General features: G+C 43.9%; 242 protein-coding genes, 6 tRNA genes and 1 pseudogene (1 of these 249 only partly in view). 81 read left to right on the plus strand and 168 right to left on the minus strand.

The window, feature by feature from the left end; translation table 11 throughout:
• Positions 1–946 carry the 5' portion of an acyl-CoA dehydrogenase gene (locus AOC33_RS06325; protein ID WP_089515903.1) on the minus strand. 245 nt of this gene lie to the left of the window's left edge, so the window shows 946 of its 1,191 coding nt (coding positions 1–946); it begins with the start codon at positions 944–946; its stop codon lies off the left edge, out of view.
• 31 nt (positions 947–977) lie between these two features.
• Positions 978–1,673 (minus strand): nitroreductase, encoded by a 696-nt coding sequence (locus AOC33_RS06330; protein WP_089515904.1) that lies wholly within the window; start codon positions 1,671–1,673, stop codon positions 978–980.
• Between the two features lie 375 nt (positions 1,674–2,048).
• Between AOC33_RS06330 and AOC33_RS06335 the strand changes: the two genes are divergently transcribed.
• Positions 2,049–2,252, plus strand: coding sequence for a cold-shock protein (locus AOC33_RS06335; RefSeq protein ID WP_089515906.1), 204 nt, complete (start codon positions 2,049–2,051; stop codon positions 2,250–2,252).
• 81 nt (positions 2,253–2,333) lie between these two features.
• Here the strand turns inward: AOC33_RS06335 and AOC33_RS06340 are convergent, their stop codons facing one another.
• From AOC33_RS06340 to AOC33_RS06365, 6 genes are all read right to left on the minus strand, one after another.
• Positions 2,334–2,918 carry a chromate transporter gene (locus tag AOC33_RS06340; RefSeq protein WP_089515908.1) on the minus strand — a complete coding sequence of 195 codons (585 nt, stop codon included), beginning with the start codon at positions 2,916–2,918 and terminating at the stop codon, positions 2,334–2,336.
• On the minus strand, positions 2,915–3,469 hold the full coding sequence (locus AOC33_RS06345; RefSeq protein WP_089515910.1) for a chromate transporter: 555 nt from the start codon (positions 3,467–3,469) through the stop codon (positions 2,915–2,917). Before AOC33_RS06345 ends, AOC33_RS06340 begins: the two co-directional genes overlap by 4 nt.
• 87 nt (positions 3,470–3,556) lie before the next feature.
• Positions 3,557–4,642, minus strand: coding sequence for a helix-turn-helix domain-containing protein (locus tag AOC33_RS06350; protein WP_089515911.1), 1,086 nt, complete (start codon positions 4,640–4,642; stop codon positions 3,557–3,559).
• An 80-nt stretch (positions 4,643–4,722) separates the two neighbouring features.
• Entirely contained in the window at positions 4,723–5,337 is a 615-nt protein-coding gene (locus AOC33_RS06355) for a response regulator transcription factor (RefSeq protein WP_089515913.1), read from the minus strand.
• A 136-nt stretch (positions 5,338–5,473) separates the two neighbouring features.
• The gene (locus tag AOC33_RS06360; protein WP_089515914.1) at positions 5,474–6,013 is read right to left on the minus strand and encodes a carboxymuconolactone decarboxylase family protein; all 540 of its coding nucleotides are present in this window, start codon (positions 6,011–6,013) and stop codon (positions 5,474–5,476) included.
• A 3-nt stretch (positions 6,014–6,016) separates the two neighbouring features.
• Positions 6,017–6,985 (minus strand): Bug family tripartite tricarboxylate transporter substrate binding protein, encoded by a 969-nt coding sequence (locus AOC33_RS06365; protein ID WP_089515916.1) that lies wholly within the window; start codon positions 6,983–6,985, stop codon positions 6,017–6,019.
• A 68-nt stretch (positions 6,986–7,053) separates the two neighbouring features.
• Between AOC33_RS06365 and AOC33_RS06370 the strand changes: the two genes are divergently transcribed.
• From AOC33_RS06370 to AOC33_RS09265, 3 genes are read left to right on the plus strand one after another with little or no spacing between them, the layout of a single operon-like run.
• Complete coding sequence (locus AOC33_RS06370; protein WP_089515918.1) at positions 7,054–8,049, plus strand: D-2-hydroxyacid dehydrogenase family protein; 996 nt, start codon at positions 7,054–7,056, stop codon at positions 8,047–8,049.
• On the plus strand, positions 8,018–8,482 hold the full coding sequence (locus AOC33_RS06375) for a Smr/MutS family protein (RefSeq protein WP_089515920.1): 465 nt from the start codon (positions 8,018–8,020) through the stop codon (positions 8,480–8,482). The genes AOC33_RS06370 and AOC33_RS06375 overlap by 32 nt, the downstream gene beginning before the upstream one ends.
• Entirely contained in the window at positions 8,479–8,673 is a 195-nt protein-coding gene (locus AOC33_RS09265) for a cysteine-rich CWC family protein (RefSeq protein WP_089515922.1), read from the plus strand. The genes AOC33_RS06375 and AOC33_RS09265 overlap by 4 nt, the downstream gene beginning before the upstream one ends.
• A 31-nt stretch (positions 8,674–8,704) precedes the next feature.
• On the opposite strand, the gene AOC33_RS09230 is transcribed toward AOC33_RS09265, so the two are convergent.
• Entirely contained in the window at positions 8,705–8,827 is a 123-nt protein-coding gene (locus AOC33_RS09230; protein ID WP_255535262.1) for a hypothetical protein, read from the minus strand.
• A gap of 193 nt (positions 8,828–9,020) precedes the next feature.
• On the opposite strand from AOC33_RS09230, the gene AOC33_RS09235 reads away from it, so the two are divergent.
• From AOC33_RS09235 to AOC33_RS06390, 3 genes are read left to right on the plus strand one after another with little or no spacing between them, the layout of a single operon-like run.
• On the plus strand, positions 9,021–9,143 hold the full coding sequence (locus tag AOC33_RS09235) for a hypothetical protein (RefSeq protein WP_281252761.1): 123 nt from the start codon (positions 9,021–9,023) through the stop codon (positions 9,141–9,143).
• 12 nt (positions 9,144–9,155) lie between these two features.
• Positions 9,156–9,593, plus strand: coding sequence for a hypothetical protein (locus tag AOC33_RS06385; protein ID WP_089515924.1), 438 nt, complete (start codon positions 9,156–9,158; stop codon positions 9,591–9,593).
• A gap of 15 nt (positions 9,594–9,608) precedes the next feature.
• A complete protein-coding gene (locus AOC33_RS06390) occupies positions 9,609–10,634 on the plus strand; it encodes an acyltransferase family protein (RefSeq protein ID WP_089515926.1) in 1,026 nt (341 codons plus the stop codon).
• A gap of 10 nt (positions 10,635–10,644) precedes the next feature.
• Here the strand turns inward: AOC33_RS06390 and AOC33_RS06395 are convergent, their stop codons facing one another.
• The gene (locus AOC33_RS06395; protein ID WP_089515927.1) at positions 10,645–10,872 is read right to left on the minus strand and encodes a TIGR02450 family Trp-rich protein; all 228 of its coding nucleotides are present in this window, start codon (positions 10,870–10,872) and stop codon (positions 10,645–10,647) included.
• Positions 10,873–10,921: 49 nt separating this feature from the next.
• Here AOC33_RS06395 and AOC33_RS06400 point away from each other — a divergent pair, with 49 nt between their 5' ends.
• Genes AOC33_RS06400 through AOC33_RS06415 form a run of 4 tightly spaced genes read left to right on the plus strand, consistent with a single transcriptional unit; the run spans position 10,922 to position 13,694 of the window.
• The gene (locus AOC33_RS06400; protein ID WP_089515928.1) at positions 10,922–11,314 is read left to right on the plus strand and encodes a CoA-binding protein; all 393 of its coding nucleotides are present in this window, start codon (positions 10,922–10,924) and stop codon (positions 11,312–11,314) included.
• Between the two features lie 59 nt (positions 11,315–11,373).
• Positions 11,374–12,333: a protein-methionine-sulfoxide reductase catalytic subunit MsrP gene (msrP, locus tag AOC33_RS06405; RefSeq protein ID WP_089515930.1), complete on the plus strand. Its 960-nt coding sequence runs from the start codon at positions 11,374–11,376 to the stop codon at positions 12,331–12,333.
• Positions 12,334–12,336: 3 nt separating this feature from the next.
• Positions 12,337–12,903 (plus strand): protein-methionine-sulfoxide reductase heme-binding subunit MsrQ, encoded by a 567-nt coding sequence (locus tag AOC33_RS06410; RefSeq protein ID WP_089515932.1) that lies wholly within the window; start codon positions 12,337–12,339, stop codon positions 12,901–12,903.
• Positions 12,900–13,694 carry a formylglycine-generating enzyme family protein gene (locus AOC33_RS06415; RefSeq protein WP_089515934.1) on the plus strand — a complete coding sequence of 265 codons (795 nt, stop codon included), beginning with the start codon at positions 12,900–12,902 and terminating at the stop codon, positions 13,692–13,694. The genes AOC33_RS06410 and AOC33_RS06415 overlap by 4 nt, the downstream gene beginning before the upstream one ends.
• Here the strand turns inward: AOC33_RS06415 and AOC33_RS06420 are convergent.
• A complete protein-coding gene (locus tag AOC33_RS06420; RefSeq protein WP_180738114.1) occupies positions 13,649–14,263 on the minus strand; it encodes a YqiA/YcfP family alpha/beta fold hydrolase in 615 nt (204 codons plus the stop codon). The two genes, AOC33_RS06415 and AOC33_RS06420, sit on opposite strands and share 46 nt — an antisense overlap.
• Before the next feature lie 79 nt (positions 14,264–14,342).
• On the opposite strand from AOC33_RS06420, the gene AOC33_RS06425 reads away from it, so the two are divergent.
• The 4 genes from AOC33_RS06425 to AOC33_RS06440 are packed head-to-tail and all read left to right on the plus strand — an operon-like array spanning position 14,343 to position 16,354.
• Positions 14,343–14,753, plus strand: a complete 411-nt coding sequence (locus AOC33_RS06425; protein WP_089515936.1) for an HIT family protein — start codon at positions 14,343–14,345, stop codon at positions 14,751–14,753.
• A gap of 10 nt (positions 14,754–14,763) precedes the next feature.
• Positions 14,764–15,144 (plus strand): YchJ family protein, encoded by a 381-nt coding sequence (locus AOC33_RS06430; RefSeq protein ID WP_089515938.1) that lies wholly within the window; start codon positions 14,764–14,766, stop codon positions 15,142–15,144.
• Positions 15,145–15,148: 4 nt separating this feature from the next.
• Positions 15,149–15,505, plus strand: coding sequence for a hypothetical protein (locus AOC33_RS06435; protein ID WP_089515939.1), 357 nt, complete (start codon positions 15,149–15,151; stop codon positions 15,503–15,505).
• Between the two features lie 9 nt (positions 15,506–15,514).
• Positions 15,515–16,354 carry an ion transporter gene (locus AOC33_RS06440; protein WP_219349912.1) on the plus strand — a complete coding sequence of 280 codons (840 nt, stop codon included), beginning with the start codon at positions 15,515–15,517 and terminating at the stop codon, positions 16,352–16,354.
• 36 nt (positions 16,355–16,390) lie between these two features.
• Here AOC33_RS06440 and AOC33_RS06445 read toward each other — a convergent pair whose 3' ends face one another.
• On the minus strand, positions 16,391–16,837 hold the full coding sequence (locus AOC33_RS06445) for a potassium channel family protein (RefSeq protein ID WP_089515941.1): 447 nt from the start codon (positions 16,835–16,837) through the stop codon (positions 16,391–16,393).
• Between the two features lie 152 nt (positions 16,838–16,989).
• Here AOC33_RS06445 and AOC33_RS06450 point away from each other — a divergent pair, with 152 nt between their 5' ends.
• Positions 16,990–17,685, plus strand: coding sequence for an SDR family NAD(P)-dependent oxidoreductase (locus tag AOC33_RS06450; protein WP_089515943.1), 696 nt, complete (start codon positions 16,990–16,992; stop codon positions 17,683–17,685).
• Between the two features lie 18 nt (positions 17,686–17,703).
• Here AOC33_RS06450 and AOC33_RS06455 read toward each other — a convergent pair whose 3' ends face one another.
• From AOC33_RS06455 to AOC33_RS06470, 4 genes are read right to left on the minus strand one after another with little or no spacing between them, the layout of a single operon-like run.
• Positions 17,704–18,021 carry a 4a-hydroxytetrahydrobiopterin dehydratase gene (locus tag AOC33_RS06455; protein ID WP_089515945.1) on the minus strand — a complete coding sequence of 106 codons (318 nt, stop codon included), beginning with the start codon at positions 18,019–18,021 and terminating at the stop codon, positions 17,704–17,706.
• Positions 18,002–18,526 carry a DUF2878 domain-containing protein gene (locus AOC33_RS06460; protein WP_089515946.1) on the minus strand — a complete coding sequence of 175 codons (525 nt, stop codon included), beginning with the start codon at positions 18,524–18,526 and terminating at the stop codon, positions 18,002–18,004. Before AOC33_RS06460 ends, AOC33_RS06455 begins: the two co-directional genes overlap by 20 nt.
• Positions 18,527–18,547: 21 nt before the next feature.
• Positions 18,548–19,093, minus strand: a complete 546-nt coding sequence (locus tag AOC33_RS06465; RefSeq protein WP_089515948.1) for a DUF3833 domain-containing protein — start codon at positions 19,091–19,093, stop codon at positions 18,548–18,550.
• Positions 19,086–19,676, minus strand: a complete 591-nt coding sequence (locus tag AOC33_RS06470) for a chalcone isomerase family protein (protein WP_089515950.1) — start codon at positions 19,674–19,676, stop codon at positions 19,086–19,088. Before AOC33_RS06470 ends, AOC33_RS06465 begins: the two co-directional genes overlap by 8 nt.
• Before the next feature lie 192 nt (positions 19,677–19,868).
• Between AOC33_RS06470 and fur the strand changes: the two genes are divergently transcribed.
• Positions 19,869–20,306: a ferric iron uptake transcriptional regulator gene (gene fur / locus AOC33_RS06475; protein ID WP_089515952.1), complete on the plus strand. Its 438-nt coding sequence runs from the start codon at positions 19,869–19,871 to the stop codon at positions 20,304–20,306.
• 49 nt (positions 20,307–20,355) lie between these two features.
• Here the strand turns inward: fur and AOC33_RS06480 are convergent, their stop codons facing one another.
• From AOC33_RS06480 to AOC33_RS06535, 12 genes are all read right to left on the minus strand, one after another.
• Complete coding sequence (locus tag AOC33_RS06480) at positions 20,356–20,955, minus strand: energy transducer TonB (RefSeq protein WP_089515954.1); 600 nt, start codon at positions 20,953–20,955, stop codon at positions 20,356–20,358.
• Between the two features lie 8 nt (positions 20,956–20,963).
• The gene (locus tag AOC33_RS06485; protein WP_089515956.1) at positions 20,964–21,788 is read right to left on the minus strand and encodes an ABC transporter ATP-binding protein; all 825 of its coding nucleotides are present in this window, start codon (positions 21,786–21,788) and stop codon (positions 20,964–20,966) included.
• On the minus strand, positions 21,788–22,798 hold the full coding sequence (locus tag AOC33_RS06490) for a FecCD family ABC transporter permease (RefSeq protein WP_089515958.1): 1,011 nt from the start codon (positions 22,796–22,798) through the stop codon (positions 21,788–21,790). The genes AOC33_RS06485 and AOC33_RS06490 overlap by 1 nt, the downstream gene beginning before the upstream one ends.
• 38 nt (positions 22,799–22,836) lie before the next feature.
• The gene (locus AOC33_RS06495; protein WP_089515960.1) at positions 22,837–23,775 is read right to left on the minus strand and encodes a heme/hemin ABC transporter substrate-binding protein; all 939 of its coding nucleotides are present in this window, start codon (positions 23,773–23,775) and stop codon (positions 22,837–22,839) included.
• On the minus strand, positions 23,763–24,842 hold the full coding sequence (locus tag AOC33_RS06500) for a hemin-degrading factor (RefSeq protein WP_089515962.1): 1,080 nt from the start codon (positions 24,840–24,842) through the stop codon (positions 23,763–23,765). Before AOC33_RS06500 ends, AOC33_RS06495 begins: the two co-directional genes overlap by 13 nt.
• Before the next feature lie 106 nt (positions 24,843–24,948).
• Entirely contained in the window at positions 24,949–27,228 is a 2,280-nt protein-coding gene (locus tag AOC33_RS06505; protein ID WP_089515964.1) for a TonB-dependent hemoglobin/transferrin/lactoferrin family receptor, read from the minus strand.
• A gap of 173 nt (positions 27,229–27,401) precedes the next feature.
• A complete protein-coding gene (locus tag AOC33_RS06510; RefSeq protein ID WP_089515966.1) occupies positions 27,402–27,881 on the minus strand; it encodes a hypothetical protein in 480 nt (159 codons plus the stop codon).
• A gap of 97 nt (positions 27,882–27,978) precedes the next feature.
• Positions 27,979–28,998 (minus strand): TerC family protein, encoded by a 1,020-nt coding sequence (locus tag AOC33_RS06515; RefSeq protein ID WP_089515967.1) that lies wholly within the window; start codon positions 28,996–28,998, stop codon positions 27,979–27,981.
• A gap of 285 nt (positions 28,999–29,283) precedes the next feature.
• The gene (locus AOC33_RS06520; protein ID WP_089515969.1) at positions 29,284–29,550 is read right to left on the minus strand and encodes a TFIIB-type zinc ribbon-containing protein; all 267 of its coding nucleotides are present in this window, start codon (positions 29,548–29,550) and stop codon (positions 29,284–29,286) included.
• Positions 29,551–29,724: 174 nt separating this feature from the next.
• Positions 29,725–30,246: a superoxide dismutase family protein gene (locus AOC33_RS06525; RefSeq protein ID WP_089516446.1), complete on the minus strand. Its 522-nt coding sequence runs from the start codon at positions 30,244–30,246 to the stop codon at positions 29,725–29,727.
• Positions 30,247–30,452: 206 nt separating this feature from the next.
• Positions 30,453–30,545: transfer RNA gene (locus tag AOC33_RS06530), tRNA-Ser, on the minus strand.
• Between the two features lie 44 nt (positions 30,546–30,589).
• Positions 30,590–31,840: an aspartate kinase gene (locus tag AOC33_RS06535; RefSeq protein WP_089515970.1), complete on the minus strand. Its 1,251-nt coding sequence runs from the start codon at positions 31,838–31,840 to the stop codon at positions 30,590–30,592.
• 304 nt (positions 31,841–32,144) lie between these two features.
• Here AOC33_RS06535 and AOC33_RS06540 point away from each other — a divergent pair, with 304 nt between their 5' ends.
• Positions 32,145–32,498: a toxin gene (locus AOC33_RS06540; protein ID WP_089515972.1), complete on the plus strand. Its 354-nt coding sequence runs from the start codon at positions 32,145–32,147 to the stop codon at positions 32,496–32,498.
• Complete coding sequence (locus AOC33_RS06545) at positions 32,485–32,799, plus strand: helix-turn-helix domain-containing protein (protein ID WP_089515974.1); 315 nt, start codon at positions 32,485–32,487, stop codon at positions 32,797–32,799. Before AOC33_RS06540 ends, AOC33_RS06545 begins: the two co-directional genes overlap by 14 nt.
• On the opposite strand, the gene tilS is transcribed toward AOC33_RS06545, so the two are convergent.
• The 4 genes from tilS to cysS form a co-directional block, all read right to left on the minus strand.
• Positions 32,796–34,127: a tRNA lysidine(34) synthetase TilS gene (tilS, locus tag AOC33_RS06550; RefSeq protein WP_089515976.1), complete on the minus strand. Its 1,332-nt coding sequence runs from the start codon at positions 34,125–34,127 to the stop codon at positions 32,796–32,798. The two genes, AOC33_RS06545 and tilS, sit on opposite strands and share 4 nt — an antisense overlap.
• Complete coding sequence (locus tag AOC33_RS06555; protein WP_089515978.1) at positions 34,093–35,064, minus strand: acetyl-CoA carboxylase carboxyltransferase subunit alpha; 972 nt, start codon at positions 35,062–35,064, stop codon at positions 34,093–34,095. Before AOC33_RS06555 ends, tilS begins: the two co-directional genes overlap by 35 nt.
• Positions 35,065–35,142: 78 nt before the next feature.
• A complete protein-coding gene (locus AOC33_RS06560) occupies positions 35,143–35,823 on the minus strand; it encodes a DNA-3-methyladenine glycosylase family protein (protein ID WP_089515979.1) in 681 nt (226 codons plus the stop codon).
• Positions 35,823–37,241 carry a cysteine--tRNA ligase gene (gene cysS / locus AOC33_RS06565; RefSeq protein ID WP_089515981.1) on the minus strand — a complete coding sequence of 473 codons (1,419 nt, stop codon included), beginning with the start codon at positions 37,239–37,241 and terminating at the stop codon, positions 35,823–35,825. The genes AOC33_RS06560 and cysS overlap by 1 nt, the downstream gene beginning before the upstream one ends.
• A 226-nt stretch (positions 37,242–37,467) precedes the next feature.
• Between cysS and AOC33_RS06570 the strand changes: the two genes are divergently transcribed.
• The 3 genes from AOC33_RS06570 to AOC33_RS06580 all read left to right on the plus strand — a co-directional run bounded on the left by AOC33_RS06570 (position 37,468) and on the right by AOC33_RS06580 (position 39,545).
• Positions 37,468–38,172: a tetratricopeptide repeat protein gene (locus AOC33_RS06570; protein ID WP_089515983.1), complete on the plus strand. Its 705-nt coding sequence runs from the start codon at positions 37,468–37,470 to the stop codon at positions 38,170–38,172.
• An 84-nt stretch (positions 38,173–38,256) separates the two neighbouring features.
• Positions 38,257–38,760 (plus strand): peptidylprolyl isomerase, encoded by a 504-nt coding sequence (locus AOC33_RS06575; protein WP_089515985.1) that lies wholly within the window; start codon positions 38,257–38,259, stop codon positions 38,758–38,760.
• A 2-nt stretch (positions 38,761–38,762) separates the two neighbouring features.
• Positions 38,763–39,545: a UDP-2,3-diacylglucosamine diphosphatase gene (locus tag AOC33_RS06580; RefSeq protein WP_089515986.1), complete on the plus strand. Its 783-nt coding sequence runs from the start codon at positions 38,763–38,765 to the stop codon at positions 39,543–39,545.
• Between the two features lie 26 nt (positions 39,546–39,571).
• On the opposite strand, the gene AOC33_RS06585 is transcribed toward AOC33_RS06580, so the two are convergent.
• Complete coding sequence (locus AOC33_RS06585) at positions 39,572–40,381, minus strand: inositol monophosphatase family protein (protein ID WP_089515988.1); 810 nt, start codon at positions 40,379–40,381, stop codon at positions 39,572–39,574.
• Positions 40,382–40,416: 35 nt separating this feature from the next.
• On the opposite strand from AOC33_RS06585, the gene AOC33_RS06590 reads away from it, so the two are divergent.
• From AOC33_RS06590 to mutS, 3 genes and pseudogenes are all read left to right on the plus strand, one after another.
• Positions 40,417–41,247 (plus strand): RNA methyltransferase, encoded by an 831-nt coding sequence (locus AOC33_RS06590; protein ID WP_089515990.1) that lies wholly within the window; start codon positions 40,417–40,419, stop codon positions 41,245–41,247.
• Positions 41,247–41,798: pseudogene (gene cysE, locus AOC33_RS06595) on the plus strand (serine O-acetyltransferase); the annotation flags it as partial. The gene AOC33_RS06590 and the pseudogene cysE, both read left to right, overlap by 1 nt.
• Positions 41,799–41,812: 14 nt before the next feature.
• Positions 41,813–44,473, plus strand: a complete 2,661-nt coding sequence (gene mutS / locus AOC33_RS06600; RefSeq protein ID WP_089515994.1) for a DNA mismatch repair protein MutS — start codon at positions 41,813–41,815, stop codon at positions 44,471–44,473.
• Positions 44,474–44,498: 25 nt separating this feature from the next.
• Here the strand turns inward: mutS and AOC33_RS06605 are convergent, their stop codons facing one another.
• Positions 44,499–45,077: an FKBP-type peptidyl-prolyl cis-trans isomerase gene (locus AOC33_RS06605; RefSeq protein ID WP_089515996.1), complete on the minus strand. Its 579-nt coding sequence runs from the start codon at positions 45,075–45,077 to the stop codon at positions 44,499–44,501.
• Between the two features lie 46 nt (positions 45,078–45,123).
• Here AOC33_RS06605 and AOC33_RS06610 point away from each other — a divergent pair, with 46 nt between their 5' ends.
• Positions 45,124–46,392: a cupin domain-containing protein gene (locus AOC33_RS06610; protein ID WP_089515998.1), complete on the plus strand. Its 1,269-nt coding sequence runs from the start codon at positions 45,124–45,126 to the stop codon at positions 46,390–46,392.
• 122 nt (positions 46,393–46,514) lie between these two features.
• The gene (locus AOC33_RS09125) at positions 46,515–46,688 is read left to right on the plus strand and encodes a hypothetical protein (protein WP_180738115.1); all 174 of its coding nucleotides are present in this window, start codon (positions 46,515–46,517) and stop codon (positions 46,686–46,688) included.
• 98 nt (positions 46,689–46,786) lie between these two features.
• Here AOC33_RS09125 and bamC read toward each other — a convergent pair whose 3' ends face one another.
• The 10 genes from bamC to AOC33_RS06665 all read right to left on the minus strand — a co-directional run bounded on the left by bamC (position 46,787) and on the right by AOC33_RS06665 (position 59,125).
• On the minus strand, positions 46,787–47,917 hold the full coding sequence (gene bamC / locus AOC33_RS06615) for an outer membrane protein assembly factor BamC (protein ID WP_245835627.1): 1,131 nt from the start codon (positions 47,915–47,917) through the stop codon (positions 46,787–46,789).
• Positions 47,918–47,941: 24 nt separating this feature from the next.
• Positions 47,942–48,853, minus strand: coding sequence for a 4-hydroxy-tetrahydrodipicolinate synthase (gene dapA / locus AOC33_RS06620; RefSeq protein ID WP_089516000.1), 912 nt, complete (start codon positions 48,851–48,853; stop codon positions 47,942–47,944).
• On the minus strand, positions 48,850–49,407 hold the full coding sequence (locus tag AOC33_RS06625; protein WP_245835628.1) for a class I SAM-dependent methyltransferase: 558 nt from the start codon (positions 49,405–49,407) through the stop codon (positions 48,850–48,852). The genes dapA and AOC33_RS06625 overlap by 4 nt, the downstream gene beginning before the upstream one ends.
• Positions 49,394–50,596: a tryptophan--tRNA ligase gene (locus AOC33_RS06630; RefSeq protein ID WP_089516004.1), complete on the minus strand. Its 1,203-nt coding sequence runs from the start codon at positions 50,594–50,596 to the stop codon at positions 49,394–49,396. The genes AOC33_RS06625 and AOC33_RS06630 overlap by 14 nt, the downstream gene beginning before the upstream one ends.
• A 7-nt stretch (positions 50,597–50,603) precedes the next feature.
• Complete coding sequence (locus AOC33_RS06635; protein ID WP_089516006.1) at positions 50,604–51,443, minus strand: 3',5'-nucleoside bisphosphate phosphatase; 840 nt, start codon at positions 51,441–51,443, stop codon at positions 50,604–50,606.
• A gap of 259 nt (positions 51,444–51,702) precedes the next feature.
• Positions 51,703–51,924, minus strand: coding sequence for a hypothetical protein (locus AOC33_RS06640; RefSeq protein ID WP_089516007.1), 222 nt, complete (start codon positions 51,922–51,924; stop codon positions 51,703–51,705).
• Positions 51,925–52,278: 354 nt separating this feature from the next.
• A complete protein-coding gene (gene zapE, locus AOC33_RS06650; RefSeq protein WP_089516448.1) occupies positions 52,279–53,379 on the minus strand; it encodes a cell division protein ZapE in 1,101 nt (366 codons plus the stop codon).
• 142 nt (positions 53,380–53,521) lie between these two features.
• Complete coding sequence (gene lpdA / locus AOC33_RS06655) at positions 53,522–54,961, minus strand: dihydrolipoyl dehydrogenase (protein ID WP_089516011.1); 1,440 nt, start codon at positions 54,959–54,961, stop codon at positions 53,522–53,524.
• A gap of 37 nt (positions 54,962–54,998) precedes the next feature.
• Complete coding sequence (odhB, locus tag AOC33_RS06660; RefSeq protein ID WP_089516013.1) at positions 54,999–56,219, minus strand: 2-oxoglutarate dehydrogenase complex dihydrolipoyllysine-residue succinyltransferase; 1,221 nt, start codon at positions 56,217–56,219, stop codon at positions 54,999–55,001.
• 50 nt (positions 56,220–56,269) lie between these two features.
• Complete coding sequence (locus AOC33_RS06665; RefSeq protein ID WP_089516014.1) at positions 56,270–59,125, minus strand: 2-oxoglutarate dehydrogenase E1 component; 2,856 nt, start codon at positions 59,123–59,125, stop codon at positions 56,270–56,272.
• 346 nt (positions 59,126–59,471) lie between these two features.
• Between AOC33_RS06665 and AOC33_RS06670 the strand changes: the two genes are divergently transcribed.
• Positions 59,472–60,161 carry a helix-turn-helix domain-containing protein gene (locus tag AOC33_RS06670; RefSeq protein WP_089516016.1) on the plus strand — a complete coding sequence of 230 codons (690 nt, stop codon included), beginning with the start codon at positions 59,472–59,474 and terminating at the stop codon, positions 60,159–60,161.
• Positions 60,162–60,292: 131 nt separating this feature from the next.
• Here AOC33_RS06670 and AOC33_RS06675 read toward each other — a convergent pair whose 3' ends face one another.
• The 18 genes from AOC33_RS06675 to AOC33_RS06760 form a co-directional block, all read right to left on the minus strand.
• Positions 60,293–60,577, minus strand: coding sequence for an H-NS histone family protein (locus AOC33_RS06675; RefSeq protein ID WP_089516018.1), 285 nt, complete (start codon positions 60,575–60,577; stop codon positions 60,293–60,295).
• A gap of 257 nt (positions 60,578–60,834) precedes the next feature.
• Positions 60,835–61,725 (minus strand): hypothetical protein, encoded by an 891-nt coding sequence (locus AOC33_RS06680; protein WP_089516020.1) that lies wholly within the window; start codon positions 61,723–61,725, stop codon positions 60,835–60,837.
• Between the two features lie 36 nt (positions 61,726–61,761).
• Positions 61,762–61,838, minus strand: a tRNA-Pro gene (locus tag AOC33_RS06685).
• A 21-nt stretch (positions 61,839–61,859) separates the two neighbouring features.
• The gene (locus AOC33_RS06690; RefSeq protein WP_245835629.1) at positions 61,860–62,246 is read right to left on the minus strand and encodes a MerR family transcriptional regulator; all 387 of its coding nucleotides are present in this window, start codon (positions 62,244–62,246) and stop codon (positions 61,860–61,862) included.
• Between the two features lie 12 nt (positions 62,247–62,258).
• On the minus strand, positions 62,259–62,558 hold the full coding sequence (locus AOC33_RS06695) for an integration host factor subunit alpha (RefSeq protein ID WP_089516022.1): 300 nt from the start codon (positions 62,556–62,558) through the stop codon (positions 62,259–62,261).
• Between the two features lie 98 nt (positions 62,559–62,656).
• A complete protein-coding gene (gene pheT / locus AOC33_RS06700; protein WP_089516024.1) occupies positions 62,657–65,098 on the minus strand; it encodes a phenylalanine--tRNA ligase subunit beta in 2,442 nt (813 codons plus the stop codon).
• A 19-nt stretch (positions 65,099–65,117) separates the two neighbouring features.
• Positions 65,118–66,164: a phenylalanine--tRNA ligase subunit alpha gene (pheS, locus tag AOC33_RS06705; protein ID WP_089516026.1), complete on the minus strand. Its 1,047-nt coding sequence runs from the start codon at positions 66,162–66,164 to the stop codon at positions 65,118–65,120.
• A 13-nt stretch (positions 66,165–66,177) separates the two neighbouring features.
• Positions 66,178–66,537 carry a 50S ribosomal protein L20 gene (gene rplT / locus AOC33_RS06710; protein WP_089516027.1) on the minus strand — a complete coding sequence of 120 codons (360 nt, stop codon included), beginning with the start codon at positions 66,535–66,537 and terminating at the stop codon, positions 66,178–66,180.
• A 23-nt stretch (positions 66,538–66,560) separates the two neighbouring features.
• Positions 66,561–66,758, minus strand: a complete 198-nt coding sequence (gene rpmI / locus AOC33_RS06715; protein WP_089516030.1) for a 50S ribosomal protein L35 — start codon at positions 66,756–66,758, stop codon at positions 66,561–66,563.
• Positions 66,759–66,948: 190 nt separating this feature from the next.
• A complete protein-coding gene (gene infC / locus AOC33_RS06720) occupies positions 66,949–67,470 on the minus strand; it encodes a translation initiation factor IF-3 (protein ID WP_089516031.1) in 522 nt (173 codons plus the stop codon).
• Between the two features lie 42 nt (positions 67,471–67,512).
• Positions 67,513–69,435 (minus strand): threonine--tRNA ligase, encoded by a 1,923-nt coding sequence (thrS, locus tag AOC33_RS06725; protein WP_089516033.1) that lies wholly within the window; start codon positions 69,433–69,435, stop codon positions 67,513–67,515.
• A 105-nt stretch (positions 69,436–69,540) separates the two neighbouring features.
• Positions 69,541–69,617 (minus strand) — tRNA-Val (locus tag AOC33_RS06730).
• A gap of 28 nt (positions 69,618–69,645) precedes the next feature.
• Positions 69,646–71,574 carry a RelA/SpoT family protein gene (locus AOC33_RS06735; protein WP_281252762.1) on the minus strand — a complete coding sequence of 643 codons (1,929 nt, stop codon included), beginning with the start codon at positions 71,572–71,574 and terminating at the stop codon, positions 69,646–69,648.
• Positions 71,558–72,604, minus strand: coding sequence for an alpha/beta fold hydrolase (locus tag AOC33_RS06740; protein WP_089516035.1), 1,047 nt, complete (start codon positions 72,602–72,604; stop codon positions 71,558–71,560). The genes AOC33_RS06735 and AOC33_RS06740 overlap by 17 nt, the downstream gene beginning before the upstream one ends.
• Entirely contained in the window at positions 72,604–73,374 is a 771-nt protein-coding gene (locus AOC33_RS06745) for a 3-hydroxybutyrate dehydrogenase (RefSeq protein WP_180738126.1), read from the minus strand. The genes AOC33_RS06740 and AOC33_RS06745 overlap by 1 nt, the downstream gene beginning before the upstream one ends.
• Before the next feature lie 83 nt (positions 73,375–73,457).
• Positions 73,458–74,390 (minus strand): cation diffusion facilitator family transporter, encoded by a 933-nt coding sequence (locus AOC33_RS06750; RefSeq protein WP_089516038.1) that lies wholly within the window; start codon positions 74,388–74,390, stop codon positions 73,458–73,460.
• Between the two features lie 2 nt (positions 74,391–74,392).
• On the minus strand, positions 74,393–75,043 hold the full coding sequence (locus tag AOC33_RS06755; RefSeq protein ID WP_089516041.1) for a CoA transferase subunit B: 651 nt from the start codon (positions 75,041–75,043) through the stop codon (positions 74,393–74,395).
• Between the two features lie 11 nt (positions 75,044–75,054).
• Positions 75,055–75,753, minus strand: a complete 699-nt coding sequence (locus tag AOC33_RS06760) for a CoA transferase subunit A (protein WP_089516044.1) — start codon at positions 75,751–75,753, stop codon at positions 75,055–75,057.
• A 301-nt stretch (positions 75,754–76,054) separates the two neighbouring features.
• Here AOC33_RS06760 and AOC33_RS06765 point away from each other — a divergent pair, with 301 nt between their 5' ends.
• Entirely contained in the window at positions 76,055–77,728 is a 1,674-nt protein-coding gene (locus tag AOC33_RS06765; protein ID WP_089516047.1) for an electron transfer flavoprotein-ubiquinone oxidoreductase, read from the plus strand.
• 50 nt (positions 77,729–77,778) lie between these two features.
• Positions 77,779–78,720: a metallophosphoesterase gene (locus tag AOC33_RS06770; RefSeq protein WP_089516050.1), complete on the plus strand. Its 942-nt coding sequence runs from the start codon at positions 77,779–77,781 to the stop codon at positions 78,718–78,720.
• Here the strand turns inward: AOC33_RS06770 and AOC33_RS06775 are convergent.
• The 4 genes from AOC33_RS06775 to AOC33_RS06790 form a co-directional block, all read right to left on the minus strand.
• Complete coding sequence (locus AOC33_RS06775; RefSeq protein WP_089516053.1) at positions 78,717–79,865, minus strand: MFS transporter; 1,149 nt, start codon at positions 79,863–79,865, stop codon at positions 78,717–78,719. The two genes, AOC33_RS06770 and AOC33_RS06775, sit on opposite strands and share 4 nt — an antisense overlap.
• Before the next feature lie 13 nt (positions 79,866–79,878).
• Positions 79,879–80,979, minus strand: coding sequence for a chorismate synthase (gene aroC / locus AOC33_RS06780; RefSeq protein WP_089516055.1), 1,101 nt, complete (start codon positions 80,977–80,979; stop codon positions 79,879–79,881).
• Between the two features lie 121 nt (positions 80,980–81,100).
• Positions 81,101–81,562 (minus strand): CBS domain-containing protein, encoded by a 462-nt coding sequence (locus AOC33_RS06785; protein WP_089516058.1) that lies wholly within the window; start codon positions 81,560–81,562, stop codon positions 81,101–81,103.
• 103 nt (positions 81,563–81,665) lie between these two features.
• Positions 81,666–82,517, minus strand: a complete 852-nt coding sequence (locus AOC33_RS06790; RefSeq protein ID WP_180738116.1) for a YihY family inner membrane protein — start codon at positions 82,515–82,517, stop codon at positions 81,666–81,668.
• A gap of 26 nt (positions 82,518–82,543) precedes the next feature.
• Between AOC33_RS06790 and wrbA the strand changes: the two genes are divergently transcribed.
• The 3 genes from wrbA (at position 82,544) to AOC33_RS06805 (ending at position 85,093) form a co-directional block, all read left to right on the plus strand.
• Complete coding sequence (gene wrbA, locus AOC33_RS06795) at positions 82,544–83,161, plus strand: NAD(P)H:quinone oxidoreductase (RefSeq protein ID WP_245835630.1); 618 nt, start codon at positions 82,544–82,546, stop codon at positions 83,159–83,161.
• Positions 83,158–83,601: a DUF2069 domain-containing protein gene (locus tag AOC33_RS06800; protein WP_245835631.1), complete on the plus strand. Its 444-nt coding sequence runs from the start codon at positions 83,158–83,160 to the stop codon at positions 83,599–83,601. Before wrbA ends, AOC33_RS06800 begins: the two co-directional genes overlap by 4 nt.
• A 64-nt stretch (positions 83,602–83,665) precedes the next feature.
• Positions 83,666–85,093 carry an FAD-binding oxidoreductase gene (locus AOC33_RS06805; protein ID WP_089516064.1) on the plus strand — a complete coding sequence of 476 codons (1,428 nt, stop codon included), beginning with the start codon at positions 83,666–83,668 and terminating at the stop codon, positions 85,091–85,093.
• A gap of 75 nt (positions 85,094–85,168) precedes the next feature.
• Here the strand turns inward: AOC33_RS06805 and AOC33_RS06810 are convergent, their stop codons facing one another.
• Positions 85,169–85,519, minus strand: a complete 351-nt coding sequence (locus tag AOC33_RS06810; RefSeq protein ID WP_089516066.1) for a hypothetical protein — start codon at positions 85,517–85,519, stop codon at positions 85,169–85,171.
• A 247-nt stretch (positions 85,520–85,766) separates the two neighbouring features.
• Between AOC33_RS06810 and AOC33_RS06815 the strand changes: the two genes are divergently transcribed.
• Together AOC33_RS06815 and AOC33_RS06820 are read left to right on the plus strand one after the other, a co-directional pair.
• The gene (locus tag AOC33_RS06815) at positions 85,767–86,858 is read left to right on the plus strand and encodes an alkene reductase (RefSeq protein WP_089516069.1); all 1,092 of its coding nucleotides are present in this window, start codon (positions 85,767–85,769) and stop codon (positions 86,856–86,858) included.
• Positions 86,859–87,084: 226 nt separating this feature from the next.
• Positions 87,085–89,316, plus strand: a complete 2,232-nt coding sequence (locus AOC33_RS06820) for an NADP-dependent isocitrate dehydrogenase (RefSeq protein WP_089516071.1) — start codon at positions 87,085–87,087, stop codon at positions 89,314–89,316.
• A 103-nt stretch (positions 89,317–89,419) separates the two neighbouring features.
• On the opposite strand, the gene AOC33_RS06825 is transcribed toward AOC33_RS06820, so the two are convergent.
• The gene (locus AOC33_RS06825; RefSeq protein WP_089516074.1) at positions 89,420–89,842 is read right to left on the minus strand and encodes a DsrE family protein; all 423 of its coding nucleotides are present in this window, start codon (positions 89,840–89,842) and stop codon (positions 89,420–89,422) included.
• 165 nt (positions 89,843–90,007) lie between these two features.
• Between AOC33_RS06825 and AOC33_RS06830 the strand changes: the two genes are divergently transcribed.
• The 4 genes from AOC33_RS06830 (at position 90,008) to AOC33_RS06845 (ending at position 94,057) form a co-directional block, all read left to right on the plus strand.
• Positions 90,008–90,838, plus strand: coding sequence for an energy transducer TonB family protein (locus AOC33_RS06830; RefSeq protein ID WP_219349914.1), 831 nt, complete (start codon positions 90,008–90,010; stop codon positions 90,836–90,838).
• Between the two features lie 127 nt (positions 90,839–90,965).
• Entirely contained in the window at positions 90,966–92,267 is a 1,302-nt protein-coding gene (locus AOC33_RS06835) for a glycosyltransferase family 2 protein (RefSeq protein WP_089516079.1), read from the plus strand.
• Positions 92,264–93,211 (plus strand): hypothetical protein, encoded by a 948-nt coding sequence (locus AOC33_RS06840; RefSeq protein WP_089516082.1) that lies wholly within the window; start codon positions 92,264–92,266, stop codon positions 93,209–93,211. The genes AOC33_RS06835 and AOC33_RS06840 overlap by 4 nt, the downstream gene beginning before the upstream one ends.
• 144 nt (positions 93,212–93,355) lie before the next feature.
• Positions 93,356–94,057: a GGDEF domain-containing protein gene (locus AOC33_RS06845; protein WP_180738117.1), complete on the plus strand. Its 702-nt coding sequence runs from the start codon at positions 93,356–93,358 to the stop codon at positions 94,055–94,057.
• A gap of 22 nt (positions 94,058–94,079) precedes the next feature.
• On the opposite strand, the gene AOC33_RS06850 is transcribed toward AOC33_RS06845, so the two are convergent.
• The 5 genes from AOC33_RS06850 to AOC33_RS09130 all read right to left on the minus strand — a co-directional run bounded on the left by AOC33_RS06850 (position 94,080) and on the right by AOC33_RS09130 (position 98,674).
• Positions 94,080–95,078 (minus strand): HD-GYP domain-containing protein, encoded by a 999-nt coding sequence (locus AOC33_RS06850; RefSeq protein WP_089516087.1) that lies wholly within the window; start codon positions 95,076–95,078, stop codon positions 94,080–94,082.
• An 89-nt stretch (positions 95,079–95,167) separates the two neighbouring features.
• Complete coding sequence (locus tag AOC33_RS06855; protein WP_089516090.1) at positions 95,168–96,463, minus strand: DASH family cryptochrome; 1,296 nt, start codon at positions 96,461–96,463, stop codon at positions 95,168–95,170.
• A 67-nt stretch (positions 96,464–96,530) separates the two neighbouring features.
• A complete protein-coding gene (locus AOC33_RS06860) occupies positions 96,531–96,998 on the minus strand; it encodes a DUF2452 domain-containing protein (RefSeq protein ID WP_089516452.1) in 468 nt (155 codons plus the stop codon).
• A gap of 96 nt (positions 96,999–97,094) precedes the next feature.
• Positions 97,095–98,510 carry a 3'-5' exonuclease family protein gene (locus AOC33_RS06865; RefSeq protein ID WP_089516092.1) on the minus strand — a complete coding sequence of 472 codons (1,416 nt, stop codon included), beginning with the start codon at positions 98,508–98,510 and terminating at the stop codon, positions 97,095–97,097.
• 23 nt (positions 98,511–98,533) lie between these two features.
• Complete coding sequence (locus AOC33_RS09130) at positions 98,534–98,674, minus strand: hypothetical protein (protein ID WP_180738118.1); 141 nt, start codon at positions 98,672–98,674, stop codon at positions 98,534–98,536.
• Positions 98,675–98,874: 200 nt separating this feature from the next.
• Here AOC33_RS09130 and AOC33_RS06870 point away from each other — a divergent pair, with 200 nt between their 5' ends.
• The 7 genes from AOC33_RS06870 to AOC33_RS06900 all read left to right on the plus strand — a co-directional run bounded on the left by AOC33_RS06870 (position 98,875) and on the right by AOC33_RS06900 (position 103,006).
• On the plus strand, positions 98,875–99,252 hold the full coding sequence (locus tag AOC33_RS06870; protein WP_089516095.1) for a DUF4149 domain-containing protein: 378 nt from the start codon (positions 98,875–98,877) through the stop codon (positions 99,250–99,252).
• Positions 99,249–99,614, plus strand: coding sequence for a hypothetical protein (locus tag AOC33_RS06875; RefSeq protein ID WP_089516098.1), 366 nt, complete (start codon positions 99,249–99,251; stop codon positions 99,612–99,614). The genes AOC33_RS06870 and AOC33_RS06875 overlap by 4 nt, the downstream gene beginning before the upstream one ends.
• 214 nt (positions 99,615–99,828) lie before the next feature.
• The gene (locus tag AOC33_RS06880) at positions 99,829–100,449 is read left to right on the plus strand and encodes an alpha-ketoglutarate-dependent dioxygenase AlkB family protein (RefSeq protein ID WP_089516101.1); all 621 of its coding nucleotides are present in this window, start codon (positions 99,829–99,831) and stop codon (positions 100,447–100,449) included.
• Positions 100,439–101,449, plus strand: a complete 1,011-nt coding sequence (locus AOC33_RS06885) for an NAD(P)/FAD-dependent oxidoreductase (RefSeq protein ID WP_089516102.1) — start codon at positions 100,439–100,441, stop codon at positions 101,447–101,449. Before AOC33_RS06880 ends, AOC33_RS06885 begins: the two co-directional genes overlap by 11 nt.
• A 111-nt stretch (positions 101,450–101,560) precedes the next feature.
• Entirely contained in the window at positions 101,561–101,860 is a 300-nt protein-coding gene (locus AOC33_RS06890) for a SemiSWEET transporter (protein ID WP_089516105.1), read from the plus strand.
• Positions 101,853–102,551: a GTP cyclohydrolase I gene (gene folE / locus AOC33_RS06895; protein ID WP_089516108.1), complete on the plus strand. Its 699-nt coding sequence runs from the start codon at positions 101,853–101,855 to the stop codon at positions 102,549–102,551. The genes AOC33_RS06890 and folE overlap by 8 nt, the downstream gene beginning before the upstream one ends.
• 251 nt (positions 102,552–102,802) lie before the next feature.
• A complete protein-coding gene (locus AOC33_RS06900; RefSeq protein ID WP_089516111.1) occupies positions 102,803–103,006 on the plus strand; it encodes a hypothetical protein in 204 nt (67 codons plus the stop codon).
• Between the two features lie 69 nt (positions 103,007–103,075).
• Here AOC33_RS06900 and AOC33_RS06905 read toward each other — a convergent pair whose 3' ends face one another.
• Both AOC33_RS06905 and AOC33_RS06910 read right to left on the minus strand, forming a co-directional pair.
• Positions 103,076–103,768, minus strand: a complete 693-nt coding sequence (locus AOC33_RS06905) for a 2-hydroxychromene-2-carboxylate isomerase (RefSeq protein WP_245835632.1) — start codon at positions 103,766–103,768, stop codon at positions 103,076–103,078.
• Positions 103,769–103,820: 52 nt separating this feature from the next.
• A complete protein-coding gene (locus AOC33_RS06910) occupies positions 103,821–104,483 on the minus strand; it encodes a TetR/AcrR family transcriptional regulator (protein WP_089516112.1) in 663 nt (220 codons plus the stop codon).
• A gap of 99 nt (positions 104,484–104,582) precedes the next feature.
• Here AOC33_RS06910 and AOC33_RS06915 point away from each other — a divergent pair, with 99 nt between their 5' ends.
• The gene (locus AOC33_RS06915) at positions 104,583–106,145 is read left to right on the plus strand and encodes a 4-hydroxyphenylacetate 3-hydroxylase family protein (protein ID WP_089516114.1); all 1,563 of its coding nucleotides are present in this window, start codon (positions 104,583–104,585) and stop codon (positions 106,143–106,145) included.
• A 257-nt stretch (positions 106,146–106,402) separates the two neighbouring features.
• Positions 106,403–106,690, plus strand: a complete 288-nt coding sequence (locus AOC33_RS06920; protein ID WP_089516117.1) for a putative quinol monooxygenase — start codon at positions 106,403–106,405, stop codon at positions 106,688–106,690.
• Between the two features lie 114 nt (positions 106,691–106,804).
• On the opposite strand, the gene AOC33_RS06925 is transcribed toward AOC33_RS06920, so the two are convergent.
• The 12 genes from AOC33_RS06925 to AOC33_RS06980 all read right to left on the minus strand — a co-directional run bounded on the left by AOC33_RS06925 (position 106,805) and on the right by AOC33_RS06980 (position 118,531).
• On the minus strand, positions 106,805–107,434 hold the full coding sequence (locus tag AOC33_RS06925; RefSeq protein WP_089516120.1) for a LysE family translocator: 630 nt from the start codon (positions 107,432–107,434) through the stop codon (positions 106,805–106,807).
• A 394-nt stretch (positions 107,435–107,828) separates the two neighbouring features.
• Positions 107,829–108,677, minus strand: a complete 849-nt coding sequence (locus AOC33_RS06930) for an EamA family transporter (protein ID WP_089516122.1) — start codon at positions 108,675–108,677, stop codon at positions 107,829–107,831.
• A gap of 2 nt (positions 108,678–108,679) precedes the next feature.
• Complete coding sequence (gene phnX / locus AOC33_RS06935; RefSeq protein ID WP_089516125.1) at positions 108,680–109,489, minus strand: phosphonoacetaldehyde hydrolase; 810 nt, start codon at positions 109,487–109,489, stop codon at positions 108,680–108,682.
• A 2-nt stretch (positions 109,490–109,491) separates the two neighbouring features.
• Positions 109,492–110,631, minus strand: a complete 1,140-nt coding sequence (locus AOC33_RS06940) for a TIGR03364 family FAD-dependent oxidoreductase (protein ID WP_089516126.1) — start codon at positions 110,629–110,631, stop codon at positions 109,492–109,494.
• 1 nt (position 110,632) lies between these two features.
• Positions 110,633–111,703 (minus strand): iron-containing alcohol dehydrogenase, encoded by a 1,071-nt coding sequence (locus AOC33_RS06945; protein WP_089516129.1) that lies wholly within the window; start codon positions 111,701–111,703, stop codon positions 110,633–110,635.
• 1 nt (position 111,704) lies between these two features.
• Complete coding sequence (gene phnE, locus AOC33_RS06950) at positions 111,705–112,517, minus strand: phosphonate ABC transporter, permease protein PhnE (protein ID WP_089516131.1); 813 nt, start codon at positions 112,515–112,517, stop codon at positions 111,705–111,707.
• Entirely contained in the window at positions 112,518–113,465 is a 948-nt protein-coding gene (phnD, locus tag AOC33_RS06955) for a phosphonate ABC transporter substrate-binding protein (protein WP_089516132.1), read from the minus strand.
• A 15-nt stretch (positions 113,466–113,480) separates the two neighbouring features.
• On the minus strand, positions 113,481–114,326 hold the full coding sequence (gene phnC, locus AOC33_RS06960) for a phosphonate ABC transporter ATP-binding protein (RefSeq protein WP_089516135.1): 846 nt from the start codon (positions 114,324–114,326) through the stop codon (positions 113,481–113,483).
• The gene (locus AOC33_RS06965; protein WP_089516137.1) at positions 114,323–114,877 is read right to left on the minus strand and encodes an HD domain-containing protein; all 555 of its coding nucleotides are present in this window, start codon (positions 114,875–114,877) and stop codon (positions 114,323–114,325) included. Before AOC33_RS06965 ends, phnC begins: the two co-directional genes overlap by 4 nt.
• 57 nt (positions 114,878–114,934) lie before the next feature.
• Complete coding sequence (locus AOC33_RS06970; RefSeq protein WP_089516140.1) at positions 114,935–115,933, minus strand: CorA family divalent cation transporter; 999 nt, start codon at positions 115,931–115,933, stop codon at positions 114,935–114,937.
• Positions 115,934–115,963: 30 nt separating this feature from the next.
• Complete coding sequence (locus tag AOC33_RS06975) at positions 115,964–116,524, minus strand: hypothetical protein (RefSeq protein WP_089516143.1); 561 nt, start codon at positions 116,522–116,524, stop codon at positions 115,964–115,966.
• A 114-nt stretch (positions 116,525–116,638) separates the two neighbouring features.
• Complete coding sequence (locus tag AOC33_RS06980; protein ID WP_089516145.1) at positions 116,639–118,531, minus strand: PhoX family protein; 1,893 nt, start codon at positions 118,529–118,531, stop codon at positions 116,639–116,641.
• Positions 118,532–118,752: 221 nt separating this feature from the next.
• On the opposite strand from AOC33_RS06980, the gene AOC33_RS06985 reads away from it, so the two are divergent.
• Positions 118,753–119,295 carry a GNAT family N-acetyltransferase gene (locus tag AOC33_RS06985; RefSeq protein ID WP_089516147.1) on the plus strand — a complete coding sequence of 181 codons (543 nt, stop codon included), beginning with the start codon at positions 118,753–118,755 and terminating at the stop codon, positions 119,293–119,295.
• Here the strand turns inward: AOC33_RS06985 and AOC33_RS06990 are convergent.
• The 3 genes from AOC33_RS06990 to AOC33_RS07000 are packed head-to-tail and all read right to left on the minus strand — an operon-like array spanning position 119,282 to position 122,966.
• The gene (locus AOC33_RS06990) at positions 119,282–120,463 is read right to left on the minus strand and encodes an MFS transporter (protein ID WP_089516150.1); all 1,182 of its coding nucleotides are present in this window, start codon (positions 120,461–120,463) and stop codon (positions 119,282–119,284) included. The genes AOC33_RS06985 and AOC33_RS06990 overlap by 14 nt on opposite strands.
• Before the next feature lie 33 nt (positions 120,464–120,496).
• On the minus strand, positions 120,497–121,984 hold the full coding sequence (locus tag AOC33_RS06995) for a CYTH and CHAD domain-containing protein (RefSeq protein ID WP_089516152.1): 1,488 nt from the start codon (positions 121,982–121,984) through the stop codon (positions 120,497–120,499).
• Positions 121,985–122,039: 55 nt separating this feature from the next.
• The gene (locus AOC33_RS07000; RefSeq protein ID WP_089516155.1) at positions 122,040–122,966 is read right to left on the minus strand and encodes a histone deacetylase family protein; all 927 of its coding nucleotides are present in this window, start codon (positions 122,964–122,966) and stop codon (positions 122,040–122,042) included.
• A 418-nt stretch (positions 122,967–123,384) separates the two neighbouring features.
• Between AOC33_RS07000 and AOC33_RS07005 the strand changes: the two genes are divergently transcribed.
• Positions 123,385–123,906: a GNAT family N-acetyltransferase gene (locus tag AOC33_RS07005; RefSeq protein WP_089516158.1), complete on the plus strand. Its 522-nt coding sequence runs from the start codon at positions 123,385–123,387 to the stop codon at positions 123,904–123,906.
• 34 nt (positions 123,907–123,940) lie between these two features.
• On the opposite strand, the gene AOC33_RS07015 is transcribed toward AOC33_RS07005, so the two are convergent.
• The 3 genes from AOC33_RS07015 to AOC33_RS07025 form a co-directional block, all read right to left on the minus strand.
• Positions 123,941–124,138 (minus strand): hypothetical protein, encoded by a 198-nt coding sequence (locus AOC33_RS07015; protein WP_089516454.1) that lies wholly within the window; start codon positions 124,136–124,138, stop codon positions 123,941–123,943.
• Positions 124,139–124,140: 2 nt separating this feature from the next.
• Complete coding sequence (locus tag AOC33_RS07020) at positions 124,141–124,656, minus strand: ATPase (protein WP_089516160.1); 516 nt, start codon at positions 124,654–124,656, stop codon at positions 124,141–124,143.
• A gap of 64 nt (positions 124,657–124,720) precedes the next feature.
• Positions 124,721–124,797 (minus strand) — tRNA-Arg (locus AOC33_RS07025).
• Positions 124,798–124,889: 92 nt separating this feature from the next.
• On the opposite strand from AOC33_RS07025, the gene arsC reads away from it, so the two are divergent.
• Positions 124,890–125,237 (plus strand): arsenate reductase (glutaredoxin), encoded by a 348-nt coding sequence (gene arsC, locus AOC33_RS07030; protein ID WP_089516163.1) that lies wholly within the window; start codon positions 124,890–124,892, stop codon positions 125,235–125,237.
• A gap of 46 nt (positions 125,238–125,283) precedes the next feature.
• Here the strand turns inward: arsC and AOC33_RS07035 are convergent, their stop codons facing one another.
• The 4 genes from AOC33_RS07035 to AOC33_RS07050 all read right to left on the minus strand — a co-directional run bounded on the left by AOC33_RS07035 (position 125,284) and on the right by AOC33_RS07050 (position 127,559).
• A complete protein-coding gene (locus tag AOC33_RS07035; protein WP_089516166.1) occupies positions 125,284–125,757 on the minus strand; it encodes a BLUF domain-containing protein in 474 nt (157 codons plus the stop codon).
• A gap of 222 nt (positions 125,758–125,979) precedes the next feature.
• Positions 125,980–126,056: transfer RNA gene (locus AOC33_RS07040), tRNA-Pro, on the minus strand.
• A gap of 84 nt (positions 126,057–126,140) precedes the next feature.
• The gene (locus AOC33_RS07045) at positions 126,141–126,704 is read right to left on the minus strand and encodes an SRPBCC family protein (protein ID WP_143744027.1); all 564 of its coding nucleotides are present in this window, start codon (positions 126,702–126,704) and stop codon (positions 126,141–126,143) included.
• A gap of 147 nt (positions 126,705–126,851) precedes the next feature.
• On the minus strand, positions 126,852–127,559 hold the full coding sequence (locus AOC33_RS07050; RefSeq protein ID WP_089516171.1) for a lysophospholipid acyltransferase family protein: 708 nt from the start codon (positions 127,557–127,559) through the stop codon (positions 126,852–126,854).
• Positions 127,560–127,646: 87 nt separating this feature from the next.
• On the opposite strand from AOC33_RS07050, the gene AOC33_RS07055 reads away from it, so the two are divergent.
• The 3 genes from AOC33_RS07055 to AOC33_RS07065 are packed head-to-tail and all read left to right on the plus strand — an operon-like array spanning position 127,647 to position 130,476.
• On the plus strand, positions 127,647–128,483 hold the full coding sequence (locus tag AOC33_RS07055; protein ID WP_089516173.1) for a UDP-2,3-diacylglucosamine diphosphatase: 837 nt from the start codon (positions 127,647–127,649) through the stop codon (positions 128,481–128,483).
• Positions 128,480–129,511, plus strand: a complete 1,032-nt coding sequence (locus AOC33_RS07060; RefSeq protein ID WP_089516176.1) for a glycosyltransferase family 4 protein — start codon at positions 128,480–128,482, stop codon at positions 129,509–129,511. The genes AOC33_RS07055 and AOC33_RS07060 overlap by 4 nt, the downstream gene beginning before the upstream one ends.
• Positions 129,512–129,561: 50 nt before the next feature.
• Positions 129,562–130,476 carry a GNAT family N-acetyltransferase gene (locus tag AOC33_RS07065; RefSeq protein ID WP_089516179.1) on the plus strand — a complete coding sequence of 305 codons (915 nt, stop codon included), beginning with the start codon at positions 129,562–129,564 and terminating at the stop codon, positions 130,474–130,476.
• A 54-nt stretch (positions 130,477–130,530) separates the two neighbouring features.
• Here the strand turns inward: AOC33_RS07065 and AOC33_RS07070 are convergent, their stop codons facing one another.
• Positions 130,531–132,003 (minus strand): Ppx/GppA phosphatase family protein, encoded by a 1,473-nt coding sequence (locus AOC33_RS07070; RefSeq protein ID WP_089516182.1) that lies wholly within the window; start codon positions 132,001–132,003, stop codon positions 130,531–130,533.
• A 208-nt stretch (positions 132,004–132,211) separates the two neighbouring features.
• Between AOC33_RS07070 and ppk1 the strand changes: the two genes are divergently transcribed.
• Positions 132,212–134,308, plus strand: a complete 2,097-nt coding sequence (gene ppk1 / locus AOC33_RS07075; RefSeq protein WP_089516455.1) for a polyphosphate kinase 1 — start codon at positions 132,212–132,214, stop codon at positions 134,306–134,308.
• A 22-nt stretch (positions 134,309–134,330) separates the two neighbouring features.
• Here ppk1 and phoR read toward each other — a convergent pair whose 3' ends face one another.
• On the minus strand, positions 134,331–135,635 hold the full coding sequence (phoR, locus tag AOC33_RS07080) for a phosphate regulon sensor histidine kinase PhoR (protein ID WP_089516184.1): 1,305 nt from the start codon (positions 135,633–135,635) through the stop codon (positions 134,331–134,333).
• A 199-nt stretch (positions 135,636–135,834) separates the two neighbouring features.
• Between phoR and AOC33_RS07085 the strand changes: the two genes are divergently transcribed.
• Complete coding sequence (locus AOC33_RS07085; RefSeq protein ID WP_143744028.1) at positions 135,835–136,014, plus strand: hypothetical protein; 180 nt, start codon at positions 135,835–135,837, stop codon at positions 136,012–136,014.
• Between the two features lie 7 nt (positions 136,015–136,021).
• On the opposite strand, the gene AOC33_RS07090 is transcribed toward AOC33_RS07085, so the two are convergent.
• Positions 136,022–137,494: a UDP-glucose dehydrogenase family protein gene (locus AOC33_RS07090; protein WP_089516190.1), complete on the minus strand. Its 1,473-nt coding sequence runs from the start codon at positions 137,492–137,494 to the stop codon at positions 136,022–136,024.
• Positions 137,495–137,646: 152 nt separating this feature from the next.
• Between AOC33_RS07090 and AOC33_RS07095 the strand changes: the two genes are divergently transcribed.
• Positions 137,647–138,042, plus strand: a complete 396-nt coding sequence (locus tag AOC33_RS07095) for a diacylglycerol kinase (protein ID WP_089516193.1) — start codon at positions 137,647–137,649, stop codon at positions 138,040–138,042.
• Between the two features lie 37 nt (positions 138,043–138,079).
• Here the strand turns inward: AOC33_RS07095 and phoB are convergent, their stop codons facing one another.
• The 10 genes from phoB to AOC33_RS07145 all read right to left on the minus strand — a co-directional run bounded on the left by phoB (position 138,080) and on the right by AOC33_RS07145 (position 146,012).
• Complete coding sequence (gene phoB / locus AOC33_RS07100) at positions 138,080–138,790, minus strand: phosphate regulon transcriptional regulator PhoB (RefSeq protein ID WP_089516196.1); 711 nt, start codon at positions 138,788–138,790, stop codon at positions 138,080–138,082.
• Positions 138,791–138,793: 3 nt separating this feature from the next.
• Positions 138,794–139,498, minus strand: a complete 705-nt coding sequence (gene phoU / locus AOC33_RS07105) for a phosphate signaling complex protein PhoU (RefSeq protein ID WP_089516199.1) — start codon at positions 139,496–139,498, stop codon at positions 138,794–138,796.
• A 23-nt stretch (positions 139,499–139,521) separates the two neighbouring features.
• Positions 139,522–140,310 carry a phosphate ABC transporter ATP-binding protein PstB gene (pstB, locus tag AOC33_RS07110; RefSeq protein ID WP_089516456.1) on the minus strand — a complete coding sequence of 263 codons (789 nt, stop codon included), beginning with the start codon at positions 140,308–140,310 and terminating at the stop codon, positions 139,522–139,524.
• A 47-nt stretch (positions 140,311–140,357) separates the two neighbouring features.
• Positions 140,358–141,218 carry a phosphate ABC transporter permease PstA gene (gene pstA / locus AOC33_RS07115; RefSeq protein WP_089516202.1) on the minus strand — a complete coding sequence of 287 codons (861 nt, stop codon included), beginning with the start codon at positions 141,216–141,218 and terminating at the stop codon, positions 140,358–140,360.
• Positions 141,215–142,201, minus strand: coding sequence for a phosphate ABC transporter permease subunit PstC (pstC, locus tag AOC33_RS07120; RefSeq protein ID WP_089516204.1), 987 nt, complete (start codon positions 142,199–142,201; stop codon positions 141,215–141,217). Before pstC ends, pstA begins: the two co-directional genes overlap by 4 nt.
• Positions 142,202–142,289: 88 nt before the next feature.
• On the minus strand, positions 142,290–143,318 hold the full coding sequence (pstS, locus tag AOC33_RS07125) for a phosphate ABC transporter substrate-binding protein PstS (protein WP_089516207.1): 1,029 nt from the start codon (positions 143,316–143,318) through the stop codon (positions 142,290–142,292).
• 240 nt (positions 143,319–143,558) lie between these two features.
• Complete coding sequence (gene arsB / locus AOC33_RS07130; protein WP_089516210.1) at positions 143,559–144,581, minus strand: ACR3 family arsenite efflux transporter; 1,023 nt, start codon at positions 144,579–144,581, stop codon at positions 143,559–143,561.
• Between the two features lie 59 nt (positions 144,582–144,640).
• Complete coding sequence (locus AOC33_RS07135) at positions 144,641–145,132, minus strand: arsenate reductase ArsC (protein WP_089516213.1); 492 nt, start codon at positions 145,130–145,132, stop codon at positions 144,641–144,643.
• Positions 145,133–145,194: 62 nt separating this feature from the next.
• Positions 145,195–145,680: an ArsI/CadI family heavy metal resistance metalloenzyme gene (locus AOC33_RS07140; protein ID WP_089516216.1), complete on the minus strand. Its 486-nt coding sequence runs from the start codon at positions 145,678–145,680 to the stop codon at positions 145,195–145,197.
• On the minus strand, positions 145,677–146,012 hold the full coding sequence (locus tag AOC33_RS07145; protein WP_089516218.1) for an ArsR/SmtB family transcription factor: 336 nt from the start codon (positions 146,010–146,012) through the stop codon (positions 145,677–145,679). Before AOC33_RS07145 ends, AOC33_RS07140 begins: the two co-directional genes overlap by 4 nt.
• Positions 146,013–146,170: 158 nt before the next feature.
• On the opposite strand from AOC33_RS07145, the gene AOC33_RS07150 reads away from it, so the two are divergent.
• Complete coding sequence (locus tag AOC33_RS07150; RefSeq protein WP_089516220.1) at positions 146,171–146,368, plus strand: hypothetical protein; 198 nt, start codon at positions 146,171–146,173, stop codon at positions 146,366–146,368.
• 190 nt (positions 146,369–146,558) lie between these two features.
• Here AOC33_RS07150 and AOC33_RS07155 read toward each other — a convergent pair whose 3' ends face one another.
• The 9 genes from AOC33_RS07155 to styC all read right to left on the minus strand — a co-directional run bounded on the left by AOC33_RS07155 (position 146,559) and on the right by styC (position 153,489).
• Positions 146,559–146,972, minus strand: coding sequence for a GFA family protein (locus AOC33_RS07155; RefSeq protein WP_089516223.1), 414 nt, complete (start codon positions 146,970–146,972; stop codon positions 146,559–146,561).
• Positions 146,973–147,145: 173 nt separating this feature from the next.
• Positions 147,146–148,444, minus strand: coding sequence for a DUF1329 domain-containing protein (locus AOC33_RS07160; RefSeq protein WP_089516226.1), 1,299 nt, complete (start codon positions 148,442–148,444; stop codon positions 147,146–147,148).
• A 33-nt stretch (positions 148,445–148,477) separates the two neighbouring features.
• Positions 148,478–149,497: a 2Fe-2S iron-sulfur cluster-binding protein gene (locus AOC33_RS07165; protein ID WP_089516229.1), complete on the minus strand. Its 1,020-nt coding sequence runs from the start codon at positions 149,495–149,497 to the stop codon at positions 148,478–148,480.
• A 14-nt stretch (positions 149,498–149,511) separates the two neighbouring features.
• A complete protein-coding gene (locus AOC33_RS07170; RefSeq protein ID WP_089516231.1) occupies positions 149,512–150,498 on the minus strand; it encodes an aromatic/alkene monooxygenase hydroxylase subunit beta in 987 nt (328 codons plus the stop codon).
• A 19-nt stretch (positions 150,499–150,517) separates the two neighbouring features.
• Positions 150,518–150,808 (minus strand): MmoB/DmpM family protein, encoded by a 291-nt coding sequence (locus AOC33_RS07175; RefSeq protein WP_089516234.1) that lies wholly within the window; start codon positions 150,806–150,808, stop codon positions 150,518–150,520.
• A 14-nt stretch (positions 150,809–150,822) separates the two neighbouring features.
• On the minus strand, positions 150,823–151,158 hold the full coding sequence (locus AOC33_RS07180; RefSeq protein ID WP_089516237.1) for a monooxygenase system ferredoxin subunit: 336 nt from the start codon (positions 151,156–151,158) through the stop codon (positions 150,823–150,825).
• 4 nt (positions 151,159–151,162) lie between these two features.
• Positions 151,163–151,414: a toluene-4-monooxygenase system B family protein gene (locus tag AOC33_RS07185; protein ID WP_089516240.1), complete on the minus strand. Its 252-nt coding sequence runs from the start codon at positions 151,412–151,414 to the stop codon at positions 151,163–151,165.
• A gap of 12 nt (positions 151,415–151,426) precedes the next feature.
• Positions 151,427–152,929, minus strand: a complete 1,503-nt coding sequence (locus AOC33_RS07190; RefSeq protein ID WP_089516242.1) for a YHS domain-containing protein — start codon at positions 152,927–152,929, stop codon at positions 151,427–151,429.
• Positions 152,930–152,964: 35 nt separating this feature from the next.
• Entirely contained in the window at positions 152,965–153,489 is a 525-nt protein-coding gene (gene styC, locus AOC33_RS07195) for a styrene-oxide isomerase StyC (protein ID WP_219349916.1), read from the minus strand.
• A 217-nt stretch (positions 153,490–153,706) separates the two neighbouring features.
• Between styC and AOC33_RS07200 the strand changes: the two genes are divergently transcribed.
• A complete protein-coding gene (locus AOC33_RS07200) occupies positions 153,707–154,702 on the plus strand; it encodes an AraC family transcriptional regulator (protein ID WP_089516245.1) in 996 nt (331 codons plus the stop codon).
• 41 nt (positions 154,703–154,743) lie between these two features.
• Here AOC33_RS07200 and AOC33_RS07205 read toward each other — a convergent pair whose 3' ends face one another.
• Both AOC33_RS07205 and ovoA read right to left on the minus strand, forming a co-directional pair.
• Positions 154,744–155,847, minus strand: coding sequence for an ADP-ribosylglycohydrolase family protein (locus AOC33_RS07205; RefSeq protein WP_245835633.1), 1,104 nt, complete (start codon positions 155,845–155,847; stop codon positions 154,744–154,746).
• A complete protein-coding gene (ovoA, locus tag AOC33_RS07210; protein ID WP_089516251.1) occupies positions 155,832–157,949 on the minus strand; it encodes a 5-histidylcysteine sulfoxide synthase in 2,118 nt (705 codons plus the stop codon). The genes AOC33_RS07205 and ovoA overlap by 16 nt, the downstream gene beginning before the upstream one ends.
• Before the next feature lie 92 nt (positions 157,950–158,041).
• On the opposite strand from ovoA, the gene AOC33_RS07215 reads away from it, so the two are divergent.
• The gene (locus tag AOC33_RS07215) at positions 158,042–158,392 is read left to right on the plus strand and encodes a winged helix-turn-helix transcriptional regulator (RefSeq protein WP_089516253.1); all 351 of its coding nucleotides are present in this window, start codon (positions 158,042–158,044) and stop codon (positions 158,390–158,392) included.
• A gap of 9 nt (positions 158,393–158,401) precedes the next feature.
• Entirely contained in the window at positions 158,402–159,550 is a 1,149-nt protein-coding gene (locus AOC33_RS07220; RefSeq protein WP_089516255.1) for a MalY/PatB family protein, read from the plus strand.
• 62 nt (positions 159,551–159,612) lie between these two features.
• On the opposite strand, the gene glmM is transcribed toward AOC33_RS07220, so the two are convergent.
• The 4 genes from glmM to AOC33_RS07240 all read right to left on the minus strand — a co-directional run bounded on the left by glmM (position 159,613) and on the right by AOC33_RS07240 (position 164,536).
• Positions 159,613–160,953 (minus strand): phosphoglucosamine mutase, encoded by a 1,341-nt coding sequence (glmM, locus tag AOC33_RS07225; RefSeq protein WP_089516257.1) that lies wholly within the window; start codon positions 160,951–160,953, stop codon positions 159,613–159,615.
• 9 nt (positions 160,954–160,962) lie between these two features.
• Complete coding sequence (gene folP, locus AOC33_RS07230) at positions 160,963–161,823, minus strand: dihydropteroate synthase (RefSeq protein WP_089516260.1); 861 nt, start codon at positions 161,821–161,823, stop codon at positions 160,963–160,965.
• Positions 161,823–163,706: an ATP-dependent zinc metalloprotease FtsH gene (gene ftsH / locus AOC33_RS07235; RefSeq protein WP_089516263.1), complete on the minus strand. Its 1,884-nt coding sequence runs from the start codon at positions 163,704–163,706 to the stop codon at positions 161,823–161,825. Before ftsH ends, folP begins: the two co-directional genes overlap by 1 nt.
• A gap of 158 nt (positions 163,707–163,864) precedes the next feature.
• Positions 163,865–164,536, minus strand: coding sequence for an RlmE family RNA methyltransferase (locus AOC33_RS07240; RefSeq protein ID WP_089516266.1), 672 nt, complete (start codon positions 164,534–164,536; stop codon positions 163,865–163,867).
• A 136-nt stretch (positions 164,537–164,672) separates the two neighbouring features.
• Between AOC33_RS07240 and AOC33_RS07245 the strand changes: the two genes are divergently transcribed.
• Complete coding sequence (locus AOC33_RS07245) at positions 164,673–165,152, plus strand: YhbY family RNA-binding protein (RefSeq protein ID WP_089516269.1); 480 nt, start codon at positions 164,673–164,675, stop codon at positions 165,150–165,152.
• A gap of 22 nt (positions 165,153–165,174) precedes the next feature.
• Here the strand turns inward: AOC33_RS07245 and AOC33_RS07250 are convergent, their stop codons facing one another.
• From AOC33_RS07250 to gloB, 7 genes are all read right to left on the minus strand, one after another.
• Positions 165,175–165,645 (minus strand): DUF4149 domain-containing protein, encoded by a 471-nt coding sequence (locus tag AOC33_RS07250; protein ID WP_219349917.1) that lies wholly within the window; start codon positions 165,643–165,645, stop codon positions 165,175–165,177.
• Between the two features lie 16 nt (positions 165,646–165,661).
• Positions 165,662–166,138: a transcription elongation factor GreA gene (gene greA, locus AOC33_RS07255; RefSeq protein ID WP_089516272.1), complete on the minus strand. Its 477-nt coding sequence runs from the start codon at positions 166,136–166,138 to the stop codon at positions 165,662–165,664.
• A 123-nt stretch (positions 166,139–166,261) separates the two neighbouring features.
• Positions 166,262–169,507, minus strand: a complete 3,246-nt coding sequence (gene carB / locus AOC33_RS07260) for a carbamoyl-phosphate synthase large subunit (RefSeq protein WP_089516275.1) — start codon at positions 169,505–169,507, stop codon at positions 166,262–166,264.
• 9 nt (positions 169,508–169,516) lie between these two features.
• Positions 169,517–170,707 (minus strand): glutamine-hydrolyzing carbamoyl-phosphate synthase small subunit, encoded by a 1,191-nt coding sequence (carA, locus tag AOC33_RS07265; RefSeq protein ID WP_089516278.1) that lies wholly within the window; start codon positions 170,705–170,707, stop codon positions 169,517–169,519.
• Positions 170,708–170,939: 232 nt separating this feature from the next.
• Positions 170,940–172,820: a propionate--CoA ligase gene (locus tag AOC33_RS07270; RefSeq protein WP_089516281.1), complete on the minus strand. Its 1,881-nt coding sequence runs from the start codon at positions 172,818–172,820 to the stop codon at positions 170,940–170,942.
• 134 nt (positions 172,821–172,954) lie between these two features.
• Positions 172,955–174,394 (minus strand): transglycosylase SLT domain-containing protein, encoded by a 1,440-nt coding sequence (locus tag AOC33_RS07275; protein ID WP_245835634.1) that lies wholly within the window; start codon positions 174,392–174,394, stop codon positions 172,955–172,957.
• A complete protein-coding gene (gene gloB / locus AOC33_RS07280; protein WP_089516284.1) occupies positions 174,391–175,206 on the minus strand; it encodes a hydroxyacylglutathione hydrolase in 816 nt (271 codons plus the stop codon). Before gloB ends, AOC33_RS07275 begins: the two co-directional genes overlap by 4 nt.
• A 14-nt stretch (positions 175,207–175,220) precedes the next feature.
• Here gloB and AOC33_RS07285 point away from each other — a divergent pair, with 14 nt between their 5' ends.
• The 7 genes from AOC33_RS07285 to dnaQ all read left to right on the plus strand — a co-directional run bounded on the left by AOC33_RS07285 (position 175,221) and on the right by dnaQ (position 182,373).
• Positions 175,221–176,033, plus strand: a complete 813-nt coding sequence (locus AOC33_RS07285) for a class I SAM-dependent methyltransferase (RefSeq protein WP_089516287.1) — start codon at positions 175,221–175,223, stop codon at positions 176,031–176,033.
• Positions 176,030–176,494 (plus strand): ribonuclease HI, encoded by a 465-nt coding sequence (rnhA, locus tag AOC33_RS07290; protein WP_089516290.1) that lies wholly within the window; start codon positions 176,030–176,032, stop codon positions 176,492–176,494. The genes AOC33_RS07285 and rnhA overlap by 4 nt, the downstream gene beginning before the upstream one ends.
• Positions 176,495–176,629: 135 nt before the next feature.
• A complete protein-coding gene (locus tag AOC33_RS07295) occupies positions 176,630–176,872 on the plus strand; it encodes a type II toxin-antitoxin system Phd/YefM family antitoxin (protein ID WP_089516460.1) in 243 nt (80 codons plus the stop codon).
• Positions 176,866–177,132 carry a Txe/YoeB family addiction module toxin gene (locus tag AOC33_RS07300; protein ID WP_180738119.1) on the plus strand — a complete coding sequence of 89 codons (267 nt, stop codon included), beginning with the start codon at positions 176,866–176,868 and terminating at the stop codon, positions 177,130–177,132. The genes AOC33_RS07295 and AOC33_RS07300 overlap by 7 nt, the downstream gene beginning before the upstream one ends.
• A gap of 159 nt (positions 177,133–177,291) precedes the next feature.
• Positions 177,292–178,512 carry an efflux RND transporter periplasmic adaptor subunit gene (locus AOC33_RS07305; protein WP_089516293.1) on the plus strand — a complete coding sequence of 407 codons (1,221 nt, stop codon included), beginning with the start codon at positions 177,292–177,294 and terminating at the stop codon, positions 178,510–178,512.
• 6 nt (positions 178,513–178,518) lie between these two features.
• Positions 178,519–181,617 carry an efflux RND transporter permease subunit gene (locus AOC33_RS07310; protein WP_089516296.1) on the plus strand — a complete coding sequence of 1,033 codons (3,099 nt, stop codon included), beginning with the start codon at positions 178,519–178,521 and terminating at the stop codon, positions 181,615–181,617.
• 66 nt (positions 181,618–181,683) lie between these two features.
• Positions 181,684–182,373: a DNA polymerase III subunit epsilon gene (gene dnaQ / locus AOC33_RS07315; RefSeq protein WP_089516299.1), complete on the plus strand. Its 690-nt coding sequence runs from the start codon at positions 181,684–181,686 to the stop codon at positions 182,371–182,373.
• A 153-nt stretch (positions 182,374–182,526) separates the two neighbouring features.
• Here dnaQ and AOC33_RS07320 read toward each other — a convergent pair whose 3' ends face one another.
• Together AOC33_RS07320 and AOC33_RS07325 are read right to left on the minus strand one after the other, a co-directional pair.
• Complete coding sequence (locus AOC33_RS07320) at positions 182,527–182,955, minus strand: DUF4395 family protein (protein WP_089516301.1); 429 nt, start codon at positions 182,953–182,955, stop codon at positions 182,527–182,529.
• Positions 182,956–183,105: 150 nt separating this feature from the next.
• Positions 183,106–183,582: a hypothetical protein gene (locus AOC33_RS07325; protein WP_089516303.1), complete on the minus strand. Its 477-nt coding sequence runs from the start codon at positions 183,580–183,582 to the stop codon at positions 183,106–183,108.
• Between the two features lie 137 nt (positions 183,583–183,719).
• On the opposite strand from AOC33_RS07325, the gene AOC33_RS07330 reads away from it, so the two are divergent.
• The 7 genes from AOC33_RS07330 to AOC33_RS07360 all read left to right on the plus strand — a co-directional run bounded on the left by AOC33_RS07330 (position 183,720) and on the right by AOC33_RS07360 (position 190,097).
• Positions 183,720–184,349: a thermostable hemolysin gene (locus tag AOC33_RS07330; RefSeq protein ID WP_089516307.1), complete on the plus strand. Its 630-nt coding sequence runs from the start codon at positions 183,720–183,722 to the stop codon at positions 184,347–184,349.
• Entirely contained in the window at positions 184,315–185,841 is a 1,527-nt protein-coding gene (locus tag AOC33_RS07335) for an AMP-binding protein (RefSeq protein WP_143744029.1), read from the plus strand. Before AOC33_RS07330 ends, AOC33_RS07335 begins: the two co-directional genes overlap by 35 nt.
• 13 nt (positions 185,842–185,854) lie before the next feature.
• Positions 185,855–186,520 carry an iron-containing redox enzyme family protein gene (locus AOC33_RS07340; protein ID WP_089516313.1) on the plus strand — a complete coding sequence of 222 codons (666 nt, stop codon included), beginning with the start codon at positions 185,855–185,857 and terminating at the stop codon, positions 186,518–186,520.
• A gap of 5 nt (positions 186,521–186,525) precedes the next feature.
• Positions 186,526–187,317 carry an SDR family oxidoreductase gene (locus tag AOC33_RS07345; protein ID WP_089516316.1) on the plus strand — a complete coding sequence of 264 codons (792 nt, stop codon included), beginning with the start codon at positions 186,526–186,528 and terminating at the stop codon, positions 187,315–187,317.
• A 13-nt stretch (positions 187,318–187,330) separates the two neighbouring features.
• Positions 187,331–187,981: a tetratricopeptide repeat protein gene (locus AOC33_RS07350; RefSeq protein WP_143744030.1), complete on the plus strand. Its 651-nt coding sequence runs from the start codon at positions 187,331–187,333 to the stop codon at positions 187,979–187,981.
• 65 nt (positions 187,982–188,046) lie between these two features.
• On the plus strand, positions 188,047–188,715 hold the full coding sequence (locus AOC33_RS07355) for a response regulator transcription factor (RefSeq protein WP_089516319.1): 669 nt from the start codon (positions 188,047–188,049) through the stop codon (positions 188,713–188,715).
• A complete protein-coding gene (locus AOC33_RS07360) occupies positions 188,712–190,097 on the plus strand; it encodes an ATP-binding protein (protein WP_089516321.1) in 1,386 nt (461 codons plus the stop codon). The genes AOC33_RS07355 and AOC33_RS07360 overlap by 4 nt, the downstream gene beginning before the upstream one ends.
• Here the strand turns inward: AOC33_RS07360 and hemN are convergent, their stop codons facing one another.
• Positions 190,098–191,519: an oxygen-independent coproporphyrinogen III oxidase gene (gene hemN, locus AOC33_RS07365; protein WP_089516463.1), complete on the minus strand. Its 1,422-nt coding sequence runs from the start codon at positions 191,517–191,519 to the stop codon at positions 190,098–190,100. It abuts the gene before it with no gap.
• 93 nt (positions 191,520–191,612) lie between these two features.
• A complete protein-coding gene (locus AOC33_RS07370; protein WP_089516324.1) occupies positions 191,613–193,106 on the minus strand; it encodes a CoA-acylating methylmalonate-semialdehyde dehydrogenase in 1,494 nt (497 codons plus the stop codon).
• Positions 193,107–193,206: 100 nt separating this feature from the next.
• On the opposite strand from AOC33_RS07370, the gene AOC33_RS07375 reads away from it, so the two are divergent.
• Positions 193,207–193,449: a hypothetical protein gene (locus tag AOC33_RS07375; protein WP_143744031.1), complete on the plus strand. Its 243-nt coding sequence runs from the start codon at positions 193,207–193,209 to the stop codon at positions 193,447–193,449.
• 62 nt (positions 193,450–193,511) lie between these two features.
• Here AOC33_RS07375 and AOC33_RS07380 read toward each other — a convergent pair whose 3' ends face one another.
• The 29 genes from AOC33_RS07380 to AOC33_RS07520 form a co-directional block, all read right to left on the minus strand.
• Entirely contained in the window at positions 193,512–194,024 is a 513-nt protein-coding gene (locus AOC33_RS07380; RefSeq protein WP_089516328.1) for a DUF1178 family protein, read from the minus strand.
• A gap of 79 nt (positions 194,025–194,103) precedes the next feature.
• Positions 194,104–194,718, minus strand: coding sequence for an NUDIX domain-containing protein (locus tag AOC33_RS07385; protein ID WP_089516330.1), 615 nt, complete (start codon positions 194,716–194,718; stop codon positions 194,104–194,106).
• A gap of 24 nt (positions 194,719–194,742) precedes the next feature.
• The gene (locus AOC33_RS07390; RefSeq protein WP_089516332.1) at positions 194,743–195,063 is read right to left on the minus strand and encodes a DUF2818 family protein; all 321 of its coding nucleotides are present in this window, start codon (positions 195,061–195,063) and stop codon (positions 194,743–194,745) included.
• Between the two features lie 2 nt (positions 195,064–195,065).
• Entirely contained in the window at positions 195,066–196,547 is a 1,482-nt protein-coding gene (gene nuoN / locus AOC33_RS07395) for an NADH-quinone oxidoreductase subunit NuoN (RefSeq protein ID WP_089516334.1), read from the minus strand.
• Between the two features lie 24 nt (positions 196,548–196,571).
• Positions 196,572–198,038 carry an NADH-quinone oxidoreductase subunit M gene (locus tag AOC33_RS07400; RefSeq protein WP_089516336.1) on the minus strand — a complete coding sequence of 489 codons (1,467 nt, stop codon included), beginning with the start codon at positions 198,036–198,038 and terminating at the stop codon, positions 196,572–196,574.
• A 23-nt stretch (positions 198,039–198,061) separates the two neighbouring features.
• Positions 198,062–200,128, minus strand: a complete 2,067-nt coding sequence (gene nuoL / locus AOC33_RS07405) for an NADH-quinone oxidoreductase subunit L (RefSeq protein WP_089516338.1) — start codon at positions 200,126–200,128, stop codon at positions 198,062–198,064.
• A 10-nt stretch (positions 200,129–200,138) separates the two neighbouring features.
• The gene (gene nuoK / locus AOC33_RS07410; protein WP_089516340.1) at positions 200,139–200,447 is read right to left on the minus strand and encodes an NADH-quinone oxidoreductase subunit NuoK; all 309 of its coding nucleotides are present in this window, start codon (positions 200,445–200,447) and stop codon (positions 200,139–200,141) included.
• Positions 200,448–200,486: 39 nt separating this feature from the next.
• Entirely contained in the window at positions 200,487–201,113 is a 627-nt protein-coding gene (locus tag AOC33_RS07415) for an NADH-quinone oxidoreductase subunit J (protein ID WP_245835635.1), read from the minus strand.
• Positions 201,110–201,601, minus strand: a complete 492-nt coding sequence (gene nuoI, locus AOC33_RS07420) for an NADH-quinone oxidoreductase subunit NuoI (protein WP_089516342.1) — start codon at positions 201,599–201,601, stop codon at positions 201,110–201,112. The genes AOC33_RS07415 and nuoI overlap by 4 nt, the downstream gene beginning before the upstream one ends.
• A gap of 15 nt (positions 201,602–201,616) precedes the next feature.
• A complete protein-coding gene (gene nuoH / locus AOC33_RS07425) occupies positions 201,617–202,693 on the minus strand; it encodes an NADH-quinone oxidoreductase subunit NuoH (protein WP_089516344.1) in 1,077 nt (358 codons plus the stop codon).
• A complete protein-coding gene (nuoG, locus tag AOC33_RS07430; RefSeq protein ID WP_089516346.1) occupies positions 202,690–204,996 on the minus strand; it encodes an NADH-quinone oxidoreductase subunit NuoG in 2,307 nt (768 codons plus the stop codon). The genes nuoH and nuoG overlap by 4 nt, the downstream gene beginning before the upstream one ends.
• Before the next feature lie 29 nt (positions 204,997–205,025).
• Positions 205,026–206,321 carry an NADH-quinone oxidoreductase subunit NuoF gene (nuoF, locus tag AOC33_RS07435; RefSeq protein ID WP_089516348.1) on the minus strand — a complete coding sequence of 432 codons (1,296 nt, stop codon included), beginning with the start codon at positions 206,319–206,321 and terminating at the stop codon, positions 205,026–205,028.
• A complete protein-coding gene (gene nuoE / locus AOC33_RS07440) occupies positions 206,318–206,821 on the minus strand; it encodes an NADH-quinone oxidoreductase subunit NuoE (protein WP_089516350.1) in 504 nt (167 codons plus the stop codon). The genes nuoF and nuoE overlap by 4 nt, the downstream gene beginning before the upstream one ends.
• A gap of 16 nt (positions 206,822–206,837) precedes the next feature.
• The gene (locus AOC33_RS07445) at positions 206,838–208,091 is read right to left on the minus strand and encodes an NADH-quinone oxidoreductase subunit D (protein ID WP_089516352.1); all 1,254 of its coding nucleotides are present in this window, start codon (positions 208,089–208,091) and stop codon (positions 206,838–206,840) included.
• 2 nt (positions 208,092–208,093) lie between these two features.
• Positions 208,094–208,687 carry an NADH-quinone oxidoreductase subunit C gene (locus tag AOC33_RS07450; RefSeq protein WP_089516354.1) on the minus strand — a complete coding sequence of 198 codons (594 nt, stop codon included), beginning with the start codon at positions 208,685–208,687 and terminating at the stop codon, positions 208,094–208,096.
• A 1-nt stretch (position 208,688) separates the two neighbouring features.
• Positions 208,689–209,171 (minus strand): NuoB/complex I 20 kDa subunit family protein, encoded by a 483-nt coding sequence (locus AOC33_RS07455; protein ID WP_089516355.1) that lies wholly within the window; start codon positions 209,169–209,171, stop codon positions 208,689–208,691.
• A gap of 9 nt (positions 209,172–209,180) precedes the next feature.
• The gene (locus AOC33_RS07460) at positions 209,181–209,540 is read right to left on the minus strand and encodes an NADH-quinone oxidoreductase subunit A (RefSeq protein ID WP_089516357.1); all 360 of its coding nucleotides are present in this window, start codon (positions 209,538–209,540) and stop codon (positions 209,181–209,183) included.
• Between the two features lie 89 nt (positions 209,541–209,629).
• Positions 209,630–209,714: transfer RNA gene (locus AOC33_RS07465), tRNA-Leu, on the minus strand.
• 69 nt (positions 209,715–209,783) lie between these two features.
• Positions 209,784–210,161 carry a preprotein translocase subunit SecG gene (gene secG, locus AOC33_RS07470; RefSeq protein WP_089516359.1) on the minus strand — a complete coding sequence of 126 codons (378 nt, stop codon included), beginning with the start codon at positions 210,159–210,161 and terminating at the stop codon, positions 209,784–209,786.
• A 20-nt stretch (positions 210,162–210,181) separates the two neighbouring features.
• Entirely contained in the window at positions 210,182–210,940 is a 759-nt protein-coding gene (gene tpiA / locus AOC33_RS07475) for a triose-phosphate isomerase (RefSeq protein ID WP_089516362.1), read from the minus strand.
• An 11-nt stretch (positions 210,941–210,951) separates the two neighbouring features.
• Positions 210,952–211,965: an NAD(P)H-quinone oxidoreductase gene (locus tag AOC33_RS07480; protein ID WP_089516364.1), complete on the minus strand. Its 1,014-nt coding sequence runs from the start codon at positions 211,963–211,965 to the stop codon at positions 210,952–210,954.
• A 16-nt stretch (positions 211,966–211,981) separates the two neighbouring features.
• Entirely contained in the window at positions 211,982–214,156 is a 2,175-nt protein-coding gene (gene pnp, locus AOC33_RS07485) for a polyribonucleotide nucleotidyltransferase (protein ID WP_089516366.1), read from the minus strand.
• A gap of 221 nt (positions 214,157–214,377) precedes the next feature.
• Positions 214,378–214,647, minus strand: coding sequence for a 30S ribosomal protein S15 (gene rpsO, locus AOC33_RS07490; protein WP_089516368.1), 270 nt, complete (start codon positions 214,645–214,647; stop codon positions 214,378–214,380).
• Positions 214,648–214,838: 191 nt separating this feature from the next.
• On the minus strand, positions 214,839–216,383 hold the full coding sequence (locus tag AOC33_RS07495; RefSeq protein WP_089516369.1) for a 2-isopropylmalate synthase: 1,545 nt from the start codon (positions 216,381–216,383) through the stop codon (positions 214,839–214,841).
• A gap of 180 nt (positions 216,384–216,563) precedes the next feature.
• Positions 216,564–217,418, minus strand: a complete 855-nt coding sequence (gene pssA / locus AOC33_RS07500) for a CDP-diacylglycerol--serine O-phosphatidyltransferase (RefSeq protein ID WP_089516370.1) — start codon at positions 217,416–217,418, stop codon at positions 216,564–216,566.
• A 10-nt stretch (positions 217,419–217,428) separates the two neighbouring features.
• Positions 217,429–218,082, minus strand: a complete 654-nt coding sequence (locus AOC33_RS07505; protein ID WP_089516371.1) for a phosphatidylserine decarboxylase — start codon at positions 218,080–218,082, stop codon at positions 217,429–217,431.
• A gap of 44 nt (positions 218,083–218,126) precedes the next feature.
• Positions 218,127–219,143 (minus strand): ketol-acid reductoisomerase, encoded by a 1,017-nt coding sequence (gene ilvC, locus AOC33_RS07510; protein ID WP_089516372.1) that lies wholly within the window; start codon positions 219,141–219,143, stop codon positions 218,127–218,129.
• Positions 219,144–219,184: 41 nt separating this feature from the next.
• Positions 219,185–219,676, minus strand: coding sequence for an acetolactate synthase small subunit (gene ilvN, locus AOC33_RS07515; RefSeq protein WP_089516373.1), 492 nt, complete (start codon positions 219,674–219,676; stop codon positions 219,185–219,187).
• Positions 219,676–221,451, minus strand: a complete 1,776-nt coding sequence (locus AOC33_RS07520) for an acetolactate synthase 3 catalytic subunit (protein WP_089516374.1) — start codon at positions 221,449–221,451, stop codon at positions 219,676–219,678. The genes ilvN and AOC33_RS07520 overlap by 1 nt, the downstream gene beginning before the upstream one ends.
• A 198-nt stretch (positions 221,452–221,649) precedes the next feature.
• Between AOC33_RS07520 and AOC33_RS07525 the strand changes: the two genes are divergently transcribed.
• The 4 genes from AOC33_RS07525 to AOC33_RS07540 all read left to right on the plus strand — a co-directional run bounded on the left by AOC33_RS07525 (position 221,650) and on the right by AOC33_RS07540 (position 223,824).
• Positions 221,650–222,231, plus strand: coding sequence for an RNA polymerase sigma factor (locus AOC33_RS07525; RefSeq protein ID WP_089516375.1), 582 nt, complete (start codon positions 221,650–221,652; stop codon positions 222,229–222,231).
• Positions 222,228–222,728 carry a DUF3619 family protein gene (locus AOC33_RS07530; protein WP_180738120.1) on the plus strand — a complete coding sequence of 167 codons (501 nt, stop codon included), beginning with the start codon at positions 222,228–222,230 and terminating at the stop codon, positions 222,726–222,728. Before AOC33_RS07525 ends, AOC33_RS07530 begins: the two co-directional genes overlap by 4 nt.
• Before the next feature lie 77 nt (positions 222,729–222,805).
• The gene (locus tag AOC33_RS07535) at positions 222,806–223,231 is read left to right on the plus strand and encodes a DUF3106 domain-containing protein (RefSeq protein ID WP_180738121.1); all 426 of its coding nucleotides are present in this window, start codon (positions 222,806–222,808) and stop codon (positions 223,229–223,231) included.
• A 5-nt stretch (positions 223,232–223,236) separates the two neighbouring features.
• On the plus strand, positions 223,237–223,824 hold the full coding sequence (locus AOC33_RS07540) for an RDD family protein (protein ID WP_245835636.1): 588 nt from the start codon (positions 223,237–223,239) through the stop codon (positions 223,822–223,824).
• Here AOC33_RS07540 and AOC33_RS07545 read toward each other — a convergent pair.
• The 3 genes from AOC33_RS07545 to AOC33_RS07555 form a co-directional block, all read right to left on the minus strand.
• The gene (locus AOC33_RS07545) at positions 223,780–224,169 is read right to left on the minus strand and encodes a group II truncated hemoglobin (protein WP_089516378.1); all 390 of its coding nucleotides are present in this window, start codon (positions 224,167–224,169) and stop codon (positions 223,780–223,782) included. The two genes, AOC33_RS07540 and AOC33_RS07545, sit on opposite strands and share 45 nt — an antisense overlap.
• Before the next feature lie 53 nt (positions 224,170–224,222).
• Positions 224,223–226,718, minus strand: coding sequence for an ABC transporter permease (locus AOC33_RS07550; protein WP_089516379.1), 2,496 nt, complete (start codon positions 226,716–226,718; stop codon positions 224,223–224,225).
• A 140-nt stretch (positions 226,719–226,858) separates the two neighbouring features.
• The gene (locus tag AOC33_RS07555; RefSeq protein WP_089516466.1) at positions 226,859–227,782 is read right to left on the minus strand and encodes a tripartite tricarboxylate transporter substrate binding protein BugE; all 924 of its coding nucleotides are present in this window, start codon (positions 227,780–227,782) and stop codon (positions 226,859–226,861) included.
• Positions 227,783–227,967: the final 185 nt, after the last annotated feature.

The raw sequence follows: 227,967 nt of genomic DNA on the forward strand, positions 1-227,967 counted from the left end.
GACCCAAACGCAAGCAGGCCTGTAAACCTAAACTGATTTCTGTTTGCATATCGGCCAATTTCACTTGAATCAATTGATTGGCAGCCAGTGGACGACCAAACTGTTGGCGATTCATCACATAGTCACGGGCCCTGAACCAGCAATCTTCAGCGGCGCCCAAGGCACCCCATGCAATACCATAACGAGCACTGTTCAAGCATGTGAAAGGCCCTTTCAGACCTTTGATATTTGGAAAGATATTGTCCTTAGGTACAAAAACTTCATCCATGACAATTTCACCGGTCAATGAGGTTCTCAAACCAACTTTGCCATGAATCGCAGGAGCCGTTAAACCCTTCCAACCTTTTTCCAAGATGAAACCGCGGATCTCATCTTTACCAGTGGCCTCATCGATTAACTTTCCCCACACCACAAATACGTCAGCGATGGGACTGTTGGTGATCCACATTTTCGAACCAGACAATGAGTAACCACCATCCACTGGTTTTGCGCGAGTCACCATGCTGGCAGGATCAGAACCATGATCAGGCTCAGTCAAACCAAAGCAACCAATCCATTCACCAGTAGCCAGTTTTGGCAGGTATTTCTTTTTTTGTTCTTCTGTTCCGAAATCATTGATAGGCACCATCACCAAAGAAGACTGCACACTCAACATAGATCTGTAACCAGAATCGATTCGCTCAACTTCACGAGCGACCAAACCATATGCCACGTAATTCAAACCAGCACCGCCATATTGTTCAGGGATGGTCATACCCAACAAGCCCAAGCCGCCCATTTCTCTAAAAATAGCGATGTCTGTTTTTTCATGACGAAACGCTTCAGTCACCCTGGGTAATAACTGACCCTGACAGTAGTCATGAGCAGCATCTTTGATCATGCGCTCCTCGTCAGTTAACTGATCATCCAAACGCAGTGGATCATTCCATTGAAAAGTCTGACTCATAGAGAATTACCTATAAAAAAACTGATTAAACCTAGTTATAAAAATGTGTGAAGCTTTCCGCTTTTTCGCGGTCGGTGGTCAAAGTATTTTCGACTTTGCTTTGATCAGCGTATCCCAAGGACATGCCACAGATTAACTGTTGCTCAGGATTGAGGTTCAAATGCTTTGCAATCACTCGATGAAATTGAGTGAAGGCCGCTTGCGGACAAGTATCAAGACCACGGGCTTTCGCAGCCAACATCACGTTTTGCACAAACATGCCATAGTCAAACCAACTACCTTGCTGCATGACTCGGTCAATGGTGAAGAAAACTCCAACTGGCGCATCAAAGAATTGGTAGTTGCGAGCGCCTTGGGCTTTCATGCGATCTTTGTCTTCCTTACCGATACCCAAAAGACCATACAAATCAAAACCAACCTTACGACGGCGCGCTAAATAAGGATCAATCCACTTTGATGGGTAGTAGTTATATTCTTCAGTGTGTTCTTTGAGTGTTTCAGGATCATTAAAAATGCTGAGGATTTCATCGGTGATCGCCTGCTTGGCAGCCCCTTGAACAATGTGTACTTGCCAAGGTTGGGTGTTGGTACCTGATGGAGCACGACCAGCAACATTCATGATGTCCAGAATGTCTTGTTTTTTTACTTCAGTTGGCAAAAAAGCACGAATAGAGCGTCTTGCCTTGATGTTGTCATCAACAATTTTGGTGATTTCTACGTGATTCATTTGTTTTATCTCTTCTTTTTATTGGGTAGGCTAGAGGATAAAACAGACTTTAAATCTTCGCTGAGGATTAAAACGCTCATATTTCAGTGAATTGAGTCGAAAAAGCCTGCTTTTTGGGCCCGCAAAACCCAATAAATCCTTTTTTTGCCAAAAATACCTGTTTTTGGGTGTTTTAGCCCCAGAAAACCTAGTAAAAGCCCTGATTAGATAATCATATCCCTTTATTCAAATTGTGCGATACTTAGTGCGTAGGTCTTCAAGTAGCTTCCGTCGTTTCCATTTTTCAAAATGGATGATTCGGTTAGTTGAATCTTCCAGCCCTGCAAAGAAAAGGTGAGAAATCACCACGTTTAATTTTTTTAAGGAATTTCAGTAATGGCAACAGGTATTGTTAAGTGGTTCAACGACGCAAAAGGTTTTGGTTTTATTACTCCTGATGGTGGTGGTGAAGATTTATTCGCTCACTTCTCAGCGATTCAAGGTAACGGATTCAAAAGCTTGAAAGAAAACCAAAAGGTTAGCTTTGAAGTAACAACTGGCCCTAAGGGCAAGCAAGCTTCTAACATCAACCCAATGTAATTTGGTGTTATGTTTATAAGAACCCGACTTCGGTCGGGTTTTTTATTGCCTATTTTTTATGGCTGGCTTTGATTCGATGACTTAAATCAGCCCCACTCCGCCCAGCACTGCCCCAATCAATAACAACAACAAAATATGTATCTTTGTTTTCCAAATCAGGAAGACAGTGACAATGGTGCACAACCACAATGGCCAGTCATTTTCCAAACTGGTATTAGCCGCACTGATCAACCAACTGGTTGCCAGAATGGCGCCGATCACCAATGTGGCCAACCCTTGTTTGAATGCCAAAATAAAATTACTGTCTTTGTTGGCTTGAACCCACTTCGCAGTTGAGTACGTCAGAATTGAACTGGGTAGCATCACACCAATCATGGCCAATAACATACCAAAGGTTCCCCAAAGATACTGCGCATGAATTGTTGTGACAGAGTTAATGCCTATGTGCCAACCCATCATGGCAATCACCAAGATGTTTGGGCCCGGGGCTGATTGAGCAATTGCAATTGATGCTGCGAATTGGTCTTCAGACATCCAAGCATTTTGATAGACCAAATGGCGATGCATCTCAGGGATGACAGTCACTGCTCCGCCAACTGCCATCAACGAAACAGCCGTGAAATGCAAAAAAACATCCAGCCAGTTTGCGAAAGAAAATGGAATCATGGCTTGACCCGACGATATGTCAGATAGATAGACAAAATGCCAAGGCTTAAGAGCACATGCACCAAAGGAATTCTGATCAACGCCACCAAAATAAAACAGAGTAAGGCAATACCAATGGCAGGCAAATAACCCAACGGATGCTTTTTAAGTGCGCTGGCCAATTTAAGAGATGTCCCAGCAATCAAGCCTGCTGCAACAGCGCCCATCCCTTTGATCGCACCTGCAACCGCTGGATTAGCACCCCAATGAAGATATGTGATCGCTATAACAATCAGCGCCAACATCGGAAATACCAACATGCCAGCAATGGCTGCTAATGCGCCGAGCAACCCAAAATGGCGTGAGCCAAAAATGATGGCCAAGTTAACAACATTGGGGCCCGGTAATACTTGGGCAACTGCCCACTCTTCAAGAAACTCTTCTCTGGTGTACCAACGTTTTTTATCAACCAACTCGCGCTCAGCAACTGGTAAAACACCACCAAATCCTTGAAGAGCCAGCCAAGTGAATACCCAGAAAATTTCAGATTTAGATTGGGGCAATTGGCTCATGGTTTTATTTTATCGTGCCTGATTGCTCTAAACATAGGTAAATAAAAAGGAGCCGAAGCTCCTTTGAATATCTTTTCTTTGGCAATCTTAATTAGTAGATACTTCTTTAACGCGCATCGTTCTTGCTTGCTCATTGATTGGTCGAATACGCTTACCTTGGAAAAAGACAGCTGTTTGAGATAAACCATTGGTCAAAATAGTGAACGGTGCTTTACCGCTAAAGGTATGGCCAGCACCAAAACTAGTACCAGCCTCAATTGATTGCATCATTGATTTGCCAGTAGCATCCACCACACAAACAATTTGTCTTGACTCTACATAGACATGCACAAAGTTACCTGGCTTGCTAGGTTCAGTCACAGATTGCTCTGTCAAGCTCGCATCAGGTTTTGGGCAACCAACATCTGATGGCAATGGTGCAACAGCTGCAACACTGGCTACTGCCGGTGTCGCTGAACTTGGTGCAGATGGGTTTGCCGGGTTTGCAGGATTGGCAGGTGTTGCTGGATCAGTGCTATCTTCTTTAGGTTCAGCCCCTTCAACCACCACAGCTTGAGGCTCTGCTGCTGGCGGATTGAATACAGCAATGATGTCATTTCTACTTGAATAAAGGCCGCCCGCCACCAAGATCAATAACAAGACTGACACTAAGGCACGACGAGAACCTTTTTGTTGTGGTCTTGAAGAATCCATTTGACCGCCAGATTGAAGATTCTCCAAACTGACTTTCATTGGTTGACTTGCTGCTGCCGCTGCTGGTTTAGCAGTTTGTTGATTTGATTCTTGAGCAACTGGCTTCTTCTCAGGAGTGCTTACTTTTTCTTCTTTGGCGGCTTTTGTTTCTTGAACTTTCACAGACTGCTGCGTATCTTCAATGGCTGCATCAAAAGGTAAAGATTCTTGTTGAGCCAAATCACCATCGGGATGAACCAAAACAAGTGATTCGTCTAACTGCAATATTTTGGCAACTTTTTTTGCCACAGTGATCTTATGAGACTCAGAGTAAAAGCTAGTGACACCACCCTGCTCAAGCTCAGTGATGTGTTTTTTAGACAGGCAAGCCTTAGTTGCTAGATCTTGAATTTCAAGTCTGAGCTTTTCACGGGCGGCTTTAAGCACCTTTCCCTGAATTTCAGGCAGGATTTCAAATTTATTTTTTGATCCTAATGACATGCTGTCTCCATGAGCTCTTTGGCCTCATCTTGTAACTTTAACATCGATAAATAACTCAAAACTATAAATTCATCAAAGCCTTACAACTTATTCTTCACCGAACCATACAAACGAACCAATTCTTGCAAAGAAGTGGCTCTCATTTTCTCCATGACCCTTGATTTATGGACTTTGATGGTGGCATCTGTGGTTCCCAAACGAACCGCCACGTCTTTGTTCATCAAACCCTCTACCAATAGAGCGCAAACCTCTTTTTCCCTGGGGGTCAAAGAGTCATAGCGTTGATTAATGGTCAATGACTGAGTCATTGATTGGAAAATTTCTTTATCTTTTTCAATCGCGGTGCCGATGCAACGCAATAGATCATCCAAATTGAATGGTTTGAACAAGAAATCTACTGCGCCTTGTTTCATGCTCACCACGATCTCGTGAGGCATTGATTCACCTGAAATGAAAATGATTGGAGTCTCACGACCCATCTCTTTCAATTTCTTTTGTAAGTCAACGCCTGACATAATTGGCATCCGCATATCCAACAGGATGGTTGCTGGAGACACTGGAATTGATTTTTCTAAAAATGATTCTGGAGATTCATGTGACTCGATGGAGTAACCGCAACTCTTCAACATGCGAGTCAAGGAACTGCGCATTGAAGCGTCATCATCGATGATGTATATATGGCCTATTTCACTCAAAATGTTATATCTTTCAGATATTTAACTTTGATCATATTAGTTAGATTAATAACTTTCGGCTATTAGCTTTAAAGCTAATAAAAAAAAGGCCGCACAAATGTGGTGCAGCCTTGATGGGTTTAATTCATGCTCTAGATCAGTGTTCGGGAGTGACCTGCAAAGCAACTAAAAATCTTGAAACCATGTTGTAGGTGGCAATGACACCCACCAACTCCACCAAATGCGAATTACCCAAAGCGCTTTGTAAACGTTTCATCAAAGCAGAATCGACTTCAATCGAGCGCGTCATTTGAATGGTTAATTCAATGGCATCCTCTTCCAATTGACTGAACAAGCCTGCTGACATTGGGCTAGAGCCAATCTGGCGCATGGCTTTGACTTGCTCTTCGGTGCCGCCAGCACTTAAAAAGACTGGGGCATGGTGAATGAATTCGTATTCAGCACGGTTCAAGATGGCCACACCACACATACCCAATTCACGTAGTTTTGGATCTAAGCCAAGATTGTTACGGACCTCACCTAAAAAAGCATTCCAACCCGTTGCAAATGGAGCGCTGTGCAACAACATGCGATCAAGATTGATGAATTGGCCGCCTCGCCTTTGACGAATAGCAGCCACCAAATCCGCTGGCTCTTGCAAGTCCAGCGGTTGATAAGGTACAAGACGTTCAGTCATTGATTAATCAGCTGCCTTGATGTTGTTGGCCTTGATGAAAGCACCCCAAACATCAATCTGCTTATTAACAAAATCTTGAGCAGGCTTAGGACCCAAGGCTGCAATTTCAATGCCTTGTGATTTCAAGCGTTGCGCAATCTCAGGATTCTTCAAAGCTTTTGCAACTTCTTCGTGCATGCGATTAACGATTGCTGCTGGAGTTTTTGCTGGAGCAATGATGGCCCACCAAGCTGGAGCTTCAAAGTTAGGGTAACCACTTTCAGCAATCGTTGGCACGTTTGGCAATTCTGGCGAACGTTTGCTGGTCGTCACAGCCAAAGGAATCACACCACCCGAATCAACGTGAGGCTTGACCAAGAACAATGAACCAATGGCCAAAGGCACGTGGCCTGCCAAAGCGTCTTGCATCAGAGGGCCACCGCCACGATAAGGGACGTGTGTCCAATCAAATTTGGCGTCTTTAGCCAATGATGCCAAAGCCAAATGACCTAAGCTACCTGTACCAATTGAACCGTAGTTATTCGCTTTTTTAGCTTTTGCATCAGCAAGCAATTGTTTAAAGCTGGTGATGCCTGATGCTTTAGTGGCAGTTAACACCATTGGCGCTGTACCAATCATGGTCACAGTCGTCAAATCGGTTTTGGTCTTGTACGGCAATTTTTCAATCATGTTCTCGTTCACGCCGTGAGTGTCAAACACCACGCCAAACGTGTAACCATCCGGTTGAGCTCTTGAAACTGCAGCAGCACCGATTGAGCCTGATGCTCCACCAATGTTTTCAACAATCACGTTTTGCTTCATTTGATTTTGCAAGGCTGGAGCCAAAATTCTGGCCACTTGGTCAACAGATCCCCCTGGTGGGAAAACTGCGATCATCTTGATTGTTTTTTGAGTTGGCCAGTCATTGCTTTGTGCCTGAGCGACACCACTGATACATAAAACCGACATCAAGCCGGCTAAAAGCTTATTCATTACGTCTCCTTTAGGTTTTGTCCGGCTTTTATAGCTCTGTGACTTCATAAATATCCCACACTCCTATAATGAATGCAATTAAAAAAACGGGACCCATCATGCGCAAGAAAATTGTGGTTTTAGATGATTATGAAAATTCATATGAAAAACTGTCCAATTGGAGCGCTATCAAAGGTTTGGCCGATGTACAGATCTTCAATCAGCCCCTGCTTGGCATTGCGCTACTGGAAAAAATTCAAGATGCTCATGCCTTAGTTTTAATGCGTGATCGCACCCCACTCAAAGCAGACCTGATTGCCCAGTTAAAGCATTTGGAATATGTGGTTTTTACAGGCACCCGCAATTTAGCTTTAGATACTGAAGCATTAAAACAAAGAGGCATTCCAATCAGTTACACAGAATGGGGTCCATCCAAAGACAGCACAGCTGAATTAACTTGGGCATTGATTCTGGGCTTACACAAAAGATTGATCGAACAAAACAAACTGATCATCGAAAATCAGTGGCGCAATCAACATTCTTTATTGCCAGTTTTAAAAGGTCAAACTTTGGGTTTAGTCGGCCTGGGTGAAATTGGCTCACGCGTGGCCAAAGTGGCGCTCGCCTTTGGCATGAAAGTGGTGACCTGGAGTCCCAATATGACCTCTGAAAGAGCTGCAGCCGTGGGTGCTGAATCAGTCAGCTTGAATATTCTCATGCAAACATCAGACATTGTTTCTTTGCACATCGTTGCTAGCCCAACGACCAAGGGGATGATCAATCAAGAAAAATTAGCTCTCATGAAAAAAGATGCTTTACTGATCAATACGTCACGCTCAACTTTGGTTGATACGGGTGCCTTGGTTCAAGCACTTCAAAAACAAAGTATCGGTGGTGCCGCTTTGGATGTTTTTGACATCGAGCCTTTACCCGCAGATCATCCTTTGCGTAGCACACCCAATACATTACTTACCCCACACCTTGGTTTCGTGGCAGAGCCCGTGTTCAAGTCATTCACAACGGGTGTGGTGGAATCTTTGGAAGCTTGGTTAAATGGTCAAGCCATCATCCGTCCTCTGCCCTGATTGCGGCAACCCACGTGGTGCCCTGCAATCAGAGTGTCCTTACTGTGGATCGCAAGAGACGCCACCACTGCCTAAAAAGTTGGCAGGCATTTTTACGCTCAATTTAGAGGAGAACTTGCCCAGGGTCGACGAAGCATTGATTCTTTTTGATCGAGCATTAAATGAACTCGCCAAAACAGCGATCAGGGTTGTGAAAGTGATACATGGGTATGGCTCAGGCGGACAAGGTGGCCGAATCAAAGAAGCTATTCGCCAAGAACTGATGTATCAAAGGCGCTCTCACTTGATCAGCAGTTATTTTGCTGGTGAAGATTTGGGTCCTGGTAAAGAGTCCTACCAAGAACTGTGCAGACAATACCCTGCCGTCAAAGATATTCTGACAAAGGATATTCATGGCAACCCCGGTATTACTTTGATTATTCTGAAAAGATGAATAAACCGTTAACCGATTCTCAATGCCCTCAATGTGGCAAAATTTTTGAATGTCTCGCTGCCACAAATGTGGAAGATTGCTGGTGCATGTCACTGCCACCTGTGAGCTTCAAAGATGGCGAAAAAAGCAGTTCTTGCTGGTGCCCTGATTGCCTTCAACAGCAATTGGAAAAGCAATCAAAACAAGATTAAAGGGTTGCTAAGCTCTGAGAGTGAACAAAGCTCACTCCGAGCGAGAACAAACCCACTCACGTCTTTGCCATTCACCTGGTTTTTCAGCAAAAACCATCCAAATGACCAAACCGCTCATCAAAGACCAAATTGGGTTAGAAATCAAAGTTTTCATTTAAATACTCCTTTTAAAGCCAGTAGATACAAGGCAAAGTGCCTATACTGTATAAATATACAGTATTTTTAAAAGATGTCAAGAAAATGCTTAAAATTCTTAAAAAGCGCTTGTTTGGGCAGATAATTGATAATTCAAATGAGCCCAGCAATCCTGGGTTCTGCTGACCAATGAATAGATAACTGGGTAAACAATGACGCTGGCTGAAATGATTTTTGATGGACTGGTTTGGTTGATCGGTGGTCTGGTGGTTTTGTATATGGTCCGCCGCTATTGGGTGATGTTTCGAGCCAGTAAAAAAGACTCTTCGCAATAAGGAGACATTGCCATGTTGTTAACCGCTATTCTCACCCCACTCTCACGTGTTTTATTGAGTACCTGTTTGGTATTGTTTTCAGGCTTATCGTTGGCACAGGTCGATATTCCAGACGCCAAAGTTTCTCAAGGTATTGAATACATCAGTGGTGGTATTGGTAGTGAAGAGTCTGATGCAATGTTAGTTTTGGGTAAAAAATGGCCCTTGGTTTTGGAATTTTCCCAAGATCATCCGCAAAGACCACTTTGGGTGGCTGATGTTACGGTGAAGATTCTTGATCAAAAAAAGAAGATCGTTTTTGAAGCCTTGAGTGATGGCCCCATCATGTTGCTGAAAATGAATCCGGGTAAATACGATGCTGAATATTCATTTGAAGGGAAAGTTTTGAAACGTTCCTTGGTGGTTGAAGAAGGTAAGTTTCAAAAACAATCAGTTGTTTGGCCACAATAAGACCTCGAAGATTCTATGCGTTCAGCATTTCTTGACAACATCAAAGGCATTGCTTGCCTGTTGATTCTTTTTCATCACTTGGCTTTTTATGGGCCCATGTCGGATGTAGCTAATGCAGTGATCCCCAACAGCATTGATTTCTTTTTTGATGACGCACGCTTGGCGGTTGCGGTATTTCTTTGTATTGGTGGTTTTTTAACTGGCTTAAAACTCAGCGAACCCAATTTTTTCGCCAAGCATTCTGTGCAACAAGTGATTTGGCATAAGTATCTTCGCCTGGTGATTCCCTACCTTGGCGCAATCGCTTTAGCCATTGCAGCTTCATTTACGGCGAGTCGCCTGATGGAGCACCATTCAATCTCTGCGATGCCAGATGTTCCTCAATTATTGAGCCATCTGTTCTTTTTACAAAACATCCTTGGTTATGAATCTTTATCTGCAGGCCTTTGGTATGTTGCGATTGATTTTCAGTTATTTGCCGTTTGCGCTCTGCTGGTTTTCTTGGTAGAGAAATTATCACCAGCCAGCTGGAGTTACCGCAGCACTCGCCTGATCACATTGATCATCTTTAGCGCCCTCACAATTGCATCGGTGATATTTTTTAATCGTCATAATATCTATGACGTTTTTTTCATTTTCTTCTTTGCCACCTATGGCTTGGGCTTGCTGACTGCATACTTGGTAAGAAGCCAATCACATCATGTCTTGATTCTGTCTGTGGCAGCCATCACCATTTTTTCTCTTTACTATCAAGATTTCAGGGAGCGATTATTAATTGCATTGCTGATGGCATTTTTGTTATTCGGTAGTTATGAGAGCAATTGGTCCAAATCCAAACTGTGGAATAACCCATTGGGAAAAATTGGAGAGATGTCTTATTCTATTTTCTTGGTGCACTTCCCAGTTTCCCTGGTGGTCAGTGGCATTTGGGTGAAGCTATACCCAAGTGATCCTTGGATGAATGTCTTTGGAATGAGCGTATCAGCAGTACTTAGTTTATTGCTGGCCATTCCTTTCTATAAATACATAGAAAAGAATTAAACCTAAGAAATTAAACCCAACCCTGCTTCCATTCCAATCCATTGGTGAGTGATCGCCATTGAATTGTTTTTTGACGCTTGCTCATCACCGCTTCAATCACCACCTGCTCCACTGCACCACCTTCTATTTCTGGATCAATCACTTTGATCACCATGAAGTGTTTTTCTTTGTTCAAAGGTGTGACAGCTGTCCATTTACTCAAGAGCAGTTTTTTGGGGTGAATCGGATTTTTGGTCATGGATGAAATTTCAATGGCTCTTTAATTTTTATTCATTTCAATAGATACTATGAAGATGAAACAATTATTGCAAGAAACCAAAACAATTGCTGTGGTCGGGCTATCCAATAAACCTGATCGACCATCTTATGGCGTGACGAAGTACATGCAAGCGCATGGCTACAAGATCATTCCAGTGAATCCAAGCTGTTCTGAAATTTTGGGCGAGCCCTGTTATCCAGATTTGAGCAGTATTCCAGTACCTGTGGACATGGTGAATGTGTTCAGAAAGTCAGAAGATTGCCTCGATGTTGCTCATGAGGCGGTCAAAATTGGCGCAAAATCCTTGTGGCTTCAAATGGGGGTCATTAACCAGGAAGCTTTGGATTACGCCAGCTCACATGGCCTAACTGGCATCATGAATAAATGCCTGATGGTGGAACACCGCAAGCTGGGTCTTTAAGCCTTCAATTTAGAGAGGCAAATAAAGCAGAAATCCTGATTCTCGATTAAGCTAGATGCATGAAAAATACCCATGATATCCTGGCCAGCGAGATCACCCCTCAAAACATCTTTGAAAAGAGACGTCAATTAATCAAGTTGGCGGCGATGGGTGTGTTTGGCTTGTCGCAAGCAGAAGTATTCAGCAGAAGTGCTTTTGCTCAGAGCGGCCAAAAGCTTCCGGCCAAAGTCAATCCGCAGTTCTTTGTGGCAGATAAGCTGACAAGCTATAAAGATGTCACCACCTACAATAATTTTTATGAGTTTGGAACAGATAAAGCTGATCCTGCTCGCAATGCCCACACGCTAAAAACAAGACCTTGGACTGTGAGTGTTGAAGGTCTGGTTAATAAACCAAAAGTTTGGGACATTGATGCCCTGCTCAAGTTGGCCCCCATGGAAGAACGAATCTATCGCTTTCGGTGTGTTGAAGGCTGGTCCATGGTCATCCCTTGGATTGGTTATTCTTTATCTCATCTGATCAAAGCCAGCGAACCACAAGGTTCTGCGAAGTACATTGAATTCATTTCTTTGGCCGACCCCAAACAAATGCCTGGAGTGAACAGTCGTGTATTGAATTGGCCATACACCGAAGGCTTGCGTTTAGATGAGGCCATGAATCCATTGGCACTTCTAACATTTGGTCTTTATGGAGAAGTGCTGCCCAACCAGAATGGCGCACCAATTCGTATCAATGTGCCTTGGAAATATGGATTCAAGAGTGCTAAATCAATTGTAAAAATCCGCATCACCGATAAAGAACCCGCAACGAGCTGGAAAGTATCAGCCCCTTATGAGTATGGCTTCTATTCCAATGTCAACCCAGAGGTCAACCATCCTCGCTGGAGTCAAGCAACTGAGAGAAGAATCGGTGCTGAGGGCGGTATGTTTGCACCTAAGATCAAGACTTTGCCTTTCAATGGCTACGCTGAGCAAGTGGCGCATCTTTATAAAGGCATGGATTTACGGAAGTTTTATTAAGTGATGAAAGCATTATTGATCGGCATTGGTTTACTGCCATTGGTTCGATTGATAGTTTTGGGCTACCAAGATGATTTGACAGCGAACCCCATTGAATTCATCACAAGATCAACTGGTACATGGGCATTGGTGTTCTTGTGTTTGACCTTGGCCATCACACCTTTGAGAAGACTCACTGGTATCAATCAATTGATCCAATACCGAAGAACCTTGGGTTTATTTGTGTTCTTCTATGCCTGTCTGCACTTTTCAATTTGGTTTTGGTTAGATCACAGTCTGATATTTTCAGAAATGATCATCGATGTGATCAAGCGTCCTTTCATCACGGTGGGATTCATATCTTTTGTTTTACTGATTCCTTTGGCGCTAACATCCAATCAATGGGCCGTTAAAAAACTAAAACGGAGCTGGGCCAGGCTGCATCAATTGATTTACTTGATTGCACCCTTGGTGATCCTTCATTATTTTTGGCACAAGTCTGGAAAAAATGATTACTTCACCGTGAGCATCTATGGCGCTATTCTTTTGATACTTCTAGCACTAAGACTAAGACCGAGGTTAAAACTATGAATCTGATCAAACAACACAATTTAAAGATGCCTGTTTACGGCAGTCTATTGGCCATCCTCATGACCTCCATGATGAGCATAGCCAGCGCTCAATCAAAACCAAGTGCTTTAGAAAAAACGACTCGAATTGGTCAACTTGAATGGGACTTGCATGAAGTCACGATTGGTTCAGTCAAACTTTATGCACAACAAACCAAGTTTGTCAGCTCGGGCGAAAAAGAAGGCGGTAGTTTCATTTATGAAAACGGTTGGACACGCAAAAAAGGATGGACTTGGTTGCAACCATTTGGCGTGCCAGCAAAAGATCAAGAGCCAGCGGTTCATTTAAATTTTGATGAAGCACAAGCCATCTGCCAATTTTTTGGCAAACGACTGCCCAAAGATCAAGAATGGACATCAGCGGCCTTTCTGGAACAGCGGGACGCTCCTCCACAGCCATTCGTCAAAGGTAAACGTTATACCTATGCCAATGGTGATACCCCACAAAACTCGCATTGCTTGAATGGCTGTGCAGGTTTGAAAGGCCTAGCCCCTGCTAATGTTCTTAATCGCGGCACAGGCCATGTGGCAGTGATGACCACTCAGCCAGGTGTGAATGGTTTGTACGATATGGGCGGCAATGTTTGGGAATGGGTGGATGATGGTCCGGGCAATGAGCGAGTCACTCGCGGTGCCTCTTGGTGGTACGGACCAGAGAATCAAATTGAATCTGCTCTGGCCACAAAACCCAGAGATACCAAAGTGGCTTATGTTGGTTTTAGGTGCGTGAGAGATGCTAAGGCTGTAAAGTGAAACTGCATCAACTGATTTAAATAATTTGGATAATCAGAGATGGCATGATCACCACCCTCTAAGATCAATTGCTGAGCATCAGGGTATTTAGCGATCATCTCACGCCAATCTAAAACCTCATCTCCTTTTGCTACCAATAAGAAGTAACGCTCTGCTTGATTGATCTTTTCTACATAGATCTCTTGAAGCTCTTCAATGTACTCTGGCAAGAAATGAAACACCTCTTCTTGGTGCCAAGATTTCTGCTCACCAATGTATTTTTGTAAATCTCTGGCTGGCTCAATCGCTGGATTCAGCAAACTGACCTTACTTGGAAAGAGTTCGCCCAAATGAGTAGCGTAGTAACCACCCAAAGAAGAGCCCATCAAAGACAAATGACTGAATGTTTGCTTATCGATATGCTCTCGCACCATCGCGATTGCTGCGCGGGGTGAGGCAGGCAATTGCGGACAGTACCAAGTAATCTGCTCACCCAACTGAATACGCTGCTCAATTGCAGCCTTGGTCAATTGGGCCTTATTAGAGAGTGGCGAAGATTTAAAACCGTGAAGATAAACAAATAAATGCATGTGAATGATTTTAATTTGAATCAAGCAAGAGGAATTAGCCTAATATAGTCGAATCTTACTCAAGAAATCAGGTTTGTTGATGAGCACAATATTTGAAAAACTTTTATCTGGCGAATTTCCCTGCGCCAAAGTCTATGAAGATGATCTCGTGTTTGCTTTCATGGATGCCGGCCAAGTGAATGATGGGCATGTGATCGTGGCCTCAAAAAAACCATACGAAACCATTTTAGATATCGACGAAGAAACCACCCAACGACTATTCTTAGTGGCCAAGCGCATTGCTCACGTTGTTCAAGATGTATTCAAGGCTGAAGGCATCACCCTCTTACAAGCCAACAAAGATGCTGGCTGGCAATCAGTACCGCACATCCATGTGCATGTTTTACCTCGATATAAAAATGATGGGGTTGAACTGGTTTGGCCAAGAAAAGAACCAGGCATCGAGCGCCTGCTTGAATTAGCCAAACTCATCAAAGTACCAAGTATTTAAGGAATCATCAATGAACTGTCCGTGCGGCAAGGATCGCCACGAAACATGTTGCGGAAGATTTCTTGAGGGCAAAGAACTGGCCAGCAATGCCGAAGAATTGATGCGCTCACGCTACAGTGCCTTTGTTTTAAAAAATGAAGTTTATTTATTGAGCACATGGCACCCCTCCACCAGACCTCAAGAACCATTATTCAATCAAGATCCTACTCAATGGATGGGGCTGACTGTCAAGCAGTTCAATGAAGCCAGTGATCGTTTATCTGCCAAGGTAGAATTTGTGGCTATATATAAAATCAACGGTAAAGCCCATCGCCTTCACGAAATCAGCTCCTTTGTTTTTGAAGGCAAACAATGGCTATATGTCGATGGGCAGTTTCCCAAGATAAAATGATTCTATGAACGACGATATTCTTCTTAAAATGCGCGCTGTCTTCCAAGATTGCCAAAAGCAGGCTGTCATATTGGTCCAACAGCACCCCAGTATCCACAAAGGATTTGTGGCTGATATGCAGTTTGCCAGCACGTTTGGCACCTTTTTGGGCGAAATCAAAATCAAGCATGGCATTGATATTGAAAAAGACTCTATGGCTCAACGCTTGATCAATGCTCTAGAAAAAACAGACTCTCACACCATTGGTCTGATTCGCGAAGAAATCTATGATGCTTTAGATAAGATGCAAGCAGAACAATATGCCAGCTATATATTCATTAGCTGCTTCCCGAGCATTTACAAAGCAATGTCAGAAAAATAAAGGCCAATCATGATGTCCGAACAATTAGCCAAGAAGACGCTCAAAGAAAAACTTTTCATCATCATCTTTGAGGCTGATACTCGCGCAGGACAGTTATTTGATAAAACTCTGATTTATTTGATTTTGCTATCACTGGTTGTGGTGGTGGTCGATAGCATCGAGTCAATTTCTGCAGAATTTCACTTCAGCCTGACTGTTCTAGAGTGGATCTTCACGATCATTTTCAGCTTGGAATACATTGCGCGGGTTTACTGTGCGCAAAATCGGATGCAGTACATCAAGAGCTTTTACGGCATCATCGATTTGGTGGCGATTCTTCCGACCTATCTAGCGATGCTCTTCCCTGAGTTACATGCCTTGATTGATGTGCGCGTGTTGCGCTTGATTCGTATCTTCAGAATTTTCAAACTCACTGAATATGTCACGGAATATGTTCATCTAGGAGCTGCCCTAGCAGCCAGCAGAAGAAAGATTTTTGTCTTTTTGTCTGCTGTTTTGATGATTGTGATGGTCTTGGGCACTCTCATGTATGTGATTGAGGGTCCAGCCAACGGATTTACGAGCATACCAACGAGTATTTATTGGGCCATCAGCACCATGACCACTGTTGGGTTTGGTGACATCACTCCTAAAACAGACTTGGGAAGATTCATCACATCCATCATGATGTTGATGGGTTGGGGAACCTTGGCAGTACCAACGGGTATTGTGACCGCTGAATTAGCCAGTTCGCGTCCCGAACAAATCACCACCAGAACTTGTAAAGAATGCATGTCAGAAGGTCATGCTGCTACCGACCAATACTGTCGACATTGTGGTGCCAAACTACCTGACTACGTTCACGACTAAATCATCGCCTTTATTCATCGAACTTATTTATCTTTCTTATTTTTTGGATGATGTCCAGTATTTTTGCATCTCTAAAAACAGAAATGATGCTGACCAAGTGATCAGCAAGAGGCCTAGCAGAGCCTCAATACCGGTCAAATATCTCAAATAGCCATGGGCCACCACATCTCCATAACCAACAGTTGTGTAGGTGACGAAAGATAAATAAACATAATCCAATAGGAGGCCATGACCACTGGCTGCCCCGGTCAAGCCGCCCATGCCATCAAATTGCAGTGCCAGCAAATAACCTAAAGCAAATATCCAAATTTCAACAATGTGGGCCATGAAAATCACACCAGCACCCACCAGCACTTTGAAACGCCCAGGTAAATGCGCGACTTTGGGCAATTGTTTATCCAATTGAAATAAGACTTCATAGTGAAGCAGGATCACTAAAAAAGCCAAGAGTGTATTAAATATAAAAGCGAAGGTCAGCAGCATAAATAGGCTTCTTTAAAAAAGAATTGGTCCATATTACCGATTTATCAAGCTTTACACCACCGGAATAATCAAGCCGCAGATAAAAACTTTGAGAATGGTTACACTAGATCAATTCATTCATCAATAATTGATTCAATTTAAGAATATTCTTTATGCTGTCTCATCTAGAAAAATTCAATGCCTTAGTGATTGGCTCTACCGGTTCGATTGGTCAGGCATTCATTGAGCATTTAAATAAACTTCCAAATTGTTCAAAAGTCATTGGCTTGAGCAGACAATCTACACCATCGATTGATTATGCAAATCCTGACAGCATTCAAGCAGCAGCTGATGCCTTGTCTCATGAAGGCCCTTTCCACTTGATCATTGTTGCTACAGGCATTCTTCACACAGATGCTTGGTTGCCAGAGAAGAAGTTATCAGACTTGCATGAAGCTCAGTTCATGCAAACCATGCAGTTAAATGCCTTGGGTCCTGGCATGTGCTTGCAATCATTCGCGCCACTATTAGATTCTGAGTTTGGCGTCATGGCTTGTCTGTCTGCCAAAGTCGGTAGCATTGAAGACAATCGCTTGGGTGGTTGGTATAGCTATCGAGCCTCTAAGGCTGCTTTGAATATGCTGATTAAAACAGCATCGATTGAGCAAAAACGCACAAGACCCAATCATTGCTTACTGGCCTTGCACCCCGGCACAGTTGCCTCTGCTCTATCAAGGCCCTTTAAAGGCGATCAGATTGGTAGAACACCACATGATGCGACTTTTGATATGTTGCAAGTGCTCTTGAACGTCAACGCAAGCGACTCTGGCAAGTTCTTGAGTTACCAAGGCGAAGAGATTCCTTGGTAAGAAATTCTCTACATTTAATTATTTGATATTTTGAAATATTTGATTCATTGACTTCGCTAAAGCGATGTCTTTGTGCGTGATGCCGCCAGAATCATGGGTGCTCAATGTCACATGCACAGTGCTGTAAACATTTGACCAATCAGGATGGTGATTCATCTCTTCAATTGGCTCGTAACAATTCTTCATGAAAGCAAAGGCTTGCTCAAAATTCTTGAACATGAACTTCCTCTGCAGTGAGAGTTGATCAGCACTGATGGCCCAACCCTCTAGCTCACTGATTGGAATATCTTTAACTGCCAGTAAAGCTGGCTTGACGTTAGTTGCTTGAGTGGACATGACGAGCTTTTAAAAGTGATGAAAGATAAAACAAGGCTGGCGTAATGATCAACCAGATAACTGATAAGCAAATCATGGCGGTGACAAAGTCAGGAAATACACCTGCCCCCATTCTGACGCCAGCCCAATAGGCAAATGGTCCACTGATGGCACCCAATACTCCTGCGAGCAAATAGCGGCCACTCAACCAGCTCATGGATGATTGAAGCGTCAATGCCAGAGCAATCCAAATAGGCGTCATCCACAAAGGTGCCATCGATGTCCAATAAGCCGTTGTAAAAGTAATTAAGTTTTGGGATATCAGTAAGCTATCAAGAGCCACTCCTATGATCACCGCAATCAAGCCAATCACATAGTCATGCATACGGTGCTCTGAGGTAAGGATGGCCCAAGCAATGATGCCTACAGAAATCAGGATGGCCATCAATTCAAACTGATGGGCAGCCCCAAAAATACATAGAAACCAAACTGCCTGAAATTGAATGAAGTTGATCAGTTTTTTCATAGACTTCTTGATACTTCAGTATTAACGTTTGTAAAAGGCCAAAGTGACTTCACCTAAATAAATGCCAAATTTGCTCATTTTGGCTTTGTTCAGCATGACCTTATCATCCATTTGATACATCCAGTCATTGAACTGAACGTTATAGACCTTGCCATCTACCGGCAACGCCAATGTGTATGACCAGTTCAAAGCATTACCAGCAACCTCACCCAATGCTTCCCCAACCACATCAGAGGCAGTTCCCTTGTAGCGATTAGGTGCGATTTCTGTGAGGGTCCACACGCGACGCTGTGTAGTGCCATCAGAATAAATGAAGGCTTCATCCAACACGCCAACTTTTTTACCATTCTGCACTGTCCACTTGGCATCAATCACGACTTTGAATCGTTTCACAACTTTATCGCTTCTGTCTGTGAAGATGCCATGGGCATCAATCGTGCCATTGAAATAGGTAGACAGGTCCAAGGTTGGTTTTTCTTGGGCATAGTCACTGACTTTCACGCTTGAACATCCAAATAAGGCAATACCCATTAAACAAACTCCTAAACGTTGCAAAGATTTAATCATGACAATAGGCCTCTAAATTAACCCTCGGACAATATTGACCCAATAATACTTTTCTTAATTGGGGCGCACTGGTTTTAGGGTGTAACCAGATACCAAAAAATGCTTGGGAGAATGACTCTCCAGAAATTTCACTGACAAACTGACCGTTATAAAAAAACTGAGTGCTGCCTTCGGGCTTTTTAATGGCAGTGATCGAGTCCCCTACTTGTACGGTCTTGAATGCTTTGGCCAATGGATCGGCCCACTCCGCTCTTTGTGTATCACTCACACCCAAATTCTTTAGTTCATCCAAGGTTTGCTTCACCAAGGCTTTAGCTTCAAATTTGCGCAGGTACTGAATATCCAAAGCAATGCCCCCTTTAAGCTCTTTACTGGCATACAGCTTGGCATCGTAGAGGGTAAATCCCCAATAAGTCATCCGTCCATGTCCCAAACCTTCGACTTGACTCATGTTTTTACTGACCAGGGATTGATTATGAGTACTTGATGCAATCGTCACGCCTGAAAACAACATAGCCAAGCATAGAAAAAATGCATTGACTGGTAGGCCAAACAGGCGGTATTTACTTAAATAACTGATCATCTGACTAGCTTACTCTTTAATCAGAATTATTTCTTATGTCTCCCAGACCTCCCAAGAAATATGGGGGTATTGAAGGTGTTGCCAAGAGTGGTCATTTTATAAAGAATTGATGAAAAAAATGCTTATTTGAGCCAAACAACTAAGATATTGAACTAACTGTAAAATGAAGCATCAATAAATGGATGCTGTTCTATGAAAAAAACAAGCCCTACCGACGAACTTCGCGAGACCGGACTGAAGGTCACGGCACCAAGATTAAAGATCTTGGAGTTTTTCAATAAAAATCCTAATCGCCACTTCAGCGCTGATGATATTTACCTGGAGGTCATCAAAGAGAAGCTGGATATTGGTATTGCCACAATTTACCGAGTATTGATGCAGTTTGAAGGCGCTGGCATTTTGAGAAAAAATAACTTTGAATCCTCCAAAAGCGAGGGTAAAGCTATTTTTGAATTAAATGAAGGTACTCATCACGATCACATTGTTTGTGTCAAATGTGGAAAGATCGAAGAGTTCTTTGATTCAACCATCGAAAAGCGTCAAAAAGAGATCGCTGAAAAACTAGGCTTTACTCTGGTTGATCACTCTTTATCTTTGTACGGTTCTTGCAAAGCCTGCAAGAAAAAATAACAAGTTAGCTGACGGGTTGATTGCTCTGCATCATCCTCGGTTGAATCATTTAGCCATTGAGCTTTGAGCGCTCTTTTCTCAAAATAAACTGCACAGGTAAGAGATAACAAGCATTGATATCTCTGTCTTGATTTTTCGCAGGAATAAATTTCCATTTCTTCACGGTTTCAATCGCGATGTCATCCAAACGCTGATAACCCGATGTTGTTTCTAGCTTCAGATTTTCTACCAAGCCACCTAAGCTGACACAGACGTTCAGAACCACTTTACCCTCTTCATTCAGTCTTCGGCTCATCAAAGGATAAGGCGGCTTGGGATTATTCAGGCCTTTAGCAAATGGGTTCAGCATTGTGACTGGAGCAGCCCCAGCTTGATATGTCTCTATTTGTCTTTTTTCTTCATCAAAATTTAGGCTCTTTTCTGAATCACTATCTTGGCTTTGCTTAGAGGCAGATACTTTTGGTACGATATTGATGGCGTTTGTTGAAGGCTGATCGATGAGGGACGCCATCATCATGATCTGAGCGCCATGCTCACTGCGCGCATTAAAAGAAAATAGTCCAAACAAAATAATTGCAACATGAACTGCAGTGATCAGCAATGTGATGACTGCATGAGCTTGATTGGCTTTACTAAATATCAAAGACATGATGTTGGTCAGTTTGTGTAAGAGCACCTTAGATCTGATGGAATCAACAAATCTTTTCTTCCTGGTCGAGTAAATCTTTCGAACTTCATGCCATACAAAATCTCCAGCTCCCTATGTGGAGCAGGATGGGCTGGTAGGTCTGCGATGATCTTGCCCTCTTTGATCAAGATCAGCCGTTCAAAATGTTCGATGGCTTGTTGGATGTCATGCAAGATGGCAACGAGGGTCAGAGATCTGCCTTGGCAAAATTTCAAAATAGCCAAGAGCAATTCGATCTGTAATCCAGGATCCAAAGCTGCCAGCGGTTCATCAATCAGCAGGATACCGTTGCTCTGATCCCATAATTGGGCAAATATTCTGGCTAAGTGAACTCTGGATTTTTCTCCGCCGGAGAGTGTTTGATATGAGCGATTCAAAAGATGCTCTACTCGTGCGGCTTTTGCTGATTCTTTGATGATCTTGATGAGTTCAGGGTCATGGTCCCTCGCCACCCTGCCTAAACTGATGATTAGCTCACTGCTTAAATTAAATGCAGTCTCATGCTGCTGAGGTAAAAATGCCCTCTTATAAGAAAGCTCTTGAAAACTCATTTGCCTGATTGGTTTTGATAAAAACTCTATGCTCCCAAGATGATCATGCAATCCCGACATAATTTGCAATAAAGTCGATTTACCAGCTCCGCTTGGGCCCAGTATCGCGATACGCTCCTTGCTTTTGATATCGATTGAAAATGGTCCAAGAGTATTGTTAAGAGCATGGATGCCAATACTTTTATAACTGGTATTTTTTAAACCAGTATCTTTTAAAGATAAGAGAAGTTTTGTTTGGGGCATCAGATCAAGACCCTTCTTTGTTTTGCTAATAGGCTCAAGAAAAAAGGCGCGCCCAACAGGGCTGTGAATATACCCACAGGTATCTCTGCAGGGATGGCCACTGTTCTGGCCAAGGTGTCTGCTAATAGCAGCAGTAAACCGCCGAATAACATGGACAGTGGCAATACCTGGCGATGATCAGGGCCTGCAATGCTCCTAGCTATGTGGGGCGCAATCAAGCTGATGAATCCAATCATCCCGCACCAAGCTACCGCACAAGCACTCAAGATAGCCACCATCACAATGATGCGTTGACGCAATTGCTTCAGATTGATACCGACCTGAGCTGCTACAGCCTCACCCAATGACAAGGCATTAATTTGTAGCGTCAATTTTTGTGAGCATAAAAATGCGACGGCCAGTACAAATATCATCAATGAAAGAACCATCCAATTGACACCTGCTAATGAACCCATGGTCCAAAAAGATAGATTTCTTAATTGTTGATCATTGGCAAGGTAAGTAGATAAGCCAATGAAAGCTGCGACCAAGGCATTGATAGCAATACCAGTGAGTAACAGTCCCATCACAGATCCTGGCGTTAACCACCTTGCAAGACGGTCTAATAGAAAGCAAATACTCAGAGCTCCGCAGAAGGCTGCAAGAGGCAACACCCATATACGCAGGCCTTCAGGGATTGCCCCAGCCCAACTTCCAGAAAATACAATCGCTCCGGCTGCCGCAGCGGCAGCTCCACTGCTCACCCCCAATAAGCCAGGATCTGCTAGAGGATTACGAAACAATCCTTGTGTCAAAGCCCCTGCCAAACCAAGGCTTGCACCAATCGTAATGGCAAACAAAATTCTGGGTAAGCGCACTTGCCACAAAATATAGTTTTGTACGGGCTCAGCATGGGCCGATAAGCTATTTAAATAATTGATTTCGACTGGGCCAAGGATGACAGCTATCAAAGCAATCGTCATCAGCACAATCAAACCAATCGCATATATCAGGGCAGTTTGATTGTTCATCAATTTTAAATACCGCTGCAAGAGTGAGCTCTGATGTATCACTTGATGCCGTGGATTTCTCTAGCGAGTGAATAAAGCATGCTGGGCAGACGAGGACCAAAGCCCAAAAGATGATTGGCCTCACGAGAATAAATCTGTCGATATCTGGCAGCCGGAGTTTTCATTACTCCTGGTAGGCGCAAGATCTCCTTCATACCACCTTGAGCCTGAAGACCTTGATCCGTCAATAGAATGATGTCTGCTTGTGAAGCAATGACACTCTCGGGGGTGAGTGGCTTGTAGCCATCGACCATCTTGAATGCATTATCAAGATGCAGGTAATTCATGATGGCATGAGCACTCGTGCTATTTCCTGCAACCATGATTTGTTGTGGACTGTGCGCCATGATGAACATGGCTTTTGGTTTTTTACTGGCAAGGACTTCATTTTTACCAATCACGCTGTGATTGATATCGTGTTGGTATCGCTGCCATTCATGATTAATTTCTTTGATCAGCTTCTCTGCTCGAGCTTCCGCCCCCAATAAGAAACCAATGGCCCTGATTCTGTCAATCAAGCCTTCATAGCGATGATCTGCTTTTAATGCCTTGACTTGAACTCCTGCATGACTGATTTGACGCAATACTTGTGGAGGTCCTGCATCTTCTGTGACCAACAGGAGTTGTGGTCGCATGCTCAATACGCCTTCTAAAGAAAGAGTTCTGGCATACCCCACATTGGGTAGCTTTTTGGTCGCCATGGGGTATGTCGATGTGGTGTCAATCGCGATCAAATACTCTTGAAGATCCAAGGCATAAATGATTTCCGTCAAAGATCCACCCACACAGACCAAACGCTTCAAAGCAGTTGCTGTTGGTTTAGACCAACTTGGGTTGGCAAATAGCCAACTACTGATAGTAGTGGCAGCAGCCGCCTTGGCAGCAGGAGAAAAAATGTTTTTTAGCAATTGTCGACGTTCAAGAATCACTGGATGCATAGCTCTTCCTTATCCAGAAACTCTTGAATCATCTTGCGCCAAGTATCTAACTCAGGATTACCGGGCTTCCTTTCGCCAAAAAATATGGCAATTGCTTGACCCTCACAATTAAACAATTCTAATGATGTGACAATGCCATCATCGGTAGGCTTTCTGACGACCCATGAGTCGTAAATATTATCTTCACGTAAATGAAGATTGAAGTTTTTATCCAAGATATTGAGCCAGGGATCCATCATCACCACCCTTGATATTGGGCCTGTGTGTATTTGTATGACCCCTCGATTAGCCACAAACACCATGATAGAGATGCACTTGATGGCCACCTTTCTTAATAGTTTTCTTGTGAAATGAAGTGGAACTCTTTGCGCATAGCCCTCAGGAGCAAAGCGCAAAGCTTGAATTCTACTGAGCTTATATTTTTTGATCAGGTCATAAAACTGATGGGTATCAGACATACCCAACCAATCTTTCTGGAAGCTTAAAAGATCAATATCGATATCAACCAAAGGATGTTTATTGATTTCAGGTGCCCGTATCTCAATTTTCGGACTTTGATCCTTAGATTGATATTTTTCTATGATATTTTCATAAGCATAGATATTGCTATTCTCTCTGATAATGATCTTATGCAGTGCGTTCCCGCGATCATCAAAAAACTGTAGGCTGCGCCGACAATCAAAGAGCTGGTTTTCAATGACGGCAAAGCCATGAGCCCATTCTTTGAAAAAAATTCTTAAATCAATTTCTTTACCTAAAAACAAGTCAAGGTTTTTACCAGTGGGTTGAGCGTACTGCCCCACCTTCTCGTGCACACATGACTCATTTCTTGTCAGTGCCATGACCTCGCCCAAGGAATGAGCCTCAGCAATGATCGATGCCCAGCAGGGATCTAAGCGGATCACTCTCAACTTGATGTCTTTGTTATCGGGATCAGCGTCTAAGTGGGCTGCCAGCAATTCAGCTTCTGAGATGCCCATGGAATCAGCCACGTCTCTGTGCCTTACTTTATTTTTAAAACGCTGATTGATAAGTCCCTGCTGAATTTCTTGAATAGATAAAGTCATATATTTCCATGATTTAAATTACCGGCTGGCTAGATCTATTTTGAAAATCTTGGCTTGCTACGACTATTAATTCTTTCTTATTACTTTTTACTTTTAAATTTTTTATTTACTGAAACTCATAGTTCATGCTGACAAAGAAGTTTCGGCCCGATGAGGTGTGATAGTCACTCACAGCAGTACTGCCAGTTTGAGTTAAACCTGATGATGAGATATTGGCCCAATCAATGTACTTTTTATCAAATAGGTTGTTGATACCAGCATAGAGATTGAGTTGTTTGTTGGCTTTGTAATGGCCGCGGGCATTGATGATGGCGTATGAGCCTGGAGCATAGGTATTGGTGTTTGCACCAGCAATGTCTTCTTGTTTTTTAGCTCCAACGTATTTGATTGTGGTGGCTGCACCCCAAGCGCCTTGGTGATAGTCCGCTGAAAGAATGATTTTTTCTGGTTGCACCGTGTTAATTGGTTGATTCAAACCGGCAAGGGTTGTTTCTGAACCACTAGAACGAACATACCCAGCCTTGAACAACCATTGAGTATTGTGACGGTACTCAAGTCTCAAATCCATTCCTTGAATATTTGCTTTGGGCGCATTTTGGTACTGATAGCACTGTGGAAGTCCACATACAGCCATACCATTCGGACTGGTTCCAGAGTTAAAGGTGTATTGGCTGATGAAATCATCATAAGAGTTATCAAAGTAACTGACGGCGTATTTGATCTGCTGTACGGCTCCTTTGATACCCACCTCTTTGGCCAGCACTCTTTCAGGATCGAGGTTTGGATTGGGTATGTAGGCATAACCATGGGCTTGATTGGTGAATGAGGCAGATATTTCCTCTGCCGCAGGAGCTCTGAATCCCTTACCAATGTTAATGAATGGCATAGCTGCTGGCTCTTGAGACCAAATAGCGCCCAATGAAGGTGACCAAGCTTGATCATTTTTATTGATGGCTGATGAACTGGTGCTCCAGCGATCAAAGCGCATGGCAGGGATTAGATTGAGGTGACCGATACTCAAGTCATCTTGTAAATAAACCCCCACCATGTCTTGCTTGGTTTTGGGTATGTAACTTTCAGGGGTGCTGACATCCCCACTTCTGTTGAGCTCTTGCTTGACCCAAGATTCTGATAGATCCAGACCATATTTGAACTGATGAGCAATCTGAGTATCAGAATATTTGCTTGGGGAGATGCTTTTAGCTCCTTGCAAGACAAAGCCATAAGCATCATTCAGAACTTTGTTGTTGCGGGTCCTGTTGTAGGTACTCGGTAAATAACGATTCGTTTGAGATGTGCCGGTTTGCCATACGGCTTGATGGACATTGGTTTTTTGGTACCAAAGCTTGCTGTTGATCACATCTGCTAATTGACTATTCAAATGATGTTGATGATCGATAGATAATCTGGTTCTATCGATGTAATCTTGCCCGTTATCACTGTAGATACCTGCACCAATGGCATTGAGATTATTGGTATCGATTCTTTTTTTAGAGTTTTCCAAGGTGAATTTAAGTTCATCACCCCCTTTAAGTTCTTTGACATATTTACCCAACACATAGGTGTTGTGGGTATCCATGGGGTTGGCTTTGGTTCTACTGCTGCCCGCACTGTCATTCACACCTTGGGTTTCTGTTTCATGACCAAGACTCAATGAACCCAACATGACCGCAGACCAATCATCACCCTGCTGAGCATGTGTCAAAACCCCTTTGGATGATTGTGATGCATCGAAATACGATGCAGTGACTGAAGTTGCAGAATTTTCAGGATGATCATGAAGAATGTCCTTAGGATCAACGGTATTGAAGAGGACTGTGCCAGCAACACCATCACTGCCATAGAGGGCTGAAGATGCCCCGCGAAGCACTTGCACACTGCTCACTCCATCCACATCTAAGTAATCACCTCTTGCAGCAGAGTGGCTTCCAAAGCCGAAGGAGTATGGCAGCTTGATGCCGTCCACCATGAGGTTCAGTCGATTACCTTCTAAACCTCTGATGTTGATACTTTCGTTAGAACCTTTTCGATTACTCGCCCCACTGACACTGTTACCGGTGCGGATGGTTTGCTTAACATTAACATCCAATTCTTCAGAAAATAAATCTTTGATATTTTTAACACCACGACGATCCATGTCATCTTTGGTGATGGTAGAGATGGTGGCAGGTGTTTCTAGGTTGGACTTTTCACCACGCGTTGCCAAGACATTGATGGTGCCCAAAGTACCTTGTTGTGAGTTTTTTCGTTCGATATTTGGTGGCTGCGCACTGGTTTGATGAGCATAGAGACTGCACAGCAAGCTAGCAAAAGTAGCAATCCTATAAATAGGTTTGCGCGCTGTTGAATTTTGAGGTTTTGGTCGTGAGAGTTTTTGTAGCAACATGAGATAGCCCTTTTAAGTGATTCTTTAGCTAATAAATTAGCTATTAACTTAGCTGGCTATATCAATAGATTTGCTTGCTACTTGGAATAAGAACTATATCATAAATGATAACCATTCTCATTAATAAACTATTAATTGAAGGGGTTTTTGTGACTCGTTGCCACTTCTATCAATTAAAACGCTTTGAATTTAAATTGAACTGAAAGAGATCCCGCAACTTTCTCTGGAATCGATGGGACCAACAATAAGTTAACGCCAAAGCGATCACCCTCATAGGTCAAGGCTGGAATGAGTGCTGGAAACCAGCCACCATCATTGGTTTTTGAGTAGCCATTAAAGACCCCTGCTACCGCACCAAATTTAAACACTCCCAACTGAATCGGTTGCCAATAGGCACCCATGTAGTTGCTGGACTCATGATAACTGTTGCGGTAGGTGCCCAAGGTTAAAGATGCAACTGAGGAATAACGATACTCAGCACCAAAACCCATGTTGCGAGAGTTAAAACTTCGGTCACGATCAAAGTGATAAGAAAACATGCCTGGATTGAGCCATAGCTCGCTTTGAGCTTCATGCTTGGCGATGCTAAAAAAATCACTGGCTTGCGTCTTGGCTGGTGCACTGAGCGCGCAGAAAGTGACGGCAAGAAACATCCATTTGAGGCATTTGATCATTGTTAGATGATGCCATAAAGGAAAAGCCCAGCAATCAAATGATCACTGGGCTTTTTATAAAGCTAGCTGAATAAGGTCAGCTGTCTTTTGAACCGCCCCGCTCTTTTGGACTGAATGGGAATGAAGTGCTAGAAGCGCCTTTCCTTGCTGGAATTTTCAATGACAGAATCATGGTGATAGCCAAGGTTAGAACGGTGAAGCCCAATGACCATGTGATAGGAATCTTGTACAGGTCAATCAGCATCATTTTTGTACCGATAAATACCAAGATGATGGCCAATCCATAGGACAACAAGTGAAAACGTTCATGCATGCTTGCCAATAGGAAGTACATGGCACGCAAACCAAGGATCGCAAACACGTTCGATGTCAACACAATGAACGGATCAGTGGTGATCGCAAAAATAGCTGGAATAGAATCCACCGCGAACACAATGTCCACAATACCAATCAACATGATCACCACAAACAAAGGTGTGGCCATCTTGACACCGTTGTGCACGGTGAAGAATTTTTCGCCATCAAATGTTGGAGAGATCTTCATGTGACGATTGATCCACTTGAGTGCTGGGTTGTTATCTAGGTCAGGTTCTTGACCAGCCGCCCACCACATCTTGACACCTGTGAATAGCAAAAATGCGCCGAACACGTACATCACCCAATGGAACTGAGTGATCAACCAAGCACCAATCAAGATCATCACTGCGCGCAAAACCAAGGCACCCAAAATACCAATCATCAAGACGCGCTTTTGGAATTCTGCTGGTACAGCGAAGTAAGTGAAGAGCATCAAGAAGACGAAGATGTTGTCGACTGCCAGCGCTTTTTCAACAAGGTAACCTGTGATGAATTCCAAGGCTTTGGCATCGGCCATTTCTCTTGTCACGGGATCTTGTCCTGTACCACCCAAAAACCACCATAGCCAAGCAACGAAGAAGAAAGATACTGCCACCCAAATCAGCGACCAGATGGAAGCTTCTTTAATACTGACAGCGTGAGAGCCCTGACGGCTCATAGCGAAGAAGTCAACAATCAGAGCAACAACCACAAATGCTGCAAATAGTGACCATAACAAGGGAGTACCGATGGATATCATCGTTCATTACCTCTCATCCCAAACCGGCATCGCCTGGGCAATAAATTAATTAGGGGTCTCTGTTAGTCTTGCCGCCCGGAAATCATACTACCGAGTTAAGGCACCGAACACAGATGTTTGCCACTTCACCTATGTCGTAATGACGGCACCAAAATACAAAGTTCATGCACTGAGGCACTCAAGCATTTGTATCAGCTACTCCCTTTGAGAGATACCCAAATCTTAAATGAAGAGTTGAACTTCGTCAAACGACCTCAAAAATCCATCAATTAAGATTTACTTTAATTAATCAAAAATATCGCTGAGCCATGATTTTGGCTTGCGATAGTGATCGGAACGGTTATCGCCGCGATAATCTGAACGATGCTCATTACGGTAGGCTGGTTGTGACGGTGGAGCTGACACGGGTTGATCGGCTACCGATCTTTCAATGAGTTTATCTAACTCACCTCGATCAAGCCACACTCCTCGACATGAAGGGCAATAATCAATTTCAATTTTCTGTCGCTCAGAAATGACAAGCTGAGAATCTTTGCAAACTGGACACTGCATAAAGAACTCCTATAAAAGTTGTTGAACCAAACAAAATTGATTTCTTTCAACACATCATGGATGTGCGAAAAAAATTATAGGAGTGAGTTTGAAATACTGTTGAGTGCTTAGATTCCCCAAAGAAAAAAGGGCTTTTCAGCCCTTTGTATCTTTGAGTTTTAAAGATGAATGGTTTTACTTAATAAGACCGCAAGCAATTCTTGGTCCAGAGTTGCCAGCTGGCTGAGACTTATAGTCATCTGGATCACGGTGGATCACCACAGACCTTCCAACAATTCCATTTTTGCCAGTGTCAACAGCTAAGCCGCTGATTTTTGCTGAATACACTGCATTACCATTTGCATCAGATTTGATGTTCGGCATATCCCCCGAGTGATGTGCCCCATGACCTGGCATTCCGTGAGATTTTCCATCGGGATTAAAGTGACCACCTGCACTTGTAGCATCTGGTGCAGAGCAATCACCTTTTTCATGAACATGAAAACCGTGCTCAGCATTAGGTCTTAATCCAGAGATATTTCCAGTAACCATAATGTGATGACCATGTGATTCAAAGTTAACGGTACCCTTCGTGCTTGATCCTGATCGCGACTCTAAAGTTGCAGATGCTTTTTCACCAGTGCCGTGATGCATAGACTGACAACCGACCAAAGGGATCATTGCCACCAAACCTATTAATAAAGAACTTTTTTTCATGATGATTTCCTTTTCAGCATTGACCAATGAAGTGCTATTGAATCCATTCTCCCACCTTTGAGTGATTAAAAGTCATTCTCGAGGGTTTGTACCAGCAAAGATTGGTGCTGAAATATTGCTCATTTGCAATCAAAGGCTTTGATTACAAAGAGCAATTTGATTTTAGAAAAGAAAAAGGGCTTTTCAGCCCTTTGTATCTTTGATATTGGCGGAGACGAGAAGATTCGAACTTCCGATCCAGGTTTTGCCCAGATGCTCCCTTAGCAGGGGAGTGCCTTCGACCACTCGGCCACGTCTCCGTATCACTTCACTGAATTAAATCAGTGAAGACGATGATTTTAAATTACTTTTGGTCTAACTCGAATGCTTTATGCAAAGCACGTACTGCTAATTCCATGTATTTCTCGTCAATCAAGACAGAAATCTTGATTTCACTGGTAGAAATCATCTGAATGTTGATGCCCTCTTCTGAGAGAGTGCGGAACATTTTGCTTGCAATGCCCACGTGTGAACGCATGCCAACACCCACAACTGACACCTTAGATACTTTTGGATCACCCAAAATTTCTTTGGCTTGAATGTGTGCCTGAACTTTGCTCTTGAGTAGATCAAGGGCTTTTTGGTAGTCGCCGCGTGGCACTGTGAAAGTAAAGTCAGTCTTACCATCCACAGATTGGTTTTGAATGATCATGTCCACATCAATATTGGCGTCCGCAATCGGGCCCAAAATTTGATATGCGATACCTGGCTTATCAGGCACACCTAATACGGTGATTTTTGCTTCGTCACGGGCGAAAGCAATACCCGAAATAACAGCAGCTTCCATGGTTTCTTCTTCCTCGAAAGTAATCAAAGTGCCTGAGCTCATTTCTTGCTCAAGCGACATCAATGGGTCAGTTAATGATGAGAGTACGCGTGTTTTAACGCGGTATTTACCAGCAAATTCTACTGAACGTATTTGTAATACTTTTGAACCCAAGCTAGCCATTTCTAGCATTTCTTCAAAAGTAATTTTGTCTAAGCGTCGTGCATCCTCACACACGCGTGGATCAGTTGTGTAAACACCATCCACATCGGTGTAGATCAAACACTCATCAGCATTCAACGCAGCAGCCACAGCCACAGCAGAAGTATCAGAACCACCACGACCCAAGGTTGTGATGTTGCCGATTTCATCCACGCCTTGGAAACCAGTGATCACCACTGCTTTACCAGCTTTGAGGTCACCTAAAACTTTTTCACCATCAATGCCCTGAATGCGAGCTTTGGTGTATGACGAATCAGTTTTAATCACAACTTGCCAGCCGGCATAACTCACCGCACCAACACCTTGAGCTTGAAGTGCCAAAGCCAACAAACCAGAACTGACTTGCTCACCGGTCGAGGCAATTTGGTCCAACTCGCGCGGGTCTGGATTTGGATTGATTTCTTTAGCCAAACCTAGAAGACGATTCGTTTCACCAGACATGGCTGAAGGAACGACGACCACTTGATGGCCTGCCTTCATCCATTTGGCAACTCGTTTGGCCACGTTTTGAATGCGCTCAACAGAGCCCATCGACGTGCCACCATATTTATGAACTATTAGAGCCATGAGTTAAAAATCGTAAAAATCGCACCACTGGGGTGCGTTAAGTAGCAAAAATGTAATTTTACACGTTTAGAGCGGGTTTAATGAGAATTTCGGCAGAACTAAAGCGTAAGTGAATCTTATATAACCAAGTTTTAGAGAACTTAAGTAAATAAAGTTAGGTCAATGTTAGTTGTATATCTAGATTTAGAGTGTCTAGTATCTATTGTGGACGACCTTCTTTTGGCATTTAAATTATTTATGTCACTTCTATTTCCCTATTAACAAAATAGGTGTAATATATACGCAACTTGCGTATAATTTTGGGATGTATGCAACCCTGATTGAACTCCCAAATTTTAGTAAGTACCGTGAGGATTACCTTGATGACTACGAATACAGCAAGCTCCAAGTGCTTCTTGTTAACAACCCCACCTCTGGCGACTTGATACAAGGAACCGGTGGACTAAGAAAGCTGCGCTACGGTGATTCAAGTAGAGGAAAAGGTAAAAGAGGTGGGCTGAGAATTATTTATTACTGGTGGGTCAATGCGTATCAAATATTCCTGTTCACGATATACAACAAAAATGAAATGACTGACCTAAATCAAGAGCAGAAAAAGAAGCTGAAAGAACTACTTGAAGATGAAATCAAAGCAAGGAGTAAACATGAAAAAACGTGATTTGTTTTCTGAGCTAAGCGAAGGCGTGGATGCCCTCAAAAAAGAGAGGACAGGAAAGTTAACGCTTAAGAAATATAAGGTGACCATCAAGCCATCTCCGATGGTGACAGTGGATGAGCTCACCACCCTTCGCGAAAAACTGGGTCTCTCAAGGCCAGTTTTTGCTAGCTTCATTCGCACCAACCCAAGAACAGTTGAAAACTGGGAGCAAGGTCGAGCCAAACCAAATGCCCAAGCGGCCCTCATCATCAAATTAGTTTCTAAATATCCTCAAACATTTGAGATGCTGGCAAGTATCTAAGCCGCCTGCCACTCCAGAGTGAATCTCGGACCATCAGTGGTCTGCCAATCTGCGCTGATGCCAATACCGGCCACAGCCACAAGCTCTTCGCCGATATACAGCAGTGGCACATCACGTTGCCATGGTGGAATGGCAGCTTCTTGGTAGAGATTTTTTAGACTTTTTCTAGGTCTTTTTGAATCAACCTTGAATTTTTCGCCACCCTCTCTTGCCATGGTGTTGATCAGGCCTTTTTGTTTGGCTTTTTCAAAACGATCTTTGGCAATGCCTGGCTTCTTGCTATTGGCGGGCACTTTCTTAAAAGTCCACTCGCCCTCATTTGTTACTTTTTCTTTTTCTTTTCCTTTTGATTTCGCTTGAGCATTCAAGTCTTGAGTGATGCTCAGGTGGCCACGCCACAAACGAATCACGCGTTGATCATGATCCCATTGCAACTTAGCATCTAGTCTTGCTTGCGTTAGTTCAGACCACCAAGCAGTTAATCTTTCTTCACTTGGATAGGCCAAGCCGTTCTTAGATAACCAACGGCGCAATGCATTGGTGGCTCTTGCCTGACTGGTTTTATACAGTCTGATGAGATTGGTTTTTGAAAGACCTTCTTTTGTTTCAATCAAACCCAAATCAATATCAGCCAATTGGTTTAACAATCCTTGAGCTTCACCAAGGTGCTTGGCACTTCTTGCTAAATTTTCAATGGCGCCCTTTTGAAATTTCTCCAAAGTTGGCAAGATTGATTTTCTGACGGCATTGCGACGATAGGATTCATCTTGATTGCTGGGGTCTTCAATCCATGTGAGCTTATGTTCTTCGGCATAGCTCTCGAGATCTTTACGGCACATGTTTAAAAATGGACGCCATAGGTGAATCAGTTCATTTGATTTAACTTGCGGCATGGCTGAAAGCCCTGGCAAACCAGCGCCACGCATCAACTGAATCAAAACAGTTTCTGCTTGATCATCCAAATGGTGAGCCAGTAATAAGTCTTGGATCTTGTGCGCTTCGCACATCTGCGTTAATGCCTCATAGCGCAAGTTTCTGGCTTGAGATTCAATATTCGATTGTTTATTGAGTTTGACGTTTTTGGTATCAAAGTGACAGCCGAATTTCTTGGCCACTGCTTTGCAGTGAGCTTGCCATTGGTCTGCTTCTTTTTGAATGCCATGATGCACATGAAAGGCATGAACATTTTTCTTGCCATGCGCTTTGATGGTGGCATGAAGTAATACAGTTGAATCAAGCCCACCACTGAAAGCCACCGCCAATTGTGTCGGCGGTGTTTTCTTTTGGGTAGGTTTACTTGTCTTTGCTGCTGTCTTTGAACTTGCCATAGCTCATCAAGCGCTCGTGACGACGTTCAAGCAACTCATCCACACCCATGGTTTGGAATTGGCGCAAAGAATCAGCCAAAGCACGCTTGAGCAATGCAGCCATACCAGCGTGATCACGGTGTGCACCACCCAAAGGTTCGCTTACAATCTTATCAATCAAGCCCAAAGCTTTTAAACGAAGTGCTGTCAAAGCCAATTGCTCTGCAGCTTCCGGAGCTTTCTCTGCAGTCTTCCAAAGAATCGATGCACAACCCTCTGGTGAGATAACTGAGTAAGTGGCAAATTGCAACATTTGCACCACATCACCCATCGCAATCGCCAAAGCACCACCAGAACCACCCTCACCAATAATGGTTGCGATGATAGGTACCCTGAGTTCTGCTTGAACAAATAAGTTATGACCAATCGCTTCTGATTGATTGCGCTCTTCAGCGTCAATACCCGGGAAGGCGCCTGGTGTATCAACAAATGTGAAAACTGGCACATTGAATTTTTCTGCTAAGCGCATCAAGCGCTTGGCTTTTCTGTAACCTTCAGGACGGCTCATACCAAAGTTACGCATCGCACGTTCTTTGGTGTCACGACCTTTTTGATGACCGATCACCATACAAGGCATGCCATTGAATCTGGCTAATCCACCAATGATGGATTGATCGTCCGCAAAATTTCTGTCGCCATGCAGTTCATGGAAGTCAGTGAAAATATTGTTCACATAATCCATGGTGTACGGGCGCTGTGGATGACGCGCAATTTGCGCCACTTGCCATGGAGTTAAGCGGGTATAGAGGTCTTTGGTGAGCAGTTGGCTTTTTTCAGAAAGCTTGCCGATTTCTTCAGAAATATCGACTGCAGACTCATCTTGAACAAAACGTAATTCTTCAATTTTTTGCTCGAGTTCAGCGATTGGCTGCTCGAATTCAAGGAAAGTGATTTTCATGGCCTCTATTCTAATAGCTTGCGGCTTAGATGCCTAATTTTATGAAAATTTATTACAAATCAATGACTTGTATTATTCTCAATACTCGACAGGTATCGGATCAATGCTGCGCCACATGTACCAAGTGGCCACGGTTTGCCAAGGCGCCCAATTGGCAGCGACCTCTTTGGCCTCATGGCGTGACACAGGTTCACCGCTGAAATAGGCCAAAGAAATGCCTTTAATCAAACCAATATCATCCAAAGGCAAGACATTGGGTCTCATCAAATAGAAGATCAAGAACATTTCTGCTGTCCAACGGCCAATGCCACGAATCGCTGTTAATTCTGCAATGACGGTGTCGTCATCCAGCAAATCCCATTTCGCACTGCTCAAGCCGCCACTTTCAAAATGGGTGGCCAAGTCTTGCATGTACTCCACTTTTCTTTGCGATAAGCCAGCCGCCCTCAATGCTGTAGGGTCTAACTTAAGGACCGCTTTAGCAGTGAAGTTTTTGGTCAGAGCAATGGTGCGTTCCCAAACAGATTGAGCGGCCTTGACGGAAATCTGCTGCCCCACAATGGCTCGTGCCAAAGTTTGAAATGGGTCGCCGCGCGTGGTCAAGAATTCTGCTTTCGGGTATTTGGGGATGAGTTTGCGCATGATGCGGTCATGCTTCATCAACTCAGTGCAAGCTTTATCCCAATAGTCTGGGGCCCTCAATACTGGTGCCTTAGGATCAACTACCTTAGGATCTGCCACCTTAGGAGCAGCAGTCATTAAGCGCGCCTCCAAAGCGTGAGACCACCCGGCTTGTCTTCTAGAACAATTCCTTGGGCTAATAAGTCTTGACGTATCTGATCTGCCTTGGCAAAGTCTTTGCCCTGCTTGGCATCAGCTCGCGCCTGGATCGCTGCTTCAATGGCCGCCGTATCGTTATCTGCACTCTGCGACCCGCCACCAGCTTGCAAAAACTCTTGGGCAGGTCTTTCTAACAATCCCAATAGTTTTGCTAATTGCTTGAGCTCTCGTGCGAGGTCTCGTCTTTCTTCTAACTTCTCAGGACCTTCTGCCTTATTGATCTCACCGGCTAATTCAAACAAGATGGCAATCGCTTCAGGGGTATTGAAGTCATCGTTCATCACCTGGGCAAAGCGAGTTCTCCAAGTACTTGGCTTGCTATACGTTGGAATGTCTTCAACTGTTGATAAGGCGTTGTACAAACGGGTCAAACCTTGTTTGGCCTCTTCTAAATGGGCATCACTGTAGTTGAGTGGGCTGCGGTAATGGGCTTTCAAAATAAAGAAGCGCACCACTTCAGGGTCAAATACTTTTAATACTTCGCGAATAGTGAAGAAGTTGCCCAATGATTTAGACATTTTTTCTTCATTGACTCGCACAAAGCCGTTGTGCATCCAGGTGTTCACAAACGGTTTGCCTGTTTCGTCTGAGAATGCACCTTCACTTTGAGCGATCTCGTTTTCGTGATGAGGGAATTGCAGATCTGCACCACCACCGTGGATATCAAAGTGCTTACCCAAAAGTTCACAGCTCATGGCAGAGCATTCAATGTGCCAACCTGGTCGACCAACACCCCAAGGAGATTCCCATTTGGTATCGGCGGGCTCATCGGCTTTGGCCGTTTTCCAAAGAACAAAGTCCAAAGGATCTTGCTTGCCACCAGTCACGGCCACTCGCTCGCCAGCTCGCAAGTCATCGAGTGATTTGCCTGATAACTGACCGTAGTTTTTGAAGTTTCTAACGGCGTAATTCACATCACCATCATCTGCTTGATAAGCGTAGTTCTTATCCATCAAGCGCGTGATGATGTTTTGCATCTGTGGGACATACTCAGTGGCTCTTGGTTCATGCGTGGGTCGCTCAATCCCCAAGGCATCAGCATCTTCATGCATCGCGGTGATGAAGCGATCGGTCAACGCTTTGATGGTCTCTTTATTCTCTACCGCACGCTTGATGATTTTGTCGTCAATGTCTGTGATGTTTCTGACATAAGTCACCTCCATGCCAGAGGCTCTTAACCAACGCTGCACCATGTCAAACACCACCATCACCCGCGCATGGCCAATGTGACAAAAGTCGTAAACAGTCATGCCACAAACATAGAGCTTTACTTTGCCTGGCTCAATGGGCTTGAATGTTTCTTTACGGCGCGTCAGGGTGTTAAAAATATGCAGCATATAAAAGCGTGATGGTTCTTTTAAGTTCTTTTGATTTCTTTAGATGATTCGGTATTTGTTCTGGCGTGATTTTAATGAAATCACTTTCATTACGGTGTTATTTAAGGCAATATCTTAGAAATACTCCAGCAGCCTGGCGATTTGTTAGACTGATTGATGAGTATAGCTAATTCGTTGTCGTATCTGCTTTAAAATCACCCTATTCCTTCGATCCCGGGCCCGTTTTATGAAAATGCTTTTCCAGAAAAGTCCTTCCCTACAGCAACTGGCCCTCGGGGTTCTTTGTTTTATCTCAGCTCAGGCAGCGATGGCTCAAACGGTCGCGCCAACGACCGGCCTGACTGCACCCAAAGTCAGCCGTTCAGACATTGCCGCCAAATCAAACCCATCCCCCTTTGAAAATAATCCAAGCGCTGTTCAATCGGCGCAGATGCAACCCTCATTGGCCACACCCTTCATTGTTTTACAAAGAGTGCCTGAGCCAAAGAATAAAAATGCAATTCCCGAAGATATTTACAACCTGATCACCAGCAAGAAATTGCCAGAAGCCATTGTGGCGATTGATAAAGAATTAGGAGTTAACCCACGCAACGTGCAGTTACGTTTTGTGCGCTCAAGAATCCAAATTGAAATGGGTCAAATTGATTTGGCGAAAAAGACACTTCTAGAAATCACTCAACAGTTCCCAGAGTTACCTGAGCCGTACAACAATCTCGCGGTGCTTGAAGCCCAAAGCGGCGATCTTGATCAAGCCAAAGAGTATTTAGAGCTAGCTCTCAAGGTTCAACCCAGCTTTGCAACTGCTTTAGAGAACTTGGGCGATGTCTATACACGCTTGGCTTCAAGATCTTATGGCAAGGCAGTGCAACTTGATCGCAGATTGATCGATAGTCGCCGCAAAATGAAACTGGCTGAAGACATTCTTAAGTAATTATTAGTAACACACTCATTTTTTTAGTTTTTTTATTTTTAAACTCCGGGACTCAATCCCTCATTACATGGAGAAGGACGTAGCATGGCAAAAGTGCAATTAAATACCAGCATGGGCAACATCACATTGACTTTGAATGATGAATTAGCGCCTAAATCGACTGAGAACTTTCTAGACTATGTTCGTTCTGGTCATTACGACGGCACGATCTTTCATCGCGTGATTGCTAACTTCATGGTTCAAGGCGGTGGCATGACTGCTGGCATGAAACAAAAGCCAACCAAAGCCACGATTGAAAACGAAGCTGACAATGGTTTACAAAATACACGTGGCAGCGTAGCGATGGCCAGAACCAGCGACCCTCATTCAGCCAGCTCACAGTTTTTTATCAACGTTGTTGACAATGCTTTTTTAAACTTCTCAGCACCAACTTCACAAGGTTGGGGTTATGCCGTGTTCGGCGAAGTGACCGAAGGCATGGATGTGGTCGATGCGATTCGCCAAGTGAAGACTGGTAGCTCAGGGTTTCACCAAGATGTGCCTAAGGAAGATGTCACCATCATCACAGCAACCATCCTAGAAGAGTGATCATGCACGCGAGCGCTCTGTTCATTTCTGATCTTCATTTAACCCCATCGATGCCCAGAACGGCAGAGAGGTTTTTTGAATTTCTAGAAAAAGAGGCTCGCACTCATGAAGCTTTGTTTATTTTGGGAGATTTGTTTGAGTTTTGGGTGGGTGATGATGCCAAAGCAAGATCACCCTTCCATTTAGAAGTCGCTCAAAAAATCAAAGCGCTCAAGCAGCAAGGTACCAAGGTTTATTTCATGCACGGCAACCGGGATTTCTTGCTCGGTGAGGCTTATGCACAAAAAGCAGACATGGCAATTTTAAGAGACCCACAAGTGGTCACGATTGCTGAACAAACATGGTTACTCACCCACGGTGATGCTTTGTGTACTGCTGACAAGAGCTATCAGCGGTTTCGTTCAGTGGTGAGAAGTAGATTTGTACAAAAATTATTTTTGATGTTGCCAACCTCTTTGCGGGTCAGCATCGCCAGTTCATTGCGCAGCAACAGCACAGCAAACTATCACCGTGCACAACGTTTCAAACCTGAGGCGATTCAGGTCAAAGGTGATGTGACCATCACTGCCACAGCCAGCTTGGTATCCATGACCAACTGTCAACGAGTGATTCATGGGCACACCCATCGTCCTGGTTATCACGAAGAATCTTTGGGCGGCCAGTCATGGCAGCGCTGGGTTTTATCAGATTGGGATTTTGATCACCCTGAAACAGTATTACCAAAAGGTAATGCACTGAGCATCACCTCTACTGGTGTCAAAGTATTGGATTTGGTGCGGTCTTAATTGCTGCAGCCTTACTTGATGCAGTCTTAGGCTTGAGGTTTTGAGTGATCGCGCAAAGCGGTCACCAATTGACCAAAGATGCGCGGGTTAGCAGCCATGATTTCTCCTGACTGCATGTAACCCTCTTCACCCGCATAGTTACCTACCAAGCCGCCAGATTCAGTGATCAACAGGATGCCTGCTGCCATGTCCCATGGCTTTAAGCCTGACTCAAAGAATCCATCCAAGCGACCAGCAGCCACATAGGCCAAGTCCAAAGATGCGGCGCCCGGACGACGCAAACCAGCACACTGACGTGTCATCTTGGCAAAAATTTCTAAATACTCTTCAACGTTTTGGTCTTCGCGATAAGGGAAGCCCGTACCTAAAAGTGCTTCTGACATTTTTAATCTGCCAGCCACGCGCAAACGGCGGTTGTTCACATAAGCACCAGCGCCACGAGTGGCGGTGAATAACTCATCACGGTTCGGGTCATAGACCACAGCTTGTTGCAAGACGCCATCAACTGCTAAAGCAATTGATACTGCGTATTGTGGAAAGCCATGAATAAAATTGGTCGTACCATCCAAAGGATCGATGATCCACACATGGTTGGAGGTTTGATTGGTATTACTAGATGGTGTTTCGCCGGTTTCTTCCCCTAAAAAGCTGTGGTCAGGGAAAGCTTCTTTCAAAGTATCGATAATGGCAGCTTCAGCAGCTTGATCGATTTCAGTGACAAAATCATTGTGTTGCTTGCGGGTAACCTGAATACGCTCGCTATTCAGCGATGCTCGGTTGATAATATTTCCTGCGCGACGCGCGGCCTTAATGGCCACATTAAGCATGGGATGCATAGTATTTAAGTAACACAACGAATTGGAGAAGAGCAATGTCCAGCAATCAAGCTGAACGGCGAAAACAGATTTTAGCCCGAAATGAGGAGCAATTGGGAGTTTTGAACCAAAACTGGCCAATTCGTTGGGTCATGATGCGCACCAGCCACCCAGGTAATGTGGGCTCTGCAGCCCGCGCTTTGAAAACCATGGGCTTTTCAGCGCTGCATTTGGTGAGCCCGGCCTATGAGTACATGGCCAGAAAAGCCGAGGCCATTTCTTTATCGAGCGGGGCTTTTGATGTGCTCGAAGCCGCTCAAAATCATGAGACCATGCTCGATGCTTTGGGTGACAGTCAGCTGGTGTTTGGTTTAACCGCCAGGGATCGTGAATTTGGGCCACCTGCCATTTCGATGCACGAAGCGGTATCGATGGCAAGTTCAGCAGTTGTGGCAAATAAACCTGTGTCATTTGTGTTTGGTACGGAGCGCACGGGTTTAGACAATGAAGACCTTAAACACTGCACCCATCGGGTGTGGATTGACGCGAATCCAAGCTACCCCTCTTTGAATTTGGCCCAAGCGATGATGATCGTGGCTTACTCCATGCGCCAAGGTTTGATGAAAGAACTGGCGATTGATTCAATACCGCCAGAGAACCTCGCATCAAACAGCTCCCCTGATTTGGCTGACCCAAGCGCGATTGCGGCGATGCTCGAGCATTGGCAACAAGGTCTCGAGGCCATTGGCTACCTCGATCCGGAGAACCCCAAAAAACTCATGCCCAGATTACAAAGTCTATTTGCCAGAGCCACCCTACAAAAAGAAGAAATTGATCTTTTACGCGGTATCGCGAAACAAATGCTCCAACACGGTAAAATCAAATAATGCCTTTATTCGATCACGTTGACTCCATCATTTCCCGAGACCCTGCTGCGCGCACCCGTCTGGAGGTGATCCTTTGCTATCCTGGCTTACACGCCATTTGGCTGCACCGAATTGCTCATTTTTTATGGCACATTGGTCTGAAGTTATTGGCCAGAATCGTTTCTCATACGGCTCGCTTCATCACTGGCATTGAAATCCATCCTGCTGTGGTCGTGGGTAAGCGTGTGTTCATTGATCACGGTTTAGGTGTTGTGATCGGCGAGACCACCGTGATCGGTGATGATTGCACGATTTATCAAGGCGTGACTTTGGGCGGCACTTCTTTGTACAAAGGCACCAAGCGTCACCCAACCCTAGAGGCTGGCGTGGTGGTGAGTGCTGGCGCAAAAGTATTGGGTGGTTTTGTGGTGGGCGCAGGCGCTCGCATCGGCTCTAATGCGGTGGTGCTAAAAGCCGTTCCTGCAGGTGCTACAGCGGTGGGCATTCCAGCGCGCATTCTTGAAACCACTGAGTCACAACACTCATTCACTGCCTACGGCATCACACCAGAAGATCTCAGCAGTTAATGAATACCCAGGAGTTGGCAACGCACACGCCAGCGATGCAGCAATTTCTGCGCATCAAAGCTGAGCACCCACACTCCTTGGTGTTTTTTCGGATGGGCGATTTTTATGAGCTCTTCTTTGAAGATGCTGAAAAAGCGGCGCGTCTTTTAGACATCACCCTAACCCAACGCGGTCAATCATCTGGTAGACCGATCAAAATGGCAGGCATCCCCTACCATGCTGCCGAACAATATTTAGCCAAGATTGTCAAAGCCGGTGAGTCTGTGGCGATCGCCGAGCAAGTGGGTGACCCTGCAACATCCAAAGGGCCTGTTGAACGACGCGTGATGCGCGTGATCACACCAGGTACTGTGACAGATTCAGCATTGATGAGTGATTTGGAAGATGCGCCATTGTTGGCAATCGTTCCTAGCAAAAAGATGTGGGGTTTGGCATGGTTGACGATTACCAGCGGTCAATTGCGTTTCACACAATGCGCCCCTCATGAATTAGCCCATTACATTTATCGCATTCGCGCAGCAGAATTGTTGTGCCCTCTTGGCACAGAGAGTTCTATCAAAGAAGCCCTGCAAGCATCCAGTGCATCAGAAGTTCATTTATCCGGTCACACGATTCCCGATTGGGTATGGTCAGCCGATGAAGGACAGCGTCGCCTTTTAGAGCTTTTCAATATGAGCAGTTTGCAAAGCTTGGGCATTGATGACGCAGAAAAATTTGGGCCAACACTAACAGCAGTCGCCGCCGTCTTGGCCTACGGTGCCAATACCCAAGGCTTGGGTTGGCAAGGGAAATTGCCCCATATCTTGCAATGCCAATTAGAAGAAGATCAAAACTACATTGGCATTGATGCCGCGACTCGCCGCAATTTAGAAATAACAGAAACACTGCGCGGTGAAACAGAGCCCACCTTGTTGTCTTTATTAGACACTTGCTCAAGTGCGATGGGAAGTCGTTTATTGCGACACACCTTGCATCACCCATTGCGTGATCAAGCCGTGATTGCTGAACGTCACTCGGCAGTTGCCACATTAATTGAACACACCTTTGTTTTAGAAGAACTGCGTCAAACTTTGCGCAGCGTGGCTGATATTGAACGCATCAGCACACGCTTGGCCTTGGGCAGCGCTCGCCCCCGTGACTTAAGTAGTCTGCGTGACACATTGGCGAACCTGCCAGAGCTTGCCAAGACTTTGGATGGCTTGGGTCAAAAAAGTTCTTTGCTAGCATCTTTGGCCAAGACCTTGGCGTCCCCTCCTCCTGTTTTGGCTTTGTTACAAGCCGCCATCGCTGCAGAACCATCTGTGGTCATCAGAGAAGGTGGTGTGATCGCTGATGATTACAGCGCTGAATTGGATGAACTGCGTCGCTTGAGTGATGACTGCGGCGCATTTTTATTGGATTTAGAAACTCGTGAGCGAGAAAGAACTGGCATTGCCAATTTGCGGGTTGAGTTCAACAAAGTTCATGGCTTCTTTATTGAAGTGACCAATGGTCAAACGGACAAAGTACCTGATGACTATCGTCGTCGCCAAACCTTAAAAAATGCTGAGCGTTACATCACGCCTGAGCTCAAGGCTTTTGAAGACAAAGCTTTGTCTGCCAAAGAGCGCAGCTTTGCTTTAGAGAAACAACTCTACGAAGAGTTATTGGTGCAATTACAAACCCACGTGCAAGCCTGTCAATCAATGGGCTTGGCATTGGCACAGGTCGATGTTTTAGCCACACTCGGCGAGCGTGCTCAAACCTTGGGTTGGTCACGTCCAGAGTTCAGCAAGGATGCTGGCATTGCGATTGAAGAGGGTCGCCACCCTGTGGTCGAAGCGCAGTTGGCGAAACGTTCAGAATCTTTTTCACCGAATGATGTGCGCTTTGATCAAAGCAGACGCATGCTATTGATCACTGGTCCAAACATGGGCGGCAAGTCGACGTATATGCGACAAATAGCATTGATTGTTTTATTGGCATATGTCGGCTCTTATGTACCAGCCAAGCATGCGCGCATTGGATCAATTGATCAAATCTTCACACGCATTGGTGCGGCCGATGATTTGGCCAGCGGTCGTTCAACCTTCATGGTTGAGATGACTGAAGCAGCAGCTATCTTGCATCGCTCTACCGAACACTCTTTGGTGTTGATGGATGAGATTGGAAGAGGCACTTCCACTTTTGATGGTTTGGCATTGGCTTGGGCGATCGCACAACATTTGCTCACAAAGAATCGTTCATGGACTTTGTTTGCTACGCACTATTTAGAGTTGGCCTCTTTGCCAAGTAAATATCCGCAGTGCGCCAACGTTCATTTGAGTGCGGTTGAAAAAGGTCAAGGCATTGTGTTTTTACACACTGTCAAAGAAGGTCATGCCAATCAGAGTTATGGTTTGCAAGTGGCTCAGCTAGCGGGTGTTCCTCAAGCAGTGATCAAAGATGCTCGTCAACATTTGCGCCGCTTAGAAGAGCACGCTAATCAAGAGAGCGCACAAGTTGATTTGTTCAGCCAAGATTTTTCAGGTGCCGGCAATGCAGCACTTGAAAACGAAGAAACTACTGAGGAAATAGAAAAGGCTCTGGCTGTCCTAAAACAGTTGAATGAGATTCAACCGGACAACCTCAGCCCTAAGGAAGCTCTTGATCTCTTGTACAGCCTAAAAAGATCTAGCTAATAATTAGCGCAGGCTCAGTGAAGCCTTAGTGAAGCGTTGGGCGCTGAACCACAGGTGGTGCAGGCGGCTCTTCATCAACGTCCATGTCTGAGTCATCATCCACATCAAGGCCAAAGGCTCCTTGTGGGTGACCATCTTCTAGCTCTTCTTCGGTGGCTTCACGCACATCTGAAACCACTAACCAAAACTTCAATGCCAAACCAGCCAAAGGATGATTGCCATCCAAGACCACTTTGTCTTCTGCTAAATCAGTGACCGTGTAGATCAATGGATCTTCGTCGTCCTCTTCTTCAACAGGTGTCTCATCATCATCCAAGAGGCCCTCGAATTGCATGCCAACTTCTAAAGGCTCAGGGAATCTTGAGCGCGGTTCAATTTTTAGCAAGTCAGGGTCATAGTCGCCAAAAGCATCAGCAGGTTCCAACTGAATCGTGGTCTCGTAACCAACATCATGGCCGTCCACGGCTTCTTCTATTTTTGGAAAGGTGCCGTCATAGCCCCCATGGAGATAAATCATGGGGCCAGCTGATTCTTCGATCAAATTATCCTGAGCATCAGTCAAACGGTATTTGAGTGAAACAATAGTATTCTTTTGTACTTTCATAATATGTATTTTACGTGAGTCCACCCAAGCAGGTCATAATCTTCCTATGACAACCCAATCCAAAGCTCGCCACAAATCCCTTCATAGAGCTCTTTATAAAGCTCCAAAGGCTCCAAAACCCCTCCCTATACAAGAACCTTGGGCTCTTTTGGGCGGCATGAGTCCTGTGACCTTCATGCAAGAGTATTGGCAAAAGAAACCCCTCCTGGTACGTGGCGCCATCCCAGCTTTTCAGCTGGCGAGAGAGTCTGGCCTGGAACTTGAAAGCCCAATTTCAATGGCAGATTTGAGTGATCTGGCCAGACAAAAAACCGTTGAATCAAGACTGATTCAAAGCAAACCTTGGTCACTCAAAAAAGGCCCCTTCAAACCAAAAGACATTCCACCTTTGAAAAAGGACGATTGGACTTTATTGGTGCAAGGTGTCAACGCCCATCATCCGATCGCCGAAAGAGTGATGTCTTGGTTTCGTTTCATCCCTGAAGCACGTTTGGATGATTTGATGATCAGCATCGCAGGCAAGCATGGCGGTGTCGGTCCGCACGTGGATTCTTATGATGTGTTTTTGCTTCAAATGGCTGGTCGTCGTCATTGGAAGATTTCAGGACAAAAGGATCTGCGCTTAAAAGAAGGTTTGCCACTCAAAATATTGAAACACTTTGAACCCACTCAAGATTGGGTTTTAGAGCCTGGCGATATGCTGTATTTGCCACCCAACATCGCGCATGATGGATTGGCATTGGATGCTGGCTGTCAGACTTGGTCAATTGGGTTCAGAGCACCAACTTATAAAGAGTTGATCAGTGAAATTCTTTGGCGCACCACCGAGGCCCTAGAGAATGATCCGAAGCTATGCCAGCTCTATACCGACCCAAAACAGCCAGCCACTCTCGATACCAGCACGGTTCCCAAAGACCTGGTTGCAGCCGTGTCTAAGCACCTGAATGGCTTACGCTGGAGTGATAGTGATATATCTTGCACCCTAGCAAGCATCCTCAGCGAACCCAAACCGCAAACGGTCTTTACAGTACCCGAAAGTCAGCTGGATCTGAATTCCTTCAAAAAAATGATTGCAAAACAAGGGCTTATATTATCACCCCAATCCAAAGCCCTGCATGATCATGACTTTTTCTACCTCAATGGTGAAAGTTTGAGTGATTCTGAAGAGTCCGATTGGCCTTTTTGGCTGAGATTAGCCCAAGAGCAATCTTTGAGCCCAGCCATGTGCCAAAAGTTAGTGAAATTGATCAAGGATGTTGATAGTCCTTGGTTTGAGGCTTACAGCTCGGCTTGGATATTAATTGATCAAGATTAGGGTAATCACTAGTATTTTGCGCATTTTTATTTATAATCACGGGCGGTGCATTAATTTTAATAATGAAGGTACCCGGTCTAAATCACCGTTAGATGATTAGCTAATCTTTTAAGGAAATAAAAATGAAAAAATCACTATTAATCGCTTCTTTGTTGGCAATTTCTTTGGCTGCTTGCGGCAAAAAAGAAGCTCCAGCTCCTGTAGCTCCTGCTGCTGCTCCTGCTGAAGCTGCTCCTGCTGCTGCTCCTGCTGCTGGCGCACCTGCTGCTCCTGCTGCTGCTCCAGAAAAGAAGTAATTCTTTTTCAGAAGTAAAAAGACCACCCTCGGGTGGTCTTTTTTTTGTCTGCTATTTTAGCGTTTGCTATTTTTAGCTTTTGCTAATTTAACTTTCGATCAGCGGCCAACTTGCTGATCTAAAAGAGTCAAGATTTGAACAGCTGTTTCACCTAGTTCGTTCGCGCCTTTTTCATCTTGAACGGTCACAGTAACATTACCCTCAACATCTTTGACATGCACACGGTAACGTTTTGCTTTTTTCAAATCATCAGCGCTGGTCTTGCTGAATAAATTGCTGAAGAAGCTCTTAGATTCTGGTGATAAGTCATTGGTGTTCACAAAACGAACATAGTAAATACCTTTGCTTCTATCGCGATCTTCAACGGTGAAGTTCGAACGATCCAATCCCACACCCACTTCTCTCCAGGCACGATCGAAGTTGCTAGCGAACTCAAGACGTGGTTGCTTGTCTTTCTTCAAACGAGATGGCGCATTCGCAGCCACTGTTGATTTTTGACCAACTGAAGCACGCGCAGCAGTTTCGGTGTAGCCCAATCGTTGCATCAAACGGGCCAAGAATTCTGCTTCTAATTCTGGATCATTTGGACGATTAGCCCAAACCGTTTGCGATTTATCAGTACCTGTCAGCTCTTCAGAAGCGCCACGATGAGTGATGTAGACCTCGGTCTCACCTTTGCTGTTCACCTCTAAACGTGTACGGAACTTATCACGCTCACCAGTAGAGTAAAGAGAGTCAAAAACTTTACCAATCGTTCGGCGGATGATGTCTTGAGGAATTTTGGCACGATTTTCTGCCCAATCAGTTTCCATGATGCCGGTTTCTGGTGAATCAGTTAAGAGAATGAATCCAGTTTCTTGCCAAAACTCACGCACACTTGGATACAAATCTTTGGCTGGCTTTGAAACCACCAACCAACGGCGATTACCATCACGTTCGATTTTCATGCCAGACACTGCTGGCAATACTGTTTCTTTGCCGGTTGGTTTGGTTTGTACTGCTGTGCTGTAACCAGACAATGTTGCACCACCATCAGGCACCACGTAACGCTTGTCACCACCCATCGCGGTCATGTCTGGTGGAAACGCCAAGTTAGGGCCCTTCTTTTCGCCAGCAGATTTGTAATCAATGGTGTCACCAGAAAATGTGCTGGTGCAAGCAGAGGTCAAGAGGCCAGTTGCTAAAACTGACATCAGTAGCATGCTTGATTTAATTGATATGCGACGCATAAGTTTTCCTAAGTTATCGAACGATTATTTTGACATTAAGCCAGCGCCAATCAGCGCTTGCTTGACTTGTTCTTGAGCACCAGCCACCAAAGTTGTGAGTGGTAAACGAATTCCTGGTTTCATTTTGCCCATGGCTGCCAATGCCCACTTCACTGGAATTGGGTTGGCTTCTACAAACATGGCTTTGTGAACCGGTAGTAATTTGAATTGGATTTCTTTGGCGCGTGCCACATCACCAGCCATGGCAGCCACGCACAGTTCATGCATCAATTTAGGTGCCACGTTGGCTGTCACAGAAATATTGCCGCGACCACCCATCATCATGAGCAACAAGGCTGTTGGATCATCACCAGAGTAAACCGCGAAATCTTTGCAACCTGCTTCTTCTAGACCAGCGATCAACTGAATACCGCGATCAAGATTGCCCGTGGCATCTTTGATACCAACAATGCCTGGTACTTTGGCCAAACGAATGGCGGTCTCTGTTGCCATATCAGCCACCGTGCGACCTGGCACGTTGTACAAAATAACTGGCAAATCTACTTTTTCAGCGATTGTTTTGAAATGCTGATACATGCCTTCTTGCGTTGGCTTGTTGTAATAGGGCACGACTTGCAAGCTGGCATCGGCACCAACTTTTTTTGCGTATTCTGTGAGTTCAATCGCTTCACTCGTTGAATTACCACCAGTACCCGCAATGATTGGAATACGTTTAGCAGTGTGTTCAACGGTCACTTTGATCAGTTCACAGTGCTCTTCAACTGAAACTGTTGGAGATTCACCAGTGGTGCCAACGATCACGATGCCATCAGTGCCCTCTTCAATGTGCCAGTCGATCAATTGACGCAAACCGGGCAAATCTAGGCTGCCATCGACGTGCATGGGCGTGACAATGGCCACCAAACTTCCTGAAATATTTTTAGCTAATTTAGTCATGTTTTTGATTGTAGCGGAACCGCACAGACTCTCTGCACACAAGCGGGTTTAGGCTGAGTGACCGTGAGGTCCTCATAGGCCAAAATCCTCATATTTGAGGCAAAGCCGAGCAGTTCATTGGGGGTTAATAAAAAGTCAGGATTACTGGGTTTACCAAAGGCTTCATTGCCGATGGCAAAGGTTTCGTAGATCAAAACCCCTTGAGAATTCAATAAATTAGGCAATTTTTGCAAAAAAGGACGGTAAAGGTAATTGGTCACAATCACCGCGTCAAATTGGCCTAAATGGCTCAATGACCAGGCATCAGTCTCTAAATCAATGGCTTCTGTTTGGATGGCCAGATCGGGATGTTGGCTTTTGATTTGCTGCAAAGATGCCAAATCACGATCAATCGCCATCACCTGAAAGCCTTGCTTGGCCAACCAAACCGCATGACGACCACTGCCACAGGCGTAGTCCAAGACTCGTCCGCCGGCTTTGATCTTCGAAGCGTGAGTTTGTACCCAGTCAGAAGCTGGAACACTCAACTCTTGGTGCGACTTAACTGTAATCAAGTCCCATGGCCTCGCGCACATCACGCATTGTTTCTTGAGCAGACTTGCGGGCCTTATCGCAACCATCAGCGATGATGGCGCGCAATAAGCTTGGGTCATCCAAATAAGTTTGCGCGCGTTCCATCATCGGTTGTTGCTCTTTGAGAATCGCATCAATCACGGGTTGTTTGCATTCCAAACAACCAATGCCGGCACTCTTACATCCTTTTTCTGCCCAAGCTTTGGTTTCTTCGCTGGAATACACCGCATGCAATTGCCACACTGGGCAACGCGCTGGATCACCCACATCGGTTTTACGAATACGGGCTGGATCGGTTGGCATGGTTTTGATTTTTTTCTCAACTGTTGCAGCATCTTCGCGCAGAGCAATCGTATTACCATAAGACTTGGACATTTTTTGGCCGTCCAAACCAGGCATACGAGATTCTTGCGTCAAGAGAGCTTGCGGCTCAGCCAAGATAATTTTTCTTGAACCTTCTAAGTAACCGAACAAACGCTCACGGTCACCCATCGATAAACTTTGTGCATCAGCCAAGACCGCACGAGCCTGCTCCAGTGCTTCCTCATGACCTTTTTCTTGGTACTCGGTTCTGAGCTCAAGGTATAACTTGGTGCGCTTGCTGCCTAATTTTTTAGCTGCTTCCAAGGCTTTTTCTTCAAAGCCTGGTTCACGACCATACAAGTGATTAAAACGACGCGCTACTTCACGGGTCATTTCGACGTGAGGCACTTGGTCTTCACCGACTGGCACGTGTTGTGCGCGGTAGATCAAGATGTCTGCAGCTTGTAGCAGTGGATAGCCCAAGAAACCATAAGTCTGAAGATCTTTTTCTTTGAGCTTTTCAATTTGATCTTTGTAGGTAGGCACGCGTTCTAACCAACCCAAAGGTGTGCCCATAGATAGCAAGAGGAATAGTTCTGCATGCTCTGGCACTTTGCTCTGAATGAACAAGGTTGCTTGCGTTGGATCAACACCAGCTGCCAACCAATCGATGACCATGTCCCAAACGGATTTTTCAATCACATCAGGTGTTTCATAGTGCGTGGTCAAAGCATGCCAATCAGCCACAAAGAAATAGCATGGGTATTCAGCTTGAAGCTTCAACCAATTTTTAAGAACACCATGATAGTGACCTAAGTGCAGAGCGCCGGTTGGGCGCATACCTGATAAAACTCGTTCAGAAAACATATATCTCTTATTGAAACTCCAACCAAATAGGTTGTAATTGTGATGGCAGATCTGGCAATGTGCCCAAATCTACATGACTCTCATTAGGACTATGAAAATCAGACCCTCTGGAAGCCAAAAAACCATGCTGTAGCGCTACTTTAGCAAATGTTTTGTACTCTTCCTTGGTATGACTGCCCGTGACCACTTCAATGCCCCGACCACCCAGCTCCTTGAATTCTGCATAAAGCTCGCTTAATTGTAGGCTGGTGTAGTTATAGCGGCCCGGATGGGCTATCACAGCAATGCCACCCGCTTGGGTGATCCAATTGACGGCATCCGTTAAATTGGCCCATTCATGCCCCACATAACCAGGTTTACCGTCTATTAAATAATTGGCAAATACTTCATTGGTGTCTTTGCAAACACCAGAATCGACCAAGAATCGTGCGAAATGCGTTCTAGAAATTAGTTCGGGGTTGCCCACAAATTGCAAAGCACCCTCGTAGGCATTTTTAATGCCGATTTGATCGAGTTGGGCTGCAATCGCTTTGGCGCGATTGGTTCGACCATTTCTGGTCTGATTAAGACCTTCAATCAAAGCGGCGTTGGTGTGATCAATCCCTAAACCAACAATGTGAACTGTTTGAGAACACCAGGTCACTGAGATTTCAACGCCAGAAATATATTTCATGCCCAGATCTTCCGCAGCTTTTTTAGCGCGTTCTTGACCACCCACTTCATCATGGTCAGTCAAAGACCATACGTGGACGCCATTGGCGTGAGCGCGACATGCCAAAGCTTCCGGGGTCAAAGTCCCATCAGAAACAACGGAGTGGCAATGCAAATCGGCATTGAGTGTGTGCATTCGTCTATTTTACTTGCCTATTGGCTGTTGCGCTCAAAGATTGAAGGCGCTTACAGGCACGACATCCATCAGTTTTTATTGCAGGCATGCAATATTTAATTGCTTGGAATGTTTAGTTTTTTACGCAATTGATAACCTACTTTTTGACGTTTGCGTGGCCGCACTTGTTTTTTACCTTGCCTGAACTCCATATATTTGGCAAAAATATCAAGAGCAACGATAACAACACCATTAGTTAGTCTTCGACTCAGATTTTTTCTTATCCAAGAAAAGGGGGCATTTTTGATAATTCTGAATTTTCTCTTTGCGCTTCTTTTATTGCACATTGATGGCATTTTGCTTTTTTTATTGTTTGTGCTTTCTTATTATCTTGTCTGATTTCCATGAATTTACCAAAACCAAAAATTAATAAATACAAACCACCAATCGTCAAAACGTAAATGTTTTGTTCAGTAAAAAAATCATTCCATATTTGCTCCATGCTTGCCCCCCTTATTTTTAGTAACACAACTGCCTAACAACATCAATAAACTACTTATAAAAATTATAATATATATTGTGACCATATCTGAATACCCGTGCATTAAGTAGGCCAAAAGAATTTCAGCAAAAATTACTGAACTAACCCCCCTGACTACCGTAGCCAATCCATCCCAACTAATAAACATGAATTCTCCTTTAGAAGTTCAGAAGAATAAAACTCAAATTTATTTTCGTATGTCAGCCATTTGCTGAAAAATTATCAGAAATATCTGACAATTTTACTCATTGAATTTGAATGGGAGTGCAGATCGAAACAGCTACAGGCAACTCACTTCAAGGATTGCGTTAAGGACTAAGTCAGGCTGGTATCAACGATGCGCCTAGGCGCCTCAAGGTACTCTTTGGACTGCATCTCAACAATGCGTGAGACGGTTCTGTGGAACTCATTGGCCATAGGGCCTTCGGTGTAGAGTAATTCTGCTGCTACCTCGGCTGAGATGATGAGTTTGACCTTGTGGTCATAAAAGACATCGATCAACCAAGTGAAGCGACGAGCTTCACTCGACATCTTCGGTGGCATGTGTGGCACTTCTGATAGAAGTACCGTGTGAAACAAATTAGAGATCTCTAAATAATCATTTTGCGATCTTGGGCCACCGCACAAAGTTTTAAAGTTGAACCAAGCAACACCACCGGCTCTGCGCACAGTGTTGATTTCTCTTGATTCAATAAAAAGAGTTGAGTTTTCCTCATCGTGCGCTTCAGCAATTTTGTTAAAAACTGCATCCATGGTTTTGGCAGTTTCTGCACCCAAAGGTGTGTAGTAGGCCTGAACCTGTTCCATCGCTTTTTGACGGTAGTCGATGCCTGCATCAACGTTCATCACATCGAGCTTTTCTTGCAATAAAGCAATTGCTGGCAAAAGACGGTCACGATGCAAGCCATCTGGGTAAAGAAGATCAGGACGGTAATTGGACGTCATGATGAATTGCACGCGGTATTTGAATAAGGCTTCAAGCAATTTGTACAAGATCATCGCATCAGCCACATCGCTCACGTGAAACTCATCAAAACAAATCAAACGGTATTTTTTGGCAATGTTTTTACCCAAAGCATCCAATGGGTCTGCTTGACCTCTGAGGTCTTGAAGCTCTCGGTGAACTTCACGCATGAACTCATGAAAGTGCAAGCGGGTTTTCTTCTCCAGAGGAGATGCTTCGTAGAAGCAATCCATCAAAAATGATTTTCCGCGCCCCACTCCACCCCAAAGATAAACACCACGAGGCAGATCAGGAAAGCGCACCATTTTTTTCAGGGTATTACTGCGCACATCTTTGTAGGCAAACCACTCGTCTTGACATACTTGCAAGCGATCAATCGCGGCTTGTTGTGCAGGATCGCTGCCATAGCCTCGCTTGACCAATTCTTGCTTGTAGAAATCAACGACTTTCATTTTCATGATTTATTTGTGTGAATGCTTTCTAGTAAATCCTGTTTGCATAAATGCTGTCTGTATAAATGATTTGGGGATCTTTAAACCAATAGAGTTTATCGATCCCCAATGTGTCACTCTTGATAAAGCAACATCACATGCATTACATATTTAGTGCACGTTTGTCAGTCGCCGCCAATGCTGCTTCTCTCACGACTTCTGACAAGCTTGGGTGTGGATGGCAAACGCGACCGATGTCTTCAGCGGCTGCTTTGAATTCCATCGCCACAGCGGCTTCAGCGATCAAGTCTGAGGCTGCTGCACCAACGATGTGAACACCCAGGATCTCATCAGTCTTTGCATCAGCCAATACTTTCACGAAACCATCAGCAGAGCCCATGCCCAAGGCACGACCGTTGGCCGCGAATGGGAACTGACCTGGCTTGTAGGCGCGACCTTCAGCTTTTAATTGCTGTTCGTTTTTACCAACCCAAGCGATCTCAGGAGATGTGTAGATCACCCATGGAATGCAGTTGTAATCAATGTGTGGTTTTTGACCAGCGATCACTTCAGCCACCAAGACACCTTCGTCTTCAGCTTTGTGTGCCAACATCGGACCACGCACCACATCTCCTACAGCGTAAACGCCAGGAGCTGAAGTAGCACAAGTGTGATCATCGATAGGAATGAAGCCGCGCTCATCCACTTTCAAGCCAATGGCTTCTAAGTTCAAGCCTTGAGTGTTTGGTACACGACCAACGGACACGATCAAACGATCACATTCTAATTTTTGAGCTGCACCAGTGCTGTCTGTGTAAGCCACTGACACGCCTTTTTTAGATGCTTTGACTTCACCAATTTTCACGCCTAAATTGATGTTCAAGCCTTGCTTAACAAATAGTTTGTGAGCTTCTTTGGCAACACCTTCATCACAAGCGCCCAAGAAGCTTGGTAAAGCTTCAAGGATCGTGACTTCAGCACCTAAGCGACGCCATACTGAACCCAACTCAAGACCAATCACGCCAGCACCAATCACGCCTAATTTCTTAGGAGTGGCGCCAAACTTGAGAGCACCTTCGTTGTCACAAATCAATTCGTTATCAACAGGCATACCTGGCAAATGACGAGCTTTAGAACCTGTGGCGATGATGACGTTTTTGGCATTTACTGTGCCAGCATCTTTGCCGTCCACTTTGATCTGATAACCATCAGCACCCTTACCTGCAAATGAAGCATGACCTCTTAACAAAGTGATTTTGTTTTTGCGGAACAAGAACTGAATACCACCTGTCATCTTGCCAACGATGTCGTCTTTGCGAGCAATCATCTTCTTTACATCGATGCTGGCATCTTTAACGCTGATACCGTGATCACCAATGTGATGAGCGATGTTCTCAAACTCTTCAGAGCTGGCCAACAATGCTTTTGATGGAATACAACCAACGTTCAAGCAAGTACCACCCAAACGTGGCTCACCTTTTGGATCGTCATACGGATTGCTTTCAGCACACGCTACTTTGAAACCTAATTGAGCGGCACGAATCGCAGCGATGTAACCACCAGGGCCACCACCAATGACAACTACGTCAAAATTTTGACTCATAATTTTTCCTATTTCTCTTTGTCTTTGACTGTATGGATTAAAGGTCTAACAAAAGACGTGCTGGATCTTCCAACGCTTCTTTCATTGCAACCAAACCTAATACAGCCTCACGACCGTCAATGATGCGGTGGTCGTAAGACATCGCCAAATAGTTGATTGGACGCACCACCACTTGACCGTTTTCAACAACAGCACGGTCCTTAGTAGCGTGGATACCCAAAATAGCTGACTGTGGTGGGTTGATGATCGGTGTAGACAACATTGAACCGAAGATACCGCCGTTAGAGATAGAGAAAGTACCACCTGATAAGTCATCAAGTGTTAATTTGCCATCACGTGCTTTAACGCCAAATTCAGCAATTTTCTTTTCAATATCAGCCAAGCTCATTTGATCAGCATCGCGCAGAATAGGTACCACTAGACCACGTGGTGAACCAACAGCGATACCAATGTCAAAGTAACCGTGATAAACGATGTCGTTGCCATCCACTGAGGCATTCAAGACTGGGTATTTCTTCAAAGCGTGCACAGCTGCTTTAACGAAGAAAGACATGAAACCTAATTTAGTACCGTGTTCTTTTTCAAACTGGTCTTTGTATTTGTTGCGCATGCCCATCACTGGTGCCATGTTCACTTCGTTGAAAGTGGTCAAAATGGCATTGGTTTGTTGAGACTGCAATAAGCGCTCAGCAATACGAGCACGCAAACGGCTCATTGGTACGCGCTCTTCTGGGCGATTACCAATGTTCACTTGCGGTGCTGCTGGTGCAGCAGCGGCTTTAGCAACTGGTGCTGCGCCAGACAATGTTGCAAGAACATCACCTTTGGTCACACGACCATCTTTACCTGAACCACCTACTTGAGCAGCAGATAGATTGTTTTCTGCCATCAACTTAGCGGCTGAAGGCATTGCTTTAGCGCTGGCTGATGCAGCCGCTGCTGGCGCAGCAGCTGGAGCTGCGGCTGGTGCAGCTGCAGGAGCAGGAGCGGCCGCTGCAGGTGCAGCAGCAGCTTTAGCAGCGCTGTCAATTTTTGCGATCACTTGGTCAGAAACCACTGTGCCGCCATCACCCACCACGATTTCAGCCAACACACCGGCTGAAGGCGCTGGTACTTCAAGCACCACTTTGTCGGTTTCGATTTCGATCAAGATTTCATCTTGAGCAACCGCTTCACCGGCTTTTTTCTTCCAAGTCAACATCGTTGCTTCTGCAACTGATTCTGATAATTGTGGAACTTTGACGTCTACGATAGCCATGTTCTTTTTCCCTTATTCTCTATTGAGTATTTGTTAGTGTTATTAACTGATTATTTGGTGAGTACAAAACCTTTGAGCTTAGCAAACGCACCTTCAATCAAAGATTTTTGTTGATCTTGATGCAAGTGAGCGTAACCACAAGCCGGAGAGGCTGAAGCTGGGCGACCTGAGTAACCCAATTTTTGACCCTCTGTCATGTTCTCGTGAATGTTGTGCTGAATGAAGAACCATGAACCCTGGTTTTGTGGCTCGTCCTGACACCAAACAATTTCAGTGGCTTTTGGATATTTCTTCATTTCTGCAGCAAATGCTTTGTGTGGGAACGGGTACAACTGCTCTACACGGATCAAGGCCACGTCGTTCTGCTTTTTGGCTTCACGAGCTTTTACCAAGTCGTAATAAACCTTGCCTGAGCAAGCAATCACACGGGTCACTTTCTTAGGATCAATGCTCTCGTCCAATTCACCAATCACTGTTTTGAATTCGCCTTTGGTGAATTCTGAAACTGGTGATGTGGCGTCTTTGTTTCTCAACAAAGATTTTGGAGTCATGATGATCAACGGCTTACGGAACTGACGGATCATCTGACGACGCAACAAATGGAAGATTTGTGACGCAGTGGTTGGCTGAACAACTTGCATGTTCATGTCAGCGCATAACTGCATGAAGCGCTCAGGACGTGCTGATGAGTGCTCAGGACCCTGACCTTCATAACCGTGAGGCAACATGAGCACGAGACCATTCGCACGACCCCACTTCACTTCGCCAGAGGCGATGAACTGGTCGATCACCACTTGAGCACCGTTCACGAAGTCACCGAACTGAGCTTCCCAAATGGTCAAAGTGTTTGGTTCAGCAGCTGCATAACCATATTCAAAGCCTAGAACAGCTTCTTCTGAAAGGATTGAGTCAATCACTGTGAAGTTGGCTTGACCTTCTGCAACGTTTTCTAGAGGAACGTATGTACCGATGTCCCACTTTTCACGATTTTGATCATGGATCACTGCGTGACGGTGTGTGAATGTGCCACGGCCTGAGTCTTCACCTGATAAACGAATCGGGTAACCGCTCGCCACCAATGAAGCAAACGCCATGTGCTCGCCCATACCCCAGTCAACGTTGACTTCGCCACGACCCATGGCCGCACGATTGTTCAATAAGTTATCAACGAGGTTGTGTGGCTTAAAGCCTTCTGGCACTTTTGTAATTCGTTCTGCCAAGCGCTTCCACTCTGCTAAAGGAATCGCTGTATCAGCTGAGTCTGTCCATTTCTTATTCAAGAATGGTGACCAATCAACCGCGTACTTACCTTTGAAGTTAGAAATCACTGGGTCCACTGTGTGCTTACCAGCATCCATCGCTGAGCGATAGGCTTTGACCATTTCATCACCGCCACCAGCTGGCAATACGCCTTGAGCTTCTAGCTTATCAGCATATAACTTGCGTGTACCAGGATGTTGTGCAATCTTTTTGTACATCAAAGGTTGAGTCAAAGCTGGAGTATCTTGCTCGTTGTGACCTAATTTACGGAAACAGATGATGTCGAGTGCCACGTCTTTTTTGAAGGTGTTGCGATATTCAACAGCCAACTGAGTAGCGAACACCACTGCTTCTGGATCATCACCGTTCACGTGCAATACAGGTGCATCGATTGTTTTGAGGATGTCTGTGCAGTAAAGAGTCGAACGCAAATCGCGTGGGTCTGATGTCGTGAAACCAATTTGGTTGTTGATCACGATGTGAATCGTGCCACCAGTGTAGTAACCACGAACCTCAGCCATCGCCAAGGTTTCTTGAACCACACCTTGACCAGCAATCGCTGCATCCCCGTGTACCAAGATTGGCATCACTTGAGAACCTGTTGTGTCGCCACGACGATCCATACGGGCACGCACTGAACCTTCAACCACTGGGTTCACGATCTCTAAGTGAGATGGGTTGAACGCCAATGACAAATGCACAGGACCGCCAGGAGTTGTGACGTCGCTTGAGAAACCTTGGTGGTACTTTACGTCACCAGCAGGTAGATCTTCTGGAGCGGTGTGATCGAACTCAGCGAACAAGTCTTTAGGCATCTTGCCCAAGGTGTTCACTAATACGTTCAAACGACCACGGTGAGCCATACCGATCACGATTTCTTGAACACCAGCTGAGCCAGCTACTTTGAGCACCTCATCCATCGAAGCGATGAAACTTTCACCACCCTCTAATGAGAAACGCTTTTGACCCACATACTTTGTGTGCAAGTAACGCTCTAAGCCTTCAGCAGCTGTTAAGCGCTCAAGAACTTGTTTTTTCTTTTCTGGTGAGAAGCTCGGAGTTGATCTTGCAGCTTCAAGTTTTTCTTGCCACCAACGCTTGATCTTTTGATCAGTGATGTACATGAACTCAGCACCGATGGTGCCTGAGTATGTTTGGCGCAAGTTTTGCAACAACTCACGCAAAGTCATGTTGTCTTTGCCAAAGAATGTGTTGCTGGTATTGAATACGATCTCCATGTCAGCATCACCCAAACCGTAGAAGGCGGGATCTAGCTCTGGAATATTTGGGCGCTCAGTGCGCTTGAGTGGGTCTAAATCGGCCCAACGGTTACCAACGTTGCGGTGAGCAGCGATGAGTTGTTGTACAGCAACGCGTTTGCGACCCAGTTCTGAATCGGCAGAATCATTGATGACACGAATCGGACCTTGCTTGGCACGCTGTGCAAAAGCGTTGACCACTGGGGCATGAGGTACATCGTGTTTGGTTGAACCATCAACAGCTGGCACTAATTGAACATTATCAAAATATTCACGCCAATAGTCTGAGACAGAAGCTGGGTTTTCAAGATAGGCTTCGTAGAGTTCTTCTACGTAGGGCGCGTTACCGCCAAAGAGATAAGAACTACCTCTGTAGGACTGCATCATATTGCTCACCTTTCATCGGGTATCCCGAGTTTGTAGTGGGTTAAAACCTTCCGCGACACGGCTTCACCGGTTAGCGGATTGCGTACAAGTTGTAACTACCACGGAAACATTTCCGTAAATGAGAGCTTAACACTTCCAGCACCAATTTGCGGGACTTTTTTAACAAAAATCACTTTAAACCCAATGTTTAAGGTGCGCATTTGGGTTTTTCCCTTATGAAATGGATGACTCATGACAGTTACTTGTAAGAAATTTCCTACAAACAAATCAGAATCGTCTGATTACGTAGCAAAAAAATTAAATATACGATTTCAGGTCCTTTCATCAATTAATAGGAAAGTATTAAATGGACCTGAAAAAAGAAGAAAATCCTAAAGATTTCTTGAGTACTCGCGAAACCGCGAAGCAACTTCAAGTATCACTAGGTACCGTTCAAAAGATGGTTGAGACTGGCGAGTTATTGGCTTGGAAAACCCGAGGTGGTCACCGCCGTATTTTGATGTCCTCATTAGAGCAATTGCTGACCCGCAGAAGAATGGGTATTCGCGAACGCTGTGGCAATCAGTTCTTATTACTCTGTATTTTGCGAGGCGAGGAGCAATTCGAAGACTTCAAGAAGTTCGTTGAGCCTTGGGAGTCTTCGGTGGATTTGCATTTGTGCCATGACACCTTGGAAGCCTTGATGCAATCGGTTTCTTTGTCACCCGATGTGATTTATTTGGATTGGCAGATCAGCCCCGTTGAGCAAGTTCATTTACTTCATTATTTGCAGAGAAATTTGCACACCAGGCACATCCCTACTTTGGTCGAGGCTGGGTTCTTAAAGATGCATCCTCAAGTGACAAAGATTCCCCCAGAAATCAAAGAATACCCACCCAATAAGGAGCCTAAGATTTTGACCAATGCCATGATCAAGGGGTATAAAAAAGATAAGCTGCTTTTAGCCAAAGGTGAGCTTAATTTGCTTTATGCCCATAAGATGGAGACTCTGATTTTGGATTGCCTGGTGCAGAAATGCGAAGAGGCTGGAATATAATTTATAGAAATAATATGAGTTCTTATGAATAAAAGGCCTGTTAATCTTCATTAACAGGCCTTTTATTATTGAGCTATTTACGACTGCTTATTACTGCATTACTTCATGAGTAATATGTATTAAATCGCGCATTAGATTGCAAATTGAGCGCGGTTTTGACCTTCAATCCATTTTGGCGCTTTGCCACGGCCAGTCCAGGTTTCGCCTGTGTTTGGATTGCGGTATTTAGCAGCAACCTTACCACCACGTGAGCCTGCAGGACCTTTGCGATTGAATATATCAGAGGCGCTCAAGTTATATTGTTCAATGATGGCTTTTGCCTTAGCAACGCCTTCTGCTTTTTCACGGGCTTTAGCTTCAAGGATTTGTTTCTCTAAAGATTCTTTTTGAGCTAATAACTCTTGATAAGTTGCCATTGATTCTCCAAATATTATATAAGTTTAATAAGTATTAATTTGCTCAGGAGCTAATAAAACAGTTTACTGAGCTATCTCATCAGTTGATTAATGAAGATATTTTATTATAGTAACTATTAAATACCTGATGAGCAAGTATTTAATCATTCATTTGGATTATTAATATTAATGTTTATATAAATATAATAATATTTATATGTTTTGATGATTTTATTCAGTCCAGCTAATTACTTAAAATCATTGATTTATTAGTACTTTTAATCAATTAAGAGGGTCTCAACTTTGGCTGTCATCAGAATTTTGCCAATGGCTGTCATGACTTCTTTTTCTTTGCCCCTAAAGCCATGTTCAGAATAAGCCTTGCAAGCATCCCCACTAAAACCACTACCTCCCTTAACGGTGATCAAAGGACGCTTGTATTTTTCTGCAATAGATTTTGCCGCTGAATGAGTGGTTAGGTAGCAAGGATCATTAAGATGATGAATGAAGATGTGATTGGCTTTGGCGTAATCAAAATTGTTGAACTCTGGATAAGAGTTTCTGGCATTGGGTTCAGTGATCGAAGCTGTATGAATCGCTCCTTTATAAATGCTCGGCTCATGAGTGAGCACAAAGCTTGATGAGACTGTGCCCATCGATGTACCTATCGCCCATATCTCTTGAATACTTGGGTATTGTTTTTTGACTTCCTGAATTAACTTCAATACATCTTGATGACGTTTAGAGGAGGCTTGATAACTGCTTGAGCAATAGTCACCACTGTCCGAGTGACAGTCCACAACCAAAGTAGCAATTGCATCAGTGGCTAAATGACGACGTGAACGAATCAAGAAGTTTCCAGAGAGCTTAGAGGAAATCATGCTCTGCCCTTCCACTACAGGTCTTACTACCGATGGATAACCTGGGAATAAAACCGCAAGTCGTGTGGGCGCTGTGCTGTTAGCAGCAAGTGATAAAAGACCTTGTTGCTGAATGCGCGGAGATAGTTCAACTGAGATGAGTTGTTCTTTAAGGCCTATGGCATGCTCGGGGACGGCAGTAGATTGAGCGAAGGCAAGATTTAGAAGAGCTACATTCAAAAGACCAAATGTGATGAATGTGGGAAATACAAAAACAAGTGTTTTTGAAAGTGAGAAAAGTGTTTTCATAACATCTAGTCTACAACGAAACATTAACCAATTAATTGGTCGGGGCGAGAGGATTTGAACCTCCGACCACTTGCACCCCATGCAAGTACGCTACCAGGCTGCGCTACGCCCCGACTTAACAGAAAATTGTATAACTATTTAGATAGGATTTTTAGGACGGCTTCTAGCTCAGTCCTGATTGAATCTTGATGCTGGCCATTCGCTCTCTGCTGGGTTTGCACCTGCACTGAGTTCTCTTGGCTTGATTCATTGAGGCGCAGTTTTGCGCCGTTGATGGTGAAACCTTCTTCGTACAGTAGTTCTCTGATTCTGCGAATCAGCACCACTTCATGGTGTTGGTAATAACGACGATTACCGCGACGCTTTTGTGGGTTGAGTTGATTGAACTCTTGTTCCCAATATCTCAAGACGTGGGGTTTAACATCACACAACTCCCCTACTTCACCAATGGTGAAGTAGCGTTTCGCTGGAATTGGAGGGAGAGATCCCCCGGCAATCATGCCGTGCATGTTCTTTTCCATAAGTGAAACTCTTTAGACCTTAGGATCGACCTTGTCTTTGAGCTTTTGGCTGGCGTGGAATGTGACCACGCGTCTGGCTGAGATAGGTACCAACTCACCAGTTTTAGGATTGCGGCCAGGACGAGCTGATTTTTCTCTTAATTGGAAGTTACCAAATCCAGAGATTTTGACGTCCACACCTGATTGCAAAGATTGACCCACTGTTTCAAAGAAAGAGTCGATCAAGTCTTTGGCTTCACGCTTGTTTAAACCAACTTGGTCAAACAAGGCGTCTGATAATTCTGCTTTTGTAATTGTTGCGGCATCACTCATGGCTGCACTCCACTTTTACTTTGTTCTGTTGTTTGTTCTGCTGTTTATTCTTCAGTTACTGCTTATTCTGTTCTTTACTGCGTCGTTGGTCAACGGGATCAACGAATTCTTGCTTTGCATTTTACGCTCATGGCATCTAACAAGGCTGAAATCACAGGTTCGATCTGAGTATCTTGTAATGTACCTGATTCATCTGACAAAGTGATCCTAAACGCCAAACTCTTTTCGTTTTCAGCCATTCCACCCATTCTGCCTGCAGTTGGCTTGAATTCGTCAAATAAGTCGATTTTCTTGACCAATAGCTGCTTGGCTGCCTTCATGGCATCTTGCAACTGAGTCACTGTTATCGCCTGATCCACAACCACCGCCAAGTCCCTGGTAACGGCTGGGAACTTGCTAATCGTGTTAATGACCGGTAAACCGATGTCTTGGATGGCTGCCCAGTCAATTTCAAATAGAACGACTGAACCCGGAATGTCATAAGCTTGCTGCCAACGCGGGTGAAGTTCACCAATCACGCCCAAGTTAATGTCTTTGCCACGCTTCTTGATCGAAATTTGTGCACTGCGTCCAGGATGCAATGCTGGGTGTTCTGTTTTTTCTGCTTTGAATTCCAAAGGTGCCAATAGTGCCTCTAGATCACCTTTGACATCAAAGAAGTCGACTGAGCGAGTTGGTGTACCCCATTGTTCTGGCACTGCTGGGCCATAGGCCAAACCAGCCACACGAACTGGTTGATCGTAACCAGCAATGCTCAACTCACCCACTTGAGCTTCTGGGTTGCGTTGGAATACACGACCTACTTCAAATAAACGCACATGCGTTGCTTTGCGGTTGATGTTTTGTTTGAGGTTTTGCACCAAACCACCGATCAAGTTACTTCTCATCACCGAGTACTGACTAGCGATCGGGTTGAGTACTTTGATTGGGTTGGTATTACCGGCTAATTTTTCTTCTGTGTCAGCGTCAATGAAACCAAAGTTCATGACTTCTTGATAGGCTCTGTTTGCAATCGCATGACGTAATTGATGGATGCCACGCTTAGGCTCTTGCGTACCTTGCATGCGCTGCTCTGCCACTGGTGGGTTGGCTGGAATATTTTCAAAGCCGTAAAGTCTAGCAACTTCTTCAATCAGGTCTTCTTCGATTTCAATATCGAAACGATGGCTTGGAGCTTTGACCACAAATGCTTCATTGCCTTCACGTTGGTATTGCAAACCAATGCGATCAAATAATTGCGCAATCACATCAGTAGTCAATGGCACACCAATGACTTTTTGTGCACGAGCCACTCTTAAACGAACGTCTGAACGCTTAGGTAAGTCAACGATTTGGTCATCAACAGGACCTAATTGACCACCACAGATCTGAGTGATCAATGCTGAAACATATTCAAGGGCATCGACCGTGCCAGCAGGATCAACACCACGCTCAAAGCGATGCGCTGCATCGGTTGAGAAGTTGAATCTTCTGCTGCGACCCTGGATGGCTGATGGCCACCAGAAAGCAGATTCGAGATAAACATCTTGTGTGTCTAAAGTAACAGAGCTTGGATTACCACCCATGATGCCTGCCATGCTTTCTACACCATTGGCATCAGCGATCACGCCAACACCTTGACCACTCAATGGCGCCACAGAAACTGTTTGACCATTCAATAGCTCTAATTGTTCACCATCACGACCCCAACGAACGGTTAAGTCGCCTTTGATCTTGTTCAAATCAAACACATGCGTTGGTTGGCCAATCGCCAACATCGCATAATTTGAGATATCTACCAAAGCAGAAATACTTCTTTGACCAGCGCCTTCTAAACAACGCACCATCCAGTCAGGAGTTTTAGCTTTGGCATTAACACCTTTGATCACACGACCAGCAAAACGACCGCAGAGATCTTTGTTTTCTACTGTGACTTTGAGTTTGTCTTGAATGCTGCTTTTTTGCGCTTCAATCTTTGGGACACATAGTTTGGCACCAGTGATGGCAGATACTTCACGTGCCACACCAAGAATTGATAAACAATCAGCTTTGTTTGGTGTGAGCTTGATGATGAAAATCGTGTCATCAAGTTTTAAGTGCTCACGAATGTCTTGTCCAACTGGTGCATCAGCAGCCAACTCCATGATGCCTTCAGAGTCTTGACCAACACCTAGTTCGCGACCTGAGCACAACATGCCTTGAGATTCAACACCGCGCAATTTGCCAAGTTTGATAGCGAATGGTTTGCCGCCCTCTTCAGATGGTGGCAATTGCGCACCAACCAAAGCACAAGGAATCTTGATACCAACGCGAGCATTTGGAGCGCCGCAAACAATTTGTAATGTCTCGCCACCTGCATTGACTTTACAAACGCGCAAGCGGTCTGCATCAGGGTGCTGCGCAGCTTCTAGAATTTCTGCAACCACCACTTGCGTGAATGGCGGTGCTAAAGGACGTGTCTCTTCAACTTCAAGACCTGCCATGGTCAAAGCATGTGACAACTGCTCCGTTGTCATGTCAGGATTAACGTATTGTCTGAGCCAGGATTCTGAAAATTGCATGATGGTTGCTCAGTCTGAATTAAGCTGGGAATTGAGATAAGAAACGAATGTCGTTTTCAAAGAACAAACGCAAATCGTCAATGCCATAGCGCAACATGGTCAAGCGCTCTAAACCTGAGCCAAAAGCAAATCCAATGTAACGCTCAGGGTCTAGACCCATGTTGCGCAAAACGGTTGGATGAACTTGACCTGCTCCTGAAATTTCTAACCAACGGCCTGCTAACTTTCCTGAACCAAAGGCCATGTCAATTTCTGCTGATGGCTCAGTGAATGGGAAATACGATGGGCGGAAACGAACATCGATGGCGTCCGTTTCAAAGAATGTTTTTAAGAAGTCGGTGTACACACCTTTGAGGTCTGCAAAAGATACGTTCTCTGCAATCCACAAGCCTTCTACTTGATTGAACATCGGTGAATGCGTTGCATCACTGTCAACACGGTAAGTGCGACCTGGCGCAATCACTTTGATCGGTGGCATCACTGCATCTTTGGCATGACGTGCCACATGAGCGCTGGCATAACGAACTTGCATTGGGCTGGTGTGCGTGCGCAATAGCAATGGTTTGTTTTGCTCATCAACACCTTCTACATAGAAAGTGTCTTGCATGGATCTGGCTGGGTGATTTTCAGGGCTGTTCAAGGCCGTGAAATTGAACCAGTCGTTTTCGATTTCTGGGCCATCGGCCACATCAAAACCAACTGATCGGAAAATTTGTTCAACACGTTCCCAAGTGCGCATCACTGGATGCAAGCTACCACTGTCTTGACCACGACCTGGCATGGTGACATCAATGGCTTCAGCACTTAAACGAGTTTGTAAGACAGCATCAGCCAATGCTTGGCGACGCGCATTGAGCGCTGCTTCTACGGCTGATTTAACTTGGTTGATTTCTGCGCCGGCTGCTTTGCGTGCCTCAGGATCCAACGCACCTAGCGACTTAAGACGCTCTGTGAGAATTCCGGATTTACCGAGGTAGCGTGCCTTGGCGTCTTCGAGGGCCGCCGAATCGGCGGCACCATCGAAGTCCCGCTTGGCATCCTCGACAACTTGGTCGAGTGAAACCATGTGCGGGCCCTACTTACGCAGCTACTACTGTTTTGATACGAGCGACTAAGGCAGCAAAAGCTGGCTTGTCGTTGATCGCCATGTCAGATAGAACCTTACGGTCTAACTCAACACCTGATCGCTTCATACCATTCATGAATACGCTGTATGTCACATCGTATTGGCGAACAGCAGCATTGATACGTGCAATCCACAAAGCACGGAATACGCGCTTCTTATTGCGACGGTCACGGTAAGCGTACTGACCTGCACGCATAACCGCTTGCTTAGCAATACGGAATACATTCTTACGACGGCCACGGTAACCCTTGGCAGCATCGATAACTTTTTTATGACGGGCTCTAGCTGTAACCCCGCGTTTGACTCTTGGCATGTGATTCTCCTATCTGTCTGAGGTTAAGCGTAAGGCATCATAGAACGTACTGATTTCACATCTGAATCATGTACGGCAGTTGATCCGCGAAGGTGACGTTTGTTCTTAGTCGTCTTCTTGGTCAAAATATGGCGCTTGAACGCTTGACCACGTTTGATAGAACCGCTTGCGCGAACTCTAAAACGCTTAGCTGCACCGCTTTTCGTTTTCATCTTGGGCATAACTGCTCCCTTTTCACTAATTTGTACGACTTAGGTGGCAATCGACGATTGCGCTTCTATTACCCAGACATACTTCTAAATAGGACTTTCGTCCTTCTCCGGTCTGACTTACGTCGCCGGGTTACTGCATCACCTTTTCAGGTAATTCTTTCACCCTTAGGGTGATTATTCGTTTCACTCTTGCGAGTGTTTATTTCTTCTTGATGGGGGAAAGAACCATCACCATCTGGCGCCCCTCCATCTTTGGAAACTGCTCAACAGCGCCATACGGCTCTAGATCAGCTTTCAATCTTTCCAACATGCGCACACCAATTTCTTGGTGGGCTAATTCACGACCTCGGAAACGCAAAGTGATTTTTGTTTTATCACCTTCTTCTAAGAATCTCACTAAATTGCGCAACTTAACGTTGTAGTCACCGTCATCAGTGCCAGGGCGGAATTTAACTTCCTTCACCTGAATAACTTTTTGCTTTAACTTCGCTTCGTGAGCTTTCTTAGCTTCTTGGTATTTGAACTTGCCGTAATCCATCACACGGGCAACCGGAGGTTCTGCCGTTGGGGCAATCTCCACCAAATCTAATTCGCTCTCTTCCGCCAGTCTTAAAGCATCAGCCAATTTCACCACTCCAAGTGGTTCACTGTCGTTGCCAATTAATCGTAATTCGGGGGCAGTAATTTCCCGGTTAATACGATGAGTTTTCTCAGTAGCTATCTCGTGTTTCCTTCAAAATTTTTTAACAAGACCTTGCTCACCTCAGACTGGCTGGGGTCCGACCTTCTGGGATACATCCTGTTGGAGTCGGGCGATGAAGTCTTCGATTGGCATTACACCTAAATCAACTCCACCTCTGGCGCGCACGGCCACCGCATTTGCTTCTGCTTCCTTGTCACCGACAACGATGAGATAAGGAACCTTCTGCATTGCGTGCTCACGGATTTTAAACGTAATTTTCTCGTTCCGCAAATCAACTTCAGCTCTAAATCCTTGTTTTTTGAGGATTTGCTGTACTTTTTCAGCATATTCGGCTGAATTTCCGGAAATATTCATCACTATGCACTGAGTTGGTGCAAGCCAGGTAGGCATCGCGCCGGCATGGTTTTCGATCAAAATACCGATAAATCGCTCCAAAGAACCCACGATCGCACGGTGCAACATGACCGGTACTTGACGATCATTGTCAGCAGAAACGTATTCAGCGCCTAAACGTTGTGGCATTGAAAAGTCGACTTGCATGGTGCCGCACTGCCATGAACGACCAATCGAATCTTTGAGGTGGTATTCAATTTTTGGACCGTAGAAAGCACCCTCACCTGGCAACTCTTCCCACTCTTGACCAGATGACTTCAAAGCATTGCGCAAGGCATCTTCTGCTTTATCCCAAATGGCGTCATCACCGACTCGCTTAGCAGGTCGCAAGGCCAACTTAACAGCCACTTCTGTGAAACCAAAATCTTGGTAAACCGCACGCACGGCTTTATCAAAGTCAGCCACTTCAGATTGAATCTGATCTTCTGTACAGAAAATATGTCCGTCGTCTTGTGTGAAGCCGCGCACGCGCATCAAACCGTGCAAGGCGCCGGATGATTCATTGCGGTGACACTGACCAAACTCACCGTAACGCAAAGGCAGTTCACGGTAGCTGTGCAAACCAGCGTTGTAAATTTGTACGTGACCTGGGCAGTTCATCGGCTTCAAAGCATAGGCACGATTCTCAGACTCAGTCGTGAACATATTGTCTTTGTAGTTTTCCCAGTGGCCTGATTTTTCCCAAAGTCCACGGTCCAAGATTTGCGGAGCTTTGACTTCTTGGTAACCATTCTCTTGGTAAACACGGCGCATGTATTGCTCTACTTGCTGCCAAATCGTCCAACCTTTTGGATGCCAGAAGATCAAGCCTGGCGCTTCTTCTTGGAAATGGAATAGATCTAATTGCTTACCTAGTTTGCGGTGATCACGTTTCTCAGCTTCTTCCAACATATGGAAGTAAGCATCTTGATCTTCTTTCTTGGCCCATGCTGTGGCGTAAATACGCTGAAGCATTTCGTTCTTGCTGTCGCCGCGCCAATAGGCACCTGCCACTTTGATCAATTTGAATACTTTTAATTTGCCAGTCGATGGTACGTGAGGTCCACGGCACAAGTCAGTGAAGCCACCTTCTGAATACAAAGAAACATCTTCAGACTGAGGAATCGCTTCAATCAATTCAGCTTTGTAGCTCTCACCCAAACCTTTGAAATATTTAACCGCTTCATCACGGCTCACCACACGACGCTCAATCTTCTCGTCTTTTTTGGCTAACTCAGTCATGCGCTTTTCAATCGCCACCAAGTCTTCTGGTGTGAATGGGCGGCTGTAGGCAAAGTCATAATAAAAACCAGACTCAATCACAGGTCCGATGGTCACTTGCGCTTCTGGGTAGAGTTCTTTAACGGCATAAGCCATCAAGTGCGCGCTGGAGTGACGAATGACTTCCAAGCCTTCAGGATCTTTGTCTGTGACGATCGCAAGATTGCTATCAGAGTCGATCAAGTGACTGGTATCAACCAATTTGCCATTGACCTTACCGGCCAAAGCAGCTTTAGCCAAACCAGCACCAATGCTTTGTGCCACTTCGAAAACGGTCAATGGCGCGGGATATTCGCGCTTTGATCCATCAGGTAATGTGACAACAACCATATCAACTCCAAAAATTTAGCGCGGTGCACTGGGGTCTTTTTGAACCTAGGACATTCCGCGCCAGCTTTTACATCACGACACCATCGTGAAATGATGCTTATTCGTTGGTAGGCTCGACTGAATTCGAATCAGCGACCTCTTCCATGTCAAGGAAGCGCTCTAACCAACTGAGCTACGAGCCTATTAAGAGCGACAGTTTATCACTTGTGGCTACTTCCTTCTCGCCTCTGTGACTCCTTTGACCTCTAAAAGAGCGCTCACAGCGGTTTGTAAACCATGGGTTGATGGCACTTCCACCGTGAACTGCATACTGGCAATGCCTTTGCGAGACTGTGTTTTGACGCCTGTGACGTTGATTTTTAGGCGTGAGAACACTTCCGAGATGTCTCGCAATAAGCCCTGGCGATCTACGGCCATCAAAGCCAAGTCGACTGGGAACAATGACTTACCTTCAGGTTGATTACCCCACTCAGTGACCACGACTCTTTCTGGTGCTCTAGCTAGGAGTTGTTTGAAGGTGCTGCAGTCCTGTCGATGAATTGACACGCCACGACCTCGGGTCACAAACCCACTGATGGGGTCTGGTGGCACTGGGCGGCAGCAACGCGATAGTTGCGTGAGCAAAGAATCAACGCCCACCACCAAGACATCGCTTTGACCAGATTTGACTTTGCTCTTGCGCAAAATGATGTCAGGCAACTCTGGCTTAACCACTTCAGCAACAATTTCATCTTTATCAGTTTTGTCACCATCTTGTTCAGCTTGCTGTGCCGTGAACCAAGCACGCACTTTTGATTTGGCACGATTGGTGGCGAGGTAGCCCCGCTCAGCATTGAGCCAATCCAAAGAAGGACCGCCTTGTTTGACAGAAATGATCTCAACGGTTTGACCATTTTTTAATTGCGTGTCCAAGGGCACCATCGCACCATCAACCCGCGACCCTCTGCAACGGTGACCTAAGTCCGTGTGAACGGAGTAAGCAAAATCAATCGGAGTAGCACCTTGCTGTAAAGGCACGACCTGACCCAAAGGTGTCAGCACATAAATTTGATCATCGAGCTCTTGCCCTTTGAGTTGATCCCAAGCATCTTCTTTCCAGGCAATCAATTGTCTGGCCCAAGCAATGCGGCGGTCGTACTCTTCCTTGGCACTTACGGTGCCGGCATAACCTTGCTTGCCCGCTTCTTTATAACGCCAATGCGCGGCCACACCGTACTCGGCTTGTTTGTGCATTTCGTGGGTTCTGACCTGCACTTCAAATGAAATGTTGTCGGCATCCATCACCACGGTGTGCAGTGACTGATAACCGTTGGGTTTTGGTCTGGCGATGTAGTCGTCGAATTCTTTTGGAATGGGTTGCCAGATGTGATGCACGATGCCCAAGGCAGCATAGCAATCTTTTACATCATCGACCATGATGCGAAATGCTCGCACATCGTAAAGCTGAGCAAAGTCGATGGACTTGCCCTGCATTTTTTTCCAAATGCTGTAAATGTGTTTTGGTCGACCCTGCACTTCACCTTTGATGCCCGCTTGATTTAATTCTGCTTGCAAGCGATTCATGACATCGGCAATGAATGCTTCACGTTCAACACGCTTGGAATCCAACAAACTTGCGATCTGTTTGTAGGTGTCCGGAGCCAAGCATCGAAATGCTAAATCTTCCATCTCCCACTTCAATTGCCAAATACCCAAACGATTGGCTAAAGCTGCATCAACATCCAAGATGTCTTGCGCCCAAGATGTTGGTGTTTCAATTCTTTGTGAGGTGACCCAGCGCAAAGTTTGAACGACTGATGCCAAATGCAATAGCACCACGCGCAAGTCATGCGCAAATGCCAAAAGCATTTTTCTTAAAACTTCTACTTGAGCTTGCGCACTTTGACCAAGTTGACTGGATGACTGTCGGGCAATTTTTAATTGCGCTGCTTTCAGCGCGCGATAACCCATGATCAATTGAGCAACTTCTTGCCCCAATTGTTTTTCTAAAGATTCTTTAGAGAGTGTTGAGTCAAGATGCTCAGCAGCCAAGCAGCTGGCTTCATCTAACTTTAAGAAGAGCAGGATCTCCTTCACGCCCATGGCATGGGCATGAAGGTCTTCACCAAACAATAAATCGGTCTTAACTATAGAACTCACGTGCTAAGGATACCTGTTCTGGCGTGATGAATGCCGGAGCATGCCCCACCCCAAGAATTTCCGTACTTTTTGCTTTGGGGTTACGACGACACATCTCATTCACTGTGAGCCCTGAAATCAAATCAGATTCAGCACCACGCACAATCAGCATCTCAGCATTGATCGCATCATAGGCTTTCCAGGTCATCATTTCACCCATCATGGAAGTCATCTTATTAACTGCTGAAAATGGTTTGACGATGTCCGGGTCGTAATGCACGATCCATTGGTCACCATCTTTTTTCAAATGAGGGCCGTTGTAGTCTTTCCACTGTTCTGGTGTGAAAGTTCCAAAAGGTTCACAAATACGATTGAGATAAATCAAGCCTTCTTTTTTGCTGTTAAAGCGCAAAGGCTTGCCAACATAATCACCCAAACGTTTGAGCGCGGTTGGTTCAATTCTTGGACCAACATCATTGAGAATCATTTTTTTAATCGGTGAGTTTTTCTGACTCGCCATGAAGATGCCAATCAAACCACCCATCGATGTGCCAAACCAATCAACTTCATGCAAACCTAACTGTGCAAGAAGCGCATTCATGTCAGTCACATATTGTGGAATGCCATACAGCATCGGATTTTCTAACCAATCAGAATCACCTCGACCCACGATGTCTGGGCAAATCACTCTGTAACGGTCGCGCATGGCTTTGGCCAAAACTGTGAAGTCACTGCCGCGGCGAGTTAAGCCGTGTACACAGATTAAGACTCGTGGATTATTGGGATCCCCCCACTCGTGATACGCCATCTTATGAAAGCCTGATGGGCTGGCGCATTGCACATAGTTCGTTCTACATTCTGGATCGGGAAGATCAGGAACATCCTCAACTGGGATGGGGTAATCAATGACGGGTGTTGTTACTTCATTCTTTACTTCGTTCTTTACTTCACTAGCTGGCGCTTGCGACGCGCCCACAGAGCTTGTGAGTTCTATCTCGTAAGAGCTCTGTGGTTTCTTTCCGAAGAGTCGTTGAAGTAAGCGCTTGAGCATTACTGGGCTACCCAGCCTCCATCCATGTTCCAAGCAACACCACGTATTTGAGTGGCGGCTGGACTACAGAAGAACACTGCCAAAGCTGCTAATTGATCAGGAGTTACAAATTCGCCAGACGGTTGCTTTTCAGAAAGCAAACGCTTCTTGGCTTCTTCATTATTCACTTTGTCTTTTTCTGCGCGAGCATCCACCTGTTTTTGGACCAAGGGTGTCAATACCCAACCTGGGCAAATTGCATTACAAGTCACACCCGTTTGCGCTGTTTCTAAAGCTGTCACTTTTGTTAAACCAACGATGCCGTGTTTAGCAGCCACATACGCTGACTTCTGCGCAGAGGCTACCAAGCCATGCACTGATGCCAAGTTGATGATGCGACCCCAATTGCGTTGCTTCATGCCAGGCAAAGCCATTCGCGTGGTGTGAAACGCTGAAGACAAGTTGATAGCAATGATGGCGTCCCAACGATCAACTGGGAAGTCTTCCACATTGGCCACGTGCTGAATACCAGCGTTATTGACCAAAATATCAACAGCACCAAAACGCTTTTCAGCAGCTTGCATCATCGCTTCGATTTCTGCAGGCTTGCTCATATCAGCACCGTGGTAATCCACTTCAACACCAAAAGCTTTGACTTCAGCCATCGCTGCGTCTTTTTCTCCAAAGCCGTTCATCATGATGTTGGCACCCTGCTCCGCCAATGCTTTAGCAATGCCCAAACCAATGCCACTGGTTGAGCCAGTGACTAATGCTGTTTTACCTTTCAACATACTCATATTCAATCACTCCGAAATATTTAAAGACTTACTTATTAACTCACTTAATGTATTACTTGCTAAGTTCGCTTGCCAACTTAACTAGGCATTTCAGGTTGCAAGGTGACATGATCAATCTCATGCTTCTCTAGCAACATTTTGTTGATCTTTTCCATGGTGATCGGCCAGTCTTGCAAATCACGCACTTCCACATGACCAATCAAGGCAGGATGTCCAGGAGACATCTCCCACACATGCAAATCATGCACCGCCAAAACCCCTTCAACTGCTTTTAAATCTTTACCGACTTGAACGTAGTCAATGTGATGAGGCACACCTTCCATCAAGAAGTGATATGACTCTTTTAGTACATTGATAGTTGAACGAATCAATAAGACACAGACAAACAATGACAAGATTGGGTCAATCTGCATCCAGCCTGTGAAATGAATCACCACGCCGGCGATCAATGCTGCCAATGAACCCAAAAGATCACCCATCACATGAACTAAAGCGGCTTTGGTGTTAACACTTTTCTTATCTTTAGACAAAATCCAAGCAACGATCAAATTGATCACCAAACCAATCACAGCCACCACCATCACGGCCTGACCTTGCACTTGATGCGGATCATTGAAGCGTGAGATCGCTTCAAGAGCAATCCAAATGATCAAGGCCATCATCGCCAAGCAATTAACAAAAGCTGCCAAAGACTCTGCTCGACCAAAGCCAAATGAATTTTTGATGGAAGGTGGTCGCTTGGCAATAATTTGCGCCAACAAAGCCAAAGCCAAAGCTGAAGCATCGGTGACCATGTGACCAGCATCAGAGATCAAGGCCAATGAGTTGGCCCAAAAACCTGCAAAGGCTTCAATGCCGGCAAAAAGAAACGTTAGCAGCAACGCTGCTAACAGAATGCCGGCTTGATGAGATTCACGGTAATGAAGATGCTGAGCATCACCTCTCTTATGCGCATGCAAATGAGCGGCTTGCTGAGTGGCTTTTTGAGCTGCTTGCTTAGCATCTTTCATATTTAAACGGCGCTGGTATCTAAGGGACAACCAGTTTTAGCAATCACTTCTTCTTTGCTCACACCAGGTGCAAGCTCAAGTAGTTTCATGCCTTGAGGTGTGACATCCAACACAGCTAAATCAGTGATGATGCGATTGACCACACCCACACCTGTTAACGGCAAGGTGCAGCTTGGCAAAATCTTGATGTCCTCTGTGCCGTCTTTTTTCTTGGCAACGTGTTCCATCAACACCACCACATGCTTCACACCGGCTACCAAGTCCATCGCACCGCCCATGCCTTTGACCATCTTGCCTGGAATCATCCAGTTGGCCAAGTCACCTTTTTCGCTGACTTGCATTGCGCCCAAAATGGCAATATTGATTTTGCCGCCACGAATCATGCCAAATGAATCGGCTGAAGAAAAAATCGCAGAGCCAGGCAATGTGGTAATGGTTTGCTTACCTGCATTGATCAAATCTGCATCAACTTGATCATCTGTAGGGAATGGGCCAATGCCCAACAAACCATTTTCTGATTGAAGCCAAACTTCAATGTCTTTTGGTACGTGGTTCGCTACCAAGGTTGGCAAGCCAATACCCAAGTTAACGTAGTAACCATCTTTTAATTCTTTGGCTGCACGTGCAGCCATTTCATCACGATTCCATGCCATGATCTTGCTCCTTAAGCCTTGCTAACAGTGCGCTGTTCAATGCGCTTTTCTGGATTTTTGTTTAACACGATGCGATGCACATAAATACTTGGTGTATGAACATCAGCAGGCTCAAATGCGCCGTTCTCAACGATCTCTTCGACTTCAACCACCGTGATCTTGCCAGCCATTGCGCACATTGGATTGAAATTGCGCGCCGTGTGGCGGTAGATCAAGTTGCCAGCTTTGTCAGCTTTCCAAGCTTTGACCAAAGCTATGTCTGCCACTAAAGAACGCTCCATCACATATTTTTCATCATCGAATTCGCGGATCTCTTTACCATCGGCCACGATCGTGCCAACACCAGTCTTAGTAAAGAAAGCAGGAATGCCACAACCACCTGCGCGAAGTTTTTCTGCCAAGGTACCTTGTGGTGTGAACTCAAGTTCTAACTCACCAGCCAAGTATTGGCGTTCGAATTCTTTGTTCTCACCCACATAAGATGAAATCATTTTTTTAATTTGGCGAGTTTCTAGTAGCTGACCCAAACCAAAGCCATCCACACCAGCGTTATTAGAGATGGCTGTCAAATTGGTTGCCCCTGTATCGCGCAACGCAGCGATCAATGCCTCAGGAATGCCACACAAACCAAAACCACCCACTGCAAAAGTTTGGCCATTTTTGACAATATCTGCCAAAGCCTCTTTTGCAGAACCGTAAACCTTATTCATGAAAAACTCCCATTTGATTCAAAGATAGCTGGTTTTAGTCTCTAAAACCCATTGTTTTACTCACTATTCATCAAGCAAACAATATGCCAAACCTCTATTTATATACCATTCTATTGACGTTACCTTGACAGAATTGCCCCAAGAGCAGGCCAAACGCTCTAAACCCTTGTAATACATGAGCCAAAGGGATGGCCTGAGGGCTGTTTTGCACTTTGTTAAAGCATGAATTGAGAATCAACTTAAAATCTCGATAATTAAATTAGTAATTTGGTGAGTCAGTTGAACTCATGATGGAGATTGCATGAATACCAGTCCTGAACTACTTGAACAATTTGGCCCTCGTGAATCCATGGACTATGACGTAGTCATCGTTGGTGGTGGCCCCGCTGGTTTATCGGCCGCCATTCGCTTAAAGCAGTTGAGCGCCGAAAAAGGCCAAGAGATCTCTGTCTGTGTTTTAGAAAAAGGTTCTGAAGTCGGGGCACACATCTTGTCAGGCGCCGTGATGGATCCGATTGGTATCAATGAGTTGATTCCTGATTGGAAAAAACAAGGTGCGCCATTGAATACTGCAGTCACTGAAGATCGTTTCATGTTCCTCACTGAGAGCAAGTCATACACCACTCCTCAATGGATGCTACCTAATTGTTTTAAAAATCACGGCAACTATGTGGTGAGCTTATCGAACTTCACTCGTTGGTTGGGCACTCAAGCTGAAAACCTTGGGGTAGAAATTTTCCCGGGCTTTCCAGCAGCAGAAATTTTGTACGGTGACGCAGGTCAAGTGGTTGGCGTGACCACGGGTAATTTAGGCGTTGGTCGTGATGGCCAAGCCACTGAGAATTTCCAGCTTGGTATGGAGTTGCGCGCCAAGTACACATTGTTTGCTGAAGGTGCGCGTGGTCACTTAGGCAAACAATTGATCAAGAGCTATCAATTAGATGCCGGTAAAGACCCTCAAAGTTATGGCCTTGGCATCAAAGAATTATGGGAAATCGATCCAGCCCTTCATCAAGAAGGCTTGATGATCCACACCGCTGGATGGCCACTCAGTTCTGATACTTATGGCGGTTCGTTTTTGTATCACCTAGAAAATAATCAAGTAGCCGTTGGTTTTGTGGTGGGCTTGTCTTATAGCAATCCTTACCTCAGTCCTTTTGAAGAGTTTCAGCGTTATAAAACTCACCCAAGCGTGCGCAAGTTCTTTGAAGGCGGCAAACGCATTGGTTATGGCGCACGTGCGATCACGGCTGGTGGCTTGAACAGCTTACCAAAGACAGTGTTCCCAGGCGGAGCATTGATTGGTTGCGATGCAGGCTTTCTGAATGCGTCTCGTATCAAAGGCAGTCATGCAGCGATCAAGACCGGCATGATGGCCGCCGAAGCTGCGTTTGAAGCCATTGCACACAATCGCTCTGGTGATGAGTTGAGTGCTTACCCAGAAGCTTTTAAGAAGAGCTGGTTGTATCAAGAATTGAATAAGGCTCGCAACTTCAAACCATGGATGGGCAAAGGTTTGTATGTGGGTACTTTGATGGTGGGCATTGAACAAAAGTTATTCGGTGGCAATGTGCCCTGGACAGTGCACACACAGTATGCTGATCACGAGTATTTAAAACCGGCTGATCAATGTCAAAAAATTGACTATCCAAAACCTGATGGAAAAATTACTTTTGATAAATTGTCTTCAGTATTTATTTCCAACACGAATCATGAAGAAAATCAGCCAGCGCATTTAACGCTGCTTAATTCAATGGTGCCAGTCATCACCAACTTACCGGTGTTTGATGGTCCAGAGCAACGCTACTGCCCTGCTGGTGTTTATGAGTACGTGGATGGTGAACAAGGTCAGCAATTACAAATCAATGCGCAGAACTGCGTGCATTGCAAAACCTGTGACATCAAAGACCCAACGCAAAACATTGTTTGGTTAAATCCTGAAGGTTCTGGCGGCCCGAATTACTCTGGGATGTAACATTTTTCATGTAGGGTTATGGTGACAATTTAAATGAGGTCATCACGATCATGAAAGCACGCTCACACCTACTACTCTTTTCTTTTTTATGGCTTGCTTTAAGCAATCCAATTAACGCCAAAGACTTTTCATTCACAGCCATTGGCGATCAACCCTATGGCAGCCACGAACCTTTTTGGCAGTTAATTAAAAAGATTAACGATCAAAAAGATAACCAATTCACCATTCATGTTGGCGATATTAAGAATGGGGGCAGTGAATGCTCTGATCAAACATTTTTTGAAATTAAAGAGATGTTCGACAGTTTCCACAAGCCACTTATTTATACGCCTGGCGATAATGAGTGGACTGATTGCCACAGAAGCTCTAATGGATCGTATGAGCCAACTGAGAGATTGAAGAAAATTAGGCAGACTTTTTTTAAAAATTCTAATAGCCTAGGCGCATCCCCCATCAAACTTCAAGTTCAATCAGAGTTATCCAGTAAAAATACTTTATATGTAGAAAATCAGCGCTGGCTTCACCACAAAATTTTATTTGTAACCATTCATCAGGTGGGTTCAAACAATAATTTAGACAAGAAAATTTCTGGTGCAATTGCAGAATATGAGGCACGCAACAAAGCCAACCTAGAATGGCTTGAAGATAGCTTCAAGCAAGCCAAAAGAGAGCAATCTCCAGCCATCGTGATTGCCATGCAAGCTGACACATTTCACCCAAAAACGCCAAAAATTTCTGGTTTTAGTGATTTCATTTCAAAAATCTCTGCACTGGCCACAGAATTTAAAAAACCAGTTTTACTGATTCAAGGAGACTCACATGAATATGTTCTCGATCAACCATTGAAAGACTTAAATACTCAACCAGTCAATAATGTTCTTCGTTTAATTGTTCCTGGTGCCAGCCTAACTGAAGCCGTTGAGATAGGTATTCACAGTGAGAAGAAGAATGTGATGGAGTTTTTTACATTCAAAAAATATTCAATCGACTAAGCATTCTTACAATTCACACGACTCATGCACAAGTATCCGAATAAACTGCTGAGTGCTGCCAAACCAAAGACGTGGTGAGGGGCAAGGTATTCCCAAACCCAACCAGCAAACAAACCACCCACTGTGCCACCAATGCCATACGAGACGGTGGTGTAAAGCGCCTGTCCTCTTGCTTGCAAAGGCCCCTTGAACCAGGTTTGCAACATCTTGATGCTGGCACTGTGATGAGCACCAAACGTGGCCGCATGCATCACTTGGGCCAATATCAAAATCAATAATTCAGGAACGTAAGCCATCAAAGCAAAGCGGACGATCGCGATGAAATATGCGCCGAGCAAAATGTTCTTTGTGGTGAATCTGGCAAAAAAGTAACTTTGAAAGTAAAAAAATATCACTTCAGCCAAAACACCCAACATCCAAAAAAATCCTATTTCCCCTTTGCTGTAGCCCAAGCGATCAAGATACAAAGAGTAAAAGACATACAGTCCTGCATGACCAAAGATCATCCAAAAGTTAGCCGACATGAACCACTGCACATTGCGATTTTTAAGCACATTACTTAATTTGATGTCAGCGTGCACCATCACATCCATCGGTGGCTCACGCAAGGTCAAGGTCAAAGCAGTCATGATCAACAATGCCACGATACCAAACCAAGGAAAGTTATCAATGCCAAAAGTTTCAAACCAAGCACCGGCGCTCAAAACCATGGCAATAAAACCAATCGAACCCCAAAGTCTTAAGCGCCCATACCGTTTATCAAAGTCATTGTTTTTGTAAAGGACATGAACCGTGGCAGCCTCTCCCAAAGGCATCAAACTGCTGATCACGATATTCAACAGGAACATCCAGATGAGCAAAGCGATGTAACTCTCAAGATAAAAAATGCCAAAGAAAATAATGCAGGCCAGTGCGGATGTGATGCGCATGATGCCCAAGCGATCACGGCGCATATCGGCCAACCAACCCCAAGCAAAAGGACCTAAGATGCGTGTGATCTGAAACATCGACATCAAGGCAGCGATTTCAATCGCGCCGAAGTCTTTACTTGCGAAGTAAAGACTGGCATAGGGCGACATCAGCCCAATGTATGAAAAGTAAAAAAAGAAAAAGGCTGCGAAAGACAGTCGTACCAGACCAGTCATTGCAGCACTCTATTTAGGGACGTTGTGCTGGAATGCGTGGCGTACTGACACTGACATCACCGCACTGCGCGCGATGTCTTAAGACATGATCCATGATCACCAAAGCCAACATGGCTTCAGCAATTGGAGTGGCGCGTATGCCCACGCAAGGATCGTGACGACCTTTGGTTTGCACCACAGATACATCGCCAGCACGATTGATGGATTGTTTTGGTGACATGATCGATGAGGTTGGTTTGATTGCAATCGATACCACCACATCTTGGCCACTGCTGATACCACCCAACATGCCGCCAGCGTTGTTGCTTGCAAAACCATCTGCAAACATTTCATCGCCATGCTCACTGCCTTTTTGGGCAACGCTCTTAAAGCCTGCGCCAATCTCAACACCTTTGACCGCATTGATGCCCATCATCGCGTGCGCAATATCTGCATCCAATTTGTCAAAAATAGGTTCGCCCAAACCAACTGGGACATTCTTAGCCACCACTGTTAAGCGTGCACCACAAGAATCCCCTGCTTTGCGCAGTTGATCCATGTACGCTTCTAGCTCAGGAATGATCTTGGCACTAGGAGCAAAGAACGGATTTTGTGAAATCTGTGATTGATCTTCAAAAGGGATTTCTAGATCACCCAATTGAGTCATGTAGCCATAAAAACTGATGCCGTGTTTTTCTGCCAACCATTTTTTGGCCACAGCAGCTGCAGCCACAACGGGCGCAGTTAAACGAGCAGAAGAACGACCGCCACCACGTGGGTCACGAATGCCGTACTTGTGCCAGTAGGTGTAGTCAGCATGTCCTGGTCTGAAACTATCCAAGATATCGCCATAGTCTTGACTGCGTTGATCCGTATTACGAATCACCAAAGCAATCGGGGTACCGGTTGTTTTACCTTCAAACACACCCGAAAGAATTTCTACTTGGTCAGCTTCTTGACGTTGTGTGACGTGGCGTGAGGTGCCTGGTTTGCGTCGATCCAAGTCCAGTTGAATATCTTCAACTGATAAAGACATCCCCGGAGGACAGCCGTCTACAACAGCTCCGATTGCGGGTCCATGAGATTCACCAAAGGTGGTGATGCGAAATAAGTGTCCTAGTGTGCTTCCAGCCATGCCTCAATTATGACATTGGTCTGGAAATGAAGCTTGATTTGCCACTCTTATTTTTTGTTTTTTTATAACTCTTGGCAAAGAAAATGAATTTCTTTGCCAAGAGTGGCCTGAAAGAACGGCTTTACTTCGCCGGAGTCACTGACTCTTCAGCAACAGGCCAATCACGGATGTAGGCTTTGAGCATGTTGTTTTCAAAACCTTGGGCTTCGACCACTGCTTTGGCAACGTCATAGAAAGAAATCACACCATTCAAAGTATCGCCATCCAATACGGGTAAGTAGCGCATGTGTTGATCTAGCATGATGCGACGCGCTTCATCCAAGTCCATTTCTGAAGTACAAGTCATGGGGGATTTTTCCATGACAGAACCAACTGTTGCTTGACCCACATTTCCATGACCTTTTGCCAAGGTGTTGATCACCTCACGGAAAGTCAAAATGCCTACCAATGTTGAGCGCTCCATCACCACCAAGGAACCAATGTCTTTTTCTGACATGATTTGCACGGCAGCTGTAAGTGAAGTATTCGGGGTAGCGGTGAAAAGGGTTGTTCCTTTAAAGCGCAAAATATCACTGACTTTCATGCTTGCCTCCTTTTAGGGTGTCTTATAGGCTCAGTCTATCAGTAGGTTTTAAGACCCGCCAGCCCTGCCATATAGGGGCTTACCCCAGCTATGGCTTTTCTTTTCAGGACTCTTGGCTTTTAGGAGCCTTCCATGCCCTGATAATGGGCATATTGGCTACCATGGTGGCGCCTGCCAAGGTAACCCACCAGGTCAAGTAAATCCAGACCAAGAACAAAGGCAAGATGGCAAAAGCGCCATAGACGGTTTTATAGATTGGGTAGCTGGCCACAAACCAAGCAAAAGCGGACTTAGCTAATTCGAAAATGATGGCAGCGCAAGCACCACCCAAGATGGCATCGCGCCACTCGACCCGCTCATAGGGCAGTATTTTGTAGACCAAACTAAAGGACATGGTTGAGAGCAATATTGGAAAAGCCCCTGCAATGAAATTAAAGCCATCACTCAATGGACCAATCAAGCCCTTGGAAGCGCTCAAGACCATGGAGCTCAAGTAAATACTCAGACCTAAGAGCAGTGGCCCCATGACAGTGGCCACCATATGTATACCAATGCGCTTTAAAAAAGGTCGGCGATTTTCAACTTGCCAAATGCGATTGAAGGCATTTTCAACGGTGATCAATGTAAAAAATACGCCAATCACCAAGCCAACTGTACCGAAGATGGTCAAGCCTTTTGCTTTGAGGGCAAATTGGTTCAAGTAAACCAAGATAGGGTCACCAATCGCCCCAGGAATCAGGTTATCTGAAAGCCATTCTTGGAAGGCGGCACGCAGCTTAAGAAAACGCGGCAAGGCCGCTAAGAGGGCGAAAGAAACCGTTACCATTGGCACAATCGACAAGATGGTCGTGAAAGACAGGCTGGCTGCCATTTCATTGATACGACTGACCTTGGCGCGATTACGCAGGTATTTAAAAAAATCGAGGAAAGAGTCTTTATGACGAATTGCTTGCACGGCTCTATCATAAGCAAGATACATCAATGAGTACACATTCTATGAATTCTGATATTAATGTTTTAGTTCTTTATTACTCCCGACATGGCGCTACACGCCAACTGGCAGAGCTGATTGCTGAAGGCGTTGAGAGCGTTCCAGGCGTGACTGCACGCTTGCGCACCGTGCCAGCTATTTCAGCGGTTAGCGAAGCAACTGAATCTGATATTCCAGCGTCTGGTCCTCCTTATGTTGAAAACAAAGACCTTCAAGAATGTGCTGGTTTGGCCTTGGGCTCACCGACTCGTTTTGGCAATATGGCTTCAGCCATGAAATACTTTTTAGATAACACCACTTCTGAGTGGTTGTCTGGTTCTTTGGTTGGCAAGCCTGCGTGCGTTTTCACCAGCACCGGCAGCATGCATGGCGGTCAAGAAAGCACCCTCTTATCGATGATGATTCCATTGATGCATCACGGCATGGTGATCGTGGGTCTACCCTACAGTCATCCAGAATTGATGAACACACAAACTGGTGGCACACCCTATGGCGTGACGCATTTTGCAAAAGCCGATGGTTCAGCACCGATTTCTGCTGATGAGAAAAAATTAGCAATTGCACAAGGCAAACGTTTGGCTGAAATGGCCAGAAAATTATCAGCATGAACGATTCAATGCAGTCACATCCAGAATTAGCGCCCCAAGATCATTGGCGTTTGATTGCTTGGTTCTCTTGGTTTGCACTGATCGTGTTGTGCATTTTGTGGGAAGCTGTTTTGGCGCCCATCAAACCAGGTGGCTCATGGGCAGTGATCAAAGTGGTACCGATGTTGTTTGCTCTGAAAGCTATTTGGCAAGCTCGTAATTACACCATGCAGTGGGCATCGATGTTGGTGATGCTGTATTTCATTGAAGGTGTGGTGCGCTTGAATGACAAGGGCTTATCCGCCTACTTGGCTGGTTTGGAAATTGTTTTAAGCTTAGTGGCGTATTTCGCAATACTGGCTTATTTGAAGCCTTTGAAAAAAGTAGCGAAAATGAAAAAAGCTCAAGAAGAATTAGCAGCAAAAGAATTGGAAGTTAAGAAATTAGAAGCAGAGAAGTAAGAAGAACAGAACTAAAGAACTAAAGAAGTAAATAAAAAATATTAGAAATACTGAGGAAGACAAAATGTCATTGAATGATCAAGAATTGATTGCTGGCTTTGAAAAGATCATTGGCAAGACCCAAGTGATCACAGCCCCAGATGATTTAGAGCCCTACTTGGTTGATTGGCGTAAGCGCTACCGCGGTCAAGCAATTGCTGCTTTGCGCCCTGGTAATACTCAAGAGGTGTCAGAGATTGTGAAACTCTGTGCAGCCAATCTCATTGCGATTGTCCCGCAAGGTGGCAACACCGGCATGTGCGGTGGCGCCACCCCTAACAGCACTGGTCGACAAGTGGTGATCTCTTTGAACCGCATGAACCAAGTGCGCGCCATTGATACATCGAATCAAACCATCACGGTTGAAGCCGGCATGATTTTGCAGTCATTACAAGAAGCAGCCACAGCAGCCGATCGTTACTTCCCATTGAGCTTGGGTGCTGAGGGCAGTTGCACGATTGGTGGCAATTTATCCACCAATGCAGGCGGCACTTCAGTATTGCGTTACGGCAATGCACGCGAGCTTTGTTTGGGTCTTGAAGTTGTGATGCCCAATGGCGAAATCTTGAATAGCTTGCGTGGTTTGCGCAAAGACAATACCGGCTACGATTTACGTGACTTGTTCATTGGTGCTGAAGGCAGCTTAGGCCTTATCACCGCAGCAGTGATGAAGTTGTTCCCGCGCCCAGTGGCTAACTGGACTGCTTTGGTTGCAGTACCGCATGCAGATGCTGCGGTGGAATTATTGAATCGTTTTCAAGCGGGCGCTTCAGCACAGCTCACCGGTTTTGAAATGATGTCTGATGAAAGTTTGGCATTACTGAAACATTACTACCCTGCTCTTGCTAGTCCTTTGAGCGGCCCGAATGCTTATGAAGTGTTGGTGGAAATTTCTGACTATGAGAGCGAAGAGCACGCCATGCAGTTGATGGAGTCGATCCTCGAAGGCGCCCTTGAATCAGGCTGTGCGAGTGATGCGGCGATTGCCAGTAATCTTGCTCAAGCCAGAAAATTTTGGGACATGCGTGAGCACGTGCCCTTGGCACAAGCCGATGATGGCCCGAACATCAAACACGACGTGTCTTTGCCAATCTCAGCGATTCCGAGTTTCATCGCTACTTGCAATGACATGCTGCGCGCCAAGTACCCAGGCGTGCGCGTGATCAACTATGGTCACTTGGGTGACGGTAATTTGCACTACAACATCGCAGGACCAAGTTCAGCACAAACTGAAGAGTTCTTTACTAGCAAGTCCAAAGAGATCCAAGCCTTGGTTTATGCCGAAGTTGAAAAACTCAATGGCTCCATCTCAGCAGAGCACGGTGTGGGTCAACAAAAGGTTGCTTACTTAAAAGGCCATCGCGGTGAAGTGGCCTTGGGTGTGATGCAAGCCATCAAGCATGCTTTGGATCCACACAACTTGATGAATCCTGGCAAAGTGATTGCTTCTTGATGACTGCTTGATCCAATCCAGAAATAAAAAAAGCTCCTGATCTTTCAGGAGCTTTTTTATTTGATAACCGTCTACTTATTTAGCTGTGGCTTCGATCATGCAATTTGAAATATCTGAGAAGTATTTCAATGCAGTGCTGGTAGGCTCGATGTATTTTTTACGTCCATCGGTTTCTACCACGTAAGTCACCATGTCTTTGTCACGCAACTGCTTTAAGCGTGCATGCAAAGTCGCAGGTGATCCAATTTCACGCATGGCGATTGCATCACTGACCAAAAGGCGTTCACCACTTTTCCAATGGGTTGCCACTTCGTTTAGAAGTTGAGTTTCTGTGGCATCCAGTTTAGGAAAGCTTGGCAGCTCTTCAATGGAGCGAACCAAGTTCAAAAATCTGAAGTAAATCTCTTGCAAATCTTTATTTTTCATCTTCTCGTTACCTCAAGGGCTATTATCTTTTTACTGTTGTATACAAATTATAGGGTAAAGAACTTACAAAAGTAATAAAAGTTACATAAGTAATCGTAGGGGCTTTGCGCGGTGTTAAATGTACTTTTATGCACAGACATAATTCTAACTATATGTTAATTAAAGTTTTTTTGTCAGTTGGTGAGCAGAATTGTCAAAAACTTCTTAAAATGATGTTCAATCAATCATTCTAAAAAAGAAAAGAGCCATGAATTTATTAAAACCTGAAACCTTGGGGGCTATTGCCCTGCAAAATCGCCTAGTGATGGCGCCCTTGACTCGTATGCGCGCTATGTCTGGTGATGTTCCCGGTGATTTGGCCAGCACCTATTACGGCCAAAGGGCCAGCGCTGGTCTGATCATTACTGAAGCTTCTCAAATTTGCCCTTTGGGTAAAGGTTATCCCGGTACTCCTGGTATTTACAGTGAAGAGCAGATGAAGGCTTGGCAAAAGATCACGGCTGCTGTGCATGCCAAGAACGGAAAAATCGTGCTGCAGTTGTGGCATGTGGGCAGGATTTCTCATTCTTCATTGCATCCTGAAGATGGCTTACCAGTAGCTCCTTCAGCAATTGCTCCAACAGGCCAGGTGTACACAGCCACTTGGCAATTGGCTGATTATGAAACTCCACGTGAACTAGCCGTCTCTGAAATCCCTGCCCTGCTTCAAGCCTATCGCCATGCGGCCACCATGGCCAAGCAAGCTGGCTTTGATGGTGTTGAGGTTCATGCGGCCAACGGTTATTTGTTAGATCAATTCTTACAAGACTCTAGCAATCAGCGCCAAGATCAATATGGTGGCAGTTTTGCTAATCGCACACGATTGCTCTTAGAGGTACTTCATGCAGTGATTGAGGTCTGGGGCAGTGATCGCGTGGGCGTGCGCCTCTCGCCTTATGGCGCATTCAATGACATGTCTGACAAAGATCCGATTGGTTTGTTCACACATGTGATTGAACAGTTAAACCCTTTGAACCTGGCCTATTTGCATTTGATTGAACCACGCTCAACTGGCGCAGGCGGTAGTGATCAAGTTGTCAAAGATGTTCCAAGCACTTCAGAATTATTCAAAAAGGTTTTTAAGGGCAAAGTCATCATGGCTGGCGGTTACGATCGAGACAGCGCAGAAGCAGCAGTGTCGTCAGGAGAGGCTGATGCGGTGGCGTTTGGCAGACTGTATATCTCCAATCCTGATTTGGTGGAGCGTTTTGCTCAAAATGCGGCATTAAACCCTTACGATCGCTCAACTTTTTACGGCGGTACTGAAAAAGGTTATACCGATTACCCTTCTTTGACCTAGAGCAAAAAAGGTCTCAATCCCTCATAAAAGCCCTGTTTTATCAGGGCTTTTTGCTACTTTAAGCATCTATTTTGGGCAAAATTGAAGGCAAGGAATTTTACTTAGCTCAAATAGGTAAGGATAATCAAAGATTCGGCGATTAAAATCGCTTTCGAATTTGCTACACCTTGAATTTGCTACACCCTTGAGTATCAGACGCACATCTATAAAAAGAGGACAAAGAAGAATGAGCAAGGAAAAATCAACGATCATCTACACATTGACGGATGAAGCCCCCTATTTAGCAACTGCTGCCTTTTTACCGATCATCAGAACTTTCACAGCACCTGCTGATATTGAAGTTGTTGAAAGTGACATTTCTGTTGCAGCTCGTATCCTTGCTGAGTTTCCAGATTGCCTTTCCGACGAACAAAAAGTTCCTAACAATTTAAGCGCACTAGGCAAGTTAACTTTATTGCCTGATACGAACATCATCAAATTGCCGAATATTTCTGCAGCCTTGGGTCAGTTAACAGCAGCCATCAAAGAATTGCAGTTTCAGGGTTACAAGATTCCTAACTATCCAGAGAACCCTCAGACTGAAGAAGAAAAAGCGATTCGTGCGCGTTACTCTAAGTGCTTAGGCAGCTCAGTGAACCCTGTGCTTCGTGAAGGTAACTCAGATCGCCGGGCACCAGCAGCGGTGAAGCGTTATGCACGCAATAACCCACACTCGATGGGTAAGTGGAGCCAAGCTTCTAGAACCCACGTGTCACACATGCACGGCGGCGACTTCTACTCCAGCGAAAAATCAATGGTCATGCCACAAGCCTGCGACGTGCGAATGGATTTGGTGACCAAGTCAGGTAAGACAGTTGTTCTAAAAGAAAAGGTTTCTCTTTTAGAAGGCGAAATCATCGACAGCATGTTCATGAGCAAAAAAGCTTTGTGCAAATTCTATGAAGATGAGATTCAAGATGCGTATGAAACACGCGTGATGTTCTCATTGCACGTGAAGGCGACCATGATGAAGGTGTCTCACCCAATCGTGTTCGGTCACGCCGTTAAGATTTTCTACAAAACTGCCTTTGAAAAACACGGTGAGTTGTTCAAGCAATTAGGCGTGAACCCAAATAACGGTTTGAGCAGTGTTTACGAGAAGATTGCTACTCTGCCAAGTTCTAAGCGTGAAGAGATCATCAATGACTTGCATGCATGTCATGAGCACAATCCAGAATTGGCGATGGTGGATTCTGCCAAAGGTATCACCAACCTTCACTCACCGAATGATGTGATCGTTGACGCATCGATGCCAGCGATGATTCGTGCGGGCGGCAAGATGTGGGGTGCAGATGGTCGTTTGAAGGACACCAAAGCGGTGATGCCTGAATCAACATTTGCTCGTATCTATCAAGAGATGATTAACTTCTGTAAGACGCATGGCAATTTTGATCCAGTGACCATGGGCAGTGTGCCAAACGTGGGCTTGATGGCTCAGCAGGCTGAAGAGTATGGTTCACACGATAAGACTTTTGAAATTGCAGAGCCAGGTGTTGCACGTGTTGTGACTTTGGATGGCACTGTGTTGCTTGAGCAGAATGTGGAAGAAGGCGATATTTGGCGCATGTGCCAAGTGAAAGACGCTCCAATCAGAGATTGGGTGAAGTTGGCCGTGACTCGTGCACGTCAATCAAACACTCCAGCGGTGTTCTGGCTAGATGAGTACCGTCCTCACGAAGCTGAGTTGATCAAGAAAGTAACTAGATACTTAAAAGATCACGACACCACAGGTTTGGATATTCAGATCATGTCTCAAACACGCGCAATGCGTTACACACTAGAGCGCATCATTCGTGGCAAAGACACCATCTCTGTCACAGGTAACATTTTGCGTGACTACCTCACTGACTTGTTCCCAATTCTTGAATTAGGTACTTCAGCCAAGATGTTGTCTGTTGTGCCTTTGATGAATGGTGGCGGCTTGTTTGAAACTGGTGCCGGCGGTTCAGCACCCAAGCATGTGAAGCAATTGGTTGAAGAAAACCATTTGCGTTGGGACTCATTGGGTGAGTTCTTGGCCTTGGCAGTGTCGATTGAAGATGTGGGCATCAAGAAGAACAATCCTAAAGCAAAGATTTTGGCCAAGACTTTGGACGAGGCCACTGGTCAATTGCTTGAGAACAGAAAATCACCTTCATCAAGAACCGGTGAACTAGATAACCGTGGCAGCCAGTTCTACTTGGCACTCTATTGGGCGCAGGCTTTGGCTGCTCAGACAGAAGACAAAGAACTACAAGCTCACTTCACCAAGTTGGCTAAGCAGTTAAAAGACAATGAAGAGAAGATTGTTTCTGAGCTATCTGTTGTTCAAGGTAAGTCAGTTGATATCGGCGGTTACTACAAACCAGATCTTAAGAAACTTGAACAAGTGATGCGCCCTAGCGCAACACTGAACGAGATCATTGGTTCTGCTAAGTAATAAAAAAGTAATTAATCAGTAACAAAAAAAGGCCGCATCAGCGGCCTTTTTTGTTTTGTATATTTTATTTATTTTCTTTTATTACCAATAAGTCTTTGAGTCATTAAGGCTTCAAATAAGCGTAACGCTCTTTGGCTTGCAAATTAGAAACTTCTGCAACACCTGATGGAACAATCTTGGCTTCCATGATCACTTGTTCTTTTGGAATTTTTCTTGAAACCAAGGTGTTGTTACAAACTCTGAACTCAACACCCTTGCTCACCAAGTCGCCAATCGATGCCGAAAACTTTGAACCCGACATGTTCTCAGCACCTTCAAGTAAAAAGTCGATACCAGGACCGTGTGTCACCACCACGATTTTTGCAGTTGGATCAGCGCTCAAGTGATTGCGAATATTACCAATCGCACGGCTGGCTTGTTGCACACCTTCGTTCACGTGATAAACAATTTTGACTGATTCTGAAAAAGCATGTCCTGAGAAAACCACGAATGACATGGCTGTGATTAGTTTGATTAATTGCTTCATAACACTCCCTCTATTTTTATTAAAAACACTTAGTAAGAGAAACTAAGTATTAGTGATGAATAAATTAAATTGAAGTAAAACTTTATTTATTGGTCTAACAATGAACCAATATACCGATAAAATCAAGCTCCCTTGATATAAAAGATAGTTATTAACTAATCCTAAATGTTCCTCACCAAAAACCTATCTCGGTTTCAGATGGGACTTCTTTTATCCTTGGCATTTCATTTAATTTTGATTGTTGTGGGATTGAACTATCAAGAAATCAATCCAATCAAGTCAAAGCCTTTGGATGAGGTGATACAAGTCAAACTTGAGCCTGAGCAAAAGAAAGAAAACAAGAAAGAAGAAAAGAAACCTGATGATCAGACTCTGGTTCTTAATACTCAAAGAGAAGTGCCCCAAGAAAAGAAGTTAGCCTATATGGATGCGCCACCAGCACCATCAACTGAAGAATGGCAAAAAGCTTCCACCTACACCTTGAAGAACAGTAAGCGCTACCGCCACAATTGGGGACAGCAAGTGCGCAGCATGATGGGACGCTCAGTGGAAGGTCCCGATCAAGGCATGGTGCGCTTTCATATTGAGATTGCGGCTAACGGCCAACTGTCAAAATTAGAGACACTCTGGTCCACCTCTCCTGTTGCTGAGAAGCTAGCGCGTCAGGCGATTGAAAACATGCCGCCTCTGCCACCCATTCCCACCGGAAAACCGCTGATCTTCCAGAAGACTATTTCATTCCAACCCGTGGATGATGGTTGGCCTCCTATTTATAAATACGATTGTTTGCCAGATCCACCGACTTTCAAGAACCCTTTCGCTTGGGATGGCAAATCAGCGCCCGTCGCGATTCAGCAAAAGGTGGCTGATGGGTCTAAACAAGAGATGCTGACAGATTGCCCCGCTATTGAGGACGATACGATTGAAGCTGAAGCTGCAGACATGAAGCGTCAGTTTGAAATCTGGGGCTCGAGTCGCTTAAACCCCAAAAAGTGATTTACTTCTTAAATACAGATGCTTTTTGTTGTGGATTTAGATTAAATGTCCATTATTTGGCATCAACATTTCTAATTTATAGAAATTACATATAAACTGGACGGATAACATTCTAAAAAGAGCATGTATGTACCTGAAAGTTAATACTAAATTTCAATTGGCATTAACTATTGCGACTCTGTGGGGTATTTTTTCTATATGGGCAGCCCAGTTTTGGTTTGCTGATCTATCAGCCATCATAGGCTGGTTTCTTGCCGGATTTTTAATTTTATTCATCGCAGTTGTGCCAGGCTTTATCAATGCCTTCATGGTTGTTAGCTTAATGATGGATAAAAGGCCTGTCCGCAAACATCTAGATAGTTACCCGCCCATCACCATTTTGATCGCAGCTTATAACGAAGAGGCTGTCATTCCAGACACTTTTGAAAGTATTGCTAAACAAAATTATCCTGGGGTTCTCGAGGTCATCTTGATTGATGATGGTTCCAAAGATCAGACCCTTGCCGTGTGCAATCAACTGACCAGCAAATATCCTTGGTTAAGATGCATCCAGCAAGAGACCAACCAAGGTAAGTCTGAGGCGCTGAACAGAGCTCTCGCCATGGCGAGTCATGAACTCATCATCACCTTGGATGCCGACTCATATTTGTACAAAGATGCCTTGGTCAGAATTGTGGAACGATTCCACAGCGACCCAGCCAATACATGTGCAGTTGCTGGCACGATCATGGTGCACAATTCTCGTCAAAACTGGATCACTCAATCACAAGAGTGGGATTACTTTCAGGGGATTGCCACAGTTAAACGGGTGCAATCTCTTAATCAAGGCACCTTGGTGGCACAAGGCGCATTTTCTTTGTATAAAAAATCAATCGTTCTTGAGTTAGGCGGTTGGCCAAAAACTGTTGGGGAAGACATTGTCTTGACTTGGGCCATGCTCGAAAAAGACTATCGCGTGGGCTATTGCGAGGATGCAATTGCTTTCACGATCGTGCCAAGCACTGTCTCAGGTTTTATTCGACAAAGACAGCGCTGGGCCAGGGGCATGATTGAAGCATTCAAATACCACCCAAAAGTATTGTTCAGAAAGCGCTTATCAACTTTCTTCATTTGGTGGGACCTGCTGTTTCCAGCCATGGACGTTGCTTTTACTTTTGGATTTTTACCTGGATTAGTCTTGGCTATGTTTGGTTACTTCTGGATTGTTGGGCCAATGACTTTAATATTGCTGCCCATGGCGCTCATCATGAATTCAGTGATGTACCGCATAGAGGAAAAAATGTTCTCTGAGCAACACTTGCATGTGCGTCGTAATACTTTGGGATTCTTTCTCTATATGCTCCCCTACAGCTGTATTTTGCAACCAGCTGCAGTTTGGGGTTACATCACAGAAATATTTGGTACAAAAAAATCATGGGGCACAAAATGAAAAACAAACTAAAAACCCCCGCTCTTTTATGCGCGATGATCTGCGCTGGACTCACTCCAAACTTGATCCATGCACAAAGCAATGATTCTTGGGGTTTACTGAGTCCAACCATCAGCACCTATAGTGACAATGACCAATTCAAGGCAGTCAAAGCAGGTGTTGGACTTTTGCCACTTTATAAAGATGGGCAACATTTCACGGGCATCCAAGCTTTGCATCACAGCTATGAGCAATACGAGTGGAAGAAAGATGCTTCTCAGGTAAGTTTGGTGAGCGAGTCGATAGACCCAAAGAATGGCTTAGGTCACAAAGTGAATCTTGGCCTGAATCAATTGGGTAATCATTCACTGGTGAATGCTGATATGAACTACGCCATGTCGCTTCGAGAAGGTACCAATGCTGAATTGTTTTACAACCGTGACTGGGTTGAAACAAGAAACTCTCTCGACAGGGGTGTCAAATATGACTATTACGGTGGCAGTCTAGAGCAACGTCTTTCTGAAAGATGGACCGTGATTGGTCTATTAGGGCAACATCAGTTTTCTGACAGCAATACCCGCAATCATCTGCGTGGCAAATTGATTTATGACTTACTCCCTGATCAAGGCATCAATCTTCAGCTAAGACACCGTCAGTACCGCAACAGTCAACAAGAATTGAATGGTAATTACTTCAATCCAAATAAATACGAAGAACAGATGGTGGCAGTGGCCATGCGCCAAAGGGTTCAAGGATGGATGTTGTCTGGATTGATTGGTGTGGGTCATCAAAAAGTGAATGATGATCCAAGGACCAACACTCATTTGTATGAACTAGAGGCCGACAGCCCCATCACCAAGTCGATTGTTTTTCGAAGTAAGCTTGGTTACGGTCAGAGTGCGACCTTTAATGGCTCGGACTATAAGTTCAGATACTTCAATACCAGTTTGATGTTCAGATTCTGATCGATTGTGAAAACACTGGCGATCTTACTGTATTCACTTTCTCTGATTCTTCAGATAGGCGCCAGTTATCAATCATTCAGATTGATCAATATTGTCAATAAATATAAAATCACTTGCATTGCTTTAAGTGCCGCACTGACCATCATGATTGGTCGCCGAGTGGTACCGTTGATCAATGTCTATGAATACTCAGTTTATGACATCAAAGATGCTTTTTTATCAGTGCCAATTTCTTTATTGTTGTTCATTGGGGTATTTGGTATCAAATCAGCTCTGAGTGAAGTCCGTAAAGAAAATTCTGCTCTAGAAGTATTGAATGCCACAGACTCTTTAACTCTGGCACTGACTAAAAAAGAAACCTATGTCCGCCTAAAAAGAGAAATCAGTCGCGGGCAAAGAAGTCTTCACCCCCTGGCCTTTCTGATGCTTGACATTGATCACTTCAAGCGCATCAATGATCAGTATGGTCACATGGTTGGTGACACAGTCTTAAAGAACTTGTCTTTATTCTGTCAGCATAAATTAAGAGATATTGATGTATTTGGTCGTTTTGGTGGCGAAGAGTTTTTGATTGCTTGCCCAGAGACTGATGCCAAAGCTGCCCTTGAAATTGCAGAAAGACTTCGCGAGGCCATTTCAAAAAACTATTTCGCAATTGTCAACGGCAAAGAAATCACCTTAACAGTGAGTATCGGGATATCCAACTTTGACCCAAAACAAGTGAATCATGATTCTTTAGATCTTGCAATGGATCTTTATATCGACTATTCCGATAAGGCGATGTACTGCGCCAAAAATGCGGGCAGAAATCAGGTCAAGTTATTTGATGAGGGAATGATTGCTTAGTTGCTTTGCTTAGTTGCTTTAATCAAACCGCTGGAAACTCGTAGTTGTCTTGCCTGAATAGCTTTAAACAAGCATCCACTACTCGCTCATCAAATAAGCTTCCTTTGCCAGCCTCAATTTCAGCGAGTGCCTTATCAAGACCTAAGGATGGGCGGTAAGGTCGATTGTGCGACATGGCTTCAACGGTGTCAGCAACCGCCAAGATTCTTGCTTCCAAGATGATGGCATCACCTTTAAGTTGATTTGGGTAACCGCTACCATTGATTCTTTCGTGATGCTGATAAATGGTTTGAGCCAGAGGCCATTGAAAATTAATGTCTTTGACGATATCAAAACCAGTTTGAACATGCTTTTGGAGGGCTTGTATCTCAAAAGTTTCCAAAGGTGTAGGCTTGGTGAGCAATTCTGCTGGGACACCAATTTTGCCGATGTCATGTATTAAAGCACCTAATTTAAGTCCCTCGACAACATGCACAGATAGATTCATTTGATTGGCAATGGCTACGCACAGATGTGCCACACGTAGTTGATGTTGGTAGGTATAGGGATCACGAGCAACAATCACCTTGGTCAATGCATCAACCACCTCGTACATATTAAGAGTCAAGTCTTGCTGATATTTAATTAAACAGCTTTCAGCATTTTTTCTGTCTGTGATATCTCTGATATTGCACTGAATCACCCGCTCACCATTCACACCGTAGGCATTACTGACGAATTCAACACTGATGATTTTTCCAGATTTAGTGCGAAGTGGTAGATCACTGTATTTAATGTAGCCTTCTTGCTTCAGTGTTTCAAAAGCTTTCAAAGATGCCAATTTATCGACCATGGCGCCGATTTCCCAAAGCTCCATGCCAATCAGTTCTTCTTTGCTGTAGCCCAGCATTTCGATCAGATAGGGATTCACATCTTGAATGCGCCCACTCTCAAAATCTAAGATCAAAATGCCGTCGTAGGCCGTTTCAAATAGGCGTCGATAACGCAGATTGGTTTCTTGTGGAATCAGTGGATTTGTCATACCTCATAGTCGGCTGAAGAGGCATTTTTGTCAATGAATACTTTTGCGCCAGGTCAATAGAAAAACTTTGAAACTACATTAAAGATTCATCAAAGCCAAAGTGATCGATAAGCCTTATCGGAATCATGATCATCCGCTTGTTTCTTAGGATTAAAGCGTCGTCCACCACGGGGGTCAGTTCCTCTGCCGGCAATGTATAACCAATTACCTTGATTGCTATATACATCGTAATCAATCAATTGTGATTCAAACCATGCAGCTCCTGCTCGCCAATCGCAATTGAGGTCATAAATCAGATAACTGACAACCACCTGTCTTAATCGATTAGAAAGATAGCCAGTTGCATGCAACTCTCTCATACCTGCATCAACGATTGATTCACCTGTATTACCTACACACCACTTCTCAAACCATTTTGGGTTGTGTTGCGGCGGGGGTGCATCACTGAGTCCCCTGGCATGGTAAAGAGCACTGCCCCACTTCAGATGCAAGATCCTGAAATAGTCGCGCCAGAGGAGTTCAAACCAAAGCCAGTAGCTACCTTCATTAGCGCCAAATTCAGCTTCGAATTTTTTTAACTGAGTCATGACAATTCTTGAAGACAAACACCCATTGGCCAACCATGGTGAAAATTTACTTGAGTAGTCTTCACCAAACAATTCATTGCGTGTTTTTTTATAGGTATGAGGTAAGCGTTTTTGAAGGTATTGATGAAGATGTTGTTTGGCATGTGACTCCCCGCCTCGGAATGATTCTTTCCAATACGGAAAAGAACTTTCTGTACTTAAGGCAATGTTACTCGGTAATACCTCAAGAGCTTGCTGATGTTTGAATTCATCAGGTAGTGGGGGAATGGCTTTGGGTGCTGATTTGGGTGGCGTGAAGAGGTGTTTTTTCTTTTCAATTTGAATGCGAAATTGCGTAAACTGCTCGGGCATTTCATCGACTGAAAAAGGTAGCTCATTAGGATCAATCATGGTTGATTGCCAAGTCGTATGAACTGGCATGCCCAGATCCTTACCCAAAGCCACTATCAAAGCGAGTTCGTTTTGCTCCTCTGGGGCAGCAATTTCTTCACAGTAAATAGCATCAACCTGCAGTTGCTTGATCAAATCTTGAAGCACATGGATAGGCTCACCTTCAAACAAACATAGTTCAGAACCTTTGGCTTTGAGTTGCTGATTCAAATCATTGAGAGAGTCATTCAAGAAATGACTGCGGTGAATCCCCTCTCGAGGGAATCCCCATTTTATTATTTTTTGATTTTCAGGAGACTTGCAATAAATGGGAATTAAAAACTGACTTTCAGAGCAGGCTTTAGAGAAAGCCGGATTATCTTCAAGCCTGAGGTCTTGCCGAAAAAGATAAACCGAAGTTTTGTGCATCCTGAATTAGGAATTAGTGTGATGAATCAGGAATTGAGATTTAAGCGGATTGCTTTATCAACCCTCATTAACCCTTAAGTAAAGCTAGATCGACTGGATTGCTTTCTGGTTTTAACTCTTGCTCGAGCTCTTCCCAAGTGCTGTCACCTAATTTTTTAACACTCAGATTAAATGTCCAGTGCTCTGGTACACCACAGGTCCACTCATCAGGTCCCGTCTGAATCAACACATTGGTTTGTTGACGGTGATCAAAGTACAAGTGATACACCTTGCCATGCAATGGATTAAATGAGAACTTAGCAGCGTGCACTTGCTCTGTGACATCAAGTCTTGATTGCAAGGCTTTGGCTTGCTTCATCAAGACATTGGCTTGCTCCATGATGCGGTCGTATTCATGCTTGGCATTCTGACGAGCCACATTGACAGCTTTGTCTTTTTCTTCAGTGACTTTGATCGGCGCAAAGACGGGCGATCCCACTTCCATGGGATATTCAATACTGGCATGTCTGGCTGGATCGGTATCTTCGATGCGCATTTGAAACCTCGTTTTGTCTCGCTTATATTTAACGCTTAGTTTTAATAAATCTAAGCCATTTGCCATTTATATGGCGTTTTGATGATTATAAGAACTTTAAGGATTTGTTGCTGAGAACTTCCTCAGTGGCAAGATTTGGCTTTTAAAGCTGCCTTGGATCGCCTTTTTGAGTATTTTGTAGATGTCCAAATCAAATTCAGCATCACCCAAGCCCATGAGTTCCTCTAGTTCACCTTCATTGATAGCCGATCCTAAATAACACCAGCGGTCAACGACGTGCATTTGCTCACCCTCTTTGATGGCAATCGGGCCTTGGTAAGGCCAGACTTGAACCCTGAATAACTCCAGTGCAGTTTTTAGTTGCAGGTTATGCAAGCTGATGGGTGATTGACCAATGCATGCACCACCACATTGTTTAATTTGATAGCCAAAACAAGATTTACCCTCTGTGCGTTTTTCAAGACCAAGCAAAGCCTCGCACAAGCGATACTTTTTAGCGATCGCTTTTAGGTAAGTATTGGCTTCTCTTTTACTGTAAAAAAGTCCAAAAAGATCATCTTGTAGGCCTGGCAGCAGGTCACAGTGATTGACCAGCGTCGGCACCAAAGCACCCCCCTCATTGAACTCGACTTTCCAAGCGCAGAGATCTTTTGAGCGGCGCAGCTTGATGTTCATACTTGGCATGCGCTCTTTGATTAACTTTGATTCAAGCAATAAAGCTCCTAGCTCACCACTGGTTTCTATCCAATCAATGTCTCGAATCTGCATGGATAGTTTCATTTCTTTGCGTTGAGTCAGCGCCGACTGAAAATGACCCATGACCCTGCTTCGCATCGCAATACTTTTACCAATATAAATAGGCGCTTTGTTTTCGCCATAAAAAATATAGCACCCTGGCTTTTCAGGTATTTCATCGATCATGGCTTTATCGATATTGGGTGGCAAGCTTGAATGGCCGATCAATTGATTGAGAGTGGCACTCAATTGAGTCTTGCCAACTTTAGCTTCACAGACTTTCCAAAATTGCAGGAGCAAGTCAGCATCCCCAAGAGCACGATGTCTAGCACTGACCTTCAAACCATGGGTGTGGATGATGGTGTCTAAGTTATGCCTAGGCTGGCCGGGAAATAACAATCTAGATAATTTAACGGTGCACAATACCTTGGGCTTGAAATCGATCCCAAGTCTCTTGAATGAGGCTTTTAAAAAGCCATAGTCAAAGCGTGCGTTATGAGCAATGAATATCTTGCCCTCTAGTTTTTCTAGGATTTGTCTGGCAAGTTCATCAAACGGTGGTTGATGCTGCACCATCTCAGGACGAATACCTGTCAGCGCTTGAATATTTTGGGGAATGAATGTACCTGGGTTGATCAGGCTTTCCCAAGTTTCTTGATGGTCACCAGAGACTAGCTTGATACCAATCTCTGTAATGCGATCTCTATCAAAATTCGACCCAGTTGTTTCAATATCGACAAAGGCCAAATCTGGATAATCATGGTGATCATGATGCATATGGAAATACTGCTAATGAATGATTATTTATCAGTGTCCTGTTGAGACATTCTCTGACAGCTGCGCTCCCTGAAATCAACCATGGTGTGATAACCCATTTGATAGCAAGCGCAATGCTTGCCCAAAATCCAGCGCGCGAGTTTGATGCGTAATTGTTGAATCATGTTTGTCACCTGTTAATTCTTGTTAGTATTGCCTCTAATTTAGCCGATAAACCGAAATACTGCTGAGCTCTATCCGCAATTTGGAGTCAGGCTAGATCAGGTTTTATGGGTATATGCGAGCTGCAAGCAAAAATCCAACAAATCTATTAAATTGAGGTGTCGATTGATTTACACGCATCTTTTAATGAAAGCAGGTTCCTATGATTGCTAACCACCTCATTGCCGCCATGGTGGGCATCATGCTTTTCTTCACCGTGGTGGTCGCTCCAACGGTGTTCAAGGTTCTACCCGTCGAATGGTCTAGCAAGTACGTCAGGAACTTTTTTCCAAAATACTATGCCTCATTGGGCATTTTGACGGTGATCAGTGCTTTCTTGGCGCAAAGCTCTCATGCTCAATATTTACTGATTGCTTGTGCGATTTTATTTGCTTTTACTCTGTTTTATTTGACCGGAAAAATCAATCAAGCAAAAGATTTGGGTCTGCATAAACAGTTTCATATTCTTCATGGCTTGAGCGTGGCAATCAACCTTGTTCAGTTGATTGCTTTCATCTACCTATTGGTGGTGTCACTATGAAAAAATTTATTCGTTTTATACCAGCGTTTTTCTTGTTATTTTCAGGTCTGGCATTCAGCCAGCCTACGAGTATCACGAGCTTTAAGAAGAACTATCAAGAAAGTTGCATCCAAGAACAGCTCAAACGTCATGCGGGTGTTAAAGGCTTAACATCAGAACAGTTCGCTGCTCATTGCGCATGCACTTCAACCCAATTGAGCAATAGCTTGAACACCAGTGAAATTGAGACCTTGAACAACAATCAAACAAGGCCAAGTTGGTTCAAGCAAAAAGAATCAGCCGCAGCCAAATCTTGTTTGATGCAAGAGCCTAAGATTCAGGTGAGGTTTTTGGATTTTCGTTTGAATCAGGTGCAGGGCTAGTCAAAGGTTTAAGGGGTGGATGACACATTTTTTCACCATCCCATACCTGACCACACCAACACTCACCTTGAGCATTGATGATGCAGACTCCTGAACCACAACAGCGCTTATCTGAACTCAACTTAGATTCCCTTCCTGAATTACTCTTGGTGAATACAAGACCACCAAAATCAACTTATTTGAGATGTTAATCTTTTTTAGCTAGTCACGCTTGATGAAACAAATTTCCCTGATGAATGATCTTGATGAAGCCCTCACCATCTTGTCCAAAGATGGTGAGGTGACTTATCACAAAGATTTTTATTCAGGATCAGAGAGCAAGCAATTGTTTGAGGAACTGCTCAAGGGTTTGAATTGGCAATTTGATGAATTAATCATGTTTGGCAAGAAAATCACTACTACCAGGAAGGTTGTTTGGGTTGCTGATTCAGATCTTTCTTATACCTATTCTGGGGTTAAAAAGAATCCTCAAGAGTGGTCTGCGCCCCTCTTGGGCATTAAACAGAAGCTGGAGTCTTTCTGTGGCCATCAGTTCAACTCTTGTCTGCTCAATCTATACCATCATGGTGATGAAGGAATGGGTTGGCACAGTGATGATGAGAAGGAGTTGGATCAAAACTCTCCGATTGCATCACTGAGCTTTGGCGGAAGAAGAAAGTTCTCTTTTCGTCATAAGAAGGATTTGAGCAAAGCGTCCCTATTTTTAGACGATGGCAGTCTTTTACTGATGCAACCTCCCACTCAAACCTATTGGCAGCATACTTTGCTTAAAACCAAGGTGGCTGTAGAACCACGAATCAACTTAACTTTTAGAAAAATAAACCATGCAAGCTGAATCAAATAAAAAACCATGTGTGGCAGTGATTGGCGCTGGTATCTCCGGAGCTGCTTGCGCCCTCCAATTACAGTCTTTGGGTTTTGAGGTTCAGGTCTATGAAAAGAGCCGCGGCGCCAGCGGTCGCTTGAGCACACGCAGAACCGATACATGGTCAGCAGATCATGGAGCGCAGTATTTCACGGCGAGAGATCCTCTTTTTATAGAAGAAGTCAATCGCTGGATTGAGTTAGGTCTGGTTGCGCAGTGGCAACCCAAATTAGGTGTTTACAAAGAAGGTTCTTGGTCAGAAAGTCTTTCTAAGGACAAACGTTTTGTTGGTATTCCTGAAATGACAGCACCAACCAAGCATTTGGCCAAGCAGTTATCAGTTCAGTATGAAACCACTATCTGTGGAATGGAGAAAAGCACCCAGGGGTGGGCTTTGAGCAGTCTGGAACATGGTCTATTGGTGAAGCAATTTGATATGGTTGTTTTGGCTATTCCATCACCGCAAGTTGAGACACTACTTAAAAATATCTCAGGACAAGTATCAAATCTTGATAAAGCATCAAAGATTGCAAATGATTCCAAGATGAAATCCTGTTGGACGATGATGGTTCATTTTCCACACCAAAGTTCTTTTCAATTTGATGCAGCTTTTATCAATCAAGAAGCGATTGCATGGATTGCTAGAAATAGCACCAAGCCAAAACGAGCTGGGTTAGATTACTGGACCGTTCATGCCAGCCCCGAGTGGAGTGATGTAAACCTAGAACTGGCCAAAGAAGATGTTAGTGCTGAGTTATTGGCTTGCATGGAGAAGCTTGGCTTCAATACTTTAGATGCCCAAGTGACCATGCATCGTTGGCGCTATGCAAGCGGTGGCCTTGAACCAATGATTGAGTATCACTATTCACCAGTGGATGGCCTTGGCTTTTGTGGAGACTGGCTACATGGCGGTCGAGTTGAGGGGGCTTGGTTAAGCGGCATTAAATTAGCTAACAGAATTAATACCTAAGATATTTATTTTGAGATAAATAACCCTTTAGATAGCTGACAAGCAAGAAAATAAGAAATCCTATACATTGGTACTTAGATTTCAATTAAAGCCATCAAAGGATTAGTTTCAATGGATTTTGACAACTTGCTTGGCTTCATCGCAGCCACCATCACCACCGCTGCTTTTATTCCACAAACCTATCGGTCAATTACCACCAGAGATTTGTCGGGTATTTCATTGGGCATGTATGCCACGTTTACTTTTGGAATTATTCTTTGGATCATTTACGGTATTTTGATTGGCAGCGGTCCGATCCTGGTGGCCAACATCATCACATTTGTTTTATCAGCAACTATTTTGTATTTAAAAATTCAGCACCTGATGGCACACCGCCAAGGTGATCAAAATAAGGCCAATCATCATGAGTGAACAAAAGCCAAGTAAGCAACAACCCATTTCTGAAGTCATCCGTGCGCGCTTGAAAGCCAAGAAGGTCCGCTTCCATGCGAATGACAATATTGCTGCACATATAGAGCCAGGTGAATTAGATGGCTTGGTCGATGAAGTGTCTGAAAAAGTACAAGCTTTGCTTGAAAGCTTGGTGATTGATACAGAAAATGATCACAACACCAGAAATACCAGTCGTCGTGTGGCAAAGATGTATGTGAATGAGGTCTTCAATGGCCGCTATGTGGCGCCACCTGCATTGACAGATTTTCCGAACATCAGCCGTCTCAATGAGCTGATGATCATTGGCCCTATCAGCGTGCGCAGTGCCTGCTCGCACCACCTCTGCCCCATCATGGGTCGTATTTGGATTGGGGTGCTGCCAGACAAAGACTCTGCATTAGTTGGCCTATCGAAGTACGCTCGTTTAACTGAATGGGTGATGTCCAGACCTCAGATCCAAGAGGAAGCCGTGGTGGAACTTGCGAACATGCTTGAGCAAAAACTAAAACCCGCTGGCTTAGCTGTGGTGATGGAAGCAGATCACTTCTGCATGCAGTGGCGCGGTGTTAAGGACAATGACTCAAAGATGATCAATAGTGTGATGCGTGGTGATTTTTTAGAAAACTCCAATTTGCGCAGAGAGTTCCTGTCTTTGATTGAGAAAAGATAAGTTTTCTTTATTCAGGTTTTATCGAGAGTTGGCTTTGATGAAGCTGAGTACGTCATCGTAAAACTGCCTGATTTTTCTTGGTAAATAGGTGACCATTTTAAAAAAATTCATTTTTTTGATTGCTCACTTTGAGTAATTTGGATTTCACTGTCAATATAACGCTTATTACAAAAAACAATTTATTCGCAATACGCTACAGAAACAATGATGCTTAATTATTTTGATCAGCATTTTTATGAAAGTTATTTGAATTGATATTCATTGAACACAAAACAGAGGTTTTTGAGTTTGAGAATCTAGATCAAGCCATGGAATGGGCAAAAGCACTGGGTGAATTTGTAACGATTCATGCAAATGGGCTCGAAATTGTCGGAAAGTTCGGTTCTGACGGGATTTCTGATGGTAAGTTATCTAATGGCGAACCCTACACATGGAAGAAAAGACGCAGAAGTTAATCCAATAAAAATCTATTTTTACTAATAATAAGAATTAGTGATCTTAATTTTGCGCTGTTACTATCAAGATTATTTTTCTATCAGCGGATTAATGATTGAGTGTACTGCTTGATATTCTTTTTCAGAAAACATCTCCGGTTTAGTCAGATACTCCAGAATCCAGTCGATTGAATCAACCCCCCAAAATATTTGCTGATCAATTCTTATGCTCGGCACGCCAAATACACCATGATTTGCAGCGGTTTGCGTTGATTCAATCAAAGCTTTCTTGATATTTTCATCTTGTGGTTTTGGGGTGTTTTTAGGCAATCCAATTGCCACACAAAACTCTTCCCATTCAAGCTCTGGATCATGCCCCTGAGCCCAAACAAAATCAAAGGCTTTATCCAGCATCGTTAAATCAGCATGATGCTGAAGCAATAAGCGCTGTGCCGGAATCGATACAAAGGGATGGCGCTTGGGAAATTGAAATGGCAGTTTTAATTTCTGAGCTTTCCACACACAAAATTGATAGGTGTAGATTCGCTTCTCAGGCACCTCAGCCGGCCCCCTATTATCTTGAAGTCTTAGCAAGCCTGGGAAAAAGATGGGAGTAGGAATGATCTCCAATCTATCCTCTAAAACTTTTCTGGATTTTAGAAAAAAATAGGCGTACGGTGAAATGATGTCGAAATAGAAATAAGCTTTGATTTTCATAATGTTAAATAAACTCTCATTGAAACCTAAGATAAGTGAATTGTTATCAAGGGTTGCATTTTGCATTTGAATTTTTATTGCACCCCTATTTTCGTCTCTTACTTCCCTTACTTCCCTTTTACTTGATTTTTACTCGCTCCACCAACTGCTTAATATACGTAACACAGAGTTTCATGGAATTCTCTTGGAACATTCTGATGCGATGTGTATTTTCTAAAATCAGCAAACCAACCGAATGTGCGAAAAAAGCAGTTACTTCTTCTTTGGCAACTTTAGGTGAAGCTCCCAACTCGACTAAAGCATCTTCCAAATGGAGCAATGAATCTCTGAGCCTGGTATTTAACTTTGCATTCAGTTCTGGTGTTAAACCATAGGGCCTTGCACCCCCAAACAAATAAAAGCCAAGATCAAGATCTCTTGGGTTTGAGGCGTAGAACTCATAGAATCCTAGTGCAGATCGTTCTGCTTTTTGCACCGAAGATTTTGCGCCTTCCATGCTGTTACTAACAGCATCATTTAAACGCTCTAATGAATCAGCCAACAATGCGCCATAAATTTCTTCTTTGGATGTGAAATATGAATAAATTGCTCCAGGCGTATATCCGGCTCGTTTAGCAATTTCTCTGACGTTAGCTCCCTCCAAACCATGCTCCTCAAATACTTCTTTGGCTGCTGCCAAGATATGGGCTTTCTTGGCATCACTGACAAGTGCTAAGCGGCCTTTACGAGCCTCAAGCAACTTTTCTTTGCTGGAATCTTTTGAGTTAGATATTTGTTTCATTTGTAATATTTTACCTAAATTTGAACAATTGACAATAAATTAAACAATGTTTAATATTTAAAAAATGAGCATGCCAATAAAAGTCAGAAAGTCACCATCATGTTGATGTCAGCCAAAGAGTATGAAGAGTCACTCCGCCAATACAAGCCAAAGGTATTTGTGGACGGAAGGCGCGTTGAATCTGTTGTAGATGATCCTGCATTTCGCCCAGGGGTGAATGCAGTCGGACTGACCTATGACTATGCTCTTCGGCCAGAATATGCACCAATCATGACCGCCACCCAAAATAGCACTGGTGAGCTCGTTAATCGCTTTGTACACATTAATACGAGCAGTGGTGACCTATTAAACAAACTAGAAGCTGTACGTCTTGTTTGCCAAGAAACAGGCTGTGCTCAACGCTACCTCACCCATGATGCATTGAATGCGATTCATCAAGTATCAGCACGAATAGATGATGCGAAAGGCACAACTGAACATCGCGAAAAGTTTGCCGCCTATCTTCACGATGTACAAAAGCGCGACTTGACTCTAGGTATTGCTATGACCGATGCCAAAGGTGATCGCAGCAAACGACCACACGAGCAAGGCAATATTGATGCCTATGTACATGTCACTCATCGCGACGGTAAAGGTATTCGTATTTCAGGAACAAAAGCAATTGTTACTGGCGCACCGTACATGCACGAATTTCTGGTGATGCCCTGCAGAAATATGAGCAAAGAGGATGCAGATTTTGCAGTTTGTTGTGCTGTACCGGTTGATGCTGAAGGTATAACGATTGTTGCCCGCCCCGCAGGACGTCCAGGAGAAAAAGCGTCCTTATTTTCAAATAAATATGGTCAATCTACCGGCGTAGTCATTTTTGAAAATGTCTTCGTGCCGTGGGACAAAGTCTTTTACGCTGACGAATGGGAGCACACTGGTTACATGACATATAACTATGCCACTCATCATCGTCATAGCTGTATTGGTGCGCGCGCTGGATTTGGAGATTTGTTAATTGGTGCTGGGGCACTGATGTGTGAAGCAAATGGATTTGATCCTGGTGAAGAACATCACTTACGCGATCAAATGGTTGAGCTCATTAAAATTACTGAAGGCTTTTATGCTTGCGGCGTAGCTGCCTCCGTATATGCAACTGAAGACATTCCTGCTCAAAGCTTTGTGCCTGATCCTGTTTTTTCAAATATCGGAAAACTATTATTAGCCACACAAATTTATGACATGCATAAGATTGCTCATTATGTGTCCGGTGGATTAATTGTGGCATTACCAGGGCCTGATGAAGATCACAATCCTGAAACTGCCGCGAAACTTAGCGATGTACTTCGGGCCAACCCAAACATACCTTATGACAAGCGCATTGAAACTGCGCGCTTCATTGAAGATTTAACAGCTTCTTATCAAGGCGGCTGGTATTCAGTCATCAGCTTGCATGGTGGAGGCTCTCCTGAAGCGATGAAACGTGAAATCTACCGTAATTACCCATTGGGCTCAAAAGTACAGCTGGTTGAACGCTTGCTAGATAGAGGATTAACAAACGACTCCGATCGCACGATTACACAAAATACCCAGGCAGGAAAATGCTGTACTCAAGGATGCACTGTGCCAGGAGCTCCTGTGATGGTTGACTTACCCAATTCACCTTCAAAAGCTTAATTACAGTCAATCAATATTAAGCACGTGAGAGATAGTTAAAAAACTCCTTAACGATGCTTTCAAGTTGTCTAGATTTGGAGCGAAATACCTACTGAGAAAAGTCGAATCACATCGAACTGACCATGTAGCCCATGGTATCTGCAGGTGGTCGAATATCAAGCTTTTCGAGCGCTTTCACTTGATTAATCATGCAATCAGTTCTAATATCAAACGAACTTAGTTGATGGTTTTATCAACTTAAACCCAATGAGGAACCTATGTCTATTCGTGTAATTGCTCGTTTTTTTGCAAAGCCAAATTCTATTAATCAAATCAAACCAATCTTAATTGCTTTGGTTGAGCCCATCAGAAATGATCCCGGCTGCATCAGTTGCTATTTGGTTAACAATGCTAACAATAGCAATGAGTTCACTTTTATAGAAGAATGGGCCAGCGAAGATGCTTTCAACGCTCATTTGGCAGAGCCTTTTGTTAAAAAAGCAGTGGTTGATACTGAAGCACTTCTGGCCGACCCCCTAGAGCTTGACGTTTACAAGCCTATTTGAACCAAAATTTATAAGGTAATGGGTGGCCTGCGCTATAGAGGCCCGTAAATAGACCACTTTCGACATTACTTTTAATATGTTGCGTCTATCAAGAACGCGTACTCAATAGAAAATTTAGACAATAAACCAAGTTCTGATACCCAGTAAAACTAACAGGCTTCCACTAATGCGATTTAACCAGAGACTTGTCTTTGGATTACGTCTGAGAATGTTACCAATTGAACCTGAAAAATATGCAATTAAACTAAAAATAAAAATTGCTTGGGTAATAAAGAGAATGCTCAGCAACCCCAGTTGAATAGCAACATCTCCCTGATGAGGCACCACAAACTGAGGAAGAAAAGAAATAAAAAATAAGGCAACTTTTGGATTGATGGAACTTGCCAACAATCCCTTAACAAACGTCAACGAAGCATCTTGATAATGAGTGGTTTTTTGCTCACTTAATTTTCCATATTTATGAGTCAAAAGAATACTGGCCCCTAAATAAATCAAATATGCCCCACCTAAAAATTTAAGCATGGCAAATAAATTAGGGGAAGAGATAATAATTATGCCAACGCCTAACATTGCTATTAAAGCGTGGCTCAGACAACCTAGAGAACACCCAATACCAAAAATAATCCCTAGACGCCTTCCTTTTGATAAGGAAATTCCTAAAACCATTAAATTATCTGGTCCAGGAGTGACCGTGAGAATGACTGCTGTAATTAAAAATGCGAATATCTGAGAAAGTGTAACCATTAAGATTTAAATATCTAATTTAAATTTCTTGTATCAATATGTTTTTCAAGTACTTGATAAATTTTTTGCACATGATGAGTCAAAATTAATTCTGCATCTGTAAAATTTCTTGCTATCACCGTATTTTTTTAATTCTTCGTGGTGCCCAGAGATAACTAACGAATCATAACAACTGATACATCTACAGATTTTTGTAATGATGGAACAATTTTTTAAATTAATATAAGAAATGTCATTCAATCAAAGTCATACGATAAATATTTGGCCTGCCCAGCACGATTCGAACGTGCGACATCATAGAATTTTTGATAGAAAAACCTATATATTTCAATAATTTACAGGTTAATATTTTGACTTTTTAAAACCACCTCACTATAAAAGTTTAGAGAATCCATCACATTGCTTTAATAAAAAAAGAGCCCAATAAAACCAATACAACTCCAGCGATTCTCTGCTTAGAAAGCTTTTCTTTTAGATATAGCCATGCAATGAATACTGCAAACAAAACAGATACTTCGCGCAACGCTGAGACCAAGCTGATAGGTGCTTCGGACATAGCCCATAATGCAATACCGTAGGATCCTGTTGTGGCAATAGCCCCTAATGAGAAATATGGCCATCTATTAATCATATATTGCTTTAGATGTTGCGAAGATTTTTGGCGGCGATATATAACAAAACTTGAGTAAATAATGCCATCAATAAAGATGAACATGGCAATATATGCAAACACATCATGACTAGCTCGCACTCCTAAACCATCAACAATCGTATATAAAGCAATAACTAAGGCATTCAATAATGCAAATAAAATTGCCTTTTTATGGTTTAAAACCCGAGCACTATCTATCCCAAGAAAAACTATGCCTGAGCATAAAAGACAAACTCCAATGATGGATGAAAGCAGCAATGGCTCAAATGCAAAAATACTTGTGATCAGTAATAAAAAAAATGGTGCCATCCCCCTCATAATCGGGTAAGTGAGCGACATATCGCCCCACTGATAAGCTCCAGACAATGAGTAATAGTATGCAATATGCAAAATCAGTGAGCCAAGCAAAAAAATCCAAACCTCAGACTCTGGAATACCGAAATAAAGAACGGCGGGAATCGCAATCAGACTTCCTGATAAATTCATTAGAGAGGTTTCTAATGACTTATCCGGTGAGAGTTTAATGATCGTATTCCAAATTGCATGGCATAAAGCAGCAATCAATACCAGGGTAAAAACACCAATCGTCAACTTTAGCCTATGGCATTGGGATGAAGATTACTTGCCATCATTTGATTGATTTTTTTGATAATCGGTAGCAAGTCAGCAACAGAATCAATCACAAAGTCTGGATTCATCTCTAGTATCTTCTGCCTAGCTTGTTGCTTCAGTAAGGATTGTTTTTCCTCAGGCAATTGATTTAATTCATCCAAAGAGAATCCCAAAGCATTACCGCTAAGCGCCACACCCACAGTCCAAGAGCCGAAGTTTTTACCCTCTTCTATTCCAGGCAGAGTGTCATCTACCTTGATGATTTTTTCAGGGTCACGAATATTAAAAAATTCAGCGCATCGCTTCATCATTTGAGGGCTGGGTCTCCCTTTTTCAGTTTCACCTGAACAAACGCATATTTCCGGTCTGTAGCCATTTTTTGCAGCAATCGGTATCAACACATCCATCAACTCTCGAACATATCCGGTAGTGGATCCAATTTGAATGCCATCAAACTCAAGTTGTTGCACCACTTGAACAACCCCTGGGATCATGTCTGAATTTTCAATCAGGGCGAGTTTATTCATGGGAACGAACTCTTCAAGCAAGCGGTCGATGTCTGCCTTTGCTGGTAATTTGTGATGAAGCGTTTTCCATTGATCCTGTATTTGCGGCATTTGAAGCAAGGCTTCAATATGATCCCATTTGTTCATGCCCATTGGAATTCTTGCCTCATCAATCGATATAGATATCCCATTTTGCTCAAATAACTTAACAAAAGCTCCCATAGGCGCTCTACTACCAAAATCAACGGTCGTCCCAGCCCAATCAAAAATCACCGCTTTAATCATGCTCAAATCCAATCATCTAAATTATCTTTGGCCAATCCAAATGCAGTACTTGCTCCAGTACCACTTGTAACTATGGCTACCCTCAGTGAATTTGATACTTTTTCAATCAGTGCGTCTTGTTGAATCATTGAAGGGTAAACACCGCTCCAACGCTCAATCACCCTTAAATCTGAATACTTAAGAGTTTTATGAAGCAAGCCAATGATCATTTCGTCGATAGTTTCATCAGAAAAAACAGACTCCGCATTGCTATATCGGTGAGAGTCGCCTATCACAAGGCTACCATCGGCACTTTGAACAGCAATTAAATGGATTCCCTCTTTGATGTAATCAGGCATCTCATTTTCAATTATTTTCTTCAACTCATTAGCTTCTGATAGCTCAGCCCAACCTAAATAACGAGCCAGACTGTTATCAGTCATGATAGAACCAGGGAGGCGAAAGTTTGTATCAAGTCTAACTCTCAGCATTTGTAGGGTGCAAAGACTGATGGGGTGATGAGAAATGAATTGTTTTGCAATGCCATTCATTTCTGCGCCGGGGCAAATAACTACCTTATTAGCTAAAAAAGAACCTTGACTTGTATGCACTTGAGTCTTGTCATAATCAGTCACCTCAGTGCCCCAAATAAAATCAACTTCATGCTTCGAGCTTAACCACTCGGTCAACATTGGAATAGCCTCACGTGATTCAACTCGAAATTCATAAGGACTGTAAAACAGCCCTTGAGCGGTATCAAGATTCAAAAATTGGGTATTTTGAAATCCATGATCACCCAAAGACGAGAATTCTGCAGGAGTAAATAGTCGACAATCAGCACCCATGTCTGACTTCAAAAATGCTTGGGCAACATCCACCGCTTCAGGCCTTTGACAAACCACCCAACTTCCTCGGTGCAAGACTGGAATATTTGCTTGATCACAAATAGACTTCCATACTTCCCTTGAGTACCTTGCCCTTCTCCATGTATCTTTTTTTGATTGGCCGGAGACTGTGATAAAGCCAAAATTTCTAATTGAGGCACCGACGCAACGATTATTTTTTTCAACGACCCCTACTTTTAAACCTCGCAAAGTAGCCTCATAAGCGTGCGCTAATCCGACTATTCCAGCCCCAACCACAACTAAATCATATTGCTTCATATCACTGAACTGACCCTATAAAATTCTTTCCTCTTGCGGAATTGAATGCTTCAATCATCTGACACTTTTGACCCTCGGTTAGACAATCAGGATGATGCGACTTTACCCCAAGACTTTCAAGCCAGTGAAACATTTCTTGTGGATTAGACATATGCGCACCAATGGCTTCTTGTATGAATGCATTTGTGGAAGCATTACTTGATTTCGCATAAATGAGAGCCCACACAGCAGGCAACCACTTAGCACAAGCATATCCATGGGATTCACCGTTTGTGATGGTGTCATCATAAGATAATGCATGAGCCAAGGCGGTCTGAGTTTTTGACATTGAAACACCCGCAAGAAAGGCTGCCTCAGACATTTCCTCTCTTGCATGAAGATCTCTTAAATCATTTTTAAGAATAGGTAATTGAATACAAATCTTTTGTGCTGCTTTGATAGCTGTAGCAATGTTCTCAGCCGTGCTATTTTTATTCCAAATCGACTCCAATGCATGAGACAAGGCATCTAGCCCCGAGTCTCTAGTCAAAGTCCAGGGCGCATCATGAGTCAATTGAGGATCAATGATGGCACATTCAGCATAAACTTCAGAACCGAAAAATGAACTCTTAGAACCATTTTCGAAGTCCCATATTGTTGCGGTACCAGTTACTTCACTTCCTGTACCCGCAGTGGATGGCATAAGAATCAAGGGTAATTTATTAACTCCCGTAGGAACTACATCCAATGGTTTATTCAGGCAGTTTAACCACCAATCTTCTTTTTCAGACTTGAATCTAATGACCTTAGCAAAATCCATCAAACTACCACCCCCAATAGCCAAAATGACAGAATCATGAGCATGCGTGGTCTTTGAAAACTGCTGATTTAACTTAGAAACCATTTCAACATCAGGCATACCAAAGTCATAAACGTTTTGGCTGACAATTCTGTGCCCAAGAAAGCCTTTAATTTTTCTCAATAAGTTTTGTTGAAGTTCAGGAATATGCCAAATATGAAATTTCTTATTTGGATACAGATGTGATAGCTCTTCTACTGAATTAGAGCCCATATAAATACTTGGACTCGGCATTTTAGGTAACAATGCGCCTTAAGAACGACGAAATTAAATCAATGATAGTCACAGTCACAATCAAAATGATGAGAACTGCACAAGTTTCTGCATATTGAAACCCTCTAATAACTTCATAGAGAATCACCCCAATTCCGCCTGCACCAACCATTCCGACAACGGAGGCCGAGCGCACATTTGATTCAAATCGATAAAGTGAATATGAAATCCACAAGGGCATCACTTGAGGAATGATCCCAAAAACAACTTCTGCAATAGGATGACTTCCTGTTGCACGAATCCCCTCAACAGGCCTTGGATCGACAGCTTCCACGGCCTCAGAAAAAAGTTTGGCTAAAGTACCAGTTGTATGAACAAACAGAGCTAAAACACCAGCGAATGGACCAAGACCAACCGCAACAATGAATAACATGGCGAAGACCATTTCATTAATTGCACGCAGCGCATCCATCATGCGTCTAACTGGTTGATAAACCCATGGTTTGACGACATTTGAAGAACTTAGAAGACCTAGAGGAACTGCAAAAATAATTGCTAACAAAGTGCCCCAAATGGCAATCTGAACAGTTGCAATCATTTCACTAACATATAACTTCCAGTCCCTAAAATTGGGCGGGAAAAAATCTTTGGCATAAGTTGCCATATTGCTTGAATCTTTGATCAAGTCAAGGGGGCGAATTTCTGCCCCCTTCCATGACCACACTAAAACCAAGAAAAATAAAGCCCAACCAAGATAATAAATAATCCCGGGTTTATCAGATAAGGCTTTTGCCTTAACTTTTTCTAGAGAGTCTTGGGTGGGCGTATAAAACATTTATTTCTTCAACTTAGCTAATGCAGTATCAATTTCTGCTAATTTTTTCTTCTTATCAGCGTCATTCATAGTGGCATCACTTTCAACTTTTCCACGCTCTTTGAATAACTCTAGCTGACGAATTGGATCCAATTGAGCATTCGTTGAAGCTCTGAAACCTGCGTAGTTATAGATATTTTTTAAAACTTCTTTTTCTGCAGGATTATTCTTTGCATAATTCAAAACGAAATTTCTGATTTTTTCTTTAGTTGCTGAATCAAGATCTTTGCGCCATACAAATGGATCACTTGGAATCAATGGGCTTTTCCAGATAACACGAATATCTTTTGCCAATTCAGGTTTAGTTGCTTCTAGACGACCATAATCTTCTGTGTTATTGGTAGCAACATCCACTTGTTTTGCAAGAACTGCTTGGATATTCGCGCCATGGCTTGCGTTTCTAACTGTTTTAAAAGTTGCTCTTGGATCAATCTTACGTTGAGCAAAAATATAGTAAGTTGGAACTAAGAATCCAGATGTTGAGTTTGGATCACCAATACCAAAATTAATGTTCTTACCATTTTTAATAACATCATCCACATTTTGATATGGAGAATCTTTGTGAGTAATTAACAATGCGTGGTAGCCCCATGATCCATCAGCATATCCAACTTGAGCAAATACCTCACCGGATGCGCGATCAACAGCTTCCATGGCTGCCTTATTACCGTACCAAGCAACTTGAACCTTATTAAATCTCATCGCTTCAATAACACCAGCATAGTCAGGTGCATAGAATGACTTAATTGTTAGGCCAGTTGCCTTTTCCATATCACGGAAAAATGGCTCCCAACGATCTCTTTGGGCAGTGGCTGAATCTGTGGCAATGATGCCAAAACTAATTTCCTTTGCGAACACTGTGACTGTGCTTAACGCAAGCAATCCAGCAATAATGACTTTTTTCAACATGCGAACTCCTATTGATTAATTAACTAGAACTAAGGTTGGACGTGCTTCAGTGGTTAAGGGTGTTTCTTCATACCCCATTTCAATATCTCCGAGCTGTGAACCATACAGTCGAGCAAGAGATTCTTTGGTTAGATCAGATGTTTTTCCGTCATATACAAGATTGCCCTTATTAAGAGCAATTGTTCTATCGCAACATTTTTTTGCGATATGAACTTGGTGCAAACTTGTGATAAGAGTCAACCCAAACTGTTTCGTCAAATTAACCATCAACTCCATCACTTTTCTAGCAGACTCTGGATCAAGTGATGCGACTGGCTCATCAGCTAATAATAATTTTGAGCCCTTCACCAAAGCTCTCGCAATGGCAACTCTTTGTTGTTGGCCACCAGATAGTGTTGAAGCTCGCTGATATGCGTAATCAACCATTCCAACTTTTTCTAGTGCATCAAGGGCAAGGGCTTTTTCTTCTGAAGAAAATCGTCTAGAAAGTAATTGAAAGATATTTTTCTTCGAACCCAACCCAACCAAAACGTTGGTGATGACATCAAGCTGATTCACCAAGTTGAATTGCTGAAAAATAACTCCCACAGACGATCGAATGTGTCTGATATTGGGGCTTAGCTTACCGCTTGCCTGGATTTCTTCATCGCCGATATGAATGTTTCCACTTGACTCATCTAAAACTTCAAGTCCACAAATTGCTCTGATCAGTGTTGATTTTCCTGATCCGGAGGCTCCTAAGAGAGCTACCGTCTCCCCTGCATTCACTGAAAATGAGACACCATTCAAGGCTGTTGTTTTGCGCTCAAATGCCCGAAAAGTTTTATTTGCATGAGAAACTCTAAGCACAGTCTGACTCATGAGCACACCTCAATCAGTTCTTCAAGTTCACTCAACACAAGTTGACGATCAGGTAATTGAAGATCCGAGCGCTTACCCAAATCATCCCAATACCTTAATTGAATAGCATCTTTATGAAATGGATACTGAATAAAGTCATTACATTCTTCAGGACTCATCATTCCACCCTGTAATCTCAGGCTTCTCACTGAGTCAGAAGAGAGAGAATCAAAGTAAGAGGATTCAGTTGTTACTAAATAGCGTTTTGCCTTTACATGAAGGGCGATTGGTTGGCAAACCAAGTCAGAAAACAATGACTCAAGGAATTTACTGGCAATAACTTCATGTTGGTCATCACGCTCATAAAGAGTTGGAGTGCCCTCTAACTTAGATAACAAGTGTCCTATATCGTGTATCCAAGCTGCCAATTGTAAGTGAGGACTAACGAGAGCCTCCTTAGCTAATTGACCGCACTGCCAAGCATGTTCAAGTTGAGTGATATCCTCACCCGAATACTTTAAATCACCTTTAGACTCGTAAAGATTAATAATTGATTTGCCAGAAACTTTCATCCCATGAATATGGCATATGGCTGTGACACTTTGATTACATAATCTAAATTAAGAAAATCACATCATTTTTTTAATTTTCAAATATGCAAACATGGATGCACCAGCCAACCCCATCAAAAACATTACCTCATAGAATGAGGATTCCAAACCCAGCAAATCACTCATATTCATGCCCATGATCCCGGTAATCAGGGTCATAGGCAAAAAGATGACAGTCATGGTCGATAGAACTTGTAGGCTATTAGCGTTGAATTGAGCAACGTGGGCAGCTTGTTCGTCTTGAAGTACTTTTGCACGCTCATACAAATGATCCAGGTCTTGAATTAGAACTGATAATTTTTCAGAGAATTCTGATATTTCTTGAAAGTTATCATCATTCATCCAGGGTGCACGATTTCTAATCAAATGATTGATAGCGATACCCTCTGGAGCAAAGTATCTTCTCATGCGGTTACATTGAATTCTGATTCTTCCCAAAGTCTCATGCTCTGGCAAAGTCTCGCCACGGATGATAATCTCTTCTAATTGATCCATGCGATCCATGAGTTGATTGGCGGTATCGTGTACACAATCCTCACGAATCTCCAATAAGTGCCGATATACATCACCGACACTCTTAAGCTTTAGCTTGCCAGATATCAAGGAGCGCTTAAGAATATCTGGCGCTTCAACAGGATGAGGACGCAATGTAATGAAAACATTATTGATACAAATAATCCACATTGTCACAATTTCTTCAGAATTTTTTTGATTAAATTCTTTCAGAAAATCATTAAAAAAGATCAAATGAGCATCATCCACTCGACAAAATGTTTTTTGTCTGACTCGCCCGACATCATCCTGCAAAATTTCAACTATATCCTCAGGAAGGTGTTGTGATGATTTCAACCAACTCTGGACTTGGGTATTGGCATAGTTTAAATGCAGCCAAACTGAATCAGTTGCGGATAAGCTTAATAGCTCTTGTCCACTTAAGACAACTTCACGCCCTTCCCCATCAGAATTAAATAGCCAAGCAAAAATAAGCCCACTGACCGGCAAGCTATTTAAATTCATGACATTATTTACAGGTAAGAATCAATGACATTATTTGTACATTGACTTTTTAACCCAAGAAATTTTTTTCATCATTTTCTTGAATGCTTCTTGCTTGACCTCTTCACGCACAAAATCAATCATGCGATCTGTTTCTTCTGTGTGTTTTTTTGGTAAATCTATTTTTGCAGAAGCTTTGAATTCACAAATTTCTTGGCCGTCTAAGACAACGTATCTGACGGAACATTTGCTGATAGGCAAGTTGTAGGCTTGATTGCATACAATTAATTTTTCATCCAAAGTAGCAGCAAACGTTAATATATGATTTTGAAGATCATCTAATTTTTCAGGGGCGCTAAAAATCGTAAATCCTGTGGATGGATGCTCCCACTCGGAGTCATCCGAGTACCACATTTCTTTAATGTCATCTTCGCGGTTAACTTGCTTGGCTTCTGTTGTCGACAAGCCATAAAAAATACGATAAATAGAAAAATTGTCGCCAGGACCATACTGGCCCTCATCTGCGATGAAACGATTATTAATTTCTGAATTTAGAGATTCAACAGCTAGATTGCCACTCAAAGTAATTCGATTAACAAATGTTTTAGACATTTCTTCCTCCTATGAATTCCTTAAGAATACCTGATTAACATTAGTTTTCTTGTTTTTTAATATTTTCATTAACTCATCACGATTCTATAAGTTTTAAATAAAAATATACTTGAATCATAGGCCTACTTCTTTGCCATCTTTTCTCCAAATAGCGATTGTGGCAGATCTTGGTCGCGTGAATTTATCTTTATCTGGCCAACTGGAAATCACTTTCGTATTCTTAGGGTCTGATCTCTCAGAAGGTGACTCGCCCGGATGCTGAATGTTGATAAACATGGTTTTTAAATCTGGGGTCATATCAACACCTGTGATCTCACAACCTTTGGGGCCAATCAAGAATCTTCTAAATTCTTTGCTTGCAGGGTCTGATGCGTACATCGCATTATTTGGTAAATTAGCATAGGCACCTTTACCCAGGGTAGAAGTTGAAATATCCGTCTGTGTCCAAAGAATTCCACGTCGATCAAACCATAACCCATCCGGAGACCCGAGGGTATCGCCAATCACATTACCTCTTAAATGCGCTTGGGTACTGTTTGGATCTCCCGCCAAAGTATAGATTTCCCATTTAAAGACTGTTCCAGCACTGTCACCATTGGCTTCAGACCAACGAACAATGTGCCCCATTGAATTTGATGCTCTAGGGTTGGCCGCATTTAACGGAATCTGTGAACCTCTATCAGAATTATTGGTCAATGTCACATAAACATCCTTATTTTTCGGATGAACGGCAACCCACTCCGGACGATCCATCGATGTGGCACCAACAAAATCAGCCGCCAAACGTGCGTTGATTACTATGTAAGCTTGATTCGGAAATCCATTGGCGGCGGTCAAGCCATTTCTATTATGTTCAAGAGCAATCCATCTTCCCTGACCATCTGCGTCGTAGCGAGCCACATACAAAGTTCCCTCGTCCAGTAACTTCTTATTTTCAATTGGGTTTGCTGAATTAAATGTTTTTTTACTGACGAATTTATACACATATTCATTTTTTTGATCATCCCCCATGTAGACAACCACTTTTTTATTTTTTGCGATTGTGACAACAGCGCCCTCATGCTTAAAGCGACCCAATGCTGTTCTCTTGATGGGTTGTGCATCTGGATCTTGCGGATCAATTTCAACAACCCAGCCAAATCGATTGATTTCATTTGGATGTTTATCTAAATTAAATCGCTCATCATGCTCATGCCAACGATAACCAAATCCTTTTGTATTGACACCGACTCGAGCTTCTTGTAAGTTTGGCTTACCAGTTTTAACAAAATAACCATTGAAGTTTTCCTCGCAAGTCAAATAAGTGCCCCAAGGAGTAACACCATTGGCACAATTATTGAGCGTTCCTAAAGCCTCACGACCTTTTTCATCAAAGGCTGTTTTCATGTAAACGCTACCTGCTGCTGGACCACTGATGGCACATGGGGAATAAGCGGTGATTCTTCTAGAACGTTTATCAGTGACTACAGCCCAATCTCCACTCGCCGATTTTTCAATGACCGACACCGTGACTCCATGTGCAGCCTGTGATTTTTTGACCTTTTCGGCAGTCCAAGGTTCCATACCACTAGGATGCAATAGCCCGTCATCTGTATATTCGTGGTTAGTGACCCACAAGCCTTTTATAGATTCAGACCCATTCACTTTAATGGGGAAAAATGCACAGCCATCATGATGCATGCCAAATTGGCTTTCCTGATCAGCAGCAGTATCTGAGACATCAGGTGCAATATTCTTTGACGCTCCGTTGATTGAATCACCCCAAGCCGCAACCACGGACCACTGATAACCAGGCGGCAATTGGATGTCATCATTGGCAGAACTGTAAGACACAGATTCAAAAGAAAATAATTTTGACGAGCGATTTTCTGCAGCAATAACCTCTGCTTGGGAAAACAGCATCGCGATGGCAGAAGAAATCATGATGTTTCTTCGCTGCGGATTGACCAACTCAGTCAAGGACTTTTTACCAGTTGGGTTAACTACAACATCATCAAATTCATTCATTTCAACACCTAATTGTATTTTTGGAAAATAACTCCATATTTACCCAAAATTGTTTCACTTCAATGAAATTCTTAACTTAGACATGCTGTATTGGTCTTTCATTGGTCATTAATTTGTCATGACACTAAGATATTGTGAAAAAGTAGTCCTAAAAATATGGTTTGACGACAATTACCCAGCTCTGCTGGGATTTTTTTAATTCAGTGAGTATCATTTATAAAATGCATAAAAATAAATCATTCTCCGAATTGTTGAAGACACCTCATCAAATTGTGCAAGGGACCTATGGTCTAAGACCCATGTCTGAGAAAGATAGATCTTGCGTTAAAGACTTATTTGACCATCTCTCAAGCAAGAGTCGCTACTATCGATACTATCAATATCTTAATGATTTACCTGAGGATCTTTTAAATAAGATTGTTCAAGCAAATAGAAAAGATGATCTAGCGATTGGCGCTTTTCTTCAACATGACAACTCTGAAGAAAAAACACTCATTGGAATTGTCAGGTATGTCGAGGAAAGTATCCCAGGAGAGGCTGAATTTTCAATTTCCGTTCGAGATGACTTTCAACACGAGGGCGTGGGATCTCATTTAATGGAAATAATTTTCAGAGCTGCTCAGGAAAATGGTTACAAGAAACTTCATGGGTATGTGATGTCGGATAATCATGAAATGCTCACCCTGATGTCTAACCTTGGCGCAGAATGCACGCGAGATCCAGATGATATGACAATGATGATCACAACATTTACTGTGAAATAACCCTTTTTTTATAAATCCATAACAACATCAGTAATGCGGAACTTCCAGCCAAAGTGGCAGAAAAACTAAATGCATAAAAGGGGCCATGTACTTCATATAACCAACCAAATATGAAAGATGCGGGTAGTAGCATCACCCCAGAAATCAAGTTAAACCATCCAAAGGCAGTGCCGGTTAGATGAATTGGCGCCATATCAGCAACCAATGCTTTTTCGACCCCTTCTGTAGCTGCTTTAAAAATTCCGTAAAGTGCGAATAGCCCAAATAAGATGGGTACAGTCACACCATCTAAACCCATACAAAAGTAAACACAAGAAAATGCAAGCCAAGCAATCAAGATAAATAGCTTTCTGTCAAAACGGTCGGATAAGGCTGACAATGGCGTTCCCAAAATTGCAGTAATAAAAGACACAGCAGCCCACAATAAAGGAATTTGCTCAAGAGGAACTCCGAGCTCCTTGGCGCGCAATAAAAGAAACATGTCTGATGAATTGCCCAATGTAAATAATGCAATGACACACAAATATTTCTTAAAATCCTGAGATAAACCCTTCAATGACCAACTAAATTTTTCAAAAGATGGCGAAACTTTAATTTTTGGCTCAACGATTAAAAAAGTCAGACACATTGCAATAATTGCTGGTAGCAATGACCAAATAAAAACATCTTTCAGGGGCAGTCCCATAAAAAGAAGAAAAGTTGCTACCAATGGGCCTAATACTGCTCCCGCATTATCAAATGAGCGATGCAATCCAAAAGCCAAGCCCCTTTGTTTTTCAGAAACACTAAAAGCTAATAAAGCATCACGTGGCGAACTTCTCAGGCCTTTACCAATTCGGTCAACAAATCGAATAGATAAAATCCAAATCCAACTATTTGCAAATGCTAAAAGTGGTCGTCCAAATCCCGCAAAGCTATAACCTATTAACATCCAAAGCTTTGCATTATGAAACTTATCAAAGAGTACGCCGGAAATTAGTTTAAATAGACTCGCCGTTGCTTCAGCAATACCCTCAATTAAGCCAAGAATTTTTGGACCAGATAATAAAGTTGTAGCCAAATAAAATGGTATCAGTGGATATATCATCTCACTGGCAAAGTCATTCATGAAACTAATGAGGCCAATGAGCCAAACGCTTCCTGGTAGAAATTTCAGATTAGTGAGCATGTGGAGAAAAGTTGATTCGACTTTTTAGTCAAATCACCAAATTTTCTTAACTTCACTGAATGTTTTAACGGCTTGCGCGCATTCAATGCATGAGCGGGTCCGTTCTGCTTTTAACCATCCCATCGCAAAAAGAATATTTGAATCAACTGATAAACGTTCTTGAGATTTTTCAATGGCAACGCAAATATCGTTGTAATGCCCTAACGCCTCTAAAACTTGACCCAAACTTCTTAAATAATTTTTGTATTTATCGGTATTGCAAAAGTCTGTGAAGAATTCCAAAGTGTACCGAAGATGTTTAAGTCGTTTGCGTAACTTATGGCGCCTTTCATCAGGAATCTCCATAAAACAGCTTGCCAGTTGTTTTGTTTCCTTAAGGACTTTGTTTAGCTCCTGAATTAATAAAGGTTTTAATCTTTTTGATTCGGACGTTGATTTTTCTTGTACTATTGATATCTCAATGATTGATAAACAAAACAATTGAAAATTCTTAGCCTGCAAAATACCTTTAGGATCAGGCAAATCGCTCACAGAAGTTAAGCTCATATCAGGAGCATCAACAGCAGACAGAGCGGGCTTTAATTTTTCATCAAAAAAATGATGGTCTCGGTACTGGCCCAACTGACCAAAGACCAATATCAATTGCTTTAAATCAGACTCTGTTAGATAAATCTGTATCAATCCCAACACTTTCATCGCAGATTTTAAGCGCCGCAAACCCACCCTCAATTGATGAATATGCTCATCAAATGCTTCAAGTCCCGCATTAATCTCGCTGACATTCGGTAGTATTTGATCAATACAAGAATTTAGTAATACGGCAGCAATAGCGCCATCATGTTGGTTCGGCAAGGTAACCTCTTTAGCCCTGGTAGGAGGACTTGAGGAAAGACCTCTGGCAGCCAGGTAACCCCTTTGAGCTTTACTTCGAGTGTCAATCGTTGCACTGAATCGACTAATCAATACTTTTGCATGATTAATAACGGCTAGCTTGTCTCCTGACTTGAGCTCAATCTCTAACTCACGGACAGGAATCAGTCTTTCTTCACCATTGGATTGATATGCCTTAATCATTCCAATATCTAAAGCATACTCAAGCATGGCTCCACGCGCACGAACCAAGGCAGGTCTTCTCCATATATCTGTTTGATATCTGACAGACAGTTGATCTGGCCCATGTTTTGCATCTCGCAATACTTTCATTAAGACTTTATGCGCAGGATGCTCATGATGAAGATGCACATTCAAAAGGGGTACGGTTGAACCCACATGCTGAATCACAACATTGTGTTCCAACCTCTCAAACTGTGAAGAGCTACTTGCTTTAAGCGTTTGAATCCAAAATCTTCCCTCTTTGCGAATTCTGATAGCTATGCCAGCTTTGGCTAAAGTGAATGCATCCGTATCAAAGTAAAAAGCTTGTAATTTTTGACGCCGAATGCCACCCTTAGAGATCACAAATTTTTCAATCTCAGTCAATCGTTCATCAGGGAAAACTAATTTCAGTTCAAATTCATTCATACTTTGATCTTCAAATCAATTGAATTTTTATACTTGGCTGTTGCCATGTTTAAAATTAACCAAGATCTGCAAGTTCTTTTAAATGGGCGACAACACTTCTAGCCAATGCAGACAAGTGATACCCACCCTCAAGACAGCTAACGATACGGCCATGTGAATATTCATCTGCAATATTCATCAGCTGTCGCGTTATCCAAGCGTAGTCTGCCTCAACCAACCCCATCTGCCCTAACTCATCTTCTCGATGAGCATCAAAACCAGCAGAAATAAAAATAAACTCTGGTTTAAATTCGCGCAACTTTGGTAGCCATTGAGTTTCAACTAATTGTCGAATTACCTTGCCGTCAGTATATGCTGGCACTGGAGTGTTTAACATATTAGGAGAGTTTTCATGAACCTCTGAATAAGGGTACAAAGGGTGCTGAAAAAAACTACACATCAAAACACGTGAATCATCTTTAAAAGCCATTTCAGTACCATTACCATGGTGAACATCAAAATCAATGATGGCCACACGCTGAAGTGAGTACTTTTCAAGAGCATACTTTGCTGCTATAGCAATGTTATTGAAAAAACAAAATCCCATCGCTCTATTGGGTTCGGCGTGATGTCCTGGTGGGCGAGTACAGGCAAAAGCGTTCTTTACCTCACCAGACATTACTTTATCCACAGCAGTAATTGAAGCGCCGACTGACCTTAGTGCTGCTTGATAGCTGTGCGGGTTCATTTTTGTGTCAGAATCAATCACACGATATTCATTTTCATGAACAAACATCTGAATATTTTTAATATGTTCTTTTGTGTGAACTAACTCAAGCTGACTCTCTGTCGCTAAGGGAGCATCTAAATAGGTTAAGAATGGCTCAATACGACTCAATATCAATTGGTCTTCAATCGCCTTCACACGATCAGGAGACTCCGGGTGATACTCACCCATATAGTGTTCTAGCGAGTCTCTATGACTGATGTAAGCAGTGCTCATTTGAGAAATAATCTAATTGTTCTAATTAGATTGAATGTTGGTCTAAGACAGATGATGCCACAACTTAATTCGATGAATTCATGATTATTGTCATTAATTGAACATATTAAGTCTCTATAGTCATAAATGAAAACTAAAAAGATAAACCTCTCCTCTTACATGACCCCTTAAATGGGGTCTTTTTTTTGATCCAAACAAAGATAGTCTTAATAAATTCTTATTTCCTTCATGACCTTGCAACAAACCGATAATAATGTGAATAAGTGATTCCAAAAGAATCATTATTTGTTTTTAACCTTCACCACAAGGATAGACATGAAAAAATTATTGAGAGTCACCCGTAAGATATATTTTGCCTGGCAAGAAGCTAGAAGTACCTTCATCAAGTTCTCCGCTTCAAATTGGATAGGCGGCTAGTGTGACCAATACGTTTTTTCTACCTTCCTCAAGATGGTATGAATATGGAGATTGGCTCAAAAATCTTGATCAAGAAACTCTGACAAGTTATTTTGGATTAGTTACCAAAAATTTAGTAATTGATTCACTCATCGATAAGATGATTTTGTCGAAAGAACATCACTATTTACTTATTGCTGCAAAAGATGGTCAGTGGGTCGGAATCACTCACATCGCCATTAACAACAAAGATGTTGAATTTGGCTTAATTGTTACCCCAAATCATCGACAACGTGGGATTGCTAGTTTGATGCTAGACGAATGTATTAATTGGGCAAGAAATAGGAACTTTGATTTCTTGTTCATGCACTGTGTTAATCAAAACATTGCGATTAAACAACTTTGTGAAAAGTATCAATTGATACCAAAAAATATGATGGGAGATGCGGAGGTTAAATTTAAATTACCACCTCCGAATATTCAGACTTTCATTAAGGAAGCCTTATTTAGACAAATGAAGTTTTATCATTTGATAACAAACTAGAGATGGCCTGCCCAGCACGATTCGAACGTGCGACCTACGCCTTAGAAGGGCGGTGTTTGATCAATTCAGTGGCTGGTATGCGAACAATTTTTCCGTCGATAGTAGTTACTATCGCTGTATTGGTTTGAATTGCGAGATCTATTGCCGCCTGTCCAGCGCGTTGCATAGCATAGTATGAACCAGCGATATCAGGATCTGGTGAATTACGAATATCTTTACTTGGATTTGTCATAATTACCCCTGTTCAATTTGTTCCGGCGGAGTTTTATCTCCATCCAACAATACCCATGATTTTACTGCTTTTTGGTAATTGGGTAAATTTGCCAAACCTGCGACGAAGCGCCTACGGATAATTTCCTCGGGAATGTTATGCCCTCCTTGAGCAACTCTCTCAGCCACCCTAGAAATTGCCAATTCAGGTGAACTTAGTTTAATAAACCAAAGTTTTACAGCGTAACCTAAATTTTTCCATTCCTCAATACGCTGCAAGTAATGAGTCCCTGACAATGTCGTTTCAAAAGAAAAGCTCTCACCGGCTTGAGTATATTCATCCAGCTCTTTTAACATTAAACGCGCAGCCTTAAAGGCAACAGATTCAGGATCAAACGGCGACAAACCAGCGGCAATGAGATCTGCATTTATGAATCGAAATGTATGGGCCTCTTTTGGTAAAAAGTTTTTAGCAAACGTGGTTTTACCAGCTCCGTTTGGACCTGCAATGATAATAATTTTTTTGCTGTTAGCGGTCATTACCTACATTCTATAGAACTAAATAACGCAAAGATAATTACTACTCGAAAAGATCTTGGGAATTTGGCCTGCCCAGCACGATTCGAACGTGCGACCTACGCCTTAGAAGGGCGGTGCTCTATCCAGCTGAGCTATGGGCAGTCTTTGATTAGAGCTAGATTATAGCGGAGGTCTAAAAGACCTGGCTCATATACGATAATCATGAGAATTCATCTACATATAAGAGTTTTGCCATGATCACCCTGTACCACAACACAAAGTGCAAAACCTCTCGTGATACCCTAGAAATCCTCGAGAACTCTGGTGAGCCCCATCAAGTGGTTTTGTATTTGACCACTCCTCCCTCAGAAGCTGAATTGCGTCACATCATCAAGGCCACAGGTGGTTCTGTTAGAGATATCTTGCGCCAAAAGGGAACCCCTTTTGAAGAATTAGACTTGGGCAATCCACAGTGGAGTGATGAAGATCTCATTGGGTTCATGTTGCAACACCCCATTTTGATGAACCGCCCTATTGCTATCAATGGCAACCAAGGGGCCTTGTGCCGTCCACCTGAGAAAATTCTGGATTTACTGAGTTAAATCTTTTGGGTTAGATCTATTGAGTTAGATTTGCATTGCTAAATGCTTAGCCTTGATTTTTGGCATCATCATTTTGGTCGCTGACTGATCTCATCAAAGTCAGAATCTCATTCGGCAAAGTTGCGCCAGTATCTTTTAAACCCATCTTTAGTTCAGGCACATACTGACTGATCTCATCTGAGCCGTAGAACTTCATCGACCAATTACTAAAGCGTCGCTTTTGCAATGGATTGATATCTAGCACTTGAATTTCTTTATGGCGCGGATCAGCAGCAATGGACTTCCAGATTAGTTCAACGTGCTGGGGATAGCCTTCCATGATTTGACCAAAAATGCAGTTGTCATAGAACAAAACACCTGTGATGCCATTGCGCTTATTTTTATGAACCACATCTTCAAGCAAGTTCATCAAACCCAAAATACCCATGTCATTCGCTGACTGACTGACATAACTCAATTCAATGAGCTGATCAGTTGGAAAGTTGGCAAAGTTAATTTGGGAATCTTCTACAAATGACATATTTAATTTTTGAAATCTTTATAAATAGTATTAGACAAAACTAATCTGTTATTAGCCTTACGTCTAAGTCAGATAGTAGACATAAATTCAATAAAGTGTTGATATAACGATGCTGCCATGCAACAAATCAATGTCATTGATGCGAAGTTTCAACAATCTTTGAGTGAAAGATGCTTTGAAGAATTTTTGGAGGTTGCTGCATCGAGTGATGCGAATTGAAAGTGGTCGGAGTACAAGGATTCGAACCTTGGACCCCCTGGTCCCAAACCAGGTGCGCTACCAGACTGCGCCACACTCCGACTAAGACCGATATTGTAACCCATGGGCAGTTTGTTAGCAAATTTGGACAGTCAACTAACCTCTAGACTATTGTTTATAAAGCTTTAATTACAAGCTACTTCTATTGTTTTACGCTCAGCAGATAGCTTCGCCATGGTTTTGAAGCGATCTTCTAGTCTATTTTCAATGAAGTATTTGATAACAAACATGGGCAAATGGGAATCTGGTTCTAAGACCCCCTCATGTCTGATGACACTTCCCAAAATATTAGGCTCAACAAACCATTTACCAGAAAATCTTTTGGAGTCTCCTTTGATTTGAATAAATTCTGTTCCCTTGATTGGCTGCTCAGTGTATTCAATTAAGGTATGTAATTTAACCTTGAAAAATAGGATCTTTTCTTCAGCAGAGCGCTCAACCAACACCTTATTACTAGATATCCGGGTAGACTTGGACTCTGTCACACCAGGTACTTTTTTTGCTGCTTCGTAATCAGTTAGATAACGGTAAGCTTGGCACGCTGTCAGTGGCGTTTGAAAGCTGGCCGCAAATAAAAAAGTGTCATCCTGACGAATCACTTTTGCTTGGACATTAAAGCGATCAAAATCACCATCAGCAAAACAAATTTGGAAAATCATAAGACCAACTAGAGTAATTATTTTTTTCATAAGCAAATCATAATCCGAGAAAATAACGAAGCACTGAAGATTTTATTTGTGAAGAGAACCAAAGAAACTGCTGAAATTGTTGCTTATAAGGCAGCCTGGAAATTACTTTTTAACGAAGAAATTTCTTAGCATCGAAACTAAATAAAATCAGACCTTTGATGCCACCAGTTGGTGTGCTTGAGATGCCAATTCTTGGCGCGTAAAATGAGCCGGAAGTTTCTCAGCGATATTGATGTGAACCTCCAAATGATCAGTATTTAAGATGTTTTTAATAGAGTCGATCAACTCCATGTCGCCAATAAAAGCTGCTCTATCTGAATACTGATTATTCTCTTTGTATTGAATTGTGATGGGTAAAACATCCACATGGGCCTGATGAGCTGACTCAAATAAATTTGATTTAAATGGCAATACTTCTTTTCCATCTGAAGAAGTTCCTTCAGGAAATATAGCCACCACTTCCTGATTGGTGAGTTTTTCCTTCATGAGTTGAATCACTCGCTTGATATCAGACAGTTTTTCTCTTTTAAGAAAAATAGTGCCCAGCATATTGGCCAAGTAACCAAAGATTGGCCACTTTGAAACATCTGCCTTGGCAACAAAGATCACCGGCCGAATCGAATTGATGACATGAATATCCAACCAAGATATGTGATTGGCCACCAATAGATATGGCTGAGCACCAAATAAAGTTGTGGGATCTCCATGAATGACGACCTTCACCTTCAAGATTCTGAGCAAACGAATACACCAACGCTGGACCAGCTTCTTGCGCAATTTGCCTGGCAATACAGGAAATATTGCGCACTTCAGAATGGCTGATACCAGATGGATGACAAGGAAAAAGGATTTCATGGAGGGAATCTTGGCATATTTCTATGTCACGAATATGACATCAATTTGACATCATAGTTTCAAATAGGTCGTGCCCAATGTGAACTCATGAATCAATACCGCGCAATATGGATTTCTGATGTTCACCTAGGCACCGCTGGCTGCCAAGCAAATTATCTCCTCGATTTCTTAAAACACAACGATGCTGACAAAATTTACTTGGTTGGTGACATCATTGATGGCTGGCAATTAAGAAAACGTTGGTTTTGGCCGCAAGCCCATAATGATGTGGTTCAAAAGTTACTACGTAAAGCCCGAAAAGGTTGTGAGGTCATATACATACCAGGCAATCACGATGAAATGGCCCGCCAATTTTTCGGTATGAGCTTTGGCGACATCAAAGTAGAAGATGAAGTGATTCATACAACCGCTGATGGAAAGCGGCTCTGGATCACGCACGGCGACCTTTTTGATGGGGTGATGCAATACGCCAAGTGGCTTGCATACGTTGGCGACACCTTGTACACATTCATCCTCTGGGTAAATCGCTGGTTCAATCACATCCGCTCAAGAATGGGTCTTAATTATTGGTCCCTTTCTCAATACTTAAAACATTCAGTGAAAAATGCCGTCAGCTTTATTGCCGATTTTGAAATGATCATGGCCCGCGAAGCCAGAATCAGAAATTGTGATGGCGTGGTCTGCGGTCACATACATAAAGCCGAAATCAGAGAAATCGAGGGCTTGCTTTACTGCAATGATGGGGATTGGGTCGAGAGTTTAACTGCCTTAGTTGAAAACGCTGACGGCTCTTTAAGAATCGTTCATTGGAATCAAATTTTGCCCGATCCTGTGGCTATTACACACACCGAAACGGTCACCATCAGCGTGACTAAAACCGAAATTTCAATGACTCAAGAACAATTACTGGAGACTATTAAATGAATATCATGATTGTGACGGACGCCTGGGAACCTCAAGTCAACGGCGTTGTAAGGACCCTTAAACAAACCATGCATGAGTTGAAAAAAATGGGGCACACAATTGAAATGATCACCCCACTGGAATTTAAGACCATTCCCTGCCCGACTTACCCAGACATTTCTTTATCACTTTTCCCAGGAAAAAAAGTTCGTCAAAAAATGGAGTCTTTTAGACCTGATGCCATCCATATTGCGACTGAGGGTCCTTTGGGTATTGCTGCCAGAGCTTATGCTTTAAAACACAAGTTACCGTTTTCAACGGCTTATCACACTCGATTTCCTGAATACGTCAAAGCCCGCACAGGCATTCCATTGGCACTCACCTACAAGTTTTTACGTTGGTTCCATGATCCATCCTTGGCCGTGATGGCACCGACCCAAGTGGTGATTGATGACCTAGAGTCATATGGTTTTACAAACGTGGTTCTCTGGACCAGAGGCGTTGATCTGGACATTTTCAAGGTTCAAGAATCCAAAGAACTCAATTCTGCTCATCCCATCTTTTTGTATGTGGGTCGAGTGGCAGTAGAAAAAAACATTGAGGCATTTTTAGAACTTAAGCTACCAGGCTCTAAGTGGGTCGTCGGAGATGGTCCAGCTTTGAATAGCCTTAAAGCAAAGTATCCAGAAGTTCATTACTTAGGAGTTTTACAACAAGAAAAACTAGCCAAGGTATATGCAGCGGCTGATGTATTTGTGTTCCCAAGTAAAACCGATACATTTGGCTTGGTACTTCTTGAAGCAATGGCTTGCGGAACACCTGTGGCTGCCTACCCAGTAACTGGACCGATTGATGTGCTTGGAAACTCTCAATCAGGTGCCATGAACAATGATTTGCGTGAGGCTTGTTTAGAAGCTCTAAAGATTCCTCGTGAAGTTGCAAGAGCACACGCAGAGAAGTTTTCTTGGCAAGTCGCCAGCAATCAATTTCTTAGCTACTTAAAGCCTATTGAAAGTCACACAACTGTCAAATCCCCGTCATTGGCATGACATATTGAGTGAATAAATTGATGACATATCAACAATAAATAGGCAAATAAATGAGCGATTTACCAAACCCACTATCTTCAATCGCAGATTCTTTTCTTAATAAAAATTCTAAGAAAACAATGTCTGAGAGGATTGCCCCTCTCCATAAGATTATCAAAGAAAAAATCACTCGTATTCAGCAAAATTCAACAAGCAAAAAAAGTGGTAATACTGTTGAAGCTCCTGCTGTTCAAACCAGTAAAGCAGCTCCAATCAGTGTGAGCTGGGCAAGACATCAAGATGAAGTTAAAGAAGCTCAGCGTTTGCGCTACAAGGTTTTTGCTGAAGAGATGGGAGCCAACCTAAAACCTTCTAAAGAAGGTTTGGACGTTGATATTTTTGATAGTTTCTGTGATCACTTGATTGTTCGTGACAACGAAACCCTCAAGGTGATCGGCACATACAGAGCTTTACCACCCCATCAAGCAAAGCAAATGGGCTGCTTATACTCAGACTCTGAGTTTGATTTGACTCGCTTAAGACATTTGCGTCACAAGATTGTTGAAGTAGGTCGCTCATGCGTTCATCGTGACTATCGCTCTGGTGGCGTCATCATGGCTCTTTGGAGCGGTCTTGGCCAGTACATGAAGAAGAATCAGTATGAAGTGATGTTGGGTTGTGCCAGCGTACAAATGGGCGATGGTGGCCACTACGCAGCCAGCTTAGCCAAGATGTTGAACAATGAGCAACATCTCACAAGCATTGAATACCGTGTTTTTCCAAGATTGGCATTACCAATTGAAGAGTTGAACAGCAGCTTAGAAGTTGAGCCGCCAGCATTGATCAAGGGTTATCTCAGATTAGGCGCTAAGGTGTGTGGTAATCCAGCCTGGGACCCCGACTTTAATACTGCTGACTTCTTGACAATGCTAAGACTGGATGACATTCACCCAAGGTACGCCAAGCATTTCCTAGGCAATAACTAAATAATTAATTCAATCATTTGATTTAACAGCCTCTTTTAAAAGAGGCTGTTTTATTTAGAAAACCTGAATTGTGAGTTCACGGCCAATTTTTTTCCAATCAGTCGATTCTTTTTCAAGTCCAAATTGAGTTAATGGGTTTTTCTTAACCCATTCTTTAGGCACTTTAATAACAAAACCGCCCTCTTGTTCTTTGACAATAATCTCATCAATTTTCTCATCGGCACGTCTACGACATAAGACATGCGCCAAGCGCAAACTAAAGAGCATGCGCCAGTCAATATAGTTTGAAGTCACGGATATTTTGCCCAGTTTTCCCGTGTGGCCCAATAATAAGGCTGCCAATCTAGCTTGATCTAACTTTGAAAATCCTGGCATATCTGCATGGGTAGCAATATAAGCAGAGTGCTTGTGATAACCATTGTGAGTGATGCTCAAGCCAATTTCATGGAGTTTGGCTGCCCAAGAGAGTATCTGTTCATTATCTTTCCGATTTTCATACTTTGGCTTAGCAAATTGATTCAAAAAGAAAATGGCGGCATTACTGACTCGATTGGCTTGTTGACGATCAACGCCATAACGTTGCATGAATTGCTCAACGGTCACATAACGCATATCATGATGCTGAGAGCGCCCTATAAGGTCATAAAGAACGCCCAAACGCAGTGCCGCCTCAGTGACTTCCATGCGCTCAATGCCCAACTCTTCAAATGCTGCCAGCATGATCGCTAAACCGCCCGGTAAAACTGGGCGGCGATCATTCTTTAAACCCAACAATTCTGATCGATCAATGTACTCAGATTCGATCAAGGACTGCTTGAGTGCCAAAAGAGCATCTTTGGTAATAACACCACCCATATCATCAACTGGCAAGTCGTGGGGTGGGCCATTAAAGCCATTTTGAGCAATCAATTCTGCAATGGCTCTGGCTGTTCCTGATGAACCAATAGATTGCTTCCAACCAGCTTTTAAAAATTGAGAGGTGATGGCCTGAATTTCTCTTCGCGCCGATATCTCAGCTTGCTTGAAAGAGTGGGCGTCAACTAAACCACCTGGAAAGAAGTCTTGACTGTAAGAAACACAACCGATGTACAAGGACTCTAGTAATTTTGGTTCATAGCCATCACCGATGATGAACTCTGTAGAACCGCCACCAATATCTAATACAAAACGTCTTCCTGAGCAGGCTGGAGCATCATGAGAGGCACCTATATAAATCAGTCTAGCCTCTTCGCGTCCTTTAATGACTTCAATTGGAAACCCTAATAGTTTTTCAGCTTCTTCGATGAATGAATCTGCATTTCGTGCGACACGCAAGGTGTTGGTGGCTACAGCACGAACTTGTTTAGGTTTAAAACCTCTCAAACGATCCCCAAAACGATGAATCGCTGCCAGACCCCGAGTGATTGCTTTTTGATCTAGAAGTTTATTATCTGTAAGACCAGCAGCCATCCGCACTGAATCTCTCAAGGTATCAATAGGCATTACTTGAGTGCCCGAGGGCGAATCTATCACCCGAGCAATCACCATTCGAAAACTATTAGAGCCCAAGTCAACTGCCGCGACTAGATCGTCAGCAGAGTATGGAGAATTGGAATGGTTCGTGCTCACTTCTAGGATTTTTTATTTTTGATAAGTAAGATTATGACGTCAATATTACATGGTGATGACAAAATGAATTCATAAATTTGTCACATTTCTGACATAGACCTTTGTCAAAATGATAAATATGCAAAAAATGAACTCTTCAACTTCAGCAACCCCTCTTCTGAATCGAGAATTGGGTGCCTTAGAATTTAACTCCAGAGTGCTTGCGCAGGCCGAAGATCCCAAGACGCCGCTACTAGAGCGTTTGCGCTTTGTTTGTATTGTCTCATCAAACATGGATGAGTTCTTTGAGATAAGAATGTCTGGCATCAAGGAACAGTTAAAAAGCAATCCAAAAAACATAACTCCCGACGGCTTAAAGATTAAGGATGCATATGAAGTTGTGGTCCAAAAGGCTCACGAATTAGTTGCTCGAAAATTTAGTCTTCTTCAAGAAGATATTCTGCCTAAACTTGAAAAGGCTGGCGTTAAATTCTTCCCAAGTCATATGTGGACGCCGCAGATTAAAAACTGGGCTCGTGATTTTTTCCAAAAAGAATTGATCCCCCTTTTAACACCGATTGCCTTAGATCCTGCGCATCCTTTTCCTAAAGTCATCAATAAAAGTTTGAACTTTTTAGTGACACTAGAGGGTAAAGACTCATTTGGTCGAAAGCCTACCTTGGCAGTTGTTCAAGCGCCTCGCTCATTACCACGAGTTGTTCCCTTGCCTGAGCACTTGTATTCTGGACCTCATGGCTTTGTTTTATTATCATCATTCATTCAAGCATTTGTGCCTGAGTTATTTCAAGGGATGACAATCACAGGTTGCCATCAATTCAGAGTAACCCGCAATTCCGACCTATTTGTTTCTGAGGATGACATCACTGACTTGCGCTCGGCTCTTCAGGGTGAATTGCCAACCCGTCATTTAGGAGCTGCAGTCAGGTTAGAGGTCACAGCTGAAATGCCTGGTGAACTTCAAGAATATTTACAAAAGGTTGAGGGGCTCAACGATGCAGACTGTTACCGCGTCAATGGCCCTGTGAATTTGGTGCGATTGGTACAAATACCTGATTTAGTAGATATCCCAAAATTTAAATTCAAACCACATCAGCCGAAGCAATCAATTGCCAAGTTAAGTGGTGACAGTATCTTTGAAAAAATAACAAATTCTGACATCCTGTTACATCATCCCTACGAAAGCTTTGATCCTGTTTTACAACTACTTCAAGAAGCAGCCAAAGACCCAAAGGTTTTAGCCATCAAACAAACTGTCTATAGAACAGGTGAGCAATCCTTGGTCATGGATGCACTGATGGAAGCTGCACGTAACGGCAAAGAGGTCACAGTCGTAGTAGAGTTATTAGCTCGCTTTGACGAACAAACTAATATTGGTTGGGCTGCAAAATTAGAAGCAGTAGGCGCTCACGTTGTTTATGGTGTTGTGGGTCATAAATGCCATGCCAAAATGTTATTGATCGTTCGTCAAGAGACAATTCCAGCATCAGGTCGACGCAAAGCTAAAAAAGTACTGAAGCGTTATGCTCATCTAGGTACAGGAAACTACCATCCAAGAACTGCCAAAATCTATAGTGACTTTGGTTTGATGACAGCCAACCAAGAGATTTGTGAAGACATGCACCATGTGTTCATGCAACTCACAGGAACTGGCGGAAGAATCTCGCTCAAACATTTGTGGCAGTCACCATTCACCATGCATCCGGAATTAATTGCTCATATTCGTCGCGAGGCACGAAATGCCAAACAGGGCAAAAAAGCTCACATCATGGCAAAAATGAATTCCCTTTTAGAGCCAACCATTATTCAAGAGCTCTACAAAGCTTCTCAAGCTGGTGTAAAGATTGATTTAATCATTCGAGGTGTGTGTGCCTTGCAACCTGGTGTTCCAGGACTATCAGAAAATATAAAAGTTAAATCAATCATTGGTCGCTTCTTAGAACATCATCGAATTTATTATTTTTATGCAGATGGCACTGAAGTTCTCTATTTATCGTCTGCTGACTGGATGGATCGCAACCTCTTTAGACGTGTTGAGGTGGCCTTCCCTGTATTAGATCCAAAGCTCAAGACCCGCGTCATTAAAGAAGGATTCCAAATGCTTCTTAAGGACAACACCACCACTTGGCATATGAATTCTGAGGGTCACTATCATCAAATTAAGCGCAGAGCTAGCTCAACTGAATATATTGGTCAAAAAGAGTTGGTCAAACTCTTAACTTTATAAAATTGGTTTCGCCAAAATTCTTCTAGTTTTTTGGCGGTGCCATGCGTTGTGCAGGAAAGCTCAAAGAGAATTCACTCCCCTCGCCTAGTTTGGATTTGATCTTAAGCTCGCCATGGTGACGACTGATCACATGTTTGACGATTGCCATCCCCAAACCAGTGCCTCCCGTATCTCTTGAGCGACTACGATCGACTCGATAAAAACGCTCTGTCAGACGTGGTACATGCTCCTCAGAAATACCAGGCCCTGTATCAATCACTGAGAAATGACCCTCTTCACCACAATCCTCCCAGCGAATGATAACGTTCCCGCCCTCAGGGGTGTAACGAATCGCATTAAATACCAAGTTTCCAAAAGCTGAGTACAACTCCAAATCATCGCCAAAGACATTCCGTTGACTAGTTTTTTCAAGCTTGATCTGGTGCCGCCCTTGTGACAAGCCCTCAGCATCTGATTGAAGTCTTGCGAGCATATTGTCCATGGGGATCATCTGAGTGACCGGTGGCTCAGGATTACCCTCTAGCTTGGCCAAAGTCAATAAATCTTCAACCAAGGTCTTCATGCGCTCCGCTTGAACACTCATCAAATCTAAATACTTTTTGCGATCAGCTTCGTTAAGATCAAATTCTTGGACGGTCTCAAGAAATCCCGATAAAACTGTCAAAGGTGTTTTCAGCTCATGCGACACATTAGCCACAAAATCTCGTCGCATTGAATCAGTTTTTTCAATTTGAGAAACATCTTGGGAGAGCAGCAATTTTTGCTTATCTCCGTAGGGAAAAATCTGAATATCCAAAGCAAATTGTTCAAAAATACCCATATTCGTTAAGCGCACAGGATCACGATAATTTTGACGAATCATGTACTGTATAAATGCAGGTTTACGTAATATGTGTGTGATGCGCTGCATGACATCTCGTTTAGCATTAATGCCAAAGTGCTGTTCGGCAATGCTGTTACACCATTCAATTTGATCTTCTTCATTGAGCATCACCACACCGTTTGGCGTGGCTTGAACCGCTTGTATAAACCGGCTGTGTTGCTGTTCAATATCCAAAATTTGATTGCGTAAAGAGCGAATTAGCTTGTGAAGACGGTAGTAAATTTCCCCCCAAATACCCAAGGCATTAGGCATTTCAGCAATGTTCGAAGACATCAATAATCGACTCAATTTGGACGCATGCCAAAATTGGTAAATCAATAGCAGGCTTAAGCAAACAGTGGCCGTCAAGAAACCGCCCGTTAAGTCAAAAACTTCACCAGCTATCCAAGAAATCAACAGAACTGTTAGGAAAATCGTTAATAAACGAGTTTTTATTGGCACCATAAGATGAATATTAACAAGTCTCTGAAAAACAATAGAAAAAATTACCTAAATAACCAAAATAAGCATAGTCAAATAAAGCTACCCAACAAGGACATGATGCTTGAGTGCCTTCATCAAGAAAGCTTCTTAAAAGCTTCATCCTACTGTCAAATTCAACCTCTAAGATCAAATCATGAGTTTTAAGGGTGAAACGAATATCATGAATAATGAATACAAAATCTACTTTTCAATGAAAAATTACATTGTTCCGCAAACAATTGAAGACGAAGTTGCACAGAAAAAAATTGAATATCAATTCATTAAAACCAGTGCGCTTCATCTGAACTTAGATTTGCCTGAAAAGTACAAAAATAATAATGATTTGATCAGCGCTAATTAAGCCCCCATCAGTGCTGTATTAAGCCTCCTGAAGCAGCATCAGAAACAATCTGTGAAGCTTGATTCATAATTTGGTTCTTGAGGATAAATAACTCCGGCAAATAAGATGGTTCTTGGAAGGCTTTTCTACCAATACCTTCGTATTCAAATCCCTGATCAATGATGAGCTGTGGGTCATAAATATTTCTACCATCAAAAATAACAGGTGCAGCTAGCGCCTGTTTCAAGGTATGAAAATCAGGACTTCTAAAAGACTTCCATTCAGTCATGATCAATAGTGCGTCAGCACCCTGAGCCGCATCCAATGGATCTTCATGAAAGCTCAAATCTTCTAATAATTCAGTGCAATCAGACATATCTCCATTGATAGCTAAACGAGCTTCATGCATGGCCACGGGATCATGCGCCTTAATTTGCGCACCACGCATGAGTAAATTACGGATCACAACCCTACTCGGGGCCTCACGCATGTCATCGGTATTTGGCTTGAATGCCAAACCCCATAAACAAAATGTTTTTCCTGCCAAGTCTTTGCCATATCGATTGATGATTTTTTTAACCAAGATATTTTTTTGATATTCGTTAACCTCTTCGACAGCCTTGATTAACTTTAATTCCTGCCCATGATGCTCCGCAATTTTTGCTAATGCCGAAACATCCTTTGGGAAGCAACTTCCACCATAGCCAGTGCCCGCATACAAGAAGCTGTAGCCAATGCGCGTATCTGAACCTATGCCCTGTCTGACTGACTCAATATCAGCGCCCAACACATCTGCTAAATTGGCGATTTCATTCATGAACGAAATGCGCGTTGCCAACATTGCATTGGCTGCATATTTGGTTAATTCAGCACTTCGTACATCCATGTAGTATGTCCGCTCATGATGGCGATTAAAAGGCGCATATAGCTGCCTCATCATTTCTTTGGCTGCAAACCCGGCTGCATTGGCCTGACTGCCAATAACGATGCGATCAGGGCGCATGAAATCCTCAATCGCAGCACCTTCTTTTAAAAACTCAGGATTTGAAATCACCGAGAAGTTCTCACTGGGTAGAGAACGATTCAACAATTCTTGGGCAATCACTTCAGTAACTTTGTCAGCAGTACCTACAGGCACGGTAGATTTATTGACCACCACTTTGAAGCGATTCATGTGTCGGCCAATTTGCCTAGCAGCCTCTAATACATAACTAAGATCTGCTGAGCCATCTTCACTAGGAGGCGTTCCAACAGCAATGAACTGAATATCGCCATAAGCCACTGCAGCTGATACATCGGTCGAGAAAATTAGACGGCCATAAGCTAAATTGCGTTCAATGATTTCTTTAAGACCTGGCTCATAAATTGGCACACCACCAGCATTCAGAATATCAATTTTTTCTTGATTTAAGTCTAAGCAAAAAACATGATTACCCTGTTCAGCTAAGCAAGCGCCCGTGACCAGCCCTACATAACCTGTTCCGATGACTGTAATTTTCATATAACACTCCTGTCATTGATTAATCACAGTGTCGGATGCCATTATGAAATTACGATATCAAGTCTGTGACAATTCCAAGAAATTCAATTGGGTGTGACATCAAGTTGTCATAGTTTTGTTGCTTAATATTCTTTATTTGCTTTAGATTTACCATGAAAAAATACCAAATAGAAGACAATCCCCACAAAGGCAACAAAGGCATCACACGAGCCTTTCGGGCCGCCATCAACTCTTGGAATGGTCTCATTTATGCGTTCAAAGAAGAAAGTGCCTTTCGCCAAGAACTGGGCCTGAGCCTGATCTTGATTCCATTGGCAATTTACTTGCCAGTCACACCGATTGAGAAGATTCTACTGATTGCATCAGTCATCTTGGTGCTGATCATTGAACTATTGAATTCAAGTGTAGAAGCTGCGATTGATCGCATTTCTTTTGAAGTACATGATTTATCTAAGCGAGCTAAAGACTTTGGCAGTGCAGCTGTGATGCTCGCCCTATTACTCTGCGCCCTGACCTGGGTGATTATCTTGAGTGAGCACTATCTCTGATAGTGCTCCAATCAATCAATAATTACTGAGCAATGGATTACTGAGTTATCGGGGTTTTGGTCAAACGATAACCACTGCCACGAACAGTTTCAATCAAGTTCTGGCAATTAGAAGGAGCTAATGCAGCTCTCAGGCGCTTGATGTGAACGTCTACCGTGCGTTCCTCAACAAACACATGATCACCCCATACCTTGTCCAATAGCTGACCTCTGGAGTGGACACGCTCTGGGTGCGTCATGAAAAAATGAAGCAATCTAAATTCTGTTGGGCCCAAATCAAGTGATACCTCATCAATGCCATTAGTGGCCAAGACTCGATGAGACACAGGATCTAAACGCAGGTTATTGATTTGCACCACTTCATCGGCCAGTTGTGGCGAGCGCCTTCTGAGTACCGCACGAATACGAGCCACCAATTCTTTTGGTGAGAAAGGCTTTGTCACATAGTCATCGGCACCAGCCTCAAGACCAGCAATCTTATCCATCTCTTCGCTGCGAGCAGTCAATAGAATGATGGGAATGTCTTTGGTGCGCTCATTAGATCTGAGCTCTTTCGCAAACTGAACGCCAGACTTACCAGGCAACATCCAATCCAACACCACCAAGTCAGGTAGAACTTCTTTCATTAATTGAGAAGCTTGCTCCGTCTGAAATGCTCTGACAGGTAAAAAGCCTGCGTGACTAAGATTAACTGCAATTAACTCAGCAATCGAAGGCTCATCTTCAACAATTAAAATACTGCTTGCCATAAATTAGCTATTAGCCTCTTTAGTTAATTGCTCATGAGGTAAGTGACGAACATCAGTACCTTTAACGATATAAATCACAAATTCAGCAATATTCTTTGAGTGATCACCTATGCGCTCCACTGCTTTAGCAATCGATAACATATCTAAACCAACAGAGATAGTTCTTGGGTCTTCTGACATATAGCTGGTCAGCTTACGCACAAAACCTTTGAACTCTTCATCAATTTGTTTATCTTCATTGACAACATCTGCAGCGGCCACAGTATCTAAGCGAGCAAAACAATCTAAACTGCGACGCAATAAGGAGACAGCCATCTGACCAGACACTCTGATCTCGGCTGTATTAATACCATGAGAAGCACTGTCTTCCAAAATATGCTTGGTACGTCTGGCAATACGATCAGCCTCGTCGCCTGCGCGTTCTAAGTTAGTAATGGCTTTAGACACTGCCATCACCAGACGCAAGTCTCCAGCGATTGGTTGGCGACGCGCAATCAATTCAGTACAAGCATGATCAATTGAGATTTCGAAATCGTTCACTTCAGCTTCACGAACCATGACTTGATCAGCCAAGTCACCATCCAATTGAGCAAAAGCTTTCATGGCCATAGAAACCTGAGACTCTACCAAGCCTCCCATTTCCAGCAAGCTGCCACAAAGAGCATTGAGGTCGTTATCAAATTGTGAGGATAAATGTTTATCGGGCATATCAGTCTCCTAAATTCTTATAATTAACCAAAGCGGCCAGTGATGTAATCTTCAGTTTCTTTGCGTTTTGGCTTGAGGAAGATCTCATCGGTCTTACCAAACTCCATCATTTCGCCCAAGTACATGTAAGCTGTGAAGTCAGAAACGCGGGCTGCTTGTTGCATATTGTGCGTCACTATTGCAATCGTATAGTCTTTTTTCAGTTCATGAACCAATTCTTCTACTTTTGCTGTGGAAATTGGATCCAAAGCTGAAGTAGGCTCATCCAATAAGAGGATAGAAGGCTTAACAGAAACCCCACGAGCAATACACAAGCGCTGCTGCTGACCACCAGACAAAGACAAACCACTTTGATTCAACTTATCCTTGACCTCACCCCACAGAGCTGCCTTGGTCAATGACCACTCAACACGCTCATCCATTTCAGCACGTGATAAAGATTCATACAACTTCACACCAAAAGCAATATTGTCATAAATAGACATTGGGAATGGTGTTGGTTTTTGGAAAATCATGCCAATGCGTGAACGCAATAAGTTCAAGTCCTGCTTAGGGTCCAAAATATTATTGCCATAGAAATTAATTTCACCCTCGGCACGCTGACCTGGGTAGAGGTCATACATGCGGTTCAAGGTTCTTAGCAAAGTAGATTTGCCGCAACCTGATGGTCCGATAAAGGCTGTGACATGCTTCTCAGCAATATTCAAATTGATATTCTTAAGACCCTGAAACGAGCCGTAAAAGAAATTAAGATTTTTAATTTCTAAGGCATTCTTCAATACAGTATCTTGGTTTAAATTTGTATCACTCATTACATTTCCTTGAATTTGGTCAACATCAAATAAATTTCTCATGCGATTTAACTTTGAACTTTTTCTCTAAACACCACTCGAGTCAAAATATTTAGACCGAGTACAACCAATGTGATTAATAAAGCAGCACCCCACGCCAAATCTACCCAGTTGTCATAAGGACTCATAGCAAACTGGAAAATCACCACAGGCAAGTTCGCCATTGGTGCATTCATATTGGTAGAGAAGAATTGATTATTCAATGCCGTGAAGAGCAATGGAGCAGTTTCTCCACTGACGCGAGCCAAGGCCAACAAAATACCTGTGATCACACCTGCTCTTGCTGCAGTCAGCGTCACTGAAAATGCCACTTTCCATCGAGGGGCACCTAATGCATAGGCTGCCTCACGCAATGAAATCGGCACTAATTGCAACATGTTTTCAGTAGTTCTCACGACCACAGGAATAGCAATCAGTGACAAAGCAATTGTTCCTGCCCAGCCTGAGAAGTGTTTAACTTGAGCAACATAAATAGCGTAGACAAACAAGCCAATCACAATCGATGGTGCAGATAACATGATGTCATTAACAAATCGGGTAACAGCAGCAATTTTGCTACCAGCGCCATATTCAGACAAATAAATACCCGCCATCACACCAATCGGCGTACTGATTAAAGTACACGAGGCCACAATCAATAAACTACCAACAATCGCATTGGCCAAGCCGCCACCTTCTGAACCTGGGGCTGGCGTGCTTTGCGTGAACATATTCCAGTCAATGGCTGAGAATCCCTTATAAAAAAGAATGCTCAAAATCCAGAGCAAGAAAATCATGCCCAATGCCATTGACAACATTGAAAGGGCTAAACCGATCCAATTTGTGCGTTTACGCTTTGCGTAAATTGCTTGATTAACGTTATTCATCATGTCTTTTTACCTTGTCCTGCTTCCATACGCGCCAACATGACCTTTGCAATCGCCAACACAATGAACGTGATCGCAAACAAAGCAAGGCCTAGAGAAAATAATGAGGCGTAATGCAAACCTGGCTCCGCTTCACCAAACTCATTGGCCAATGTTGAAGCAATCGAGTTGCCAGGAGAAAACAATGAAGCACTTAGTTTGTGCGCATTGCCAATCACGAAGGTCACCGCCATGGTCTCACCCAGGGCGCGACCAAGACCTAACATGATGCCGCCAATCACACCTGTCTTGGTGTAAGGCAAAACAATCTTGTTCACAACTTCCCAAGTGGTACAGCCAATACCATATGCAGATTCTTTTAATACTGGCGGAACGATTTCAAAAACGTCACGCATCACAGATGCAATGAATGGTAAAACCATCATCGCCAAAATTAATCCGGCACACAAAATGCCGATACCGTTAAACGCACCTGTGAATAAATAACCCAATACAGGAACTTGCCCCAAAGAGGCTGCAAGAGCCGGCTGAATGTATTCAGCAAATAATGGTGCAAAAATGAATAAACCAAACATGCCATAAATAATTGATGGCACAGCTGCTAATAACTCAACTGCCGTACCGAGTGGACGTCTCAATGGTACTGGGCAAGTTTCCGTGAGGAATACTGCCACACCGAAGCTCAGCGGAACGGCAATGAGCAATGCAATCAATGCAGTGACCACTGTACCAAATACAGCAATCAATCCACCAAATTGACCATTGATGATGTCCCACTCAATGGTAAAGAAAAAGCCTAAGCCAAATTCACTGAGAGCTGGCCAAGCATTGATGATCAAAGAAATGATGATGCCAACCAATGCAACCAGCACTGATAAAGCAAAAAATAATGTTGACTTATGGAAGATGAAGTCTTGAATTTTTTGAATTCTTAAGACTTTCTCTGCCTGCGGTGTCAACATATCAGAAGACCGACTGGTATTCATATAGTTCCTAAATTAACAGTAAAAGCCCGACATCGGGCTTTTACCTTTTACAAACATACTTCACTAATAGTTAGGTAATTAGATTCAATTACTTGGTATTAATTTTTGTCCAAACATTCTTACGAATAAATTCTGTTGTAGCGTCAGGCATTGGCACGTAGTCCAAGTCAGCAGCCATCTTCTTGCCTTCTTTGAAAGCAAAGTCAAAGAACTTGATTACTTCTGCTGCATTTGCTTTGTTACCTGGCTCTTTGTACATCAAGATGAATGATGCACCAGTGATTGGCCATGACTTAGCACCAGGAGCATCAGTGATGAATGTGCCCATACCTGGAACTTTAGACCAATCTGTACCTGCTGCAGCAGCTGCGAATGTCTCATCATCAGGAGAAACGAATTGACCGTTCTTGTTTTTGATCTGCAAGAAAGTCATGTTGTTTTTCTTAGCGTATGCATACTCAACATAACCGATTGAGTTCTTCACACGGCTCACGTTAGCAGCAACACCTTCGTTACCCTTACCACCGATTGAAGAAGCTGCTGGCCACTTAACTGCAGCACCTGCACCAACATCTTTTTTCCAGTTAGCGTTTACTTTTGCCAAGTAGTCAGTGAAGATCGCTGTTGTACCTGAACCATCGGCACGGTGAACCACAGTGATGTTGGCATCTGGCAACTTAACACCTGGATTTAGGTCAGCTAATTGCTTGTCGTTCCACTTAACAATATAACCAGAGAACATTTGAGCCAATACGTCACCAGTAACTTTGATTTGGCCTGGTTTGATACCGTCAACGTTGATCACTGGAACAACACCACCGATGATCGCTGGAAACTGAACCATGCCATCTTTTTCTAAGTCTTCAAATTTAACTGGGTTATCAGAAGCGCCAAAGTCAACAGTCTTGGCTTTGATTTGTTTAATACCACCAGATGAACCAATCGACTGATAGTTCAAACCGTTATTAGTTTTAGCTTTGTAAGCCTCAGCCCATTTTGCATAAATTGGGTAAGGGAATGTAGCACCAGCACCTGTGATATCGGCTGCTAGAGCTGTAGTAACCGTTGAAAGTGCAATCGCACCAGCAACCAAAGATTTTGTAAACAATGATTTCATAATATTTCCTCATCAAATGACGCACATCGCGACTTGGAGACTTTACCTACCGTTTATGAAAGTTTTGTGACATTGGTAAATGGCCTGATTAATTGAATAAATTTATTTAAATATCTCATTTAATCAATGATTTAAATAAAAATGGTCCTTGAAAAAAGGACCATTTAAAGTAAGAAATTGTGTGAAATTGGGGGGGTATGAAACAAATCAGCCAATTGATAAAGTTTTAGAAACTTTAAATTAGGTGTTTTTGCAATACCAGGGCTTGGTTTGATTGACAATCTTCACAACCAACAGCATGACAGGGACCTCAATCAAAACACCCACCACTGTTGCTAAAGCCGCTCCAGAGTGGAATCCAAATAAACTAATTGCTGCAGCAACAGCTAATTCAAAGAAATTAGAAGCTCCTATCAAGGCTGACGGGCAAGCAACACTATGTTTCTCACCCAAACGGCGATTTATCCAGTATGCCAAAGAGGAGTTAAAAAATACCTGAATCAGAATAGGCACTGCCAAAAGTGCAATCACAAGAGGCTGAGCAATGATGGCCTCACCTTGAAATGCAAATAATAAGACAAGCGTTGCTAGTAACGCAGAGATTGACCAAGGTCCAATTTTTTTCATGGCCAAATCAAAAGTCTCCTGACCGCGAGACAATAAACTGTGCCTAAGCCACTGAGCAATCAATACAGGAATGACTATGTAAAGCACGACTGAAGTCACCAAAGTATCCCAGGGAACAACAATCGCTGACATACCCAACAAAAAAGCGACCAATGGGGCAAATGCAACAACCATGATGGCATCATTCAATGCTACTTGGGACAAGGTGAATAGTGGATCACCATTGGTCAATCGACTCCAAACAAAAACCATCGCAGTGCATGGTGCTGCTGCTAACAAAATTAAGCCAGCAACGTAACTGTCTATTTGATCTGCTGGTAGGTAAGGTGCAAATAATTGACGGATGAATAACCATGCTAAAAATGCCATTGAAAATGGCTTTACCAGCCAATTAATGAATAGAGTGACACCAATGCCTCTGACGTGATTCTTAACTTGGTGCATGGCTTTAAAATCAACTTTAAGCAGCATCGGAATAATCATGACCCATATCAAAAAACCTACAGGTATGTTTACTTGTGCAAACTCTAGACGACCAATTGCCTGGAAAGTATCTGGCATTAATTGGCCAGCTCCAATCCCTACCAAAATACACAAAAAAACCCAAACTGTTAGGTAACGCTCAAATAAACCCATGGTGTTTCTTTCTTTTTAACTTTGTTCTCGTTGTTTTTTATTACTTATTTTTTGTATTTTTATTTAACTTCAGCAAGTTTTTTAAGTTCAGACTGGATGGTCATCGCATCTAGTTTTTCTAATGGCATTGCTGCCAAGATATCCATGCGCTTTCTCAAACCAACCATGACTTCTTTGAACGCACGCCTCTTCTCATCATCAGTGCCTTGAACTTGCGATGGGTCTGGGTAACCCCAGTGAGCTGTGGCTGGTTTACCTGGCCAAAATGGGCACACCTCACCTGCTGCGTTATCACACACCGTGATGATGAAATCCATTTGAGGCGCATCAGGACGACCGTACTCATCCCAACTCTTAGAGCGCAAGTTTTCTTCTGGGTAACCCATATCTTTGGCAAGCTCAGCGGCAAATGGATTGACTTTGGTGCCAGGTGTTGAGCCTGCTGAAAAACCCACAAAACGACCACTCTGATGAGTTGAAGCAATTGCTTCACCTAAAACTGAACGAGCTGAATTGTGCGTGCACAAAAAGAGGATGTTGTATTTTTTCATTGCAGAATTCCTAAAGATTCAATGAGATTAATAATTAAAGTCAGTGATTTGATTCAAATGATTTATGAGCAACTGTTGGACTTTTTAGAGATTGATCCAATCGATACTGTTGCTACAGAGCTGACACCTGTTGGAACACAGCAAGCACTGGCTTCAGCACTACTCGCTGGCGTTTCGTTAAAAACAGGAATTGAATCCAATGTATGGAAAGTTTCCCAAGGAATACCCGACGGATCATTGACCCAATACTTGTCAGACTTCGCGTAACAACAAGCAGTACCCTCTTCTTCAACCAATTCAGCCTGCAAAGTATCTAAGCGTGATTTCATATCAGAAAGTTCTGTAGCATCTTCCACCTGAATGCCCAAATGATTGAGACCTTCTGCAGCACCTCTGGCAGAAATTGCAAAATTGATTTTTGGATCTTCTAATTGCCATTTGGCGTAATCAGTTTTTTCAATGGTCGGCGCTCTAGCAAACATTTTTGAATAGAAAGAAATACTTTCTTTTAAGTTTTTTACGCCAACGTGAATGTGCATGCGTTTCATTTATTTTCTCCAACAATATTTGTTTTTACTGGCTGTGGATCGCATGATTGGCCACCACAACAATTAAAGAGCAAGAAATCCATGAGATTGGTCACCTGCTCTGCATGTGGTCGATAAATCAAGTTTCTACTTTGACGCTCGACCAAAATAAGATTGGCTTGATAGAGTTCTTTGAGATGAAAAGACAAAGTGGCCGCGGGAATACCCAAACTCTCTTTGATTTCTGAAGGAGTCACACCCTCAGCGCCTTTTTGCACAATCAGGCGAAAGATATTGAGCCTTGATTCTTGACCAAGGGCTAGAAAGGATTGAACTGCGTCTATATTTTTCATAATTCCATGATAATGGAATTATGTGACAAATCCATGACTATTTATTTAGACCACTCCTTATAACAAGGCTCAATTTATGAATCTTTTATGACATGCCCTATTTATCTTGAGTTTGCCCTCAAATTCCTAGAAACTTCAAGAGAATAAAGGAGTTAGATATGTACAACTATGAAGAAGCCGTAAAACAATTACAAGAAACTGGTTCTATCAGTTTAATGAATTTCAAAGAGTTACCCTATGAAGATCTAGAGGAACTATTAGAAGAAATTAAAAAATGGTGCGTCTATGCCAACGGCAATAAAGACAAACTAGAGAAGAAATCCAAGAAAAAAGACAAAAAGAAGAAAAAGAAGTAATTAACCTCTTAAACCAACATGGCTTGAGCGATCTTCTTGGCTTAATCTTGGGCCTTAAGAATACCTAGTGCAACAAAAATAACACTCACTCAATTCCATTTAGAGATTAATTAGATTAATCTGTTCGTCTGAAACTGTATTTCCTTAGAACACAAATAATTCTCAACTATTGATTGGTTTTTACCAACAATTAAGAAGGCATTTTTCCAAATTTAGCCAAATGATCATTGGGTCTATCCCAAACCTGAGAACTATCGCAATAAATATGCATGGTTGGCTTAATGTGAGATGGCTCATCCAAACTAGCGATGCGAGCAAAAATTAAGTCTGGAAGAACTTCAGCGTAACTGAACAAAGGGGATCCGCAATTGGGGCAAAAAAATCTCTCAATAATTTTTTCACTATCACCAGTGAATTTATAAGAATTCGTTTTACCCGTGAATTTGTAATTACTACGATTGGTAGCAAAAACAGCAGTTGATCCAGTGCCACTCGATCGTTGACAATCTCTACAATGACAATGAGCTGCCATTGCTAGCTCACCATTAAATTCATAGCGAAAATTGCCACAAGCACAACCACCAGATAATTTATAGCTTGCCATGTTGATTCCCCAGTCATTGATTAAAGAAAAACCCCCTTCTCTTTTTCCGCGAAGAGAAGGGGGGCACAACAGACCTTGTTTCCCATATTCACAAGGTCATCACTCCCAGTAAAAAAGGAGTGATTGAATACAAGAGTGAAAACAAAAAAACGCTCTTGTAAAACAATTTTTAATTAATCGCCACCCCTCATATATTGAACATTAAACATATTTGGAGGACTTAATTTAGGGTCACTGATCATTTTCAATTGCAAGGCGGTGCAATGTTGATTTTGCACATCTAACATAGAAGCGGTTGTATAGACTGCAATACCAGCATTTTTATTTTGCGGTGCATGATATGCAGAATCACTGAATCCAACATCCCAACGCTTCCACAATGCACCCTTCTTGTCGTAAATCAAAATCATTGGGAAAATTGATGTTTGCGCATCCATGTACATCACACGCTTACCAATAGGACTTGTTTTGTTGGTAGGCACAGCCTCAAGAACGTGAACTAAACGAGGACTCCATGGTGTATTTGCAAAGCACCCACTCTTACCACCAAACGTTGCCATACCGTAGCCATCAGCATCTTTTGCCTCAGTATCTTTTAATTGGCTATGTCGATAGAAATGTGTAAGCATCACTTTAGATTCAACATACTTCCATTCTGCATCAAGTACACGCCCGTTATAACCCTCAAAGTCTTCGATCATCAAATCAGAACCCAAGAATGAGTCTGTTGTCTGACCTGTAGGTAAGCGACGCACGCGACGCTGAAAACCTAGATATAAATATGAATCATCTAACTTAGTATCATCATCAAAACGTTGAATTAACAATTGAGTATTTTTAAGATCTTGAGGAGCCAACACCTTTAAGTAAATATTTCTATAAATATCAGATGCATTAGGCTTGATATCTTCAATTGGTGCCTGCGTTGTGCGATGCTTCAAACTAATGAAATTAAAGTCGAACTCAACGCGTTTTTCTTTTTTCGCAGTTTTATAGTCAATGTATGTCCAGTAAAAAGGGAAAATTCTTCCGCTATCGCCAACAATTTGTGAATACTTATAGTTGAACGCTAATTTCTCACCTGCTCTTGGATCACTTTTTTGCGGATTAACTGGAAATGGTCGACCAGCCACATAACCTTCAATGGTGCCTGGATTCGCTCCCAACTTCACATTGGCGGCATTTTTTTGAGTGGCGGCAATATAGTTGGGATGCAGCATCACTGAATGAGCTTGCTCAGTCGATAACACCAAAGAACCATCGGATACGAGCGCAAATGTGGCCGGATCCAAATACTCTTTAAAAGAATTAACGTTGGCTTTGTCAATGACCATTCCAGGCGTATAACCAGGAATGGTTGGCATTCCTTTTTTATAAGGATTGAAAGAACCTTCAATATCATCGTTAGTTACTGCAAATGCCAAATTAGAAACTAAAGCTAAAAGCAATGTTCCTTTAATTAGTGGCTTCATAGATCCCCCTCACTTGTTGTCGATAAATAAATTTCAGAAAAAACGATCAAAATGGATTTGATTAAAAGGAACCTGATGTTTCAACATCAAGGTTTCTTGCAAACTTTTTGTCATCGGTGGTGGTCCAGCAAAATAAAACTCATAATCTTTTATATCCCCTCCCAATCTTTTTTCAACTGACTCATGTACAAAACCAAATTCACCAGACCAATGTTTTAAATTCTCTTCTGATGATTCAGAAACAACTGGATGGAAAAAAATTTTTGTTCCAAATTCAGGCAAATTAGTTAATTGAGATTCAACCCCAACATCTCTATAACTTCGGCCACCGTAAAAAAAGTGTAGGTTTTTATTTTTCAATAGGCCCTGCTCAGAAGCGCCCTTTGTTATCGAAACCATAGGGGCGAGACCTGAACCGCCAGCCACACAAACAATATTTCTAGAGTTGTCTCTGACGTATGCCATCCCATACGGAGCGTCAATTTCTATAACATCAGAAACTGAAATTTCATTGAATAAAAAATCAGTACTTTTCCCATTCGGCACTTTTCTAATCTGAAAACACCACTCACCTTTTGAATTCGCCAAATTTGACATTGAGTAAGCACGCTTGATCCCTAAATTAGGAAACGTTAAAAGTGCGTATTGTCCTGGCTGGAAATTTGCCGCTTGATCAGTAACAAAAACAAACTCCTTGATGTCATGAGTGACGTCATGCGCACCCACAAATCGCGCTTTGAGTCTTTCAGTTTTTGTTAAAGGCACATACTCATCAGACAGCCTTGTTTTAATGGAAATATCAGAAATTGCTCTGGTTTGACATCCCAAGTGCATGTTTTTTCGTATATCTCTTGCGGTTAACCCTGGCGGGTTGTCAAACAAGGACTCAACCTGGCCGCACAACAACTCGTACTTGCAACTTCCACAAGAACCCGCATTACATTCATAAGGGAATCCAAAACCAGATCTGAGTGAAGCTAGCAGCACAGTATCTTCACTGTGCTGCATACACACATCCTTTTCGCCATTGATGTTGATTTGATTCGATACCATCGTCGCGTCTTTATTTAAAATCCTAAAGATTTTCTGTAGGTCCGAGTTGCATTTTTTGCATCATCTGCGGCGCTAGGAACATCTGGCATACCACTGCAATAAGCCTCTATGGCTTTATCTGCTAAAGGCTCCCATTTATTAATCCAACCTTGAATCACTTCACGGTTTGATTCATTTTCAAGTGCCATCTTCACTAAATGTTCAGACCAGCGGCGATGACGCATCGCATCAATCATTTCTGCATCCAACACCATGGCCAACAACTCATCGCCATTGTGTCTTGCAGAGTTACTTAGATTTCTTAATAAACCTTCTTCAACAGCAGGTTTCGCCACAAGATTCAAAGCAACAAAAGCTTCACCCCAATCCCATGTAACTAAAACTTTCTCCATTAGTTCGCGATAACCTTGCCAAATTGGTTCGTTTTCCCAATAAGCGCGTTCTTTCTTTGAGAATCCTTTATCGGGATGCGCCAAATCTAACTCTTTAGTTCTATAAGCTGTATGGGTTAACCAACGCAACGAATCAGCCATTTGGAAAAAACCACAGATCGTAATTGTGCTTGCTGGTGCTACTTGTCCAAAATATGCAGAAGCCATTTGCAATGTGTGAAACAAATAACGTGCGGGTGTATATCTCAACCCCAAAGTCCCTAACCAGCCAGACTCCAAGGATTTGTTATGTTCACGCTTATCAAATTGATCAAACAAACTAAAAACATATGTCTCTTGACCATCTTGCAACATGTTGTATGTTCTATAGACAACCTCATCAGGATCACGAAACGCATTCCAATCATCGTGCTTTAAGGCGCTGCCATAGGTATTTTTTTTGTACCATTCATTCATGAATGTATTTGGATCTTGCTCGTATGGAGAGTTTGCATCTCTATCGTGATAATGCAAACGAGCACTAACAATTTCATACTCACTTGGTTTCCTTCTTTTATTGCTTAGATGGCTCCAAGTTTTTAATGGCTTTAAAACTTCTGCGTTTGACATATATTTATTCCTTAAGAAATCAAACTTTTTTTGTAAAATAGAATCGAATGGCATCAGGCAAAGTTTCGATTTGCCCTGCAAAAGAACTCAGGTCAACCTCTAGATCATTCATAGCAAATGGTCTACCTAATGCTCTTTCAATTGTTTCTCTTCTCAAAATCATTTCGTTATCGGTTTCAATTCTCAAATAAGCACGCTTATCCTCAACCCTGATTTCTTTATCTGGGTTATCTTCCGCAGCGGCTTCAGCTACTGCAAAAGCCAACTCTCCTGACCTCATCACTGGGCCAACACTATTAAATCCTGACATAAATTTCCATATCCTTAAGTGTGAGCAAACAAAGGCTCAATACCTTCTACATCAACATAAATATCTTCACCGTCTACCTTCACCGGATATTCAGCCAAGGCACAATCAGAAGGATTAATGCCCTTACCTGAGCAAATATCAAACGTCCACAAATGCGCTCTACAAGTAATAATCTTGCCGTCAAACGTGCCTTCAACCAGAGGAATGTCTTGATGGGGACAGACACCTTGAAATGCGGTGAACTCTCCACCATCCTTACAAACCAACAAAACCTCTTTACCGTCGACCTCGAAGGAATCCATCTCACCTTCCCAAACATCCTCAACGGTGCAAACTTTTTTAAACGCCATTCTTTTATTCCCAAATTATTTCGACACATTCCGTAGGCTTTAAACCGCTTTCGGAAACCTTCATATTTCTTGCAAAGAAACTTTCTCCTGAACGTCTAACGCGCAAGGTTTTGCTTGGTTGATCCTTCACTCGACGACCAACTGAATGATGCGCAGCAGCTTTCGCAACCTCATCCATCGTGTTTTCAGAATCAACCGGAACCAATTGCAAAACGAAATCACCTTCAAAGTTGCAACACAAAGGAAATAAAGCCATAAAAAACTCCTCTTAAATTGCTTTTTTGAATTGAGCCGATTTGTATGCCTCGACCCAGCTGTAATTGTCCGCATCATCCCCAATTTCTCCTGGAGATAAGCTCATAAACGCTAATGCGCCCGCAAGAGTTGGAGGTTGCACTTGTCCATCAAGGAATCTATCGACAAGTGATTGATGTCCAGCGTAGCGCTCTGGCTCTTGCTCAAAACACCAACGATCAGGCTCAGAACCAAAGTGGTACATGCGTCCTTTGTATTCCAAGGAATAATCTTTCACGTTCCAAGCTTTACCAGGAACACCAACAATCGGTAACTGACTCATATTGCAAACATAAGGCAATGTTTCTGGATAAGTTTTATCCATTTTTCCTGCCACCATGTTTTCAATCATCACATCCCAACATTGGCCCCACTTGTCATTCCATCCAGGATATTTTTCCTCTAACCAGTCACGTTCTTCAGGGCTCATGCCGGCAGCAGCATTCCACCATAAAGTAGGTCTCCAGAAGTACAAGCCCATTTGCATTGAGTGGTGAGTTGATTCAACTTCTTCAAGGAAAATATCCCAGTACCATGGCTTTTCCAAACCAATATCTTCAATATTGCGAATAAATTGATTAATGATGAATTCATTCATGAATTCTTTGAAAGAAGATTTTCTATGCTCTAAAGGTGTGTAGTAATCCATTGCAGGACCTGTTAACACACTGAAAAGACGCCATGAACGCCAAAACGCAATATCTAATTTTTTCTGTGCTTCTTCTTTTTTGCCATTCGCCAAAAGAACTTTTAAGGCTGCACCACCAATTTGTGCATGGCGTGATTCATCAGTTTGAATACTTGAAATTAAACTTGAGAATGAAAAGTCACCATTCTCAGCAGCGTCAGCTGCCAAACCAAGGAACTGCATGTTGGTAAAGCCAGTTTCAAATCCAAAGGTCAACATGATTGACACACTGATTGCATCGCGAGTAACCATGATGTCATCAAAATAATGGCGCGCAGCAATAGCAGCCCATTGGTTTGTATCCATGCTCTTATGAGCCCAGTCAAACTGACGTGATTTATTCACATGCTCATGCGGGAAATACAATTGAATTTGACCGTGTCTGGTTTCATCCATTGCACCAAACGTTGCCATGTTACGCATACCTGGCGCAGGACCAAAACGAGCCATACGAGCTTCAGCACTGCCTGCTGAAAATTCGGCGCGAGGCACTGCGCCATAATGAAGTTTCAGAACAGATTGCCAAGAAGGTGCGGCATTCTCATAAATACTGCTACGCTCTAACGCAGCTTTAACCGAGTAAGCACCCGCATCTTTTTCGCGTTGCACTTTGACATACTCTGGATAAGTTTGCTTGTAGGGCTCGTCATAAGCCGTCCATGCCTCAGGAGAAATCCCCATGCCACCTGACATTTGCTCTGGAAACAATTCTTCATGCTTCACAAAGCTTGGTGTCCAATTGGTATCTCTAACGATGTCATACCATTGTGATCTGTCTAACTTAGTCATACTTACTCCTTAAGACTGATAAATTAAATAAAAAATTAACTTTTCTTTAGGCAATGAACTGCCATTTGAAAAATGACTATCATGCTTAAAACACCAAATACATAAGCTGGCATTAAAGCTATGAAAGAAAAAATATCTGATGCGCCAAACTTATTCTCACCAAAACTCAAACCTCTGTTAGCTGAATAGTTGGCCGCAATATAGAAAACCGTATTGGCCCAACCAGTTGCAATCAATATCCATCCCAAAATATTTTCTTTTTTGGAACTAAAGCCAAGACTTCCGACTACAAAAGCAAATACCAAAACCATTAATGCGTTCATAGGAATACCTCGATGGACTCTTGCCCATCCTTCTGAAGTGCCACCTAAGTTAATAGTTAAAATAAAACCGGGATAAATTTCAAAACCACCCAATAAAGAAACCCACAGCAATAAACCTGTAGCAAGAGCCACAAACATCATCAATAAGCCATGACCAATCATGGTTTTTTGAATAGGTTTAATGTTTTGAGTTAATAGCAAAATGAATCCGAGTAACTGTTGAATTGGGTCAATCATTCATCGGATTGAGTGGATGTCCTATCCCATCAGTGAATGCGTTATCCTGAAAAGGTAATTTAAAAAAAATGTGGTGAATTTTTAATGGAAAACCCTAATAAATATGCATTAATCGGTTCTATTTATAATGAAATACCCTAATCCATACTTACCCTAATATCGAGAATTTTGAAAAATAACGACACTTAAAATTAGGCAATAAGTAATCTTGTAAAAAATGAATGACCTATCAACACTAACCACATGGTTAGATAAATACCCACTTTTTCACAGCGGTGACGAAGTTGATGAGGTGCGCCACAAAGTTGGGCATATTTTTGTCCCACACAACTTAAATGTTCTCGGACAAGAAAAACATTTAAGTGCTGACATGAATCATTTGCAACTCGAAAATGTCTCTGTTAACACCCTAGGATACGGGGCAAGTGTCAACATCACTTGCGACCCATTTGAGAAATTTTTATTGATCATGCTACCAATGACCGGTGTCATGAATGCAACCGTAGAAGAAGGTGTTGTTAACGCCAATAAAGGTACGGCAGCACTCATTAATACCAGCGATCCCCTATCAATGAAATGGGGTGAGAATTGCAATCAATTAATTATTCGAATCGATAAAGATTTAATCCATAGAACTTGCGAGTCACTTCTGGGACATCCCATTAAAAAGGATGTCAAATTTTCATCCTCTTTGAATATGTCATCAGGCTTTGAAATGTATCAAAGCATCATTCACTTGTTAGCCTCAAATCCATTCATTTCTGAGTCAGCTAAAACCTTTCCGATCATCACCAAACAACTCGAACAGCTGTTAGTGAGTTCTTTGCTGCTTAATCAAAAAAATCAATACTCTCAGGCATTGCTTCAACCAGAAAAAATTATTACGCCGCAATATATTAAAAAGGCTGAAGAATATATGCGGGAGAACGCGGCAGAAGCAATAACTCTGCAAGATGTTGCTGAGAATGTTGGGATCAGTTTAAAAACATTACATAATGGTTTTCAAAAATATCGCAACAATAGCCCGAAAAACTTCTTAAAAAATCTTCGACTAGATTTAGTCCATCAAGATTTAATTGCTGAAAAACTCAGCAAATCAGACACCACAGTGACTGAAGTAGCTTTGCGCTGGGGCTTCATGCATCTAAGTCACTTCAGTGAATCTTATTTCGCTAAATTTGGTGAATACCCTTCAAAAACTCTTAAGGGTTAATTTGATTTAACTGATTTAACCGATCAGATACCCAAAATAGCTCAAGCAAGCATGTCATCAACCAATTGATTGGCAAGCCCCAATAAAGAATCAGCACGATCCAGTCCTGCAATAAATCGCTCAGGGATACCAGATAAACCGACCATCGCACCAGCGAGAGTTCCAGACAGCATTGCTCTAGAAAGATTCTGCCCGCCGCCATTGATAGCGTGTAATACGGCAGATTCAAAATCATTAGAAAAACGTGCGGCTAAGTAATAGGCAGCTGGGAATTGGTGATAAACAGCACAAGGCAAACCATACAACAAACCCACCTTAGAGGCTGGTTCAATTGAAATAGCCGGATCGTTTGCAGCACGCGCAATATTTGATGGCGTCAATAAGGCATCCGGAGATGGAAATACCCCATCAACACGGTTCTCTTTTTGATTTTTATCAGGAGCCTCTAACTTACCTTTTGTAATGGTATGAAATGGCAACACACCTGCTTTAACTCGCATCAGTAATTTTTCTGAGATCTTCTCATCTAAACGATGCCCCTCAATTAACATGCCAAGCACCGAACCGTAAGCTGCAGTCATGGCCAAAACTGTGCCATCATTTTGGGTTAAAGATGTATTAGCTATGACAGCACGAGCTAATTCAGATGGTCTAAGTGCGTAGCGTATAGCAATAGGAATAATGCGTTCAACTGCTTCAGTGTTATCTGCATTACCAGCAATACTTCCCCATGGAAGACCCTCAATCACTCGTTTACGCCAAGCATCACGAATTGATTGACTGGTGTAGCCGCCTGGACCATTCATTGGCGTGCCATCTAAAAGCGGAAAAAGATCCTGATCTAGTCGCTGACAAAAATCTGCTTCATCATAAGCCCCTTTTTCAACAAGGGAGCGCAGCATTAATTCAAGAATAACGCCTGATTGTGAAGACTGCCCTGGACAAAGGTGCTCATGATAGCGCCCTACTTTAGCTTGTGTGTAGCCATCAATCCACGGTCCATAATCATGGACCAGCTGATCAAGATCGTAATACCAGTGCGGACCAACCCCCAAGGCATCTCCAATAAAGGCACCCATCACAGCACCGAGCGAACGATCTCTTAAAAGAGCCTTGTCTTCCGCTGACATTATTTGCGCTTCCATACTGTGACCTCACTTAAAGTGTGTTGGTACTTCCGAGCCGTTTCTCGAATAGTAAATGGCACAGCCTTAGGACCCTCAACCAAAGAAAAATTGGCCCCCAATATTTCTTTCAGACCATCTAAAGTAGTGAATGATTCACCATCTTTTTTAAACCCACCAATCCACTCTGATTTTTTCGTGTACTCCTCCAACCACGTATAGGGTGATGCCAACACAAGCAATCCACCATGGTTTAAACGCTCAGAAATTAACTCAAGGAAGCGTCTTGGAGAATAGAGACGATCAATCAAATTAGCAGCAAGAATAAGATCGAAATGAGTATGGATATCTTTTAGATTACAAGCATCACCTTGCCAGAATTCAACTTTATTAACAGTTTCATTCAATCCCAAATCATCTAAGCGGCGCTCATGGTAACTGGTTAAATCACCTTCTACTGGAATCGAATAGCGTATTGAACCTAATTCCGCCATGCGCATTCCTACTTGAATAAAACGAGCAGAAAAATCAATACCAATGACTTTGTCAAAAAACTTCGCTAACTCAAAGGTTGCTCGACCTGTAGCACAACCTAAATCTAAAGCCCTGGCTTGTTTGCCATTGCCGTGGAGGCGATGAGCCTCAATGGATAGCTCAGACATTGCCTTCATGAAATTAGGAACACCTAAGGCATCGTCCCCATAATGAAATTCATCATAAAGAGAAACCATCGCATCTGTTTCATAAGTAGAAGCTGGGTTTGTGATCGGTGTATCGGTCACGATGTAGCGAAAACCTGCATGCTGGAAAAAATGTCTTCTAAAAGCATATCTCGACACATGTCGCGATTCATTTCCAGCAGACATCCAACTACCCCCTTTAATAATGTTATGACGCTCATCAAAAGTCGGGCTGGTGAAATCATCATAGACTGGATGTACATCAAAGCCATCAAATGGATAGGTTGGTGTTTCGCACCATTGCCAAACATTACCAACGACATCATTTAAGTCACCGTGAGAAAAACGAGTGACTGGGCAGCTTGATGCCCAATGATCCAAATGAAGGTTCCCATTGGCCAAGCTGGCATGCGGTACATCAGACAGCTGCACATGATCGTAGATTCGATTCCACTCATCTTCAGTTGGGAGCCGAACTGGTAAGTCAGACTCTTCCGATTTCCAACGGCAAAAAGCCCTACTTTCGAGACAATTAGTTTCAACAGGCCAATCCCATGGCATAGGAACTTCTTCAGCTAAAAGACGTAACTTCCATGCACCCAAACTATCTTTAACCCAGAATGTGGGATGGGTAACTTTTGCAAACTTTTTCCATGCAAGCCCTTCCTCATCCCAATAACGATCATTGTTATAACCATCATTTTCAACAAATTCCAGAAACTCACCATTAGTAACTAAGTATTTAGAAGCCTGAAACTTTGATACTTCAGCATGGTGATGGCCGTATTCGTTATCCCATCCATATATAGGGTCAGTGAGTTGGCGTCCTAATGTTACTTGACCACCAGGAATATCCACCAAGGTATTTGTAGGTGCATCTCCACCATCTCGACAAGGCTGCCAATCGGGATGCGGCTTAACATAGCTCAAAGCATGCTGGCGAATCAGTACCGAGGATGTTTCTAAATGAATGCGCTCATGCTCAATGCCCATTAATACAATCCAAAAAGGATCGCTCCAACCAATCGGAAGAGTGAATGGCGTATTTTTGATAACACCCTCAACAACTTCTCTTACTTTTTTTCTATAAGCCCTTACTTCGTCCACAGTTGGCCAGTCATAACGAGCATCATTCAAATCATCCCAGCTCATCTCATCAACACCAACAGCAAACATTGACTCAAGTCTTTGATCAATTGGCTTGTCAATTAAGCCCGCAACCATAAATTTATTAATAAAAAATGTCGCTGTATGACCAAAATAAAAAATGAGGGGATGTCTTAAAGAAATAGCTTTTTTATAAAAAGCATCTTCACAATTCAACAATTCAAATAGTGATTCATAACGATCAAAAGTAGCGTGAAAATAATTTAATAATTCATTTCTTTTGATTTCAACATCTGCACCCGCCAAAAAAGGCGTGCGTGGAAATTTTTTATTCATATTTTTTATTTCAAGTTCAGTATGCAAATGATTATAGTATTGATATACTTTATAAAGGTAAAGTACGCACCTTTTAGTTCCTAAAGGCTATTATGAACTCCAATCGCAAAATTAACCCTTGCTTCAAAGCCTGCCCATCTCGTCGCTTCATTGAACTGATCGGCGATAAATGGGCGCTTCTAGTATTGCACGCACTGGCAAATGGCGCTCTGCGCAACGGGCAGTTGATGACTCAAATTCAGGGCATTTCACAAAAAATGCTGACCCAAACAATTCGCCGATTAGAAATCAACGGCCTGGTTGCGCGACACGACTTCAAAACGATCCCACCCAAGGTTGAATATTCATTAACTGAATTTGGAAAATCTTTTAACAATGTCCTGACAACCCTGGATGACTGGTTAGATGAGCACATTCCGGACCTCATGGCCCTCCCCGCATAAGATAATGATATGACTTATTCATTTGACAAGATTATTGATCGACGAAACACCAATTCAAGTCGATGGGATCAGTATGAATCATCAGACATATTGCCTTTATCTGTTGCTGATATGGACTTTGCCATCGCTCCTGAAATACAAACTGCATTAGTTAAGCGCATTGAGCATGGCATCCTTGGCTACTCTCATCAAGGAGATCTAACTGAAAAAATTCAAGCCTATTTAAAGAAAGAGTTTCAGTGGTCAGTCGACCAGGAAGATATTCTAGTTTGTGCTGGGGTTGTACCAAGCTTATACATGATTCCCAAAGTCTTAATGAATCATGATGATCATGCCATCCTGCCAGCGCCGATTTATCACCACTTCTTCTTGGCCATGCAACAAGCTCATCGAGCTTACAGCTCGACCCATTTAAAAGTCAGTAACGATCGCTGGGTCTTTGATCTTGAAGAACTTCAAAAAGCCATTCAACCCAATACAAAGCTATTGATGATTTGCAACCCGCAAAATCCAGGCGGTACTGTTTTATCCAAGAATGAACTGCTAGAAATTGGCCAGCTTTGCGTTGAAAAAGATTTATTAATTTGTAGTGATGAAATTCATGCTCAGCTTGTTTTAGATGAGAATGTCAAACATACGCCAATAGCAAGCTTTAGCCCCGAAATATCAAACAGAACCATTACCCTCATGTCACTCAATAAGGCATTTAATTTTCCAGGGATTGGTTTATCTTGGTGCGTCTGCACCAACCCAGATATTCGCAAAAAACTCCAAAGCTATATGGCCGCTCAAGCACACCATCCTAATGCCCTCGCCTACACAGCCACTGCGACGGCAATTGATGAGGGAGGACCCTGGCACCTTGAACTGATTCAATATCTAAGAGGTAATCGTGACTTAATCAGAGATTGGCTCAGCCATCACGATCAAGTCACCTGGAAGAACTCCGAAGCAACCTACCTTGCCTGGCTTGATTTTAGTCAGCTAGGTTGGGATAACGTTCAAGCGCATCTGATAAAAAATGGCCTTGCCTTATCTGCAGGGAATCAATTTGGTAATGAATATAGTCAATTTGGGCGTTTAAATTTTGGCGTACCAAAAGCAACACTGATTGAGGCCCTCAAAAGAATTGAAACTGCAATCAACTCAAGCAATTAATCTTTATTAGAAAAATTATTTTCTGTTAAATCCTGCAGATTTTTTGAACGCCGATGACTGAATTAAACCGGAATAACTGCAGCAATTTTCTGAGCCAAATCTTTCGATTGCTGAGAATTTTGAGCTTCAACCATGACACGCAATAAAGGCTCAGTGCCAGAGGCTCTAATTAATACGCGACCAGTGCCTTTGAGTTCTTTTTCAGCATGCTCAACAGCTTCTTTGAGCTTAGCATCTGATTTCCAGTCGTAATCTTGCTGGTAACGAACATTCGTTAATGTTTGCGGGAACAAGGTGACCTTCTCTAAAAGTTCTGCCAAACTTTGTTGGCTTTGCTTCATGGCAGACAACACTTGAAGTGCCGCCACAATGCCATCACCCGTGGTGTGCTTATCTAAACAAATGAGATGCCCAGAGCCCTCACCACCCAATTGCCAATTATTTTCTTTTAGCTTCTCAAGCACATATCGATCGCCCACTTTGGCGCGCTCAAATTGAATGCCTTCAGCCTGAATGGCTTTTTCAACGGCAAGATTGGTCATCAAAGTACCAACCACACCCTTGACAGACTCACCAGCATCTTTTCTGGCTTTAGCAATCAAGTAAAGCAGTTCATCACCATTGAACAATCTGCCATGAGCATCTACCAATTGCAGACGATCAGCATCACCATCCAAAGCAATCCCTAAATCAGCTTTTTCTTCTTTGACTTTTTCAATCAATGCTTTCGGTGCTGTGGCACCCACACCATCATTGATGTTTTTACCATTTGGATGAATGCCAATTGAAACAACTTCAGCGCCCAATTCATGGAACACGTGCGGAGCGATGTGATAAGCCGCACCGTGAGCACAGTCCACCACCAATTTGAGGCCATGAAGACTCAAGTGATTCGGAAAGGTGCTCTTACAAAATTCAATATAGCGACCAGTTGCATCATCCAAACGCTTTGCTTTACCCAAGTGAGCTGAATCAACACAGTTCATTGGCTCATTGAGGGCTGCTTCGATTTGCAATTCAACAGCATCGTCTAATTTGTCACCATGGGCAGAAAAGAATTTAATGCCATTGTCGTGATACGGATTGTGTGAAGCAGAGATCACAACGCCTGCAGATAATCGGAGCGTTCTGGTGAGATAAGCCACGGCTGGAGTTGGCATCGGCCCACATAACATCACATCCACACCTGCCGCTGAGAAGCCAGCTTCTAAAGCAGCTTCTAACAAGTATCCTGAAAGACGGGTGTCTTTACCAATCAATACAGTGGGCTTGCCATGAGTACCGGCATTTTTCGCCAATACTTGACCTGCTGCGTAACCCAAGCGCATCACAAAGTCAGGGACGATCGGAAACTTACCGACTTCCCCACGAATACCATCTGTACCAAAATATTGACGTGTCATGTATGTATTTTATAAGTATTCTTGGGCGGCCACCCAAATTTTGACTGCGTCCATGGTTTGATCAACGTCATGCACCCGCAATACCTTGGCACCCCGCTCTAAAGCCATCATAGCTGCCGCCACACTGGCTGTTTGACGGTGGGCCATATCTTTGCCAGTGATGGCACCCAAACTGGATTTTCTAGAGAGCCCTGCGACCACCGGTAAGCCATGCTGGCAGAATTCTTGAAAGTGGGCCAACATGGTCATGTTGTGCTCCAAGGTTTTACCAAAACCAAAACCTGGGTCAATCGCCAAACGATCGCGCTCAACGCCTTCGTCTTCTAAAGCAACGCATCGCTCCATCAAGAAGCCATTCACCTCGGCTACCACATCTTTGTATTGCGGATCAAATTGCATCGTGCTTGGATCTTTTTGCATGTGCATGAGCATCACTCCACAGGCACTATTTTTAATTGCTTCACTCGCATGCGGTTGTCTGAATGCCCAAATATCATTCACGCAATCAATGCCAAGATTGATAGCTGCTGCCATCACTTTTGCTTTATAGGTATCCACTGAAATCGCCACAGGCGCATCTTTAAGTGCTTCCAAGATAGGCATGACGCGATCTAACTCTTCTTGCAACGACAAAGGTTCAGAACCTGGACGACTCGACTCACCACCCACATCAATCATCTCTGCCCCTTCAGCAATCAATCGTTCAGCTTGCTTGAGTGCTGCATCATGATTGGCAAAAAGACCGCCGTCAGAAAAAGAGTCCGGTGTGACATTGAGAATGCCCATCACCACTGGAGCAGTGCGTTTGCGCCAGTCAAAAAGAAAACGCCCGCAGCGCCATGCCACGGGCGTTAAGTCATGCTTTGCCATTAAGCCGCCGCTGGGGCGCCCCCTTCGGCAACCACTGTTGTACCGCCAGTGCCGCCGCCATTGTTAGGCGCGCTTGGTGGGTACTTCGGTGGACGTGGATCTTTACCAGCCATGATGTCATTGACTTGATCTGCATCGATGGTTTCCCATTCAAGCAAAGCCTTGACCATGACTTCTACTTTGTCACGGTTGTCTTCAAGAATCTTCTTGGCCACAGCATATTGCTTGTCAAGAATCGCACGGATCTCAACGTCTACTTTTTGCTGGGTCGCCTCAGACACTGACTTAGAGCTCACCGGACCAAACATGCTTTGCTGATCAGGATCGACATAAACCATTGTGCCAAGCACTTCACTCATGCCGTAACGAGTGACCATGTCACGCGCCATTTTGGTGGCACGCTCAAAGTCATTCGATGCACCAGTGCTGCTGGAGTTCAAGAAAATTTCTTCAGCCAAACGACCGCCGAACAAAATTGAAATCTCTTCCAACATCTTGTCTTTGTACATGTTCACACGGTCATGCTCAGGCAATTGCCAAGTCACACCCAATGCCCAACCGCGCGGCATGATGCTGACCTTGTGAACAGGGTCAGCCTTCGGTAATACTTTTGCCACAACTGCATGGCCTGATTCGTGATAAGCCGTGTTACGACGCTCTTCTTCACGCATGACCGCAGACTTGCGCTCAGGACCCATGAAGATTTTGTCTTTCGCATCTTCAAAGTCTTGCATGTCAACTGTGCGCTTATTGCGACGTGCTGCAAACAAAGCTGATTCGTTCACCAAGTTGGCCAAGTCTGCGCCTGAGAATCCTGGTGTGCCACGAGCCAACACGGCTGCATCAACGTCGGTGCTGATAGGCACCTTGCGCATATGCACCTTAAGAATCTGTTCGCGACCACGGATGTCAGGCAAGCCAACATACACTTGACGGTCAAAACGGCCTGGGCGCAACAATGCTTTATCAAGCACATCTGAACGGTTAGTGGCAGCAATCACGATCACGCCGCTGTTAGGCTCGAAACCATCCATCTCAACCAACATCTGGTTCAGCGTTTGCTCGCGCTCATCATTACCACCGCCCATACCAGCGCCACGATGGCGACCAACGGCATCGATCTCATCGATGAAGACGATACAAGGCGCTTGTTTTTTAGCGTTCTCAAACATGTCGCGCACTCGAGCTGCACCAACACCAACAAACATCTCAACGAAGTCTGAGCCTGAGATTGCAAAGAAAGGCACCTTGGCTTCACCAGCGATGGCTTTTGCCAATAATGTTTTACCTGTTCCTGGAGGACCTACCAAGAGCACGCCTCTTGGAATGTGACCACCCAGCTTTTGGAATTTCGTCGGATCCTTTAAGAAATCAACGAGCTCAAAAACCTCTTCTTTGGCTTCATCACATCCAGCCACATCAGCAAATGTGACAGCATTTGTATTTTCATCAATCAAGCGGGCTTTTGATTTACCAAATGAGAATGCTCCGCCTTTGCCACCACCTTGCATTTGGCGCATCATCAAGAACCAAAAACCAATGATCAACAATGTTGGGCCCAAGTAGTACAAAGCAGAGACCAAGAGACTTTGCTCTTCTTCTGCTTTACCAGTCACTTGAACGCCGTATTTCATCAAGTCGCCAACCATCCAAATATCGCCAGGGCTTAGAACAGAATATTTCTGGCCATCCATTGGCACTACTTGAATATTGCGACCTTGAACATCCACCCTCTTCACTTTGCCATTTTTGGCATCTTCCATGAATTGAGAATAAGTAATGCTCTCTTGAGCGCGTGGCTTATCGAATTGCTTGAAGACAGTGAACAGCACGAGGCCCACGATGAGCCACACACCAATTTTCTGCATCAAATTATTGTTCACAAAGCCTCCTTAAGGCGGATATATCTATACACCATATGATTCTACTCCCTCCCCTTTTCAAGTGCTTGACTAAAAAAGTCGCTAAATCCCATAGATTTGTTATGGTTTTAGCCATTTTCAGGGGGTTTTTGAGGGGTTTTCGTGCTGAGGTTAAACACTCACTTAAGGTGTTTTCCTAAGAGAAAAGTTTCAGCCGATTTGTCTCTCGAAGCTTTTGGCTTTCTGGGAGTGACTATTTTGAAGACTTTTTTGAAGGATTCCACGACTTGACTGTAGCCACTGCCATGGAAACACTTGATCAATAAAGCCCCATTGGGTTTTAGGTGGGCCTGAGAGAACTCTAAAGCCAAATCAGCCAAATGCCCCATTCTGGCCGAATCGGCAGTTGAAACACCTGATAAGTTCGGTGCCATATCTGATAAAACCAAGTCCACCCTTGGGCCATCAGCAGGATTACCAGGCAGTAAAGCTTCGAATTGCCTCAAAATCACTTCCTCACGGAAGTCACCTTGTAAAAAGGTCACATCAGCGATGTCTTCCATGGGCAACATATCAATGGCGATGATTTTGCCAAAAGGTTTGCCATCGGGGGTGTCTGCATTCTTTTTGCCAAACTCAACCAAACGATTGCGGGCATATTGAGACCAGCTACCAGGCGTACTGCCCAAGTCAACCACTACCATGCCAGGACCAATCAAACGATCTTGCTCGTCAATTTCTTTTAATTTATAGGCTGCACGCGCACGATACCCTTCCCTTTGCGCCATTTTGACGTAGGGGTCGTTCAGATGATCGTTCAACCAGTCTTTATTAAATTTATTCTTTGCCACTCTGTTCCACTTCTGTGTTCAATGAGTGATTCACTCATTTTTTATCATTAGGTCGCTATTTTCCGCTCTTTTTCATCTGGCACCCCATACTTTGCAATTTAATGCCTTATCATTGAGGTCTTCCAAAGAAATTTCTATGCCAATACTTGAATTATCCTCTGCCGAACGTTCGGCACACCGCTCAGACGCTCATGCGTTAAAACCCATTGTTTTAATTGGTGCTGATGGCTTAACGCCAGCAGTTGTCAAAGAAGTGAACAATGGCCTTAATTTCCATGGCTTGATCAAAGTTCGCGTTTTTGGCGACGATCGCGAAGCCCGTGTAGCGATCTACAACCAATTGTGTGATGAATTAAATGCAGCACCGATTCAACACATTGGTAAGTTATTGGTTCTTTTTAGACCCAAGGTAGAAAAAGAAGTCACCGAAAAGCGTCGCGGTAAATCTGGTGGCCCTAAAGTAGTGATGGTGAAGAAATTCACCCGCAATCCACAACGTCGTCCAAAACCAGTGGCCACCACTGTGCTTGGCAATGAACGTGTGGCTGCCGGCGGTCAAGTGAAGCGCGCCAAACCGCGTCAAACCAGCGCCAAAAAGAAACAGCTCAGCCGTTAATTTTTAAGCTCTTACTTATTCATTAATCTATCGGCTTGCTCAAGCGCCACAAGAGCACCAAACCAATCAAAGATTGCAGCAGATACACACTACTTGCAAAAGTATGAAGTCTGCTGAATGTTTCAGCCAAGGGTGAGAGCATCACCGGAAAGCCATGACTCAGAGCCTCCTCACGCAAAGAGTCCATCATCGGCTCCAAAAAAAATGCTGAGATGACTGCACAAATCAGCATGGCCAATAAATACCAGCGAATGTTTTTATAACGTCCACAGCCACGTTTGACCAATAAGTTAGCAAAGACAATCAAGCCGACACTGAGAATCATGCTGATGACTCCCTCAATGCGGAACAATGCTCCAGCAACCATACCAGCGACTTGAGAATCTGAGAGAGTTGCAAACAAGGTGGGAGTAACAATGTAACCCACTGTGATGATGCTACCCACCCAAAGAGTCAAGATAAAAACAAAAACTCGTTGGGCGGTGATGTGCATCTAAAAGATTACTAGATTAAATGTATTTGACGTTCAGAATTTCAACTTCACGACTGCCGCCTGGGGATGAGAACGTCGCCACATCACCCTCTTCTTTACCGATCAGCGCTCTGGCAATTGGTGAACTGATAGAAATCTTGTTGGCCTCTAAATCTGCCTCGTCATCACCGACGATTTGGTAAGTGACTTTTTTGCCATTTTCTAAATCTTCAATTTCAACGGTAGCGCCAAAAACAATACGGCCTTCAACATCCAATGTTGATGGATCAATGATTTGCGCTGCTGCCAACTTGCCTTCTAACTCTTGAATACGACCTTCGATGAAAGCTTGTTTTTCTTTAGCGGCATCGTATTCAGCGTTTTCAGACAAGTCACCCTGAGCACGAGCCTCAGAGATTGAATTGATCACAGATGGGCGCTCAACGTGTTTCAAGTTTTGCAACTCTTGCTTTAATAATTCAGCGCCATGTTTTGTAATGGGAATGGTACTCATCAATCTACTTCCAAAATCTAGTTAATCTAATAACAAATGACTGGTAGTTCTCTACCAGTCATTGTTGTTTTTCGTATTAATTTTTAGTTTACTTCTAATTTATAGGATATCTTAGCCGATATCTTATAAAGAAGCGTGCAAGCCCTGCAAGTCGTAAACCTCGAGTTGATCAATCGCTTTAATTCCAGCAACCGCTGCCTTAGCACCACTGATGGTGGTGTAATAAGTCACGCGATTTGCTTGTGCGGTTGTTCTGATGGATCTTGAGTCCGCAATGGCCGCTCTGGTTTCATCAACGGTGGTGAACACCAACTCAATTTCACCATTTTTGATCATGTCCACAATGTGCGGGCGACCATCTTTGACTTTGTTCACGCGCTTGACTGGCACACCGGCCTTCTCAATCGCATCAGCAGTGCCTTGTGTTGCGACAATGGAATAACCCATGTCGTGAAGCATTTGTGCCACTTCAACAGCCTTGGCTTTATCACTGTCTTTGACGGTTAACAACACCGCTCCTGACTTAGGCAAGGTGGTGCTGGCTGCCAATTGTGATTTAAACAAGGCCTCACCAAAGGTTTTACCCACACCCATGACTTCACCAGTTGAACGCATTTCTGGTCCAAGAATTGGGTCGACGCCCGGGAATTTATTGAATGGGAAAACTGCTTCCTTGACTGAGAAGTATGGCGGTATGACTTCATCACCAATGCCCTGCTGATCCAAACTTTGACCAGCCATACAGCGAGCCGCAATTTTTGCTAATTGCAAACCGGTTGCTTTTGATACGTATGGCACTGTTCTAGAAGCACGTGGGTTCACTTCAAGAACATAAACAATGTCTTTGCCATCGACTTGCTGAATCGCGAACTGCACGTTCATCAAGCCAATCACATTGAGGCCTTTGGCCATTGCTGCAGTTTGGCGACGCATCTCATTAACGGTTTCTTTTGATAGTGAATATGGCGGCAATGAACATGCTGAGTCACCTGAGTGAACACCCGCCTGCTCGATGTGTTCCATCACACCACCGATGAAGACTCTCTTACCATCAGAGATACAGTCCACATCACACTCAATCGCATCGTTCAAGAATCTATCTAACAACACTGGTGAATCGTGAGAAACCTTCACCGCTTCACGCATGTAGCGCTCTAGATCACGACCGTCATGAACGATTTCCATGGCACGACCACCCAAAACATACGATGGACGAACCACCAAGGGGTAACCAATCTCTTCAGCCAACTTCAGAGCTTCTGGCTCTGTACGAGCTGTTCTGTTTGGTGGCTGACGCAGACCTAAGTCTTGCAATAGCTTCTGGAAACGTTCGCGGTCTTCAGCAGCATCGATCATGTCTGGGCTGGTACCAATGATAGGTACACCATTCGCTTCTAGATCAAGTGCTAGTTTCAATGGGGTTTGACCACCATACTGAACAATCACTCCCTTTGGCTTTTCAATCGCAACGATCTCCAAGACGTCTTCAAGTGTCAATGGCTCAAAGTACAAGCGATCAGAAGTGTCATAGTCAGTAGACACTGTTTCTGGGTTGCAGTTGACCATGATGGTTTCATAACCATCGTCACGCATCGCCAAAGCGGCGTGCACGCAGCAGTAATCAAATTCAATACCTTGACCAATGCGGTTAGGACCACCGCCCAAGACCATGATCTTCTCTTTGGTCGTTGGTTGTGATTCGCATTCACCGTGTTCTGCTTCGTAGCAAGAGTACATGTAAGCGGTGTTGGTTGAAAACTCTGCTGCGCAAGTATCAACGCGCTTATAAACAGGTCTTACCTTCAAGGCATGACGTGCTTCACGAACTGCTTTGGCATTGGTCTTTAAGAGCTTGGCCAAACGACGATCTGAGAAACCTTTTTGTTTTACGAAGCGCAATTCTTGCGCGCTCATGTCTTTTAATTGGCGCTCTTCTAACTTCTTTTCAATATCGATCAATTCTGATATTTGTGCCAAGAACCAAGGATCAATCGCTGTGTGCATGAATGCATCAGCTTTGCTCATGCCCATGCGGAAGGCATCACCCAAGAACCAAATGCGGTCTGGGCCTGGCTCACGGATCTCTTGAATGATCTCGTCCAAGTCTGTTGATTTTTCATCCAAACCATCCACACCAACTTCAAGACCACGCAAAGCTTTTTGGAATGATTCTTGGAATGTTCTACCAATCGCCATCACCTCACCCACAGATTTCATCTGAGTGGTCAAGCGCTTGTCAGCAGCTGGAAATTTTTCAAAGGCAAAACGTGGGATCTTCGTCACAACGTAATCAATCGATGGCTCGAACGATGCCGGTGTTTTGCCACCAGTGATGTCGTTTTGTAATTCATCCAAAGTGAAGCCCACCGCCAATTTCGCCGCAATCTTAGCGATCGGGAAACCAGTTGCTTTTGATGCCAAAGCTGATGAGCGAGACACACGTGGGTTCATCTCAATCACGATCATGCGGCCATCAACTGGGTTAATCGAGAACTGAACATTTGAGCCGCCGGTGTCCACGCCGATTTCACGCAATACAGCCAATGAAGCATTACGTAAAATTTGATATTCGCGATCAGTCAATGTTTGAGCAGGCGCCACCGTGATTGAATCACCTGTGTGCACACCCATTGGGTCTAAGTTTTCAATCGAGCAAACGATAATGCAGTTGTCTTTGCGATCACGCACCACTTCCATCTCGTACTCTTTCCAACCCAAGAGTGATTCCTCAATCAGAAGTTCACGCGTTGGAGAAAGATCTAGACCACGTTTACAAATTTCTTCAAATTCTTCACGGTTATAAGCGATACCACCGCCTGAACCACCCATCGTGAACGATGGACGGATGATCACAGGGTAACCAGAACTACCAGTTTCAACCATGATCTGTTGTTGAACAGCATTCGCTTCTTCCAGTGAATGTGCAATCCCAGACTTGGCTGAACCAAGACCGATTTTGGTCATTGCTTCTTTGAACTTTTGACGATCTTCTGCTTTGTCGATGGCCTCTGGTGAAGCACCAATGAGCTCACAACCGTATTTCTTTAAAACGCCATGTCTGTGCAAATCCAAGGCACAGTTCAAAGCTGTTTGACCACCCATGGTCGGCAAAATCGCATCTGGTTTTTCTTTAGCGATGATTCGTTCAACTACTTCCCAAGTGATCGGCTCAATGTATGTCACATCAGCCATCTCTGGATCCGTCATGATGGTCGCAGGATTACTGTTAACTAAAATAACTTTATAACCTTCAGAACGCAATGCTTTACAAGCTTGCGCGCCTGAGTAGTCAAACTCACACGCTTGTCCAATCACAATTGGACCTGCGCCAATAATGAGGATACTTTTTATGTCGGTACGCTTAGGCATTCGTCAATCTCACATCAATTTAATAAAGCGATCAAACAAGTACGCAATGTCATGCGGACCCGGCGATGCCTCTGGGTGACCTTGGAAACAAAAAGCTGGCTTATCAGTCCAAGCCAATCCTTGTAATGAACCATCAAACAAAGACACATGAGTCGGTCTTACATTTGCTGGCAATGTTGCTGCATCCACAGCGAAGCCGTGGTTTTGTGACGTGATCACCACACGACCATCATCCAAGTCTTTGACTGGATGGTTGGCACCGTGATGACCGAATTTCATTTTGAGAGTTTTAGCGCCTGCTGCCAAACCCATGATTTGATGACCCAAGCAAATGCCAAATGTTGGAATACCTTTGTCGATGATGGTTTTAGCTGCTGCAATCGCGTAATCGCATGGCTCAGGATCTCCTGGACCATTTGAGAAAAACACGCCATCTGGTTTCATGGCCAACACGTCGGCGGCTGAAGTCTTGGCAGGTACCACCGTGATTTTGCAGCCGCGCTCTGTGAGCATGCGCAAAATATTGCGCTTCACACCAAAGTCATAAGCCACCACATGCTTGAGTGGTTTTTCTAATTTGTTAAAACCTGGTTTACCGTGATCTGCATTCAGACTCCACTCGCCTTCAGTCCATTCATAGGTCGAAGGTGTGGTCACCACTTGCGCCAAATCCAAACCAGCCATTCCTGGAAAGCTCTTGGCTGCAGCCAATGCTTTTTCAGTCAAGACTGCGATCGTGTCACCCACTTTGCCCGTCACAATGGCGCCCGGCTGAGCACCCTTGTCGCGCAGAATGCGTGTCAATTTACGTGTATCAATGCCAGCGATGCCAACAACGTTTTCGCCAGTTAAATAATCACTCAATGTTTTTTCAGAGCGGAAGTTTGAAGCGATCAATGAAAGATCTTTGATGATCAAACCAGCTGCGTAGATTTTGCTAGATTCGCAATCTTGTTGATTCACACCCACATTACCAATGTGTGGATAGGTCAAGGTCACGATTTGACGTGTGTAACTTGGGTCTGTGAGGATTTCTTGATAACCAGTCAAAGCTGTATTGAAAACAACTTCACCAGCGGATTGCCCAACGGCGCCAATGCTGTAACCTGGAAAAATGGTTCCATCGGCAAGAGCCAAAACTGCTGGGGGTAAAGAAGGAATTAGTGGCAGCAAAGGTATTCTCCAAAGCCCTGCTGCCATCCGACACATCCCTCATCCGGAAAAGACACCTCCGGTCTGAGAATTTTCGGGAGGTATATGTGTCTTTAAGCGCTAGGGCAAGTATCTAATAATTTAACTAAGAAATTATACCTTACTGGGGGTCTTTGACCCGACTAGACACTTCTACTGAAAATGAAAATAGGGGATAAATCCCCTATTTTTCAATTACTTAGATTGTTTTATCTAGCGCCTTTGGTGCGCTATCTCAAGCTCAAGAAGCAGCGGTGAACAATGTTTTGATTTGAGCCAAAACACTCTGATCATCCAAGGTACTCAAATCACCTGGGTCACGGCCTTCTGCCACCGCTTGGAGGGCACGACGCACAATCTTGCCAGAGCGTGTTTTTGGCAAAGCAGCCACCACATACACACGCGCAGGTCTTGCAACTGCTCCCAATTGAGAATCCACTGTTTTTAGAATCTCAGCTTCCAAAGTGGCGGTGTTGTTTGAGTCTTTAGCGATTGCAAAACCAATCGCTACCTGACCTTTGAGTTTGTCAGCAATACCCACCACAGCCACTTCAGCCACATTTGGATGGCTTGAAATACTCTCTTCAATCTCACGGGTACCAAGACGATGGCCAGCAACGTTGATCACGTCATCGGTGCGACCCAAGATGAAGAAGTAACCATCTTTGTCTTTGATGCCCCAGTCAAAGGTGGAATAAACCATCTTGCCTGGCACAGTTTCCCAATAAGTTTTAACAAAGCGTGCGTCATCACCCCAAACCGTTTGCATACATCCCGGAGGCAATGGTCCTTCAATGGCAATAACACCTTTTTGATCAGCGCCGAGTTCAGCACCTGTTGCGTCATCCAAAAGTTTCATGTTGTAACCGTAAACAGGCACACCTGGTGAACCAAACTTGTGCGGCATCACTTCAATGCCACGCTGCAAAGCAAGCATTGGCCAACCTGTTTCTGTTTGCCAGTAGTTATCAACGATTGGCTTGTTGATTGCGCCATGCAACCATGAAGCCGTTGGCTCATCCAATGGTTCTCCCGCTAAGAACACTGAGCGCAAAGTTGATAAATCGTATTTTGATAAAAATGCTGGGTCTTGTTTTTTCAATACACGTGCTGCCGTCGGTGCAGAGAACATCACGGATACCTTGTACTTCTCAACCAAATTCCACCAGATACCAGCATCCGGACGCAAAGGCGTGCCTTCGTACATGATGGTTGCCATGCCGTTGAGCAATGGGCCATAAATGATGTAGCTGTGTCCAACCACCCAACCAATGTCAGAAGTTGTGAACATTGCCTCACCTGGCTGACCGCCATAAATGTGGCGCATCGATGAAGCCAAAGCGACTGCGTAACCACCCGTGTCACGTTGCACACCTTTTGGTTTACCAGTGGTGCCTGATGTGTACAAAATGTAAGAAGGATCAGTGGCATCTACCCATTCGCAAGGCACCTGAGCATCCATCACTTTGGCGCGCTCAGTTGCGTAATCCAAATCACGGCCTGCTACCTTGTTGTACTCGACCAATTTGCGATCAATCAACAAAACTTTTTCTGGTTTGTGTGTTGATAAAGTAATGGCTTCATCCAACAAGGGCTTGTATGGCACAGGCTTGCCACCACGGGCACCTGCATCGGCCAAGATCACCATCTTTGGTTTTGCATCATCGATTCTTGAGGCCAAGCTGTGTGAAGCAAAGCCACCAAACACCACAGAGTGAATCGCACCAAGACGAGCACAAGCCAACATCGCAAAAGCAGCTTCAGCCACCATCGGCATGTAAATCAAGACGCGATCGCCTTTAACAACACCATGGGCCTTAAGAATCCCAGCCATGCGATTCACTTCAGTGTGAAGCTCTTTGAACGTGTAAGTTTTTTCTTGATCGGTTTCTGTTGATACAGAAATCAAAGCTTGTTGATCGCCACGATCTTTTAGATGACGGTCTACAGCGTTATGGCAAAGATTGATTTTGCCGCCCACATACCACTTTGCAAATGGAGGATTGTTGTAATCCAAGACTTTGTCAAAAGGCTTTTGCCATTCAACTAATTTAGCTTGCTCCGCCCAAAATCCCTCTGGATCTTTAATTGAGCGCTCGTGAAATGCCTTATAAGCAGACATGTATCTCTCCCTGATAAATAGTCATTAGTACTTTAACCGAATGAATGTGCAACTTCATACTGACTAGCATCTGACACATCAGGGTTCACCCTAATTCATGAGGGTCGAATCAGCCCAAATGGGGCCCTGAATGCCTAATTGGATTTTTTCTCATTGGCTGCCACCTTTGAATCTGCTTGTGGCTTTGGCTTTGGCTTATTGGTGTTGTTGGCCGTTTGTTTATTGGTGGACTGCTTATTACTAGCTTGCTTACTAGCCGGTTTTTTAGCTTTTGATCCACTGGCATTGTTGGCCGTGGTTTTTGGCTTGGCCTTCGCCGCCGCCTCGCGTTCCAACATCAACTTGCCAGCGTTATTGGCTAGATGCTCAGCAACATCGCCCACCTTGCCGCCCCTAGGAATCAAGACCGTAGAGCCAGCCTTGATCCTCATACCTTTAGGAATATTATTGATTTGCCTGACTTGATTCGCATCCACATCCAAACGAGTGGCCAGTTGATCAACCGTCTCTCGATTGGCTACTCTGATAGCAGTCCATGAAGACAGGCGCCCTGTGTATTGCAATAGATTTTCTTGGAAAGATTCAGCACGACCAAAGGGCAATAAAATTTGTGGCTCACTGGCACCCAAAATCACTGGCTTATTGAATGATGGGTTCATGGCTTTGAACTCTTCAACGGTCATGCGAGCAAACTCCGCAGCCAAATCAACATCAATATCTTTTTCAGTTGTAACGATCACAAAGTACGGGTGATTTTCTAGAGTCGGCAGTGTCAAGCCATAGGACTTAGGATTGGTCACGATGTTTTTGATTGCCAACAATTTAGGGACGTAATTGCGCGTCTCATCTGGCATTTTCAAACTGGCGTAATCAGTCGGTAATTTTTTGGCTTGATTGCGTTTGATGGCTTTTGAAACATTGCCCTCACCCCAGTTGTAAGCTGCCAACGCCAATTCCCAATCACCAAACATTTTGTACAAACGTTGCAAGTAATCCAAAGCTGCATCGGTCGACTGAATCACATCGCGACGTTCATCACGAAAGATATTTTGAGTTAACTTAAAGTCTTTACCAGTGGCTGGCATGAACTGCCACATGCCCGAAGCTTTAGCCCTTGAGAAAGCCTCTGGATTAAAAGCACTTTCAATGAAAGGTAAGAGCGCAAGTTCCATTGGCATTTTGCGGCGCTCGACTTCTTCAACAATGTAAAAAAGGTAACGTGATGAGCGCGACATCATCCGATCAACATAGTCAGGGCGACTGGAGTAATAACGCACATGCTTGATCACCAGCGGACTATTTGAATCTTCTAGCTCAAAGCCATCACGGATACGATCCCAAAGATCGTTGTAAGGCGCATCCAATGCACCCACAGAATCTTTATCAATATTGACTCTTGGAGCTTTACCAGATTTACTGTACTTACCATTCTTGGCAGTTTGTTTGTTTGAGTTTGAATCACTCCAGTCTTCACCGGTGGTAGCGCATGCACTCAAAACCGAGGCCACCATCACAATGGTTAAGAGACGGCATAGTCGTGATAAAGAAAGTGAAGTTAAGAATGATTGCATCATGCTTTGAAGGTGTCTTTCCATGAACGCAAATGAGCAAAAACCGTCACTGGATAAGTGTCTTTGATTGCTTGATGTTGTTTAACAGATTCAATCACGCTGGATTCTTCACACCTTAAAAATGGGTTCACGCTTTTTTCATGAGCGATGGTGGTTGGTACCGTGGGCACACCTTGTTGACGCAAGGTCAGTGCTGTTTGTTGCCAAGCTAACAAGTCTTGATTTTGGGGTTCTACAGCCAAGGCGAATTTTATATTAGATAGGGTGTACTCGTGAGCGCAATGCACCAATGTTTGATCAGGTAAGTTTTTTAACTTATTCAACGAATCCACCATTTGTGCTGGAGTGCCCTCAAACAGGCGCCCACAACCTGTGGCGAACAATGTGTCGCCACAAAACACATGTTGGCGATCACCTGCATTTAAATAGAAGGCGATGTGTCCTGCGGTATGACCTGGTACATCTAGGACTGTGAAATCGCAGGCAGGTCTTGAAATAGAAACAACATCTGACTCAATGAGTTGCTCGGTGACCACTGAAATATTTTCATGAGCCGGCCCATAAACCACTGGTTTTACAAGGCCCAGTGATGCGCACCAAGTCAATAAATTAGCCACGCCACCGATGTGGTCAGCGTGATGGTGAGTGATTAGAATGGCAGTCAGTGTTAAATGATGTTCCGTGAGGTATTTAATCACCGGCGCAGCATCACCTGGGTCAACAATTACGGCACAATGCTTATCGGAAATCAACCAAATATAGTTATCGTCATAAGCTGCAATTGAACGCACTTGCAATAAATTGTCATCAGGCATAGAAATAACCACTTATGAGTCAACCAACTGATACCGATCATCAACAAGCCCCATGGACATCATGGGATGCTTGGCTTGGCTCGCCTCCAGGGAAATACGTCCTGAAGTGGGAACAAACTCAATTTGACCACATTGTGAGCGATATTTTTGGTTATCACGCCTTGCAAATTGGATTGCCGCAATTACCTGCTCTGACTGAAAATCGGATGCCCTTGCAAATGATCTTGCGCGCCCCGCATGACAAGCCCAATGATGAATCAGATGGTCAATGGCACACGATTGAAGGCATCCCAGAAGAACTGCCCTTTGCCAGCCAAAGTCTGGATTTGGTGGTGCTTCCCCATGTTCTTGAGTTCGCCACTGATCCTCACGCCGTGTTACGAGAAGTCGAACGGGTCTTGATGCCCGAAGGTCGGGTGGTCATTTCTGGATTTAATCCAGCCAGTTTGTGGGGTTTGCGCCAATACTGCAGTCATTTGGTTGGTCAACCTTACCTCCCTAGAGATGGTCAGTTCATTGCTTTATTGAGATTGAAAGATTGGCTCAAGCTACTTAACTTCTCTGTTGATCGCGGTCGCTTTGGTTGCTATCGATTACCTTTGAGAAGTGAGTCAGGGATGCAAAAGTTGGCTTTCCTCGAAAAAGCGGGTGATCGCTGGTGGCCTGTCTTGGGCTCTGTTTTCATGGTGTCAGCGATCAAACGGGTATCAACGTTGACACTGGTGGGCAGAATTGAGAAAGGCGTTGCGGCTAATCAAGCACAATTGAGCACAGTCACTCAATTAAACACATCCTCACAAAAGAATCAGTTGAAAGATCAGGCATGAGCACTCCCGCACAAAGCAAGGTTGTGATTTACACCGATGGTGCTTGCAAAGGCAATCCAGGCCCTGGCGGCTGGGGCGTGGTGTTGCGCTCAGCCGACAAGGAAAAGCACCTTCATGGCGGCGAGTTGATGACAACCAACAATCGCATGGAAATGACCGCCGTGATCGAGGCTTTAAAAGCCCTCAAAATGGCTTGTCATGTGAGTTTGTACACGGACTCAAAGTACGTGATGCAAGGGGTCACCGAATGGATGGGCGGCTGGAAGGCCAGGGGCTGGAAAACCGCCGGCAAAGATCCCGTTAAAAATGTCGACTTATGGCAAGAAATTGATGAATTACTGGGCAAGCATCAAATTGACTGGCATTGGGTCAAAGGCCACGCCGGCCATCCAGGCAATGAACTGGCTGATGCCCTAGCTAATAAGGGCGTTGAAGAAATCCTCAAAAAAACTGCGTTTTGAATTTAAATCCGGTCGAGACGACCGAATTGAATTAACCCCTCATAAATGCGGGGCATCCTCTTTGGGTTTTGCACACGGGATGATCTCTTGACAAAACGTACGCTTTTACGTACTATGTTCAAAAGGAGTGGAATGATGACTACATTAACCGCAAGTGAAGCTCGGGCAGGCCTCTACCGTTTGATTGATCAAGCAGCAGAGACACATAAGCCAGTGCTTATCTCTGGCAAGCGGGCAAATGCCGTTTTGGTTTCCGAGGAAGACTGGAGCGCTATTCAGGAGACGCTTTATTTATTGGCAATTCCGGGGATGCGTGAGTCGATTAAAGAATCAATGGCCGAGCCTATTGCTAAAAGTAAAAGGACATTGAAATGGTGACTTGGAATTTAGCTTATTCCAAGTTTGCTCTCAAAGATGCCAAAAAACTCACTGCCGCCGGACTAAGAGATAAGGCGCAGGCCTTGCTGGGTATATTAGAGCTTGATCCCTTTCAAAATCCACCTCCCTATGAAAAATTAGTGGGGGACTTAAAGGGTACCTATTCACGCAGAATCAACATTCAACATCGTTTGGTTTATGAAGTTTTTCGTAAAGAAAAAACGGTGCGCGTTTTAAGAATGTGGACTCACTACGAATAAGGTTGGCATTCGCTTAAAGGAGGATTGGGCATCCTTGGCCTTGGTCGATTTGACCAACGGCCACGTTAAGCCTAAATAAGTGCTAAATGAGGCTGAGTGTGCGAGAATTAATCTAGAACAATTAAGGAGATAGCGGCTTTAAATCAAAGCCCCTCAACCATGCAGTTAATCACCAATCTAAAAGACAAAGTCATGCAGCTGGGCTGCCGTGTTGTGACTTCTGCCATGAACCTGATCAAGAATTTTGATTGGGCTAAAACTTATGCGTTTGTGCTCAAGCACAAAAAGAGAATCATCATCATTTTGATCGTGCTTTTTGCTGCCAATTACGCTTATGACAAGTGGATGCCCAAGTCAGCGAAAAAAGCACCGCCACAATTAGTGACCACCACCGTCGTTGCAACTGCAGACACCCCAGTGATCATCGAAGCCACTGGCACCATCATTGCTGCCAACATTGTGGATATTCGCCCACAAACCACCAATGTGGTGAGCAAGATACATATTAAAGAAGGTCAAGCAGTAAAAACTGGTGATTTGCTGTTCACTTTGGACGACAGAGCCAGTCGTGCCAATTACGAAAAAGCCAAAGCCTTGGCCGATGATGCAACCCGCCAATACAATCGATCTTTAGAGTTGATTGAAAAGAAGTTTATTTCTCAAGCAGCGGCTGATTCTTCAAAAGCCAATATGCAATCCGCAGTGGCAAGCGCCAAAGCGGCTGAAGTTGCCCTGAGCTTTGATCACATTCGTGCACCGATTGCTGGTCGTGCTGGCGTGATCAATGTTTTCCCTGGCAGTCTTGTACAGGCTGGTACCAATATTTCAACAACCAGCAGCGCCACATCAACCACCACAACTGGTGCGATGGTGACAATCACTCAACTTGATCCGATCAATGTGCAGTTCACCATCCCTGAAAAAGAAATTCCTTTGATTCTTGCTGGTCGCGAAGCTGGCGAGGAGTTGACCGTGAGCGTGGATGTGAATGGCACTGACAAAGCTGTGGAAGGTACTGTGTACGTGGTTGACAATCAAGTGGACCCAGCCATTGGTGCGGTGAGAGTCAAAGCTCAATTAAGCAATAAAAATGGCGCGATGATTCAAGGGCAATTTGTCAGAATCAAATTAAAAGCCAAAACTTTGAAAGACTCTTTGGTCGTCCCAACCCAAGCAGTCGTTACCAACACCAAGGGTGATCATTTGTACGTGGTTGAAAACGCCAACACAGTTGCTCTTAAGCCAATCAAAGTGATTTACCAGTACCAAGGTCAGACAGTGGTCACAGGTGTGAACGCTGGTGACAAGATTGTGGTGGAAGGTAAACAAAACTTAAGGCCTAATGGCGTGATCAGAGAAACATCTGGCGCTGGGAAGTAATCAGTCATGAACATCTCAGAGTTATGTATACGCCGCCCGGTCATGACGGTATTACTGTCATTGGCCACCGTTGCCGCTGGCACTGTTGCTTATTTAAAAATACCCGTCGCTGCCCTACCAAGCTTTAACACGCCCGTCATTCAGGTCAGCGCCACCTTGCCAGGAGCCAGCCCTGAGAACATGGCATCAGCGGTTGCTCTGCCTTTAGAAAAAGAGTTTTCAACCATTGACGGTATCGCCGTCATCAGCTCAACCAACACATTGGGCAGTACCAACGTCACGCTTGAGTTCAACAATGACCGTGACATTGATAAAGCCGCAGTGGATGTCCAAGCAGCGTTGCTGCGTGCACAAAAGCGCTTACCGATTGAGATGACCAATCCGCCGTCGTACCGCAAGGTCAACCCTGCTGATGCGCCTGTCTTGATCATGACGATGACCTCTCCTTCGATGGATTTGTCACAAATCAATGATTACGCAGAGAACTTGATTTCTCCAACACTCTCTACCATTGACGGTGTGGCGCAAGTCTTGGTCTACGGTCAAAAAAGATATGCCGTCAGAGTTCAAGTCAATCCAACCGTATTAGCGGCCAAGAACCTCACCATTGATGATGTTGCCAAAGCCATCAACAATGCCAACTCCAACACCCCAGTCGGTGTTTTAGATGGCCCTCGTCAATTACTGACGATTTATGCCAATGAGCAATTGGTCAAGGCCAGCGAATATGCCAACTTGGTGATTGCCCAACGCAATGGTTTGCCAGTGCGCTTAAAGGATGTGGCGCTGGTTGAAGAAAGTTATGAATCTGTCAAAACAGTAGCGGCTTATAACGGTGAGCGCTCAATCGCCTTAGCGATCTTGCGCCAGCCAACTGCCAACTCTGTTGAAGTGGTTGATGCCGTGCGCAAGATGGTGCCTAAGTTCGAAGCGCAAATGCCAGCTTCAATCAAAGTAAATTTATTGATTGATCGCTCAAAATCAATCAGAGAAGCCATCCATGATGTGAACCTCACCTTGTTGCTCACCATCGGCTTGGTGGTGATGGTGATTTTCTTGTTCTTAAAGCGTGCGGCTGCCACGATCATTCCAGCATTAAGCTTACCGATCTCATTGATTGGAGCTTTCTCCATCATGTATTGGATGGGCTACAGCTTAGACAATATTTCTTTGCTGGGTATCACCATTGCTGTTGGCCTGGTGGTCGATGATGCGATCGTCGTGCTTGAAAACATCATGCGTCACATTGAAAACGGCATGCATCCCTTGAAGGCATCTTTATTGGGCAGCCGCGAAGTGAGTTTTACGATCATCTCGATTTCGATTTCATTGGTGGCCGTGTTCATTCCGATTTTCTTTTTACCAGGCCCACTGGGTTTGCTGTTCAGAGAATTCGCGGTGGTCGTGTCCTTATCTATTTTGGTATCAGCGGTGGTCTCACTCACTTTGGTGCCGATGCTGTGCAGTAGATTTTTACCAAAACATGGTCAAGAAGCCAAAGAGCCACCGATCACCATCAAGTTTGAGGGTTATTTCACTCAAGTATTGACCGCTTATGAAAAAGCACTTGATTGGGCACTCACCAATCAAAAGAAAGTTTTGCAAGGCGCCTTGGCGACTTTCATTATCACGATTGGTTTATTTGTGTGGAGTCCCAAAGGGTTTTTCCCGGAAGAAGACACTGGGCAAATATTTGTGACCACTGAAGCAGCAGATGATATTTCTTTCAACGCCATGATCGAGTTACAAAACAAAGCGGCTGAAATTGTTCGTAACAATGAAAATATTGAAGCACTTGTATCGATTATCGGCGGTGGCGCAAGCTCAGGCACCAATACAGGCAGGATGTTTGTCAATTTAAAGTCTCGTGATGAACGAGCTCCAATGAAGAAAGTGTTGGAGAGTCTGCGCAAAGACTTGAGAGACATTCCAGGCCTGGCAATTTATTTGCGCCCTATTCAAAACTTGCAATTAGGCGGCAAAGTCACCAAGAGTCGCTATCAATACATTTTGCAAAGCGTGGGCTTTGAAGGCATCAATGAATGGTCCACCAAAGTCACTGAAAAGATGCGTGCAGATCCTGGCATCTTCCGTGACATCACCACAGATTCTCAATTAAAAGGTTTGCAAGCTCAAATTGACATTGATCGAGAAAAAGCTGCGAGTGCCGGTGTGACAGTGGCTGATATTCGCAATGCCTTGTACTCTGCTTATGGTGAAAGACAGGTCTCAACCATCTACACCAGCGTGAACACTTACCAAGTGATTCTGCAAGCAGCGAATGAGTACAAGCAATATGAAACCGATCTTAATGGCATTTATGTGCGCGGCAGAACCAGTGATAAGTTAGTTCCACTGTCTAGCATTGCTACATTCAGAAGAACCATCGGACCAACTGCAGTGAACCACCAAGGTCAGGTGCCGGCGGTGACGATTTCATTTAACTTGGCACCAGATGTGGCCTTGGGCGATGCCACCAAGAAATTAGAACAATACGTCAAAGAGCTTCAATTACCTCCATCAATCATCACCAGCTACGGTGGCGATGCTGCGGTATTCCAAAGTGGTCAATCCAGCCAGATCATTTTATTGTTAGCGGCCGTATTGGTGATTTACGTTTTATTGGGCGTTTTATATGAGAGCTACATTCACCCCTTGACGATTTTGGCAGGCTTGCCATCTGCAGCCATCGGCGCTTTGATCTTCCTTCGAATTTTTGATTTGGAATTAACCATCATTGCGACCATCGGTATCTTGCTCTTGATCGGTCTGGTGAAAAAGAATGCGATTTTGATGATTGACTTTGCCCTAGATGCACAGCGCAATCAAAATATGTCACCTCGTGAAGCGATTCGCACGGCCTGCTTATTGAGATTCAGACCCATCTCCATGACCACCCTCACAGCCGTGGTGGGTGCATTACCAATTGCTCTAGGCTTGGGTGCAGGTGCTGAATTAAGACAACCTTTGGGTATTGCTGTGGTGGGTGGTTTGATTGTGTCGCAATTCGTGACATTGATCATCACACCTGTCATTTATCTTTATTTAGATAAATACAGCGGCACAGGCCCGATGGAAATCCCCGCTGAAATGCTGAAGGATTGAGCTTGAATTTTGAAGTCTGATTTTTGAGATTTAATTTTGTTATTGGTTTTAAATTAGAAAGAATTTATGCGTCAGATCATTCTCGATACGGAAACAACTGGACTTAACCCGCTCACTGGAGATCGGGTGATTGAGATTGGCTGCCTAGAAATGATCGATCGACGCTTGACTGGTAATAAGTTGCATCATTACATCAACCCTCAACGCGATATTGATCCAGGTGCCGTGGCTGTTCACGGTTTAACGGTAGAGTTTTTATCAGATAAGCCAGTCTTTGCAGATGTGGCTGATGAGATCATCACCTTCCTAAAAGATTCTGAAGTGATCATTCATAACGCCCCCTTTGACGTGGGCTTTTTAGATGTCGAGTTTGGGCTTTTGAAACGTGGCAAGGTCGATGAGCATGTGGCAGGCGTGATTGATACCCTCAAGAATGCCCGAGAGATGTTCCCTGGCAAAAGAAACTCCTTAGATGCTCTGTGCGAGCGCTTTGCCATCAGCAATGAGCACCGTACCCTTCACGGCGCTCTTCTAGATGCTGAACTCTTGGCCGAAGTTTATTTGGCCATGACCCGTGGTCAAGAAGATTTGATGATTGATCTGCATGGCATGGACAGCGATGCAGCCAATGCGAAACGCAAGCCCTTGCCCACCAAATTGGTGGTGCAGTTAGCTTCCATCGAAGAGCAAGAAACACATCAGGCTTATCTAGAAGGTGTTGCCAAGGCAGCCAAGAAGCCACCTGTTTGGAGTTGAGTAAATTCAAATAGTGTTAGTTGAATTTAGCCAAGGTTAGCTAGAGAAATAAAAAAGATCGCCGCGGCGATCTTTTTTCTTGTGTGCTTTCTGTTTGTTTGCTTTTTACTAACTGATTTACTTATTGACTTATCTACTTACTTAATTACTCGCTTAACCCATCTTAGGTGGGAAGAACTTGTACCAAAAGCCATATGCCCAGCAGGCAGCACAGAATGAAAATGCCCACTCAAGGGTAGAGAAAATCACCAAGGCAGTTGCTGGCACTTTCCATAAGTCATTGCCTGAATAAAGCAAGATGGATGCAACGGTCGCAGCAATGAACAAAATCTTATTGGCAAACATCTTGGCACCCGCATTCTCTTTTTTGCCAGCGAGATTCATGCCAGTCATGATCTTGGTGAATAAGCGATGTGATGGACATTTATAGTGCCCCAAAAATCCTCGCATAAAACCCATCAAGGCCAATAGAGGTAAAAGATGTGGAAAACCCAATAAAGCCACGACGCAAACCATAAATGTAATAAAGACTTCAAACCTCACAACATTAGCGCTCACAGGTGGAATATCAAAACGTAACATGCTCACTCCTCAGAAGAGATTGAATCTCATTCAATTACTTCATATTTTATTTATTAATCAATGGCTGATTTTAGGCCTGAAGATTACTCACGTCACTTAGAGAAAATTTCTAAGTGAATACCTTATTGAGGTGCCTTTACTTCATAAGATTTACTGCAAGGCCTTGATGATCTCTTCTTGCTTGGTCACAAAATTAATCTCAGTCACTTTTCCAGATTTGAGCTTGATGACGGTGATCGCATCATCTTTTTGCGGAAATAATTTTGACTGTGCCTCATCTCTTAAGATGGCAATCGTGTAAGGTCTTTTTTGCATTTTAGGGATTGCCACCATTTTGGTGATAAAGCCTGGCATGCCGCTGATATCAGCGACGTAGATGGCTTTTTTATCTTTCAGAATGGTTGGCGGCAAGTCTTCCAAGGTTTTACTCATGAGTGCACTGGTTGATTTGCCAGCGGCAAATAGAATCAAGTTGGTTTGCTCATTGATCGCGACCGTTTGATCGTGCTGATCTTTCATCTCAAGGACCAAACTATCGCCAATACGTGCTGCGCCTGCTGGTTGATTGGCGGAGGCAATCAAAGCAAAACCGCATAAAAACAGCGCTAACCCTAAGAGTTTTTTCAAAACATCACCTATTTTCTATTAAATAAATACAAATAAATCAATGGCTTAAGTAATTAATACCTTGATTTGAGAATCCTTAATTTAGCCTTAATTTTCGACCTCTATTGTTTGACCTATACCAAACAAAAGGATCAGACATGGCTCTTACATTAAGAACATATCATGACGCAAAGCATACCTTAATCTCCCCAGAATTTGATTCTGAGGAAAATCTTTACAAGTTCGAATGGGTAACCAAACAACACCCAGACAGAGAAAGCCTTCAGTCTTTCATCGCCACAACTTTCTATAAAACCTATGGTGCTGATGTGCATCACTTCAGCGATATCTTGGTGGGTTGTAAAGATGCTCAAGGCCAATGGCTAGCTGCCTTGGGTTTTTCAGCGCTCACGGATAAACCATGTTTTGTCGAACAATACTTAGATGCGCCACTAGAAATCAATATCGAAGCTCAAGTCAAAGAACACACCACTCGCAAAGAAATCGTAGAGGTTGGTAATTTGGCAGCCATTCATGCAGGAGCTGGCCGAACACTGATCATCAACATGACCCGTTTTTTACATGAGCAGGGATACAAGTGGGTGACTTTTACTGCCACTCGCACTTTGTTGAATTCATTCAAACGCCTAGGTATCAAATTATTCCAATTGGCAGAAGCGGATCCTAGTCGCTTAGAAGATGGCGGCAAAAACTGGGGCACTTATTACAACACTCAACCACAAGTGATGTTTGGTGACATCGCTTCAGGCTATGAGAAGCTGGCTTAACTCAATTCCACAACAACAAACCATTCTGTCTTCATGGACAGAGTCTTGGGATAAGGCTGCCCTTTTAAAGAAAATATCTCAAGTATCAGAAGCTCTATTAAAAAGAAAAAATCCTAAGGCACCTGTTGGAGTTTTGGCAGACAACTCTTTAGAGTGGATTGCAATTGATTTAGCCACCCAAGACATTGGCGTGACCTTGATCCCTCTTCCAAGCTTTTTCACACCCAATCAATGGCTACACGCCATCAAATCAAGTGGCATGCAAGCAATTTTTTGCCCACAAGAAGATGTGGCTAGAAATCTTGGCTTCATATTTCAGAATGACTATGCCGGCGAATTAAAGTTGTATGAAAGCATGAGCGTTCTTTCAAGCATCGTGGATCAGCCTAATTTGTTAGAAGTACAAAAGATAACTTATACCTCTGGCACCACCTCAGAGCCAAAAGGTGTTTGCTTGAGCACAGATCAGCAATGGTCTGTGGCGCAATCACTAGAGCAAGCCTTGCATTCGCTTCAAATAAAGAAACATTTGAATGTTTTGCCCTTATCAGTTCTTTTAGAGAATATTGCTGGTGTGTACACAGCTTTAGCCTGTGGTGCTGAAAATACATGCGTGCCATTGAGTGAAGTGGGCCTGCATGGTTCAAGTCAGTTTGATGCAGATGCTTGCATGGCAGCGATTGAGAAATACCAAGCCGAAAGCATCATTCTTTTACCTCAAATGCTTCAAGCCATCGTTACTCGCAGCACCAAGCAAGATCCTCGCTTGAAAAGCTTGAAGTTTGTGGCCGTTGGTGGCGGAAAAACACCCGTTGCTTTGATCAAAACTGCTAAGTCGATGGGCATACCAGTCTACGAAGGTTATGGCTTGTCAGAATGCGCATCGGTAGTTGCTTTGAATACACCCCACAATGAAAGAATCGGCAGTGTTGGCAAAGTTCTTGGCAATCGAATCGTTCGTATCTCAAAAGATGGCGAAATTGAGGTCAAGAATATGGACCTTCCCCATTATTTAGAAAACACCGCCGGGCTCACAAGCAATCTTACAAGCACGCCTTCAAGTGCTGAGTGTGAATGGTTGCCCACTGGTGACTTAGGTCATCTTGATGACGATGGCTTCTTGTATTTAGATGGTCGTAAAAAGAATGTACTGATCACCAGCTTTGGCAGAAACATATCGCCAGAATGGCCCGAGTCCTTATTGCTAGGCAGTGGTTTATTTAGACAAGCCATGGTGATTGGTGATGGGCAAGCACAGTTAGGCGCTTTATTGGTGACAGCAAAAGAAGGTTTATCTGATGAAGTTATTCAGGCGGGAGTCACATCAGCCAATCAAGAGCTTCCAGACTATGCGCAAATCAAACATTGGTTATTGGCTGATGAGCCCTTCTCGCCGAACAATGGTCTTGCAACGGCCAATGGCAGACTAAAACGAGATCTCATCAAAAAAAAATTCAACGATCAAATTGAATTGTTGTACGCAAATACTTAAATACGGAGAATCAATGACATTCTTTAATCAACTACAAAGTTCCACCGAGCAAGAAAGACAAGTTCTTTTTTCTGCACCTATCATTGAACATGCCCTGAAGGGTGATATTCAGAAGAAGCAGTATGTTGCATTTTTAACTCAGGCCTATCATCACGTTAAACACACGGTGCCATTGTTGATGGCCTGTGGCTCTCGACTGGGTTCTAAACATGAGTGGCTAAGAACGGCCATTGCAGAATATATTGAGGAAGAACTTGGTCATGAAGAATGGATTTTGTCTGACATCGCGGCATGCGGTGGTGATGCTGAGAAAGTCAGACACTCACGCCCACACATCAGCACTGAAATGATGGTGGCATATGCTTATCACCAAATCGATCGTGGCAATCCAATCGGATTTTTTGGCATGGTGCATGTCCTTGAAGGTACCAGCATTGCTCTAGCAACCAATGCTGCCAGCTCTATCAAGAGCAGCCTTGGTTTACCTCCCAATGCATTTAGCTATCTCAACTCTCATGGCAGCCTAGATTTAGAGCACGTCAAATTCTTTGAGACCTTGATGAATCAGGTAACCGATTCAAAAGACCAAGAAACCATCATTCATTGCGCCAAGAACTTTTATAAGCTTTACGGCGATATTTTTAGAAGCATTAAGACTGAAGAAATCCTTTTTAACTGATAACCATGACAAATAAACCATACAAAGTTGTTTTAACAGGTGCAACTGGCGGCATCGGCAGAGCAATTGCTTTGCAACTTGCGCCACAGTGTTCATCATTGATTTTGATGGGCCGCGATACTCAAAAGTTAGAAGCCTTAAAGAATGAATTAACAAATATTGATGTGAATGTTCAAATCGTATCTGGTGATTTGTGCGAAGACAGCACGGGCGTTCGATTAATTGATGCTATCTCGGCTCAACAAGGGATTAATCTCTTGATCAACAATGCCGGCATTAGCCAGTTCAAGAGTTTCGAGCAGCAATCAGATAAAGACATCACACAGTTGATGCTAACCAATCTGATTTCCCCCATGCTTTTATGTAAACAATTACTACCTCTTTTACAAAAAGAACCATCGCAGATCATCAATATCGGATCTATCTTCGGATATTTAGGCTTCCCTGGCTTTTCTTCTTACTGCGCCAGCAAATTTGGCCTACGAGGCTTCTCTCAATCTCTTCGACGAGAATTATCAGACACATCCGTATCAGTCAGGTACTTCGCTCCACGCGCCACAAAAACAAGCATCAATTCAGATCAAGTGATGCGCATGAATGCTGAACTTAAAACCGATTCGGATAATCCCGACTTCGTTGCCAAGGAATTCATGAAGTTTCTAAGTGGCAAGGCCTGGGAAAAGAAATTAGGTTTCAAGGAATCCTTTTTTGTCTTTATGAATAACTTGTTTCCAGGCGTTCCTGACAAAGCCATTCAAGGTCAGCTACCAATCATCAATAAATATCTAAATAAATAATCACGAGGTTTATATGAACATCATTAAAAAAATACCAGCAGCCCTTTTAATCAGCTTATCTCTTATCAGCTCTTTTGCTGTTGCAGGCTTAGAAGAAGACGTGAGTACTATTCAAAAAGAATGGGAAAAGATCAAATATCAAAGCCCGGAATCAAGCCATGAAAAAGGCTTTGAATCATTGATCAAAGAAGCCAATCAATTGGTCGCCCAAAATCCAAATCGTGCCGAGATTTTGATTTGGCAAGGCATTGTTGAATCGAGCTATGCAGGGGCAAAAGGTGGATTGGGTGCATTGGCTCACGTGAAAAATGCTAAGAAGACTTTTGAAAAAGCACTTGAAATCAATCCTACGGCATTAGATGGCTCTGCATACACAAGCTTGGGCTCGCTCTACTATCAAGTTCCAGGTTGGCCGATTGGTTTTGGCGATGATAAAAAAGCAGCCGAGTACTTAAAGAAGGGTTTGAGCATCAACCCTGATGGCATCGACCCAAATTACTTTTACGCTGACTTCTTATTCAGAAATGGTGATTACTCAGGCGCAGAAAGATCTTTGCGCAAAGCCTTACAGGCACCCGCTAGAAACGGACGAAAAGTAGCGGATGATGGTCGACGCAAGGAAATCAATCAATTACTTGAAAAAGTGGCTGAAAAACGAAAATAATGCTCTGAGTTAATCGATTAAACTATTCAAATTAATAGTTAATCTTTGATAAAAGGGCTTGGGCGGTGAGAATTTTATTGGTAGAAGACGATGAATTGCTCGCCTCCGGCTTGATGACTGCACTGACTCGTGCCAATCATCATGTAGACCATGTCGGGGATGGCCAAAAAGCCATCCACGCATTGGCAGATGGTGAGTTCGATATTGCCATTCTGGACCTAGGCTTACCAAAAATAGATGGTACCGAAGTACTCAAAACCATCCGTCAAAAAGGCAGTCATATCCCAGTATTGATTTTGTCTGCCAGGGATGCCACCCAAGACCGCATCTTAGGGCTGGATTTGGGAGCCGATGACTACCTCACCAAGCCATTTGAGTTAGATGAATTGCTTGCAAGGATTCGGGTTCTAGAACGACGTCGCAGCGGCAATACAGTTAATCAAATAAAAATTGGTGATTTGGTCATTGATCTCACTTCTTTATCTGTGACCTGGAAAGGCACCACACTGGATTTACAACGCCGTGAATTTGCCTTGCTGAAGAAGTTAGCAGAAAGTCCACATCAAGTTTTTAATCGATCTCAGCTCGAAGAATCACTATATGGCTGGAGTGATGGCGTTGAGAGCAACACCATTGATGTGCATATCCATAATCTACGTAAAAAAATCAACCCAAATATCGTCAAGACACTTCGAGGGGTTGGCTACAGAATTGGTGACATAGAAGAATCATGACTTATTTTTCAATTAGAAAACGATTGCTGCTTGGAATCTTTTTATCCATGATTGTGATTTTGGGTGGCATGGGTCTTGCCGCTCACTTTGTCACTGAACATGAATCAGAAGAGATCTTCAGTGCAAGACTGGCTACATCAGCCAGGGTTCTAGAAGTTCTAGCGGCCAAACAACTAGAGCATGCCACCATCAACAATCCAATCATCATTGAATTACCTGATGAATTAGAGCACCAGCATTCCTCCACCGAAGAAATCAGCGGTCACCCCTACGAAAGTAAGATTTCTTTTCAGATATGGCACAGCAATGGAAAATTACTGGCCAAATCTGCCACTGCTCCCGACAAACCTTTGGGCCCTATGACCGAGGGTTTTGGCAAAAATCTGATTGGCGATGATTTATGGCAAGTTTTTAAACTCAAATCTGGTGATGTTTGGGTGATGGTCGCCGAAATGGATTCAGTGAGAGGCGAGATGGCTGGTGACCTGGGCGTGGCCATCATGACACCCTTGATCATTGGTTCATTGATTTTATTGATTGTGATTAATTTGATAGCCTATAGAAGTTTGCGTCCTTTGCAAGCCTTGGCCAATGTGATTGCTGCTCGCGAACCTCAATCAATCAAACCCATCAAGTTATCAAAAACCCCCTCTGAATTAAAGCCTGTGATTGATGAGCTGAATCATCTGCTTGATAGGGTTCAAAAAGCATTCAAACGTGAACAACAGTTCATTGACGCGGCCGCTCACGAAATCAGAACACCAATTGCCGCATTACAACTTCATATTGAAAACGCTGTTAATGCCAAAAATGATACTGACAGAGATCAATCCTTGTCCGAGGCTTTGAATGGTCTTAGAAGAACCACGCGCCTCACTGAGCAACTATTGACCCTCAGTCGCGTGAGTGGTGCGACTGATCAAGAAAAACAACAAGTGTTATCACTTGATGGCATTTGTAAAGAAATTGTTAAAAATACCAAGCCGCTCATCACTCAACGCGGCCAAACGATTGAACTACACATCCATGATGATTGCTTGATCAATGGTGAGCAGCACAAGATTGAGCGTGTGATACAAAATCTGATCGATAACGCCTCTCAATATGGTTCAGCACACGGACTTATTTCAGTTTCTTTGGACAAAGTATGTGACACCATTCGTTTGGTTGTTAGCAATGATGGTGACATCATCCCTCAATCTGAAAAGATCAAGGTGTTTGATCCTTATTACAGAATCTTGGGCAGCAAATCATTTGGCAGTGGTCTAGGTCTTGCGATTGTCAAAGAAATTGTTCAACAACACAAAGGATCCATACGGATCGAAGATAAATCTGCCGGCAATGGCGTGCAAGTGATCATTGAATTCAAGAACGCGATTTAATCAAACCACTTTTGAGTATCTGGCTTCTGTTTGCACATCTCTTAAGTGCCTATCAAACACCATGGCAACGCGCCTAACCAGCAAACGACCTTTGGTAGGCACATAAATCTTTTTACCTTGCCACTCTAATAACCCTGCTTCTTCAAGCTCTTTAAGCTCTGGCAACTCTCTTGAGAAATAGATTTCAAAATCAATCTGATGTTTGCTTGCAAATGCTATTGTGTCTAATTCGAATTGGCACATCAACTCACCAATTAATTCGCGCCTTAGTAAATCATCATTGTCGAGTCTCATTCCGCGCATGGTTGGCAATTGATGCCGATCTAGGGCATGGTAATAGTCCTCAAGGGTTTTAACATTTTGTGGGTAGGTATCGTTCACTTTGCCAATCGATGAGATGCCGAAGGCCAATAAGTCACACTCCGCCTGTGTTGAATACCCTTGGAAGTTACGATGCAAGCGCCCCTCTTTTTGAGCAATCGCTAACTCATTATCTGGCTTAGAAAAATGGTCCATGCCAATAAACACAAATCCTGCTTCATTGAGTTGCTCAATGGTATTGGCCAAAATATCTAATTTATCTTTTGCGATTGGTAATTGATCTTCGGCAATCCGCCGTTGTGGTTTGAAGATAGTAGGAAGATGTGCATAGCTGTAGACAGATAAACGATCAGGGTTCATCGCAATCACTGCATTGACAGTCTCCCTGAATGTCACAGGCGTTTGTTTGGGTAAGCCATAGATCAAGTCCACACTAACTGAGTTAAAGCCATGTTTTCTGGCCCAATCAATCACATCCTTGGTTTCTTGTATTGTTTGCACCCGATGAACCGCTTGCTGAACTTCCAAATTGAAGTCTTGCACACCCAAACTGATGCGGTTAAATCCTAACTTCGCCAAGAGCTCAATATCAGCTTCACTGACACGGCGCGGATCAATCTCAATTGAATACTCACCACCCTCTTGCAATTCAAAATTCTCTTTGGTGTGGTGCATCAATTCAATCATTTCTTCATGAGATAAAAAGGTGGGAGTACCACCACCCCAATGAAGTTGAGTCACTGGTATTTTTATATTCACACCCATGGCTTGGGTGACGAGATTCATTTCTTTGGCCAAGTATTTGATGTATTTCGCACTTCGACCATGATCTTTGGTGATGATTTTGTTACATCCGCAGTAGTAGCAAATGTTCGGACAAAACGGTAGATGGAAATACAGCGAAATAGGTTTTTGATGCGTGGCGCATCGTTTCAATGCATCGATATAGTCAGTCTGATTGAACTGACCATTAAATCGATCAGCGGTTGGATAGGATGTGTAGCGTGGGCCATTGATGTCAAAGCGTTTCAACAATTCAGACTGAAACAGCGGTTCATGGCCAGCAGGGGCTAAGACAGATGGCTTTTTTATAAAAGTCATGGGGGCCATTCTAAGCCCCCATGATTTATTCCAAATTGATAAAAATCAAATGGATTGGTTTAAGTTAGGTAAATTATCTAAGGATTCGATCCATTAGCCATTCACTGGCATGCTAAAGCTAGGACCTTGAGCAATGGTTTCTGGCCAACGCTGAGTCACAGCCTTCATACGAGTGTAGAAACGCACACCTTCTGGACCATGCACGTGATGATCGCCAAATAAACTACGCTTCCAACCACCAAATGAATGGAAGGCCATCGGCACTGGAATAGGCACGTTCACACCCACCATACCCACCTGGATGCGGCTCACAAATTCACGGGCAGTGTTGCCGTCTCTGGTGAAGATTGCTGTGCCGTTACCGTACTCATGATCATTGATCAATTGAATCGCTGTAGCAACATCATCAACACGCATCACGCTCAACACTGGGCCAAAGATTTCTTCTTTGTAGATGCTCATATTAGGCTTCACGTTGTCGAATAAACAACCGCCCAAGAAGAAGCCATTTTCACAACCAGCTACTTTTAAGTTGCGGCCATCGACCACCAACTTTGCGCCTTCTTTAACACCAGCGTCCACATAACCTGTGACCTTATCCAAATGAACTTTGGTCACCAATGGGCCCATTTCAGCACCAGGAGTTAAACCGTTATCAACTTTGAGTTTCTTGATACGAGTCGATAGTTTTTCAATCAAGGCGTCAGCCACATCACCAACAGCCACCGCCACTGAAATCGCCATACAACGCTCGCCAGCAGAACCGTAAGCAGCGCCCATTAATGCGTCCACTGCTTGATCTAAGTCGGCATCAGGCATCACCACCATGTGATTCTTGGCTCCGCCCAAAGCTTGAACACGCTTGCCATTTTTTGCAGCTGTTTCATAAATATAAGAAGCAATTGGAGTTGATCCAACAAAGCTAATGGCTTTGACATCAGGGTGATTCAATAATGCGTCTACAGCGGTTTTATCGCCTTGCACAACGTTAAAGACACCTTTTGGCAAACCAGCTTCTTCCAACCACTTAGCAGCCAATAAAGTAGCTGAAGGATCTCTTTCTGAAGGCTTTAGTACAAATGTGTTGCCAGAGGCAATGGCCACTGGGTACATCCACATTGGCACCATCGCTGGAAAGTTAAATGGCGTGATACCTGCGCACACACCAAGTGCTTGACGCATGGTCCATGCATCCATGCCCTTGGCGATTTGCTCGGTGTACTCACCTTTTAAAAGCTGAGGAATGCCACAAGCAAAATCCACGACTTCTAAACCACGCTGAATCTCACCTTTGGCATCATCAAATGTTTTACCGTGTTCACGGGTGATCACTTCTGCCATTTCATCGATACGTGCCTCAATGATGGCCTTGAAATTGAACATGACCTTCGCACGACGCGTCACAGGAGTGGTTGACCATGCTGGGAAAGCAGCTTTGGCTGCAGCAACCGCTTTGGCTACGCCGTCGACCGAAGCTAACTCTACATTGGCACGAACTTGACCTGTTGCAGGCTCATACACTGGGGCAGTTGAGCCGCCAAAACGAATGACCTCACCATTGATATGGTGTCCGATAGTTTCTGACATTTTGTCTCCTACTTCATTTATATTCTTAGAATTACAACTTTACCAATATTCTACCCAATTGACCGTTTTTAGACTTTTTCTCAAGCTTTTTGCTGCGTTATTGGCCCTAGGGCAATTATCAGCATGCGCCATGGTGGCAGCCTATCCTTTGACTGCTGCCAGCGTTGGCACCACAGTGACTACCGGAAAGAGTTTGACCGATCATGCCGCATCCGAGGGTACGGGGCATGACTGCTCGGTGATGCGGGTATTTGAGGGTAAAAATGTCTGTGAAAAACGCCTAAAACCCAGTGAAGTTCCAGTTCAAGACTTCAGCCGCCAACAGAGGGTGGTTCCCAATTAATTTGCCGGGGCGCTAAAGAAATTCGTCCCTGATAACTTGGGCTTATTTCGAATTGCCTTCGATTACTGCAAGGTGTCTTTTAAGGCCGGAAAGACCGGTAAAGAAACTACCTCAATACCCTCTTCACGAAGCTCTGCTGTTTCATCAATCGTGGCATGACCACGAATACTTCTTTCAGGGGCTTCTTGGTAGTGTATTTTTCTGGCTTCTTCAGCAAAGTCATGACCCACGTCTTCGGTCTTATTGATGAGTTCTCTCATCGCCTTCATCACCGTGGCCTGAACCTGAGCCTGTAAGTGCGCGTGCTCTGAACCAGTTAAAACCATGGATTGACCTGCGTCGCGGTTCACACCCGCAGAGCTATTGGCTTGGACTGCCGATTGATTGGTGGGCACCAATTCACGGCTGGCGCGTTTAGAAATTCTTGGGGCAGAAGGTAAACGCACAATCTCTTTGCTATCGCACACAGGGCAAGTGAGCAAGCCTGATTCCTGCTGAGACAGAGCATCAGCTTCAGAAGCAAACCACCCTTCAAAGTGGTGATCAAGATGGCAAGCGAGGTTATAGACTTTCATGGGGCAAGGCTGACTTATGACTAATTAATATATTTACTATTTTAATTACTTAATTGATTTCTGTTTTATTTTTGATTTTTCAAAGTTTTTTGAGACGTCTGGCCAAATGGTAAACAGAAATGATGGTCTTAACGTCTGTAATCTTTCCGCTAGCAATCCACTCATGCATTTCATCCAAGCTGGCGGCAAATACATCCAAGAATTCGCCTTCATCCAAGGCTCGCTCACCCAAAGTCAAATCTTTGGCGAGATAAATATCGATGATTTCAGTTGAATAAGAAATCACTGGATGAATTCTGCCAAGAAACTCCCAAGATTTAGCTGAGTAACCAGTCTCTTCTAAGAGTTCGCGTTGGGCGCACAAGAGTGGATCTTCACCAAGTTCTAATTTACCTGCAGGAATCTCAATCATGGCGGCATCCACAGGGTAACGGAACTGCCTCTCTAGCAAGATTCGACCATCATTCAAGATCGGCATGATTGCCACTGCCCCAGGGTGAATCAAATACTCACGATAAGTGGTGTTGCCATCTGGCAACTGAACGATGTCTTTTTTTAAGTGCAGGAATTTTCCCAAATAAACATCTTCAGAAGATGTTCGATGCTCACGCAAGTGCCCATCAGATTCAGATAAATCAGAGAAACTTTTTTCTGGCTCAGAGTTTGACTTAGGGTTTGACTCAGAGGAACTCATAAGGCTAATGAAATAAAGTGACGCTTAGCCACGAGCATCATTGCGATGCTTCATCAGAAAACGCCAAGTGAAGCCTGGGAAGGCAGCCACAAAGAATAAGCACAAACTGACCGCAAAGAATTCCCAACGCTTTGGAAAGACATTACCAATCATGCTTTCCAATGAATACCCAATCAAACCAATCAGAGCGTACCAAACACCCATTTCCAATAAGCACCAACCCACGTGTTTATCTTCGAGTGTTTTAAAGAATAAAAATTTACGGCTAGCATAAGCAGCATTGGCGGCCATCAAGGCCACCAAAATCAAACTCCAAGATTCAATGCTTAGGCTAGCAGGTGTCATGATTAGCTCAATAAAGTGGTTGACATGGCACTCAAGCAAAGTGCCATCAATGTTGCTGGGAAAATACCGCACAACAAAACAAATAGACCGTTCAAGGTAAACACGGTTTTAACAACCAAGCCGCCTTCGATTGGCGCTGTTTGAATTGGCTCATCAAAGTACATGCATTTAACAACGCGCAAGTAATAGAATGCGCCCACCAATGAAGCCATCACAGCGATGATTGCAAGATACAAATGCTCACTGTCAATCAAGGCCTCAAGAATTGATAACTTTGCGGCAAAGCCCACTGTTGGAGGAATGCCCGCCAAAGAGAACATCAAGATCAAACCAATGAATGCCATCCATGGATGACGGCGGTTCAAACCTTTAAGATCATCGAGTGTTTCGCATTCATATCCTTTGCGAGATAGAATCATCAACAAACCAAATGAGCCCAAAGTGGTCAACACATAGGTTACCGCGTAAAACAAAGCAGCGCTATAAGCGTGCTCATCAAAAATCGACAACATGCCTAAAATCATGAAGCCCATGTGAGAAATCGTTGAGTAAGCCAACATTCTCTTGAGATTGGTTTGCGCAATCGCCGTCAAGTTACCAATCACCAAAGACATCACTGCCAGGATCATGATCATTGGTTGCCAATCATTGGTCAATGGCAGCAAGCCACCCACCAATAAGCGGAATAACAATGCAAAAGCCGCCACCTTTGGTGCGCCTGCAATCATCAATGTCACAGCGGTTGGCGCACCTTGATACACATCAGGTACCCACATGTGAAACGGTGCCACGCCTAACTTGAACGCCAAGCCTGACACAATGAACACAACCGCAAAAGCCAATACCAAACGGTTGATGCGTTGGTCACCCACTGCTTTTAAGATTTCATCAAGATCAAGGCTGCCTGTTGCGCCGTAAAGCATTGACATACCGTACAACAAGAAACCAGAAGCCAAGGCACCCAAGATAAAGTACTTCATCGCAGCTTCAGTACCCAGAGCAGAGTCACGCTTCATCGCAACCAAGGCATAGGTTGGTAGCGCTAATAGCTCTAAACCCAAGTAAAGCGTCAACAAGTTAGAGCCAGAAATCATCACGCATTGGCCCATCAAAGCCAACAAGGTTAAAACAATGAAATCCACCCTGAATAAGCCACGATCGATCAAATACTGCTTTGAGTAAACCAAAGTCACGAAAACGGCCAAACAAGCCACTGACTTCAGGATGCTTGATAAGGCATCCACTATGAATAAATTATTGAAGGCGTGCACAGGTTGATCAACCGCTTGCAAACCAAATGCAAAGCTCAACCCTAGCAACAAGGCTAAACTGATTTTGTAGGCCAATTCAGTGCCACGTGGCGCATAAAAAATATCTTCGTCTGATGCCTGTGGCTCATTCATGAAAACAGTCATTAATAGCAAACATGCTACCGTCAGGAGCACCAGCTCCGGCAACATCGCAATGAGATCAATCGATTGCATAAGTATCTCTTTCCTCTTTCAGGATTAAAGTTTGCTAACTGCCACGTGCTTTAAAAGCTCGATAACAGAAACATGCATCACATCAGTGAATGGTTTTGGATAAACGCCCATGCCAATCGTGAAAATGGCCAAGACACTCATGATTAAAAATTCACGCGCATTGATATCAGTCAACTCTGCAACGTGTTGATTGCCAACATCACCAAAGAACACTCGCTTGGTCATCCACAATGAATAAGCAGCACCTAGGATCAAGGCAGTCGCTGCCAAGATACCGATCAAGAAGTCGTAATCAACGGCCGCCAAAATAACCATGAACTCGCCCACGAAACCTGAAGTTGCTGGCAGTCCGCAATTGGCCATGGCAAACAACACGGCAAAGGCTGTGAATTTAGGCATGGTGTTGACCACACCGCCGTAATCAGCAATTTGGCGTGAGTGCATGCGGTCATAAAGAACGCCGATGCTCAAGAACATGGCGGCGGAAATAAAGCCATGAGAAATCATCTGCACAATCGCACCCTCAACACCCATTGGGTTGAAGATGAAGAATCCTAAAGTAACGAAACCCATGTGTGCAATCGATGAATAAGCCACGAGCTTTTTCATATCAGCCTGAACTAAGGCCACCAAACCAATGTAGATCACCGCCACCAACGACAGCGTAATCACGGCAGGCGCAAGATATTGGCTTGCATCCGGTGCAATCGGCAATGAGAATCTCAAGAAACCATAGGCACCCAACTTCAACATGATCGCAGCCAAGACGACTGAGCCACCTGTTGGCGCCTCTACGTGGGCATCTGGCAACCATGTATGAACTGGCCACATCGGCACTTTGACCGCAAAGGCCATGAAGAATGCGCCAAAAATCAGCACTTGCTCAACGATGTCAAGTTTGGCTTTGTGCCAAGTCAGAATATTGAATGTGTCTGTCACGTTGTACAGATACAAAATGGCAATCAAAGTTAAAAGTGAGCCCAGCAAGGTGTACAAGAAGAACTTGAAGGCTGCGTACACACGATTTGGACCGCCCCACACACCAATGATGATGTACATCGGAATCAAAGTAGCTTCAAAGAAAACATAGAACAACAAGCCGTCCAATGAGGCAAATACACCAATCATCAAACCAGACAAAATCAAGAAGGCTGCCATGTACTGAGATACGTTGACCGTGATCACTTCCCATGCTGCAACCACCACGATCACCGTGATAAAGGCTGTTAAAACAACAAACCACATTGAAATACCATCAACCCCTAAGAAGTAATTGATGTCATAGCGCGGCACCCAAGATACTTGCTCCACAAACTGCATGGCTGCAGTGCTGGTATCAAAGCCTGTGACCAATGGCAAGGTTGCCGTAAAGCTGATCAAAGAAGCGATCAAAGCCATGATGCGAACATAGCCCTTGCTGTTGTCCGAACCAGTGAACAAAATAATCAAACCGAAAATGATCGGTAACCAGATTGAGAAAGAAAGAATCATATTGGGGCGCTATATCTATTGTTTTATTTAATGGAGCCCAAGTGGGTATATAAAATCCAGCCGATCAAAGCAATCAAGCCAAGAATCATCGCAAATGCATAGTGATACAAATAACCTGATTGCACCTGACGCACGTTTGCTGAGAACCAAGCAATCACCCGTGTGCTGCCGTTCACAACTAAACCGTCAATCAATCCCTGATCAGCACGTTTCCATAAACCAGTACCCAAGACTCTTGCACCTTTGGCAAACACCGCTTGGTTGAAATCATCCATGTAGTACTTGTTATCAAGAATCGTCTTAACTGGTGCCAATACGCGCGCAAAGAAGGCCGGAATCTGAGGTAACCACAGATAAAAGACTGCAGCCGTCACCACACCACCCAGCGCCAAATACAAAACAGGCGTGTGTAATGAGTGAGCGACCATGCCCAAAGGACCTGTGAAGGCATCCGCCAATTCTTTCATGGCCACGTGCTTGGTCACATCAACAAAAATGGCATTACCAAAGAAGTCACCAAACAACATTGGGCCAATCGTGAAGTAACCCACAATCACTGAAGGAATCGCTAATAGAACCAATGGCAATGTCACCACCCATGGAGACTCATGTGGTTTTTGACCTGGTGCTAAACCATGATGATGGTGGTCATCGTGATGATCGTCCTTGGCGTCATGAGCATCATGACCATGGTCGTGATGAGCTTGACCAAAACGCTCTTTACCGTGGAACACCAAGAAGTACATTCTGAATGAGTAGAAAGCCGTGATAAATACACCGGCCATCACAGCAAAGAAGGCAAAGCCAGAGCCAGTGATGGTGCTCTTAGCAACCGCTTCAATGATCGAATCTTTTGAGTAGAAGCCTGAGAAAAGAGGTGTACCAATCAAAGCCAAAGAACCCAACAAAGACGTGAACCAAGTGATTGGCATGTACTTCCACAAGCCACCCATGTTGCGCATGTCTTGATCGTGGTGCATGCCCATGATCACACTACCCGCTCCCAAGAACAACAATGCCTTGAAGAAAGCGTGCGTCATCAAATGGAATACGGCGATTGGGTAAGCAGACACGCCCAAAGCCACTGTCATGTAACCGAGTTGTGACAAAGTTGAATAAGCCACCACGCGCTTGATATCGTTTTGTACGATGCCCAAGAAGCCCATGAACAAAGCAGTGATTGATCCAATGATCAACACAAATGACAAGGCTGCATCAGATAACTCAAACAATGGTGACATACGGCTCACCATGAAAATACCTGCTGTCACCATCGTGGCTGCGTGAATCAAAGCAGAAATTGGTGTTGGGCCTTCCATTGAGTCTGGTAGCCAAACGTGCAATGGGAATTGTGCAGACTTACCCATCGCGCCGATGAACAAGCAAACGCAGGCCACTGTGACCAAATTCCAATCAGTACCAGGCAAGACTTGTTGAACCAACAAATCTTTTTGAGCAAACACGCCGTCATAACTCATGCTGCCGGTATAAGCCAATAAAAGACCAATGCCCAGAATGAAACCAAAGTCACCCACACGGTTGACCAAGAAGGCTTTCATATTGGCAAAAATCGCGGTTGGTCGCTTGTACCAGAAACCAATCAATAAATAAGAGACCAAGCCAACAGCTTCCCAGCCAAAGAACAACTGCAAGAAGTTATTGCTCATCACCAACATCAACATGGAGAAGGTGAATAAAGAAATGTAGGAGAAGAAACGAGCGTAACCCTCGTCTTCAGCCATATAACCAATGGTGTAAATGTGCACCATCAAAGAGACGAAGGTCACCACCACCATCATCATGGCAGTCAATGGATCGACCAAGAAACCAACTTCAAGACTCAACTCACCCAATTGCATCCAGGTATAGATGGTTTCGTTGAATCGCGCACCTGCCATCACGTCATTCAAGACCATGAATGAAAAAATGCATGAGATAGCCACACCTAAAATTGTGACCGTGTGTGCAGTTGAGCGACCAATGAGATTGCCCAAGAATTTAGTGCCGAATAAACCAGCAATCGCAGCACCTACCAATGGAGCCAGTGGAATAGCCAGCAATACAAGAGGATTCAAGATTGGAGTAGTCATATGATCTGTCTTAACCCTTCAGTTGTCCGAGGTCTTCAGCATGGATTGTGTCTAGCTTACGGAACATCGTGACCAAAATTGCCAAGCCAATGGCTGCTTCAGCAGCTGCCACAGTCAAGATAAAGAATACGAACACTTGGCCAGCCATATCTCCCAGATAGTGAGAGAAGGCAATGAAGTTCAAATTAACGGCCAACAACATCAATTCCAAAGACATCAACAAAACAATGATGTTCTTGCGATTCAAGAAAATGCCAACCACGCCAATTGCAAACAAGATGGCAGCCAACACGAGGTAATGAGCCAAGGTGATTGTCATGAATAAATCCTTTTTCCGAAATGTCTCATCATCACTGTCCTAAGATTCTTTGTTGGCTGATGAATCAGCATTCATAGAGGTGACCATGCGCACACGATCTTCTTTTCTTGTGCGAATTTGATCAGGGATATCTTGAGTCTTGGTGTCTTTACGGCGACGCAAAGTCAAAGCCACTGAAGAAATGATGGCCACCAACAGAATAATGCCCGCAACTTCAAAGCTGAAGAGGTACTCGGTGTAAAGCAAGATACCCAATGCCTTGGTGTTATTAGCAGCTACTTCAGGATCCATGTTTCTGATTGGCTGAGTGGTACCGATAAAGCCACGAATCAACACAATTGCCATCTCAGCCACAATGACCGCACCCACCAAAGAGGCGACTGGCATGTATTGCTTGAAGCCTTTGCGCAAATGATCCAAGTCCAGGTCTAGCATCATGACCACGAACAAGAACAAAACCATCACCGCACCAACGTAAACCAAGACCAACAAAATAGCTAAGAATTCAGCATGCAACAACATCCAAATAGCAGCCGCTGTGAAGAAAGATAAAACCAAGAACAATGCAGCGTGAACTGGGTTGCGTGCAGTGATAACGCGCAAAGCAGCCATGATCAGAATGGCTGCAAAGATATAAAAGAGGATTGATTTAGGTTCTAGCATCATTTGTATTTAGCATCCGCTGTTTTATTGGCAGCGATTTCGTTTTCATAACGATCACCCACTGCTAATAACATGTCTTTCGTGAAATACAAGTCACCACGCTTTTCGCCGTGATACTCATGAATATGCGTCTCAACAATCGCATCTACTGGGCAAGCCTCTTCGCAAAAGCCACAGAAAATACATTTGGTTAAATCGATGTCATAACGAGTGGTTCTGCGCGTACCATCATCACGCTGATCTGATTCAATTGTGATGGCCATGGCAGGGCACACTGCTTCACACAGCTTGCAAGCAATGCAACGCTCTTCACCATTCGGGTAGCGACGCAAAGCGTGCAAACCACGAAAACGTGGAGACATTGGTGTTTTTTCTTCAGGGTACTGAACAGTGATCTTTGGCTTGAACAAATACTTACCAGTCAAAGCCATGCCTTGTAACAACTCTTTTAAGAGCAAGCTACCAAAGAATTCGCGGATACGTTGGAACATTTTTAAATCCTCGCCTTATTTCCAAATATTCCAGGGTGACAAGACCCAAGCACCGACCAACAAGATCCAGAAGATCGAGATGGGAATAAATACCTTCCAACCCAAACGCATGAGTTGGTCATAGCGGTAACGTGGGAATGACGCACGCAACCAAATAAAACAAGATAAGAAGAAGAATGTCTTGGCAATCAACCAGAAAATACCTGGGATATCGCGCAAGATTGGCAAGTCAACAATCGGAGCCCAACCACCGAAGAACAAAATAGAGGTCAAAGCAGCGATCAAAATCATGTTGGCATATTCAGCCAAGAAGAACATCGCAAAGGCCATGCCTGAATATTCAATCATGTGACCAGCAACAATCTCAGATTCACCTTCAACCACGTCAAATGGATGACGGTTCAATTCAGCAACACCTGAGATGAAATAAATCAAGAACATTGGCAACAATGGCAACCAGTTCCAAGAAAGGAAGTTCAAGCCAATGCTAGCGAAGTAACCCGTTTGCTGAGACTTCACGATGTCGCTCAAATTCAAAGTGCCAGAGATAACCAACACAGCAGCCAATGCAAAGCCCATCGCAATTTCATATGAAACCATTTGAGCTGAAGCACGCATCGCTCCTAAGAAAGCGTATTTAGAGTTAGATGCCCAACCAGCCAAGATCACACCATACACACCAACAGACGTAATGGCCATCACATACAATAAACCGGCGTTCACATTGGCCAGAACCATGTCTGCTTGGAATGGTACTACTGCCCAAGCAGCAAATGCAGGAGCAATCACCATCACGGGAGCGACGATGTACAAGACCTTACTGGCCTTACTTGGAATAATGACTTCTTTGAGCAATAACTTAAGAGCATCAGCGATTGGCTGCAACAAGCCCAAAGGACCCACACGATTAGGCCCCAAACGAACGTGCATCCAACCAATGAGCTTACGCTCCCACAAAGTCAAATAAGCCACACACCCAAACATTGGAAGAACAATGGTCACAATCTTGATCAAGGTCCAAACGATGGGCCAAGCCATCTCACCGAAGAGAGCTAAACCGTGGGTGTTGATTGTCTGAATAAAGTCGGTCATACACGCTCCACAGATAATTGACCAAACATTCCACCCAATTGAGCACTGAATGCTGTGCCTGCAGAAAGTCTGACAACACCACTGGTCAAAGCACGCTCTTCTGTCACTGGCATATTCACTGAAGATCCAGCTTGAGTGACACGCACAACATCACCCTCTTTTAGTTGCAGTTGCATCATGAGATCAGTTGGCACACCCAACTTCAGTGCCTTCTTCGCATCTTGCGTCAACTGCAAAGCAGGCGCACGACGCACAATCGCATCGGTTGAATGAATCGTCACATCGGCCAAACGCTCAATCGCCGGTGTGAATGTGCTGGTGATTGCAGGAGCAGCAGATGTGGTGTTGTTTAACTGTTCAGCAAAGTTTTTAGGAACCGCTTCATCCAAAACCTCATCAGAGCTGTTGAAGTAGAAACCATCCATGCTCATCAAATTACCTAGAACACGAAGTACTTTCCAAGCAGGACGAGCTGAGCCCAAAGGCTTGACCACCGCTTGTGTGGATTGCAAGCTACCTTCTAAATTAATGAAGCTGCCAGAAGTTTCTGTGTAAGGCGTGATAGGCAACAGAACATCGACAACTTCACGAAGTTCAGCGCTGTCAAATGCCGTCATGGCAATCACCGTGCCAGCTTTTGCTAAAGCTTGCTTGGCCAATTGTGGATCTGGCAAGTCTGCGCCAGGTTCAATGTTCATCAGCAAGACTGCTTTGAGGTTTTTAGCTAACAAGCCATTGATGCCTGATGCAGAAACAGCCTTAACAATGTGTGCGCCAACGGCATTACCACCCTCAGGCAAGAATCCCAAAGTTGCTTCAGTTTGATTTGCAATGAACTGAGCGTAAGCATGTAATTGCGAGAACTGTGGATGAGCCATCGCTGCCGCACCCAAGAACACCGCTTTGCGCTCACCACTTAATAAGCTATCCGCAATGGCTTTTGCTTGTGCACTGATGGCTGCATTACTTGGAGCACTCACGCCCTTCGCTTGAGCAACCGCCGCAGCAATGCCCGCCAACTCTGCTGGCCAATTTGCTGGTGAAACTTGAGCACTGGCAGCCACTGGCATCAACCAGTCTTCGGTGCTAGCGCCTAAACGAGTGACTTTCAAACCACGCTTGGTGGCTGCACGAACTCTGGCTGCCAACAAAGGTTGATCTTTACGCAAGAAGCTACCAATGAAGAAAGCTCTTTGTAATTGGCTCACATCAGCAATCTTCATGCCCAACCATGGCGCAGTCGCCGCGCCACTCACATCTTGCGAACGCAAACGTGTTTCAGTGTTGTTAGAACCCAAACCAGTCATGAGTGTTTTAAGAAGATATAACTCCTCAACACTTGAGATTGGGTGAGCCAAAGCAGCGATGGCATCAGAGCCATGGTCTTCTTTGATGGATGACAAAGAACGTGCCACGTAATCTAAAGCAGATTCCCAGTCTGTTTCAATCCATTGATTGTCTTGCTTGACCATTGGATTTTTCAAACGGTCTTTGCTGTTCAAACCTTCATAAGCAAAGCGATCTTTATCGCTGATCCAGCATTCATTGATGGCTTCATTTTCTAAAGGCACCGTGCGCAATACTTGATTGGCTTTGGTTTGCATCACCACGTTAGAACCCATTGAATCATGTGGGCTCACAGAGCGCTTGCGCCCCAATTCCCAAGTACGCGCTGAGTAACGGAATGGCTTGCTGGTCAATGCGCCGACCGGGCAAAGGTCAATCATGTTGCCAGACAATTCTGAGTCAACGGTCTTACCAACGAATGAAGTGATTTCTGAATGCTCGCCGCGGTTGAGCATGCCCAACTCCATCACACCAGCAATCTCTTGGCCAAAACGAACACAGCGAGTGCAGTGGATACAACGGCTCATTTCTTCCATTGAAATCAATGGGCCCACATTCTTGTGGAAGACCACGCGCTTTTCTTCATCGTAACGCGATGTGGTTTTACCGTAACCCACCGCCAAGTCTTGCAGTTGACACTCACCACCTTGATCGCAAATCGGGCAATCCAAAGGATGGTTGATCAACAAAAATTCCATCACTGATTTTTGTGCCTGAACTGCTTTTTCTGAATGCGTGAACACTTTCATGCCAGGCGTTACTGGAGTTGCACAAGCAGGCAAAGGTTTTGGTGCTTTTTCCACTTCAACCAAACACATGCGACAGTTAGCCGCAATCGACAATTTCTTGTGATAACAAAAATGAGGGATGTGCGTGCCAATTTTCTTAGCCGCATCCATCACCATAGAACCCTGTTGGATTTCTACTGTTTTGCCATCAATTTCGATTTCAACCATCTTATTTTCCTGTCGATCTCTTCGAATGCTTAAACGTATGCCGGCACAATGCAGCGCTTGTGCTCAACGTGATACGCAAACTCATCCATGTAATGCTTCAACATGCCACGCACAGGCATTGCCGCAGCATCACCCAATGCACAAATTGTTCTACCTTGAATATTCGCCGCAACGTCGTTCAAAAGATCCAAGTCTTCTGGGCGACCTTCTCCGTGCTCAATGCGATTCACAATGCGCCACAACCAACCCGTGCCTTCACGGCATGGGGTGCACTGGCCACAAGATTCTTCGTGATAGAAATAAGATAAACGCAACAATGACTTCACCATGCAACGCGTTTCATCCATCACGATCACCGCACCAGAACCTAACATTGAGCCAGCTTTAGCAATGCTGTCGTAATCCATACCTGTCTCCATCATCATTGCACCTGGAACAACAGGAGCTGATGAACCGCCAGGGATCACTGCTTTGATTTTTTTACCACCGCGCATTCCACCAGCCAACTCTAAAAGAGTGGCAAAGGATGTGCCCAATGGAATCTCATAGTTACCAGGACGTTCCACATCACCAGAAATTGAGAAGATCTTTGTGCCACCATTGTTAGGCTTACCTATCTTGGCATAAGCCTCACCACCAATTTCAAAAATGAATGGCACAGCCGAGAATGTTTCAGTGTTATTGATCGTGGTTGGTTTACCGTACAAGCCAAAACTTGCTGGGAAAGGTGGCTTGAAACGTGGCTGACCTTTTTTACCTTCTAAGGATTCTAAAAGTGCTGTCTCTTCGCCGCAGATGTATGCACCCCAACCATGATGAGCATGCAATTGGAATGAAAACTCAGAACCACAAATCTTATTACCCAAGAATCCAGCGGCGCGAGCTTCTTCTAAAGCCTCTTCGAAACGAGCGTACTCGTGCCAAATTTCACCGTGAATGTAGTTGTAACCAACCGCAATACCCATCGCATAAGCAGCAATCGCCATGCCTTCAATCAAAGCATGCGGGTTATAACGCATGATGTCGCGATCTTTGAATGTGCCAGGCTCACCTTCGTCGGTGTTGCACACCAAGTATTTGTCACCAGGGAATTGACGTGGCATAAAGCTCCACTTCAAACCGGTTGGGAAACCTGCACCACCTCGGCCACGCAGACCAGAGGCTTTTACTTCAGCAATCACCGCTTCAGGTGTAATGCCTTCCGTCAAAATTCTTTTGAGCTGCGCATAACCACCACGCGCCACGTAATCTTTTAAACGCCAATTATTACCATCAAGACCCTTAAGGATCAAAGGCTGAATGTGCCGTGTGTGCAAACTGGTCATGCTGCACCTCCAGCCGCATTTGCTTTGGCTTTCAGTTCATCAATCAAAGCATCTAATTTGTCATTGCTCATGAAACTGCACATGGTTTTATTGTTCACAATCGCCACAGGCGCATCACCACAAGCACCCATGCACTCGCCCTCTTTCAAGGTGAAAGTGCCACAAGGCGTGGTCTCGTTGTAATCAATGCCCAACTTCTTCTTCAAGTACTCACCAGCACGAGTGCCGCCAGATAGTTCACATGGCAAATTGGTGCAAACAGCTAATTTGAATTTGCCAACAGGCTTGGTGTCGTACATGTTGTAAAACGTTGCAACCTCTTGAACAGCAATCGGTGGCATTTCTAAAATGGCCGCAATTTCTTCGATTGACTCAGGCGTGACCCATCCATATTGGTCTTGAGCAACCACCAATGCAGCCATCACAGCCGACTGTTTTTGATCGGCCGGGTACTTTGCAATATTGCGATTGATTTCAGCGCGAGCTTGTGGGGAAAACATATGCTCTCTTATCCTTTTAGCGGTCAATCTCGCCGAACACAATGTCCTGCGTACCAATAATCGTTACAGCATCAGCCAACATGTGGCCTTTTGCCATTTCATCTAATGCTGATAAATGCACAAAGCCTGGGGCACGGATCTTCAAACGGTAAGGTTTGTTAGCACCATCAGAAATTGCATAAATACCAAACTCACCCTTTGGATGTTCAACGGCAGCATAAGCCTCACCTGCCGGCACGTGAATGCCTTCTGTGAACAGTTTGAAGTGGTGAATCAATTCTTCCATATTGGACTTCATGTCCACACGTTTTGGACTTGTGATTTTGTGGTTATCACTCATCACTGGACCAGGATTAGCTCTTAACCATTTAACGCATTGCTGAATGATTTTGTTGGACTGGCGCATTTCTTCAACACGAACCAAGTAACGATCGTAAGAGTCGCCATTAACGCCCACAGGAATATCAAAATCTAATTTGCTGTAAACCTCGTACGGTTGCTTTTTACGCAAATCCCATTCAATGCCTGAGCCACGCAACATCGCACCCGTGAAACCAAGTTGCAAAGCACGTTCTGGTGAAACCACACCAATACCCACCAAACGCTGCTTCCAAATGCGGTTATCCGTTAAGAGAGTCTCGTACTCATCGACATACTTTGGAAATCTGGTGGTGAAATCTTCAATGAAATCCAACAAAGAACCTTGGCGGTTTTCGTTCAATTTCTTCACAGCCTTTTCACCACGAATCTTATTGGCCAAGTACTGAGGCATGGTGTCTGGTAAATCACGGTACACACCACCTGGACGATAGTAGGCAGCATGCATGCGAGCACCAGAAACGGCTTCGTACATATCAAACAAATCTTCACGTTCGCGGAAGGCATACAAGAACACCGCCATCGCGCCCACGTCCAAGCCATGACAACCAATCCACAACAAATGATTGAGCAAGCGTGTGATCTCGTCAAACATCACACGGATGTATTGGGCGCGCTCTGGCACTTCAACTTGTAATAGTTTTTCAATCGCCATCACATAAGCGTGCTCATTGGCCATCATTGAAACGTAGTCCAAACGATCCATGTATGGAACGTTTTGCACCCAAGTTCTGGTTTCTGCTAATTTTTCAGTGGCACGATGCAACAAACCAATGTGCGGGTCTGAGCGTTGAATCACTTCACCATCCAACTCCAAAACCAAACGCAACACACCGTGCGCCGCAGGATGCTGTGGGCCAAAATTCAGGGTGTAATTTTTAATATCAGCCATGATTAAGAACCGTAGCTTTCTTCGCGGATCACTCGAGGAGTTACCTCGCGAGGATCAATCGTGACAGGTTGATAAATAACTCTCTTTTGCTCTGGGTCATAACGCATTTCTACGTTGCCAGAGATCGGGAAATCTTTTCTGAACGGATGACCGATGAAGCCATAGTCCGTCAAAATACGGCGCAAATCATCATGGCCGTCAAACAAGATGCCATATAAGTCAAATGCTTCACGCTCAAACCAATTAGCTGAATTCCAGATGGGCGTTACTGAGGCCACCAATGGGTAATGATCAACAGGTGCAAACACACGTAGACGCAAACGCCAATTGTGTTTCACAGACAACAAGTGACTCACAGCAGCAAAACGAGGACCTTCCCACGTTGCGTTGTCGTACTCGCTGTAGTCAACACCACAAAGGTCCATCAACTGATCAAAGCCTAAACTTGGCTCATCTCTCAAAGTTGTTGCTACTTCCAAATAATCTTCTGAACGCACCACCAAAGTAAGTTCGCCCAAGGCCTCGTGCAAACGTGAAACTTTTTTGCCCAATACTTTTTCTAAGCGATCTTTAAGCACGGATAGAGTGTCTGACATTTCAGGCCTTTCTCGCAATCGTGCTGGTGCGCTTGATCTTGGCTTGCAATTGAATGATGCCGTACATCAAAGCTTCAGCAGTTGGAGGACACCCAGGAACATAAACGTCCACAGGAACAATGCGGTCGCAACCGCGAACCACAGAATAAGAGTAATGGTAGTAACCGCCGCCGTTAGCGCATGATCCCATCGAGATCACCCAACGTGGCTCAGGCATCTGGTCATACACCTTGCGCAAAGCTGGGGCCATCTTGTTACACAAAGTACCGGCCACAATCATCAAATCAGATTGGCGCGGTGATGGTCTGAACACAACACCGAAACGGTCCAAGTCGTAACGTGAAGCACCAGCGTGCATCATTTCAACTGCACAACAGGCCAAACCAAAAGTCATTGGCCAAAGAGAACCTGTTCTCGTCCAGTTAATGAGCTTATCAGCCGATGTGGTGACAAAACCTTCTTTTAAGATACCTTCAATAGCCATGTTTTATCGTCACTCCCAGTTAAGGGCGCCCTTCTTCCAGATGTAGGCAAAGCCAATCACGAATTCCAACAAAAAAATCAGCATCGATATGTAGCCAGCCCAACCAATTTCAGACAAGGCCACGCCCCAAGGGAATAGAAATGCTGTTTCTAGGTCAAACAAGATAAAAAGAATGGCGATCAAGTAGTAACGCACATCAAATTTCATGCGCGCATCTTCATATGCGTCAAATCCGCACTCGTAAGGAGAGATTTTTTCAGCGTCGGGCTTATTCGCTCCGAGCAATTTGCCAAGGCCCATGGGAGCCAAGCCAACACCAATCCCCACTAGGATGAATAGTAAAACGGGAAAATAAGCTTCTAAGTTCAAGAGCGTTCCAATTCGTAACTCTAAGTATCACTTACATATTTTCACTAATTGGTCTTGCAGCTTTCTGACAAGCGACAAAACCCCCTGTTTGGTGCCGTCGGCGAGACTCGAACTCGCACAGCTTACGCCACTACCACCTCAAGATAGCGTGTCTACCAATTCCACCACGACGGCATACGGTAAAACCCTTAGATTTTAGCTTATTGCCGATTTTCTAGAGGAGTTTTTTAAGCTTTTTAGGGCTTATCTTGGGACACTTTGACCAGATCCGGTCACTGGAGCGACTGGTGAACCTGGCGCAGCTGTTGCTGGCGCTGGAACTTCAGCAGCTGGGGCTGTCACAGGAGCGCTGGTACCTGATAGAACACCTGCGTTTTGTGACTTGGTTGAACCAAATAAAGTGATTCCCAAAGTGGACAAGAAGAAGATTGTGGCAAACACAGCCGTCACGCGTGACAAGAAGTTGGCTGAACCCGCAGCACCGAACAAGCCGCCTGAAGAACCACCACCAAAAGCTGCGCCCATATCGGCGCCCTTACCTTGCTGAATCAGAACCAAGGCAATCACACCAATCGCAGAAATGATCTGCAGCACAACCAATATAGTCTTTAACAATTCCATCTAAGTCTCCAAAAACAAATTTATTTACATGCTTGGCATAAAGCCAAAAAATCTTTTGCATTCAACGATGCACCACCCACCAAACCACCATCAATATCTGGCATCGCCAACAAATCTTTAGCATTATCAGGCTTTAGGCTGCCGCCATACAAAATTGCCACTTTTGAGGCTGCTTCATCATCAAATTTAGCCAGCTGCAAACGCAACTCTCTGTGCACATCTTGAGCCTGAGCCGGGGTAGGCACTTTTCCAGTGCCAATCGCCCAAACAGGCTCATAAGCAATGACGCAAGACGCAATTTGGCCTTGTAGCAAATCTAAAACAGCCTGTAACTGACGGCGCACAACGGTCAAGGTTTTGCCGTCATCGTGTTCAGCCTCTGTCTCACCCACACAAATGATGGGAGTGATGTTGGCTTGCAAGCAGGCTTTTGCTTTTCTGGCCACCAAGCCATCACCCTCTTGATGAAATTGACGACGCTCAGAGTGACCAACAATCACATACTGACAAGCAAAATCTTGCAACATTTTTGCACTGACGTCGCCCGTGTATGCCCCATTAGGATGATCAGAAACATCTTGGGCGCCACAAGCAATGGATGACTTGGCCAATAATTGGCTGACTTGCGATAAGTATGGATAAGGCACACATAAACCAGTGCGCACACCTTGCAGATTGGCTAAAAAATCTTTGCTGCTCAATAACTCTTCAATGAGTTGCTGATTGGCAGCCAAGCTGCCATTCATTTTCCAGTTGCCAATGATGGTCAAGGGTCTCATTAAAGTCTCGTTTAATTAACAGTTAATACTATCTTACCAATGTGCTGACTTGATTCCATCAATTGATGGGCCTTAGCAGCAGCCTCTAATTCAAATACTTCATGTATCACTGGTCTGATCTTTTTAGACTCCAGCAATGGCCAAACGTACGCTCTCAATGACCTTGCAATCGCACCCTTGAAATCAACCGATCTAGATCTCAAGGTTGATCCAGTGATGGTCAAACGTCTACGCAAAACTTGACCCACATCTACTTCTGAAATTTTACCGCCCTGATTAGCAATGATCACAATTCGGCCATCATCTGCTAAACAATTAATTTCTCTACCCACATAAGGGCCTGCCACCATATCTAAAACAACGTTGGCACCTTTGCCTTTTGTAAAGGATTTAACTTCTTCAACAAAGTCTTGGGTACGGTAGTTCACCGCCAACACTGCCCCCAACTCTTTACAGGCAGCAGCTTTTTCATCACTTCCTACAGTCACAAGCACATCATGGCCCAAAGCAGTCACCAACTGAATGGCTGCGACACCAATGCCACTGCTGCCACCATGAACCAACAAGGTTTCTTTGCCTCGACCATCCAAGCCTAAACGCCCACGATCAAAGACATTGCTCCAAACCGTGAAAAACGTTTCCGGAATACTCGCTGCTTCAACATCCGACAACCCCATAGGCACTGGCAAGCATTGCGCCAATGGAGCGATGCAATACTCCGCATAAGCACCACCAACCACCAAGGCACAAACCCGACTACCCACTTCAAAACTAAAAAAGTTATCAGGGTGTGCGATGTCACCACCAATGATTTCACCGGCCAATTCCAAACCAGGTAAATCTGTTCCACCAGGAGGGACAGGATAGAAGCCTTGACGTTGCAAAACGTCAGGACGGTTGACCCCTGCAGCTCTGACTCTGATCAACACTTCACCAGAACCAGGAAGCGGTAAGACCAAATCAGGTCTTACCACCGCCTTTAAAACTTCAGGGCCACCATAATGGCTGATTTCAACAGCACGCATGCCGTCTTAGCTCAGATTATTGCTGTTGCTGTTCAGCTTGGTCTGCAGGTGCAGCATCAGCTTGAGGTGCAGCACCGTTCAAAGGAGCAATGCTTGTTCCTTCATCAGCACACGCAGCCTTCAATGACAAACGCAAACGTCCGCGCTCATCAGCAGCCAATAACTTCACGCGCACAACTTGACCTTCTTGCAAGTAATCTTTCACATCTTTCACACGCTCATTGGCGATTTCTGAAATATGTAACAAACCATCTTTACCTGGAAGAATGTTGATCAAGGCACCGAACTCTAGCAACTTCACCACTGGGCCTTCGTAGATCTTGCCTACTTCAGCTTCAGCTGTGATGCCTTCAATGCGACGCTTCGCTTCTTCCATGCCTTCAGCACTTGTTGAAGCAATCGTTACAAGACCATCATCAGTGATATCAATGCTAGTACCAGTTTCTTTGGTCAAAGCCTGGATTGTTGCGCCACCCTTACCAATCACTTCACGGATCTTGTCTGGATGAATCTTGATTGTCACCATGCGTGGAGCGTGCTCAGACAACTCTGTGCGAACGCCACTCATGGATTCTTGCATCTTGCTCAAAATGTGCAAACGGCCTTCTTTAGCTTGGGCCAAAGCAACCTGCATGATCTCTTTCGTAATACCTTGTACTTTGATATCCATCTGCAATGCAGTGATACCGTTTGATGTACCAGCTACCTTGAAGTCCATGTCGCCCAAGTGATCTTCATCACCCAAGATGTCTGTCAAAACAGCGAAACGATTGCCATCCAAAATCAAGCCCATCGCTACACCAGCCACGTGGGCCTTCACAGGAACACCAGCATCCATCATCGCTAAACAGCCGCCACAAACAGAAGCCATTGAAGATGAACCATTTGACTCAGTGATTTCTGAAACAACGCGCAAGCTATAAGCAAACTCTTCTGCACTTGGCAAAACTGGAATCAAAGCACGCTTAGCTAAACGACCGTGACCGATTTCGCGACGCTTTGGGCTACCTACACGGCCTGTTTCGCCAGTAGCGAACGGAGGCATGTTGTAGTGGAACATGAAACGATCACGTTGCTCACCCTCTAAGGCATCAATGATTTGCTCATCGCGTGCCGTACCCAAAGTTGCAACCACCAAACCTTGTGTCTCACCACGAGTGAACAATGCAGAACCGTGAGTGCGTGGCAATACGCCTGTGCGAATTTCAATTGGACGAACAGTGCGTGTATCACGACCGTCGATGCGTGGCTCACCGTTCAATACTTGACTACGAACAATCTTTGCTTCGATGTCAAACATGATGTTGTTAGCTTCAACTTCATCAAATTCACCATCTTCAGCCAACTTGGCCATGACATCTTTTGTCACTTCTTTCAACTTAGTTGAACGAGCTTGCTTTTGACGAATTTGATACGCTTCACGCAAACCAGCTTCAGCCAATGCAGTGACCTTAGCAATCATTGGCTCATTCTTTGGAGCTGCTTGCCAATCCCACTCAGGCTTACCACCTTCGCGCACCAAATCATTGATCGCATTGATCGCTGTTTGCATTTGCTCATGACCATAAACAACCGCGCCCAACATGATCTCTTCAGATAATTGATAAGCCTCAGATTCAACCATCAACACAGCAGATTGAGTACCAGCAACGATCAAATCTAATTGACTTGTGGCTTGCTCAGTGCGTGTTGGGTTCAACATGTATTGACCATCTTTGTAACCCACGCGAGCCGCGCCCACTGGGCCATTGAATGGAATGCCTGAAACAGCCAAAGCTGCTGAAGCACCAATCAATGCAGGGATGTCGGCAGGTACGTCTGGGTTGATCGATACCACATGAATCACCACTTGCACTTCGTTCAAGAAACCTTCTGGGAACAAAGGACGCAATGGACGATCGATCAAACGAGAAATCAGTGTTTCACCTTCTGAAGGACGACCTTCACGACGGAAGAAACCACCAGGAATCTTACCGGCAGCGTATGTCTTCTCTAAATAATCAACTGTGAGTGGGAAGAAGTTTTGACCTGGCTTGGCATTTTTTGCGCCAACCACTGTAGCCAAAATCACTGTGTCATCCACATCAACTAAAACTGCACCACCTGCTTGGCGAGCGATCTCACCAGTTTCCATACGAACAGTGTGTGAACCCCATTGAAAACTTTTTACTACTTTATTAAACATCGTCATTTATGTATATCTCCAATCAACATTTGCCATAGAAAATCAGCGCTATGGCAGCACTGGAGCAATTAGGGGCTATGCGGAGTAAGGATGCCATTCCAAAGAAAGGCTTAGAGAGAAGAGTTAACCTGTCTTTGGAATGACACGGGTCCTGTACTGCGAGCAGCCACCGACCGCTCAAAACGATAATGCCTGCCAAAGTCAAACTGAGGCAGGCATTGTCGGAATTACTTACGTAGACCGAGCTTATCAATCAAAGCGCGATAACGATCAAAATCTTTTGACTTCAAATAGTCGAGCAAACGACGGCGACGGCTAACCATCTTCAACAAGCCACGACGGCTGTGGTGATCTTTAGCATTTGCTTTGAAGTGAGGTGTTAAATCATTGATGCGAGCAGTTAACAAAGCAACTTGAACTTCAGGACTGCCTGTGTCATTTGCTGCACGTGCGTTATCTTTAACAATAACGGCTTTATTAGCTGTAAGAATAGCCATTTTTAAACTCCATACTTGCGAACAAACGAGCTTGAGATTCAATAAATATTGGTCTCTGACCCGATATGTCGTGCGAATTGTTGAAAAAACCCAGAAGTTATTGATTTGCTTTTTACTGATTAAAGAAATCAAAGACTTCGGCACTTTTTGGGAAATTCCCAGAAAGTGCCGAAATTATAGCCTATTTGGCCTCAAACAGCCATTTGAGCGTTCAATTTCTGTTGAGCCGGGTCGTATAACTTGTTCAAAGCTGCCAAATAAGCCTTGGCTGAAGCAGCCACAATGTCCGGATCCGTGCCAACGCCATTCACAATCCGCCCACCCTTGGCAAGACGCACCGTGACCTCGCCCTGAGACTCAGTTCCAGTCGTGATTGCATTGACCGAATACAACAACTGCTCAGCACCACTTTTGACCTTCGATTCAATCGCGTTCAAGGTTGCATCTACTGGGCCATTGCCTTCAGCCTCAGAAGTGAACTCTTCTCCACCAGATTTGAAAATAACTTTGGCAAATGGGCGCTCCCCAGTCTCAGACCTTTGTGACATTGAGATAAAACGATAGTGGTCACTAGCCTCTTCAGCATTATTGCCCACAATTGCGGTGATATCTTCGTCAAAAATCTCTGCTTTTTGGTCAGCCAAGGTCTTGAATCTAGAGAAGGCATCGTTCATTTCTGCCTCAGACTCCAACTCGATACCCAATTCTTGCAAACGCTGTTTGAATGCGTTTCGGCCAGACAATTTGCCCAAAACAATCTTATTGGCTGCCCAACCCACATCTTCTGCACGCATGATTTCATAGGTATCACGAGCTTTCAAAACGCCATCTTGGTGAATACCTGAGGCGTGGGCAAACGCATTAGCACCAACCACTGCTTTATTTGGTTGAACCACAAAACCTGTGATTTGAGAAACCATCTTAGAGGCTGGCACGATTTGAGTTGTATCAATGCCCACGGACAAATCAAAGTAATCTTTGCGGGTTTTGATCGCCATCACAACTTCTTCTAAAGAAGTGTTGCCGGCGCGCTCTCCCAAACCATTGATGGTGCATTCAATTTGACGAGCTCCACCGATCTTCACGCCCGCCAATGAATTAGCGACACCCATGCCCAAGTCATTGTGACAATGCACCGACCAAATGGCTTTATCAGAATTTGGAATGCGCTCACGCAAAGTTTTGATGAAGTTGCCATAAAGCTCAGGAACAGCATAACCAACCGTGTCAGGCACATTGATGGTTGTGGCACCCTCTTTGATCACAGCCTCAAGCACGCGACACAAGAAATCCACTTCAGAGCGGTAACCATCTTCTGGTGAAAACTCAATATCGTTGGTGTGATTACGAGCAAAGCGCACAGCGGCTTTGGCTTGCTCGAACACTTGATCGGGTGTCATGCGCAACTTCTTTTCCATGTGCAATGGCGATGTGGCGATGAATGTGTGAATGCGCTTAGAGTTAGCACCCTTCAAGGCATCAGCAGCTCGGCCGATGTCTTTTTCATTGGCGCGGGCCAAAGAGCAAACAGTCGAATCCTTGATGACTTGAGCGATCGCATTGATCGCCGCAAAGTCTCCATCAGAGCTGGCAGCAAAGCCTGCCTCAATCACGTCCACTCGAAGACGCTCAAGCTGTCTTGCAATCCTGACCTTTTCATCTTTGGTCATTGAAGCACCGGGTGACTGCTCACCATCTCTCAAAGTGGTATCAAAAATAATCAATTTATCTGTCATGACTCGCTCCCGAACTAACTAAATTTACTAAATAAAAAACCCCAGCAGGACTGGGGTTCGTGTTGTTTGCTTTGACTCTAAGTGTTTAAGCGTGCACCGACCCCAGGTTTTGACCTAGTCCTAAAAGTAGCAGCAGTGACAAACTTGTATTCATAAACTCCAATATACACAAAAAATGAATTAATTGTTAGAAAGCATATCTGAAGCTTTTTTCTTGCGCAAGACAATTTTTTGCCATACCCAAAAAACATAGCCCGAGATCGCATAAGCCACAAACAAACCAAATAAAGCCACGGGCGGATCGCTGGACACCAAAACAAAACCCAAGATGATCAGAATCATGACGCCAAAGGGTGCTCTGTAGCGCACATCCAATGCTTTTCCACTGTAGAACATGGCATTTGAGACCATCGTGATACCCGCATAAATAGTCAAAGCAAACATCACCCATGGCAATGCCAGCTCCTGAACATGCAATTTATTATCCACAGCCAACCAAACAAAACCTGCAATCAAAGAAGCAGCAGCAGGGCTTGGCAAACCCTGGAAAAATCGTTTATCAACCACAGCGATATTGGTATTGAATCGTGCCAAGCGCAAAGCAGCTCCTGCACAGAAAACAAATGCAGCCAACCAGCCCCACTTGCCCAAATCTTTTAAAACCCACTCATAAGCAATCAAAGCGGGTGCCACGCCAAAAGAAACCATGTCAGTGAGTGAGTCGTACTGTTCACCAAAAGCACTTTGGGTATTGGTCATACGAGCGACACGACCGTCCATACCATCCATGACCAAAGCCACAAAAATCGCAATCGCAGCAAATTCAAAACGCTGGTTCATGGCCTGGACAATGGCAAAGAAACCGCAAAATAAATTAGCGGTTGTAAAAGCATTCGGCAATAAATAGATGCCACGGTTACGTGGTCGACCGAGATTCTCTTGATCAGGGCCAGCCCAATCATTGCGACGCAAAGGCGTCACATTACTGGGTAAATTTTTGGTTAATCTTGTTTTTCTACGTCGAAATGTCGTCATAGACTACTTTTTAGTCCAATCCAGGCAATTTGGCTAGTACCGTGCTGGTTGCAGATACTTTGTCGCCAACACTGACCAATGGCTCTGCAGTCAGAGGCAAATACACATCCACTCTTGAGCCAAAACGGATAAAACCATAACGCTCGCCCTTTTTAAGCTTATCGCCTAAATGTGCGTAGCAAAGAATTCTGCGAGCAATCAAGCCAGCCACCTGAACCAAAGTGATGGTTTGACCATTGGCATCAATCACCACAGCATTGCGTTCATTTTCTGTGGATGCTTTATCTAAATCAGCATTCACAAACTTACCTGGGAAATACTCAATGCGCTTGATCGTGCCATTCACAGAAGAACGATTGGAATGCACATTGAAGACGTTCATGAAAACACTGATCTTGAGCGCTTCACGATTGGCGTATGGATCAAATCCCTTTTCAACAATGATGACTCGACCATCCGCTGGCGATAAAACAGCATCTTTGGTCAAAGGAATTGGACGACCCGGATCTCTGAAAAACTGCACCACAAAAATAAAAATAATCCAGAAAGGCCAAGACCATGCCCACCCTGCGGTGGAATGAATCACGAACAATACAAAACCCGCGATGGCCACATGTGGCCAACCTTCTTTTGCAATGATTGGATGCGGGTAATGAACTGCCATGTTGTCTCTCTTTCTGGATCTTTTTATTTGTTTAACAACTGATCTTAGTTCTTGCTTTGATCAACTAACTTGTTCTTAGCAATCCAAGGCATCATCGCGCGCAACTTAGCACCAACTACTTCGATGTCATGCTCAGCGTTCAAGCGACGACGAGAAATCAATGTAGGAGCACCTGCTTTGTTTTCCAAGATGAAGCTCTTTGCATACTCACCAGTTTGAATATCTTTCAAACACTGACGCATTGCATTCTTAGTATCTTCAGTCACAACACGTGGACCAGTCACATACTCACCGTACTCAGCATTGTTTGAGATTGAGTAGTTCATGTTGGCGATACCACCTTCGTAGATCAAGTCAACAATCAACTTCAACTCGTGCAAGCACTCGAAGTAAGCCATTTCAGGAGCGTAACCAGCTTCAACCAAAGTTTCAAAACCAGCTTTGATCAACTCAACTGCGCCGCCACAAAGAACAGCCTGCTCACCGAACAAGTCAGTTTCAGTTTCTTCACGGAAGTTTGTTTCGATGATGCCAGCACGGCCACCGCCGTTGGCTGTTGCATATGACAAAGCTACGTCACGTGCTGAACCAGTTGTGTTTTGATGAACAGCGATCAAATGAGGAACGCCACCACCTTGTGAATATGTGCCACGAACCGTGTGACCTGGCGCCTTAGGAGCAACCATGATCACATCCACGTCTGCACGAGGAATCACTTGACCGTAGTGAACGTTGAAGCCGTGAGCAAATGCCAATGCAGCGCCTGCCTTGATATTTGGAGCAACTTCTTTGTTGTACACCTCAGCGATTTGCTCATCCGGCAACAACATCATCACAACGTCTGCGCCTTTAACAGCTTCAGCCACTTCTTTAACTTGCAAACCTGCGTTCGCAGCTTTATTCCAAGAAGCACCACCTTTGCGTAAACCAACAGTTACTTTCACACCAGAATCATTCAAGTTCTGTGCGTGGGCATGACCCTGTGAACCGTAACCAATGATTGTTACTTGCTTACCTTTGATCAAAGATAAGTCTGCGTCTTTATCGTAAAAAACTTTCATGCTATTTCCTATGTAATTTCAGTTTGTTGTTTGTTAAAAAGTTATACCTTCAAGATACGCTCACCGCGACCAACTCCAGAGCAACCAGTTCGGACTGTTTCCAAAATGGCACTGCGGTCTGTGGCCTCAATGAATGCATCTAATTTACTGCTGTCTCCAGTCAGCTCGATGGTGTAAGACTTATCGCTGACATCAATGATACGACCGCGGAAAATGTCCGTAATGCGTTTCATCTCTTCGCGCTCCTTACCAACAGCTCTGACCTTGATCAGCATGAGCTCGCGCTCAATGTGAGGACCATCAGTCAAATCGATCACCTTCACCACCTCAACGAGGCGATTCAAGTGCTTGGTAATTTGCTCAATGACGTCTTCAGAGCCCACTGTCACAATCGTCATGCGTGACAAAGATGGATCTTCTGTAGGAGCCACTGTTAATGTTTCAATGTTGTACCCGCGAGCAGAAAACAAACCAACCACGCGTGATAACGCACCTGGCTCATTCTCTAAAAGAATAGAAATAATGTGGCGCATCAGAGTTCCTCGCTTCCTAAAAGCATTTCAGTAATGCCTTTACCAGCCTGAACCATCGGCCAAACGTTTTCTGTTGGGTCTGTTTGGAAATCCATGAACACAGTTCGATCTTTCATTTTGAATGCTTCACGAAGTGCTGGCTCAACATCAGATTTCTTTTCAATGCGCATACCCACGTGACCAAAAGATTCCGCCAACTTCACGAAGTCGGGCAATGAATCCATGTACGAACTTGAGTAACGCTTGTTATAAGTCAACTCTTGCCATTGACGAACCATGCCCAAATAACGATTGTTCAAAGAAACAATCTTGATCGGTGTGTCGTACTGCTTGCAAGTTGATAACTCTTGAATACACATCTGAATAGAACCTTCACCAGTGATGGTGACAACTTCATTGTCAGGGAATGCTTTTTTGATACCCATGGCGTATGGCAAGCCAACACCCATGGTGCCAAGACCACCAGAGTTGATCCAACGACGTGGCTTATCAAATTTATAGAATTGCGCAGCCCACATTTGATGCTGACCAACGTCTGAACAAACGAAGGCATCACCTTTGGTGAGTTCCCAAATTTTTTCAACCACGTACTGTGGTTTAACAATTTCAGAATCACGGTCAAAACTCAAGCAATCTTTTTTGCGCCACTCATTGATCTGTGACCACCAAGCATCCAACTTAGCTTTGTTCTTCAATGGACCAGCAGCCTTGATCATGGCAGACATCTCAACCAATACTTCTTTGAGATCGCCAACAATAGGCACATCAACCTTCACGCGTTTTGAAATCACTGAAGGGTCGATATCGATGTGGATGATTTTTCTAGGCACACTCGAAAAGTGCGCAGGATTACCAATCACGCGGTCATCAAAGCGAGCACCGATGGCGATCAAGACATCGCAATGCTGCATGGTCATATTGGCTTCATACGTGCCGTGCATACCCAACATGCCCAAGAAACGTGGGTCTGTGCCAGGGAATCCACCCAAGCCCATCAAGGTATTGGTCACTGGATAATCAAGCAAATCAGCAAACTGCTTTAGCTCAGGTGCTGCGTCTGAAAGAATCACGCCACCACCTGTGTAGATGTATGGACGCTCAGCTTCAAGCAACAAACTGATGGCCTTGCGAATTTGACCACTGTGACCTTTGTTCACAGGGTTGTATGAACGCATGTTCAATTCAGCTGGATAGTTAAAGCGTGCTTTTTGGAAAGACACGTCTTTAGGAATATCCACCACCACCGGACCTGGACGACCAGTTCTGGCAATGTGAAAAGCTTTTTTCAAAGTCAAAGCAAGATCTGCAGGATCTTTGACCAAGAAATTATGTTTAACGATTGGACGAGTGATACCAACGGTGTCGCACTCTTGGAACGCGTCTTCACCGATGGCAGCCGTAGGTACGTTGCCAGTGATGATCACCATTGGGATTGAATCCATGTAAGCAGTCGCAATGCCTGTCACAGCATTGGTCACACCAGGACCTGAGGTCACTAATGCAACACCGACATTACCTGTGGCACGCGCATAGCCATCGGCAGCGTGAACGGCTGCTTGCTCATGACGCACCAAGATATGCTCAAACTTATCTTGTTTGAAGATCTCGTCGTAAATAAATAAAACTGAACCGCCTGGATAACCCCAGACATATTCCACACCTTCAGCATGAAGGGCTTGTACCAAGATTTCAGCGCCAATCATTTCTGGGCCGTCTTGGTTTTGATTGTTACTAGCAGGGTTCAAAAGTTCCGCGCTGTTGTTATTTGCATTCATTTTCTATAGTCCTTTGCAATTTTCGGCAAAAAATTGTTTGGGCTACTCTGGCTCCGTGCTTATGGCTCGGGTTCGAGTGGCGGTCGCTTAAATCCGGGAAAAAACCATCTTATGAAAGGTCCGGCAAGTCGAACCTAGGATTTTAGCCTATAAAGCCTTATTAGGGGTGGGTTTGTGAAGCGTTGTCTAATAGAGGTCATGGCTTCCGCAAAAGAACTGTCCGACTTCCTCAAAGGAGTCGAGGCAAAATCCTTCAAACGTACCGTATTCTCTACGCGGGACGAGGATGCAGCCTTGGATATCGTGCAAGACAGCATGATGAAACTGGCTGAGAAGTATGGCGACCGCGATGCTGCAGAACTGCCCTTGATTTACACCCGAATTCTTCAAAACACGACCTTGGACTGGTTCCGTCGTCAAAAAACCCAAAATACCTGGATCAGCCTCTTCTCATCCATGAGGGGTGGCAATAAAGATAATTTGGATGACTCTGATTACTCAGATCCTCTTGAGTTCCTTGATTCTTCAGAAGAAAATTTAGGTTTTGAGGATGGCGCGACGATTTTAGAGCGTCAACAAGTGATCAAAATCATCGAAAATGAGATTTCAAAACTACCTTCACGTCAACGCGAAGCCTTCCTCATGCGTTATTGGGATGATCTGGGCATTTCTGAAACAGCCAAATTAATGGCTTGCTCAGAGGGTAGCGTGAAGACACACTGCTCTCGAGCATGCTCTTTTTTGGCGAAAGCCCTTAAAAAACAAGGATTTAAATTGTGAGTAAGCACTATCAAACCCCTCAAGTCGATGGCAACCAAGAGTTGCAAGTGGCTCTTCTTACCCGCGATTTACTCAATGAAGGTGCTGCAAATCTGCCAGCACACATCTCAAATCGTCTTGAAAATGCCAGAAAACTGGCTTTGGCAGCAAAATTAGAAGAGCGCAAACCATTCTGGTCATACAACTGGGTTAGAGAAGGTTTTAATAACTCAAGTTCAACGACTTCAGACTGGCGCAACCGTGCAATGGGTGCATTTGGTGCTGCCCCGATCTTGGCTTTGGCCTTTGGCATTGTCTTGATCTCGAATTGGCAACAAGATGAGCGCATCTTGGATATTGCAAAAGTTGATAGCGCTATTTTGGTTGATGCAGTGCCACCTAACGCCTACAAAGATGATGGTTTTGTCAGATACTTGATCACCAACGGCAAAGACTTGGCGATTGAACAAGACAAGCAAGAGAAACAAGCCAAACAAGAGGAAGAAGAAAAGATCTGATCATGTCTTTTTCATCATTCTTTCGATCTTTTTCAAACATGAAATGCCAAAACCGGTATATCTGTTTAAGTCGCTGTTTGATTGCTCATATCACTGTTTTTCTTGTGATCTTTTTAGCCTACCCTTTGGTGGCCAATGCTCAAAACTGGTCAGCCCTCAATGAGGATCAACGTTTGATCTTGGCACCGCTCGAAGAAGATTGGTCGAGCCTCACTGTTGCTCGTCAAAAAAAATGGGTGGATGTGGCGAATCGCTATCCATCAATGTCTGATACCGAAAAAAGTACCTTGCAGTCTCGCATGTCAGAGTGGGCTAGTTTATCGACCCATGAGCGCCAGCGTGCCAGAGATAATTACCTTCGCACCCTGAATATTTCTGCTGAGAAAAAAGCGGCTGCTTGGGAAAGTTATCAGCAACTATCCGCTGAAGATAAAAAATTATTGGCGCAAAAAAGAGCTCAAACAACTAAACCAAGCGCAGTCACTTCACCAACGCTAAAATAGCGTTTGTGAAAGAATCTAATCAGTTCATCCCTCTTCCCGCAAGTTACCTCAGGTCGCTACCAGCGCCAACCATCAAGCGTCGCATTGCTTTGAATCTTTATGAGATGTTGGTGTTGTTTGGAGTGTTGGCTTTCACATTCCTGGTGCCACACTTGATCATTGGAGTTTTGTTCGAGGTCACAGCACCCTCTGCCATTCTGATGGCTCATGTTTACCTGGTGCTGGCTTTTTACTTCATGTGGTACTGGACGAAAACAGGACAAACACTTGCCATGCAAACTTGGCGCATTCAGTTGGTAAATGTTGATGGTGCGATCATGAAACGTTCGCAAGCATTGATGCGATTTGCAATTGGCTCACTGTGGTTGATCCCAGCAGCCCTATTACTTTTCATCAATATCAAAATGAATCCAACCGCCAGCATGGGTGGCTCAGTTTCAATTATTTTCTTTTCAATCACTTTATTTTTGTGGCCTCTATCAGCGATCTTAGATAGAAAGAATCGCCAATCGATTCCTGATCGCTGGTCTGGCACTCGCCTGGTTCAATTACCCAACACGATTCCTCATCCAGTCAGCAGTAGTAAAGAATGATTGCATCAGGCGTTCAAACAGAATGCCGTTAATGCCAACATCTTTCATCGCTTGGCGCATGCATTGCAACCACTGATCTCTTTCAGAAATACCAATTGAGAATGGCAAATGCCTGGCCTTGAGTCTTGGGTGTCCGTATTGCTCAACAAATAAATCTGGGCCTCCCATCCAGCCACTCAAGAACATGAATAACTTTTCTCTGGATGAAGTGGAATCAGCAGGATGCATGAGCCGTATCCCCTGATAATTTTCTTCTAGATCCATCAGGTCGTAAAAACGATTGACCAACTCACGCAGCTTCTCAGCCCCGCCAATCAATTCATAAGTGGTTTGTTCTTGTGACATATCTTTATTTTATTCTTGATTAAACTTTTTATCAGACTTTAATCACACCCTGATCACACATTCCTGAGAACTTCTGTGGCTGATGTGTGAGAAATTTTTCTTTGTAGCCACAGGCCGCCCAATACGCATGCAGAAACGCCAAAAACAACACCATAGACAATCACGATCCATGGGATTGGTAAGTTGAATTCAAAAACATGGGTGGCCAAAGCCCAACCCACCCCAATGGCACCGAAAGAAGCCATCGAACCAGAAATAAAACCAATCACGGTCAACTCTGTATAAAAAGCACGCCTGATTTGAGCCTGACTAGCACCCAAGGTTTTGAGTAAGCCTGCATCCTTGAGGCGCTCATCTTGAGTCGATGCCAAAGCCGCGGCCAAGACCAAGATGCCAGCAATCACTGTGAAGCCAAACAGCAATTCCACGGCTGCTGACAATTTATTCAAGACATCTTGCACTTGATTCAAAGCAGATTCCACATCCACAACAGTCACGTTAGGAAATTGCGCCACCACAGAAATATCCAGAGGCAATACTTGCGGCACCAAAGGACCTTGCTTATAAGCCGTGATCCAAGTTTGCGGCATTTCACTGAGAAGATGAGGCGGCAAAATTGCAAAGAAGTTAACGCGCATGCTACCCCAATCAAGTTCTCTGATGGATGTCACGTTTGCCTTAACAGGAATGCCCGCAATATCAAACACCAAGCTGTCACCTAACTTCAAAGACAGTGTTTTAGCCAAACCTTTTTCAATCGACACTTCTGGCATGCGAGTGTTGCCATGCCAAGTTCCTGCGGTCACTTTATTTTTATCTGGCAAGTCTGCGGCGTATGAGAGGTTGAATTCTCTATCAACCAATCGCTGTGCACGAGAATCCTCAAAATCTTGCGGCAATACCACTTGGTCATTGATGTGCGTTAAACGACCGCGAACCATGGGGTACAAGACAATTTTCTTAATGTCAGCACTCAATAACTTTTGCTCAATGGCTGCTTTTTGTTCTGGCTGAATATTGATCAAAAATCTATTGGGTGCATCCGGCGGAGAACTGCCCTTCCAAGCACTCATCAAATCTTGTCTGACCACAGCCAAAAGTAATAAGGCCATGATGGCAATCGCCAGTGATGCTATTTGTAAACCAGTGAACAAAGAGCGTCTGGATAAAGACTGCCAAACAAATCGTTGCACAACGTGCTGACCTAACCATGAATGCTCTGCCATCTTGGCTGTCAATTTGATCAATAGCCATGAGACCAACACAAAGACGCCTGCCGCCAATGAAAAACCACCCAAAGTTAAGACGGCTAATTTGACATCTTTAGCAACACTTAAAAGTAAAACAAAGAAGCTGATCAAGCCAAAAAACATCAATAACCAAGAAGCAGGATGCCTGACTGAAATATCTCGACGAATCACTTTCAATGGCGAGATATCACTCAAATACAGCAATGGTGGCCAAACAAATCCAATCAACAAAACAACAGCTACCAATAAAGACCAGATCAATGGCCAGATCGATGCTGATGGCAAATCAGCCACCAACAAATCACCCAAAAAGAAAAGCAGGCCTTGATGACCAATCCACCCCAAGAAAGCCCCCATGGCACCGCCCAAAAGTGCAATCACCATGCTGGCCTTGAAGTGCTCTAGCAATACTTGGCGTTTATTGGCGCCCAAGCATTTCCAAATTGCCGTTGGATTAGCTTGCTTGCTGGTATAGCGCTTGGCGGCTAAAGCCATCGCTACAGCAGCGACCATGGCCGTCAAAATAGCCACCAGTGATAAAAACTTTTCAGCGCGATCAAGCGTTGCTCGCATCAAGGGTTGACTGTTATCAACCCCCTCGATTTTGATGCCCCTCAATTGCTTGGCATCAATTTCTTTTTGAGCCCACAATAAAAATGCATTGACTGTTGGTTCTTGACCAGCCATCAAAAATCGATAAGTGACCCGACTACCAAAACCAATCAGCTGAGTTTTAGCTAACTCATCATCACGCATCATGACCCGTGGTGCAAAGTTTAAGAAACCAGCACCCTTATCTAGCTCTTGAGTCAACAAAGCCTCAATCACAAAACTTGTCGACCCCAAGGTGATTCGATCCCCCAACTTTGCAGAAAGAGCCGCCAAAAGAGCAGGCTCTACCCACACGGAACCTGGCGATGGTGTTGCGCGTGTGCTTGCGCCCTTGATGTCTAGATCATCTTTAGAGATCTTGATACTTCCCCTCAATGGGTATGCCTCTGTGACTGCTTTTAAAGCCACCAGGCGGGCATTTGAGCCAACGGATGACATGGTGGGGAACACCGTGGTCTTAGCTGCCAGCAATCCTTGTTTAGCAGCCTCTTGCTCAAAAAGAATCGGCAAGGGTTGATCGCTCTGAATCAAAGCATCTGATGCAATCAATTGCTTAGCATCTCTCTCAAACGCTCTTTGCATGCGATCTGCCAAATAAGCCACACTGCTCAAAGACGCCACAGAAACAACCAAGGCAGCTAAAAGCCAAGCAAATTCAATAGATCTAAAGGAACGGGGGAGATTCATTGCCACTCAATATCAGTCAATTTGTGATTCAGCCACTAGGATAGTGGTTGTTCACTAAAAGTGTGCAAGCTTGCATTACCCCAGATTGATCAAGGTCATCTGATAACCACTCAAGTGCAGATGACTGAGCTTGATGGGGATTAATTCAATGTGAGACCTTGCTTAGCCACAACATCTCGGTAGATGTCGTACTCGGCTTTGATTTCTGCAGCGAACTGCTCTGGATTATTGGCAACAATCAATGATCCAGTGTCTTCAATGCGTTTTCTCACTGAAGCATCCTGTAAAACTTTTAACACTCCCGCATGAATCTTTTCCACCACTTCTTTTGACATGCCAGCAGGTCCAATCAGACCGTAATAAGCCATGCGATTGACTGGAGCCAAACCAACCTCTGCAAAAGTCGGCACATGAGGCAAGCTACTCAATCGTTTGGGGGCAGCAACCACCAATGGCAGCAAACGACCGTCTTTGATGAAGGGGTAAGCGGATGGCAAATTATCAAAAATGATCGGTACTTTTCCTGAAACTGTATCAACCAAAGCGGGGCCGGCTCCACGATAGGGAACATGATTTATTTGAGCCCCAGTCAAACTTTTAAATAACTCGGTCTGCAAATGCCCAATACCACCAGCGCCTGAGGTTGAATAACTATATTTACCAGGATTCTTTTTAATTAACTCTAAAAATGATTTGTAATCCTTAGCTGCAAATTTCGAATGCACAGCAATCACATTGGGCGTGGCGGCAATATTGGTGATCGCCTGAAAATCTTTGATCGGGTCGTAACCAATTTTTTTATTGATGGCTGGATTTGAGGCAGTGGTTGAGACGGTTGCCATACCAATCACATGACCATCTTTACTACCTCTCATGATGTCCAAGGCACCAATCGAGCCACCAGCACCTGCCTTATTTTCAACAATCACAGGTTGACCAAGCACTTTACCCAAAGGATCTGCGATGGCACGCGCAATAATGTCCGTACTACCACCTGGTGCAAAAGGCACGATCAAACGAATCTGTTTTTGCGGAAATGATTGGGCCTGAGCCATGAATGGCATGAAAATGCTCACAAGCGCAACGATGAAAACAGAACGAATCAAACCACCCCCTTCAAAGACATGTTCAAACAATTTCTTGACACATGCATCGACCTAATTGAATGCATTTTTTAGTGAAATGCTTAATATTCGGGAGATATTTAAACACAGTTATGAGCTCATTCAAAGCCATATCAACACCACCA

The organism is Polynucleobacter cosmopolitanus (assembly GCF_002224225.1).
GTDB classification, from domain to species: domain Bacteria; phylum Pseudomonadota; class Gammaproteobacteria; order Burkholderiales; family Burkholderiaceae; genus Polynucleobacter; species Polynucleobacter cosmopolitanus.

What these genes read in the sequence shown, in the direction of transcription:
- carB (WP_089516275.1), bottom strand. Translation starts at nt 169,507, where the DNA reads ATGCCTAAGCGTACCGACATAAAAAGTATCCTCATTATTGGCGCAGGT.
- rpsO (WP_089516368.1), bottom strand. Translation starts at nt 214,647, where the DNA reads ATGGCTATTCTTACAGCTAATAAAGCCGTTATTGTTAAAGATAACGCA.
- greA (WP_089516272.1), bottom strand. Translation starts at nt 166,138, where the DNA reads ATGAGTACCATTCCCATTACAAAACATGGCGCTGAATTATTAAAGCAA.
- AOC33_RS06670 (WP_089516016.1), top strand. Translation starts at nt 59,472, where the DNA reads ATGGACCTGAAAAAAGAAGAAAATCCTAAAGATTTCTTGAGTACTCGC.
- AOC33_RS06770 (WP_089516050.1), top strand. Translation starts at nt 77,779, where the DNA reads ATGAAAGCACGCTCACACCTACTACTCTTTTCTTTTTTATGGCTTGCT.
- AOC33_RS07140 (WP_089516216.1), bottom strand. Translation starts at nt 145,680, where the DNA reads ATGAAACGCATGCACATTCACGTTGGCGTAAAAAACTTAAAAGAAAGT.
- AOC33_RS06755 (WP_089516041.1), bottom strand. Translation starts at nt 75,043, where the DNA reads ATGGCATGGAATCGTGATGAAATGGCTGCACGTGCAGCCAAAGAATTA.
- folE (WP_089516108.1), top strand. Translation starts at nt 101,853, where the DNA reads ATGAGTGAACAAAAGCCAAGTAAGCAACAACCCATTTCTGAAGTCATC.
- AOC33_RS06515 (WP_089515967.1), bottom strand. Translation starts at nt 28,998, where the DNA reads ATGATATCCATCGGTACTCCCTTGTTATGGTCACTATTTGCAGCATTT.
- AOC33_RS06385 (WP_089515924.1), top strand. Translation starts at nt 9,156, where the DNA reads ATGTTGTTAACCGCTATTCTCACCCCACTCTCACGTGTTTTATTGAGT.
- AOC33_RS07150 (WP_089516220.1), top strand. Translation starts at nt 146,171, where the DNA reads ATGTACAACTATGAAGAAGCCGTAAAACAATTACAAGAAACTGGTTCT.
- AOC33_RS07020 (WP_089516160.1), bottom strand. Translation starts at nt 124,656, where the DNA reads ATGACCGCTAACAGCAAAAAAATTATTATCATTGCAGGTCCAAACGGA.
- AOC33_RS07450 (WP_089516354.1), bottom strand. Translation starts at nt 208,687, where the DNA reads ATGTCAGACACTCTATCCGTGCTTAAAGATCGCTTAGAAAAAGTATTG.
- AOC33_RS06480 (WP_089515954.1), bottom strand. Translation starts at nt 20,955, where the DNA reads ATGTCTTTGATATTTAGTAAAGCCAATCAAGCTCATGCAGTCATCACA.
- AOC33_RS09130 (WP_180738118.1), bottom strand. Translation starts at nt 98,674, where the DNA reads ATGATTCAACAATTACGCATCAAACTCGCGCGCTGGATTTTGGGCAAG.
- AOC33_RS06980 (WP_089516145.1), bottom strand. Translation starts at nt 118,531, where the DNA reads ATGAATGAATTTGATGATGTTGTAGTTAACCCAACTGGTAAAAAGTCC.
- AOC33_RS07035 (WP_089516166.1), bottom strand. Translation starts at nt 125,757, where the DNA reads ATGTCATTTGTAGAAGATTCCCAAATTAACTTTGCCAACTTTCCAACT.
- AOC33_RS07330 (WP_089516307.1), top strand. Translation starts at nt 183,720, where the DNA reads ATGGCTCTTACATTAAGAACATATCATGACGCAAAGCATACCTTAATC.
- AOC33_RS07175 (WP_089516234.1), bottom strand. Translation starts at nt 150,808, where the DNA reads ATGTCAGGATTTAATAGTGTTGGCCCAGTGATGAGGTCAGGAGAGTTG.
- hemN (WP_089516463.1), bottom strand. Translation starts at nt 191,519, where the DNA reads ATGACTTTTATAAAAAAGCCATCTGTCTTAGCCCCTGCTGGCCATGAA.
- AOC33_RS06420 (WP_180738114.1), bottom strand. Translation starts at nt 14,263, where the DNA reads ATGCATTTATTTGTTTATCTTCACGGTTTTAAATCTTCGCCACTCTCT.
- AOC33_RS06520 (WP_089515969.1), bottom strand. Translation starts at nt 29,550, where the DNA reads ATGCAGTGTCCAGTTTGCAAAGATTCTCAGCTTGTCATTTCTGAGCGA.
- tpiA (WP_089516362.1), bottom strand. Translation starts at nt 210,940, where the DNA reads ATGAGACCCTTGACCATCATTGGCAACTGGAAAATGAATGGCAGCTTG.
- AOC33_RS06545 (WP_089515974.1), top strand. Translation starts at nt 32,485, where the DNA reads ATGAAAAAACGTGATTTGTTTTCTGAGCTAAGCGAAGGCGTGGATGCC.
- AOC33_RS07370 (WP_089516324.1), bottom strand. Translation starts at nt 193,106, where the DNA reads ATGTCAGAAACTATCGGACACCATATCAATGGTGAGGTCATTCGTTTT.
- AOC33_RS06330 (WP_089515904.1), bottom strand. Translation starts at nt 1,673, where the DNA reads ATGAATCACGTAGAAATCACCAAAATTGTTGATGACAACATCAAGGCA.
- AOC33_RS07505 (WP_089516371.1), bottom strand. Translation starts at nt 218,082, where the DNA reads ATGGCAGTTCATTACCCGCATCCAATCATTGCAAAAGAAGGTTGGCCA.
- AOC33_RS07060 (WP_089516176.1), top strand. Translation starts at nt 128,480, where the DNA reads ATGAATATCATGATTGTGACGGACGCCTGGGAACCTCAAGTCAACGGC.
- AOC33_RS06840 (WP_089516082.1), top strand. Translation starts at nt 92,264, where the DNA reads ATGAAAAACAAACTAAAAACCCCCGCTCTTTTATGCGCGATGATCTGC.
- AOC33_RS06540 (WP_089515972.1), top strand. Translation starts at nt 32,145, where the DNA reads ATGTATGCAACCCTGATTGAACTCCCAAATTTTAGTAAGTACCGTGAG.
- AOC33_RS07015 (WP_089516454.1), bottom strand. Translation starts at nt 124,138, where the DNA reads ATGACAAATCCAAGTAAAGATATTCGTAATTCACCAGATCCTGATATC.
- phnD (WP_089516132.1), bottom strand. Translation starts at nt 113,465, where the DNA reads ATGTTGAAAAAAGTCATTATTGCTGGATTGCTTGCGTTAAGCACAGTC.
- AOC33_RS06965 (WP_089516137.1), bottom strand. Translation starts at nt 114,877, where the DNA reads ATGAAAGTTTCTGGCAAATCAATTATTAATCTTTACGAGTCTAAAGGT.
- nuoG (WP_089516346.1), bottom strand. Translation starts at nt 204,996, where the DNA reads ATGGTTGAAATCGAAATTGATGGCAAAACAGTAGAAATCCAACAGGGT.
- AOC33_RS06830 (WP_219349914.1), top strand. Translation starts at nt 90,008, where the DNA reads ATGTTCCTCACCAAAAACCTATCTCGGTTTCAGATGGGACTTCTTTTA.
- AOC33_RS06590 (WP_089515990.1), top strand. Translation starts at nt 40,417, where the DNA reads ATGTCCAGCAATCAAGCTGAACGGCGAAAACAGATTTTAGCCCGAAAT.
- phnC (WP_089516135.1), bottom strand. Translation starts at nt 114,326, where the DNA reads ATGAGTCAGACTGTGCTTAGAGTTTCTCATGCAAATAAAACTTTTCGG.
- phoB (WP_089516196.1), bottom strand. Translation starts at nt 138,790, where the DNA reads ATGGCAAGCAGTATTTTAATTGTTGAAGATGAGCCTTCGATTGCTGAG.
- AOC33_RS06460 (WP_089515946.1), bottom strand. Translation starts at nt 18,526, where the DNA reads ATGAAAAAACTGATCAACTTCATTCAATTTCAGGCAGTTTGGTTTCTA.
- AOC33_RS06870 (WP_089516095.1), top strand. Translation starts at nt 98,875, where the DNA reads ATGATTGCTAACCACCTCATTGCCGCCATGGTGGGCATCATGCTTTTC.
- thrS (WP_089516033.1), bottom strand. Translation starts at nt 69,435, where the DNA reads ATGGTTGTTGTCACATTACCTGATGGATCAAAGCGCGAATATCCCGCG.
- AOC33_RS06350 (WP_089515911.1), bottom strand. Translation starts at nt 4,642, where the DNA reads ATGTCATTAGGATCAAAAAATAAATTTGAAATCCTGCCTGAAATTCAG.
- AOC33_RS07350 (WP_143744030.1), top strand. Translation starts at nt 187,331, where the DNA reads ATGAACATCATTAAAAAAATACCAGCAGCCCTTTTAATCAGCTTATCT.
- rnhA (WP_089516290.1), top strand. Translation starts at nt 176,030, where the DNA reads ATGAGCACTCCCGCACAAAGCAAGGTTGTGATTTACACCGATGGTGCT.
- AOC33_RS06785 (WP_089516058.1), bottom strand. Translation starts at nt 81,562, where the DNA reads ATGAAAGTCAGTGATATTTTGCGCTTTAAAGGAACAACCCTTTTCACC.
- AOC33_RS07520 (WP_089516374.1), bottom strand. Translation starts at nt 221,451, where the DNA reads ATGAATGCAAATAACAACAGCGCGGAACTTTTGAACCCTGCTAGTAAC.
- AOC33_RS06360 (WP_089515914.1), bottom strand. Translation starts at nt 6,013, where the DNA reads ATGACTGAACGTCTTGTACCTTATCAACCGCTGGACTTGCAAGAGCCA.
- aroC (WP_089516055.1), bottom strand. Translation starts at nt 80,979, where the DNA reads ATGGCTGGAAGCACACTAGGACACTTATTTCGCATCACCACCTTTGGT.
- AOC33_RS07320 (WP_089516301.1), bottom strand. Translation starts at nt 182,955, where the DNA reads ATGTTACGTTTTGATATTCCACCTGTGAGCGCTAATGTTGTGAGGTTT.
- AOC33_RS07445 (WP_089516352.1), bottom strand. Translation starts at nt 208,091, where the DNA reads ATGGCTGATATTAAAAATTACACCCTGAATTTTGGCCCACAGCATCCT.
- AOC33_RS06665 (WP_089516014.1), bottom strand. Translation starts at nt 59,125, where the DNA reads ATGATGCAGTCCTACAGAGGTAGTTCTTATCTCTTTGGCGGTAACGCG.
- AOC33_RS07215 (WP_089516253.1), top strand. Translation starts at nt 158,042, where the DNA reads ATGAACTCCAATCGCAAAATTAACCCTTGCTTCAAAGCCTGCCCATCT.
- AOC33_RS06925 (WP_089516120.1), bottom strand. Translation starts at nt 107,434, where the DNA reads ATGGTTACACTTTCTCAGATATTCGCATTTTTAATTACAGCAGTCATT.
- AOC33_RS06995 (WP_089516152.1), bottom strand. Translation starts at nt 121,984, where the DNA reads ATGAATGAATTTGAACTGAAATTAGTTTTCCCTGATGAACGATTGACT.
- cysS (WP_089515981.1), bottom strand. Translation starts at nt 37,241, where the DNA reads ATGCTGCATATTTTTAACACCCTGACGCGCCGTAAAGAAACATTCAAG.
- folP (WP_089516260.1), bottom strand. Translation starts at nt 161,823, where the DNA reads ATGGCAAAGCATGACTTAACGCCCGTGGCATGGCGCTGCGGGCGTTTT.
- AOC33_RS07295 (WP_089516460.1), top strand. Translation starts at nt 176,630, where the DNA reads ATGACTACATTAACCGCAAGTGAAGCTCGGGCAGGCCTCTACCGTTTG.
- AOC33_RS07050 (WP_089516171.1), bottom strand. Translation starts at nt 127,559, where the DNA reads ATGAAATCCTTTTTCCTTGTCATCCATCTGGTATCAGCCATTCTGAAG.
- zapE (WP_089516448.1), bottom strand. Translation starts at nt 53,379, where the DNA reads ATGAAAGTCGTTGATTTCTACAAGCAAGAATTGGTCAAGCGAGGCTAT.
- nuoN (WP_089516334.1), bottom strand. Translation starts at nt 196,547, where the DNA reads ATGCAATCGATTGATCTCATTGCGATGTTGCCGGAGCTGGTGCTCCTG.
- AOC33_RS06375 (WP_089515920.1), top strand. Translation starts at nt 8,018, where the DNA reads ATGGTCAAGCCATCATCCGTCCTCTGCCCTGATTGCGGCAACCCACGT.
- AOC33_RS06835 (WP_089516079.1), top strand. Translation starts at nt 90,966, where the DNA reads ATGTACCTGAAAGTTAATACTAAATTTCAATTGGCATTAACTATTGCG.
- AOC33_RS06450 (WP_089515943.1), top strand. Translation starts at nt 16,990, where the DNA reads ATGCTGTCTCATCTAGAAAAATTCAATGCCTTAGTGATTGGCTCTACC.
- AOC33_RS07095 (WP_089516193.1), top strand. Translation starts at nt 137,647, where the DNA reads ATGAAAAAATACCAAATAGAAGACAATCCCCACAAAGGCAACAAAGGC.
- AOC33_RS06745 (WP_180738126.1), bottom strand. Translation starts at nt 73,374, where the DNA reads ATGTTGAAAGGTAAAACAGCATTAGTCACTGGCTCAACCAGTGGCATT.
- styC (WP_219349916.1), bottom strand. Translation starts at nt 153,489, where the DNA reads ATGATTGACCCAATTCAACAGTTACTCGGATTCATTTTGCTATTAACT.
- ilvC (WP_089516372.1), bottom strand. Translation starts at nt 219,143, where the DNA reads ATGAAAGTTTTTTACGATAAAGACGCAGACTTATCTTTGATCAAAGGT.
- AOC33_RS07165 (WP_089516229.1), bottom strand. Translation starts at nt 149,497, where the DNA reads ATGGTATCGAATCAAATCAACATCAATGGCGAAAAGGATGTGTGTATG.
- AOC33_RS06775 (WP_089516053.1), bottom strand. Translation starts at nt 79,865, where the DNA reads ATGACTGGTCTGGTACGACTGTCTTTCGCAGCCTTTTTCTTTTTTTAC.
- AOC33_RS06605 (WP_089515996.1), bottom strand. Translation starts at nt 45,077, where the DNA reads ATGAAAGTACAAAAGAATACTATTGTTTCACTCAAATACCGTTTGACT.
- AOC33_RS07305 (WP_089516293.1), top strand. Translation starts at nt 177,292, where the DNA reads ATGCAGTTAATCACCAATCTAAAAGACAAAGTCATGCAGCTGGGCTGC.
- lpdA (WP_089516011.1), bottom strand. Translation starts at nt 54,961, where the DNA reads ATGAGTCAAAATTTTGACGTAGTTGTCATTGGTGGTGGCCCTGGTGGT.
- AOC33_RS06865 (WP_089516092.1), bottom strand. Translation starts at nt 98,510, where the DNA reads ATGCATCATGATCACCATGATTATCCAGATTTGGCCTTTGTCGATATT.
- AOC33_RS06585 (WP_089515988.1), bottom strand. Translation starts at nt 40,381, where the DNA reads ATGCATCCCATGCTTAATGTGGCCATTAAGGCCGCGCGTCGCGCAGGA.
- pstC (WP_089516204.1), bottom strand. Translation starts at nt 142,201, where the DNA reads ATGAATACCAGTCGGTCTTCTGATATGTTGACACCGCAGGCAGAGAAA.
- AOC33_RS07495 (WP_089516369.1), bottom strand. Translation starts at nt 216,383, where the DNA reads ATGACAGATAAATTGATTATTTTTGATACCACTTTGAGAGATGGTGAG.
- AOC33_RS06740 (WP_089516035.1), bottom strand. Translation starts at nt 72,604, where the DNA reads ATGCTCAAGCGCTTACTTCAACGACTCTTCGGAAAGAAACCACAGAGC.
- AOC33_RS06410 (WP_089515932.1), top strand. Translation starts at nt 12,337, where the DNA reads ATGAAAGCATTATTGATCGGCATTGGTTTACTGCCATTGGTTCGATTG.
- AOC33_RS06535 (WP_089515970.1), bottom strand. Translation starts at nt 31,840, where the DNA reads ATGGCTCTAATAGTTCATAAATATGGTGGCACGTCGATGGGCTCTGTT.
- ilvN (WP_089516373.1), bottom strand. Translation starts at nt 219,676, where the DNA reads ATGCGCCACATTATTTCTATTCTTTTAGAGAATGAGCCAGGTGCGTTA.
- AOC33_RS07220 (WP_089516255.1), top strand. Translation starts at nt 158,402, where the DNA reads ATGACTTATTCATTTGACAAGATTATTGATCGACGAAACACCAATTCA.
- AOC33_RS06875 (WP_089516098.1), top strand. Translation starts at nt 99,249, where the DNA reads ATGAAAAAATTTATTCGTTTTATACCAGCGTTTTTCTTGTTATTTTCA.
- AOC33_RS09125 (WP_180738115.1), top strand. Translation starts at nt 46,515, where the DNA reads ATGAAAAAATCACTATTAATCGCTTCTTTGTTGGCAATTTCTTTGGCT.
- AOC33_RS06425 (WP_089515936.1), top strand. Translation starts at nt 14,343, where the DNA reads ATGAGCACAATATTTGAAAAACTTTTATCTGGCGAATTTCCCTGCGCC.
- AOC33_RS06435 (WP_089515939.1), top strand. Translation starts at nt 15,149, where the DNA reads ATGAACGACGATATTCTTCTTAAAATGCGCGCTGTCTTCCAAGATTGC.
- AOC33_RS06580 (WP_089515986.1), top strand. Translation starts at nt 38,763, where the DNA reads ATGCACGCGAGCGCTCTGTTCATTTCTGATCTTCATTTAACCCCATCG.
- nuoI (WP_089516342.1), bottom strand. Translation starts at nt 201,601, where the DNA reads ATGTTCCAACGTATCCGCGAATTCTTTGGTAGCTTGCTCTTAAAAGAG.
- AOC33_RS07135 (WP_089516213.1), bottom strand. Translation starts at nt 145,132, where the DNA reads ATGAAAAAATACAACATCCTCTTTTTGTGCACGCACAATTCAGCTCGT.
- pheS (WP_089516026.1), bottom strand. Translation starts at nt 66,164, where the DNA reads ATGGTTTCACTCGACCAAGTTGTCGAGGATGCCAAGCGGGACTTCGAT.
- AOC33_RS06400 (WP_089515928.1), top strand. Translation starts at nt 10,922, where the DNA reads ATGAAGATGAAACAATTATTGCAAGAAACCAAAACAATTGCTGTGGTC.
- phnX (WP_089516125.1), bottom strand. Translation starts at nt 109,489, where the DNA reads ATGATTAAAGCGGTGATTTTTGATTGGGCTGGGACGACCGTTGATTTT.
- AOC33_RS06485 (WP_089515956.1), bottom strand. Translation starts at nt 21,788, where the DNA reads ATGCCCCAAACAAAACTTCTCTTATCTTTAAAAGATACTGGTTTAAAA.
- AOC33_RS07310 (WP_089516296.1), top strand. Translation starts at nt 178,519, where the DNA reads ATGAACATCTCAGAGTTATGTATACGCCGCCCGGTCATGACGGTATTA.
- AOC33_RS06395 (WP_089515927.1), bottom strand. Translation starts at nt 10,872, where the DNA reads ATGACCAAAAATCCGATTCACCCCAAAAAACTGCTCTTGAGTAAATGG.
- AOC33_RS06845 (WP_180738117.1), top strand. Translation starts at nt 93,356, where the DNA reads ATGATTGGTCGCCGAGTGGTACCGTTGATCAATGTCTATGAATACTCA.
- nuoH (WP_089516344.1), bottom strand. Translation starts at nt 202,693, where the DNA reads ATGACCGACTTTATTCAGACAATCAACACCCACGGTTTAGCTCTCTTC.
- nuoL (WP_089516338.1), bottom strand. Translation starts at nt 200,128, where the DNA reads ATGACTACTCCAATCTTGAATCCTCTTGTATTGCTGGCTATTCCACTG.
- odhB (WP_089516013.1), bottom strand. Translation starts at nt 56,219, where the DNA reads ATGGCTATCGTAGACGTCAAAGTTCCACAATTATCAGAATCAGTTGCA.
- AOC33_RS06910 (WP_089516112.1), bottom strand. Translation starts at nt 104,483, where the DNA reads ATGAAACAAATATCTAACTCAAAAGATTCCAGCAAAGAAAAGTTGCTT.
- pnp (WP_089516366.1), bottom strand. Translation starts at nt 214,156, where the DNA reads ATGACGATGTTTAATAAAGTAGTAAAAAGTTTTCAATGGGGTTCACAC.
- AOC33_RS07160 (WP_089516226.1), bottom strand. Translation starts at nt 148,444, where the DNA reads ATGAAGCCACTAATTAAAGGAACATTGCTTTTAGCTTTAGTTTCTAAT.
- AOC33_RS07340 (WP_089516313.1), top strand. Translation starts at nt 185,855, where the DNA reads ATGACATTCTTTAATCAACTACAAAGTTCCACCGAGCAAGAAAGACAA.
- gloB (WP_089516284.1), bottom strand. Translation starts at nt 175,206, where the DNA reads ATGCCTGATGACAATTTATTGCAAGTGCGTTCAATTGCAGCTTATGAC.
- AOC33_RS06570 (WP_089515983.1), top strand. Translation starts at nt 37,468, where the DNA reads ATGAAAATGCTTTTCCAGAAAAGTCCTTCCCTACAGCAACTGGCCCTC.
- AOC33_RS07275 (WP_245835634.1), bottom strand. Translation starts at nt 174,394, where the DNA reads ATGATGCAATCATTCTTAACTTCACTTTCTTTATCACGACTATGCCGT.
- AOC33_RS06490 (WP_089515958.1), bottom strand. Translation starts at nt 22,798, where the DNA reads ATGAACAATCAAACTGCCCTGATATATGCGATTGGTTTGATTGTGCTG.
- AOC33_RS06690 (WP_245835629.1), bottom strand. Translation starts at nt 62,246, where the DNA reads ATGGAAAAGAACATGCACGGCATGATTGCCGGGGGATCTCTCCCTCCA.
- phoR (WP_089516184.1), bottom strand. Translation starts at nt 135,635, where the DNA reads ATGGTGCCAATAAAAACTCGTTTATTAACGATTTTCCTAACAGTTCTG.
- AOC33_RS06340 (WP_089515908.1), bottom strand. Translation starts at nt 2,918, where the DNA reads ATGATTCCATTTTCTTTCGCAAACTGGCTGGATGTTTTTTTGCATTTC.
- nuoE (WP_089516350.1), bottom strand. Translation starts at nt 206,821, where the DNA reads ATGTTTTCCCCACAAGCTCGCGCTGAAATCAATCGCAATATTGCAAAG.
- AOC33_RS07385 (WP_089516330.1), bottom strand. Translation starts at nt 194,718, where the DNA reads ATGAGTTCCTCTGAGTCAAACCCTAAGTCAAACTCTGAGCCAGAAAAA.
- AOC33_RS07270 (WP_089516281.1), bottom strand. Translation starts at nt 172,820, where the DNA reads ATGTCTGCTTATAAGGCATTTCACGAGCGCTCAATTAAAGATCCAGAG.
- AOC33_RS06445 (WP_089515941.1), bottom strand. Translation starts at nt 16,837, where the DNA reads ATGCTGCTGACCTTCGCTTTTATATTTAATACACTCTTGGCTTTTTTA.
- AOC33_RS06675 (WP_089516018.1), bottom strand. Translation starts at nt 60,577, where the DNA reads ATGGCAACTTATCAAGAGTTATTAGCTCAAAAAGAATCTTTAGAGAAA.
- AOC33_RS06525 (WP_089516446.1), bottom strand. Translation starts at nt 30,246, where the DNA reads ATGAAAAAAAGTTCTTTATTAATAGGTTTGGTGGCAATGATCCCTTTG.
- ppk1 (WP_089516455.1), top strand. Translation starts at nt 132,212, where the DNA reads ATGAACTCTTCAACTTCAGCAACCCCTCTTCTGAATCGAGAATTGGGT.
- AOC33_RS07205 (WP_245835633.1), bottom strand. Translation starts at nt 155,847, where the DNA reads ATGGAAGCGCAAATAATGTCAGCGGAAGACAAGGCTCTTTTAAGAGAT.
- AOC33_RS07185 (WP_089516240.1), bottom strand. Translation starts at nt 151,414, where the DNA reads ATGGCTTTATTTCCTTTGTGTTGCAACTTTGAAGGTGATTTCGTTTTG.
- AOC33_RS07345 (WP_089516316.1), top strand. Translation starts at nt 186,526, where the DNA reads ATGACAAATAAACCATACAAAGTTGTTTTAACAGGTGCAACTGGCGGC.
- pstS (WP_089516207.1), bottom strand. Translation starts at nt 143,318, where the DNA reads ATGAAATCATTGTTTACAAAATCTTTGGTTGCTGGTGCGATTGCACTT.
- arsC (WP_089516163.1), top strand. Translation starts at nt 124,890, where the DNA reads ATGATCACCCTGTACCACAACACAAAGTGCAAAACCTCTCGTGATACC.
- AOC33_RS07065 (WP_089516179.1), top strand. Translation starts at nt 129,562, where the DNA reads ATGAGCGATTTACCAAACCCACTATCTTCAATCGCAGATTCTTTTCTT.
- AOC33_RS06885 (WP_089516102.1), top strand. Translation starts at nt 100,439, where the DNA reads ATGCAAGCTGAATCAAATAAAAAACCATGTGTGGCAGTGATTGGCGCT.
- AOC33_RS06640 (WP_089516007.1), bottom strand. Translation starts at nt 51,924, where the DNA reads ATGGAGCAAATATGGAATGATTTTTTTACTGAACAAAACATTTACGTT.
- AOC33_RS07390 (WP_089516332.1), bottom strand. Translation starts at nt 195,063, where the DNA reads ATGACACCTGCTAGCCTAAGCATTGAATCTTGGAGTTTGATTTTGGTG.
- AOC33_RS06440 (WP_219349912.1), top strand. Translation starts at nt 15,515, where the DNA reads ATGATGTCCGAACAATTAGCCAAGAAGACGCTCAAAGAAAAACTTTTC.
- glmM (WP_089516257.1), bottom strand. Translation starts at nt 160,953, where the DNA reads ATGACACGTCAATATTTTGGTACAGATGGTATTCGTGGGGAAGTCGGT.
- AOC33_RS06920 (WP_089516117.1), top strand. Translation starts at nt 106,403, where the DNA reads ATGTCTATTCGTGTAATTGCTCGTTTTTTTGCAAAGCCAAATTCTATT.
- wrbA (WP_245835630.1), top strand. Translation starts at nt 82,544, where the DNA reads ATGAGTACACATTCTATGAATTCTGATATTAATGTTTTAGTTCTTTAT.
- AOC33_RS07245 (WP_089516269.1), top strand. Translation starts at nt 164,673, where the DNA reads ATGCCAATACTTGAATTATCCTCTGCCGAACGTTCGGCACACCGCTCA.
- AOC33_RS06610 (WP_089515998.1), top strand. Translation starts at nt 45,124, where the DNA reads ATGACAACCCAATCCAAAGCTCGCCACAAATCCCTTCATAGAGCTCTT.
- AOC33_RS06335 (WP_089515906.1), top strand. Translation starts at nt 2,049, where the DNA reads ATGGCAACAGGTATTGTTAAGTGGTTCAACGACGCAAAAGGTTTTGGT.
- nuoK (WP_089516340.1), bottom strand. Translation starts at nt 200,447, where the DNA reads ATGACAATCACCTTGGCTCATTACCTCGTGTTGGCTGCCATCTTGTTT.
- AOC33_RS07360 (WP_089516321.1), top strand. Translation starts at nt 188,712, where the DNA reads ATGACTTATTTTTCAATTAGAAAACGATTGCTGCTTGGAATCTTTTTA.
- bamC (WP_245835627.1), bottom strand. Translation starts at nt 47,917, where the DNA reads ATGCGTCGCATATCAATTAAATCAAGCATGCTACTGATGTCAGTTTTA.
- AOC33_RS09235 (WP_281252761.1), top strand. Translation starts at nt 9,021, where the DNA reads ATGACGCTGGCTGAAATGATTTTTGATGGACTGGTTTGGTTGATCGGT.
- AOC33_RS07400 (WP_089516336.1), bottom strand. Translation starts at nt 198,038, where the DNA reads ATGATTCTTTCTTTCTCAATCTGGTTACCGATCATTTTCGGTTTGATT.
- arsB (WP_089516210.1), bottom strand. Translation starts at nt 144,581, where the DNA reads ATGGGTTTATTTGAGCGTTACCTAACAGTTTGGGTTTTTTTGTGTATT.
- AOC33_RS06510 (WP_089515966.1), bottom strand. Translation starts at nt 27,881, where the DNA reads ATGTTTCTTGCCGTCACTTTCTGCGCGCTCAGTGCACCAGCCAAGACG.
- AOC33_RS06945 (WP_089516129.1), bottom strand. Translation starts at nt 111,703, where the DNA reads ATGCCGAGTCCAAGTATTTATATGGGCTCTAATTCAGTAGAAGAGCTA.
- AOC33_RS06635 (WP_089516006.1), bottom strand. Translation starts at nt 51,443, where the DNA reads ATGCACACACTCAATGCCGATTTGCATTGCCACTCCGTTGTTTCTGAT.
- AOC33_RS06765 (WP_089516047.1), top strand. Translation starts at nt 76,055, where the DNA reads ATGAATACCAGTCCTGAACTACTTGAACAATTTGGCCCTCGTGAATCC.
- AOC33_RS06850 (WP_089516087.1), bottom strand. Translation starts at nt 95,078, where the DNA reads ATGACAAATCCACTGATTCCACAAGAAACCAATCTGCGTTATCGACGC.
- phnE (WP_089516131.1), bottom strand. Translation starts at nt 112,517, where the DNA reads ATGTTTTATACGCCCACCCAAGACTCTCTAGAAAAAGTTAAGGCAAAA.
- AOC33_RS07285 (WP_089516287.1), top strand. Translation starts at nt 175,221, where the DNA reads ATGAGTCAACCAACTGATACCGATCATCAACAAGCCCCATGGACATCA.
- dnaQ (WP_089516299.1), top strand. Translation starts at nt 181,684, where the DNA reads ATGCGTCAGATCATTCTCGATACGGAAACAACTGGACTTAACCCGCTC.
- rpmI (WP_089516030.1), bottom strand. Translation starts at nt 66,758, where the DNA reads ATGCCCAAGATGAAAACGAAAAGCGGTGCAGCTAAGCGTTTTAGAGTT.
- AOC33_RS06975 (WP_089516143.1), bottom strand. Translation starts at nt 116,524, where the DNA reads ATGTCTAAAACATTTGTTAATCGAATTACTTTGAGTGGCAATCTAGCT.
- AOC33_RS06860 (WP_089516452.1), bottom strand. Translation starts at nt 96,998, where the DNA reads ATGCGCATCGAAGATACCGATCCAGCCAGACATGCCAGTATTGAATAT.
- AOC33_RS09265 (WP_089515922.1), top strand. Translation starts at nt 8,479, where the DNA reads ATGAATAAACCGTTAACCGATTCTCAATGCCCTCAATGTGGCAAAATT.
- AOC33_RS07155 (WP_089516223.1), bottom strand. Translation starts at nt 146,972, where the DNA reads ATGGCAAGCTATAAATTATCTGGTGGTTGTGCTTGTGGCAATTTTCGC.
- AOC33_RS07200 (WP_089516245.1), top strand. Translation starts at nt 153,707, where the DNA reads ATGAATGACCTATCAACACTAACCACATGGTTAGATAAATACCCACTT.
- AOC33_RS06505 (WP_089515964.1), bottom strand. Translation starts at nt 27,228, where the DNA reads ATGTTGCTACAAAAACTCTCACGACCAAAACCTCAAAATTCAACAGCG.
- AOC33_RS07300 (WP_180738119.1), top strand. Translation starts at nt 176,866, where the DNA reads ATGGTGACTTGGAATTTAGCTTATTCCAAGTTTGCTCTCAAAGATGCC.
- AOC33_RS09230 (WP_255535262.1), bottom strand. Translation starts at nt 8,827, where the DNA reads ATGAAAACTTTGATTTCTAACCCAATTTGGTCTTTGATGAGCGGTTTG.
- AOC33_RS06555 (WP_089515978.1), bottom strand. Translation starts at nt 35,064, where the DNA reads ATGAAAATCACTTTCCTTGAATTCGAGCAGCCAATCGCTGAACTCGAG.
- AOC33_RS06805 (WP_089516064.1), top strand. Translation starts at nt 83,666, where the DNA reads ATGTCATTGAATGATCAAGAATTGATTGCTGGCTTTGAAAAGATCATT.
- AOC33_RS06345 (WP_089515910.1), bottom strand. Translation starts at nt 3,469, where the DNA reads ATGAGCCAATTGCCCCAATCTAAATCTGAAATTTTCTGGGTATTCACT.
- AOC33_RS07525 (WP_089516375.1), top strand. Translation starts at nt 221,650, where the DNA reads ATGGCTTCCGCAAAAGAACTGTCCGACTTCCTCAAAGGAGTCGAGGCA.
- AOC33_RS06365 (WP_089515916.1), bottom strand. Translation starts at nt 6,985, where the DNA reads ATGAATAAGCTTTTAGCCGGCTTGATGTCGGTTTTATGTATCAGTGGT.
- AOC33_RS06455 (WP_089515945.1), bottom strand. Translation starts at nt 18,021, where the DNA reads ATGTCCACTCAAGCAACTAACGTCAAGCCAGCTTTACTGGCAGTTAAA.
- AOC33_RS07070 (WP_089516182.1), bottom strand. Translation starts at nt 132,003, where the DNA reads ATGGTGATTGCTCGGGTGATAGATTCGCCCTCGGGCACTCAAGTAATG.
- pssA (WP_089516370.1), bottom strand. Translation starts at nt 217,418, where the DNA reads ATGACGACATTTCGACGTAGAAAAACAAGATTAACCAAAAATTTACCC.
- AOC33_RS06465 (WP_089515948.1), bottom strand. Translation starts at nt 19,093, where the DNA reads ATGATTAAATCTTTGCAACGTTTAGGAGTTTGTTTAATGGGTATTGCC.
- AOC33_RS07555 (WP_089516466.1), bottom strand. Translation starts at nt 227,782, where the DNA reads ATGCCATTCATGGCTCAGGCCCAATCATTTCCGCAAAAACAGATTCGT.
- AOC33_RS07455 (WP_089516355.1), bottom strand. Translation starts at nt 209,171, where the DNA reads ATGGCTATTGAAGGTATCTTAAAAGAAGGTTTTGTCACCACATCGGCT.
- pheT (WP_089516024.1), bottom strand. Translation starts at nt 65,098, where the DNA reads ATGCAATTTTCAGAATCCTGGCTCAGACAATACGTTAATCCTGACATG.
- AOC33_RS06470 (WP_089515950.1), bottom strand. Translation starts at nt 19,676, where the DNA reads ATGATCAGTTATTTAAGTAAATACCGCCTGTTTGGCCTACCAGTCAAT.
- AOC33_RS06915 (WP_089516114.1), top strand. Translation starts at nt 104,583, where the DNA reads ATGTTGATGTCAGCCAAAGAGTATGAAGAGTCACTCCGCCAATACAAG.
- AOC33_RS07480 (WP_089516364.1), bottom strand. Translation starts at nt 211,965, where the DNA reads ATGCGTGCTGTTGAAATCAGCCATTATGGTGGCCCTGAAGTTTTAAAG.
- AOC33_RS07055 (WP_089516173.1), top strand. Translation starts at nt 127,647, where the DNA reads ATGAATCAATACCGCGCAATATGGATTTCTGATGTTCACCTAGGCACC.
- msrP (WP_089515930.1), top strand. Translation starts at nt 11,374, where the DNA reads ATGAAAAATACCCATGATATCCTGGCCAGCGAGATCACCCCTCAAAAC.
- AOC33_RS06750 (WP_089516038.1), bottom strand. Translation starts at nt 74,390, where the DNA reads ATGAAAGATGCTAAGCAAGCAGCTCAAAAAGCCACTCAGCAAGCCGCT.
- AOC33_RS06990 (WP_089516150.1), bottom strand. Translation starts at nt 120,463, where the DNA reads ATGCTCACTAATCTGAAATTTCTACCAGGAAGCGTTTGGCTCATTGGC.
- AOC33_RS06985 (WP_089516147.1), top strand. Translation starts at nt 118,753, where the DNA reads ATGCATAAAAATAAATCATTCTCCGAATTGTTGAAGACACCTCATCAA.
- mutS (WP_089515994.1), top strand. Translation starts at nt 41,813, where the DNA reads ATGAATACCCAGGAGTTGGCAACGCACACGCCAGCGATGCAGCAATTT.
- AOC33_RS06800 (WP_245835631.1), top strand. Translation starts at nt 83,158, where the DNA reads ATGAACGATTCAATGCAGTCACATCCAGAATTAGCGCCCCAAGATCAT.
- AOC33_RS07145 (WP_089516218.1), bottom strand. Translation starts at nt 146,012, where the DNA reads ATGAAAAATATAGACGCAGTTCAATCCTTTCTAGCCCTTGGTCAAGAA.
- AOC33_RS06905 (WP_245835632.1), bottom strand. Translation starts at nt 103,768, where the DNA reads ATGCAAAATGCAACCCTTGATAACAATTCACTTATCTTAGGTTTCAAT.
- AOC33_RS07180 (WP_089516237.1), bottom strand. Translation starts at nt 151,158, where the DNA reads ATGGCGTTTAAAAAAGTTTGCACCGTTGAGGATGTTTGGGAAGGTGAG.
- AOC33_RS07545 (WP_089516378.1), bottom strand. Translation starts at nt 224,169, where the DNA reads ATGTCACAAGAACAAACCACTTATGAATTGATTGGCGGGGCTGAGAAG.
- AOC33_RS06970 (WP_089516140.1), bottom strand. Translation starts at nt 115,933, where the DNA reads ATGAATTTAAATAGCTTGCCGGTCAGTGGGCTTATTTTTGCTTGGCTA.
- AOC33_RS06855 (WP_089516090.1), bottom strand. Translation starts at nt 96,463, where the DNA reads ATGCACAAAACTTCGGTTTATCTTTTTCGGCAAGACCTCAGGCTTGAA.
- AOC33_RS06890 (WP_089516105.1), top strand. Translation starts at nt 101,561, where the DNA reads ATGGATTTTGACAACTTGCTTGGCTTCATCGCAGCCACCATCACCACC.
- AOC33_RS06430 (WP_089515938.1), top strand. Translation starts at nt 14,764, where the DNA reads ATGAACTGTCCGTGCGGCAAGGATCGCCACGAAACATGTTGCGGAAGA.
- AOC33_RS06560 (WP_089515979.1), bottom strand. Translation starts at nt 35,823, where the DNA reads ATGACTGCTGCTCCTAAGGTGGCAGATCCTAAGGTAGTTGATCCTAAG.
- AOC33_RS06760 (WP_089516044.1), bottom strand. Translation starts at nt 75,753, where the DNA reads ATGAATAAGGTTTACGGTTCTGCAAAAGAGGCTTTGGCAGATATTGTC.
- AOC33_RS06680 (WP_089516020.1), bottom strand. Translation starts at nt 61,725, where the DNA reads ATGAAAACACTTTTCTCACTTTCAAAAACACTTGTTTTTGTATTTCCC.
- phoU (WP_089516199.1), bottom strand. Translation starts at nt 139,498, where the DNA reads ATGCCCGATAAACATTTATCCTCACAATTTGATAACGACCTCAATGCT.
- AOC33_RS06825 (WP_089516074.1), bottom strand. Translation starts at nt 89,842, where the DNA reads ATGAAGCAATTAATCAAACTAATCACAGCCATGTCATTCGTGGTTTTC.
- AOC33_RS07550 (WP_089516379.1), bottom strand. Translation starts at nt 226,718, where the DNA reads ATGAATCTCCCCCGTTCCTTTAGATCTATTGAATTTGCTTGGCTTTTA.
- AOC33_RS06940 (WP_089516126.1), bottom strand. Translation starts at nt 110,631, where the DNA reads ATGAAGCAATATGATTTAGTTGTGGTTGGGGCTGGAATAGTCGGATTA.
- AOC33_RS06575 (WP_089515985.1), top strand. Translation starts at nt 38,257, where the DNA reads ATGGCAAAAGTGCAATTAAATACCAGCATGGGCAACATCACATTGACT.
- AOC33_RS07000 (WP_089516155.1), bottom strand. Translation starts at nt 122,966, where the DNA reads ATGAGCACTGCTTACATCAGTCATAGAGACTCGCTAGAACACTATATG.
- AOC33_RS06815 (WP_089516069.1), top strand. Translation starts at nt 85,767, where the DNA reads ATGAATTTATTAAAACCTGAAACCTTGGGGGCTATTGCCCTGCAAAAT.
- AOC33_RS06695 (WP_089516022.1), bottom strand. Translation starts at nt 62,558, where the DNA reads ATGAGTGATGCCGCAACAATTACAAAAGCAGAATTATCAGACGCCTTG.
- AOC33_RS07085 (WP_143744028.1), top strand. Translation starts at nt 135,835, where the DNA reads ATGAATAATGAATACAAAATCTACTTTTCAATGAAAAATTACATTGTT.
- AOC33_RS07170 (WP_089516231.1), bottom strand. Translation starts at nt 150,498, where the DNA reads ATGTCAAACGCAGAAGTTTTAAAGCCATTAAAAACTTGGAGCCATCTA.
- AOC33_RS07090 (WP_089516190.1), bottom strand. Translation starts at nt 137,494, where the DNA reads ATGAAAATTACAGTCATCGGAACAGGTTATGTAGGGCTGGTCACGGGC.
- AOC33_RS06820 (WP_089516071.1), top strand. Translation starts at nt 87,085, where the DNA reads ATGAGCAAGGAAAAATCAACGATCATCTACACATTGACGGATGAAGCC.
- AOC33_RS07415 (WP_245835635.1), bottom strand. Translation starts at nt 201,113, where the DNA reads ATGATGCTAGAACCTAAATCAATCCTCTTTTATATCTTTGCAGCCATT.
- AOC33_RS06810 (WP_089516066.1), bottom strand. Translation starts at nt 85,519, where the DNA reads ATGAAAAATAAAGATTTGCAAGAGATTTACTTCAGATTTTTGAACTTG.
- AOC33_RS07190 (WP_089516242.1), bottom strand. Translation starts at nt 152,929, where the DNA reads ATGACTAAGTTAGACAGATCACAATGGTATGACATCGTTAGAGATACC.
- rplT (WP_089516027.1), bottom strand. Translation starts at nt 66,537, where the DNA reads ATGCCAAGAGTCAAACGCGGGGTTACAGCTAGAGCCCGTCATAAAAAA.
- AOC33_RS06500 (WP_089515962.1), bottom strand. Translation starts at nt 24,842, where the DNA reads ATGACTTTATCTATTCAAGAAATTCAGCAGGGACTTATCAATCAGCGT.
- AOC33_RS07380 (WP_089516328.1), bottom strand. Translation starts at nt 194,024, where the DNA reads ATGAAAGTCTATAACCTCGCTTGCCATCTTGATCACCACTTTGAAGGG.
- fur (WP_089515952.1), top strand. Translation starts at nt 19,869, where the DNA reads ATGAAAAAAACAAGCCCTACCGACGAACTTCGCGAGACCGGACTGAAG.
- AOC33_RS06630 (WP_089516004.1), bottom strand. Translation starts at nt 50,596, where the DNA reads ATGTTTTCTGAACGAGTTTTATCAGGTATGCGCCCAACCGGCGCTCTG.
- ovoA (WP_089516251.1), bottom strand. Translation starts at nt 157,949, where the DNA reads ATGAATAAAAAATTTCCACGCACGCCTTTTTTGGCGGGTGCAGATGTT.
- AOC33_RS06370 (WP_089515918.1), top strand. Translation starts at nt 7,054, where the DNA reads ATGAATGCAATTAAAAAAACGGGACCCATCATGCGCAAGAAAATTGTG.
- pstB (WP_089516456.1), bottom strand. Translation starts at nt 140,310, where the DNA reads ATGAGTGATACAAATTTAAACCAAGATACTGTATTGAAGAATGCCTTA.
- AOC33_RS06390 (WP_089515926.1), top strand. Translation starts at nt 9,609, where the DNA reads ATGCGTTCAGCATTTCTTGACAACATCAAAGGCATTGCTTGCCTGTTG.
- AOC33_RS07045 (WP_143744027.1), bottom strand. Translation starts at nt 126,704, where the DNA reads ATGAAAAAAATAATTACTCTAGTTGGTCTTATGATTTTCCAAATTTGT.
- AOC33_RS06495 (WP_089515960.1), bottom strand. Translation starts at nt 23,775, where the DNA reads ATGCATCCAGTGATTCTTGAACGTCGACAATTGCTAAAAAACATTTTT.
- AOC33_RS06415 (WP_089515934.1), top strand. Translation starts at nt 12,900, where the DNA reads ATGAATCTGATCAAACAACACAATTTAAAGATGCCTGTTTACGGCAGT.
- pstA (WP_089516202.1), bottom strand. Translation starts at nt 141,218, where the DNA reads ATGATGAATAACGTTAATCAAGCAATTTACGCAAAGCGTAAACGCACA.
- carA (WP_089516278.1), bottom strand. Translation starts at nt 170,707, where the DNA reads ATGGCAGCAGGGCTTTGGAGAATACCTTTGCTGCCACTAATTCCTTCT.
- nuoF (WP_089516348.1), bottom strand. Translation starts at nt 206,321, where the DNA reads ATGACCAGTTTGCACACACGGCACATTCAGCCTTTGATCCTTAAGGGT.
- AOC33_RS06880 (WP_089516101.1), top strand. Translation starts at nt 99,829, where the DNA reads ATGAAACAAATTTCCCTGATGAATGATCTTGATGAAGCCCTCACCATC.
- secG (WP_089516359.1), bottom strand. Translation starts at nt 210,161, where the DNA reads ATGGAATTGTTAAAGACTATATTGGTTGTGCTGCAGATCATTTCTGCG.
- AOC33_RS07250 (WP_219349917.1), bottom strand. Translation starts at nt 165,645, where the DNA reads ATGCACATCACCGCCCAACGAGTTTTTGTTTTTATCTTGACTCTTTGG.
- dapA (WP_089516000.1), bottom strand. Translation starts at nt 48,853, where the DNA reads ATGACTAAATTAGCTAAAAATATTTCAGGAAGTTTGGTGGCCATTGTC.
- tilS (WP_089515976.1), bottom strand. Translation starts at nt 34,127, where the DNA reads ATGGCAAGTTCAAAGACAGCAGCAAAGACAAGTAAACCTACCCAAAAG.